216 protein-coding genes, 1 tRNA gene, 4 pseudogenes, 1 riboswitch and 1 other annotated feature (1 of these 223 running past the window's edge) are annotated in these 230,686 nt (G+C 39.9%); of the genes and pseudogenes, 48 read left to right on the forward strand and 173 right to left on the reverse strand.

Annotation, left to right across the window (positions count from 1 at the left end):
• Positions 1-8: 8 nt before the first annotated feature.
• The 10 genes and pseudogenes from ACYVRS_RS05380 to ACYVRS_RS05425 all read right to left on the reverse strand — a co-directional run bounded on the left by ACYVRS_RS05380 (position 9) and on the right by ACYVRS_RS05425 (position 10,865).
• Complete coding sequence (locus ACYVRS_RS05380) at positions 9-152, reverse strand: putative holin-like toxin (RefSeq protein ID WP_312540710.1); 144 nt, start codon at positions 150-152, stop codon at positions 9-11.
• 269 nt (positions 153-421) lie between these two features.
• A complete protein-coding gene (locus ACYVRS_RS05385; RefSeq protein WP_461202816.1) occupies positions 422-2,197 on the reverse strand; it encodes an ABC transporter ATP-binding protein in 1,776 nt (591 codons plus the stop codon).
• On the reverse strand, positions 2,197-3,945 hold the full coding sequence (locus tag ACYVRS_RS05390; protein WP_313537085.1) for an ABC transporter ATP-binding protein: 1,749 nt from the start codon (positions 3,943-3,945) through the stop codon (positions 2,197-2,199). Before ACYVRS_RS05390 ends, ACYVRS_RS05385 begins: the two co-directional genes overlap by 1 nt.
• 162 nt (positions 3,946-4,107) lie before the next feature.
• Complete coding sequence (locus ACYVRS_RS05395) at positions 4,108-4,323, reverse strand: YneF family protein (protein WP_054114665.1); 216 nt, start codon at positions 4,321-4,323, stop codon at positions 4,108-4,110.
• A gap of 107 nt (positions 4,324-4,430) precedes the next feature.
• Complete coding sequence (locus tag ACYVRS_RS05400) at positions 4,431-5,231, reverse strand: ABC transporter permease (RefSeq protein WP_461202819.1); 801 nt, start codon at positions 5,229-5,231, stop codon at positions 4,431-4,433.
• A gap of 1 nt (position 5,232) precedes the next feature.
• Positions 5,233-6,141 carry an ABC transporter ATP-binding protein gene (locus ACYVRS_RS05405; protein ID WP_461202821.1) on the reverse strand — a complete coding sequence of 303 codons (909 nt, stop codon included), beginning with the start codon at positions 6,139-6,141 and terminating at the stop codon, positions 5,233-5,235.
• A gap of 142 nt (positions 6,142-6,283) precedes the next feature.
• A complete protein-coding gene (locus ACYVRS_RS05410; protein WP_461202823.1) occupies positions 6,284-8,380 on the reverse strand; it encodes an ABC transporter permease in 2,097 nt (698 codons plus the stop codon).
• Between the two features lie 220 nt (positions 8,381-8,600).
• Positions 8,601-9,125 (reverse strand): annotated as a pseudogene (locus tag ACYVRS_RS05415) (ABC transporter ATP-binding protein); the annotation flags it as partial.
• 97 nt (positions 9,126-9,222) lie between these two features.
• Entirely contained in the window at positions 9,223-10,173 is a 951-nt protein-coding gene (locus ACYVRS_RS05420; RefSeq protein WP_313537097.1) for an ATP-binding protein, read from the reverse strand.
• Complete coding sequence (locus ACYVRS_RS05425) at positions 10,170-10,865, reverse strand: response regulator transcription factor (protein WP_313537100.1); 696 nt, start codon at positions 10,863-10,865, stop codon at positions 10,170-10,172. The genes ACYVRS_RS05420 and ACYVRS_RS05425 overlap by 4 nt, the downstream gene beginning before the upstream one ends.
• Positions 10,866-11,016: 151 nt before the next feature.
• Here ACYVRS_RS05425 and ACYVRS_RS05430 point away from each other — a divergent pair, with 151 nt between their 5' ends.
• Positions 11,017-11,634: an FMN-dependent NADH-azoreductase gene (locus tag ACYVRS_RS05430; RefSeq protein WP_054114672.1), complete on the forward strand. Its 618-nt coding sequence runs from the start codon at positions 11,017-11,019 to the stop codon at positions 11,632-11,634.
• 45 nt (positions 11,635-11,679) lie between these two features.
• On the opposite strand, the gene ACYVRS_RS05435 is transcribed toward ACYVRS_RS05430, so the two are convergent.
• The 4 genes from ACYVRS_RS05435 to tyrS form a co-directional block, all read right to left on the reverse strand.
• Positions 11,680-12,543 carry a helix-turn-helix domain-containing protein gene (locus ACYVRS_RS05435; protein ID WP_312540703.1) on the reverse strand — a complete coding sequence of 288 codons (864 nt, stop codon included), beginning with the start codon at positions 12,541-12,543 and terminating at the stop codon, positions 11,680-11,682.
• A 204-nt stretch (positions 12,544-12,747) separates the two neighbouring features.
• Positions 12,748-13,638: a deoxyribonuclease IV gene (locus ACYVRS_RS05440; protein WP_313537104.1), complete on the reverse strand. Its 891-nt coding sequence runs from the start codon at positions 13,636-13,638 to the stop codon at positions 12,748-12,750.
• An 86-nt stretch (positions 13,639-13,724) separates the two neighbouring features.
• Positions 13,725-14,636: an AEC family transporter gene (locus ACYVRS_RS05445; RefSeq protein ID WP_312497528.1), complete on the reverse strand. Its 912-nt coding sequence runs from the start codon at positions 14,634-14,636 to the stop codon at positions 13,725-13,727.
• Positions 14,637-14,703: 67 nt separating this feature from the next.
• Entirely contained in the window at positions 14,704-15,966 is a 1,263-nt protein-coding gene (gene tyrS, locus ACYVRS_RS05450) for a tyrosine--tRNA ligase (protein ID WP_461202826.1), read from the reverse strand.
• 250 nt (positions 15,967-16,216) lie between these two features.
• Here tyrS and ACYVRS_RS05455 point away from each other — a divergent pair, with 250 nt between their 5' ends.
• Positions 16,217-18,649, forward strand: coding sequence for a transglycosylase domain-containing protein (locus ACYVRS_RS05455; protein ID WP_461202828.1), 2,433 nt, complete (start codon positions 16,217-16,219; stop codon positions 18,647-18,649).
• A 122-nt stretch (positions 18,650-18,771) separates the two neighbouring features.
• Here the strand turns inward: ACYVRS_RS05455 and ccpA are convergent, their stop codons facing one another.
• The gene (gene ccpA, locus ACYVRS_RS05460) at positions 18,772-19,770 is read right to left on the reverse strand and encodes a catabolite control protein A (protein ID WP_312540700.1); all 999 of its coding nucleotides are present in this window, start codon (positions 19,768-19,770) and stop codon (positions 18,772-18,774) included.
• A 192-nt stretch (positions 19,771-19,962) separates the two neighbouring features.
• Between ccpA and ACYVRS_RS05465 the strand changes: the two genes are divergently transcribed.
• Both ACYVRS_RS05465 and ACYVRS_RS05470 read left to right on the forward strand, forming a co-directional pair.
• Positions 19,963-21,063 (forward strand): M24 family metallopeptidase, encoded by a 1,101-nt coding sequence (locus ACYVRS_RS05465; protein WP_461202830.1) that lies wholly within the window; start codon positions 19,963-19,965, stop codon positions 21,061-21,063.
• 26 nt (positions 21,064-21,089) lie between these two features.
• The gene (locus ACYVRS_RS05470) at positions 21,090-21,968 is read left to right on the forward strand and encodes an NAD-dependent epimerase/dehydratase family protein (RefSeq protein ID WP_313537114.1); all 879 of its coding nucleotides are present in this window, start codon (positions 21,090-21,092) and stop codon (positions 21,966-21,968) included.
• 61 nt (positions 21,969-22,029) lie between these two features.
• Here ACYVRS_RS05470 and ACYVRS_RS05475 read toward each other — a convergent pair whose 3' ends face one another.
• From ACYVRS_RS05475 to hprK, 6 genes are all read right to left on the reverse strand, one after another.
• The gene (locus ACYVRS_RS05475) at positions 22,030-22,710 is read right to left on the reverse strand and encodes a YtxH domain-containing protein (RefSeq protein WP_312540697.1); all 681 of its coding nucleotides are present in this window, start codon (positions 22,708-22,710) and stop codon (positions 22,030-22,032) included.
• A 14-nt stretch (positions 22,711-22,724) separates the two neighbouring features.
• The gene (locus tag ACYVRS_RS05480; protein ID WP_054114682.1) at positions 22,725-23,150 is read right to left on the reverse strand and encodes a DUF948 domain-containing protein; all 426 of its coding nucleotides are present in this window, start codon (positions 23,148-23,150) and stop codon (positions 22,725-22,727) included.
• 145 nt (positions 23,151-23,295) lie between these two features.
• On the reverse strand, positions 23,296-24,228 hold the full coding sequence (galU, locus tag ACYVRS_RS05485; RefSeq protein ID WP_054114683.1) for a UTP--glucose-1-phosphate uridylyltransferase GalU: 933 nt from the start codon (positions 24,226-24,228) through the stop codon (positions 23,296-23,298).
• A gap of 33 nt (positions 24,229-24,261) precedes the next feature.
• Positions 24,262-25,278 carry an NAD(P)H-dependent glycerol-3-phosphate dehydrogenase gene (locus tag ACYVRS_RS05490; RefSeq protein WP_054114684.1) on the reverse strand — a complete coding sequence of 339 codons (1,017 nt, stop codon included), beginning with the start codon at positions 25,276-25,278 and terminating at the stop codon, positions 24,262-24,264.
• 74 nt (positions 25,279-25,352) lie between these two features.
• Entirely contained in the window at positions 25,353-26,183 is an 831-nt protein-coding gene (gene lgt, locus ACYVRS_RS05495) for a prolipoprotein diacylglyceryl transferase (RefSeq protein ID WP_054114685.1), read from the reverse strand.
• Between the two features lie 14 nt (positions 26,184-26,197).
• On the reverse strand, positions 26,198-27,133 hold the full coding sequence (gene hprK, locus ACYVRS_RS05500; protein ID WP_054114686.1) for an HPr(Ser) kinase/phosphatase: 936 nt from the start codon (positions 27,131-27,133) through the stop codon (positions 26,198-26,200).
• Positions 27,134-27,295: 162 nt separating this feature from the next.
• Between hprK and ACYVRS_RS05505 the strand changes: the two genes are divergently transcribed.
• Complete coding sequence (locus ACYVRS_RS05505; RefSeq protein ID WP_313537122.1) at positions 27,296-28,996, forward strand: M3 family oligoendopeptidase; 1,701 nt, start codon at positions 27,296-27,298, stop codon at positions 28,994-28,996.
• A gap of 60 nt (positions 28,997-29,056) precedes the next feature.
• On the opposite strand, the gene ACYVRS_RS05510 is transcribed toward ACYVRS_RS05505, so the two are convergent.
• The 41 genes from ACYVRS_RS05510 to rplU form a co-directional block, all read right to left on the reverse strand.
• Positions 29,057-29,416 carry a phage holin family protein gene (locus ACYVRS_RS05510; RefSeq protein WP_054114688.1) on the reverse strand — a complete coding sequence of 120 codons (360 nt, stop codon included), beginning with the start codon at positions 29,414-29,416 and terminating at the stop codon, positions 29,057-29,059.
• Positions 29,416-29,724: a PspC domain-containing protein gene (locus tag ACYVRS_RS05515; RefSeq protein ID WP_461197640.1), complete on the reverse strand. Its 309-nt coding sequence runs from the start codon at positions 29,722-29,724 to the stop codon at positions 29,416-29,418. Before ACYVRS_RS05515 ends, ACYVRS_RS05510 begins: the two co-directional genes overlap by 1 nt.
• Before the next feature lie 49 nt (positions 29,725-29,773).
• Positions 29,774-31,336, reverse strand: coding sequence for a daptomycin-sensing surface protein LiaX (gene liaX, locus ACYVRS_RS05520; protein ID WP_312497538.1), 1,563 nt, complete (start codon positions 31,334-31,336; stop codon positions 29,774-29,776).
• Between the two features lie 234 nt (positions 31,337-31,570).
• Positions 31,571-32,248, reverse strand: a complete 678-nt coding sequence (phoU, locus tag ACYVRS_RS05525; protein WP_312497539.1) for a phosphate signaling complex protein PhoU — start codon at positions 32,246-32,248, stop codon at positions 31,571-31,573.
• 11 nt (positions 32,249-32,259) lie between these two features.
• Positions 32,260-33,018: a phosphate ABC transporter ATP-binding protein PstB gene (pstB, locus tag ACYVRS_RS05530; protein WP_054114692.1), complete on the reverse strand. Its 759-nt coding sequence runs from the start codon at positions 33,016-33,018 to the stop codon at positions 32,260-32,262.
• Between the two features lie 31 nt (positions 33,019-33,049).
• Positions 33,050-33,856 carry a phosphate ABC transporter ATP-binding protein PstB gene (gene pstB, locus ACYVRS_RS05535; RefSeq protein ID WP_054114693.1) on the reverse strand — a complete coding sequence of 269 codons (807 nt, stop codon included), beginning with the start codon at positions 33,854-33,856 and terminating at the stop codon, positions 33,050-33,052.
• Between the two features lie 13 nt (positions 33,857-33,869).
• Positions 33,870-34,754, reverse strand: coding sequence for a phosphate ABC transporter permease PstA (pstA, locus tag ACYVRS_RS05540; RefSeq protein WP_312540691.1), 885 nt, complete (start codon positions 34,752-34,754; stop codon positions 33,870-33,872).
• Positions 34,754-35,674 (reverse strand): phosphate ABC transporter permease subunit PstC, encoded by a 921-nt coding sequence (gene pstC, locus ACYVRS_RS05545; protein ID WP_054114695.1) that lies wholly within the window; start codon positions 35,672-35,674, stop codon positions 34,754-34,756. Before pstC ends, pstA begins: the two co-directional genes overlap by 1 nt.
• 98 nt (positions 35,675-35,772) lie before the next feature.
• Positions 35,773-36,627, reverse strand: coding sequence for a phosphate ABC transporter substrate-binding protein PstS family protein (locus ACYVRS_RS05550; protein WP_312497542.1), 855 nt, complete (start codon positions 36,625-36,627; stop codon positions 35,773-35,775).
• Positions 36,628-37,024: 397 nt separating this feature from the next.
• Positions 37,025-37,759 (reverse strand): alpha/beta hydrolase, encoded by a 735-nt coding sequence (locus tag ACYVRS_RS05555; protein WP_461202833.1) that lies wholly within the window; start codon positions 37,757-37,759, stop codon positions 37,025-37,027.
• 95 nt (positions 37,760-37,854) lie between these two features.
• On the reverse strand, positions 37,855-39,528 hold the full coding sequence (recN, locus tag ACYVRS_RS05560; protein ID WP_461202835.1) for a DNA repair protein RecN: 1,674 nt from the start codon (positions 39,526-39,528) through the stop codon (positions 37,855-37,857).
• 20 nt (positions 39,529-39,548) lie between these two features.
• Positions 39,549-39,998 carry an arginine repressor gene (locus tag ACYVRS_RS05565; protein WP_054114699.1) on the reverse strand — a complete coding sequence of 150 codons (450 nt, stop codon included), beginning with the start codon at positions 39,996-39,998 and terminating at the stop codon, positions 39,549-39,551.
• A 97-nt stretch (positions 39,999-40,095) separates the two neighbouring features.
• On the reverse strand, positions 40,096-40,917 hold the full coding sequence (locus ACYVRS_RS05570; protein ID WP_461197642.1) for a TlyA family RNA methyltransferase: 822 nt from the start codon (positions 40,915-40,917) through the stop codon (positions 40,096-40,098).
• Positions 40,914-41,810, reverse strand: a complete 897-nt coding sequence (locus ACYVRS_RS05575) for a polyprenyl synthetase family protein (RefSeq protein WP_313537136.1) — start codon at positions 41,808-41,810, stop codon at positions 40,914-40,916. The genes ACYVRS_RS05570 and ACYVRS_RS05575 overlap by 4 nt, the downstream gene beginning before the upstream one ends.
• Positions 41,807-42,028, reverse strand: a complete 222-nt coding sequence (locus ACYVRS_RS05580; RefSeq protein ID WP_312497547.1) for an exodeoxyribonuclease VII small subunit — start codon at positions 42,026-42,028, stop codon at positions 41,807-41,809. The genes ACYVRS_RS05575 and ACYVRS_RS05580 overlap by 4 nt, the downstream gene beginning before the upstream one ends.
• Complete coding sequence (gene xseA / locus ACYVRS_RS05585) at positions 42,009-43,361, reverse strand: exodeoxyribonuclease VII large subunit (protein ID WP_461202837.1); 1,353 nt, start codon at positions 43,359-43,361, stop codon at positions 42,009-42,011. Before xseA ends, ACYVRS_RS05580 begins: the two co-directional genes overlap by 20 nt.
• Positions 43,362-43,370: 9 nt before the next feature.
• Entirely contained in the window at positions 43,371-44,213 is an 843-nt protein-coding gene (locus ACYVRS_RS05590; protein ID WP_054114704.1) for a bifunctional methylenetetrahydrofolate dehydrogenase/methenyltetrahydrofolate cyclohydrolase, read from the reverse strand.
• Between the two features lie 202 nt (positions 44,214-44,415).
• A complete protein-coding gene (locus tag ACYVRS_RS05595) occupies positions 44,416-46,062 on the reverse strand; it encodes a peptide ABC transporter substrate-binding protein (RefSeq protein ID WP_461202839.1) in 1,647 nt (548 codons plus the stop codon).
• Complete coding sequence (locus ACYVRS_RS05600; RefSeq protein ID WP_312497550.1) at positions 46,052-46,411, reverse strand: cupin domain-containing protein; 360 nt, start codon at positions 46,409-46,411, stop codon at positions 46,052-46,054. Before ACYVRS_RS05600 ends, ACYVRS_RS05595 begins: the two co-directional genes overlap by 11 nt.
• 182 nt (positions 46,412-46,593) lie before the next feature.
• Complete coding sequence (gene nusB, locus ACYVRS_RS05605; protein ID WP_461202841.1) at positions 46,594-47,055, reverse strand: transcription antitermination factor NusB; 462 nt, start codon at positions 47,053-47,055, stop codon at positions 46,594-46,596.
• A complete protein-coding gene (locus ACYVRS_RS05610; protein ID WP_054114708.1) occupies positions 47,048-47,473 on the reverse strand; it encodes an Asp23/Gls24 family envelope stress response protein in 426 nt (141 codons plus the stop codon). Before ACYVRS_RS05610 ends, nusB begins: the two co-directional genes overlap by 8 nt.
• A gap of 197 nt (positions 47,474-47,670) precedes the next feature.
• Complete coding sequence (locus ACYVRS_RS05615) at positions 47,671-48,735, reverse strand: M24 family metallopeptidase (RefSeq protein WP_312497552.1); 1,065 nt, start codon at positions 48,733-48,735, stop codon at positions 47,671-47,673.
• A 106-nt stretch (positions 48,736-48,841) separates the two neighbouring features.
• Positions 48,842-49,885 carry an anti sigma factor C-terminal domain-containing protein gene (locus ACYVRS_RS05620; protein ID WP_313537146.1) on the reverse strand — a complete coding sequence of 348 codons (1,044 nt, stop codon included), beginning with the start codon at positions 49,883-49,885 and terminating at the stop codon, positions 48,842-48,844.
• Positions 49,869-50,375, reverse strand: a complete 507-nt coding sequence (locus ACYVRS_RS05625) for an RNA polymerase sigma factor (protein WP_461202843.1) — start codon at positions 50,373-50,375, stop codon at positions 49,869-49,871. Before ACYVRS_RS05625 ends, ACYVRS_RS05620 begins: the two co-directional genes overlap by 17 nt.
• Before the next feature lie 103 nt (positions 50,376-50,478).
• Positions 50,479-50,718 carry a GlsB/YeaQ/YmgE family stress response membrane protein gene (locus ACYVRS_RS05630; RefSeq protein WP_054114712.1) on the reverse strand — a complete coding sequence of 80 codons (240 nt, stop codon included), beginning with the start codon at positions 50,716-50,718 and terminating at the stop codon, positions 50,479-50,481.
• Positions 50,719-50,792: 74 nt separating this feature from the next.
• Positions 50,793-51,158, reverse strand: a complete 366-nt coding sequence (locus ACYVRS_RS05635) for a DUF956 family protein (protein ID WP_312497554.1) — start codon at positions 51,156-51,158, stop codon at positions 50,793-50,795.
• A 110-nt stretch (positions 51,159-51,268) separates the two neighbouring features.
• Complete coding sequence (locus tag ACYVRS_RS05640) at positions 51,269-52,180, reverse strand: PTS system mannose/fructose/sorbose family transporter subunit IID (protein WP_054114714.1); 912 nt, start codon at positions 52,178-52,180, stop codon at positions 51,269-51,271.
• 20 nt (positions 52,181-52,200) lie between these two features.
• Positions 52,201-53,004: a PTS mannose/fructose/sorbose transporter subunit IIC gene (locus tag ACYVRS_RS05645; RefSeq protein WP_313537149.1), complete on the reverse strand. Its 804-nt coding sequence runs from the start codon at positions 53,002-53,004 to the stop codon at positions 52,201-52,203.
• Positions 53,005-53,034: 30 nt separating this feature from the next.
• Positions 53,035-54,027, reverse strand: coding sequence for a mannose/fructose/sorbose PTS transporter subunit IIA (locus ACYVRS_RS05650; RefSeq protein ID WP_054114716.1), 993 nt, complete (start codon positions 54,025-54,027; stop codon positions 53,035-53,037).
• 68 nt (positions 54,028-54,095) lie between these two features.
• Positions 54,096-54,590 (reverse strand): PTS sugar transporter subunit IIB, encoded by a 495-nt coding sequence (locus ACYVRS_RS05655; RefSeq protein ID WP_200908888.1) that lies wholly within the window; start codon positions 54,588-54,590, stop codon positions 54,096-54,098.
• Between the two features lie 220 nt (positions 54,591-54,810).
• A complete protein-coding gene (locus tag ACYVRS_RS05660) occupies positions 54,811-57,633 on the reverse strand; it encodes a sigma-54-dependent transcriptional regulator (RefSeq protein WP_461202845.1) in 2,823 nt (940 codons plus the stop codon).
• Between the two features lie 162 nt (positions 57,634-57,795).
• Positions 57,796-58,341, reverse strand: a complete 546-nt coding sequence (locus ACYVRS_RS05665) for a GNAT family N-acetyltransferase (RefSeq protein ID WP_461197650.1) — start codon at positions 58,339-58,341, stop codon at positions 57,796-57,798.
• A 93-nt stretch (positions 58,342-58,434) separates the two neighbouring features.
• Positions 58,435-59,349 (reverse strand): diacylglycerol/lipid kinase family protein, encoded by a 915-nt coding sequence (locus ACYVRS_RS05670; protein WP_461202847.1) that lies wholly within the window; start codon positions 59,347-59,349, stop codon positions 58,435-58,437.
• A 120-nt stretch (positions 59,350-59,469) separates the two neighbouring features.
• A complete protein-coding gene (gene phnE / locus ACYVRS_RS05675; protein WP_200908887.1) occupies positions 59,470-60,261 on the reverse strand; it encodes a phosphonate ABC transporter, permease protein PhnE in 792 nt (263 codons plus the stop codon).
• The gene (gene phnE / locus ACYVRS_RS05680) at positions 60,258-61,040 is read right to left on the reverse strand and encodes a phosphonate ABC transporter, permease protein PhnE (protein WP_054114720.1); all 783 of its coding nucleotides are present in this window, start codon (positions 61,038-61,040) and stop codon (positions 60,258-60,260) included. The genes phnE (ACYVRS_RS05675) and phnE (ACYVRS_RS05680) overlap by 4 nt, the downstream gene beginning before the upstream one ends.
• A complete protein-coding gene (gene phnC / locus ACYVRS_RS05685; protein WP_054114721.1) occupies positions 61,037-61,825 on the reverse strand; it encodes a phosphonate ABC transporter ATP-binding protein in 789 nt (262 codons plus the stop codon). Before phnC ends, phnE (ACYVRS_RS05680) begins: the two co-directional genes overlap by 4 nt.
• Positions 61,826-61,913: 88 nt before the next feature.
• Positions 61,914-62,846 (reverse strand): phosphate/phosphite/phosphonate ABC transporter substrate-binding protein, encoded by a 933-nt coding sequence (locus tag ACYVRS_RS05690; protein ID WP_054114722.1) that lies wholly within the window; start codon positions 62,844-62,846, stop codon positions 61,914-61,916.
• 333 nt (positions 62,847-63,179) lie between these two features.
• Complete coding sequence (locus ACYVRS_RS05695; RefSeq protein ID WP_461202849.1) at positions 63,180-63,629, reverse strand: GNAT family N-acetyltransferase; 450 nt, start codon at positions 63,627-63,629, stop codon at positions 63,180-63,182.
• A 93-nt stretch (positions 63,630-63,722) separates the two neighbouring features.
• Positions 63,723-64,016, reverse strand: a complete 294-nt coding sequence (rpmA, locus tag ACYVRS_RS05700) for a 50S ribosomal protein L27 (RefSeq protein ID WP_003126181.1) — start codon at positions 64,014-64,016, stop codon at positions 63,723-63,725.
• A 12-nt stretch (positions 64,017-64,028) separates the two neighbouring features.
• The gene (locus ACYVRS_RS05705; RefSeq protein WP_312498896.1) at positions 64,029-64,373 is read right to left on the reverse strand and encodes a ribosomal-processing cysteine protease Prp; all 345 of its coding nucleotides are present in this window, start codon (positions 64,371-64,373) and stop codon (positions 64,029-64,031) included.
• 26 nt (positions 64,374-64,399) lie between these two features.
• Entirely contained in the window at positions 64,400-64,708 is a 309-nt protein-coding gene (rplU, locus tag ACYVRS_RS05710) for a 50S ribosomal protein L21 (RefSeq protein WP_054114725.1), read from the reverse strand.
• A 19-nt stretch (positions 64,709-64,727) separates the two neighbouring features.
• Positions 64,728-64,798: a sequence feature (ribosomal protein L21 leader region), on the reverse strand.
• 139 nt (positions 64,799-64,937) lie between these two features.
• On the opposite strand from rplU, the gene ACYVRS_RS05715 reads away from it, so the two are divergent.
• Positions 64,938-65,618: a uracil-DNA glycosylase gene (locus ACYVRS_RS05715; protein ID WP_313509817.1), complete on the forward strand. Its 681-nt coding sequence runs from the start codon at positions 64,938-64,940 to the stop codon at positions 65,616-65,618.
• On the opposite strand, the gene leuD is transcribed toward ACYVRS_RS05715, so the two are convergent.
• Genes leuD through ACYVRS_RS05735 form a run of 4 tightly spaced genes read right to left on the reverse strand, consistent with a single transcriptional unit; the run spans position 65,578 to position 70,105 of the window.
• Positions 65,578-66,165, reverse strand: coding sequence for a 3-isopropylmalate dehydratase small subunit (gene leuD, locus ACYVRS_RS05720; protein ID WP_313537164.1), 588 nt, complete (start codon positions 66,163-66,165; stop codon positions 65,578-65,580). The genes ACYVRS_RS05715 and leuD overlap by 41 nt on opposite strands.
• Positions 66,143-67,546, reverse strand: coding sequence for a 3-isopropylmalate dehydratase large subunit (leuC, locus tag ACYVRS_RS05725; protein WP_461202852.1), 1,404 nt, complete (start codon positions 67,544-67,546; stop codon positions 66,143-66,145). The genes leuD and leuC overlap by 23 nt, the downstream gene beginning before the upstream one ends.
• Positions 67,527-68,591 (reverse strand): 3-isopropylmalate dehydrogenase, encoded by a 1,065-nt coding sequence (leuB, locus tag ACYVRS_RS05730; protein WP_461202854.1) that lies wholly within the window; start codon positions 68,589-68,591, stop codon positions 67,527-67,529. Before leuB ends, leuC begins: the two co-directional genes overlap by 20 nt.
• Positions 68,588-70,105 (reverse strand): 2-isopropylmalate synthase, encoded by a 1,518-nt coding sequence (locus tag ACYVRS_RS05735; protein WP_313537171.1) that lies wholly within the window; start codon positions 70,103-70,105, stop codon positions 68,588-68,590. The genes leuB and ACYVRS_RS05735 overlap by 4 nt, the downstream gene beginning before the upstream one ends.
• A 583-nt stretch (positions 70,106-70,688) precedes the next feature.
• Here ACYVRS_RS05735 and ACYVRS_RS05740 point away from each other — a divergent pair.
• Together ACYVRS_RS05740 and ACYVRS_RS05745 are read left to right on the forward strand one after the other, a co-directional pair.
• The gene (locus ACYVRS_RS05740; protein ID WP_312498905.1) at positions 70,689-71,390 is read left to right on the forward strand and encodes an O-methyltransferase; all 702 of its coding nucleotides are present in this window, start codon (positions 70,689-70,691) and stop codon (positions 71,388-71,390) included.
• 96 nt (positions 71,391-71,486) lie between these two features.
• A tRNA-Arg gene (locus ACYVRS_RS05745) sits at positions 71,487-71,560 on the forward strand.
• A 495-nt stretch (positions 71,561-72,055) separates the two neighbouring features.
• Here ACYVRS_RS05745 and ACYVRS_RS05750 read toward each other — a convergent pair.
• On the reverse strand, positions 72,056-72,412 hold the full coding sequence (locus tag ACYVRS_RS05750) for a hypothetical protein (RefSeq protein ID WP_461202856.1): 357 nt from the start codon (positions 72,410-72,412) through the stop codon (positions 72,056-72,058).
• 11 nt (positions 72,413-72,423) lie between these two features.
• A complete protein-coding gene (locus ACYVRS_RS05755; protein ID WP_313537180.1) occupies positions 72,424-72,714 on the reverse strand; it encodes a helix-turn-helix domain-containing protein in 291 nt (96 codons plus the stop codon).
• Positions 72,715-72,831: 117 nt separating this feature from the next.
• Between ACYVRS_RS05755 and ACYVRS_RS05760 the strand changes: the two genes are divergently transcribed.
• On the forward strand, positions 72,832-73,257 hold the full coding sequence (locus tag ACYVRS_RS05760; protein ID WP_313537182.1) for a rhodanese-like domain-containing protein: 426 nt from the start codon (positions 72,832-72,834) through the stop codon (positions 73,255-73,257).
• A 1,043-nt stretch (positions 73,258-74,300) separates the two neighbouring features.
• Positions 74,301-75,752, forward strand: coding sequence for a global transcriptional activator MafR (gene mafR, locus ACYVRS_RS05765; protein WP_461202859.1), 1,452 nt, complete (start codon positions 74,301-74,303; stop codon positions 75,750-75,752).
• A gap of 33 nt (positions 75,753-75,785) precedes the next feature.
• On the opposite strand, the pseudogene ACYVRS_RS05770 reads toward mafR, so the two are convergent.
• A pseudogene (locus ACYVRS_RS05770) lies at positions 75,786-78,347 on the reverse strand (HAD-IC family P-type ATPase); the annotation flags it as partial.
• Positions 78,348-78,566: 219 nt separating this feature from the next.
• Here ACYVRS_RS05770 and ACYVRS_RS05775 point away from each other — a divergent pair.
• Positions 78,567-78,908 (forward strand): RidA family protein, encoded by a 342-nt coding sequence (locus ACYVRS_RS05775; RefSeq protein ID WP_461203127.1) that lies wholly within the window; start codon positions 78,567-78,569, stop codon positions 78,906-78,908.
• Positions 78,909-78,978: 70 nt separating this feature from the next.
• On the opposite strand, the gene ACYVRS_RS05780 is transcribed toward ACYVRS_RS05775, so the two are convergent.
• From ACYVRS_RS05780 to ACYVRS_RS05800, 5 genes are all read right to left on the reverse strand, one after another.
• Entirely contained in the window at positions 78,979-80,103 is a 1,125-nt protein-coding gene (locus ACYVRS_RS05780; RefSeq protein ID WP_461197660.1) for a glycerate kinase family protein, read from the reverse strand.
• 218 nt (positions 80,104-80,321) lie between these two features.
• A complete protein-coding gene (locus ACYVRS_RS05785) occupies positions 80,322-80,957 on the reverse strand; it encodes a YitT family protein (RefSeq protein WP_313540533.1) in 636 nt (211 codons plus the stop codon).
• A gap of 123 nt (positions 80,958-81,080) precedes the next feature.
• A complete protein-coding gene (locus ACYVRS_RS05790; RefSeq protein WP_461202861.1) occupies positions 81,081-81,620 on the reverse strand; it encodes a hypothetical protein in 540 nt (179 codons plus the stop codon).
• Positions 81,621-82,037 carry a MerR family transcriptional regulator gene (locus tag ACYVRS_RS05795; RefSeq protein WP_312499715.1) on the reverse strand — a complete coding sequence of 139 codons (417 nt, stop codon included), beginning with the start codon at positions 82,035-82,037 and terminating at the stop codon, positions 81,621-81,623.
• Between the two features lie 53 nt (positions 82,038-82,090).
• Positions 82,091-83,071 (reverse strand): aldo/keto reductase, encoded by a 981-nt coding sequence (locus tag ACYVRS_RS05800; RefSeq protein ID WP_461202863.1) that lies wholly within the window; start codon positions 83,069-83,071, stop codon positions 82,091-82,093.
• 160 nt (positions 83,072-83,231) lie between these two features.
• Between ACYVRS_RS05800 and ACYVRS_RS05805 the strand changes: the two genes are divergently transcribed.
• Together ACYVRS_RS05805 and ACYVRS_RS05810 are read left to right on the forward strand one after the other, a co-directional pair.
• Positions 83,232-83,369 (forward strand): HIT family protein, encoded by a 138-nt coding sequence (locus ACYVRS_RS05805; RefSeq protein WP_461197664.1) that lies wholly within the window; start codon positions 83,232-83,234, stop codon positions 83,367-83,369.
• Between the two features lie 3 nt (positions 83,370-83,372).
• On the forward strand, positions 83,373-83,606 hold the full coding sequence (locus ACYVRS_RS05810) for an HIT family protein (protein ID WP_461203128.1): 234 nt from the start codon (positions 83,373-83,375) through the stop codon (positions 83,604-83,606).
• A gap of 86 nt (positions 83,607-83,692) precedes the next feature.
• Here ACYVRS_RS05810 and ACYVRS_RS05815 read toward each other — a convergent pair whose 3' ends face one another.
• Genes ACYVRS_RS05815 through ACYVRS_RS05825 form a run of 3 tightly spaced genes read right to left on the reverse strand, consistent with a single transcriptional unit; the run spans position 83,693 to position 87,897 of the window.
• Complete coding sequence (locus tag ACYVRS_RS05815; RefSeq protein ID WP_461202865.1) at positions 83,693-84,541, reverse strand: PRD domain-containing protein; 849 nt, start codon at positions 84,539-84,541, stop codon at positions 83,693-83,695.
• 20 nt (positions 84,542-84,561) lie between these two features.
• The gene (locus ACYVRS_RS05820; RefSeq protein ID WP_461202867.1) at positions 84,562-86,025 is read right to left on the reverse strand and encodes a glycoside hydrolase family 1 protein; all 1,464 of its coding nucleotides are present in this window, start codon (positions 86,023-86,025) and stop codon (positions 84,562-84,564) included.
• Positions 86,026-86,070: 45 nt separating this feature from the next.
• A complete protein-coding gene (locus ACYVRS_RS05825; RefSeq protein ID WP_313540551.1) occupies positions 86,071-87,897 on the reverse strand; it encodes a beta-glucoside-specific PTS transporter subunit IIABC in 1,827 nt (608 codons plus the stop codon).
• A 267-nt stretch (positions 87,898-88,164) separates the two neighbouring features.
• Between ACYVRS_RS05825 and ACYVRS_RS05830 the strand changes: the two genes are divergently transcribed.
• Positions 88,165-89,031 (forward strand): dihydrodipicolinate synthase family protein, encoded by an 867-nt coding sequence (locus ACYVRS_RS05830; protein ID WP_461197667.1) that lies wholly within the window; start codon positions 88,165-88,167, stop codon positions 89,029-89,031.
• Positions 89,028-89,714 (forward strand): HD domain-containing protein, encoded by a 687-nt coding sequence (locus ACYVRS_RS05835; protein ID WP_461197668.1) that lies wholly within the window; start codon positions 89,028-89,030, stop codon positions 89,712-89,714. The genes ACYVRS_RS05830 and ACYVRS_RS05835 overlap by 4 nt, the downstream gene beginning before the upstream one ends.
• A gap of 122 nt (positions 89,715-89,836) precedes the next feature.
• On the opposite strand, the gene ACYVRS_RS05840 is transcribed toward ACYVRS_RS05835, so the two are convergent.
• Positions 89,837-90,535 (reverse strand): sunset domain-containing protein, encoded by a 699-nt coding sequence (locus tag ACYVRS_RS05840; RefSeq protein ID WP_461202869.1) that lies wholly within the window; start codon positions 90,533-90,535, stop codon positions 89,837-89,839.
• A 183-nt stretch (positions 90,536-90,718) separates the two neighbouring features.
• On the opposite strand from ACYVRS_RS05840, the gene ACYVRS_RS05845 reads away from it, so the two are divergent.
• The 6 genes and pseudogenes from ACYVRS_RS05845 to ACYVRS_RS05870 all read left to right on the forward strand — a co-directional run bounded on the left by ACYVRS_RS05845 (position 90,719) and on the right by ACYVRS_RS05870 (position 96,113).
• On the forward strand, positions 90,719-91,783 hold the full coding sequence (locus ACYVRS_RS05845; RefSeq protein WP_461197670.1) for an ABC transporter permease: 1,065 nt from the start codon (positions 90,719-90,721) through the stop codon (positions 91,781-91,783).
• 10 nt (positions 91,784-91,793) lie between these two features.
• Entirely contained in the window at positions 91,794-92,510 is a 717-nt protein-coding gene (locus tag ACYVRS_RS05850; protein WP_312499706.1) for an ABC transporter ATP-binding protein, read from the forward strand.
• Positions 92,507-93,994, forward strand: a complete 1,488-nt coding sequence (locus ACYVRS_RS05855; protein WP_461202871.1) for a phytoene desaturase family protein — start codon at positions 92,507-92,509, stop codon at positions 93,992-93,994. Before ACYVRS_RS05850 ends, ACYVRS_RS05855 begins: the two co-directional genes overlap by 4 nt.
• Positions 93,984-94,907 (forward strand): phytoene/squalene synthase family protein, encoded by a 924-nt coding sequence (locus tag ACYVRS_RS05860; RefSeq protein ID WP_461202873.1) that lies wholly within the window; start codon positions 93,984-93,986, stop codon positions 94,905-94,907. The genes ACYVRS_RS05855 and ACYVRS_RS05860 overlap by 11 nt, the downstream gene beginning before the upstream one ends.
• Complete coding sequence (locus ACYVRS_RS05865; protein WP_082348577.1) at positions 94,907-95,464, forward strand: TetR/AcrR family transcriptional regulator; 558 nt, start codon at positions 94,907-94,909, stop codon at positions 95,462-95,464. The genes ACYVRS_RS05860 and ACYVRS_RS05865 overlap by 1 nt, the downstream gene beginning before the upstream one ends.
• A gap of 73 nt (positions 95,465-95,537) precedes the next feature.
• A pseudogene (locus ACYVRS_RS05870) lies at positions 95,538-96,113 on the forward strand (TMEM175 family protein).
• Between the two features lie 78 nt (positions 96,114-96,191).
• Here ACYVRS_RS05870 and ACYVRS_RS05875 read toward each other — a convergent pair.
• From ACYVRS_RS05875 to ACYVRS_RS05920, 10 genes are all read right to left on the reverse strand, one after another.
• Positions 96,192-96,677 (reverse strand): hypothetical protein, encoded by a 486-nt coding sequence (locus ACYVRS_RS05875; protein WP_313509862.1) that lies wholly within the window; start codon positions 96,675-96,677, stop codon positions 96,192-96,194.
• Positions 96,678-96,695: 18 nt separating this feature from the next.
• Positions 96,696-97,844 (reverse strand): galactonate dehydratase, encoded by a 1,149-nt coding sequence (gene dgoD / locus ACYVRS_RS05880; protein WP_461202875.1) that lies wholly within the window; start codon positions 97,842-97,844, stop codon positions 96,696-96,698.
• 38 nt (positions 97,845-97,882) lie between these two features.
• Entirely contained in the window at positions 97,883-99,244 is a 1,362-nt protein-coding gene (locus tag ACYVRS_RS05885) for a PTS galactitol transporter subunit IIC (protein ID WP_461202877.1), read from the reverse strand.
• A gap of 24 nt (positions 99,245-99,268) precedes the next feature.
• Positions 99,269-99,547: a PTS sugar transporter subunit IIB gene (locus ACYVRS_RS05890; protein WP_313509870.1), complete on the reverse strand. Its 279-nt coding sequence runs from the start codon at positions 99,545-99,547 to the stop codon at positions 99,269-99,271.
• A gap of 19 nt (positions 99,548-99,566) precedes the next feature.
• Positions 99,567-100,025 (reverse strand): PTS sugar transporter subunit IIA, encoded by a 459-nt coding sequence (locus ACYVRS_RS05895; protein WP_313509873.1) that lies wholly within the window; start codon positions 100,023-100,025, stop codon positions 99,567-99,569.
• Positions 100,026-100,037: 12 nt separating this feature from the next.
• On the reverse strand, positions 100,038-100,655 hold the full coding sequence (locus ACYVRS_RS05900) for a bifunctional 4-hydroxy-2-oxoglutarate aldolase/2-dehydro-3-deoxy-phosphogluconate aldolase (protein WP_313509875.1): 618 nt from the start codon (positions 100,653-100,655) through the stop codon (positions 100,038-100,040).
• Between the two features lie 11 nt (positions 100,656-100,666).
• On the reverse strand, positions 100,667-102,715 hold the full coding sequence (locus tag ACYVRS_RS05905) for a BglG family transcription antiterminator (RefSeq protein WP_313509877.1): 2,049 nt from the start codon (positions 102,713-102,715) through the stop codon (positions 100,667-100,669).
• Between the two features lie 490 nt (positions 102,716-103,205).
• Positions 103,206-103,640, reverse strand: a complete 435-nt coding sequence (locus ACYVRS_RS05910; RefSeq protein WP_461197931.1) for a GNAT family N-acetyltransferase — start codon at positions 103,638-103,640, stop codon at positions 103,206-103,208.
• 316 nt (positions 103,641-103,956) lie between these two features.
• Positions 103,957-104,826, reverse strand: a complete 870-nt coding sequence (locus ACYVRS_RS05915; protein ID WP_461197674.1) for a cation diffusion facilitator family transporter — start codon at positions 104,824-104,826, stop codon at positions 103,957-103,959.
• A 232-nt stretch (positions 104,827-105,058) separates the two neighbouring features.
• Positions 105,059-106,084, reverse strand: a complete 1,026-nt coding sequence (locus ACYVRS_RS05920) for an NAD(P)/FAD-dependent oxidoreductase (RefSeq protein WP_054114614.1) — start codon at positions 106,082-106,084, stop codon at positions 105,059-105,061.
• Positions 106,085-106,308: 224 nt separating this feature from the next.
• Between ACYVRS_RS05920 and ACYVRS_RS05925 the strand changes: the two genes are divergently transcribed.
• The 4 genes from ACYVRS_RS05925 to ACYVRS_RS05940 all read left to right on the forward strand — a co-directional run bounded on the left by ACYVRS_RS05925 (position 106,309) and on the right by ACYVRS_RS05940 (position 110,624).
• Positions 106,309-107,034, forward strand: a complete 726-nt coding sequence (locus tag ACYVRS_RS05925; protein WP_461202879.1) for an alpha/beta fold hydrolase — start codon at positions 106,309-106,311, stop codon at positions 107,032-107,034.
• 1 nt (position 107,035) lies between these two features.
• Positions 107,036-109,576, forward strand: a complete 2,541-nt coding sequence (mprF, locus tag ACYVRS_RS05930; protein WP_461197675.1) for a bifunctional lysylphosphatidylglycerol flippase/synthetase MprF — start codon at positions 107,036-107,038, stop codon at positions 109,574-109,576.
• 160 nt (positions 109,577-109,736) lie between these two features.
• Positions 109,737-110,147: an organic hydroperoxide resistance protein gene (locus ACYVRS_RS05935; protein ID WP_054114617.1), complete on the forward strand. Its 411-nt coding sequence runs from the start codon at positions 109,737-109,739 to the stop codon at positions 110,145-110,147.
• Positions 110,148-110,153: 6 nt separating this feature from the next.
• Positions 110,154-110,624, forward strand: a complete 471-nt coding sequence (locus ACYVRS_RS05940) for a MarR family winged helix-turn-helix transcriptional regulator (protein ID WP_313539686.1) — start codon at positions 110,154-110,156, stop codon at positions 110,622-110,624.
• Between the two features lie 104 nt (positions 110,625-110,728).
• On the opposite strand, the gene ACYVRS_RS05945 is transcribed toward ACYVRS_RS05940, so the two are convergent.
• Entirely contained in the window at positions 110,729-111,094 is a 366-nt protein-coding gene (locus ACYVRS_RS05945; protein WP_312499018.1) for a hypothetical protein, read from the reverse strand.
• A gap of 196 nt (positions 111,095-111,290) precedes the next feature.
• A complete protein-coding gene (locus ACYVRS_RS05950) occupies positions 111,291-111,659 on the reverse strand; it encodes a DUF7006 family protein (protein WP_461202881.1) in 369 nt (122 codons plus the stop codon).
• A 287-nt stretch (positions 111,660-111,946) separates the two neighbouring features.
• On the opposite strand from ACYVRS_RS05950, the gene ACYVRS_RS05955 reads away from it, so the two are divergent.
• Positions 111,947-112,105 (forward strand): hypothetical protein, encoded by a 159-nt coding sequence (locus ACYVRS_RS05955; protein ID WP_461197676.1) that lies wholly within the window; start codon positions 111,947-111,949, stop codon positions 112,103-112,105.
• Between the two features lie 133 nt (positions 112,106-112,238).
• Here the strand turns inward: ACYVRS_RS05955 and ACYVRS_RS05960 are convergent, their stop codons facing one another.
• The 4 genes from ACYVRS_RS05960 to ACYVRS_RS05975 all read right to left on the reverse strand — a co-directional run bounded on the left by ACYVRS_RS05960 (position 112,239) and on the right by ACYVRS_RS05975 (position 115,626).
• The gene (locus ACYVRS_RS05960) at positions 112,239-113,183 is read right to left on the reverse strand and encodes an LCP family protein (RefSeq protein WP_313539692.1); all 945 of its coding nucleotides are present in this window, start codon (positions 113,181-113,183) and stop codon (positions 112,239-112,241) included.
• Positions 113,184-113,349: 166 nt separating this feature from the next.
• Positions 113,350-113,517: riboswitch (M-box (ykoK) riboswitch) on the reverse strand.
• A 184-nt stretch (positions 113,518-113,701) separates the two neighbouring features.
• On the reverse strand, positions 113,702-114,589 hold the full coding sequence (locus ACYVRS_RS05965) for an SDR family oxidoreductase (RefSeq protein WP_054114622.1): 888 nt from the start codon (positions 114,587-114,589) through the stop codon (positions 113,702-113,704).
• Between the two features lie 162 nt (positions 114,590-114,751).
• Entirely contained in the window at positions 114,752-115,126 is a 375-nt protein-coding gene (locus ACYVRS_RS05970) for a hypothetical protein (RefSeq protein WP_461197677.1), read from the reverse strand.
• A 158-nt stretch (positions 115,127-115,284) separates the two neighbouring features.
• Positions 115,285-115,626, reverse strand: a complete 342-nt coding sequence (locus tag ACYVRS_RS05975) for a metal-sulfur cluster assembly factor (RefSeq protein WP_313539700.1) — start codon at positions 115,624-115,626, stop codon at positions 115,285-115,287.
• Between the two features lie 174 nt (positions 115,627-115,800).
• On the opposite strand from ACYVRS_RS05975, the gene ilvD reads away from it, so the two are divergent.
• Positions 115,801-117,501, forward strand: coding sequence for a dihydroxy-acid dehydratase (gene ilvD / locus ACYVRS_RS05980; RefSeq protein WP_312499010.1), 1,701 nt, complete (start codon positions 115,801-115,803; stop codon positions 117,499-117,501).
• 67 nt (positions 117,502-117,568) lie between these two features.
• On the opposite strand, the gene ACYVRS_RS05985 is transcribed toward ilvD, so the two are convergent.
• From ACYVRS_RS05985 to ACYVRS_RS06020, 8 genes are all read right to left on the reverse strand, one after another.
• Positions 117,569-118,027 (reverse strand): SpaA isopeptide-forming pilin-related protein, encoded by a 459-nt coding sequence (locus ACYVRS_RS05985; protein ID WP_461202883.1) that lies wholly within the window; start codon positions 118,025-118,027, stop codon positions 117,569-117,571.
• A gap of 93 nt (positions 118,028-118,120) precedes the next feature.
• On the reverse strand, positions 118,121-118,828 hold the full coding sequence (locus tag ACYVRS_RS05990) for a prealbumin-like fold domain-containing protein (RefSeq protein ID WP_461202885.1): 708 nt from the start codon (positions 118,826-118,828) through the stop codon (positions 118,121-118,123).
• 269 nt (positions 118,829-119,097) lie between these two features.
• Positions 119,098-120,567, reverse strand: coding sequence for a glycoside hydrolase family 1 protein (locus ACYVRS_RS05995; protein WP_461202887.1), 1,470 nt, complete (start codon positions 120,565-120,567; stop codon positions 119,098-119,100).
• An 87-nt stretch (positions 120,568-120,654) separates the two neighbouring features.
• Entirely contained in the window at positions 120,655-122,547 is a 1,893-nt protein-coding gene (locus ACYVRS_RS06000) for a beta-glucoside-specific PTS transporter subunit IIABC (RefSeq protein WP_461202889.1), read from the reverse strand.
• 162 nt (positions 122,548-122,709) lie between these two features.
• Positions 122,710-123,552 carry a PRD domain-containing protein gene (locus tag ACYVRS_RS06005; RefSeq protein WP_054114630.1) on the reverse strand — a complete coding sequence of 281 codons (843 nt, stop codon included), beginning with the start codon at positions 123,550-123,552 and terminating at the stop codon, positions 122,710-122,712.
• 644 nt (positions 123,553-124,196) lie between these two features.
• The gene (locus ACYVRS_RS06010; protein WP_461202891.1) at positions 124,197-125,978 is read right to left on the reverse strand and encodes an oligopeptide ABC transporter substrate-binding protein; all 1,782 of its coding nucleotides are present in this window, start codon (positions 125,976-125,978) and stop codon (positions 124,197-124,199) included.
• 221 nt (positions 125,979-126,199) lie between these two features.
• Complete coding sequence (locus tag ACYVRS_RS06015; RefSeq protein ID WP_461202893.1) at positions 126,200-126,325, reverse strand: hypothetical protein; 126 nt, start codon at positions 126,323-126,325, stop codon at positions 126,200-126,202.
• Between the two features lie 28 nt (positions 126,326-126,353).
• The gene (locus ACYVRS_RS06020; RefSeq protein WP_461202895.1) at positions 126,354-127,682 is read right to left on the reverse strand and encodes a helix-turn-helix domain-containing protein; all 1,329 of its coding nucleotides are present in this window, start codon (positions 127,680-127,682) and stop codon (positions 126,354-126,356) included.
• Positions 127,683-128,032: 350 nt separating this feature from the next.
• On the opposite strand from ACYVRS_RS06020, the gene ACYVRS_RS06025 reads away from it, so the two are divergent.
• From ACYVRS_RS06025 to ACYVRS_RS06050, 6 genes are all read left to right on the forward strand, one after another.
• Positions 128,033-129,334, forward strand: a complete 1,302-nt coding sequence (locus ACYVRS_RS06025) for a DUF1576 domain-containing protein (protein ID WP_312540623.1) — start codon at positions 128,033-128,035, stop codon at positions 129,332-129,334.
• On the forward strand, positions 129,327-129,686 hold the full coding sequence (locus ACYVRS_RS06030; RefSeq protein ID WP_312540621.1) for an ACT domain-containing protein: 360 nt from the start codon (positions 129,327-129,329) through the stop codon (positions 129,684-129,686). Before ACYVRS_RS06025 ends, ACYVRS_RS06030 begins: the two co-directional genes overlap by 8 nt.
• A 233-nt stretch (positions 129,687-129,919) precedes the next feature.
• A complete protein-coding gene (locus tag ACYVRS_RS06035; RefSeq protein WP_054114635.1) occupies positions 129,920-130,282 on the forward strand; it encodes a YxeA family protein in 363 nt (120 codons plus the stop codon).
• Between the two features lie 7 nt (positions 130,283-130,289).
• A complete protein-coding gene (locus ACYVRS_RS06040) occupies positions 130,290-131,042 on the forward strand; it encodes an ABC transporter ATP-binding protein (RefSeq protein ID WP_461202897.1) in 753 nt (250 codons plus the stop codon).
• 12 nt (positions 131,043-131,054) lie between these two features.
• Positions 131,055-132,857: an FtsX-like permease family protein gene (locus tag ACYVRS_RS06045; RefSeq protein WP_461197688.1), complete on the forward strand. Its 1,803-nt coding sequence runs from the start codon at positions 131,055-131,057 to the stop codon at positions 132,855-132,857.
• Positions 132,858-133,085: 228 nt separating this feature from the next.
• The gene (locus tag ACYVRS_RS06050; protein ID WP_054114638.1) at positions 133,086-133,679 is read left to right on the forward strand and encodes a LysE family transporter; all 594 of its coding nucleotides are present in this window, start codon (positions 133,086-133,088) and stop codon (positions 133,677-133,679) included.
• A 65-nt stretch (positions 133,680-133,744) separates the two neighbouring features.
• On the opposite strand, the gene ACYVRS_RS06055 is transcribed toward ACYVRS_RS06050, so the two are convergent.
• The 10 genes from ACYVRS_RS06055 to ACYVRS_RS06100 form a co-directional block, all read right to left on the reverse strand.
• On the reverse strand, positions 133,745-134,254 hold the full coding sequence (locus ACYVRS_RS06055) for a signal peptidase I (RefSeq protein ID WP_461202899.1): 510 nt from the start codon (positions 134,252-134,254) through the stop codon (positions 133,745-133,747).
• Positions 134,251-134,919, reverse strand: a complete 669-nt coding sequence (locus tag ACYVRS_RS06060; RefSeq protein WP_461202901.1) for a hypothetical protein — start codon at positions 134,917-134,919, stop codon at positions 134,251-134,253. The genes ACYVRS_RS06055 and ACYVRS_RS06060 overlap by 4 nt, the downstream gene beginning before the upstream one ends.
• Before the next feature lie 30 nt (positions 134,920-134,949).
• Positions 134,950-135,429: a signal peptidase I gene (locus ACYVRS_RS06065; protein ID WP_461197691.1), complete on the reverse strand. Its 480-nt coding sequence runs from the start codon at positions 135,427-135,429 to the stop codon at positions 134,950-134,952.
• Positions 135,426-137,282 carry a hypothetical protein gene (locus tag ACYVRS_RS06070; protein ID WP_461202903.1) on the reverse strand — a complete coding sequence of 619 codons (1,857 nt, stop codon included), beginning with the start codon at positions 137,280-137,282 and terminating at the stop codon, positions 135,426-135,428. Before ACYVRS_RS06070 ends, ACYVRS_RS06065 begins: the two co-directional genes overlap by 4 nt.
• Positions 137,283-137,320: 38 nt before the next feature.
• Positions 137,321-137,959, reverse strand: coding sequence for a hypothetical protein (locus ACYVRS_RS06075; protein ID WP_461197693.1), 639 nt, complete (start codon positions 137,957-137,959; stop codon positions 137,321-137,323).
• Positions 137,960-138,879: 920 nt separating this feature from the next.
• Positions 138,880-140,664, reverse strand: coding sequence for a DNA-binding protein (locus tag ACYVRS_RS06080; RefSeq protein ID WP_461202905.1), 1,785 nt, complete (start codon positions 140,662-140,664; stop codon positions 138,880-138,882).
• 142 nt (positions 140,665-140,806) lie between these two features.
• Entirely contained in the window at positions 140,807-141,511 is a 705-nt protein-coding gene (locus ACYVRS_RS06085; RefSeq protein ID WP_192415969.1) for a demethylmenaquinone methyltransferase, read from the reverse strand.
• A 104-nt stretch (positions 141,512-141,615) separates the two neighbouring features.
• Complete coding sequence (locus tag ACYVRS_RS06090; RefSeq protein ID WP_192415967.1) at positions 141,616-142,341, reverse strand: GntR family transcriptional regulator; 726 nt, start codon at positions 142,339-142,341, stop codon at positions 141,616-141,618.
• A gap of 101 nt (positions 142,342-142,442) precedes the next feature.
• Positions 142,443-143,798: a PTS cellobiose transporter subunit IIC gene (gene celB, locus ACYVRS_RS06095; protein ID WP_312540610.1), complete on the reverse strand. Its 1,356-nt coding sequence runs from the start codon at positions 143,796-143,798 to the stop codon at positions 142,443-142,445.
• 1 nt (position 143,799) lies between these two features.
• The gene (locus ACYVRS_RS06100; protein ID WP_461202907.1) at positions 143,800-144,294 is read right to left on the reverse strand and encodes a hypothetical protein; all 495 of its coding nucleotides are present in this window, start codon (positions 144,292-144,294) and stop codon (positions 143,800-143,802) included.
• A gap of 222 nt (positions 144,295-144,516) precedes the next feature.
• On the opposite strand from ACYVRS_RS06100, the gene ACYVRS_RS06105 reads away from it, so the two are divergent.
• Together ACYVRS_RS06105 and ACYVRS_RS06110 are read left to right on the forward strand one after the other, a co-directional pair.
• Positions 144,517-145,086 (forward strand): hypothetical protein, encoded by a 570-nt coding sequence (locus ACYVRS_RS06105; protein WP_461202909.1) that lies wholly within the window; start codon positions 144,517-144,519, stop codon positions 145,084-145,086.
• A gap of 103 nt (positions 145,087-145,189) precedes the next feature.
• On the forward strand, positions 145,190-145,558 hold the full coding sequence (locus ACYVRS_RS06110; protein WP_192415961.1) for an iron chaperone: 369 nt from the start codon (positions 145,190-145,192) through the stop codon (positions 145,556-145,558).
• Positions 145,559-146,487: 929 nt separating this feature from the next.
• Here the strand turns inward: ACYVRS_RS06110 and ACYVRS_RS06115 are convergent.
• From ACYVRS_RS06115 to ACYVRS_RS06175, 13 genes and pseudogenes are all read right to left on the reverse strand, one after another.
• A complete protein-coding gene (locus ACYVRS_RS06115) occupies positions 146,488-147,543 on the reverse strand; it encodes an SIS domain-containing protein (RefSeq protein WP_461202911.1) in 1,056 nt (351 codons plus the stop codon).
• Between the two features lie 18 nt (positions 147,544-147,561).
• On the reverse strand, positions 147,562-148,359 hold the full coding sequence (locus ACYVRS_RS06120; RefSeq protein ID WP_231435875.1) for a PTS system mannose/fructose/sorbose family transporter subunit IID: 798 nt from the start codon (positions 148,357-148,359) through the stop codon (positions 147,562-147,564).
• Positions 148,352-149,137, reverse strand: a complete 786-nt coding sequence (locus tag ACYVRS_RS06125) for a PTS mannose/fructose/sorbose/N-acetylgalactosamine transporter subunit IIC (RefSeq protein ID WP_231435876.1) — start codon at positions 149,135-149,137, stop codon at positions 148,352-148,354. The genes ACYVRS_RS06120 and ACYVRS_RS06125 overlap by 8 nt, the downstream gene beginning before the upstream one ends.
• A gap of 16 nt (positions 149,138-149,153) precedes the next feature.
• Entirely contained in the window at positions 149,154-149,636 is a 483-nt protein-coding gene (locus ACYVRS_RS06130) for a PTS sugar transporter subunit IIB (RefSeq protein ID WP_231435878.1), read from the reverse strand.
• Positions 149,611-150,048 (reverse strand): PTS sugar transporter subunit IIA, encoded by a 438-nt coding sequence (locus ACYVRS_RS06135; protein ID WP_461202914.1) that lies wholly within the window; start codon positions 150,046-150,048, stop codon positions 149,611-149,613. Before ACYVRS_RS06135 ends, ACYVRS_RS06130 begins: the two co-directional genes overlap by 26 nt.
• A 77-nt stretch (positions 150,049-150,125) precedes the next feature.
• Positions 150,126-152,855: a sigma 54-interacting transcriptional regulator gene (locus tag ACYVRS_RS06140; protein ID WP_461202916.1), complete on the reverse strand. Its 2,730-nt coding sequence runs from the start codon at positions 152,853-152,855 to the stop codon at positions 150,126-150,128.
• 357 nt (positions 152,856-153,212) lie between these two features.
• Positions 153,213-154,404: pseudogene (locus tag ACYVRS_RS06145) on the reverse strand (IS256 family transposase).
• A 343-nt stretch (positions 154,405-154,747) separates the two neighbouring features.
• Positions 154,748-156,061 (reverse strand): peptidoglycan DD-metalloendopeptidase family protein, encoded by a 1,314-nt coding sequence (locus ACYVRS_RS06150; RefSeq protein WP_461202917.1) that lies wholly within the window; start codon positions 156,059-156,061, stop codon positions 154,748-154,750.
• A gap of 361 nt (positions 156,062-156,422) precedes the next feature.
• Positions 156,423-156,671 carry a hypothetical protein gene (locus ACYVRS_RS06155; protein ID WP_461202919.1) on the reverse strand — a complete coding sequence of 83 codons (249 nt, stop codon included), beginning with the start codon at positions 156,669-156,671 and terminating at the stop codon, positions 156,423-156,425.
• A 49-nt stretch (positions 156,672-156,720) separates the two neighbouring features.
• Positions 156,721-156,969, reverse strand: a complete 249-nt coding sequence (locus ACYVRS_RS06160) for a hypothetical protein (protein ID WP_461202921.1) — start codon at positions 156,967-156,969, stop codon at positions 156,721-156,723.
• Positions 156,970-157,035: 66 nt separating this feature from the next.
• The gene (locus ACYVRS_RS06165; RefSeq protein ID WP_461197700.1) at positions 157,036-157,890 is read right to left on the reverse strand and encodes an alpha/beta hydrolase; all 855 of its coding nucleotides are present in this window, start codon (positions 157,888-157,890) and stop codon (positions 157,036-157,038) included.
• Positions 157,891-158,346: 456 nt separating this feature from the next.
• Entirely contained in the window at positions 158,347-159,705 is a 1,359-nt protein-coding gene (locus ACYVRS_RS06170; RefSeq protein WP_461202923.1) for a bacteriocin secretion accessory protein, read from the reverse strand.
• A complete protein-coding gene (locus ACYVRS_RS06175) occupies positions 159,702-161,864 on the reverse strand; it encodes a peptide cleavage/export ABC transporter (protein ID WP_461202925.1) in 2,163 nt (720 codons plus the stop codon). Before ACYVRS_RS06175 ends, ACYVRS_RS06170 begins: the two co-directional genes overlap by 4 nt.
• Before the next feature lie 223 nt (positions 161,865-162,087).
• Here ACYVRS_RS06175 and ACYVRS_RS06180 point away from each other — a divergent pair, with 223 nt between their 5' ends.
• Together ACYVRS_RS06180 and ACYVRS_RS06185 are read left to right on the forward strand one after the other, a co-directional pair.
• Positions 162,088-162,246 carry a bacteriocin gene (locus ACYVRS_RS06180; RefSeq protein WP_461197703.1) on the forward strand — a complete coding sequence of 53 codons (159 nt, stop codon included), beginning with the start codon at positions 162,088-162,090 and terminating at the stop codon, positions 162,244-162,246.
• Positions 162,247-162,255: 9 nt separating this feature from the next.
• Complete coding sequence (locus ACYVRS_RS06185; protein ID WP_461202927.1) at positions 162,256-162,396, forward strand: class IIb bacteriocin, lactobin A/cerein 7B family; 141 nt, start codon at positions 162,256-162,258, stop codon at positions 162,394-162,396.
• A 280-nt stretch (positions 162,397-162,676) separates the two neighbouring features.
• On the opposite strand, the gene ACYVRS_RS06190 is transcribed toward ACYVRS_RS06185, so the two are convergent.
• From ACYVRS_RS06190 to ACYVRS_RS06200, 3 genes are read right to left on the reverse strand one after another with little or no spacing between them, the layout of a single operon-like run.
• Positions 162,677-163,417 carry a LytR/AlgR family response regulator transcription factor gene (locus ACYVRS_RS06190; RefSeq protein WP_461197705.1) on the reverse strand — a complete coding sequence of 247 codons (741 nt, stop codon included), beginning with the start codon at positions 163,415-163,417 and terminating at the stop codon, positions 162,677-162,679.
• 4 nt (positions 163,418-163,421) lie between these two features.
• Positions 163,422-164,753 (reverse strand): sensor histidine kinase, encoded by a 1,332-nt coding sequence (locus ACYVRS_RS06195; RefSeq protein ID WP_461197706.1) that lies wholly within the window; start codon positions 164,751-164,753, stop codon positions 163,422-163,424.
• Between the two features lie 40 nt (positions 164,754-164,793).
• Positions 164,794-165,141: a LytTR family transcriptional regulator DNA-binding domain-containing protein gene (locus ACYVRS_RS06200; RefSeq protein ID WP_461202929.1), complete on the reverse strand. Its 348-nt coding sequence runs from the start codon at positions 165,139-165,141 to the stop codon at positions 164,794-164,796.
• A 1,102-nt stretch (positions 165,142-166,243) separates the two neighbouring features.
• Between ACYVRS_RS06200 and ACYVRS_RS06205 the strand changes: the two genes are divergently transcribed.
• The gene (locus ACYVRS_RS06205) at positions 166,244-166,354 is read left to right on the forward strand and encodes a bacteriocin (protein ID WP_461197708.1); all 111 of its coding nucleotides are present in this window, start codon (positions 166,244-166,246) and stop codon (positions 166,352-166,354) included.
• A 777-nt stretch (positions 166,355-167,131) separates the two neighbouring features.
• Here ACYVRS_RS06205 and ACYVRS_RS06210 read toward each other — a convergent pair.
• From ACYVRS_RS06210 to ganS, 4 genes are read right to left on the reverse strand one after another with little or no spacing between them, the layout of a single operon-like run.
• Positions 167,132-169,174 (reverse strand): beta-galactosidase, encoded by a 2,043-nt coding sequence (locus tag ACYVRS_RS06210; RefSeq protein ID WP_461202931.1) that lies wholly within the window; start codon positions 169,172-169,174, stop codon positions 167,132-167,134.
• Positions 169,175-169,183: 9 nt separating this feature from the next.
• Entirely contained in the window at positions 169,184-170,038 is an 855-nt protein-coding gene (gene ganQ / locus ACYVRS_RS06215; protein ID WP_312498773.1) for a galactooligosaccharide ABC transporter permease GanQ, read from the reverse strand.
• Position 170,039: 1 nt separating this feature from the next.
• The gene (locus tag ACYVRS_RS06220; RefSeq protein WP_461202933.1) at positions 170,040-171,311 is read right to left on the reverse strand and encodes a carbohydrate ABC transporter permease; all 1,272 of its coding nucleotides are present in this window, start codon (positions 171,309-171,311) and stop codon (positions 170,040-170,042) included.
• Positions 171,312-171,358: 47 nt separating this feature from the next.
• The gene (gene ganS, locus ACYVRS_RS06225) at positions 171,359-172,627 is read right to left on the reverse strand and encodes a galactooligosaccharide ABC transporter substrate-binding protein GanS (protein WP_461202935.1); all 1,269 of its coding nucleotides are present in this window, start codon (positions 172,625-172,627) and stop codon (positions 171,359-171,361) included.
• 269 nt (positions 172,628-172,896) lie between these two features.
• Here ganS and ACYVRS_RS06230 point away from each other — a divergent pair, with 269 nt between their 5' ends.
• Positions 172,897-173,907, forward strand: a complete 1,011-nt coding sequence (locus ACYVRS_RS06230; RefSeq protein WP_312498768.1) for a LacI family DNA-binding transcriptional regulator — start codon at positions 172,897-172,899, stop codon at positions 173,905-173,907.
• A 91-nt stretch (positions 173,908-173,998) separates the two neighbouring features.
• Here ACYVRS_RS06230 and ACYVRS_RS06235 read toward each other — a convergent pair whose 3' ends face one another.
• The 3 genes from ACYVRS_RS06235 to ACYVRS_RS06245 all read right to left on the reverse strand — a co-directional run bounded on the left by ACYVRS_RS06235 (position 173,999) and on the right by ACYVRS_RS06245 (position 177,740).
• Positions 173,999-174,925, reverse strand: coding sequence for a DUF7916 family protein (locus ACYVRS_RS06235; RefSeq protein WP_313538593.1), 927 nt, complete (start codon positions 174,923-174,925; stop codon positions 173,999-174,001).
• A gap of 21 nt (positions 174,926-174,946) precedes the next feature.
• On the reverse strand, positions 174,947-176,221 hold the full coding sequence (locus ACYVRS_RS06240) for a PTS sugar transporter subunit IIC (protein ID WP_010731436.1): 1,275 nt from the start codon (positions 176,219-176,221) through the stop codon (positions 174,947-174,949).
• 622 nt (positions 176,222-176,843) lie between these two features.
• Positions 176,844-177,740, reverse strand: a complete 897-nt coding sequence (locus ACYVRS_RS06245; protein ID WP_312498763.1) for a LysR family transcriptional regulator — start codon at positions 177,738-177,740, stop codon at positions 176,844-176,846.
• A 166-nt stretch (positions 177,741-177,906) separates the two neighbouring features.
• On the opposite strand from ACYVRS_RS06245, the gene ACYVRS_RS06250 reads away from it, so the two are divergent.
• A complete protein-coding gene (locus tag ACYVRS_RS06250; RefSeq protein ID WP_313538596.1) occupies positions 177,907-179,529 on the forward strand; it encodes a malolactic enzyme in 1,623 nt (540 codons plus the stop codon).
• 13 nt (positions 179,530-179,542) lie between these two features.
• Positions 179,543-180,823, forward strand: a complete 1,281-nt coding sequence (locus ACYVRS_RS06255; RefSeq protein WP_313538598.1) for a 2-hydroxycarboxylate transporter family protein — start codon at positions 179,543-179,545, stop codon at positions 180,821-180,823.
• A gap of 87 nt (positions 180,824-180,910) precedes the next feature.
• Here the strand turns inward: ACYVRS_RS06255 and ACYVRS_RS06260 are convergent, their stop codons facing one another.
• Positions 180,911-181,729 carry a MurR/RpiR family transcriptional regulator gene (locus ACYVRS_RS06260; RefSeq protein WP_461202938.1) on the reverse strand — a complete coding sequence of 273 codons (819 nt, stop codon included), beginning with the start codon at positions 181,727-181,729 and terminating at the stop codon, positions 180,911-180,913.
• Positions 181,730-181,892: 163 nt separating this feature from the next.
• On the opposite strand from ACYVRS_RS06260, the gene ACYVRS_RS06265 reads away from it, so the two are divergent.
• From ACYVRS_RS06265 to ACYVRS_RS06275, 3 genes are read left to right on the forward strand one after another with little or no spacing between them, the layout of a single operon-like run.
• Entirely contained in the window at positions 181,893-182,582 is a 690-nt protein-coding gene (locus tag ACYVRS_RS06265) for an N-acetylmannosamine-6-phosphate 2-epimerase (protein WP_313538601.1), read from the forward strand.
• Positions 182,583-182,602: 20 nt separating this feature from the next.
• A complete protein-coding gene (locus tag ACYVRS_RS06270; RefSeq protein ID WP_461202940.1) occupies positions 182,603-184,105 on the forward strand; it encodes a PTS transporter subunit EIIC in 1,503 nt (500 codons plus the stop codon).
• 12 nt (positions 184,106-184,117) lie between these two features.
• A complete protein-coding gene (locus tag ACYVRS_RS06275; RefSeq protein ID WP_461202942.1) occupies positions 184,118-184,594 on the forward strand; it encodes a PTS sugar transporter subunit IIA in 477 nt (158 codons plus the stop codon).
• 173 nt (positions 184,595-184,767) lie between these two features.
• Here ACYVRS_RS06275 and ACYVRS_RS06280 read toward each other — a convergent pair whose 3' ends face one another.
• From ACYVRS_RS06280 to mazE, 3 genes are all read right to left on the reverse strand, one after another.
• Complete coding sequence (locus ACYVRS_RS06280; protein ID WP_461197719.1) at positions 184,768-184,959, reverse strand: Rossmann-fold NAD(P)-binding domain-containing protein; 192 nt, start codon at positions 184,957-184,959, stop codon at positions 184,768-184,770.
• 302 nt (positions 184,960-185,261) lie between these two features.
• Positions 185,262-185,396 (reverse strand): type II toxin-antitoxin system PemK/MazF family toxin, encoded by a 135-nt coding sequence (locus ACYVRS_RS06285; protein ID WP_312498752.1) that lies wholly within the window; start codon positions 185,394-185,396, stop codon positions 185,262-185,264.
• Positions 185,397-185,498: 102 nt separating this feature from the next.
• Entirely contained in the window at positions 185,499-185,735 is a 237-nt protein-coding gene (gene mazE, locus ACYVRS_RS06290; protein ID WP_312540580.1) for a type II toxin-antitoxin system PemI/MazE family antitoxin, read from the reverse strand.
• Between the two features lie 771 nt (positions 185,736-186,506).
• On the opposite strand from mazE, the gene ACYVRS_RS06295 reads away from it, so the two are divergent.
• Complete coding sequence (locus tag ACYVRS_RS06295) at positions 186,507-188,012, forward strand: AcpB/EbpR/MafR family transcriptional regulator (RefSeq protein ID WP_461202944.1); 1,506 nt, start codon at positions 186,507-186,509, stop codon at positions 188,010-188,012.
• Between the two features lie 154 nt (positions 188,013-188,166).
• On the opposite strand, the gene ACYVRS_RS06300 is transcribed toward ACYVRS_RS06295, so the two are convergent.
• The 4 genes from ACYVRS_RS06300 to ACYVRS_RS06315 all read right to left on the reverse strand — a co-directional run bounded on the left by ACYVRS_RS06300 (position 188,167) and on the right by ACYVRS_RS06315 (position 195,533).
• Positions 188,167-193,110 (reverse strand): WxL domain-containing protein, encoded by a 4,944-nt coding sequence (locus tag ACYVRS_RS06300; protein WP_461202946.1) that lies wholly within the window; start codon positions 193,108-193,110, stop codon positions 188,167-188,169.
• A 14-nt stretch (positions 193,111-193,124) separates the two neighbouring features.
• Complete coding sequence (locus ACYVRS_RS06305) at positions 193,125-194,210, reverse strand: WxLIP family cell surface protein (protein ID WP_461202948.1); 1,086 nt, start codon at positions 194,208-194,210, stop codon at positions 193,125-193,127.
• Positions 194,211-194,304: 94 nt separating this feature from the next.
• Positions 194,305-195,126 carry a WxL domain-containing protein gene (locus ACYVRS_RS06310; protein ID WP_461202950.1) on the reverse strand — a complete coding sequence of 274 codons (822 nt, stop codon included), beginning with the start codon at positions 195,124-195,126 and terminating at the stop codon, positions 194,305-194,307.
• 14 nt (positions 195,127-195,140) lie between these two features.
• Positions 195,141-195,533 (reverse strand): EF2685/EF0750 family sortase-dependent surface protein, encoded by a 393-nt coding sequence (locus ACYVRS_RS06315; RefSeq protein ID WP_152911867.1) that lies wholly within the window; start codon positions 195,531-195,533, stop codon positions 195,141-195,143.
• Positions 195,534-195,823: 290 nt separating this feature from the next.
• Between ACYVRS_RS06315 and ACYVRS_RS06320 the strand changes: the two genes are divergently transcribed.
• Positions 195,824-197,344 (forward strand): AcpB/EbpR/MafR family transcriptional regulator, encoded by a 1,521-nt coding sequence (locus ACYVRS_RS06320; RefSeq protein ID WP_461202952.1) that lies wholly within the window; start codon positions 195,824-195,826, stop codon positions 197,342-197,344.
• A 69-nt stretch (positions 197,345-197,413) separates the two neighbouring features.
• Here the strand turns inward: ACYVRS_RS06320 and ACYVRS_RS06325 are convergent, their stop codons facing one another.
• Positions 197,414-198,583 carry a hypothetical protein gene (locus ACYVRS_RS06325; RefSeq protein ID WP_461202954.1) on the reverse strand — a complete coding sequence of 390 codons (1,170 nt, stop codon included), beginning with the start codon at positions 198,581-198,583 and terminating at the stop codon, positions 197,414-197,416.
• A gap of 269 nt (positions 198,584-198,852) precedes the next feature.
• Positions 198,853-199,290 carry a DUF7006 family protein gene (locus ACYVRS_RS06330; protein ID WP_312499368.1) on the reverse strand — a complete coding sequence of 146 codons (438 nt, stop codon included), beginning with the start codon at positions 199,288-199,290 and terminating at the stop codon, positions 198,853-198,855.
• 403 nt (positions 199,291-199,693) lie between these two features.
• On the opposite strand from ACYVRS_RS06330, the gene ACYVRS_RS06335 reads away from it, so the two are divergent.
• Positions 199,694-199,993, forward strand: coding sequence for a hypothetical protein (locus ACYVRS_RS06335; RefSeq protein WP_313538625.1), 300 nt, complete (start codon positions 199,694-199,696; stop codon positions 199,991-199,993).
• 790 nt (positions 199,994-200,783) lie between these two features.
• On the opposite strand, the gene ACYVRS_RS06340 is transcribed toward ACYVRS_RS06335, so the two are convergent.
• Positions 200,784-201,404 (reverse strand): CPBP family intramembrane glutamic endopeptidase, encoded by a 621-nt coding sequence (locus ACYVRS_RS06340; protein ID WP_461202956.1) that lies wholly within the window; start codon positions 201,402-201,404, stop codon positions 200,784-200,786.
• Between the two features lie 134 nt (positions 201,405-201,538).
• Entirely contained in the window at positions 201,539-202,006 is a 468-nt protein-coding gene (locus ACYVRS_RS06345) for an RNA polymerase sigma factor (RefSeq protein ID WP_461202957.1), read from the reverse strand.
• 169 nt (positions 202,007-202,175) lie between these two features.
• On the opposite strand from ACYVRS_RS06345, the gene ACYVRS_RS06350 reads away from it, so the two are divergent.
• A complete protein-coding gene (locus ACYVRS_RS06350; RefSeq protein ID WP_461202958.1) occupies positions 202,176-202,982 on the forward strand; it encodes a hypothetical protein in 807 nt (268 codons plus the stop codon).
• A 1,258-nt stretch (positions 202,983-204,240) separates the two neighbouring features.
• Here ACYVRS_RS06350 and ACYVRS_RS06355 read toward each other — a convergent pair.
• The 26 genes from ACYVRS_RS06355 to ACYVRS_RS06480 form a co-directional block, all read right to left on the reverse strand.
• Complete coding sequence (locus ACYVRS_RS06355; protein ID WP_192415956.1) at positions 204,241-204,960, reverse strand: GntR family transcriptional regulator; 720 nt, start codon at positions 204,958-204,960, stop codon at positions 204,241-204,243.
• Positions 204,961-204,962: 2 nt separating this feature from the next.
• Positions 204,963-205,718 carry a ChbG/HpnK family deacetylase gene (locus ACYVRS_RS06360; protein ID WP_461202959.1) on the reverse strand — a complete coding sequence of 252 codons (756 nt, stop codon included), beginning with the start codon at positions 205,716-205,718 and terminating at the stop codon, positions 204,963-204,965.
• Positions 205,711-206,982: a PTS sugar transporter subunit IIC gene (locus ACYVRS_RS06365; RefSeq protein ID WP_192415952.1), complete on the reverse strand. Its 1,272-nt coding sequence runs from the start codon at positions 206,980-206,982 to the stop codon at positions 205,711-205,713. Before ACYVRS_RS06365 ends, ACYVRS_RS06360 begins: the two co-directional genes overlap by 8 nt.
• Positions 206,983-207,481: 499 nt before the next feature.
• On the reverse strand, positions 207,482-208,420 hold the full coding sequence (gene rfbB / locus ACYVRS_RS06370) for a dTDP-glucose 4,6-dehydratase (RefSeq protein WP_461202960.1): 939 nt from the start codon (positions 208,418-208,420) through the stop codon (positions 207,482-207,484).
• A 10-nt stretch (positions 208,421-208,430) separates the two neighbouring features.
• Positions 208,431-209,012, reverse strand: coding sequence for a VanZ family protein (locus ACYVRS_RS06375; RefSeq protein ID WP_461202961.1), 582 nt, complete (start codon positions 209,010-209,012; stop codon positions 208,431-208,433).
• A gap of 52 nt (positions 209,013-209,064) precedes the next feature.
• Complete coding sequence (galU, locus tag ACYVRS_RS06380; RefSeq protein WP_461202962.1) at positions 209,065-209,937, reverse strand: UTP--glucose-1-phosphate uridylyltransferase GalU; 873 nt, start codon at positions 209,935-209,937, stop codon at positions 209,065-209,067.
• A gap of 22 nt (positions 209,938-209,959) precedes the next feature.
• Positions 209,960-211,126, reverse strand: a complete 1,167-nt coding sequence (locus tag ACYVRS_RS06385) for a nucleotide sugar dehydrogenase (protein ID WP_461202963.1) — start codon at positions 211,124-211,126, stop codon at positions 209,960-209,962.
• Between the two features lie 22 nt (positions 211,127-211,148).
• Positions 211,149-212,666 (reverse strand): lipopolysaccharide biosynthesis protein, encoded by a 1,518-nt coding sequence (locus tag ACYVRS_RS06390; RefSeq protein WP_461202964.1) that lies wholly within the window; start codon positions 212,664-212,666, stop codon positions 211,149-211,151.
• Positions 212,659-213,885: an O-antigen ligase family protein gene (locus ACYVRS_RS06395; RefSeq protein ID WP_461202965.1), complete on the reverse strand. Its 1,227-nt coding sequence runs from the start codon at positions 213,883-213,885 to the stop codon at positions 212,659-212,661. The genes ACYVRS_RS06390 and ACYVRS_RS06395 overlap by 8 nt, the downstream gene beginning before the upstream one ends.
• Positions 213,878-214,972, reverse strand: a complete 1,095-nt coding sequence (locus tag ACYVRS_RS06400; RefSeq protein WP_461202966.1) for a polysaccharide pyruvyl transferase family protein — start codon at positions 214,970-214,972, stop codon at positions 213,878-213,880. Before ACYVRS_RS06400 ends, ACYVRS_RS06395 begins: the two co-directional genes overlap by 8 nt.
• 8 nt (positions 214,973-214,980) lie before the next feature.
• A complete protein-coding gene (locus ACYVRS_RS06405; protein WP_461202967.1) occupies positions 214,981-215,997 on the reverse strand; it encodes a glycosyltransferase family 2 protein in 1,017 nt (338 codons plus the stop codon).
• The gene (locus ACYVRS_RS06410) at positions 215,984-217,144 is read right to left on the reverse strand and encodes a glycosyltransferase (protein WP_461202968.1); all 1,161 of its coding nucleotides are present in this window, start codon (positions 217,142-217,144) and stop codon (positions 215,984-215,986) included. Before ACYVRS_RS06410 ends, ACYVRS_RS06405 begins: the two co-directional genes overlap by 14 nt.
• Complete coding sequence (locus ACYVRS_RS06415) at positions 217,137-217,952, reverse strand: glycosyltransferase family 2 protein (protein WP_461202969.1); 816 nt, start codon at positions 217,950-217,952, stop codon at positions 217,137-217,139. Before ACYVRS_RS06415 ends, ACYVRS_RS06410 begins: the two co-directional genes overlap by 8 nt.
• A gap of 20 nt (positions 217,953-217,972) precedes the next feature.
• Positions 217,973-219,115 (reverse strand): glycosyltransferase, encoded by a 1,143-nt coding sequence (locus tag ACYVRS_RS06420; protein WP_461202970.1) that lies wholly within the window; start codon positions 219,113-219,115, stop codon positions 217,973-217,975.
• 18 nt (positions 219,116-219,133) lie between these two features.
• The gene (locus ACYVRS_RS06425; RefSeq protein WP_461202971.1) at positions 219,134-219,958 is read right to left on the reverse strand and encodes an NAD-dependent epimerase/dehydratase family protein; all 825 of its coding nucleotides are present in this window, start codon (positions 219,956-219,958) and stop codon (positions 219,134-219,136) included.
• The gene (locus ACYVRS_RS06430) at positions 219,955-220,509 is read right to left on the reverse strand and encodes a sugar transferase (RefSeq protein ID WP_461203129.1); all 555 of its coding nucleotides are present in this window, start codon (positions 220,507-220,509) and stop codon (positions 219,955-219,957) included. Before ACYVRS_RS06430 ends, ACYVRS_RS06425 begins: the two co-directional genes overlap by 4 nt.
• Positions 220,510-220,580: 71 nt before the next feature.
• Complete coding sequence (locus ACYVRS_RS06435) at positions 220,581-222,398, reverse strand: nucleoside-diphosphate sugar epimerase/dehydratase (protein WP_461202972.1); 1,818 nt, start codon at positions 222,396-222,398, stop codon at positions 220,581-220,583.
• Positions 222,399-222,410: 12 nt separating this feature from the next.
• A complete protein-coding gene (locus tag ACYVRS_RS06440) occupies positions 222,411-223,175 on the reverse strand; it encodes a tyrosine-protein phosphatase (RefSeq protein WP_461202973.1) in 765 nt (254 codons plus the stop codon).
• 19 nt (positions 223,176-223,194) lie between these two features.
• Positions 223,195-223,899 (reverse strand): CpsD/CapB family tyrosine-protein kinase, encoded by a 705-nt coding sequence (locus ACYVRS_RS06445; protein ID WP_461202974.1) that lies wholly within the window; start codon positions 223,897-223,899, stop codon positions 223,195-223,197.
• A gap of 12 nt (positions 223,900-223,911) precedes the next feature.
• On the reverse strand, positions 223,912-224,691 hold the full coding sequence (locus ACYVRS_RS06450; RefSeq protein WP_461202975.1) for a YveK family protein: 780 nt from the start codon (positions 224,689-224,691) through the stop codon (positions 223,912-223,914).
• 15 nt (positions 224,692-224,706) lie between these two features.
• Positions 224,707-225,639, reverse strand: a complete 933-nt coding sequence (locus ACYVRS_RS06455; protein ID WP_461202976.1) for an LCP family glycopolymer transferase — start codon at positions 225,637-225,639, stop codon at positions 224,707-224,709.
• A gap of 28 nt (positions 225,640-225,667) precedes the next feature.
• Positions 225,668-226,522, reverse strand: a complete 855-nt coding sequence (locus ACYVRS_RS06460; protein WP_461202977.1) for a hypothetical protein — start codon at positions 226,520-226,522, stop codon at positions 225,668-225,670.
• A gap of 609 nt (positions 226,523-227,131) precedes the next feature.
• Positions 227,132-227,443 carry a hypothetical protein gene (locus ACYVRS_RS06465; RefSeq protein WP_461202978.1) on the reverse strand — a complete coding sequence of 104 codons (312 nt, stop codon included), beginning with the start codon at positions 227,441-227,443 and terminating at the stop codon, positions 227,132-227,134.
• A 516-nt stretch (positions 227,444-227,959) separates the two neighbouring features.
• Entirely contained in the window at positions 227,960-229,147 is a 1,188-nt protein-coding gene (locus ACYVRS_RS06470; protein WP_461202979.1) for a 3D domain-containing protein, read from the reverse strand.
• Between the two features lie 206 nt (positions 229,148-229,353).
• Entirely contained in the window at positions 229,354-230,127 is a 774-nt protein-coding gene (locus ACYVRS_RS06475) for a putative ABC transporter permease (RefSeq protein ID WP_461202980.1), read from the reverse strand.
• A gap of 151 nt (positions 230,128-230,278) precedes the next feature.
• A protein-coding gene (locus ACYVRS_RS06480) for a glucosaminidase domain-containing protein (protein ID WP_461202981.1) crosses the window boundary here: on the reverse strand, positions 230,279-230,686 show its end. 1,392 nt of this gene lie beyond the right edge of the window; 408 of the gene's 1,800 nt are visible here — the last part of the coding sequence; its start codon lies beyond the right edge, outside the window — the gene reads right to left on this strand; the stop codon is at positions 230,279-230,281.

Below are 230,686 nucleotides of genomic sequence, written 5' to 3' on the forward strand. Positions count from 1 at the left end.
GCTGACGGTTATTTTTTTTTGTCATTTTTCACTGCTGTTAGGATGCCAAAGATGATCGTCACGATTAATGAACCGAAACTCATCATTAGCCCTAATGCTTCAGCTACAGACAAAAGGCTTCTCCTTTCTAAAGAGTCAGTACTTACTTTCATAAGCACCACCACCTTTCAAAAGATAGCCACCGTCACAAACTTTACTGTACTAAAATTATACCATAACACACGCTAAAAACCTAAATTTATCAAGGTTTTTAGCGTTTTTTTATCAACATTATTCAAAAAAAAACCTTGTTCCTTCAGTTGCTCCAGACACCGCCAATGCTCTATTAGAAGCCGTGTTTTTGACTCACTCCGAAACAATTGATAGAAAAAATCAGCAGCATTATGAAGAGATTTCTTGTTATTTAAATGACGAACTGCCCTTACACTTCACTCGCTTGCAACCGGTACATATCTGCATACAAACCTTCTTGCTGCAGCAATGCATCATGATTGCCCCGCTCCACGATCGTGCCTTTATCTAGCACCAGAATCAGTTCAGCATCCTTGATCGTTGATAAACGATGGGCAATGGCGATCGTGGTTCGTCCTTGACGCATATTAGCCAATCCTTCTTGGATCAAGCCTTCTGTTTCTGTGTCGATATTGGCAGTAGCTTCATCTAGGACCAACACTTTTGGTTCAGTCACCATGGTGCGGGCAAAGGAGATCAACTGTCGTTGTCCGCTTGAATAGCTGGCACCACGTTCGATGACTTTGGCATGATATTTGCCAGGCAGTTTTTGAATGAAAGGATCTGCTTGAACAAATTTGGCTGCTGCTTCGATTTGTTCATCTGAGATAGCCGTATTCAACAGCCGTATATTATCTGCAATATCCCCGTAAAACATAAAGGCATCTTGCAACACTAATCCGACTTTCTGACGCAATTCTTCCATGCTAAAGGCACGGATATCGTGATCATCGATCAAGATTTGGCCTTCACCAAACTCATAAAAGCGCATCAAGACATTGATGATCGAGCTTTTCCCACTGCCAGTATGGCCTACTAATGCAACGGTTTGTCCTGGATAGGCAATGAATGAGATATGGTTCAAGACATTGTGTTTGCCATCATAAGAAAAACTGACATCCCTAAATTCGATTTTACCATTGCTGATCGTCTGATGGGCATTCGGTAGCTGTTGCGGCGCAAATTCTTCATTGTCCATGATTTTCAAAATCCGACTGCCTGCGACCATGCCGTCAGTAAAGACACTCAAGAAATCCATCATTTGCGTCATCGGATTAAAGAACCCTTGGATGTACGTCGTAAAGGCAAAGATCAAGCCGACTTCTACAGGGGACTCAAGAGCATCAAAACCAAAAACAGATAACGACAATGCGATCGCTAATGCATACAATAAACTGATGATTGGTGACAATAGCAAGGCATTGGTACGGATCATTGCAAATCTGGTTTTTAAATAATCATCATTGGTGGCTTCAAATTCCTCATTCAAACGTGCTTCCTGACGAAATTGCTGAATGATCTGCATCCCTGAGATCGATTCATTCAATTTGGTATTCAACTGGCTCAGTTTCTCCCGCATTTGGCGATAAATCCGCGAACTAAATTTTTGATAGTACCAAATCACGATCATTAAAATCGGCAAGAAGAGCAAATTCAGCAAAGCGATTTTCCCATTGATTTTGAACATCGCGGCAAAGGATGAAAGGACAGCAAAAATGCCCGTCAATACCATTAAAAAGACATACCAAAATTCATACAGGGTTTCCGTGTCATTGCTGACCCGTGACACGATTGATCCGGCGGGTGTCTGATCAAAGTAGCGCATCCCTAATGTGTGTAATTTCTCAAATAATTTGGTGCGGACATATTGATAAGTCTTCAAAGACCCCATTGAATAGAGGAACCATTGAAAGAACCAAATCAACGCTTTGACCACCACGCCAAAGAAATACAAGCCCGCAAAGAAATAAATGACTTGCTGTGTTGCAGTTTGATTGGTGAGGTAATCATCCATAAACGTTTGAATGATCAAAGGCAGCAAAATATTGACAACAGACAGCAGCAAGGCAAAAAAGATGGCCGCATAAAACGTTTTGCGGAAGGGTTTCGCAAAAACGAACATCCGCTTGATGATCGTCTTTTGTTCTTTGAAAGGAATCGATTTACTCCATTCTGATTCTTGCATTATGCTTCACTCCCTTCGATTTTGGCTTCTAATTGCTGTTTGTCCCACATTTTTTTGTACCAGCCATTGGCTGCCAATAAAGATGCATGCGTCCCTCTTTCGCTGATTCGACCTTGATCGATGACCAATATTTCCTGTGCATGTTTGACACTGCTGAGGCGATGGGCAGCAATGATCGTTGTTTTATCTTGACGATACGTTTTGAGTTGTTCGAGGATCGCTTCTTCTGTTTTGGCGTCCACTGCTGAAAGTGCATCATCTAGAATCAACAATTCCGGATCCGTGATCAACGCTCGGGCGATCGACAGTCGTTGTTTTTGGCCGCCTGATAAGGAAACCCCTCGCTCGCCGACCATGGTGTCATAGCCTTCAGGAAATTGCTGGATATCCTCATGTACAGCTGCCAAAGTTGCGGCATGATCGACTTGTTCTTGGCTAGCACGAGGTACCGCAAACCGGATATTGTCGCGAATCGTCATTGAAAAGAGGAAATGATCTTGCGGTACATAGCCGATCGAACCCAATAGGGCATTCAATGAATAGTCTTTGGTACTGATGCCGCCAAAAGCAATGCTGCCTTGATAGGAATCATACTCTCGCAACAGTAATTTCATCAATGTCGTCTTCCCAGCACCAGTTTTGCCGACGATGCCTAATGTATCACCTTGGGCCAATTGAAACTGGATATCGGTCAAAGCGAAATCATCTTCAGCATAGTGAAAATCCTGAAGTACAACTTCGATATTCCCTTTCGCCGGTGCAGTGATAGCATGCTCGGCTTCTATGATATGACTTTTCGCAGCCAATAGTTCCGCCACACGATCATAGCTGGCATTCCCGCGCTCTAAGACATTGAATAAACGGCCAATCGCAAACATCGGCCAAACCAGCATGCCAATATAGCTGATGAATGAAACCAACTGACCAATCGTAATTGTGCCATCCATGACATAATGCCCACCAACAATAATCGTCAAGACGTAGGAAATACCAATGATGACTGTAATGAAAGGATCAAAAAGGGCATCCAGTAAATTCACTTTGCGATTTTTCACGATGGCATGATCGATTTTATCTTGGAAATCAGCCAAATCTTCCGCCTCTTGTCCAAAGGTTTTGATGACTTTCATGCCTGTGATACTCTCTTGGGCTTTGTCATTGATAGACGAAAAGGCTTCTTGTGAATCGCGAAATGCATCGTGCAGTTTACTTCCTAGTACCCGAGCCATCACTGCCAAAAATGGCAGTGGCAACAAAGCAATCAAGGTCAAGCGCCAATCAATGAAGAGCACCATCGCAATGATCGTCGCGCCACCGGAAATGAACGAATCGGCAAACGTCAAAATACCTGCACCAGCAACATTTTGGATCGCATTCAAATCATTGGTCGCATGGGCCATCAAATCCCCCGTCCGATGCTTTTGATAGAAAGTATGATCCATCTTGGTAAAATGTGTGAATAGCTGGCGACGCAAGCTTTTTTCTAAACGCGCAGCACTTCCCCAAATATGCGTCCGCCATATAAAGCGAAAGACATACTGGGCGATCGCAGAAAGGACTAAAATCATCACCCAAAAGAAAATCCGCTGCATTGAAATATCTTGATCAGCGATTTCATCGATAATGATCCCAATGACTTTTGGCGGTGCCAACTGAACGATGGCCACTAAGACCAACGCTGAGACCCCTAACATATAATGTTTTTTTTCTTCTTTAAAGAACCACCCTAGTTTTCTAAATATTGACATAACACTCTCCATTTCTCCCGTTGCACGATGTTCAAAATCGTGCCATTTTTCCGAAAATTCCCACACAAATCCGTTCAAATATTAGACCCAATGACTGGCGTGACCAACCTGAACACACGCAAAAACGAGCTGATAAAAAATCAGCCCGTTTTCGATAAAAACCTATTTTTGGTTTTTCATTTGCTGCATCATTTGACGAATCTTCTTCTCAGAAGGTTTTTGGCCCATTGACATCATCATTGAACGAAGCATATCCTCATTAACGGGAGGATTTTTCTTTAAATAATCTTGCATATATCTGCGCGCCAAAAAGAAGCCGCCTACAGCGCCCAATAAAAGTGCGACAACTGCGATCACAATCACGATTCCTACATTCATCTGAAATCTCTCCTTTCTCTTGTACTCTCAATGAATCATTTTACTAGAAAAAAATCTAAAAAGGAAGAGAGAAAGCAGGATTTATCCAAAAACTTTCTCTCCTGACATCAGTTTAATGCGACATCTCTCTTGTTAAACAACCAATTTGTTAAAAGATAGATCAAACAACTATACACTAGCAAGCTGCCAGCCATTTCCCAGTAGCCCAATCCAGTGCTGATGTCCATTGACCATTGCGGGTTGCCTAAAAGTGTTGGGATCGCCCCGCGGATATTCATCATATTGAATGGATTCCATTTCAACCATGGGTATTTTTCAAGGGCAAGCAACATCAATGAATTGATGATACTACTGCCAAATAGCACACCCACACCTAAACCGACAGCCAAGCTTTGCGAACGGATAACAGCAGAAATGAACATCGTCAGCGCCGCATAAAATAAAATCAACAATAAATTGGTCACAGCATAGACCAACGCCACAACGAGTGCTGGTAACCCATTGAAGTCTGTCGCTGCCAATGGTGATTCCGCTCTAAGAAAAAGATTGCTGGCGGCCAAACTGCTGAGCAGCAAACAAACTGTACCTAAACTAGCAAATAAGATGATATTGATGGCTTTGACCGCCAATATTTGTGTTCTCTTGTATGGACGGATCAATAAAAATTTGATCGTTCCTCTTGTAAATTCTTCTGCTACTGAAGAAGCAGCCACGATGACTACGATCAGATTCAAAAATGAAGTCATTTCACTTAATGAAACAAATAGGTCATTGGCCTTCATATCTCCACTGCCGATCCGCACAACATACGTCAGCGCAAACGTGAGCAGCACCAATAGACCCAGCATGATCCACGTTGATTTCTTTTTAGCCAATTTCAGCCATTCATTTTCAATCAATGTCAACATATCAAAGCCCCCCTTCTTCAGTCCACGCCAAGAAGGTATCTTCTAAGGAGGAATGCTGAAGTTTCATTTCTAATAAACCTATCTGGTGTTTGACGATCAATACCGCAATATCTTTACGGATATCATCTACTAACGACACACGTAAACCATCGGCCTGGTGTGTGACTTCCAATTGCAGCTGTTCCCTGAGCAATGATTCGACCAACGCATCATTGTCGGTTTTGATCATTAATTGATTGTGGCTTTCTTTCAAGTCTGTCATCGCTACTTGATGGGTGATTTTGCCTTTTTGAACAATGATCAAATGATCAGCAATTTGTTCAATGTCACTAAGCTGGTGACTAGAAACAAGCACTGATACACCTTGGTCCCGCAACTGATGAAGCATCTCGCGAAATTCCCGCATCCCTTTCGGATCAAGCCCGTTCATCGGTTCATCTAAGACCAATAAATCGGGTTGATGGATCAACGCTTGCGCAACGCCTAAACGCTGGCGCATGCCAAGAGAGTATGTTTTGACTTTTTGATGGATATGATTGTCTAAATGGACCTGAGCGATCAAGGCATCTAGTTCTGCTGTAGAGCCTCGCTTGATAGCCATCCGTTGGTATTGTTGTAAATTCTCATACCCGGTCATATAATTATAGAACTCTGGATTCTCCACGATCGCACCAACAGACGCAATCGCTTGTTTGAAATCGCCATCTAATGAATGGCCCATGATGGTGATCGTACCCGTATTATGCTTCATCAGGCCAACGATCATACGTATCAGGGTCGTTTTCCCCGCCCCGTTCGGTCCCAGTAAGCCAACGATCTGGCCTGCTTCTACTGTAAAAGAGGCTTGATCAATAATCCGTTTCGTGCCAATCATTTTGGAAACATCCTGTAACATCAATACTTCAGTCATGTTTACCCTCACTTTCTTCTGCCTTTTTTCAGACAGAATAGATAAAACTGTTTACGAGAAAATAATCTTTTAGTTATATCTACCATGACATTGTCAAAAAAGAAAGTCAAGCAGGAATTGAAGCACTCCAGCTTGACTTTGCTTATATGTCTGATGGATCTGCATATCGATCGATATCTTTTTGATAGCGCAGCAAACAAACGAGATAAAAGATGATTTGGAAAATGACGTACATGCCGCCAATCTTACAGTAAAACTGCCAGACTGGTAATTCAACCAATATATTCAAGGCCGCCATCGCCACAACAAAATGCAGCAAAGCAATCAATGTAGGCAGAAAGTACATCACTTGCAGCTGCCGGCGAATCACGGTATGTCTTTCTTTTGGTGTCACGCCTAAGATGTGCAAGGAGCGATGATAGGCGCCGTCTTTGTCTAAATCAGCAAAGAGACGGAAATAGACGATCGATGCAGAAAAGATAAAGAAGACTGCGCCTAATAATATGGTGATCATTAAGATGATGCCATTGCCCTGCCGATTTTCTTGGAAAGTGCGATACTTTGATTCATACGTCACATAAGGTGAAATATCAGCTGTGGCTTCAGCCCAGTCCTCGTCTGTCATCTCATCTACGCGGTCACCTAATGCATCATACAATGCGCCCATCTGTTCTTCTTGGTCAGCATTTTCTTGGTCCAACTGTGTGTTTATACGTGATACCAATTCTGGATTATCCGCCCATTCGGGATAATCGATCCAAGTAAAGCCATAATTATCTGCATCGCCACTTTTGACCAACGTTGTTTGCCAGTCTTCAAAGGTTTGATCCGTCACCACAGCAAGTCCATAATAATTTAAAGAGAGCATTGAGGGACTATGTACAACAGTCATCTCACCTTTTTTGATACTATTGATGCCAATCTCCACTGGCAGGCGCGTTTCTCTTTCAGACTGTGGCACAGACAAAAGTTCTTTACGTCTTGAATAATTCGGACTTAATTCAAGAAGCTGATCTTGTTCGATTGGTTCCGCTTCTTCACCGATTTGTGTCATCAATGTCTGATAATCACTTTCTTTCATGACAGAAAAGCCATTGCTGCTGAAAAAAGCATCTTCAGCCAGTTCTGGGCTATCTGGTTGGATATAGACCGAGATAAGGTCCACTGTTGCAGTTTTCGTTTGATAGCCTTCTGCTTCGATCATCTGATTGATCTCAGCGACTTTGTCTTCGATCACTGGCGCGTCTGCAGTTGAATGGGTGAAAAAATAAGCCACACTTATCCCTTGGATCGAAGAAAAGCTGGTGCTGCCAATGGCCATCATCACCGCGATGCCGACAAAGGCCACCGATGTACTTAGGGTGATCAAGCTATACATGGCTGCATTGTCCCGCATTCGAAACAGCCATTCGCTAATGGTCAGCATCTTTGTACCTTGTAAGAAACTGGTGCGTTTCTTCAGCCGTTTTAAGATGAAGACACTGAACTGATGAAAACTCAACATCGTCCCTGCGACAGTCAGGACGACACCCAACAATAAGCTAAGTAATGTGGTTGATTGCACACTAAAGTAAAAGACAGATCCATAGCCTGCAAGCAGCAATAGAATACCTAGTATGGCTAACCCCCAATGACTTTTTGGCTCAGGACGCGGTTTTTCATTTTCTTTGATCAACGAAACAATTTGATCGCCTTGCAACGTGCTTGTTGCCATCAAGGAAATCACCAAAAAAATACCAACATACACGATTCCTGTCAAAAGGATAGCCAAAGGCGGCACAATAAAGTTCAATCCATGATCTAGATGCATGACGTTCTGGGCGATCAGCAGCAGTAATTTCGTGCTCAGAATGCCGAGTAAAATACCGCAGATCGTTGCAATCGTACCAAGCAAGGCATTTTCAACAAACAATAGACGGCGCAAGTCTTTTTCTTTGATTCCCAAAATCAAATAAATCGCGAGATCTCGCTTACGGCGTTTCAAAAATACGACAAAGGTATACCACAGAAACAATAACGACAATATAGCGATGACCACCAACGCCGTTGTTAAGCCCATTTTCGACAATGCGGAAATCGTCCCGCTGCTAGAAGATAAATCTTTCTTTAACTGTGGGTGAAATAGCAGCAAACTGAAAATATAGAAGACCGTTGCCGCAAAAGTACTGCTGATAAAATATGCCGCATAGGTCCTGAAATTGCCGCGAAGGTTACGAATGATCAACTGTCTGAAATTCATGACGACGCCCTCCTAAGTGTGCCAAAACATCAAGAATTTTTTGATAAAATTGTTGTTGGTCACTGCCGCGATACAATTCGTTATATAGTTTGCCATCTTTGATAAAAACGATCCGATCAGAAAAACTAGCCGAATACGGGTCATGGGTCACCATCATAGTGGTGACTTTTCGTTGCTGATTCATTCGACTCAAGATCTCCATCACATCTCTGGCCGCTTTGGAGTCCAAATTACCGGTTGGTTCATCCGCCAACAACAATTCAGGCTGATGAATCAAGGCCCGAGCAATGGCTACACGTTGCTGTTCCCCGCCAGACAACTGATAGATGCGTTTCTCCGCTTTCTCCGCGATGCCCAACTCATCTAATAATGCGGCACAACGCTGTTGCATTTCCCCGACTGGCACCCGATCTAGCGTTAAGGGCAGCATCACATTCTCGGCTACAGTTAAAGGTGCCAACAGATTGTAATTTTGAAAAACAAAACCCAATTGCTGCCGGCGAAAGCGTGCCAACTTCTCTTTTGATAACGTTAGCGGCTGCTCGCCTTTGATGATGACGGTGCCTGAAGTTGGCTGGTCTAACGTAGCCACTAAATTCAACATAGTGGTTTTGCCGCTTCCGGAGGGGCCCATAATACTAATGAATTCTCCCTCCGGAACTTTTAGATCGATTTGTTGCAGCACATCAACTGAAACTTCGCCAGTATACGTTTTGTGAATATTTTTTAATTCTAACAATGCCATCTTGACCACTCCTTTTGTACTCAGTGTATCAGGAAACGCCGCTCTCAGTTATCGATTCTCTGATAGAAAGCTTACACTTTTGTAAGGAATCCTCTTTTCACCCCTGTTCAAAAGTCAAGGCCACCCGCGTCCCTATCCCTTGTGTGGATGTGATTGCGACTGAAATCGCCAATTGCTCGCTGATCATATCGACTAAATATAAGCCCATTCCGGTGGCCTCACCTAATGCGCGCCCGTTTTCACCAGTAAAGAAAGGCCGGAATATCCGGGGCAAATCACTGTCAGGGATCCCGCAACCTGCATCAGAAATCGTTAGACGATTATGTTCAGCATCCAACGCAAAGACAAGCTGACCTTCTGGATCTGAATATTTGATGCCATTGCTGATTAACTGATACAACATGATTTGGAGCCATTTTTTATCTGTTGTCACAAGAAAGTCGGTTTGATCAATAATTTTTGGGTATACACGATGTCGGATGAAACTACGTTTTTGTTCACCAATGCTTTCTTTGATGATTGCCGCCAATGACAATGTTTCAATCAAAAAGTCCTCTTTAAAATCTTCCAACCGGACAAAGTTCAGCGCAGTCGCTAATCCGCTTTTTAAACGATCGGTTTCCGCCAATAGATCATCGCTGTCTAACTGGTCGCTCTCTGCCATCAAAGCCAGCACAGCTACAGGTGTTTTCATTTGATGCACCCAAATATGCATAAATTTGATATGCGTCTGATAATGCTGATCTACAGCAGTTAACTGCTGCTGCATTTGCTGCTGTTCAACATGCAAATGTCTTTGTAAGGTACGACTGATGAAACCAGCACTTTTTTTTTGCATATGCCCAGTTTCCAGATAGCCATAAAAGCCTTGATTCTTATGATAATCGATGGTCAAAAAAACAATCGTCAAGCACAGAATCAAACTGACCCCGTAAATTAAAATGCCGAGATCACGGTACCCGTCCAACCAAATCAAAAGAATCAACAAACCAAGAGAAACAATTTCCAACAGCAGCCAAGGCAGATGAACCTTTAAGAATAGCTTCATTGATCATGACCCGTCAATGACAGCGCATAGCCTTTCCCGCGAATCGTTTGAATCGGTTCATCAATGCCCAGATTGGTCAACTTCTTGCGCAAACGGCCAATATTGACAGACAATGTATTGTCATCGACAAATCGCTCATCGTCCCATAATTTATTTAATATTTTTTCTCGTTTGACCATTTCAGGATAGGCCTGGATCAGCAATGAAAGCAGTTCGCCTTCCCGGACGGTTAACAGTTCTTCATGCCCATGACAGAGCATTTTCAACGCTTCTGGATAATAAACTAGCGGGCCAGCTTTAAGCTGACGGGCCCGGTCAGTTTGGGCGTAGTCACCGTAAACACGCCGAATATGACTTTTGACTTTTGCCAGCAATAGTTCATAGGAAAAAGGTTTGACCAAAAAATCATCTGCACCATATTCCAATGCCATCACTTGATCCATATTGCCATCGCGTGCTGAAATAAATAAAATGGGAACCAACGAACGCTCGCGTATTTTTTGGCACCAATAGAAACCATCATAATAAGGCAAATTGACATCCATTAGTACCAAGTCAGGCTGAATCTCATCGAATTCTGCTAAAATCGCATCAAAACGTTGCGGAACAAAAGTGTTATACGCATATCTTTGCAATTGATCCCCAATCATGTTGACCAGCGATTGATCATCTTCTACAATAAAAATCTTCATTCTACCCCTCCTTATTTCTATATTTTAGCAAATTTCATCTCAATAATCTGAAAAAAAACTTCATCTTTTCACTTATTTATTGTAAGAGATTTTTATTTATAGTATACTATCATTTGTGACAATACTTACATTTAAACAAAGGTGGAAAATCATGAAAAATATTTTAGTTGTTAAAGCAAACAATCGCCCTGATGGCGTATCAGCGAAAATGTTCGATACATTCGTTGAAAACTTAGACACAAACAATGTAGAGGTTGTAACATTTGATGTCTATGCACAACCAATGCCTTATATTGGTCAAACGTTATTTGAAGCTTTTGGCAAATTAGCGCAAGAACAAGCGTTGAATCAAGAAGAACAAGAATTGATGACAGTTCGTCAAGATGTGATGAATAAATTTGCAGCAGCCGATACGATCGTCTTTGCTTTCCCAATGTGGAACTTAACGATCCCTGCAGCATTGCACACGTTCATCGACTACATCTTCCAAGCAGGATTCACTTTCTCTTATAATGAAGATGGTTCAATGAATCAACTATTGAAAGACAAAGAAATCGTCCTATTAAATGCCCGTGGTGGGGTTTATTCAGGCGAAATGAGTGTCATGGAAAATGCTGTAACCTTCATGGAAAAAGTATTCGGTGGCATGTTCGGTATGACGATCACTGAAGAAGTGATCATTGAAGGCCACAATGCTGATCCATCAAAAACAGCAGCGATCGTTGCTGAAGGTTTAGAACGTGTTGCAGCAGCAGCGAAGAAATTTTAATTGATCTGAAAAAAGAAACCTTGGACGCAGACGTCCAAGGTTTCTTTAGTTGTTCTTGAGACCGTATAACGTATCAGTAATCGATCCTCTTTGCTTGATCGTAATCAGCAATTGCTGTGGATCCTTTATCACGATTTGTTTTCTTTTTAAAAACAGCAAAATACTGTAAAGCACCTCTCGTTCAGGTGAATCTGCCTGATAGTATGCTTGCAGATCTAGTTTATATTGGTTGCCGCTTTTCGTAGAAAGAACGAGTTGAAACGGTTCATACATGATCGATAGCATTCGAGGTGTATAGGCATTAACTATCCCTGTCCCAATTGAGGGATCAACAGGGAACACCTCGGCTTCAATCAATATCTGCGTGATTTCATGATAAGGAATCAACTGATCTTTACGTTTGAATAAGCCTTTGATCGGCAACAGATATTTAAATTGATTCGTTTCTTGATAAATAGGACAACGAATCCCTGTTTTCGTCAATTGCCAATAGGTATACATGCGACTGAGTTGAAAAGGTTGTATGATCAAAAGTAGTGGATATAAGAAAAGTTGGATACCAATACCAGATAGAACTAGAACAAGGCTTTGGGAAGGATATTTGATAGCGACAGCAAAAAATATCAACATAAGAAATGTTGGTAATAGTATGTATCCAGCAGCAATTTTTTGATGGCGCAATTTGCCAAACATATAAGGGAAATGCAAATAGGCTTCTCCAGTAATCAACTCATCTAAGGATATCTCTAAAATACCGCTTAATACAATCAAGTTCTCAATACTAGGCAGACTTTCTTGATTTTCCCACTTTGATACTGATTGTCTAGAAATATACATTTGCTCCGCTAATGCTGCTTGTGACATACCTTGAACTTTACGAAACTTACGAATGTTTTCACCAATGTTCATCTTCTTCACTCCTTATTCCTGTTCATCTCATTATCACATATCTGAAGAAAAATCTCCCGCACTTATTGGTTGCATCCTTGAACTATCGCTTTTTTTAGACTAACGATTACATATTCATCATTTCTTGCTACATAAAAAAGTCCCAAGCTGGCCAAACCAGTCTTGGGACTTTTGTTTGATCGATTGGTCCGCCAACATGCATGTTTAAGCTTGCAGAATTTTGTCCAATAACGCTGGATCAAATGTTTGCTGCTTCAACATTGCAATCTCAAAACCGTAAGGGGCTTTTTTGTTCTTTTTATCTTCTCCAACATATGGAGTTTCAAGAATTTTTGGCAATTGTGCCAATTTCTCGTGATGCACGATCTTGTTCAGGGCATCAAATCCAATCGTACCAAAACCAATATTTGCATGACGGTCTTTGTGGCTGCCTTGGGGATTTTTTGAATCATTGACATGCACGACTTTCAAGCGGTCTAAGCCGATGATTCGATCAAATTCATCTAATACGCCATCGAAATCTTCTTTCACATTGTAGCCCGCATCATTGGTATGGCAGGTATCAAAGGTCACAGATAATTTCTCATTCAACGTCACCCCATCGATGATTGCCGCCAACTCCTCAAACGTTCGACCAATCTCTGTTCCTTTGCCAGCCATCGTTTCTAAGGCGATTTGAGCCGTTTGCTCTTTGTCCAGCACTTCATTCAAACCTTTGATGATTTGCTTGATACCAGCTTCCGTACCGGCTCCCACATGAGCCCCTGGATGCAACGTGATTTGTGTAGCCCCTAACGATTGTGCACGTTGGATCTCTTCTCTCAAAAACGACACTGCAAAGCCGAAATTCTCAGGCTTGATCGTATTTCCCAGATTAATGATATAAGGTGCATGAACAACAATATTAGACATCCCATGCTCTGCCATAAAGGCTTGACCTTCATGGATCATCATCTCTTCCACTGGCTTACGTCGTGTGTTTTGCGGAGCTCCTGTATAAATCATAAAGGTTGAAGCATCATAACTGGCTGCTTCTTCTGCCGCGCCTAATAACATTTTCTTTCCACTCATGGAAACATGTGAACCTATCAACATCTATATGTCCTCCTAAAATCAAAACTTCTTTATTGTTGCAGTTGTCTGCAAGTTTGGCGATTTTTCTGCTCATTGATGCCCATCTTTCAGGCCAATCCGAACAAGACCAGGACCATCGTCATCAATGGCATACTGATCAAGAAACTCGCTGAGGACACAAACCCCACGGCTTCTTCTTCCATTCCAGCCAAAACTGAATTGATTACACCAAACAGTGGAATAGGGGCAAAAACCAGCAAGCAAAGAACTGGCTTAAGCAGTGTCGGCAGCGGCAGCAGATAAAATAAGCCAAACAACACAAATGCCGACCCATAGCGTAAGGCCAAAATATTGACCACAGTTTTGGTGGTGTGTTTTGGCAAACGAAAATCTAGAAACAACCCAATCATAAACATCGACAAAAACGTATTGGCTAAACCAATCGGCTGTACGATGCTTATAAAGGCTGACGGTAATTGCCAACGCACACTGCGAATGACCAACATCACTAAATAGACGGTAAATGTCGGCGAACGCAGCAGATTCAAGATGATTTTTCCAGGTTCAAATGTTGTCCGTTTCTTTAGTAAATATTCGATCAAAACTGTTGTTCCGCCAGCCAACATGATACTATTGCCCATATCAAACAATGAGATCAATGGAATACCTAATGGATAGAAACTTTGTGCGAAAGGAATCGCAAAATTCCCTATATTGAAACCTGAACCACAATACATCGCAAATTGCTGCAACGCATTGCTGTCTTTTCGGGTCATCATGAAAGCAATACCTATTTGTCCAATCGTAATCGCTACAGCAATCACGATCAGGCTCAAAGCGCTGATTTGGACTTCCATCTGAGCCAAATTCAAGATAATGGCAGCAGGCAAGGTCACATTAAGAATGATTTTTGAAAGGATTGATCCATCGGCTTTTGATAATATACCGATACGCTTCATGGCAAACCCCAACAAAATCATACTAAAAAGGCCTACTACATTGAGAATGATCTGCCCCATCTACTTCCTGTCCTCCCTTAGTCCTATTGTGAAAAAAAGCGAACCAGAAACTTGGTTCGCTTTTTGATTAAAATGTTAATAAGAAATATTTTTTCTTGCCACGGCGAATCACGACATATTTGCCGCCAATACGGTCTGCTTCGGTTAATACATATGCTAGATCTTGTTGACGTTCACCATTGATATAGATTGCACCATTTTGGATATCTTCTCTGGCTTGCCGTTTCGATCCTTCGATTTTGGCTGTCGTCAATATTTCAACCAATGTCAAATCATCTGCCGAATCTACTTGATAAGCAGGTACCCCTTTGAACCCTTGCGCAATTTCCTCTGCGTTCAATTCTTTGATATCACCACTGAACAAACTAGAAGAAATATGGACCGCTTGCTCATAAGCTGCTTCACCATGAACCAAAGTCGTTACTTCTTTGGCTAAAGCTTTTTGCGCAGCCCGTGATTCAGGTGCTGCTAAGAAAGCTTCTTCGATTGAAGCGATCTCTTCTAATGATAAGAAAGTAAAGAACTTCAAGAATTCGACTGCGTCACGGTCATCCGTATTGATCCAAAATTGATAAAATTCATAAGGTGTCGTTTTTTCGGCGTCTAACCAAACGGCATTCCCTTCGGTTTTACCAAATTTTGTACCATCCGCTTTGGTGATCAATGGCATCGTCAGGCCAAACCCTTGAACTTCCCGCTCACGGCGCAAGAGTTCGATCCCAGAGGTGATGTTGCCCCACTGGTCACTCCCGCCTAATTGCAGCAGACAGCCATGCTCATCATATAAATTCAGAAAATCATAGGCTTGCAATAATTGATACGCAAATTCAGTATAAGAGATCCCCGACTCAATCCGGCGCTTGACGCTTTCTTTGCTCATCATGTAATTGATCGTAAAATTTTTACCAATATCTCTTAAGAAGTCGATCAGTTTCAATTCACCTAACCACTCATAATTGTTGGCGATGATAGCTGGATTGGTTGCATCATCAAAATCAATAAAACGTGATAACTGGCTCTTGATGCTTTGTGACCAGGCCAATACTGTATCTAATGTGTTCAGTTGACGTTCTTGGTCTTTGAATGAAGGGTCACCGATCATCCCAGTCCCGCCGCCCACGAGCGCAATCGGCACATGGCCATTCTGTTGAAAACGGCGCAACATTAAAATAGGCAATAAATGGCCGATATGCAAACTATCAGCTGTGGGATCAAACCCAATATATAATTTCACAGACTCTTCATTCAATTGTTTGGTCAATGCCGCTTCGTCTGTTGTTTGATGAACCAAGCCGCGAAGCTTCAGTTCTTCAAAAAAGTCTGTACTCATGTATTTTCCTCCTAAATAATTGCTTCATTGTTCATATTAACTGAAAAATAAGTGAAAGAAAAGAGTTAACCGTAAATCCGCCTTAAAAATCCATGACAGGAAGAAAATAGTCATCAGATAAAGAAGAAAGAACAATCAGCGCCCTTCCATCTATCGTATTTTGCTGTAGAAAAATTAGGGTGCTATTCAAGCAAGCCGATTTTTGCTATAATACAACGGAATATAAACTAAATTATATGAGGTGACTCTTTTGTCCCAGAAAAACAAACAAACCAGAACAACGAAGCAAAGAAATGGCGGTTGGTTCTATGTCAATATCAGCTTACGTGTACTTCATTCACTCTTTTTAGTTGCCATCTCCTTGCTGATTTTGGGCGGCTCTTTGGCATTGGGGATCGGCGCCGGCTACTTTGCCTATCTCGTAGAAGATACCGCTGCACCATCAAAAGACGAATTGGCCAAAGAATTAACGGATGTTACCGAAACCTCGCAATTGGCTTATTCAGATGGCAGTAAAATCGCTACGATCCGCTCAGATTTGATGCGTACATCTGTCAATTCTGATGAGATCTCCGATTATTTGAAAAAAGCGATCATTGCAACAGAAGATGAATATTTTAATGTCCATAATGGCGTCGTGCCAAAAGCCGTCGTTCGTGCATTGCTTTCTGAAGCAACAGGTTTTGGCGGCAGTGGTGGTTCAACGCTGACGCAACAATTGGTCAAACAACAGATCTTAACAAGTGAAACCACCTTTAAACGAAAAGCCAATGAGATTTTACTGGCAATGGAAGTTGAGAAATTTTTCAGTAAAGACGAAATCGTCACGATGTACTTGAATATCTCACCTTTTGGCCGTAACAATAAAGGACAAAACATTGCCGGCGTTCAAGAAGCTGCACAAGGAATCTTCGGCGTCAATGCGGCGGATCTATCATTGCCGCAAGCGGCTTTTATTGCAGGACTGCCGCAAAGTCCAATCGTTTATAGTCCTTATACCAACACAGGCGAGATCAAAGAAAATCTCTCTGCTGGTTTAGAACGAAAGGACTATGTTCTCTTCAGTATGTATCGCAATCACGATATTACCAAAGAGGAATATGAAGAAGCCATCAATTATGATCTAAAGCAAGACTTTAAACAACAGCAAGCGATCGAGCAAACCGATCAAAGCTTCTTATATTATACCGTCTTAAATGAAGCCAAAGATATCATCGCGCAACAATTGGCGAAAGATGACGAAGTCAGTGATGAAGAATACGCCAAAGATGAAACCTACCAAAAATATTTAGAGTTGGCGCAGCAAAAGCTAGTCAATGGCGGTTATACTGTGACGTCTACCATCGATAAAGGCATCTACAATGCAATGCAAGACGCAGTGGATAAATATGGCTATATGCTGGACAACTGGGGCGATGCGACCATCGAAGTCGGTAACGTCATGATGGACAATGCGACTGGGAAAATCTTAGGCTTTGTCGGTGGGCGTGATTATAGTGAAAATCAATTCAATCATGCCTTTGATGCGCAGCGTCAAGCCGGATCAAGTATCAAACCAATGCTCGTCTATGGACCAGCAATCGAACAAGGATTGATTGGCTCTGAGTCAATGGTATCTGACTATGCCGCTAAATGGCGCACGGGGGAAAATGCCGGGGAAACGATCGCCAATGCCACCAATACCGGTACGAATACCTTTATGTCGATCCGAGAGTCATTAGAAGTATCCAGTAATATAGCGGCGACCAATATTTTCCAAGACCTGTGGGAAGCCGAAGGTGATCACTTCTATTCATATACCAACTACCTAAGCAAAATGAATTATCCCGAAGACAACAGCTGGGCGTATGAATCAGCGCCTCTGGGAGTAACTGATGTGACCGTTGCAACGCAAACGAATGGTTTCCAGACGTTAGCCAATCATGGTGTCTACGAAGAAGGGTATATCATCGAATCCATTAAAGATAACGATGGTGAAGTTCTTTACCAACATGAATCAAATCCCGTGCAAGTCTACTCTGAAGCTACCGCTTCGATCATGAATGATATGATGCGCAGCGTGATCGATGAACAAAAGACAAGCTCTTTCAAATCGATCATCAGTGGGCTAGATTATAACTTAGGCAATGCAGATTGGGTCGGCAAAACCGGGTCCACCAATGATTATTCAGATTCTTGGCTCGTGGTATCTACCCCATCGATCACCATTAGTAGTTGGGCGGGTCGCGATGACAATAAAGGAACCGATAATACAGCCGGTACCAGAACTGCCAACTATATGGCTTATCTGATCAATCGGATCTATCAAACCAACCAAGACGTGTTCGGTGTCGACCAGACATTCAAACTTTCAAGCGATGTCAAAAAAGTCGAAGTATCCAAAGCAACTGGCACATTGCCAGGAGGAAGTGTGACAGTTGATAAGACCAGTATTAGCAACCCATCTTCCAAAGTGACCTCTTATTGGGCAACAGGTGGGCCAAGTACAGTCAGCTTTGATTTTGGTATCGGCGGTTCAGATGCCAATTACAGCAATTATTGGAAAAAAATCGCACCGAAGACCACAAAAACGACAACGACGCCAACGAATACCAATAGCAATTCATCGACAACTGAGAAAAAAAAGGACGACGAGGATGCAGATAAAGAAGAAACGAATGATAACGAAAATAACAATGACTGATCAGCAGATGCTGGTCAGCTTTTTTTTTGCAAAAAAAAAGCTTCATCTCAACCGCTGCAAGTGATCATTGACCACTTGCAGCCCGCTGAGACGAAGCGAGAATCTATTTAAAATGAGGCTACTTATTTTGTTGAGCCTTTTTCTGAGATACCGTAAGGCAAGATAATGGTTTTTTGTTCCACTTCTTCTTTGTTCATCATTTTTGTCAACAAACGCATCGCCACTGCACCCATATCATATAATGGTTGTGTCACGCTTGAAAGACGTGGACGTGCTGCTTCTGCCAATAATGAATTGTTGCTTGTGATGATTTCAAAATCTTCAGGTACTTTGACCCCTTTGTCTAAAAGACCATCCAAAATACCGATCGCCAATTCATCGTCTGTAACATAGGCTGCAGTTGCCCCGCTGTTGATGATTCGATCCACGATAGCTAAACCTTCTTTAAAGCTATATGGTGCTTCGAAGATCAAGCCTTCAGAATAGTCAAGACCGTTTTCTTTCAAGGCATCTTTGTACCCTTTCAAACGGTTTTGGCCATTGATTGGATCAATCAATGCACCACTGACAAACGCAACTTTTTGGTTGTTTTTTGCCAACAATGAAACAGCATCTTTGGTTGCCGCTGTGTAATCGATATTGACACTGCCGACTTGTTCATCAGGATCGATAGAACCAGCCAAAACAACAGGTGTTTTCGAACGTGAAAATTCGCCGCGGATCTCATCCGTGATACGGTGACCCATGAAAATCACACCGTCTACTTGTTTTGCTAACAAGTTGTTCAATACATTGACTTCTTTCATTGTATCGCCATCAGAGTTTGCCAAAATAATATTATATTTATACATGGTCGCTACATCATCGATCCCACGCGCAAGAGAAGAAAAGAACATATTGCTGACATCCGGAATGATGACACCGACAGTTGTTGTCTTCTTGCTTGCCAAGCCACGAGCAACAGCATTTGGACGATAATCCAAGCGATCGATCACTTCTAGCACTTTCTTACGGGTTGCTGGTTTTACATTGGGATTGCCGTTAACGACCCGTGACACAGTTGCCATTGACACATTTGCTTCCCTTGCAACATCGTAAATTGTAATTGTTTGTTTTTCCATGATATATCTCCCTTATTCTGTTTTCAGAAAATCTTATTTACATTTCTTTGATAGAATAGCAAACTTTTATCAGATTTGCAACCGTTTTAATTTTGTTTTCATGAAAACTTAGCTAATTTCCCAGAGTTCTTAGTCCAATCTTTTACAAAGCGTGTTAAAATAAGATATATTACGTGAAAGAAGGAATTCTCTATGAATAAAAAGAAAATTACAGAGCTGAATCAATGGCTGAAAGAAAATGGTGCTGATGCAGGCTATATCTCCAATCCTGCCACGATTGCGTATTTTTCAGGTTTCAAGAGCGATCCTCATGAACGGGTATTGGCTTTATTTCTTTCTCCCGATAAAGACCCTTTCTTATTTACCCCTGCACTTGAGGTCGAAGAAGCCAAAAATAGTGGTTGGCCATTTGATGTGGTTGGCTATTTAGACAGCGAAAACCCTTGGGATAAAATTTGCCGAGAACTTTCTTCCCGCTATCCATTGACCCGTTTGGCACTTGAAAAAAATGACTTGTCGGTTGAACGGTATGAAGCGCTGCATGCACGTTTGCCGCAAACTGATTTCAGTTTAGATGTGACACCAGAGATCCAAAGAATGCAATTGACCAAAACAGCGAGCGAAATTGATACGTTGCTTGAAGCAGGTTCATGGGCTGATGTTGCTTTTGAGATTGGCTTTGCTGCTATCAAAGAAGGCGTCAGTGAAGCTGCGATTGTCGCAGAAATCGAATATGAATTGAAAAAACGTGGTGTCTCCCGCATGTCTTTTGATACAACCGTCTTAGCTGGCGATAATGCAGCTAGTCCCCACGGTGTACCTGGCGATCGCCGCATCACTGCCAATGAATTGGTCTTGTTTGATCTAGGGGTTATTTGGAAAGGATACTGCAGTGATGCAACCCGTACCGTGGCTTACCAAACACCCACAGATCTGCAACGAAAAATCTATGATATCGTATTAGAAGCCGAGCAAACTGCGCAAGCGGCTGTTAAACCAGGGATCACTGCTGGTGAACTAGATACGATCGCCCGCGATGTCATCACCGGATATGGCTATGGAGAATACTTCAATCATCGTTTAGGACATGGTATCGGAACAACTGTCCATGAATTCCCTTCACTGATCACTGGCAATGATTTGGTGATCCAAGAAGGAATGTGCTTCTCGATCGAACCAGGTATTTATATACCAAATCAAGTCGGTGTGCGGATCGAAGATTGTGTATACGTGACAGCAGACGGCTGTGTGCCTTTCACCAAGACAACAAAAGAATTACAAATTTTATCTTAATAAAATGAATCGATCAGGAGGTTTATATGACGAAGAAAGCATTGGTTCTAGGCGGTACACGTTTTTTTGGGAAACAATTGGTTTATACTTTACTTGAACAAGGAATCGCAGTAACCATCGCTACCAGAGGAAAGACAGCTGATCCATTTGGGGAGCAAGTCAAGCGCTTGGTCTTCGACCGGACCAGTGAATCTAGTATCAAAGAAGTTTTGACGAAAGAAACCTATGATATTGTATTTGACAATATTGCTTACAGCGCACATGATGTCGCTCATTTACTACAGCATGTCACCCCAAAACGCTATGTCGTGACCAGCTCTATGTCGGTATATCCCGTATTACAGCCGAATTTGCAGGAAAGTGATTTTAAACCTGAGGCATATGACATCCGCTTAGCTGAATCAAATCAGTTGCCCTATGGCGAGGGCAAACAGACCGTCGAATCGATTCTGACTAAAACATACCCTGATCTATCAGCAGTATTTGTTCGCTTCCCCTATGTTGTCGGGCAAGAAGATTATACCCAGCGTTTTGCCTTCTATCTTGACAAACTCGTACAGCAAGAACCAATGGCCATCGACAATTTAACGCATCAAATGGCCTTCGTTGACGCGGAGGAAGCTGGACGTTTCTTGGCATTTCTAGGAACTAGTGACTTTACAGGGCCAATCAATGGTGCGTCTAAAGGAACGATCTCCATAGAAGAAATCTTTGCGTACGCTACCGCTAAAACTGGCAAAGTACCATTATTTGCAGAGAATGGCGTGAAGGGACCTTATAATGGGACACCTGATTACTCGATCAACACCACGCAAGCAGATGCCATCGGCTTTGTCTTTTCAGACCTAAAAGAATGGCTCTATCAGCTTTGTGATTGGGAAATCGATCGCGCCGCACAAAAATAACAAAAAACAGATCAACGTGGCAATCACGTTGATCTGTCTGTTTATCCTGAACAAAAATAAATTATGCGTCAGGATTATTTTTTTCTAGGGTATCTTTTAATTCTTCTTTTGCATCTTTGAGGTCAGCTTGGGCGTCTTTTGCTTCTGCTTTCGCTGTTTGTTTTGCATCATTCGCGGCCTTATCTGCTTCATTCTTCAAATCAGCAGCGGCAGCTTTGCCTTCTTTCTTCGCATCGTCAACGATTGGTTTCGCTGCATCCGCACCATCTTTAACTGTGTCTTTCATGTCAGCAGCTGTTGATTTGGCATCTATGATGATATCTTGCAGCGTATCATCCGCATCTTCTTTATCCGAAGCAGCGGCGGCTTTGACATCCTTCGCAGATTTTTTGAAACGCTCTGATAAATCTCCCGCTTGTTTTTTCAATTCTTCCACCGTATCACTGGATGTGTCGACGGATGAATGTTTCAAATCTTCGACTTTTCCTGTGAGCGAACCGGTAAAATCTGATGCTTGTTCGCTTAATTTACCAGCTGTGTCTTTCGCAATATCAACCAGATCAGCACTTTTTTCTTTCGCCAGATCACCATAATCTGATGCTTTATCTAAAAGATCGTCTGCCTGTTTGGCAAGTTTGTTGCGTAACGTTTTACCTGACTCTGGCGCCAGCAAAAGTGCCGCAGCTGCAGCTGCTGTTCCGCCAATGATCGCTCCTAATAAAAATCCACCTTTTTTGCTCATGTAAAGTCCTCCTTTTATTTTTGGGTATTTTTGTCTTTAAAGAATTTCATCGCTGTTTGACCCACTTTGCCAGCCACAGTGGCTTTGGCTGTCGTGCGACCTAGGCTGCCCACCCGTGTGATCAAGTTTTTACCTGACACATTCAATTCAGATACACTGGTACTTAAATCTGCCACTGCGGTGAATAATGGATCGATGGTTGCGACTTTCCCATTGACATCTTGCAAAAGCGCATTCGTTTTTACGAGTAGTCCTTCGACTTCCTTTGAAAGAATATCGACATCTTTGGTAATGACACGAATCGTGGTATTGGCTTCTTCCACCGTTTTGTCCACTTTGGTCATTGTTTTGCTCACTTGCATCAATAATCGTACAACAAAGACGACAAGTACGACAAATGCGATCGCTGCGATCAGTGCAGCAATTTCTCCTCCTGTCATAGAATGGCTCCTTCCCAATTTACTTATACTAAGAATAGCATTTTGAACTCTTTTCGACAAATAAAAGACAGTAATCAATCTAAATAATCCGCTTTCATTTCGTTTATATAAAACAGGGCTGTATCAACCCTGTTTTATATCTATGTTATTCTTTGGTTTTTGGCTTGTCTTGTTTTGCAGGTTGCGCTTTGACTTCTGAAGTTTCAGCAGCCAATTCTTTTCCTAGATCGATCAAATATTTTTTCAAATTGTCTTTGACCTCAGGATGTGTCAAGCCGTATTCAATGCTGGTTTTCATAAAGCCGAACTTATCACCCACATCAAAACGTTTGCCTGTAAATTGACGGGCAAAGACACGTTGTGTTTTGTTGAGTGTGTCAATGGCATCCGTCAATTGGATCTCATCGCCCGCACCCGGTGCTTGATTCGCTAAAATATCAAAAATCTCGGGCGTCAAAAGGTAACGACCAATGATTGCTAAATCACTTGGTGCTTTATCTGGCGCTGGTTTTTCAACAAAATTCTTCACATTGTACAAACCTTTTCCTACTTGCATCCCAGGATCGATGATCCCATATTTAGAGGTATCTTCGTGGGGGACGTCCATCACAGCAATCGTTGATGCATGGGTCGTTTCATAATCATCGATCAATTGTTTGGTCAATGGGATGTCATCTTCCATCAAGTCATCCCCTAACATCACAACAAAGGGTTCATTGCCAACAAACGCACGGGCTTGCAGTACCGCATGTCCTAAGCCTTTTGGATGTGATTGACGAATAAAGTGTAAATTGACATCTGTGGTTTCTTCCACAAGTTTCAACAAGTCCGTCTTGCCTTTTTCTTTTAAATTCATTTCCAATTCTAAATTGGCATCGAAATGATCTTCGATTGGTCGTTTGGCTTTCCCAGTAACGATCAAAATATCTTCGATCCCAGATTGTAACGCTTCCTCTACAATAAATTGGATGGTCGGCTTATCAACGATTGGCAACATTTCTTTTGCCATTGCTTTGGTCGCTGGCAGGAAACGGGTCCCTAATCCGGCTGCTGGAATCACTGCTTTTTTTACTTTCATGTCATTCGCTCCTTTGTCCCATCAATAATGTCTTTACATTGTAAATTCGTTTTCTACTTTTCCATCTCGCAGCATGATATCTTTGGCTGCTTGATGAATGTCTTTGCCTTCATAAAGAACGGAATAAATCGTTTCGGTGATTGGCATATCCACAGACAAAGCCTCTGCAAGTTCGCGGGCAGCTTTGGTGGTAGATACACCCTCGACGATCATGCCCATATTGTCTAACACTTCGTCTAAACTATGGCCTTTGCCAAGTAAATTGCCGGCACGCCAATTACGTGAATGGACACTGGTACAAGTCACGATCAAATCACCCACGCCACTTAAACCGATGAACGTAAGTGGGTTGGCTCCCATCGCAACACCCAATCGACTGATTTCAGCCAACCCGCGGGTCATGATCGCAGCTTTGGCATCATCACCAAAGCCAAGACCCGCAATCGCACCGGCACCGATCGCAATAATGTTTTTTAAAGCCGCACCTGTTTCAACGCCGATCACATCATTGTTGGTATAAATACGGAAATAATCATTCATGAATAAATCTTGTACATATTTTGCTGATGCAGCAACTTCGCAAGCAGCAGTGATCGTTGTAATATCACGGACCGCCACTTCTTCTGCATGAGAAGGGCCTGAAAGCACGACAATGTCTTTCCGCTTATCGGTACTGATTTCTTCTGCCAAGACTTCAGAGATCCGTTTGTGGCTGCCTTGCTCCAATCCTTTGGATGCATGGATGATCATTGGTTGATTTTTGACAGTTGCAGTGAATTCTTGTGCCACTGCGCGAATCGCTTTTGTCGGTACCACAAACAAGACGGCATCTGCATCTGTGATTGCTTCTGACATTTCTTTACAACCGACAATATTTTGCGGAAGCTTCAAATCAGGCAAATAATGACGATTTGTATGATAGTTGTTGATCTCATCGATTTGGGCTGGATTATTGCCCCAAATCGTTACTTGATGTCCATTTTCAGAAAGGACCTTTGCCAGAGCAGTTCCCCATGAACCGGGGCCTAAAACGGCTATTTTTTGTTTCACTATGGAAACCTCCTCATAAAATTACTACAATTGATGCCACTCATTATTTTAGCATATTTCAACCAAAATAACTCTTAGATTAGAAATTGATTGTTTCCATAACCACGATTATAGTCTTTCAATGCTTGTTTTTTACGCCGCCAGATCAGCACAGCGATTGCCCCAATAAATAACAATGCAGACAAAGCTTGCGACACGCGGATGTCACCAAACAAGTACAAGCTATCTGTTCGCATTCCTTCGATAAAGAAACGGCCAAAACCGTACCAAATCAAGTAGCCTAAGAAGACTTCTCCTTCTTTCAACAACCCTGTTTTTTTACGTAAAATGATCAATACGATAAACCCTAGTGTATTCCAGACAGATTCATATAAAAAAGTTGGTTGGCGATAGGCTTCATCGATATACATATTGTCAATGATAAACTTTGGCAAATGCAATCTTTCTAAGAAGGCGCGGCTGACTTCCTCACCATGGGCTTCATGGTTCATGAAGTTTCCCCAACGACCAATTCCTTGCGCCAACAATACGCTAGGTGCGGCAATATCCAAAAAAGTCCATGTCGAGATGAAATTGCGTCGGCAGAAAAAGTATAACCAGATTCCTCCCGCAATCAATGCACCGTAGATAGCGATCCCCCCGGAACGAATATTGAATATCTGCCCTGGATCATTCAAATAATAGGGAAGATCAAACATAATATAATACAAACGCGCACCAATGATCGACACCGGCAGCCCGATCAACATGAAATCTGTCACATCATCTGGTTTTAATCCTACTCGTACAGCCTCACGGGTGCTCAGCCACATCGCAATAATGACCCCAGAAACGATGATGATGGCATACCAATAGATTGGCAAACCAAATAATTCAAACGCCACACGATTTACTAAAGCTAACATCTACTTAACCCCTTTTAATTCCCAGAATTTTCTTCGATCAATTGTGTCAACCGATTCTCAAATGTTTTGGTTGCATCATAGCCCATTGTTTTAGCCCGGAAATTCATCGCCGCCACTTCAATGATGATGGCTACATTTCGCCCAGTCTTCACAGGGATCTTGATCTGCGGTACATCTACGCCGCCAATCTCTACGGTTGTATCATCGGTACCTAAACGATCATACTTTTTGTCTTTGGCCCATGCTTCTAAATAAACCGCAACTTGCACTTGCATGTAGCCTCGCACAGCACTAGCACCAAAAAGATTCATCACATCAATGATCCCGATCCCTCTGATCTCGATCAAATGCTGCAGGATCTTCGGTGGTTCACCAACTAATGTCAATTCATCCTGTTTATATACGTCCACTCGGTCATCAGCAATCAAACGATGTCCACGCTTGATCAGTTCTAAGGCCGTTTCACTTTTACCAATACCGCTATCGCCTTGGATCAGCACGCCTAAGCCATATACATCCACTAAAACACCATGGACACTCGTTCTAGAGGCCAATCGCCCGTCTAAGAAACTAGAGAGTTCCCCTTGTAAGCGTGAAGTGGAGATGGGTGAACGCAGTAAGGCAATATTATTTTCCCGGCAAGCTTGGATCATTTCTGCTTGCACTTCCAAGCCTCTGGAAACAATAAATCCTGGTGTGTCCTCTGCACACATTTTCCGCATGACCATCAGACGTTCTTCTGGCATCATCCGTTCAGCAAAGGTGATTTCTTTACTGCCAAATAACTGCAAACGATCGTGTGAATAATAATTAAAATAACCCGTCAACTCTAAACCAGGACGTGAGATATCACCGGTAAAAATCTCTCGCTCTAAACTGGTTTCATTGCCTTCAATGATTTCTAATTTTAACGCCTCAGCCAATGCACTGACTTTGACTGTTTCTGCCATTTGATTCCCTCTTTTCCAAACTGTTGTCTTTGTTCGCGTATGTAGATCACGCTATTCTTGTTCTATTTTATCATTGTATCAGAAAAGATACTACCTTCGCCTTCAACTGACCCTCATTCTTTTTTTGATTTATGGTATGATTGTTCCAAGGAGGGGAAATAAATGAAATTTGCAGACTATAGCTATCAAAGACCAGATTTTCAGACTTACCAAGATACTTACACCCAAGCACTTCATGCCTTAAAGGAAGCGTCCTCTTTATCTTCAGCAAAAGAGGCCGTTGATACACTCAATCAATTAAGAGGGACCATCGATACGGCAGCGAATTTGGCATCGATTCGTTATTCGATCGATACCAATGATCACTTCTACGAAGCAGAAGATGACTTCTGGAATGACTATCAACCCCGATTCGAAGCACTAGATTTTCAATTTTATCAAGCGTTGTTGTCTTCACCTTTATTGAATGAATTAAAAGAACTATATCCAGAAACCTTGTTTCTTTTCGCAGAGAGTCGCGTCAAATTATTCGATGAATCATTGATCAGCCTTTTCCAAAAAGAAAACCAACTCGCCTCAGATTACGGAAAACTCATCGCTTCTGCTCAGATCGACTTCCAAGGCCAGACATATACACTGGCACAACTGCGCCCATTCACAGAAAACAAAGACCGTCAGATTCGTCTTGCTGCTTTCGAAAAGCAAACGGCCTTTTTTGCTGATCATGAAAGCCAATTCGATCAAATATACGACGACATGGTCAAAGTCAGAACTGAGATTGCCCAAAAATTAGGATTCAAAAATTACGTTGAATTTGCGGATACCCAAATGAATCGCTGGGATTATGACCGCAAGATGATTGAAACCTATCGACAAGAAATTCTAGAAAAAGTGGTCCCAATCACTCAAAAGCTTTATCAAAGACAAGCAGAACGTAATCAACTTGAACATGCAACGTATGTCGATTTACCATTGGTGTATCCAACAGGAAATGCTACACCAAAAGGTACCCCTGAAGAATTGGTCGAAAAGGCCCAGATCATGTATCAAGAATTGTCACCAGAAACTGGTGAATTCTTTGATTTTATGGTGACACATGATTTATTGGACCTGCTTAGCAAAACAGGGAAGCAATCTGGCGGCTACTGCACCTTCATCCAAGAGTATCAATCTCCTTTTATCTTCGCCAATTTCAATGGCACTTCAGGAGATGTCGATGTCTTGACGCATGAAGCCGGTCATGCCTTCCAAGCCTTTTCTTCCCGTTGGATCAAGGAGCCGGAAATATTATTTCCGAACTTTGAATCTTGCGAGATTCATTCTATGTCGATGGAGTTTATTGCCTGGCCATGGATGGAAAGCTTTTTTGAAGAAGAAACCGACAAATATAAGTTTGCCCACTTAGCGAGCAGTTTGCAATTCTTGCCTTACGGTGTCTTGGTGGATCATTTCCAACAAGAAGTCTATACACACCCTGAGTGGACAGCGGCGCAGCGAAAACAGTGTTGGCGTACTTTAGAAAAACAATACTGCCCTGAGCGGGACTACACGGAAATGCCTGATTTAGAACGCGGTCTATACTGGTTCCGCCAAGGCCATATTTTCCAATCACCATTCTATTATATCGACTACACACTGGCACAAGTCTGTGCTTTTCAATTCTGGTATCGATTTATTGTTGCCAAAGACGAAACGGCTTGGCAAGATTATCTAGCTATCTGTCAAGTGGGCGGTACGAAAACATTTCTTGAAATCTTATCGTTGGCACATTTACGTTCACCTTTTGAAAAAGGTGCTTTGGATGATACATTATCCGCAGTTGACCAATTTTTGGCCAATATTCCTGAATCACAATTAGCATAAAAAAAAAGACGTTGTTGGCTTTCACATCGATACGCTCGATGTGAGAAGTCAACACGTCTTTTAATTTGAGTATTTTTCAATATGATGTTCAGTGACGATCATATTAATGACTGACATAATCAAAGCAACCAAGATTGCTGCGCCAAATGAAGAGAAACCAAAACTTGCAGCGCCGACAAAATAAGAAGTCAGATTCAACATCAGTGCATTGATCACAAAGCTGAACAAACCAAATGTCAGTAGTGTCAATGGAAATGAGATCACTGTCAATATCGGCTTGATCAGTCCATTGAGAATCGATAGCACAAAACTAGCGATCACTGCAGTCAGAATACTTTGCACATGAACCATATTGGGCAATAGCACTGCCAATGCCACAAATGTCAAAGTATTCATGATCAATCGTTGAAAATAAGACACTAGAAGTCACTCCAGTCCTCATCCTCTACCTTTTCCTCTTGTTTGCGGGGACGACTTTTTTCTTTGTCATTGTTCTTTTGGTAATATTGGTTGTCATGGCCATAGCCATTCGTGCTTTTACGTCCTGAAGGGATCAAGATTGCCAAAATGACATATAGCGTGATGCCAGGAAATGCAGCAGTCACTAAAGATAGAAAGACATAGATCACGCGAACGATGGTTGGATCGATGCCCAAGTATTCTGCTAGTCCACCTAAAGTACCTGTTATCACAACATTGTTGGTTGATTTTGTTAATTTTTTGTTCATTTATCTACACCTTCCTTCTTCGTTTCGATGATCGACTAGAGACCTGTTTTTATTTGTCCGTGTCTTTGATGAACACGTTACCAGTCGTTGTGGATAGATCGATTTGTGCGACTTTGTCAGCAACCCGACGAAATTGCAGCAATTGATTCAAGCGTTCTTTCTTTTCACGAACGATTTCAGCATCCATCAAACGGTTGTTGATACTGCCTAAGCTTGTCTTGGCAAGTCCTTCAAAACCGATACCATCTGGTAAAGCGACTTTGACATTGCCATTGACTGAACTGGCATTTAATTTTTGCAGTGTGTTGTCTTTGAACGTTACACGAATATTCCCGTTGACCAATGAGATGCCCGTATTTTGCGGTGTCGCCATTAACGTCACATCTCCGTTGACCGTTTCGATGATCGCATCTAAAATATCGCCTTCGCGCACTGTGATCGTGCCATTGACACCTTCGATCTCCAGCATTGATGCATTGACTTGACGAAAATCGATATTGCCATTTGTTGATTTCGTATATACATCTTTTGCATCTAAATCATTGAAGATCACATTGCCATTCAATAGTTTGACTGCGACATGATCATACGTACGTTTTGGCAAGTAGAAGTCTAGGTCTGCCCTGATCCGTTTGTTAGGGATTTGGAACGAAATACGTTCGTCATCCACATCGATTTGACTTCTTGCTTCAAAAGCATCAAAGGGTTCTGCAGCTTCCATTTTACCATATAGTTTGATTTTCGCATCCACTTTTACGCCTGGACCTTCCCATGTTGCAAAAGTGACGTTCCCATTGGCCAACTTGACATCGATCAAGGTTGCGTCTGTTTCTTCATACGTAAATGTATGTTCGAATTTTGTTGCTGCGACGCCTGGGACTTTCAGATTGATATCTTTCCATTCCATGTTTTCATTGACAGATTCAGTGACCGTCCGCATGGTTTTTTTCAAAAATTTTCCAAAGTGACTACCTGCGTCAACCATTTTTTCACTCACTTGATTAATGGTATCGGTCGCTTGTTCTTTCCAGTCTTCTGGGATATCTAATTTTTGCGTGATTTTTTCTTTTGTTTGTGACCATTGGTCTTTGCGTATATTTTTCAGTTTTGCATCTAAGGCTGCTTTTTCTTCAGTCAATGCATCTAAGGATTCTTCCAGTCCTGCGATCGTTGCTTCAGCTTCTTGTCTTGATGCCAATTCATCTTCGGATAATTGATCCAACTCTTCTTTGGTATTCAGTTGCATCAATGTTTCTTGTGCTTCTTTCAACGCTTCTTTCAAGCCTGCGATCTCAACATTGATCTCATCTAATTCAGCGGATGCTTGATTGGCATCAGTGGCTAAACTGTCTAAGATTTTTTCTAAATTTTCTTTGTCTTGCGCTTCGTTTTGACGTAGTTTTTCTTCGCCATCAAAGTCCTCGGTATCTAACGTTGTTGGTTCAACTTCCTCAAAAATATCAGTTGTCTTATCAGCGGTCACTTCAGCTGCAGCTTTATTGATTTGCTTTTCATCTTTGTCTTTTGCCATACTTTCCAGTAAATCTAAGGCTTCTTCTGTAGAAAGCACACCTTTTTTTACTAGATCCAAAATACGTTCTCTTTCGTTCATGGAAATTGCCTCCTTCAGCAAATGTGTGATTGCATGTTTAGCTTACGAACCTATTATGCCTTTTTTGCGGATACATGTCATAGGTCTTAAGTACCAACTTTCGCTCAATCTGCGGTATGGGTCGGTTTAGAAGGGAAAAGATCTTCCTTGATCCCAAATGTCTGCTATCTTTACATTACCAAAAAAAGAAACACTGTCATCGACAATGTTCCTTCTGAACGCTTATATGCGTAATCAAATCATTTCTGTCCGATTGGTATTCAATTCACTGATTTTTCCTGTGGCTAAGTAAACGATCCATTCACAAATATTGGTCACATAATCACCGATTCGTTCTAAATATTGCGCCACTGAGAGATAGTCCGTTCCGCTCACCACGGTTTCCGGATTGGCTTTCATGCTCTCGATCGTTTGGTAATAAATATCACGATAGTATTCGTTGACCCGCTCGTCCATTTGGGCGATCATCCGGGCATCATCTTGGTCCGTTTTGACATAAGCAACCAAAACGTTGTCCACCATTTTTTTGACATAATCAGACATATCGGAAATTTCTTTCTCGATTTCTGCGATTCTAGTTTCCCCTTTGACACGAATCGTTGATTTGGCAATGGAAACTGCATGGTCACCCATTCGCTCTAAGTCGGAGCTGGCTTTCATGACTGTGATGATCATCCGCAGATCTGTTGTGACCGGCTGTTGCAAAGCAATCATCTCAAAACTTTTCTTTTCTAAACGGATCTCCATATTGTTGATTGCCTCATCATTTTCAATCACTTCATGGGCAATCTCTTTATCATGTTTGACATACGCCCGGACTGATTTATGGATCGCGTTGCTGACCAACATCCCCATTTCATAAAACTGATTATGCAGATTCAGTAATTCTTCTTCAAATTGTGTACGCAACATCCCTTTTCCTCCTATCCGAATCTTCCTGAGATATAATCTTCTGTTTCTTTTTTGCTTGGACTTAAGAAAACTTTTTTGGTGTCATTAAATTCAATCAAATTACCGTCTAAAAAGAAGGCTGTTTTGTCAGAGATTCTAGAAGCTTGCGACATGTTGTGGGTGACGATGATCATTGTATAACGATCTTTTAACGCCAATAAGGTGTTCTCGATTTTACCTGAAGAGATTGGATCTAATGCACTTGTCGGCTCATCCAACAAAATAATCTCAGGATCCACGGCAAGCACCCGGGCAATACACACCCGTTGTTGCTGCCCGCCAGAGAGGGACAAAGCACTTTGATGGAGTTTGTCTTTGACATCTTCCCACACTGACGCTGCTTTCAAGCTTTCTTCCACAGTTTTGTCCAATAGCTCTTTATCTTTGACACCTTTTAATTTTAACCCATAAATGACGTTTTCGTAAATCGAAAAAGGAAATGGATTTGGCTGCTGGAAGACCATGCCGATTTCTTTCCTTAAATCAACGATGTCTTGCTTTGGACTGTAGATGTCTTTGCCTTTATAGACGACACTTCCTGTGATGGTGACACCAGGAATCAAATCGTTCATCCGATTCAATGAGCGCAGGTAAGTCGATTTACCGCAACCAGACGGCCCAATCATCGCAGTGATCTCTCCTTTATTGATTGAAAGATCGATCCCTTTCAAGGCCTCTTTTTTTCCATAATATAAATGCAGATCTTTTGATGTAATGATTTCTTCTGCCATTGCTTTGCCTCCGTTTACTGATCGGATCTGATTAGCCAAAGTGACCTGATACATAATCTTCTGTTGCTTTGATTTTAGGACGAGTAAAGACTTTTCTCGTTTCATCGTATTCGATGGCATTCCCTAAGTAAAAGAATGCTGTATAATCACTGATCCGTGCTGCTTGCTGCATGTTATGGGTCACGATGATGATCGAATAATCGTTCTTCAAATTGACCAGCGTTTCTTCCACAGTACCTGTAGAAATCGGATCTAATGCGCTGGCAGGTTCATCCAGCAATAGGATATCTGGTTTCATCGCAATTGCGCGGGCGATACATAAGCGTTGTTGTTGTCCCCCAGATAGTGCCAACGCACTTTTATCTAAACTGTCTTTGACTTGATCCCACAATGCTGCTTGTTTCAAGCTTGTTTCCACTGCTTCATCTAATTTCTTTTTGTTGCGTTCTCCATGCCGTTTCAAAGCAAAGGTGATATTGTCGTAGATCGATTTGCTGAAAGGATTCGGACGTTGGAAGACCATACCGATCCGCTTGCGCATTTCGTAGACATCCACTTCTTTGGTATTGACGTCGACTTCTTTATACATGATCTTGCCAGTAACTTTCGTGTTGGCAATGCCATCATTCATTCGGTTCAAGGAACGCAGATAGGTAGATTTACCACATCCTGAAGGCCCAATCAATGCAGTGATTTTGTTTTTTTCAAATTGCAGATCGATCCCTTTGATGGCTTCATTGGTGCCATACCAAACATGTAGATCTTCAGTATACAATGCGATATCTTCAGGTCGATCAAATGTGATGATATTGCGCTCATCCCAATTATAATCATTCATACTGTTATGCTCCTTATGCCGACGTCATTTTGCGATACAATCGTTTGCCAATTGCACGAGCGCCAAAGTTGAATAGTAATACTGCGATAATCAACACAGCTGAAGCCCCTGCTGAGACTTGAACGCCATCTGGCATCGTACCTTCTGTATTGATTTTCCAAATGTGAACAGCCAATGTTTCTGCTTGTCGAAAAATACTGATTGGACTGGATACGCTCAAAGGGTTCCAGTTGGTGAAATCTAATGCTGGCGCGCTTTGACCAGCGGTATAAATCAAGGCAGCTGCTTCCCCAAAGATCCGTCCGGAACTCAATATCACACCTGTTAAAATTCCTGGTGTCGCTTCGGGCACAACGATACGGGTCACTGTTTCCCAGCGAGAAAGTCCCAAGGACAAACCTGCTTCACGTTGTGTATAGTGGATGGCTTGTAAGGATTCTTCTACATTTCTCGTCAGAAGAGGCAAATTGAAGAACGTAAGTGCCAACGCACCAGAAATGATCGAAAAGCCATAGCCAAATTGGATGACAAAAATCAAGAAACCAAACAAACCGACAACGACTGAAGGCAACGAACTTAGAATCTCAATGGAGGTCCGGATAACATCCGTCACCCAATTCTTCTTTGCATATTCTGATAAGTAGATACCCGCGCCCATAGAAATAGGAAAACTGATCACCATTGTCACAAACAATAAATAAATGGAGTTAAAAAGCTGAATCCCAATACCACCGCCTTCTTGATAGCCTTTAGAAGGAGAAGTCAGAAACTCCCAGCTGATATGCGGCAACCCTCTGACCAGGATATAAAGCAAAAGCGAAGCCAAAATCAATACAATGATTCCTGCAACTGCATACAAGACGCCTGTTGCAATTTTATCTGAACGTTTTGCATTCATTATTTCAAGGCTCCTTTCTTACCAATCAACCGAATCACAACGTTAAATAGCAAGGACATCAACAATAGAATCAATGCCAACGACCATAGCACGTTGTTTTGGACAGTGCCCATAATTGTATTCCCAATCCCCATTGTTAAGATCGAAGTCAATGTGGACGCCGGCGTAACCAAACTTGTTGGCAGCAAGGCAGCATTCCCGATGACCATTTGGATCGCCAAAGCTTCCCCGAAAGCCCGCGCCATGCCAAAGACGACAGCGGTCAAAATGCCGGGTACAGCCGCACGAAGGACGACTTTGTATATCGTTTGCCAGCGTGTGGCACCCAACGCTAAGGATGCTTCACGATAGTGCCGTGGCACCGAACGTAAGGCATCAACAGTCATCGTAGTCACTGTTGGCAAAATCATGATGAATAGCACGAATGTCCCAGCCAAAATACCAAATCCGGTACCGCCAAAAACAGAACGTACTGCAGGTACCACCACAGATAAACCTATAAACCCATACACAACAGATGGAATACCGACTAACAGCTCGATCACCGGTTGTAAAATCTTCTCCCCATTTTTAGGTGAGATCTCTACCATAAAGACTGCAGCACCAATTGCAAATGGTGTCGCAACGATGGCTGAAAGGAATGTGACAACAAATGATCCGACGATCATTGGCAAAGCCCCAACGAGCGGCTGGCCATCTGCACCTACAGCACTTGGATTCCATTCTGTCCCAAATAAAAAGTCAAAGACATTGACTTTATCAACGAAGAAGGTTGCCAAACCACGGCTAGCTACAAAGTAAAAAATCGATATGACGACCAAAACAATCAATGCAATACATAAAAAGCTGATGATTTTGCCCCGTTGTTCCATTTTGGCACGTTTCGATTTTTTGGTTAACACTTCTTTTACATTTTCCACGAGGGATTCCTCCTCAAAAATCAAACTGAATTCACAACCATTAGTTTATCGCTTGAACATCAATTTCACATAAAGCTTCTGTAAATTTTGTGTAAAGATTAGTTGACAATATTTCCTTCCCAATCTCGTTCCACTTGCATCGCCGAAATAGAGATGTAGCCTAAATCACCAACAATATTTTCTTGCACTTCATCAGACAGCATAAATGCCAAAAACTCTGCTGTTAATTCAGTTGGCTCACCTTTTGAATACATATGCTCATAGGCCCATACTTTCCATTCATTGGTTGTAACATTTTCATCTGTTGGCGCTACCCCGTCGATCGATAAAACGTTGACTTCATCTGTCACATAAGAAAATGCGACATAACTAATGGCACCTGGTGTATCCGAGACAATGGAGCGAACCATCCCGCTTGAGTCTTGTTCTTGAGAAGCAATCGCCGTTTCTCCATCCATGATCCACTTTTCAAAGGTACTTCTTGTGCCGCTCCCAGAGGCGCGGTTCAGGATCACGATCGGTACATCATTGCCGCCTAGTTCTTGCCAATTGGTGATTTTTCCGAGAAAAATATTCTTTAGGTCTTCGGTTGAGATATCGGTAATACCGACCCCTTTATTGACGATTGGCGTGATCCCAACTACAGCTACACGATGATCGACCAATGCATCTGCATCGATACCATCTTTTTCTTCTGCAAATAGATCAGAATTGCCGATTTCGACAGCACCCGCTTGCACTTGACTCAATCCTGTCCCACTTCCGCCCCCTTGGACATTGATAAACTTGCCAGGATTTTCATTCTGGAATTCCTCTGCGACCGTTTCCACCAAAGGTTGTAAAGCCGAAGAACCGACGGCTGTGATGGATTCACCACGATCAGCCCAACTCGCACAACCTGATAATAGAATAACTAGTCCGATGACAGGACCTAATAATTTACTTTTTTTCATCATAACGCTCCTTGTTCTCTGTGAGAATAAATAATTATCAAACCAATTATTTCCATTTTACCATTTCTTCAATTTAATGAGAATTATTATTTGCTATTTTTTCGACACCATCGGTTTTCAGTTTTTTTAATCCAATATTACTTCAGTATAAAAATAACGAAATAAATTAAAAATCTACATTTATTTCGAAAGGTAAATTTGTGCATGATAGTTCTAATATATGCTATACTATCTTAGAAAACGATTTTAAAAGAACACTACATTTATTTTTGCTTCCCCAATATCAAGCATTTTTATGTTATGTTCAATGTTTTCGTCCATTCACCGACATTTCCCCACAATGTGTGTTGAGTGAAAACAGCAGAAGAAGCATTCATGCTTCCTCTGCTGTCTTTTTTTATTCTTCTAAAGACGATAACCACGCTGTCATCTTGTCAACGATGATTTGCTGCTGTTCTTCGTTGGTTAAACTTGTTTGTTCTTCGCCTCTTTGTTCTCCATAGGTACCAAACCCTGCATGAGTCCCTAAATCAATTTCTTGATAAAGCGTCGTTTCAGGCAAATACGTTTTTGCGGATTGCCAATTCTCATGGTTGACGATTTGATCCTGACTGCCAATCAATGACAGAACAGGCAGATCACTTTTAGCAAGGGAGCCTTTTTCATCAGGGTAGCTGGCGAAGAAAAACACACCGGCTAAAGTTTGTTCATGTCCGTCCCCCTCATTGGCCGCGAATCGGCTAGCCATGACCCCGCCCAATGAATGTCCACCTATCACATAAGTGGTTTGCGCCACCTCATCTAAGACATTTGCGGCACGATTGCCGCCCAGCACTGCCAAATCAAAGGGCATCTTGACGATTGCCACAGCATAACCCTGTGCTGCTACACCAGAAGCCCAGACACTATAACTTTCAGCATCGACTAATGCGCCGGGATAAAAAATGACGAGCGGCTTTGCCTCATCTCCGGCAAAATAAAGAAAATCTCCTTTGTCTTCTGCTTTTTCTACAGCTTGTATTGCTTCGTCAACTGGTGGGTAATGAATATTTTGCCAACCAAACCATCCGCCGATACCTATAATGATGCACGCGGTTATCACGCCGATCAAGATTTTATTTCTTTTTTTCACAATTGTCCTCCTTATAAAAAAAGAACCTGGCTACATCAGTTTTTTTAGTTGAATCGAACCAACCGATGTGTCCACGTCCTACTATTTTTTGTTGATTATTGATGTGCTTGTGACAACAACTCTCTCGCATGTTCTACAGTCAAATCTGTGATTTCCGCTCCAGATAACATCCGAGCAATCTCAGTTACTCGTTCTTGCTGCGCCAGTTTACGAACATGGGTTTCTGTTCGTCCGTCTTGAATGGATTTTTCGATGAAGTATTGGTTATCAGCTACTGCAGCTACTTGAGGCAGATGGGTGATACATAAGACTTGCGAATGAGCCGCTATCTTGGCAATTTTCTCTGCGATTGCTTGAGCAACTCGACCACTGACGCCGGTATCCACTTCATCGAATACAATACTCGTAATGCCTTGTTTGCGAGAAAAGATCGATTTCAAGGCGAGCAGGATGCGGGAGAGTTCGCCGCCTGAGGCTACGCGAACCAAGGGCTTCAACCCTTCCCCTGGATTGGTCGTCAAATAAAACTCAACCACATCAAATCCATTGGCTGTTAGTTGTTTGCTGTTATTGGCAAATCGCACGTCAAACTGGGCATGTTCCATATAAAGTTCTTTTAATTCTTGAACGATTTCTTTTTCTAAGCGATGCGCGGCTTCTCTGCGTTTCACATGAAGTTCTTCTGCCAGTTGCCAAACTTCGTCTGCTTTTTGCGCCAATTCTGCCTCTAATTGCTCTAATTGACCTTCAGTATAAGCAGACTCACTGATTTCTTTGCTGATACTGTCATAATAAGCCAGAATGACAGGGATTGATTCACCATATTTGCGTTTTAATTGACGAATCGTTTCAAGGCGAGAGAGCACTTCTTCCAAACGTCCTTCATCTAGCTCAAGATTGTCGGCTTGCCGTGAAATATCAGCCGCTGCATCTTGCAGCAAGTAGTAGGCGCTTTGGATCGTTTCGCTGATTTTTTCATAAGCAGGATCTAAATGGGCGATCCCTTGGACTTCTGTCAGTGCCAGGCTCACTCCATCCACGCTATTGGCTTCTTCGGCGGACAAGGCAGCATAACTCTGACTTAATGCATCAACGATTTTTTGATAGTTGATCAATTTTTCCCGCTCATCCACCAGTTGCTCTTCCTCATCTTCTACCAGCGCTGCTTGTGCGATTTCTTCTTGTTGAAATTGCAGCATATCCATCCGCTGCACATATAATTGTTCATTTTCCTGGATGGTACGCACTTGATTTTCTAATGCGCGATAAGATTGATAGGCCCCTCGATACACTGCCAATTCAGTTTTGAACTGCTCATCGCCAAAACCATCTAATAAAGACAAATGTTTTTCAGGCTGCAGCAATTCTTGGTGTTCATTTTGTCCTTGGATATCGACCAAAAAAAGCCCAATCTGTCTAAGTACGGATAAGGTGACCGTCCGTCCATTGACACGACAAAGATTCTTGCCGGACTGTGTAAAATCCCGCTGCACGATCAACACTTCTTCTTCATCGATACCGAGTTCTTCTGCCAACAAATGAAATTCAGGTTGCAATGGCCATTCAAAAATACCTTCTAAGCGACACTTATCTGCGCCTTGACGCAAATAATCACTCGACCCGCGGCCGCCTGCCAATAAGCCCATGGCATCGATAATGATCGATTTCCCGGCACCTGTTTCGCCGGTAAGTGCTGTCATCCCTTCATGAAACGAAAGGTGCAGATTTGAAATGATCGCAAAATTTTGGATTGAAAGTTCTAATAACATTTCTGCCACTCCCCTGTGCTTCAGATATATCTTTGAAAATCTTTGAACAAACGATCCGTATCTTCTTCGGTTCTGGTGATCATCAGGACATTGTCATCATCATTTAGTGTAGCAAACAATTCTTTGACATATTGTTTCTCGATCAAATTAGCCAACGCCGAAGCATTACCTGGCAATGTTTTGAGGATAACAAATTTATCCATTCGATCGATTGAAACAAAAGCAGTTTTTAATATTTTGTCTAATTTGCCATATACATCTTCCGTTGTTTCTTGGGGAATGCTGTATCGATAGCCGCCACTTTGCGCAGGTACTTTCACGAGTTTTAATTCTTTGATATCCCGTGATATGGTTGCTTGTGTCACTGAAACGCCGCGTTCTTGCAATAATCCAACAAAGTCTTCCTGTTTTTGAACATCTTGTTCGTTAAGCAGTCTGGTAATCAGGCGATGCCGTTCTCTTTTTCTCATCTTTTGTTCCTCCTGAGTGAATTCCTATTAATTTTATCCTATTTTGACTCAGAAAGAAAGAGAGCCGACACCTTAAATGTCCACTCTCTTGGATTGATTATTTCGAATGATGAAATGTTTCGTGGGCTTGTGCGACAACGCCCGGTATATCGATCCCATCCGTCTTGCCTATCGTATCCGATTTACGCAAATGCACGATAAATTCAATATTGCCTTCACCGCCAGTGATTGGCGAAAAGCTTAGATCTAGCACATCAAATTTCGTTTCGGCAGCAAATGAGATAATTTCCTCTACTACGCGCTGATGCGTTGCGGGATCGCGTACGATCCCATTCTTACCAACTGATTCTTTACCTGCTTCAAACTGCGGTTTGATCAATGCCATCACATCACCGCCAGCCACCAAAATCTCATGAAGCGGCGGCAAAATAAGTTTTAAGGAAATAAATGAAACATCGATCGTCGCCACTTCTGGCAATCCTTCAAGGAAATCCGTCGCTTTTGCATAGCGGAAGTTGACCCGTTCCATCACGATCACCCGCTCATCTTGCCGTAGCTTCCATGCCAGCTGATTGTACCCGACATCTAGTGCATAACTCTTGGCTGCGCCATTTTGCAAGGCAGCATCTGTAAACCCACCGGTAGATGCACCGATATCTAAAAGGATTTTGTCTTGCACATTCAAATCAAAAATTTTGAGGGCTTTTTCTAATTTGAGGCCCCCTCTGGATACATAAGGGAGTTTTTTCCCTTTGATCTGTAATAAGGTATCGGCGGCGATCTTTTCTCCTGGCTTATCTAAGCGCTCATTGTTGCTTTCTTTATAAACCAAACCAGCCATCACACCACGTTTTGCTTGCTCTCTTGTTTCAAACAGACCTTGTTGGACTGCTAATACATCTACTCGTTCTTTTTTCATTGGTTTTCTTCAACCTCAAATCGTTCAATAAAAGCGGAAAGTACCGTCGGATCAAATTGCCCATATGCGCTTAGATGCGCCAAAATTTGTTGGGCCAGTGCCAATTCTTTTGTTAACGCAGCTTTGGCTCCTTCCAGACCCAACAATGCTGGATAGGTGCTTTTCGCTAATGCGTCATCACGATGGACAACTTTCCCAAGCGCCTCTGTCGTACTGATGACATCTAAAAGATCATCACGTATCTGGAAAGCCAAGCCGATATGCTGTGCGAACTGGTCCAATTCCTGAAGTATGGTTTCTGATTGATTGGCTAAAACGCCTCCCGCCACCACGGCAAAACGAATCAGTTCTCCCGTCTTCCGGGCATGGACTGCCATCAATTCATCTAATGTCAGTGTTTGGTTTTCGCCTTGGATGTCCGCTGCTTGTCCCGCAACCATGCCTTTGGTACCGGCCGATTGACTCAACTGTTGCAACAAAAGGACTTTTTTGTCGGCTTCGATATCTGCCATCGACAATAGTTGAAATGCCGCGGTCAATAAACCGTCACCTGCCAAAATCGCCAATGCTTCGCCGTATACGACATGATTGGTCGGTTTGCCTCTGCGGAGATCATCATCGTCCATAGCAGGAAGATCATCGTGGATCAGGGAATACGTATGGATCATTTCCAAGGCTGCCGCACATTGATACACTGGTAAATCAATTGGCTTGTCAAAGGCGGCTACTGTCGCAACCAGCAGCAAAGGCCTGATTCGCTTGCCGCCAGCATGGATCGAGTATAGCATACTCTCAGCAAGGCGAGGATCACTGGTCTGTTCGGTGACGAAGCGCACCATGACCTCCTCGATATGTGGGGCTTGTTCATTGGTGAATCTTGTTAACTTGCTCATTGACCCGCCTCATCAAAAACGACTTCCTCATTTGCATCAGTCATCATTTTTGTTAATGCCTTCTCTGCATTGCTCAAGGTATCTTTACATTGCTTGCTCAAGACCATCCCTTGTTGAAAAGCGGTCAACGCTTCTTCCAAAGGGACATCCCCTTGTTCCAAACGAGTAACGATTTGTTCTAATTCTTGTAATGATTCTTCAAATGTTGGATTTGCCATTTTCTTCTCCTTCAATCGTAATTACTTCAACTTCTGCTCGACCATCTTGATAATGGATCTGCAATCGATCGCCCGTTGTCAGGTCCGCAGCCGATCGTACCACTTGCGCTTGTTTGGTCGTATAGGTATAACCTCGACCCATGATTTTTAGTGGGCTCAATAAATCTAGGGATTGGATGGCTTGCAACAACCGATTTTCTTTCGCCGCATAGGTATCCTGCATACTTTTACTCAAACGTTGTGAGAGATAAGCAACTTCTTGTTGTGCAGACTTGATGCGGTTTTGCAGTTGTTGCTGCTCTAAACGGTGAATGATTTGCCTTGCTTGTTTGTCTTTGTCGAAGAGCATCGATTGCAGTCCTTGATTCATGCGTTGCTGCAATTGATCCAGCTTGATCGATTGGGCTTCATATAGGCGTTCCGGCTGTCGAAAGACGTAAGAACCGATGGCTCGTTGATACCGTTCTTGTTTGCGCTGGATCAGATGCATAAAAGCTTGCGATAAGCGTGCTTGTTTTTCTTCGATCCGCAAGATTTCTTCTGCCAATACCGGCACCGCCAATTCAGCTGCTGCTGTCGGTGTTGCTGCCCGAACATCTGCCACCAAGTCGGCGATCGTTGTGTCTGTTTCATGACCAACTGATGAGATGATCGGTGTTTTTGCGGCAAAGATAGCCCGCGCTACCCGCTCTTCATTGAAAGGCCATAAGTCTTCGATCGACCCGCCGCCGCGCCCGATGATCATCGTATCAAATTGTCCATCTGCTTCCACGCGGGCAATATTTTTAACCACATCATCCGCGGCTTTGCTGCCTTGTACAACAGTTGGAAACAAAACGATTTCTGCGATTGGATAACGCCTTTGAGTCGTTGTGATAATGTCGCGGATCACTGCACCGCTGGGACTTGTTAAGACAGCGATTCGTTTAGGATAGCGCGGTAATTGCTGCTTCGGCGCAGTGAACAACCCTTCGATTGACAGTTTTTGCTTTAATTGTTCATAAGCTTGATACAATGCGCCTACACCGTCGGGTTCCATGTGTTCGATCATCATCTGGTAGTTGCCGCTGGCCTCATATAAGGTGATGCGGCCGATAGCCATGACTTTCATGCCTTCTTCAGGTTGGAACTTTAATTTATCAAAGGCACCTTTGAACATGACCACCGATATTTTGGCTCCGTCATCTTTTAAACTGAAATATTGATGATTGGGGCGCCGACGGAAATTAGAGATCTCCCCCGTCAAATAGACCCGCTCTAAATAGGGATCTGCATCAAATTTGCGTTTTAAATATTTGGTCAAGGCCGTGACTGTGAGATATTCTTGTGCCATTTAAATTTTTCATTGCTCCTTTGCTGCTTCAATGGTTTGTGCCATCAGCATCGTGATCGTCATAGGTCCTACACCCCGAGGAACAGGCGTGATATAACTGGCGATTGGCTCTACTTCGTCAAATTTTACATCACCGATCAGTTTGCCTTGGTCATCACGATTCATGCCGACATCAATCACGACCGCACCCTCTTTGACAAATTCTTTCGTGACAAAATGACCGCGCCCGATAGCGACAACCAAAATATCGGCTTGTTTTGCCAATGCTGGCAAATCCTTTGTGCGAGAATGGGCGATCGTGACTGTGGCATTCTCAGCAAGCAGCAGATGCGCCATCGGTTTACCGACGATATTACTGCGGCCGATCACTAAGGCATTTTTGCCTTCAAGTTCAATGCCATAAGCGGCGAACATCTTCATGATACCATAAGGCGTACACGGAATTCGATCAGGTACACCAGCAAATAGTTTCCCGAGGTTCATCGGATGGAATCCATCGACATCTTTTTCTGGTTTGATTGCTAAAAGGACTTTTTCTTCATTGATATGTTTAGGTAAAGGCAGTTGGACTAAAATTCCGTGAAAAGCCTCATCAAGATTATATTTTTCTATTTCACGCAATAATTCTTCTTCACTGATTGTTTCAGAATAACGGGCTACCTGAGAGTGGATGCCAATTTTTGTTGCAGCCAGTTCTTTGTTTTTGACATAGGTTTGACTGGCTTTGTCTTCGCCTACGAGCAATACGACTAACCCTGGTGTAATGCCTTGTTCTTTCAACCCAGCTGTTTCTGTTTTCAATTCACTTTGCATCTTATCTGCTAATTCTTTTCCATTGATCAATGTAGCCATTCTGACAATTCCTCCAACCTGATAAACCATCATTTTATTTGAATTCATCAAAAGACTGCAGCCTGATGGACTGAAGACTTTATGCTATCTATCATAGCATTTTCTGAAAAGAAAAACATCGTTAAATGTTTGATAATTGAATAAAGAACCTCTCAAACCGACAGGCTCTCTAGACAAGACATTTATTTTACAAAAAGCGCATTTATTCTAAATCATTCGTGACGTTTCTCAACGACATAGGTGCGGCAAAAGTATGGTAATTCAACCCGCTGATTGTCAACTTTTGAAGGACTGAGTTTTGATTTTGACTAAGTACGATCATTCCAGCCGTATTTTCCATCAATTCTTTTTCAGCTGTAATCATTGATTGCCAGCGCTTTTCTGGTTCTAAAGCATAAGTGAATCGAGCTTCATCGAGTAAGCGATCGTATTCAGGGTTTGAATAATGCCGATTGTTGCCACTATACATCATTTTCAACGTCGAATAGGGATCCTGATAATCTGGCGTCCAATAAATCAAAAACAAATCATAATCACTTTCACTAGCTGTATTTAATGCAACTTCTGCTGGCATTGAACGCATCGTGACCGTCAAACCATCAAAAAGATCCTCCAATGCCCATTGTAAACTTTCACCCATTTTTTTATATCCACTGTCGTCTGTTGTCAGCAAATCGAGGGTAATTGACTCTCCTAGCTCTTCTTGTGCCCGTTGCCAAAAAGATAATGCCTGCTTAGGATCATATTGCATCAGAGATCCTGCTTCCGAGCGAAAATCTTCCCCAGTTTTAGGATTACGCACAAATCCTTCTGTGATGGCGCCATCTAACGGCTTAGAACCATCGGCCATAATATTAGTGATCAAATTAACTTTATCAATACCTAATGCCAATGCTTTTCGGAGGTTCTCATTTGCGAGGGGCGTTGCTTGCCCTCCTCTTTGTTGATTTAGACGAATATAATCCATTGTTGCTGCGGGATAGCTTTGGAACGTCTCACTGTTTTGCATCTGCTTAGCGATCTCACCTGTTACTATTGCCACATCCAATTGATCATCCTCAAAAAGATTCAACGCAGTCGATGTTTCTTTAATAACCTGAAAATGGATCTCTTCGGTTGGAATTGTTGAATGGTCCCAATAAGTCGGATTCTTTTTCAAACGCCAGTCCATTTGCGATTGCTGCCAATCTTCTACAATGAAAGGACCATTGAACACAATACTATCACTGTTGGTACCATAGTCAGACCCGAAAGTTTCAACCACTTCTCTGTTTTGAGGAAAGAAAATTGGGAATACCATTAAAGACGTAAAATACTGTGCTGGATTGGTTAAATTAACTTCCAAGAGGTAAGTATCGACGGCGCGAACACCCAATGTCTCTGGATCCATTTCACCAGTTGCGATCTCCGAAGCATTTTCAATTAAGTCGTGCATCAAAAAATTGTACAAAAATCCATTTTCGGGATCAATCATTCTTTTCCAAGCATACTCAAAATCAGCTGCTGTTACCGCATCACCGTTGCTCCATTTGGCGTTTTCTCTGAGGGTGAATGTGTAGGTTTTACCATCAGCAGAAATATCAGGTATATCACTGGCGACGCCTGGCTGGACCTCATCATTTTCATCTAGAAAATACAAACCTTCAAAGGATGCATTCTGAATGATCGCATCAGGAAAATCTAACATTGCCGCTGGGTCCAACGAAGTCAATTCGCTTAAAGACATCATACGAATGATGTGCTCCCCATTTACATCGTTCGAATTTTCTGTATTTTCTCCCCCACATGCAGAAAGTACGGTAACAATACATATAATCAGCAAAGCAACATATCCTTTTTTACTTTTCATGGTGATCACCTTCCTTCACTTCATTTGTGTAGGTCGAATCAACGAGTATCCAGATGAGTTCTGCGATCTCTTGGCTATCATTATAATTTTTGTGCCCTTCCCCAGCCGCTATCAACTGGAAATCTCCTTCTTTACCAACAATATCTTGCCCATCTTCTAGTACTGTATGCGCCTGACCTTTGATGACATAAGAATATTCATCTTGATCGTGTCTGGAGAAGCCGTGTTCCGGAATATGTTCTCCTGGCAATAAAGTAATATAACCCATTGTTACAGTTGTGTTCGGTTGATTCTTTGCTGTAAAAATTGTTTGCAACCCAGTTTGTTCACTTTTCCCTTTGATAATCATTTAACCACTTCCTTTTTTTGTTCTTATCCAATTAAAACTTTAAGAACACAAAAAGTCAACTTTTTGTTCAATTTTGATAAAATAATACACAATATAAGATAAATAATAGCGGCAATTACATTTATTAATTAAATTGTATTTATAAAAAAACACCTTGATATCTCTATCAAGGTGTTTCAGCATTATTCTTTCGTTTTATCTTCAGCAGAAAATTCTTGATTGACTGTCGACAAAATACCGTTGACAAATTTCCGTGATTGATCGTCACTGAAGGTTTTGGCAAGTTCGATGGCTTCATTAAGAGCTACTCGATTAGGCACGTTGTCCACATAGGTCATTTCATACAATGCAATACGTAAGATCGTCACATCCATTTTGGATAGACGTTGGATCTTCCAGCCGGATTTCAAATGGCTTTGGATCACTTGATCCAATTCTTCCTTATAATGACACACACCAACCACCAATTGATCCAAATAGGCAGGAACAAAATGTTCTTGTTCTTCATCGATTAATTCATGATGTTCTAACTCAATGGCGTGTCTGATTGCATCTTGTTTGGTTAAATCTTTGTTGAAGTCTAGTGGGAATAATGCTTGTAACGCCATTTTCCGAATGTCATGTCTTGATAATTCTTTACTCATTTTCTTCCTCATCGTTTCCGAATAATTCTTCGATATCTGGTAAATCCACTTTTTCTGGTACGACAGCGACAACATGGACATTGACCTCAGTTAACTGTACATCTGTCATAAATAAGACTTGCTGTTTCACGCGCTCTTGAATCTCCATCGCCACTTTAGGAACAGAAACACCATAAGTCATGTAGCTGTAAAGATCGACTTTGATCCCTGTTTCGTCGATTGTCAGGTAGACACCTTTACCATGGGCTGCACGGCCCAAAAGCTCAGTCACGCTGTTGGCGAATGTACCACGCATACCATAGACACCGTCTACTTTAGAAGCTGCGATACCAATAATGATTTCGATGACTTCAGGCGCGATCACGATTTCACCCAATTCAGGACTAGCGTCTAAGACTAGATTTTTATCTTCGTTCATCTGTTTTGCCTCCATTTTTGAACATCTGCTGAAATGAGCAACGCAACTTCACACTTCATTTGTTGACGAAACATGCGTGATTGCCATTTGCGCTTTGCAGAGAGGTTTATTCTCGTTTTTAGTTTATCATTTTCTCAGCGGATAATCTATAATAACCCACTTTTCTCAATGAATTTCCTGTTCACAAGCGAGTCAGATTATAAGATGATCAATTCTTTGGGCGCGTGGGTCAATACTTTGTTGCCTGTTTCAGTGATCAGTAAATCATCTTCGATTCGGACACCGCCAATGCCTGGCAAGTAAATACCCGGTTCGTCCGTGATCACATTACCGACGACAAACGGTTTATCTGCTCTGAATGACACATTTGGCCCTTCGTGGATCTCTAAACCAATGCCATGACCAGTTGAATGACCAAAGGCTTCCCCGTAGCCATAAGAAGCGATATGGTCCCGGGCAACAGCATCTAATTCGATACCTGTCATCCCAGGTTTCGCTGCAGCCAACACTTTTTCTTGTGCTTCTAATACGATTTTATAGATATCCTTTAATTGATCGCCAGGATCGCCTACGGCAAAAGTTCTCGTCATGTCTGATACATACCCTTGATAGTAACAGCCAAAATCAAGGGTAATCAAATCACCTTGTTCAATGACTTTTTCACTAGCTACGCCATGAGGCATTGCTGAGCGTAATCCGCTGGCAACGATCGTATCAAAGGATACACTTGTCGCGCCTAATGAACGCATGAAGAAATCTAATTGATTGGCTACTTCGATCTCTGTCATTCCTGGGCGAACCATTTTAAGAATATGCTCAAATCCTTGATCAGCAATATGGCAAGCCTGTTGAATCAACGCAATCTCTGATTCATCTTTGACTTCCCGTAAATTTTCGATCATGCCTGAAATTGGGGCCAATGAAGATTCTTCAACCAAATCTTCCAACACTGAATAATCAGAGAAACTGACGTAACTTTCTTCAAAGGCCAGAACATTGACTTCTTCATTTTTACAGATAGTTGCTACTTCATCGAAGATTGGCCCACTATTTTTCACGATCTCAAAGCCCACAGCTTGTGTTGCTGCTTGTTCTGTATAACGGAAGTCAGTCACAAAAAATGCTTTGTTCAAGGTAATGACTGCCAGACCAGTGGTCCCAGTAAAATTCGTCAAGTACCGCAGATTATATGGACTTGTGATCAAAAAGCCATCGATAGACTCTTTGCGCATTGCTTCTCTTAACTTCTCAACTCTTAACATATATTTTCCAACCTTTCTTTTACACTTCTTGTTTATTATAGCAAACTTCAAGAAAAAGCGGAAAGAATGTAAACATTTTCTGAAAAAAGAACCTGTCCGACTTCACTCATCGAAAATAATTAAATAAAGTCGTTTCCGTTACATTGACCGCCAACACATTCTCTCCGGTTTCCAATAAAGCGATCAGTTGATCCACATTGATACGTATAGATACCCCATATGTATTGACTCCGTGTTCTCCTACGTATGAAAGTGTGTCAGCAATCTGTTCGGAAGATATGATTTCTCGATCATAGGCTGGTTCAAGTGCCAGAAAGTCAGTTTGCGTCTGTAGAAAATGCAGCATTGATGTAAAATGAGCTGCTTGCTGTTCGGTTTCTGAATAGTTCATTTCTTGTGCATTGGTGGCATTACCATGTGTGAGAAAGGGAAATTCCTCCAAATAAGATTGGTCAATCTGTCGTTCACTCGGCAAAACGCCGCTATAAACACTGGCAAAGCCTAATGGCTGATAATCTTGATTGCCAGTCGGTACTTCGCTGCGTACAGCGGTCCATAACACTTCTCCTTGACCCAAGTTATACATTTGCCACTCTGCTAACTCATCTAATGTCAAATCCTCGTCAAAAATGACCGTCGCTATGATATCGGTACTTTTTGGCAGTTCTTTGACTTTCGCCAATAGCAGTTCTTTATGTAACTCACTTTCAGTAAATACATCAGATGATGAATTCCGGAAACGCTGCTCAAATAAATAATCAGTCATTTCTGGTATTGATAATTGTGTTTCTTTTAGCTGATTTCGATTGATTGTATAGGTTTTCGTATTTGTTTGATTCTGAGCTAAATTTCGATAAATTTCAGTCACCGCATATTTGCCATACCCTTCTGCATTGATCTCATAGCGGCTTAGACTTTGATTTTGTGTTGTCAGTTCATTATTGATTTGTCGATTGATAATATAACTATCGACATCCGACAGCTGATTACCGCTTTTGGGATTATAGAAAAAAGAATCGACAAGTCTGGGCGCGCCAAAAATAACCGACAAAACGATCAAGGTGATCACACAGACTAGCCCTAAATTGCGGTGCCGCTGTTGTTTTTTGACTTGCAGTTGGATTTCCTTGAAATCAAATGGTTGATTCATGTAATAGTTCCTCCTTTAGTAATCGCCGTCCGCGATATAGCCGATTCTTGGTTTGCGTATAGGTCCATTCTTTATAGCTAGCGATCTCATCAATGGACAATTCCATAAAATAAAAGAGCAGAATCACTTCTCGTGTATCTTCTGGCAAACGATGAATGGATCGAAACAATGACCTTCTTTCTTCTTCTTTGATCATAACGTCCAATTGTGTTCCCTCCGTTTCTGATGCCAGATGTGTGCGTGCTGATCGTTGCCATAACTGATGCCGTTTGTCCTTTCGCTGACCATCAATAAATCTATTTTTGATCGTCTTGAATAAATAATATTTGATTTGATCTTCACGTAAAAAGGGAAGAGCATTAAGGATCGCTAAATAGGCCTGGCTGACTAAGTCTTCTGCTTGGTGAGTGTCTTTAGTGAAATAGAGGGCATACAAATAGCACTCTCTCCCATACAAGTTGTAGATCCCCTCGAATTGATCCAATTTCACCCTACACGCCCCTTCCCTTTTACATTTACTATACGTGCCAGGCGAAAAAAAGTCACAAAAAAAAAGCATTTCATCTTCAAAGATAAAATGCTCTTGCATCAAATTATTTTTTTCGTCCAAAGAAAAATGAAACCACTGCGACGAAAATAACCGCGCCGATAATAGCAGGTACAATGGCCATGTCAGCCACTTGGGGACCCCAATTACCAAATAATGCTTGACCGATAGAAGCGCCTACCAATCCAGCTACGATGTCAAAAATACAGCCGCGTTTTTCACCAGCGATTGCACCACCGACTGAACCGATGACTGCACCGACGATCAATGTCCATAAAAAGTGCATCGGAACACCTCCTTCATTTATACACTCTTAGCGTACCATAGGAAGCGATGATTGAAAAAAATTATGCTTACGTGTTATTTTCTGCGTACAAATGCCCGTTTCAGCACATCGAAAAAGCCGAGAGAATGCACCATATGATCCGGATCAACATACACGCGAATGGCACGCAGGACTTTTTTTGGTTCTTTGGAAGAAAAGGTGTAGGTACCGTTTTTCTTCGTTTTTATGGCATAGCGAGGAATCCACCGCCCTTTGAACATGACAGACGCAATCACATAGTCTACATCTTCCCAAGGGATCTGAATAAATTTTCGTTTGTCACGATCGTTATAAAATTCAAAGGCATTATCACCGATCATGATTTTGCCATATTCATTGATACCTAAAAACGAGGTCGCATTGATTGTCAAATCAACTTTTGTATTCAAAGATTGTACCATCTGTTGTCTGCTCCATTTCTTTGTTTGGCTATATTATACGTGTTTTTTCGTCATTTGGCGAATATGTAAAAAAGTGCTTGGGTCACCCCAAGCACTTCGTTTTGAAAAGATTATAGCAATCCGATCAAGTGTCCACCAATACCGACTAAAAACAAGCCAATGATGATGATGATTGGAGAAACTTTTTTCTTCAATAACCACATGCATAGAAGTGTCAATAGCAAGGCAGCCAAACCAGGAATCAATTGATCCAAGTTGTTTTGCAGTGTAGTCACTTTAACATCCGACAACGCACGACCTTCGGCTACTTGCTCTAAGGCAGTTTTTATGCCTTCTGAACCAGAAGGTAGGTTTGCCCAATCGATGTAGGCACCTTCATCAAGAGGGACTCTTGAAACAACTGGTGCAAAGGATACAGACACCCAACGTTGTACAAGTGAACCTAAGACGAACATCCCTAAAATAGACGCACCTTTTGTTACATCTTGCAACAATCCACCTGAAAGGTCATCAGTGATTTTAGAACCGGCACGATAACCGAATTCTTGGGTATACCACATAAATGCCCAACGGATGATGTTCCATGCCAAGAAGAAGATGATTGGGCCTAGGATGTTTCCGCCTAAAGCCAGAGAAGCGCCTAATGCACCTAACATCGGACGAACTGTAAACCAGAATACTGGGTCACCGACACCGGCTAAAGGACCCATCATCCCAACTTTAACCCCTTGGATTGCTACGTCATCGACTGGCGCACCATTGGCACGTTCTTCTTCTAACGCTAATGTTACACCTAAGATAGGTGAGGCAATATATGGGTGGGTATTAAAGAATTCCAAGTGACGTTTTAATGCAGCGGCACGGTCTTCTTTAGTTTTGTATAATTTTTTGATTGCTGGAATCATTGAGAATGCCCAACCACCATTTTGCATACGTTCATAGTTCCATGAACCTTGAATGAAGGTAGAGCGCCATGCTACGGCTAAACGATCTTTTTTATTTAATTGAATTTTTTCTGCCATTTTTTTCTCCTCCTTCGGTTCTAATAGTCATTCAAGATATCGCCTAGAGGGTCGCCAGTGTTTCCGCCGCCGCCTCCATTAGATGATCCGCCCATTTTGGTAATGTTCAAGTAGATCAATGCGATAGCTACTGCCAATGCACCGATAGCGATCAATGTCAATTCAGAGATTGCCGCAATCACAAAACCAATAATGAAGAATGGCCATACTTCACGAGTTGCCATCATGTTGATAACCATTGCATAACCTACGGCAACGACCATACCACCACCGATAGCCATACCATCAGTTAACCATGCAGGCATAGATTCTAGGAATGTTTGTACTGTTTGTGCAGGGATTGCTAACAATGCTGCTGCAGGAATCGCGATACGTACCCCTTGCATAGCAACTGCAGCGATATGCCACATTTCAATTTTACGGATATTGCCTTCTTCAGCTGCAGCATCCATAAAGTGAACGATTGGTACAGCCAAAGTACGAACGATCATTGTTAAGAACAAACCAGCTACTGCTAAAGGAATCGCAACAGCAATTGCTGTATCAACGCCGGCAGTACCTTGTCCGCCTAATACCAAAATAATTGCAGATGCCACAGATGCTAAAGCCGCATCTGGTGCAACAGCGGCACCAATGTTTGCCCAACCTAAAGCGATCATTTGTAATGATCCACCCAAGATGATACATGCTTCTAAGTTACCGGTCACTAAACCGATCAATGTACAAGCTACTAGTGGTTGGTGGAATTGGAATTCATCCAAGATTCCTTCCATACCAGCTAAAAAGGCAACGAGTACTACTAATACCATAGATATAATAGTCATGATAGACCTCCTATTTAGTTGAATACAATTCTATTTGTTTGCTAATTCATTTTTTGCTTTGCGTAAGATTTCATCCATGTTGTCTTTTGAGTCATTCGGTACTTTACGTACATCGAATTTAATGCCGCGATTTTTTAATTCTTCAAATGTAGCAACATCTTCAGTTCCCATTGACAATACTTTACTTACAACAACTTTACCGACAGAATGCGCCATCGAACCAACATTGACTTCTTGAATATCAACGCCGCCTTCAACTGCACGCAGAACATCTTCCGGATTTTCAAATAATAGCAAAGCTTTTGTATTCCCAAAACGAGGGTCTTTAGAAACTTCAATCATTTTATCTACCGGAATCACGTTTGCTTTCACGCCTGGAGGCGCTGCTTGTTCAATCAATTTCTTACGCAAATCATCTTTAGCAACTGCGTCAGATACAACGATGATTCGTGAAGGATTGACTGATTTTGTCCAAGCTGTCGCAACTTGACCGTGCAACAAGCGAGAATCGACACGTGCCAAAACAATTTTGACTTTGCCATCACCTAGAACAGTTCCAGGAGGAAGTGAACCTTTTGGTTGGTCATCTTGGACCGCTTTTGGTGCAGCAGCTTCTGCTGGTTCAAGCGCTTCAGGTTTGACCTTGACCCCTTCTTTCGCTGTTTCAACGATATGCGCCGCAATTTCATGGGCTTTATTCATTGAAAAACGTGATGCATACGCTTCGATCACCATCGGTAAATTCATACCTGCCACGATTGCCCATGTTTCTTTGTGGTCTTCAAACAAACTATTGGCTTGATTGAATGGTGTACCGCCCCATAAGTCAACTAAGAACAATACTTCTTCTTGGTCGTCAAATGTAGCGATCGCTTCTTGCATTTTTGCTTTGATGTCATCTGGTCCTTCACTTGGCATCAATGTAACAGCTTTAACGTTTTCTTGTTCGCCGAAAATCATTGAACCGGATTGCAAAATGCCGTTTGCAAATTCTCCATGACTTGCTAGGATAATTCCTACCATCTTTTTACCTCCTATTTCAAAATTGAACATTGTGACACGAATTTGAACGAAAAAACAACGACGAAAAATTAAGAGTGACTACTTTCTTTTTCTAAAATATCCTTCAAAAAAATTTTGCGGTCAGCTGGAACTTTACGAATCTCGACTTCGATGCCTTGCTTTTGTAAATAGAGCAAAGCGTCAAGATCTTGGTCATTGACAGAAACAAAGTTTGTGATCATGCGTTTTCCCATTGAAAAACTCATTCCACCAATATTCACTGAGTGAATTGGAATGCCACCTTTGACGAGGGTCACGACATCTTGAGGGTTAGTAAATAATAACATGACTTTTTGAGTATTAAATAATGTGTTATGTGCTACCTCAAGCATTTTCGTTACCGTTACGACATTTGATTTGATTCCTGGCGGTGCAGCTTCTTTCAAAAGAAACTTGCGCAATTGATCATTGGCTACTTCATCACTGACCACGATGATTCGGTTGATACCCGTCAGTTTCGACCATGCTGTGGCGACTTGACCATGAATCAAACGGTCATCGATCCGGGCAAGACGTATATCCATTCCCATTGTAAAACCTCCTACATCGATCCGCTGAACAATTTGAGGATCCGTTCTTTTTTCGATCACCTCCTGTATCCACTTATATATAAGCAAGTTGCGTGCCAACTTTTATCAATACACTAATCTTGTAAAAAGCTTAAGAATCAACAATAGAACAATACACTAAAAAAAGATACACTATAATAAAGTGTATCTTTTTTAGTGTATCTGTATTCTTTTTTTATTTCAAATAAAGTTCTTTTTCTTGATGATTCTTGATGAGGGCCAACAAATAGTATTCCTCTGCATCGGGAATCGCTAAGTTCATCAAACGGGCAAAAGATTGAACATGTACATGTAACTGTTCATATTGCGGATGATGATACATGTCTGCTAGCTCCTCAGTTGAAACCGTCAATGGTTGACGCAAGACAATGCGCTCCAACATCCCGGCAGTATGCAAAACGAAATTGATTTGGAATCCTTGGCGGGCATCATTCAGCTCTAAGTCACGAATCAACTCGATACTAAACTGCCACAATGGATCAACCACTTTCTTGGCATTGATATAGGTAAAGTTTTCTTCTAAGTAGCCAATACAAATAGTTTTGGACCGTTGGTCATCCAACTGGACCTCATCTTCATAGCTCAACTCATTGTCTAGAAGGATATCATCTAGCAGCTGATCGACATCTTGATCGATAAAGCGTTCCAAAGAAATGAACGGCGCGTCGATATGCGGATCAACGATTCCTGTAGATGCGATCAATTGGTACCGCTGTTGGATACTTTCTAATTCAGAGCGCAAGTCTGCAACAGCTAGTGTCACAACTTCGACAGATTGGTTTTGTCTTTTTGACAATGAACTTTGAATCAATTCCTTGATTCTTTGCGCCGTCCCTTTCCCAGAAGCACAAATGGCTAAAATCGCTTTTGGATGATGATTTTGCTGCGCAGGCTCCTCATTCGTCACAACGCCATAGCCGCGAAACTTCCGCAATGAATCATATAGTTGATCGATATCTGTGCCAATCACTGAAGCTTTGCGTACCGTTTCTAAAACAATCGATGTAGTGACCATATCGACCGTACGAACCGTGATCCCTGTTTCTCGTTGGATCTCACTGTTAAAGGTTGCCAATGAGCCCATATCGACCAACAGCATCACACCGCTGCCATCATTGACTTGTTTCACACTTTCAACGATTTTTTTCAAGGCAACTGCTGGCGGCATATCCAATGGCATATCCACAGCTGTGACTTGATCCACTTCCAGCAATTGCTTCACGACTTGAACCATACTGCTGGCGGTACTATTGCCATGAGCGGCGACGACGACACCGATTTTGCCTGATGAGTGCGTCGTTCTCAGTGAAACAAGCAATACAGCTAAATAGTAAGACTCACTTTCAGGGATCGTTACCCGAAAACTGTCGCCAATAAAGGCCCGCACTTCTTTAGCCGCTGCAAATTCTTCGGGGTAATCGGCCACCATTTGCCGAATATTATCATTGGTTTGGCGCTCTTCACCTAAGTGGATTTTTTTCAAGAATGAACTGATATGCAAACTCATAGCATAAATAAAGTTCTGTTGAAAATCTACCTGCAATCGATTCCGGACCATCTCGTAAATTTGGTTCGTCACTGTGATGACCTTTTGATCGACAAATTCACTGAGCTTATTCACAGAATTGAAGGAGAACCCATGGTCTTTGTAAAAAGATTTTAAATGGACATTGATATCTGTTGAAATAAAATGATTGATTGCTTCTTGGTCTAATCCATCCGCTTTTAACAATGCCGCTTTGTCGCCAATAATATCATATAGGTTATACGGCAGCTCATAGGCATCCGATTGAATGTCGTTCAAATTCTCATTTGGCTGCACACTGACTTTCGGCGCCAATGTTTTCGACAACTCCGCCAATTCGTTGCGTCGATTGCCCAAGACGATCAGTCCTGAACGAATGCCTTCAGGCAGATCCATCAACTCGATTTCAATTTCTTCAGCTTGCATATGATTCAAAAAACCGCGGGCACAAACCAGTTGGACATTAGACTTCAGCTGGCCGATATTGCCAAAACTGACACTGCCAATCAACGCCTTGACCACGTCTTCTGTCAGTGTGATACTTCTTTGAATACGGGTTGCTTCTTGACCAACCAGTACGCGGACCAGTTCGATTTTTTCTGACGCAGGTCTTTTTTCGAAGAATGGCAACTGAATATTGATGGGGATCCTTCGGGTAAATGTATCCAACAATGTCGAATTGGGATCTTCCGTCGTTGCCCCAACGATTCGCACATTGGCTTGGTGATTTTTGCCAGTTTCCCCTAAACGACTGAACGTGCCATGATCCATAAAGTAAAAGATCATTTCCTGTCCTTCTGGGGGCAAACGATGGATTTCGTCCAGAAACAGCATACTTTCATCCGCTTGATCAATAATCCCAACTTTTTCTTGCTCAGCACCCGTAAAAGCCCCTTTGACATAACCAAACAGATGGCTCATCAACAGCTCTGGATTATTGGCATAGTCGGCACAATTGAAGACAATCAGTTCTTTTTCGTCTGCGATCACTTGATTGGTTTTGGCAAATTGGAACATCGCATGGGCAAAATAGGTTTTCCCTGAACCTGTTGGCCCAGTGATCAAGCAATTCAGCCCTTTAGGCGGATATAGAATCGCTGCTTTGGCTTGCTCCACCGCATTCTTCATACTGCCGTTGGCACCAATGATCGTCGAAAAAATATCGCGGTTGTTTTTGACGGCAGGTACACGTTGCGGATGCGCTTTCTCTCGTTGCGGGCGATTTTCCATATAACTAGGTACGTAGTTCTCAGGCGCTTTTTCATTGACGATTGCCCAATAACGAACAGGCCGTGTGTCACTCTTTTGGACGCGGCCTTCTTTGACGAGCTGATTTAGGTCTTTACTGGCATTGCTGCGTTGAATCGCTAAATGATCAGCGACTTCAGATGTCGACAACCCTTTCTTTTCTCCTAAGCCGCTCATTGTATTTTCAACTATATATTGATAAATACGCTCAATTCGCTTCCCCAACAGCTTCGCCTCCTTGTTTTTTTCCACTTGACTACTTTAATCATTTTTTCTAAAAAAAGCAAATTTTTATATAAAATAGCACATCTATGCTATCTTTCACACGAACAACAACCAACTTAGCCTAAGAATAATGCATTTCAGAAAAAAAAGACACTCATATGTCTATGGGTGTCCTGGCAACGCATGTATTGGTTGAAACGGTGGCACTTCCTCAGGAAATTCTTGCACTATTTTTTGCATCCAGATTACATCATGCCATTGATTGAATTTATAACCAACCTTTTTAAAATCAGCTACCCGTTGATAACCGCGTTTTTGATGAAATCCTTCGCTTTGCTGATTGCCTCCAGTGATACAGGCGGTCAAATTCACGATGTGCTGCGCTTTAAGTATATTTTCTAAGGCATCATATAAAGCAGTCCCAATCCCTTTGGCTTGTGCGGACTGATCCAAATAAACAGTGACTTCCACCGTCCAATCATAGGCTGCCCGCCCTTTATAAGCTGTCGCATAAGCATAACCCAATATGTGGCCCGCTTCTTCGGCGACCAAATAAGGATATCTGCTTGAGATTGTCCGGATCCGTTCACTAAAATCTTCTATGGTTGGTATCTCCGTTTCAAATGTGATTGGTGTATGCAGTACATAATAAGCATAAATGTCTAATAAGCTTTGGGCGTCTGCTATTGTCGCTGAACGTATATCCATGAGATCCCTCTTTTCGCGAAATTTTCAATAGTATACTCTTTTTGAATCAAAAAAACAATCCGACAAAGGGATTGTTTTTTTTTCACGGAATATTTATGACACGTCATTTTTTTCTTTCCCGCAATAAACTTGTAAATGTTGCGGCACTATTCGGATGGTCACTGGCAATTCCGGCCCAGCATCTCCATCAACATTGGTTTCGATCGAGCCACTATCTTTGATCGAGATCGTGGCTCGCTCAAAGGTTTCATACCCTAACACTTCGTTTGATTCCGACACCCCTTTGAGCAATTCAGGAATGCTCTTGATCGTTTCCCACAAATTGCTGTCTTTCAAATAAATCAAATGCAACCTGCCATCTTTGGTACTGGCTTTAGGCAACAAGGATTCAAAACCACCCACGCTATTCGATGAGCCGATGATCAAGGTACTACTTTCGATCGATACATGCTTTGTTTCATTTGCTGCCGTCAGGTCGATCTCAAACTGATGACTTTCATTTTTTCGGACTTCACGTAATCCGGAAACGAAATAGGCCATTTTACCTAATTTCGTTTTTTCTTCCACATCCACCTGATTGATAGCTGCCGGGATCATACCAATCGCCACGACATTCATGAAATAGTCGTCATTGATCTGTCCAATATCGATTTTCCGTGAATGCGCAGCGTCAAAAGAATCAATTGCTTCTTGAGGATCTAAGGGAATCGCTAACGCCCGAGCCAAATCATTGACTGTACCCAGAGGAAAGAACCCGAAAGCCGGTCGATCCTCATGGGGAGCCAGACCACTGATGGCCTCATTCACAGTACCATCCCCGCCCATTGCAAAGACACTGTCGAAAGCACCAACGGTATCAGAGGCAAACTGCGTGGCATCTCCCGCCTTTTCTGTATGCTTGACTTCAACCTCATCGAAAAAAGAAGCCAGCTTATCTTTGGCTTGTTGTTCATATTCCTTTGCCTGCTCTCCGCCAGAACTAGGATTCACGATCAATAGTGCTTTCATAAAAACAACCTCCTTAGAAATAGTATGTGCTACACCAAGTATAGCAAAATCAGCAGCAGCTTGTCTTTTTTGACACCACGAAAAAAGCACATTGGCAACAGCCAATGTGCAAAGTATCGATCAAACCAACCGTTTCCGCAGACGACCAGAAACAAAATCGATCAAAGTCACAGTCACCACGATACCCAATAATATGATTCCCACTCGACTCCATGAACGGGCATTGATGGCGAAAATCATCGGCGTACCGATCCCGCCAGCCCCTACGATCCCTAAAATCGAAGCAGAACGAACGGCCAATTCAAAGCGGTACAAGGTGAAGGACAAGAATTCAGGAATCAACTGCGGCAGTGTGGCAAATCCCAACACGTCCCAACGATTTCCACCGGCACTGATCACAGATTCAGAAGGACCATTGTCCATATTTTCGATGGCTTCACTGTATAGTTTGGCCAACATCCCAATCGAATGCACACTTACTGCTAACACACCGGCAAAAGAACCCGGGCCAACAGCTTTGATAAACATAATAGCCAATACGATCTCTGGGAATGTTCGAAAGGCTGTGAGGACGATTTTTCCAGATCCAGACAACAAACGCGGACTATTTTTGCTTCGCGCAGCCCAAAAGGCAAACGGAATACTCAGCAAAGAGGAAATAAATGTCCCCACAAAGGCAATCGCCACCGTTTGAATCATCAAACTGATCAAATCTTCTCCATCGCCGGTATAGACATAATCCCAGTCCGGATTGATCAACCCTTGAAAAATCGACCCAACGATTTGCCCGGCATTGTCTTTGACACCATTAAACGGAATACCCGAAAATGCCCATATATAAATAAGAATCAACACACCAGCAATCAGCCAATTTCTTACCTTCTTTTGTTTTGGTTCAGCAGGTAACATCATATTAATCGCTCCCTTAATCTATTACTGATCGTATCAATCACCAATACAACCGCAAATATCACCAAAACAATAATCGACGTTTGATCATATCTAAACTGACTCAACGAGCGTTGCAAAAAGACCCCAATTCCGCCAGCACCGATATAGCCTAGGATCGTCGATGCACGAATATTGATTTCAAACGCATAGAGCAAGTAGCTCAAGAAATGGCTCATCACTTGCGGCATCACCGCATAGCGAATAATATCAAATTTTGACCCGCCGGAAGCAGTGATCGCCTCGATAGGTCCTTCATCAATCGTTTCAATCGATTCATAAAACAATTTCGCGATCATCCCAAATGAGAACACCGAGATCGAAATCACACCGGCTACTGGACCGATTCCAACAATTGCGACAAACAATGCCGCCATCATCAGATCAGGAATCGTACGAATAATGTTCAAAACAAAACGAAAAATACCGCTAATGAAATCATTGGTCATAATATTTCGCGCAGCCAGTAATGAAAAAGGCAGCGCAACGATCGCGCCAAAGGTCGTACCAACGATCGCCATTTGAATCGTCTGCAAAATCGGCTCAACGATCACCGAAGCATATGCCCAATCTGGACGCGCCATTTTTTGCAAAATGATATTCATCTGGCCCATGTTGCCAAAAAAGCGCGGCATATCCACACCAGAGATCGACCCACTGACATAAAGAACCATAAGGAAGATTGCCAGCCATAAGACATTTTTCCATAAACCGTTGCGTTTCGGCAACGTGTTGGTCATCATAAAGCTTCTCCTCCTTGTTCTTCCATGATTTCACTGCCATAGATTTCTTTCAAGCGTTGATCTGTAGCTTCACTGACAGGTCCATCAAAGACCAAACTGCCATCGCGCAGGCCAATGATCCGGGTACCATATTGTCTCGCCAATTGCACCGAGTGCAAGTTGACGACGATCGTAATCCCTAAATCTTGATTGATTCGTTTCAAATCATCCATGACTTTTTCTGTTGTCAAAGGATCTAAAGAGGCCACAGGTTCATCTGCCAAAATGATTTTCGGCTCCTGCGTCAATGCCCGAGCAATGGAAACACGTTGTTGCTGCCCACCGGATAATTCATCAGCACGGGTATAGACTTTTTCTGCCAAATTGACCCGTTGCAAGGATTGATAGGCCAATTCTTTATCCGCTTGCGGAAACAAACCAAACAGCATTTTGATCGTCGGATGATAAGCGACCCTTCCTGTCAACACATTACGTAAGACACTCGAACGCTTCACCAAATTGAAACTTTGGAAAATCATGCCAATGTCTCGTCGAATCAAACGCAGGGATCTTCCTTTGGCTTTCGTGATTGATTGATTATCGATCAAAATCTCACCGCTTGTGATTTCATGCAGACGATTGATCGAACGCAGCATCGTTGATTTGCCGGCACCTGATAAGCCGACGACAATCACAAATTCGCCTTTTTTAATATCAATATTCAGATCTTTCAGCCCCAAAACACCATTTGGATATTGCTTCGTCACGTTTTGGAATGAAATAATCGTTTCTTTCTCTACTGCCATGATTCTCCTACTTTCTTTTGTTAAAAAATCGCCTTACATTCGAAAAGGGTACCTCAAGAACCGGCACCCTTTCCGAGCTATGGATAGATTATTGACCTACTTGTTCAGCATACTCTCTAACAATATCGAAGTTGCTGTCTTGTGAAACGACATAGCCTTCGTGTGAATAAATATCAGAGATGATTTGCTTGCCTTCTTCATCTTGACCAATTGCAATGAAAGCATCTTGGATCTTTTTGTCCCATTCTTCGCTCATATCACTGCGGACACTGATCGTATCGTTAGGGATCGGCTCAGTGAAGTACATTGGTTCGACTTCATCCATGATTTCTGGGTAGTCGCTTTTCACCGTATTGCGGGCATCTTCAAACACGAATGCTGCATCCACATCACCGTTCAATACAGAAAGAATTGCTTGATCATGTCCTTTGACTTGAACAGTCGTTACATCAGAATTGATATCGATACCAGCTTTCAGCATCTCAGCTACTGGCCATACGTATCCTGCAGAAGAAGTCACATCTTGGGTTGCGATCGTCTTGCCTTTCAAATCTTCAAGATCTTTGATGCCGCTGTCGCTTTTCACAACGATCATTGAACGATAGCTGTCTACCAATTCATCCGTTGCTTCACCGCCAGGTTGTTTGATCCCGTATCTTTGTGCTTGCAACAATACTTTCACATTGCTTTGTTCGTGCGCCAATACATACGCATTTGGCGGCAAGAAACCAACATCCACCTGTTTTGAAGCCATCGCTTCAACGATCGTATTATAGTCGGTCGACACACTTACCGTTACCGGAATCCCTAACTCATCACTTAATAATTGTTCTAATGGTTTTGCTTTGGCTTCTAAAGTTTCAGCCGCTTGAGATGGGACGAATTGAACAGTCAGCTCCTCAGGTACATAACTTTCTTCACCAGAAGCATCTGTAGCAGAATCTCCTGAGCCGCACGCTGCCAATGTCAATGCTGCTGCCATTCCTAATCCAAGTGTTGCCGCTTTTTTCCAAACTTTCATTACTTTTCCCCTTTTCAACTAAAAATAGAACAAAATGAAATACCGAACTTTCCTATCTGATTATAAGAAAAAAAACACAACAAAACAACCGATTTTTATTTTATATCCGTTATATTTTTTTAATCGTTCGTAAAACACGAACGATAACTCGTGTAGTCTTTCTCAATCAAACAGAATCAAACGACCTGATTTCCCATTCGCCCTCACTGAAAATCCTATCAGAGCAATTTGCATTTTAGGTTAGCAACGTGTAAAGGTTCTGTTAAATTCAATTTTTACATTGTGAATAAAAAAACATTCGCGATGATAAATAAACGCGAATGCTTGGCAACATTAAAATTTGCGTAGAAGAACGGTTTCGCCACTTACCTGTTCTCCAGTTTTGACAAAACCATGTTTCTCATACAGTTGTTCTGCAATGATATTACCTGGAACTGAAGAAATACGCAGTTCTTTGGCTTGCACTTCGTCAAGGAACCACTTGATTGACGCGACTAACCCTTGGGTGCCAAAACCTTGGTTTTGATACGTTTGACCAATCATAAACCTTTCGATCCACCAAGAATCTTTCGGATAATCTTCATCGGCAGCATAATAACTAAACAACACAAAGCCCACCATTTCGTCTTCATTGTATAGACCAAACGCTTGCCTTTGCGCCTCAAATACAGATTCCAACAGCGAATACCAGTTTGGCGAAACAAAATCCTCTTGTTCCTTTGCTGTTTTCAAAGCAATACAAGTTTTATAATTCGACTGATTGATTTCTTTTAACTGGATCATCTACTTTCTCCTTAACGCGCTATTTTACAGCGCTTTCATTTTTTATTTTAAAAAAACGCCCGGTTACATGAAAGTATCCGGGCGTTCTGATTATTAAGCTTCTTGCGCTACTGGGTAAACAGATACTTGTTTTTTGTCGCGGCCTTTACGTTCGAAACGAACAACGCCGTCAACTTTAGCAAACAAAGTATCATCTCCACCGATACCGACATTTACACCTGGGTAAATTTTCGTACCGCGTTGGCGATAAAGGATAGATCCGCCTGAAACAGTTTGACCGTCAGCACGTTTCGCACCTAAACGTTTTGATTGAGAGTCACGTCCGTTAGACGTAGAACCCCCACCTTTTTTGTGAGCGAAGAATTGCAAATTCATTTTCATCAACATGAGATGCACCTCCTATTTTTCTTTAGTAGTTTTGATTTGGATATAATCGTTGTACTCTTCTTGAACTGATTGCAAGCCGATCAGCAAATTCTCCAAAAGAATTTGTGAGATATTCGACTGCTCTTGGGTCAAACGAGCCGGTAATGTTACCAAAAGATAACCACCCTGTTCATTCTCCGCTTCAACTTTAGGCGCAATGCCTGCTAAAGCGTCGATCCCATTTACTGCACTGATTGCCAATGCCGAGGCTGCAGCACAGACGATGTCTTTGCCGTATTCTCCTGCTTGGGCATGTCCAGCAAGTTCAAAAGAAACAATCCGACCAGAGTCATTGCGTTTGAATGTCCCTTTGATCATATTCGTTACCCTGCTTTTCGTCAGAATTAAGCGTTGATCGCGTCAATAACAACTTTTGTGTATGGTTGACGGTGACCTTGTTTACGGTGTGAATGTTTTTTAGGTTTGTATTTGAAAGTCACGACTTTCTTTTGTTTGCCGTGTTTTTCAACAGTACCTTCAACAGTTGCACCAGCAACGATTGGGGCACCTACTTTTGTTGATTCGCCACCTACTAAGATGACTTCGTCAAAAGTAATTTTTTGGCCAGCTTCAACGTCTAATTTTTCAACGTAGATTGCTTGACCCACTTCAACTTTCACTTGTTTCCCACCAGTTTTGATAATTGCGTACATGCTCTACAGCACCTCCTTATGATATACTTAGACTCGCCATCCCAAGTGACTTTCGTACTTAATACTTGTTCTGTGCGGTTGTAGCTGTGGAGTCCACAATTACAACAGTCTAACTTTATCAAAATACCGTGGCATTGTCAATGCAGAAAAATAAAAAATACAGAATCTTTTCTTTCATGACTTGAATGATTAAAGATTTCTTCTATAAGAAAGGAAGACGAGACAGCCTATGAACTACCCAAAAGAATTGGCCTATCCGATCCAAGAATCATCTAAAGCCTTTCCTCTGGAAGGTTTTGTGCCTGGCCAAGGCCCCCTTGATCCTCAGATCATGATCGTGGGTGAAGCGCCAGGGCGAACCGAAGTCGAAAACTTCATTCCTTTCAGCGGCCAAGCTGGAAAAGAGTTGATCAAATCGCTAGCATTAGCCGGGTTGACCAGAGAAGACGTCTATATCACCAGTGCCGTGCGCAGCCGACCTTATCATACAAAAGAACGGATCAACAAACGAACAGGTGCCCATGAGATCGTACATCCCAACCGCACGCCGACAAAAAAAGAAGTCATGCTCCATGCGCCGCTTTTGGATTATGAGATTGAACAAATTGATCCACCGATCATTGTTACTGTCGGCAACATCGGTCTGCAACGCCTATTAGGCAATCAAATCGTCATCAAAAACTATCATGGCCAATTGATCCAATCACCGATCCAACAAAGCGATAGCGAAGGGTCGGGTTATCATTGGACAAATAAACCCTATCAGATCGTACCTATGTATCACCCGGCAGCCATTTTCTACAATCGTACTCTTGCCGAAACAATTGAAAAAGACTGGCGTGGGCTTAAAAAGTTTTTGGTGCCTTCCACTACGCACGATAAGCCGGGATCGTCTGCTCGTAAGCAGTGATCTTGTCCGCTTCTTGCAATGTTATGCCAATCTCATCCAGGCCATTGACTAGTTTATGTTTCCATGAAGCATCGATCTCAAAGGGATACACGTTCTTCTCGATGGTCACCTGTTGTAATGGCAGATCCACAGAAATAGCAGTCGTTGGGGGCAAAGCCGCCAGCTGTTCTCTCACTGCCAATGGTAGAACGATTGGCAAAAGCCCATTTTTGGTGGCATTCATATAGAAAATATCGCCAAAGCTGCCAGCAATGACAACACTAAACCCATAATCCAATAGTGCCCATGCCGCGTGCTCTCTAGAAGAACCCGAACCGAAGTTATCACCAGCGATCAAAATCGAGGCTGTTTGATATTCGGGAAAATTGAGCACAAAATCAGGATTGGGCTTCCGCTTCGCTAAGTATCGCCAATCATCAAATAAAAACTCGCCAAAACCAGTCTTTTCCACTCGTTTGAGATAATTCTTCGGCAAAATTTGATCCGTATCAATATTGTCATTCATCAAAGGCATCGTGGTACCTTTAAATTGCGTAAAAGCCTTCATCTTCCCGCCTCCCTACGATTTCTCTCACATCGATAAAGTGCCCATGGATAGCTGCAGCAGCAGCCATGGCTGGACTGCACAAATGCGTCCGTGCATTCTTCCCTTGCCGCCCAACGAAATTACGATTCGAGGTCGATGCACAATGAACGCCTTCAGGTACTTTATCTGGATTCATACCTAAACACATAGAACAACCAGGTTCACGCCATTCGAACCCCGCTTCTATAAATACTTGATCCAATCCAATGGCTTCAGCGGCTTTTCTCACCGGACGGGAACCTGGTACGACGATACCTGTCACGCCTTCTTTGATCCGATGTCCTTTTAAGATCGAAGCAGCTTCTTGCAAATCAGATAAACGGCCATTGGTACATGATCCAATAAAAATGTATTCAATTGGAATCTCAGAAGGATGTTGACCAGGCTGCAGTGCCATGTAGTCATAGGCCTGTTGATCGTTGTGGTCTTGTATCTCCGGAAAAACACCTGTGACAGGCACCCCCATCTCAGGATTGGTGCCCCACGTCACATAAGGCGCCAATTGTGACGCATCCAACGTAAGCAAAGCATCGTAGGTGGCATCTTCATCGGTATAAAGCGTACGCCAATCAGACACTGCCGCATCAAAGTCGTCAGGAGCATATGCCCGCCCTTTCACATAGGCAAAAGTCGTGTCATCCGGTGCGATCAACCCCATTTTGGCGCCACCTTCGATCGACATATTGCAAATCGTCATCCGCTCTTCCATCGTTAGCGACCGAACTGTGTCTCCAAAATATTCCACCGCATACCCTACACCAAAATCCGTTCCACAAGCAGCAATCAATGCCAAAATAATATCTTTTGCATACACTCCCGGTTGCAGCGCACCCGTGATCTGGACGCCCATTCGTTTGGGCTTCATTTGCCACAAGGTTTGCGTCGCAAATACATGCTCGACTTCACTCGTCCCAATCCCAAAAGCAATTGCGCCAAACGCGCCATGAGTGGCAGTATGAGAATCACCGCAAACGATGGTTTTGCCGGGTTGGGTCAAACCAACCTCTGGCCCAACCATATGCACGATCCCTTGACTTGCAGAGCCATTGTCACAAAGTTGTACATCAAAGTCGCGGCAATTTCTACGCAAAGTATCCATTTGTTTTTTGGCCACCAGATCCGAAATCGTAAAAATATCTTGTGTCGGCACATTATGATCCATCGTGGCAAAGGTTTTCTCAGGACAACGCAGCGGACGATCAGCTTCCCGCAATCCTTCGAATGCTTGCGGCGATGTCACTTCATGGATCATGTGCAAATCAATATAAAGCAGCTGCGCTTCACCCTCTTCACCAGTCACGACATGGCGTTCCCACAATTTATCAAATAGCGTTTTTCCCATCTTGCTTTCCTCCTAGCCGCGCGATCACCGCTGCAGTAAAACGATCCGTCGTTGCATCGCCGCCCAAATCTTGTGTCAAAATGCCTGCATTCATCGTAGCAAAACAAGCAGTTTCGATTGTTGCGGCCAACGCCTCCATCTGAAAAGATTCTCGCAACATCATAACGACTGATAAAATCATCGAAACGGGGTTGGCTATATTTTTCCCTGCAATATCCGGTGCCGATCCATGAATCGGTTCATACAATGAAACCCCAGTGACGCCATGACTCGCACTTGGTAAGACGCCTAGCGATCCGGGTAAAACCGAAGCCTCATCACTCAAAATATCACCAAACAGATTCTCCGTCACGATCACATCAAAAGCAGTTGGTTGTTGCATGATCTTCATCGCTGCTGAGTCGACATATTGATGTGTGAGCTGACAATCTGGAAATTCCTTGGCGACTTCCTCAGCAATCCGTCGCCACAGCCGGCTGGTGGCCAATACATTGGCTTTATCGATGGAGAGCACCTTTTTCTGACGTGATTGGGCAATCGTAAACGCTTGACGGATGATCCGCTCAATCTCAACCCGTGCATAGCGGTTGGTATCGTAGGCGATATCTTCTTCTTCGGCTTTTTCGCCAAAGTAAATGCCACTGGTCAATTCCCGCACGATCACAAAGTCCGTACCTTTGACGATTGCTTCTTTGATCGGTGACAAGTGCAGCACAGCATCCACAACTTTGATGGGGCGAATATTCGCATACAATCCTAATGCTTTCCTTAGTGCCAACAGGCCTTGTTCAGGCGTATAGGCTGCTTTCTCCCAACGGGGATCGCCTATCGCGCCTAGTAAGATCGCATCGGCTTCCTGACATGCTTGCAAGGTCTTCGCTGGCAGTGGTGTATCCCCTATCGCCAATGCTGCGCCGCCAAAAGGCTGATGATCGAATGAAAATGCGGCTCCGTCCGTACCGGACGCTGCGTTCAAGACGCGCAATGCACTGTCCATGATTTCAGGGCCAATACCATCTCCTGCTAAAACAACGATATTTTTCACACCAGAACACCTCGATTCTTCAGCGAAGCACTGGCTTGCACATATGCCTTTGCCGAAGCTTGCAGCACATCAAAATCCAATCCGATCCCGCTGATTTTCTCGTGGCTCTCATCATCTTCGATCAAGACATGGACTTCTGCTTGGGCATCTTCACCACTTGTCAGCGCCGTGATTTCATAATTCAACAACGTTGGCCGCTGTGCAAAAATTTGATCGATGGAGTTATAGATCGCCTGAATACTCCCGGAGCCGATGGCTGAAGCAACATAGGTTTCTTCCTCTTTTTTGATGGAAACCACGGCACCTTGATGGCCGTTGGACACATATTGCAATTGAACAGCGTCCAATTCGTATCCATTAGCCCCCCGACCTTGGTCAGCAACAAGGGCAATCAAATCTTGTTCAGTGACTTGCTTTTTCTTATCCGCCAATTCTTTGAACCGTTTGAACAATGCATCACTTTCCTTTTGCTCAAATTGATAGCCCAGATGCGTCATTTTATCGATGAACGCATGGCGACCCGACAATTTACCCAATGGCAATGAATTGGTCTTGACGCCAACCAATTGCGGTGTGATGATTTCATACGTTTCTGGATTCTTGAGGACACCATCTTGATGGATCCCCGATTCATGGGCATAGGCGTTGCCCCCAACGATGGCTTTATTTTTCGGTACAGCAATACCCGACAAACGGGCGATCAAGTCGCTGGTACGTTTCGTTTCTGCCAATTTGATGTTGCTCTGGCAGTGATAGAAGTCATTGCGAATATGCAATGCCAACGCAACTTCTTCTAGTGCTGTATTTCCAGCACGTTCGCCGATCCCATTGATAGTTCCTTCAACACGGTCAGCACCATTTTCAATTGCCGCCAATGCATTGGCCATCGCCATGCCCAGATCGTCATGACAATGAGAGGAAAAAATGATTTTCTCGTCACTGCTGATATTATTGATCAGATAAGCAAAAATCTCGCCATATTCTGTCGGATTGCTATACCCAACTGTATCTGGCACATTGATGATCGTTGCCCCCGCATCGATTGCTGTTTGTACAGCTGCCAATAAGAAGTCCTTATCCGTTCTAGTCGCATCTTCAGGAGAAAATTGAACTTTAGCAAAACGCGCCCGCGCATAGCTCACATGTTCTTTGATCGATGCAATGACTTCTTCTTTGGTCATATGCAATTTAAATTCACGGTGCACCGCACTAGTGGCCAAAAATACATGGATCTGAGGATCAACAGCATGTTGCAAGGCTTCATACGCCCGGTCGATATCCTTCTTTTGACAACGTGCCAACCCCGCAACTGTCATCTTCGTGACAGCTTTGGCGATCGCTTCGACTGCTTCAAAATCACCGTCAGAGGCGATAGGAAATCCTGCTTCAATCACATCAATGCCCCATTTTTCCAATTGCAAAGCCAATTGCACCTTTTCTTTCGTGTTAAAATTGACACCTGGCGTTTGTTCGCCATCCCGCAATGATGTATCAAAAAATTGGATCTTTCTCATAAAACTTCTCCTCCTTCACAATTCTTAGACAGGACATGGGAAACGGTTGGTGATCTATGGTCGAAAAAGGTATAAAAAAAGCACTCCATAAAGGGTTGACCTTCATGCAATGCGAATAGGACTCTTCAAATAATGCCTGAGAATGGGTGGCAAAATGAATGAGTCCTTACGATAATAATAATAAAAATGCTGCTGCGTTTTTCGTCTGTTTGATCATAACCGTCACCTGTCCGTTTTTCTTGTAATGACCATACCAAGCTTCCATCAAACTGTCAAGTCTTTTTACCGAATTTTCTGAATATTACGATTAAAAGAGATCATGTGACACCTATTTGGGCCCTTTTTGATTTCTAAGCATCAACTGCGGAAAAATTTAGTATTTACTGTTGATATCTTCACACTATCTTAACCGAATTTAAACAATCATCAGTTATGATATATGTATCCCAAAAATATTTTTCACCCCTTTATCCTACCAGTCGAATGACTGGTGTTTTTTTACCCTTTCGAAACGTGAGAAAAGATTGAACTTCCTGTTGGTTCTTCGTATAATGAAGAGCAGCAATATTTGAGGAGGATGAAGATGCGAAATGAAATGATGCATCGTCCAGTAGTCAAACCCGAACTAGTGGAATACATGCGTAACAACCAAAAACAATTACCCGGGGAACTGGGAAAAATAGAACAAGATGCCCATGAAAAAGAAGTGCCGATCATCCCCCACGAAACCGTGGTCTTTATGCAATTTCTTTTGGGTCAACTCCAGCCAAAAGAAATATTAGAAATCGGTACCGCCATTGGTTTTTCTTCCAGTTTAATGGCCAACATCGTCGAAAACAGCCACGTCACAACGATCGATCGTTTTGATGTGATGATCCGCAAGGCCAAAGAAACCTATGCACGATTAGACAACGAGGCACAGATCACCTTATTGGAAGGTCAAGCTGCAGATATCTTGCCTTCTTTGAGCGGTCCCTATGATTTTATCTTTATGGACAGTGCAAAATCAAAGTATATTGAATTTCTTCCGGCCTGTTTGCGCCTCTTGCGCAAAGGTGGCGTCTTGATGGTGGATGATATCTTTCAAGCAGGAACGATCTTACAACCAATCGAAGAGATCCCTCGCGGCCAGCGGGCGATCCATCGCAAATTAAATCTGTTTTTAGATACCGTGATGACCCATCCGCAATTAACCTCGACTTTAGTGCCTTTAGGCGATGGTGTCATTTTGATCACCAAAGAATCTGAAGTGGTCGATTTACCAGATATCGAAGAAACCAAATAGATGAAAATAAGCTTTTTTGGAGAAAATCAGAAAAAAGGGCGAAAAGCATTTGACATTGCCTCGCCCTTTTTCTATAATGTTATTTGTTGCTGAATTGTCATAGTAGCTCAGCCGGATAGAGCATCCGCCTTCTAAGCGGACGGTCGGGGGTTCGAATCCCTCCTGTGACGTTATTTTAATTTACGAACCATATACAAACCGCTAGGAATATTGATTTCTAGCGGTTTTTGTTTGCATTTCGTATGCAAAACATGACATTCTTTGCGTCACATTTTAAGTACATTTTATCTGCTTATTAGGTTTTCAACCGAATAAATGTGACGAAAATAATCTTGTTCCACAAGTATCCAATAAGCCATAAGTAATACAGCGTTTAGCTGTCTGCCAGAACTTTTAGAAATCATATAACAATGAAATGTCGTCCTTTCGGATTTGATAAAACCAAGAGTATCAGATTTAATCTTAGCAACGGAAGTAATGATTCAAAAAACTAGTTATGTTTCTACTATCACTTTCTTGAAAAAATCAACTGCCAGACTATTTTTTGAATCGTAAATAAATTGTAAGTAAAACGGTGTATCTAAGATTAGTTCTTGACGATCAAATACTGCATTAGGCAATTGATCCGTAACATAGCGGGGCAAAAAGGCCATTTCATTCGAAGCTTACAAGGAACGAATGATTTCTTTGGGACTTTCAAGAGATAATGTAACCACTACTTTTTCTTTAAATGTCCATTCTTTTAGAAAAGCTGCGCGATAGGAACAATTTTTTTCGGTCAAAATCATTCGATATTCATCTAAGTGTTCAATGTCCAGCATCCCTTTACTAATTATATCAAAAGGCACTTCTTTCTTTGAGACTGAATACGCACTTGCGATGTCTATTTTCTCATCAAAAATATAGATACAATCTAGCTGATCATTTAACAGCATATCGATCAACTGGGACTCCTCTTTCAGAACGATTTCTATTTTTAAATGCTGATTGTTTCTTCTAAAACCTGCCAACTTTTCTGTCAAAATAAACGCCATTATACTGGATATCGTTCCAATTCGTAGAGTATCTTGTATGTGATTGATTTTTTTTGGAGCTTTTCTTCTTTTTCTATAAACTCCTCTATAAACTCAAAGATCAGTTGCCCCTTTTCGGTTAAATCAATGTTTCCAGCTTTCTTTACATATAAAAGACCGTAATCATTTTGCAAACTTTTCAAATGATAACTGACTGTGCTTTGGGCGTAGGTTAATTTTTCTGCAGCTTTGGAGACTGACCCCAGTTTTACCAAATAATAAAATGATGTTAAATATACGATATTCATCATGATCCGCCCTTTTTTTTCAATATTTTCGATAGATTATATTCAAATGTTCGTTACTATTTGCTTCGATGTTTTATTATACTAAATGTATAGTTTATATAGAAAGCAGGATGATTTATTATGACAAGATATGTATCCCAAGTATTTCCAAACAAACCGCTAGGAACTGATCACTATAGTCAAAAATTGGCACGTGAAACCGATATTGCTGATTTGGCTTTTGATTTTTATCACCAATTAATTGATTATACTGTTATGGACGTACGAAGTGAAGAAGATTTCACCAAAAGACATATCCCCGGGGCTATTTCTTGTCCAAACGGTATGATCAAAGAACCTTCTTCTGAAATAAAATCAAAGATTGTCGTCTATTGTTGGGGGCCATCCTGTAATGGTTCTACTAAAGCAGCATCCCGACTTTTGAATAAAGGCTATAATGTAAAAGAATTGATTGGCGGACTTGAATACTGGGTGAAAGAAGGTGCCCCTGTTGAAGGTAATGCTTTAGATAGCCCGATTTATTGGCAATTTAGCAAATTAGTATAGTGCTATTTTGTCCTGCGGTGGTTTATGCTGCTATCCTTGAATCTCTCAAAAGGTCTGGAGAGATTCAACTATCTTTGTCAATAAAAACAGTGCTATGATTCTCTTTTGTACAAAATGGAGTGAATAAATCTGGAATGACTGGAGCGCTGTTAAAACAGATAGGCATATTTTTGGTCCTTTCAGGATCAAATGTTTGATGAAGAGACAGCTACCTGCGCTTCTTTTATTTTACTAAAAAGGCAGTAATGAACGAACTTTATCGTCATTTCTGCCTTTCTTGTTCAAGGTCTTCTACCACAATCCCATAAAAAAGATCTTTTTCGTCATTATCTGTTTTTAAGCGTTTGGTAAAAAATATATGTGAGAATACTGCTGATTCCTTTTTATGTAATTGAATGAATTTCATTAATTAGTGTAGTAAATATTGGGATGTTTTTTTGTGATTTGATCAATACCGTACATAAGTACATTACGATAATCATTGACTTCTTCATCTTGCCAATTAAGCGCTTTTTGATCTGGCAATCAGTCTTTATTTCAGCCGAGGTTTTTAAAATATGCAAATTCACATAAAACTTAACAGACATTTTCTCTATATTACAATATATATTATCTAAGAATAATGCTAAAATGAAAAAAAGAGGGGCGCTATCAGGATGCACGTAAAGACTTCCCCAATAAATCTCCTGATAGCGCTCCATCTTCGCAGCTGAAAGCTGCTCAATCCATGTTATGCTATCGCTCCAGATATTGCAAGCAACTGATTTTAACCGTTACCAACTGTACGCTTGTACCACGAACCACGCCGATCAGCATGAAGAAAAATTTATGATCCTACTGTTTATATCCAATATAAAACGTTGGATTTTTTTTATACCCTTCAGCAAAGCCTTTGCACGCCATCATCTAAAATTCGTTTTTTTTTGAGCAATTTTTTCAAAAACCTTTCCATAGAAATAGCAATCGGCTTTCTTTTCAGCTAAAATCAATAGTAAGATATCAGCAAATATGCAAGGACTTGTGATAGAGAGAGGAAGAGCATCATGGATGAGATGATGAAAAAATGCATTACCGAAAAAGATTTGTTGCGTCAAATTTTGCTTTTAGAAACTTTGGCAAATCACCAGCAAATCACTGCCAAAGAATTGGCTGCCCTGCTTCATACAACGGAACGCACGATTTTTTCTGACATCATTTCCATTCGTCAGCAGTTGCCTGACAATTGGTTATTGGCTGCCGACAACAATGGACTGTCCCTGCAAGCCTCCGATTCATTACCGGTCAGTCAGCTATGGGAAATTTTCTTTCCTCAATCGATTGGGATTTCTTTACTTAAAGCGCTATTGTTCGCAAAAGAGATTGGCACACAAGCCTTTACCCAAGAAAATGGCATTTCTCTCGAAACATTACGACGTCATACGTTGAAAATCAATCAAACCTTAGTCGATTTCTCCATACGGATTCGCGTGACTGCTAGCAAAATCTATGTTGACGGCAACGAAATCAATTTGCGGCTTTTCTATCACCCGTTGCTGCTGCCTTATACCCATAACAATTATTTCTTTTCTGAATATACGATTCATGAAAGCCATTATTACGATTTTTTGGCCGTGTTAGGCAAACAAGCGATTGAGATTGATGTGGAACAAGTCTTTGGTACCTGTTGGTTTTTTATCAACACGATTCGGATCAAAGCAAGTTGCCGCATTGATGACTTTCCTTTTGATACATCCGATCGTTTTTTTGGACTGTTCCAACAGCCTTTGCTCTCTTTATACGAGAAAGAAGGTGTCTATCTTGAAACGAGTGAACATTTTTTCAGTTTTTACTGCTTTTTGGAAAGCTGGAACTATAACAATCTTTGGTCACCACTGATCCAAGAAGCGCTTTTGTCCTACACACCGATCTATGCGCAAGCAAAAGATTTTGTTGATTCGATCGATGATGCTTTGCACCTCGCATTGATCCAGCAGACAAGATTGGTTGATAATCTGACGTTATTGTTGATCAAAGTGCAAGAATCGAGGAAACTATCGGTCAAATTTCAACTAGAATATCAGGATATTCGCGACTTTAATTATCCGCAACTAGCTGCCATCGATACATTGATCCAAAGCTTCATTGATACACACTTTACGAAAACAGCGAATTTACAGCAATCCATCGCACTAACGATACGTTTGTTGATTCAGCAAGCCCGCTTACAGGCTGATCCAATCATTGCGAAAGGTCTATTTGTTTTTCAAGGAGAACCAGCATGGAAAGTCTACCTTTTACATGAATTAAAAGATTTTCTCGGTCGTCGCATAGCATTAGAAACGGTTGAACCTGGTCAGCTGGATGCCACATCTTCAGTGGATGCAGACTTTATTTTATCTAATTTCCCTATTGAAGCAGCGGATTGTCCTATCTACTATCTTTCAATGGTGCCCACCAAAAATGAGCTCAGTCAAGTGACTGAACTCATTCAAAGCTACTACTTGAATTATCGTTGAGCAATTAAATAATCACTGATCCCGCTCCTTAGATCAACTTAGGTTGGCAGGAGCGGGTTTTTGCCGCCATTGATATTTGGCAGACAGCCATTTCCCCCCCTCAACTACCGTGAACAAGAGCAAGCCGTTCGCAAAGATCGTGACATGCTGCCACAGGCTCAGTTGTTGCACACCTAGTATTTTCTGCCCAAAAGGCGTCGCGAGTGCGATGACCTGCAAGACGATCAGTGCTGCAAATGACAGGAGCAGTGCGCGATTTTTCAGCATGCCGCGATTAAGTGCCGGCGCCAACAATTCACGGCAATTGATCAGATACACGGTCTGTGCAATCACAATGTTTTGCAGCAAAATACTTTGTTGTAAGACTGCCGCGTCAAATTGGATCGCTAACCAGTAGGCTGGAATCATGATCAGTAACGACACATACGCGATCCGGAAAAAACTATACGCAGACAAGATACCTTCTTCAATCCCACGGGGCGGACGATGCATGACATCTTTACTTGCTTGCTCAAAGCCCAATGCATAAGAAAGCGTGATCGTCGTTACCATATTGACCCAAAGTATCTGGACAGATGTCAATGGCAAAGGACGGTTGAGCAGCATGGCAATAATCACGATCAATCCCTGTGCAAATGCCGTTGGCAAGAAAAACAGAATCGTTTTCTTTAAATTGTCATAGATCCTGCGTCCTTCTTTGACTGCATGGGCGATCATTCGGAAATCATCATCTGCCAAGACCATATCGGCGGCTTGTTTTGTGACTTCACTGCCTTTGATCCCCATTGCGATCCCGATATCGGCTTTTTTCAATGCTGGCGCATCATTGACACCATCTCTGGTCATGCCGACGATCTCACCATTTTTCTGTAAAGCAGTCACGATCTTGAGTTTATGTTCCGGTGTCGTACGGGCAAAAATATCCACATGATTGACCTGTTTTTGCAATGCTGCTTCTGACATATGATCGGTATCGATTCCTTGCAACACTCGATCTGTGTGTTTCAATCCGATTTGCTTGCCAATCGCTTGCGCTGTATCTGCATGATCACCAGTGATCATCTTGACTTGGATTCTAGCTTGCAAGCAGTCTTTGACTGCTTGGATCGCACTTTCTTTCGGAGGGTCAATGATACCGGCAATACCTGTAAAAGTCAGACCACTAATAGAGGCATGGGTCAAATCATGGTCAGTCGCAACTTCTTTGTAAGCAAAACCGATCAGCCGTTGGCCTTTGCTGGCTAATGCTGTACCGCGCTCGAGCCAACTTTGTTTTTCTTGATCCGTCAGTGTGGCTTGATCTAGTAAGACTTCAGGCGCACCTTTGACAAAGAGCAGCGCTTTTTGCTGCTGATCTTGTATCGGATGCAAGGTCGCCATATATTTGTATGCTGCACTGAAAGGCAGTTGGCTGATTGTTGGCTGTAATGGACGATCAAAAGCTTCTGCATATTGCAAAAGCGCTTTTTCTGTCGGATTCCCTACCAAGTCTTTTGCCGTTTGTGTTTGCGTTTGTTTGATGTCTTGGCAATTTGTCATGATATCGATTATTCGCTCAAGACTGTCTGCCTCAGCACTGAGAATGTCAACGACTGTCATTTGATTTTTGGTCAAGGTACCTGTTTTGTCCGAACAAATCACAGTCATCGCCCCTAAAGTTTCCACTGAAGGCATTGATTTGATGATTGCCTGTTGTTCAGACATCTCTTTGACCCCCATCCACAAAATCATCGTGAGTACGGCAAGCAATCCTTCTGGAATCATCGCCACGATCAAGGCAATCACCGATGAGAACAATCCACTGAAGGCAAAACCATAGCGGAACGTTGTGAAGAAAATCAAGAAGAGCACCAAAGTGATGATACAGCGGAACAACTGATGATTCAATTGTTTCATTTTTTTGATTAGTGGCGTTTCTTGGCTTTCAACAGATTGAAGTGCTTGGTTGATTTGGCCAATTTGTGTGCGATCGCCGGTTTCAACCACAATACCTGTCGATGATCCACTCTCAACGTGGGTACCGGAAAAAGCCATATTGTACTGATCGCCAATGATGGCCTCCCCGTCGATCATGTGGTGCTGCTTTTGGACTGTCTCTGACTCCCCCGTCAAAATCGCCTCCTCGATCACTAAGTCGTGGGTCTCCATCAACCGCAGATCGGCTAGCACAACATCTCCTAGACCTAAGACCACCAGATCACCTGCTACCAAAGAAGCAACGGGGACTTTTTTGCGGCGGCCATGAAGATAGATCGTAGTTTCCTTCCCCATCATTTGCTTTAAGCCATTCAGAGAAGCCTCTGCTTTTCTTTCCTGCCAGTACCCGACGATCCTATTGATGACTACGACGGCAAAAATGATCCCACTCTCAGCGAAATCACCTAAAATAGCTTTGAGTATTGCTGCTACCATTAGGACCACCATCAGTAAGTCAGTGAAATGTTTGCTGATTTTGCGCCACTTGGGCAATTGTTGTTTCTCACTGATGACATTTTCACCTTGTTCAGCCAAACGATGCGCTCGTTCAACTAGCGTTAGCCCATTTTGATTCGTTTGCAATGCTTCTATAATTTCAAGTGTCGTTTTTTTATACCACGTCGTATTGTTTCCTCCCTATCGATTTCTATAACTTGATAAAAGTATACGACAGGAATGAAAAAATATATTGGCGATAATTTCATGAAAGACTTAAATTCATGGGACGTGGGCAATCACACAAATCTCGCAAGTTTCTTTCTTGTTTGATTGTGAAAAATCCAGTACAATTGAGAAAATTCATGTTCATTTTACAAAAAAGGAGCTGTTCGTATCGCAATCTATTCTGACACACGCATTGCCCACGGGCCTATACTATTTATATCGGGGCAAACACCACAACAAGAAGCTGAAACACCTGACGATATCTATACCCAAACGAAAATTGTGTTGCACAAAATTCAAATCATCTTGCAGCAACATGAGATCGATTGGTCTTCCATTGGAAAAATGACGGTTTTCATCACTGATGCCGCAGATTTAAGCGGATTAAGAGAAGCATTTACTGACATATTAGGTGAGACAAAGCCCGCGATGAGTCTAGTCGTGGTCGCTGGGTTGATTGATCCTTCTTTTAAAGTAGAGATCGACGCGCAAGCCGAATTGCCATTTAAACGATAGAACAATTGTAAAAAAACGACAGCACCTGCTTTACGTATACAAACAGATGCTGTCGTCTATTTTTGTGTATCTATTTGGCTTCAGTCATGCCCTCGAGGATACCGGCAATACCACGTCCAGTCAAATAAGCATTCTTCAACGTTTCCTCATGGTCCATTGCAGCTTTCAATGAGATTGGTCCTTGCTGAATACTCAAAACGGCCAATGCGAGTTGATCGATTTCCCCAATGTCACTTTGCCTTGATCCGCATATGACGATCACTGGGATACCCAACTCATGGGCCGTCGTGGCCACGCCAAAGGGCACCTTCCCTTGCTCTGTCTGATGGTCGATACGCCCTTCACCAGTTATGACCATGTCTGCTTGTGCGATTTTGTCTTTGAAACCAATCATCGCAGCAATCGTTTGAAAACCAGACTGCAGTTGACCTCCAGAAAGTAAAATGGCGCCACCCAATCCTCCAGCTGCGCCTGAACCAGATTTAGCCAAATTCAGCCTCTTTCTGTCATCTAGTTGTGCAACCAGCTTTTCTGCTCGTTGATTCAATCGTTGAATGGTTGCAGCTGATGCACCTTTTTGGGGGCCAAAAACGTTGGTAAATCCATTATCTCCCAAATATGGATTTGTCACATCGGCTAAGCCAATCATGTCAACAGATGAGAGGCGGGCATCAAGTCCTGTAAAATCGATCGTATCCGCCCAAAGCAATGGATTTGCTTCAACTTGCTGCTTTGGTTGAAGCACTGCACCGATTGCTTGCAGAAAGCCTAAGCCGCCATCGGAAGTAGCTGTTCCACCTAGTGTCAGATAGATTTGCTGTACATTTCTATTTAGAGCTGCTCGAACCATGATTCCTAAGCCATATGAAGTAGCATTCAATGTAGTATCATCTGTTTGTTCCACAAGATTGATCCCAATCACTGCTGCTGATTCAATCACGGCAATTTTTCTTCCATTGAACTTCGTCAGTAAAAAAACAGCGGTTATCTCTTTGCCTAACGGATCTTGCGTTGTTACTTCGATGTATTCACCGCCTAAACTGGCATGAATTGCCGCCATTGTGCCCTCTCCGCCATCAGCGATTGGCAGATTAATTTTGTCAACCGCATCAGAAAATCCTTGCAATACAGCTGTATTCAGTTCTTCTGATGTGGCACTCCCTTTGAAAGAATCTATTGCTGCCACTATTTTCATCCTTGATTCTCTTCCTTTCCAATAAATCTTACAGTCCAAAAACAACCATAAGTTCACTGTTACTCGTTAAAGTGAACAAATCATCTATTGTATAACCTCCGCTATCAAGGTACCATTTTATTATATCAAACAAATGCATTGACGGTACTTTATGGAACTACCGATTGGACATCAAATTGCTCACAGAGTAAAAAATCGCAAAAACGACATTGTCCTGCTTACTCCACAGGCAATGTCGTTTTTGCGGTTTTCTTGCTCTCAGCTGGCAAAGATTTTTGCTGTCGTTGTTCGATCTTCAACAATGTACGCATGAAGAAGGCGATCAGGTAAATGGAGATGGCGGAAATCAGCGCTTCTTTCCATGAAAATATCAGGAGATTCAACAATACGATGACCGCATTCGTCAACATCACACCTGTGGACTTGCGGATGCGATAGTACTTTTCCAACAACAATGGTGGAATCGTGACCCCTCCGTTTGATGCACCGATGCGATATAGTGAGTAAATACCTAAGCTAAAAAAGAAACTGCCCAAGACCAGTGATACGCCGTAAAAGCGAATCAACATCAATTCAGGCAATAGTGCCAGCATCACTGGGAAACTCAAACTGCCAATCAGCGTATTGACAAAGACGCGACGTTCCAATAAGAAATAAGTCAATAGCATCATGAGGAGATTGATGGACCAAACGATCAGATGTCGATTGATGCCCCAGCCTGTTTCGATCAAATAGCCGATCGATCCAACACCAGCAGATGCGATACTATGCGGTAGTAAGAATAAATTCAATGCCAGACAGATCCAAAAGACACCTAATAAGATCAGACTTTGTTTTTTGAGTATTGCATTCATCCAGAGCGCCTCCGATTCATCTATGATCAAGCAATAATAATGCTTCCCATCATTCTATCAAAAATGCAACAAAGAAAAGAATCAAATTTTTCATACTTCATTGAAAAATTTGATTCTTGTGTTTTATTCAGATGACGCCTCTAACAATCCCATGATTTCTGCGATAAATCGTTGACTGATCAAAGAGATCAGTCTATCGTTGCCTACTTGTTCGTCATAAGAAGGAGGATCGATGCATTTAACCAATAAATCAGACTCCTTTAACAATTGGACGGACATCTCTATATTTCTTTTCCATGCCTGATTCATCGGCACATGATGAGATGACTGGCTCATGGCAATCTGAACGGATTGAATGTCTGGTGTGATCGTGACTAACTGTTGTTTATCTAACAAGGTCATCGCTTCGATGATCCGCAACGTTGCTCTGGGATCTTGAATATCCAGCAAGACGACGCCAACACAATGACGCAAACATTTGACTAAGGGTTGCAGTGCAGTCAATTGTCCTTGATACTGTGCTACCTGTTCAAGTTCACTTGCTGGACCAGTCATTGGCTGTGCATCATACAAGACAAGATCCGTCATACAGATATCTTGCGCCTGCTGCCGAATCTCACGACCTAATCTGCTGGCTGCACCTATAATCGCTATCTTACCCATTTAAGTCCTTTCTGTTTTCGACAGTTTAGCGACTGCCTCTCGCTGGCGCAAGCGCTCTTCTGTTGGCAAAATATGTTCATCATAGTGTGCCAATTTAAATTCAAGACGTTCGACAGCTTCTGTCATGTCGCTGATTTTTTCTCTTAGAACGGCGATTTGATCCGCTAGTAGTTGCTTCCGTTCAGGAACTGTCTGTCGCCCTTCACTGAACAACGCCAGATAGTGTGTCAATCCGTCAATCGATAAACCAGCATTGCGCATTTGTCTGGTAAATTTGATCCACTTTAAATCTTCTTCATCGAAGGTCCGCACACCATTCTTATTACGCTTGACTGGCGGGATCAGGGCTATTTTTTCATAGTAGCGAATGGTGTCTGCGGAAACACCTGTCAATTCACTCACTTGTTTGATATTCATTCAAATCCCTCCGGTTTCTCAACATTTTTTGAAATCGTCTCTCATCCTCTAGATTATACCGCACCAACCACCGCGTGGGGAAGATAAGGTGCTTCCAAGTACATGATTTCATCCGCTGTCAGTTGCAGTTCCAAAGCAGGCAGTGCATCCAACAAATGGCTTTCTTTGGTCGCGCCGATGATTGGTGCAGCCACTTGTTCTTTTTGCAAGAGCCATGCCAGGGCAACTTGTGCCCGCTTGACTTGATGTTTCTCTGCCACTTCTGCGACACGACGGACGATCTCTTGGTCTTGATCCTGCGTATGGTCGTATTTCTCATGGGCCGTTTTGTCTGTCAAGAAGCGCTTCGTTTCAGCATCCCAATCTCTGGTCAACCGTCCAGCTGCCAGCGGGCTATATGGTGTAACTGCGACCTTTTGATCAGCGCATAGCGGCATCATTTCTCTTTCTTCTTCCCGATACAATAAGTTCAAATGATTCTGCATCGAAATGAATTTGGTCCATCCATGCTTGTCTGCCACCGCTTGCGCCTTGGCAAATTGCCATGCATACATTGCAGAAGCCCCGATATAACGAACTTTGCCCGATTGCACGAGTTCATGTAATGCTTGCATCGTTTCTTCAATAGGTGTGTGATAATCCCAACGATGAATGATATACAGATCGATATAATCCATTTGCAGCCGTTGCAAACTTTGTTCCACTTCATAGAAAATCGCTTTTCTTGATAAACCGCCACTGTTTGGCGCCTGTTTCATTTTTGAAAACAATTTAGTCGCTACCACGATTTCATCACGGGGCGCAAAATCATTCAATGCTTTGCCGACGATTTTTTCACTGGCACCATAAGAATAAATATTGGCAGTATCAAAAAAATTGATGCCTAAGTCAAGGGCTTTCTTGATGACTTTCCGACTCTCCTCTTCTTCTAATACCCACTCATGAAACCCACTGTTGGGATCACCAAACCCCATTGTCCCTAAACATAAACGTGATACATCCAATCCTGTGTTGCCTAATTTGATATAATCCATTGATATGACCCTCCTTTAGTGTTAACTTCAGCATACAGCTTGGAGTGGACTCTAAGTCAAGAGAAAGCGGATTATTTTTTCTAATAGGTTGCTTTTAATCACGATGCTTTTGCTATACTATGATCAGAAGTGTGCCAACATTTATTGAAAGGAGGCTATTATGACTTGCCCATTTTGTACCAACCAATCTTCGTTGCTAGAATCTGAGACTTTTTTCGTCATGTTCGATTGTTATCCTGTTTCTAAAGGACATTTATTATTGATCCCTAAAGCGCATCGTACCGATTATTTTGCATGAAGCATAGAAGAAAAAGATAGTCTCAGCCGGCTTCTTGAAGAGGTGAAATTGTTGCTGGACGATCTTTATCAACCAAGCGGTTACAATATTGGCTTCAATTGCGGTGCAGCTGCCGGACAAACTATCTTTCATTGTCACTGCCATCTGATCCCACGTTATGAGGGCGACGTCCCTCAACCACGGGGCGGTGTACGCGGGGTCATCCCGGCACATAAAGAATACCCCTTCAACGATTGATTCAGGTGGAATTAGTTCTTTTGATATCAATATGACATGAGTCGAAAAACAAAACAGACCAGTATCGACGGTTACTGGTCTGTTGCTTATTTATCAATGGCTGAATGATTCATCAAGCGATTGATATGCACACCTAAAAAGACAATTTCATTTTCAGGTATCTTTGTTTCGAACTCTTGGTCTAAAAATGCTTTGACCTTGGTTGCTACATCCATTGCATTGGGATATAAAGCCCACATTTGTCTATATAGCCCTTCGTCTGTTTCATGAGTGAGATCATTCAGAAAGAAGCGATCTGCAAAAAAGCGCACATGTGTGATAAACCGGCTATAATGGATCGAATTCGTGTTGACATCTTGCTGAATGGCATAGCGTACCAAATTGACTATGGTACTGATCAATTTGGCCTTGCGTAACCCATCTTGATTTTCTTCATTTCCAGATTGCGCATTGATCAAGTGAAAAGCAATATTGGATGCTTCTTCTGCCGGAAAAACTATCTGATATTTTTCCGCCAATAGCGCCATCGCTTTTTCTGCAACTTCAAATTCTGCAGCATAATAATTTTTGATTTCCCAATATAAGCGATTGGTGACGCTTAATCCTTTTTGTTGCCTTTCAACTGCAAAATGCAAGTGATCTGATAACGTCAAGTAAATCGTGGAGTTCAGCGTATACGGCAAGTAGTTTTCCGCAAGTTGAACAATGTCTTTCGTCATTTCGAAATAACGCAATGGAATTTCATCCACCAAAGCAGCAAACTGGCTAGATTTTGTTTCGGTGATTGGCAGAAAAACCTGATCAATGTCTGAATCATCGATTTTTTCTCCAGCTTTTTTGCCAAAACCGATTCCTTTGCCTAAAGCAATCATCTCTTGCCCCTGATTATCTATCAGAACGACACTTGAATTTAAAACTTTTTTGATTTGGATCATGCCGCTACGCTCCTCACCGATTAATCTGCCAAATTAGCACCATTTGTTGCAATTACTGCTTTGTACCAGTCGAATGAATCTTTTTTGATACGGTCATAAGAACCATTTCCTTCATCATCCGCATCAACATAGATAAATCCATAACGCTTGGACACTTGGGATGTGCCTGCACTGACCAAATCGATTGGTGCCCAACTCGTATACCCAATCAAATCTACGCCTTCATCAATCGCTTCTTTCATTTGTTGAAAATGCGCTTTGAAGTAGTCCATACGATAAGGATCATGTACTTGTCCATCTTCCAGCACATCTACTGCACCCATTCCATTCTCTACGATCATCAAAGGAACTTGATACCGATCATACAATTCAATCAATGAAATTTTCAATCCCTTGGGATCAATTTGCCAGCCCCATTCCGTAGAAGGCAAGTTGGGATTTTTGACACCTAGAACGGTATTGCCAGGTGTCCGTTCAGCATTAGGATCTCCCGATTCAGCCATTGACATATAGTAACTAAATGAAAGAAAATCAACCGTATGCTCTTTTAACATAGTGCGATCCTCAGGTGCCATCGCAATATGGATCCCTCTTTTTTCTAAATCACGTTCAATCAAGCGAGGATATTCGCCTTTCACTTGGACATCTGCGTAAAAGTCATTCTCTAAGTTTTTCTTTAATGTCAGTTCAACATCTAATGGCGCACAGGTCAAGGGATAGGTCATCAATTTTGTCATCATACAGCCTACTTGATTATCAGGGTTGATCTCATGGGCTGCTTTTGTCACCAAAGCACTTGCAACAAATTGATGGTGCAGTGCTTGATAAATATCTTGTTCTTCTTGTCCTGGGATACTCTGTTCTGGTATGATCCCAGCTGTGGTAAATGGATGACGATGAATACTATCGATTTCATTGAACGTCAACCAGTAGGTCACGTAGTCTTTGTATTCTTCAAAACAAACTTTGGCGAAACGAACAAAATCATTGATCACAGTTCGTTCAACCCAACCATTGTACTTTAAACTAAGCGCTAATGGCATCTCATAATGAGACAAGGTCACAATGGGTTGGATCCCTAAGCGTTTCATTTCTTTGAAGACGTCTCGATAAAAAGAAACGCCTGCTTCATTCGGTGTCTGCTCTTCTCCAGTCGGGAATAGCCGCGTCCATGCAATGGATAAGCGTAGAACTTTGAAACCCATCTCTGCAAAAAGCGCCAAATCTTCTTTATAACGATGATAGAAATCGATACCTCTGCGCTTTGGATAAATGGTATCCGTTTCATCGGCTATCGCTTCTTTGACTGCCGCCACAGTAACGCCCATATGCGCAGCAAAATTTTTGACATCTACAGTAGGTTTATACGTGGCAATATCAGCAACTGATAACCCTTTGCCATCCACATTCCACCCACCTTCTACTTGATTAGCGGCTATAGCCCCGCCCCATAGAAAGTCTTTTGGAAATTCACTATTCGTCATATTTGAAGTTCTCCTTTTTGTATCATTTTCGATTTAGGTTGTTCATCATAGAACTGGTGCAATGGAAAGCACACCTTCTTCAGGACTTCCAGTCGAAGGATCAATTGGTTCAATGACAAAATTTTCCTTATTGGTCACCACACAGATGACGGTTGTATCATAGCCTAGATCTTTGATGGCTTGAAGATCAAAATGAATCAAAGGTTGTCCTTTTTTCACGAAATCACCGGTGCTAACTGCAGCAGAAAAATATTTTCCTTCCAATTGAACCGTATCTATCCCAATATGGAATAACAATTCCGCCCCATTGTTTGTTTTTAAGCCAATTGCATGATTCGTTTCAAACAACATCGTGATCTCACCATCTTCTGGCGCTACCAACTCCCCATGATCAGGAATGATCCCGAATCCTTCCCCGATCATACCACTGGAGAAGACATCATCTTTTACTTCTGCTAATGAAATAACTTGTCCAGAAACTGGTTTGGCTAATACTTCTGATTTTGTATAGACATTTGCTTCTTGTTCAATGACCTTATCTTTAAATAAGAACAATACGAAAACAAACGAAGCAACAAATGATACCCCTAGGGTAACGAATGCCCAAATTAAATTCATAGGATTTGCTTCGTCAACGAACATCGTGATACTTGCAAGTCCTGGGCCAACTAATGCGAAACCTTTAATCGCAAAAATACCCGCAGTTGTACCACCAATCAAACTAGCAGCCATCACACCGTATAACACCCGCTTGTGTAATATCGTGACGCCATATAAAGCTGGTTCGGTGATACCAAAAAGTGCTGAAATACCAGCTGAGATTGCTGTTGAGCGGAGTTTTTGATCTTTGGTTCTAATCGCTACTGCAAAACAAGCACCTGATTCAGCAATATTGTGCGCCAATGAAGCCGGCAAGTACAACAGTTCCGCACCAAGTTCACTCATGGATGATACGGCATATGGAATCATCGCTTTATGCATACCAGTCACCACCATCAAAGGCAATACAGCAGCCAGCAACCCAGTTGCAACCCAACCTAGTTGCTCATATAGCCAGATAATGATCGCAGAAAAAACGGTCCCGACTTGAAAACCCAATGGGCCTAAGATCAATAAAGCAATCGGCACGGTAATCAGCAAACTCATCATTGGCACAAAGAAAATACGAATCGGTTTTGGCGAAAACTTCGTAAACCATTTTTCAATCTGCGCATAAAACAAGACCGTCAAAATCGCTGGAAATACTTGTGATGCATAAGCAATATTTTGCAAATCAAAGCCCACAAAAGTTGCACCTTCAGTCAGCATCGCTGTCATATCTGGTAATATCAAGGCACCAACGGCAGAAACTGCCACCAATTGATTGACCTTCAACTTATTCGCCGTAGTCATTGCCACCAATATCGGTAAGAAATACAAAGGGGCCCCACCAATCAAATTCAGCACTTGATAGGTCTGACTTTGATTGTCTAAAATACCAAGCAATGAAGCCAATAATAACATTGATTTTAATACACCACCCCCAGCAACTGCTGGAATCAAAGGTTGAAAGATCGAGATGATAAAATCAAGTAAGATCGCACTCCATGATTGTTTTTTGCCTTTTATTTCATCACTATGATCTAATTGATGACCCAAAATTTGCATCACTTCATCATAGACTTCAACAACGTCATTGCCAATAATCACTTGGCACTGAACATTTTGACGTACGCCGATCACACCATCAACTTTTTCTAATTGCTCTTTTTCCACCAATCCATCATCTTTCAATGTGAAGCGCAACCGAGTTGAGCAATGTTCCAAGTGTGCAATATTTTCTTTCCCGCCAACCAACGCAACGACGGATTTTGCCGTTTCCTTTTTATCCATGTTTCATTCTCCTTTTCTTTCATTTTTTTCTTTGTCGGCCCAACAAAGAAAAAAACAGACAGCACCTAATAAAACAATCGAAAAACCCAGCGGTTCTTCTTGCTTTATAGGTCCTGCCTGCATTACCAGTCACATGCCTGTTTATTAAATGCATAATAACACGTATCAATTGAAACCGCAATCATATTTTTTTATTTTCTTTTAGAAACATTCAATATTTGATACACTGGCATGAAGATACAAACTGATTTATGGAAGGTGATTTTAATGAACCCATTGACACACACGTTACACGTTGCCGTTCCTACTGCTTTTGACAAAAATGAAGGGCTAGACAGCCAAAAGACTATCGCTCATATGCTTCATTTACAAGACCAAGGGATCCGCTCTTTCTTGGTTTGCGGATCGACTGGCGAACAACATAGCCTATCTTTAGAAGAAAAAATTGATTTGGTCGATGCGCTTGCATCTGAAACGATGTTTGCCCATGATACTGAACTACTTTTTGGCGTAGCTGGAATTCGATACCAAGATACTCAAAAACTTGCTGAACATATTGCTCAGATACCAAAGATTGCCGGCATCGTTCTTGGTTTTCCTCCTTATCTTTGTCCAACCCAGCCAGAAGCGCTTGCTTATGCGAAAGGAGTCATCCCTACCGCAAACAAGCCCGTCATCTTGTATAACAATCCCCGTCGCACAGGTTTCGACTTGCATGATGACAGTCTGTTTGACTTAGCAAAAGAGCCATTGGTGGTAGGTTTGAAAGAAGCAGGAGATATCCAACGTATCCCGACGATCAAACCTCACCTTTCCCCTGATTTTCGCTTTTATGCTGGCGGTGAGCAAGGCTTGATCGAAAAGGTTCAACTAGGCTTTGGCGGTTTGTCCTCAATGGCAGGCAATCTCTGCCCGCAGGAGATCATCGATTGCTGGCAAGAACTTGCGGAAAGGAAAACTCTCGATCCTCACGCCCCTGCTTGGTTACGCATCACAGCCGCAGCCACGGGAGATCCGACCCATACGATCAGTTATTTGCCCTGGCTGAAACAACAATTATCATCTCCTGGATCCGACTTCGGTGTTTGCCGTGCACCATTCGGGATGACCAGCTCAGAGGGTGTTGATTTATGATCGATCAAAAATTAAAAACGTACATCGAACAGACGATTATCCCAATCTACCTCAAGTTTGATTCCAGCCATTCTCCAGCGCACGTGTATCAAGTAATCGAAAACAGCTTCGCTATTGCAGCGGATTTAACTGTCGATTTAGAGATGGTTTATACGGTTGCCGCGTATCACGATATCGGACTGTGTAACGGGCGAGAAAATCACGAAACAACATCAAAAGAAATCGTGCTGGCAGATGCTTTTTTATGCCGCTATTTTTCTGATAGCCAATTACAGATGCTTGGCGAAGCGGTGGAAGACCACCGTGCCTCACTGCCAACTGAGCCAAGATCTATCTATGGGAAGATCATCGCTGAAGCAGACCGAGATTTAGATTTCAAACGCATTTTGACCCGCACCCTAACGTATGCAATCAGCGTGAAAAAGCTAGACCATGTGGATGATTTGATGCAAGAAGCCTATCAGTATATCGCCGACAAATATGTCGTAAATCGTCGATTCCAACTTTGGCTACCTTACCAAAAAAACAGCGCAGGTTTAGCGGATATCACCAAACAGATTTATGATCCACAAACATTTGAAACGAGTTTCAGGGAAATCTATCAGCAACTCAAAAAAAGCGATCCTTTAGATTTTTCCTTAAAAGAAAAAACTAAAAAATCACTTGAAATGAATCGCTGGTGACTTATTGGTACCTTCTTAATCACTGATTGCACCAGACTGCTATCTTGATTGGCTGTCTGGTTTCTCTCTATATACAAATGAACAAAGAATACACGCAAAAACCAGTCCGCAGACTGGTTGAATTATTTTGCTGGTCGATAACCGGCTTTGACAGCTTCTGCTTCGGTTTTAAAATATTTGACCGGTTTGGTGGTCTGCTTATAATATTGACCGCCTGGTAAATGAAAAATTTTGGCAGAAGAACCTTTGATGGTGCCATTTCCTTTTGCATCAACATACTTTTTGGTCCCGTTATGAAATGGATTGGTCGTACTCCCGGGAGCCTTGCTGCCTTTTTTGACTAGCTTCACCTGAATGGCTTCAATTTGAAAATTTAAGCCAGAACTACCAGCTTGTGCGCCATTTTTGGTCCACCCTAGCCAGCCATATTGTGGAATATTGACGCGATAGTATACATCATATTTTTTGGCTAGATCTCCAGTTAACCGGATCTGGATGGCTTCCATACGCAAGTTTTTGCCAGTCGTCCCCGCGACTGTCCCATTTGCCCGATAGGTTTTGTCCCAGCCTTGCTTTTGAACATAGGCTTTGTATTCAATTTTGCCGCTGACTGTCGTATTACTGATCTTCAACTTAATTGCTTCTAGGCGCTTATTTTGACCAGTTGTACCTGAAGTTGTTCCATTTGATTTCCAACTTTGCCACCCCGTTTTTTGCAAAGAACTTTGGTAATCGACTGTAGGATTTGAAGCAGCTTGACCCGTGATCGGTGTGACGAAGAAAACAAACAACATAGAGAGAACCAACCATGATTTTTTCATTTAAACCCCTCCTTTTTTTAAATTTATTATCTCAGCTTCATAGCAAAAAAACAATCTATATTTAATGAATGACACAAGTAAATCGGTCGCCGTTTTTTTGATTTTTCAAGCAATTTATTTCTCATAGATTGGCCAACATGCTATTGTGATTTTATCAATTGATAAAATTTAGGAGGAATGTGTATGTTTTTGGCCATCAATGAAATTCGTCACTCGAAATTACGCTATGCCCTGGTTGCTGGGGTCATGTTTTTAATTGCTTATCTCGTCTTTTTTCTGACAGGATTGGCCTATGGGTTGGCACAAGACAATCGGACGGCTGTTGATCAATGGGATGCCTCGCAAATCGTTTTGAAGGAGGAAGCCAATGATAATCTGAATATGTCCATGATCCCCCGAAGCACCTTTGATGAGATCGATGCCGATGAAAAAGCCATACTGGCTCAAACTGCTGGCGTCGTGACCAAAGAAGACGGGAATGAAAAAATCAATGTCAGTTTCTTCGGCATTGATCCAGATCAATTTTTGACACCAACGATCACTGAGGGAAAGCTATTTTCTTCAGATGATGAAGCAGTCGCCGATCATAGTGTGGCCACGGAGTATGGACTTGCTATTGGCGATATTGTTCAATTGGCCGGCAATGATAAAGAACTGAAAATCGTGGGCTTTACCGAAGATGCCCGTTTCAATGTGGCGCCTGTCTTTTATACCTCGATTGGTGCGTATCAGGAAATCCGGTTTGAAACGCAAGACGATAGTGACCAAGCCAGAATCAATGCCATTGTGATTCGCGGGGATATCGATGCACTCCCAGACGACCTCGTCGCAACCTCGATCAGTGATTTCATCAACGAATTACCTGGATACAGTGCCCAAGTTTTGACCTTCGGCTTTATGATTGGTTTCTTGATCGTGATTGCAGCGATCGTGATTGGTATTTTTATCTATGTCTTAACGATGCAAAAAGCCGACATCTTTGGTGTCATGAAAGCTCAAGGCATTTCTAGCCGCTATATTTCATTTTCTGTTATCGCGCAAACTTTCTTACTAGCGGCTTGCGGTGTGCTTGCAGGTGTCGTGGTCACAGTCGGCACAGCCCTAGTGCTCCCTGCATCGGTGCCCTTTCAAATCAATTGGTTGTTTTATGTCATATTAAGTATGCTGATGATCGTGATCGCTATGATCGGTGCCTTCTTTTCTGTACGCACCATCGTCAAAATTGATCCGTTGAAAGCCATTGGATAGGAGGAAGCATATGAGCGCAATCGAATTCAAACAAGTAGAAAAATCATTTAAAGATGGAGATACTCAGATCGAAGCATTAAAAGAAACCAATTTTTCCGTTGAAAAAGGTGAATTTATTGCTATTATCGGGCCATCCGGATCAGGTAAAAGCACCTTTTTGACCATTGCTGGCGGGTTGCAAGCACCATCCAAAGGACAAGTCTTGATCAATAATGAATCCTTTAGTGACCAGAAAGAAAAACAGCGCGCCCAAACCCGTTTTAAAGAAATTGGCTTTATTTTGCAAGCTTCAAACCTTGTGCCTTTCCTTACAGTCAAAAAACAATTACAATTAGTCGATAAAGTCAGCAAAAATACGCAAACCCAGAGTAGTGATGCGTTATTCGCACAATTAGGGATCGCTGATTTGGTCAATAAATATCCCGAAGAATTATCTGGTGGTGAGCGTCAACGCGTAGCCATCGCACGGGCACTCTACCATGATCCTACGATCATTTTGGCCGATGAACCCACAGCGAGCTTAGATTCTAAAAAAGCCATTGAAGTTGTTGAGATCCTTGCGAAAGAAACCAAAGAAAAAGAAAAAGCCACCATCATGGTTACCCACGATACACGCCTGATCGATTATTGTGATCGCGTGCTCGTCATGGAGGATGGTGTGCTGACAGAACAGACGCATCAAAAAAAATCTGTTGATTCAACGAATCAATCAAAGGAGTTCGAATGAAAAAGATTATTGTTGTCGGTGCGGGTGTCGCCAGTTTATCTGCCGCCGTCCGTTTGCAAAAATTAGGCTATCAAGTCACCGTATATGAAAAAGAAAGCCGTCCGGGCGGCAAAATGAATCAAATCCAAGCCCAAGGGTTTACTTTTGATGTTGGTCCCACGATCGTCATGATGCCAGAGATTTATCGAGAAGTGTTTACATTTGCTGGAGTCGATCCAGATGATTACATCCCTATGGAAAAAGTCGATCCGATGCTGGACTTGCATTTTTCAGACCAGGAATCACTTTCTTTTTCTAATGATTTGGTTGAACTCACCAAATCACTTGAAGCAATCTCAGAAGAAGATGCCCAAGGGTATTTCGCCTTCTTAGCCGATATTTATAAACGCTATGTGATTGCCAAAGAGATGTTCATCACCAAATCATTTCGCACATGGCGGGATTTTTACAACCCGAAGTCTTTGTGGGCAGGGTTGAAACTAAAGACCTTTAGTGATGCCTATTCCTCAATCTCAAAATTTGTCAAAGATGATCGTTTGCGCAAGTCATTGGCGTTCCAAACCTTATATATCGGCGTATCCCCTTATCAAGGGCCATCATTGTATACGATTATTCCCATGATCGAACTGATGTATGGCGTCTACTTTATCAAAGGCGGTATGTACACACTGGCGGACAGCCTGGCGCGGTTATCCGAAGAACTTGGTGGTACGATCCATTATGACAGTCCAATAGAAGAAATCGTGATTGAAAACAAGCAAACCAAAGGTATTCGACTTGCCGGCAAGATGATTGATGCCGATGCTGTTGTATGTGGGGCTGATTTTCCTTATGCCATGTCTAGCCTGCTTCCTGATGAGAAAAAACGCGGAAAATATACGGATAAAAAAATTGCCGCGATGGATTATTCCTGTTCTTGCTTCTTGCTCTATCTTGGATTGGACAAAACCTATGACCAAACCGCTTTGCATAATATTTATTTTGCCGATGATTTCAAGAAAAATGTCGATGATCTTTTCGATGCTGGGCAATTGCCGCAAGATCCTTCCTTCTATTTATACCGGCCAAGTTTAATGGATCCTTCTTTGGCACCTAAAGGTCAAGAAGGATTATATGTCTTGGTGCCTGTACCTGAATTGTCAAAATTCAATGATTGGTCGGATACAGTCATTCAAGCCTATCGTCGACAAGTGCTTGATTTGATCAAAGAGAAGACGCCTTATCATGATATCGAAGACCATATCGTATTTGAAGACATCTATACACCAGAAACGTTCAAAGGTCGCTTCAATGCCTTTAACGGTGCTACCTTTGGTCTAAAGCCAACTTTGGCTCAAAGCAATTATTATCGCCCGCATAACAAATTCGACTATGCAGAGGGACTCTATTTTTGCGGCAGCAGCACCCACCCTGGCGCAGGGGTGCCGATCGTGATGCAAAGTGCCAAACTAGCTGTAGAGGAGCTGTTGAAAGATGACCGCTAACATGCCCATCGATTTTGATGACTACCAGCAAGACTTTGCCTATTGCGAAGCGATCATCAAGAAACATTCGAAAAATTTTCATACTGCCTTTTCGCAACTGCCAAAAAACAAAGCCCGCAGCGTATATGCAGTTTACGCCTTTTGCCGTCGTGCCGATGATGCCGTGGATGAGTATCATGATCCGCAATTGTTGGCGAACATGTCGCAACAGCTGCAACGGTTAAAAGATGCTGCCTCCGATCAGGACCGTTTAACGTTGTATCTTGACGACGCTGATCCTGATCATGCGATTTGGCGCGCTTTAGCTGTCACTTTCATCACCTTTGATTTGGCATATCAGCCTTTCTTTGATTTATTGACCGGCCAAGAACAGGATCTGTCCTTTCAACAACCCGTATCAGAAGCAGATCTGTCTGACTACAGTTATTATGTAGCGGGCAGTGTCGGATTGATGCTGCTGCCTATTTTATCTAGTCATGCCAATGCGATTCAAATACCTGCCAAGCAATTAGGAGAAGCGATGCAACGCACGAATATTTTACGAGATATCGGTGAAGATCTCCGTATGGGTAGGGTTTACCTGCCCAAAGAAACATTGGCCAAATTTAATCTAAGAGAAAATGATTTGTCTCTGGGAAATCAACTTGCTTCTTTTATCGATCTATGGGAATATGAACCGACGATTGCTGAATCACTATACGATGCTTCCTTTGACATGATGCCTTTGATCGATCAAGATTGTCGAGAATCATTGCTGGCTGCGGCCCTGATCTACAAAGAGATTCTCCAAGTGATACGCAAGCAGCACTATCAAGTCATTGACAAAAAGCAAGTTGTGCCTAAGCAACGCAAATTACAATTATTGTTTTCAGCAAAAAAAATGCTGCGACAAGCTGATCTGGAGGTCAATTGATGTACGAACAAATTTTACAAGTCGCGGAATCATTTTTTATGCAGCAAGGGTATCACGGTACTTCTACCAGACAAATCGCTGATGCACTAGGCATCAAACAACCCAATATCTATTATCATTTCAAAGGCAAGGAAGCCATCTATTTTGAAGTGATGGTAACTTTATCAGAAGAAGTCTCGGTCAATCTTTGGCGAATCTCAAAAGATCCGAACCTCACACTCGCAGAGAAAATCTATGACATGTTTGCTTTTTTGAAAAGACGTCATCCTGTCAACTTTTATATGATGATGAATGATATTCAGCATTCCGTATCTAAAGAAACCTCATTTAAACTGTATCATTTATGGAAAGAAAATTATCAAAAACCGATCGTCACCTTATTTGAATCTAGCGAAACCAAGATTCGCGGCGGCGTTAGTCCAGAATTTGCCACGAGTCAATTGTTTATTTTGTTGGCTGCGCATTTGGATGTCAATCAAGCCCATGATCAAATGGCGCCGGCGATCGATTTGTTTCTATATGGATTGATCAACGATCAGCCAGAGGCTTCACGCTAACTGAAAACAACTAGACACCTGTATCTATTTGATGTAAAATCTGACGGTATATGTAATGAGAGGAAGTCCTTTTATGTCTAAAAATCGCATCGAAGCTTTTACTGATGCAGTCATCGCAATCATGATGACGTTGCTGGTGCTCGAACTTCACCAACCTGAAGGGGATACTTTTGCTGCTTTTCTTGGCGTCTAACATCAATTCATTATCTATTTGATCAGTTTCATTATGCTAGCTATTTATTGGAACAATCATCACCATTTGTTTCAAATCGTGGATAAAATCAATGGGTGGACTTTATGGAGCAATCATCTGCTGATCTTAGCACTGACCTTGTTTCCCTTTGTCACCTCGTGGTTCAGCGAGTATCCGACGGCACTTGCACCGCAGATGCTATATGGCTGCGTTATACTATTGACCGACTTCAGTTATTTTCTGTTGGGGCGTACTTTAGTCAAAGCCAATCCAGAAAATCAGGGCCTTTTGCAGCTGTTTCAAGGATATCGTAAACTTTATTTCACTTTGTTCATCAATTGTTTGGCCTTGCTTTTCGGCTGGCTGATCCACCCATTATCTGTGATCATCATGGATAGCCTTGTTTTGATTTTATGGGTGGTCCCTGAGAAAAAAGCAGAAACATTGATTAAATAAATATGCAGCAAAGCACTGTTTGAACCTCTCTTCATCTCTAAAAAAATAGGTTGGTGTGCATCCACACCAACCTATTTTTCAACTAACATCTATCGCTTGCTTTTTACTGCCTAATGTTTCATCTGTTACCACTTTTTCTTTTAAACCCAATTGATTAAAGTAATTTTTTAAAACATCTGTAGAAACATCAAAAAATAATGAAAACTGATTATTTTTTCTTTTATAAAATGTAACAAAGGATTGACCTTCTCCTACGGTCTCAATTTCAATTTTGATATATTGATGATAGTCGCCATTCAATATCCCGAATCTTACCAAATGCTCCTTTGCCAATCCATCTTTTAGAAAACCAATTGCGCAAATCAATATGGCAAAAGCAATCAATTTTATTTGATCTGCCAATAGTTCTGGCCAGAAAACGATCAAGATCATCATCGCTAATGTTAATGCAAGAAATTGTTTGATCCTGCTTCTCTTTGTTGCCAATATGATTCGCTGCTGTTCTCGAATTTGCAAAAAAATCAGCAAAACGAGAAAGACTGCCACAATGATTGCTTCTGCCATTTTTATCTGCCTCCTATATCACCATTCCGCGATAGTACCATCATAATTTTTCCATTGTGGATTTGTCCATATTAATCCTTCTTGAGAAATTTCTTTCACCCGCTCCTCGTCCATTTCAAGTCCTAGACCTGGTTTTTGCGGCAAATCGACATACCCATCTTTGTATTGGAAAATTTCCTTGTTTTTAACAAAATCTAAAAGATCGAACCCTTTATTATAGTGAATACCCAAACTTTGTTCTTGAATAAAGACGTTTGGTGTACAAGAGTCGACTTGAAGTGTAGCTGCTAAAGCAATTGGTCCGTATGGTGCATGCGGTGCTACAGCAATGTCATAAGCTTCAGCCATCGCAGCTATTTTGCGGGTTTCAAGAATGCCACCACATAAAGCGACATCTGGTTGAATGATGTCAATTGCCCCTGCTTGAAATATCGACTTGAATTGCCATCTCGTATAAAGTCTTTCACCTGTTGCCAAAGGAACTGCCACTGCTTGTGCGACTTCTTTGAAATGTTCTTCATTTTCTGGCAATACAACTTCCTCGAGAAACATTGGATGATACGGCTCTAAAGCATTCGCCAGAACTTTTGCCATGGGTTTATGCACTCTGCCATGAAAGTCAACTCCGATATCCAGACTATAGCCGAATTTATCCCGTATGGATGCTACTCTCTCAACTACTTCTTCAACTTTTTCATAGGAATCTATATAATGAAGTTCTTCAGTTGCGTTCATTTTCACTGCAGTAAAGCCACGGTCAAAACGGTCTTGCGCTTGTGCAACTACTTCATTCGGTCGATCACCGCCGATCCATGAGTAAACTTTGATTCGGTCCCGCGCTGCGCCGCCTAATAGTTCATATACAGGAACTTGCAGCGCTTTTCCTTTAATGTCCCACAAAGCCATCTCCAGACCGGAAACAATCGTCCCATGAATGGGTCCACCTCTGAAAAATGAACGATGCATGATTTGAAATAAACGTTCAATTTCGAAAGGGTTCTGTCCCAACAAAAAACGATTTCCTATTTCATAAGCACCTGCTACCACCGTTTCAGTTTTTGTACCGGAGATCATCTCTCCCCATCCCTCAATGCCTTCGTCCGTCGAAACTTTGACAAAAATCCAGCGAGGTTTCACTTTATAAACTATTATTTTAGATATTTTCAATTCCTGTGTCCCCTTTCGGTATTCAATTAAGCAACTGCTTAATTTTGTTCAATTACAGATTCACGGTTGATCTTTTTAATACCTTCAAAGAAATACCATACTCCACCAAAAGCAAGTAACAAAATAGGAATACCAATCATAGGATTATAGGTGAACGCTAAGAAGACTAAATAACTTTGAATCATTGATGTAGCCGCGAATGAAGAAATCAACATTGAGCTAGAGCCTAGATCTATACCGACTTGTTTGGCAATCTCGGTTAGGATTGGTGACGTTGCAGAACCACACCATAGCAATGAAGCAGTAACTACTAAACCAATCACAATATTTTTTAGTAAGTTTCCTCTTGTAAGTGCTACAACCATGGCGACCCGAAATGGTACCACTGCTAAATCTGCAAATGGCAATACGCGATTACCTGGTAACACTAGTGCTGTAGCAATCGTTAAAGGAATAATAATCAACGCTGTTGTAATCACGTCTGGATTTCCCACCACGACAGCAGCATCTAAACCAATAAATAAGCGTCGACCTTTGAACTTTTTTTGTGACCATTTTTGTGCTGCATCAGAAATTGGCATTAATCCTTCCATAAAGAGAGAAGTCATTTTAGGAATTAAGACCAATACTGCTGACATACTGACCCCTAACTGCAGTACTGCTTTGATGTCATAACCTGCCAAAAATCCGATAGCAATTCCGATCACACCACCCATAATCATTGAATCTCCAAAAAATCCAAGATATTTTTGGGCGTCTTTGATAGTGAATTTTGAATTTCTAAAAAGAGGAATCCGATCTAACAGCCAATTCATTGGCCATGCAATTACTAAGGAAGAAAGCGCAGAAACTGTTGGCAAGGATACACCAGGAATTCCAAAAAAATCTTCAACCAATGGTTGTGACCAGTCTGACATTTTAAATGTAACAATAGCCATTACAACAGACGCTCCAACACCTAAAGCAACATTCTTAGTCACAAAATAGACCATTACACCTACTATCGCCATATGATGATAATTCCAAATATCAACATCTAAAGTTTGCGTCCGTTTAAGAATCAACATAATAACATTTACGATCAAGATAGCAAAGATCAAGATAGCAATAATTGGCGAAGCCCATGTAACAGCAGCAATTGATCCCCAACCTACATCTAACGCATCTAATTGCACGCCTGTACGATCTACCATTGCTTTAGATGCGGGTCCAACATTTGTTGTCATAAAATCTAGAATCAGTTTAATTCCTGCAAAACCAATACCTAAAGTCAACCCCGATTTGAATGCACGAGATATCTTAAGCCCAAATATCATACCTATGATCGTAATGATAACTGGCAGCATCACAGTAGGACCTGCCTCGATAAAGAAGTTAAACACATTCATTACAATATTCATTGTATTCGCTCCTTACGCCTTTTTTTAATTTAGATAACTCAAAATTTCTTCCATCGTTTGTTCGGCTCCAATTCCTGTTAAAATCGGCATGCCCTTAACCACTGGAACATCTCCTGTTTGACCTTCAAATTGTCCAGTAGTGACTAATAGATCATAATCTTGTACCTTACTTGGTACTTCCATCAGTTTGGTTTGTGTTGTTGAAGCATCAACCCCATGTTCACTCAAATACTCTTTTACTTTAGATGCTACTACCGTTGATGTCGCAATCCCATTTCCACATGCAATTAAAATTCGTTTCATTTTCTTTTCCTCCTATTTTTTAGGCAATCGCCTTTTTTAATAAATTGAGTAGTACGTCATCTGTTTCTGCTGCTATCATTTGTTTTCTTAGCGGTTCGTTTTGAATAATACTGACGATTTTTTGAAGCATTTCTACTTGTCCGTGTGGTTCGCCGATCGCCATCATGATCACGATCTGAGTAGGCAATAATGACGCGGTGTCTTCCATATTATGAAAATCAACTGGATTTTTTAGTGTTGCTATAGCCAATGTTGTATGATGTACAAGTTCATAGTTTGCATGAGGAATCGCCACGATCGGTTGAGTTGAAGGCAAACCTGTTGGATATTCCTTTTCTCTCATCTGAATTGCTTCAATATATGATTCCTCAACAAATCCCTTTTGATATAGTTGATTGGCCAGAAAAGACAATACTTCTTTATTTGAATTTGCGTGTATATTTCGAAAAACAAGTTCTTCATCTAATGCGACATCCATATTTTTTCCTCCTTAAACCAAAGATACAATCGTTTGTAATGAAGCAGCCAGACCGTTTGCATCTCTAGCATTTAAATCTTCTTTGTTGAAAAGATTTGATCCAAAACCTAAATAGCGCGCACCTTGTGCCAAGAAATCAGGTGCATTATTGATGGAAATACCACCAACAGCCATCAATGGGAGTTCTCCTAGGGGTGCTTGGACATCTGAGAAAAAACGAGGTGTCACAACAGCTGCCGGAAAAATTTTAACGATATCTGCTCCATGATCAAACATGTCATTGATTTCAGAAGGAGTCATTGCGGCGGGAACAGCTATCACCTCGTTTTCCTTCGCGAAATGCAACATTTCTTGAGAGAAAGTATGCGGTCCTAATAAAAATTTTGCGCCAGCTTCAACTGCTGCTTTGGCATCGGTTAATGTTCTGACGGTACCCGCACCAATCAAAATTTGTTCACCATACTTATCATTCAACCTACTGATATGCTGCAGCGCATGATCTGTATTCAATGTCATCTCAACTGCGAAATATTGTTCATAACCTTTTATTGCGCGCAAAATTGCATCCGCTTGTTCATACGTATATCCTCGCATAATAATCGTAAAGCGGGGATAATCTATTCTATTCATCATAATCCTCCTTAAGTAATCTGCCTTAATATTTGATAAATGGCTTTTGTATCAGGTGCTTTCAATATTGTGTCCATTGACTGTGGATTACTGCTAAAAGCTGCTAATTGGTTCACCGCTTTCAAGTGCTTCGTTAAATCATAAAAAGACAATGGGAAGATAAAGGAAATAGATTGGCCATTGGGAAACTCGATAGGCTTTCTTGACACTAGTAAACTGATGCCATCTTTCATGACTCCATGTTCAATTGTTGTATGAGGGATACAAGTGTTTGTACCTAAATAACCCGCATACCCCTCAGCTTCAATCTGTCTTAAACAATCCACGATGAAGGTTTGGTCAATTATTTGATGGGTCAGCAACGGTTCACAGGCTAGTGAAACGGCATCTTGCCAAGAAATCTGCTGATCAACGATCGTAATAAAACTCGGTTTTAGGTAATTTGTCAATGCAGGTAGCACTTTGGTATTTTCCAAAGGCGAATCCTGTTTTTCTCTTAATAAAAAATATTCCAATTCCTCTATCAGCGCTTTGGTATCTTTAACTTTACTGAATTTACGTATAATCTTCATCAATTCATCTACTGAACGGTCAATCTCATTCAGACCCAACTCTTTAAGAACCCGATATCTCAAACTGATTTGTTCTTTGTACGTCATGATTGGGTCTATAATAAACTGAAGCAAGTCACTTTTTAAAGCTGTTGTTGTAAACACAAGGTCATAATCAGAACTAAATCTATAAAAGTCTCGTACGGAAAAGGAAGCCAAAAAATGAAGTTCAGGGAACAACTTCTTTAAATTTTCTTGCATAAGCTTAGATACCATCACGCCATTGGCGCAAACCACAACTGCTCGCGGTTTTTGCAGCATCGTGTTCCCAGGGCTCGTTAACTGATAGCCAAAATAATACGACAACAATTCTAATTCATCAGCAGGAAATGCTTGTCCCAACCAATTTTCAATTGGAATGATCAATTCTTTCATCAAACCGTTCAAGATAGCATGATTACTATCTTGAACTAAACTATCCAAAGAATAGACGCCTAGACTTAATTGATACTTGATCCTAAAACAAGCAGGACGTAAATGCCCAAGTATTCGTCGTTGAAACACGTCCCGGTCTTCAATCTCAATCAGTGTCTGGCTCTCAAAATTCGTAATCATATCATCTATCAACTGACGCAATATTTGATCCGAGTCAAAAGTTTGCGTTGTTTTTCGTTCAAATATATTTGATGTCAAGAATAATAAAGTCAACCATGATTGCGTACTTCTATTGACTGTTGACCATTCTGTATCTTGCAATAGGACTTTCAAGAATTTAAACTCTGGCGTATTTGAGATTTCCTTTTGAATATGAACTTCATCGTTAGTCGGTTGTCGTATAGCTCTTTGTAAAGAAAATCTGATTGAAACCTGTAAGTAATCGATTGATTCATCTGAATAACTTAGATGAAGCATCTGCTCCATATTATGTATCAAATGTATGACATCTTCTTCGGAAACATCTGGTGCCAACAGTTGCTTGATTTCAAGTTTTCTGAGAAAGTCATATTGCTTTACAAGATCAGAAAGCAACTGCAAGACTCTTCTTTCTAAACCTCTCAATTGATATCCGCTTTTACGATCATAATGTATTGATAGAGCATACTTGCTCACAATCCATTCTGCTTTTTTCAAGTCCTCTTGAACAGTATTCCGACTGACCATGAGTAAATCCGTTAAGTGATCCATGCTAATATAGTCAATTCTTGTACATAAGTAACAAATCAAGCATGCTGCACGTTCATTTTCGGAGAATATCTGCTCATTATAAGAAAGTTGATCATCAGTGATGCTCGTTGTAAAAATTTTCAGTACCTCCAAAGGAATCATAAAATCTCCCGTATGGTTTCTGCTAATCTCTGGCATCTTGTTCAGAGAAAGTTCTGCATTAAACTGTTGAATCGCATAATTTATTTGCCTCTTCGTCAAGGAGAGTGCATTCGTCAACTCTGCCATTTTTGCTTCTGGTTTTTTGATCAAATAGGTGATTATATCCCGGATCCGTTCATTCATCTCTTCCCCTCCTGACATCTATAGTATACGTTCTGGAATTACGACAAGCGCTTCCATTGAAAGCGGTTTTTGTCATAGCTATCTTTTTCATTTGTCACAGTCCTTCTTTTATCCTTTAGATGTACATCTTGCGTTACGATATCTGCTCAGTTAACGAGTGGAGGTCAAATTCAGACCAATCTCATTTTATTTTGTCACATGAATAGATAATAATCAAAACGGTATTTATCACGTATCTAAATAGTCATTCATACAGGCAAGGATCTCCTTAAACTATTCATTGAGCCCTTTCCAACAGATATATCCACATACTATAGGCTTAAAAAACTTTTAGGATTAAGAGAAAATAGTATCTCCTATCCATATAAAAAGGATGCTGCTCATAACATCAGTTATGAGCAGCATCCCTATTACAGACGCAAATAACGAGTATTTAATACGCACAAGAATCTGATTTGTTTAGTTTTTTTTTAATACAACCAATATCGCCTCAACAACGCTTCTCAAAAATATAATCATCCATCACAAAACCCGCTCCTATATCTGCCACACGTTCCCCGACCTTCACAAATCCTCGATGTTCGTAAACAGCAATAGCTTGTTGATTGTCTTTATTGACATTCAGATGCAGCGTCTTTCCTGTAGCCAAAGTTTCATACCAGTCAAAGACAGCACTGGCATAGCCTTTTCCTCTTGTCGTGTGATCTAAATACAATTTGCTTAAATAGAGTTGCGCATCGGTTTCTTCGTATGCCGTATAGCCCACCGGTCGCCCTTCTTCTTCTAAAATCAAGTAAACTGCACCTGCTTGGATCTCTTTTGTGATCACTTCTAATGATTGATAGTGTGCCAGCATATAATTGACCTGTGCTGCGCCAATGATTGGTTCAAATACTTCTGGCCAAATCCGTTGGATCAAATCCATTAAAGTTTGATAGTCCTGATCAGATTGCACGATTGTTTTACTTAGCACGGATGTATCACCTCTCCTTATACTTTTTAGTCTAGTATACGCAATATAATCATTTAGTATAAGTCTATTTTTTATATCTGGCAGGTTAAACATTCGACACAGAACACAAGAATGACCAAATGGCCATGTGCCTGACTGAAACCACTTTACTTGTAGCGTCTTTTAAAAGACTTTCAATAGAACTGAATATCCAGATAAAAGAAACCACCAACTAGTAGCCTCTCTGACGATAGTTGGCAGTTTTTATTGCTATCTTCCAGCGACGATCCTAGGCCGGTTCAATATGCACATCCGTATCAAAAACTTGGAATCGTTCGGCTAGCATGCGTTCAATTTCATCCGCCACTCGATGGCTTTCTTCGACGGTCAATGTTTTCTCCATCGCGATCACCACATCCACAAAGACATTGGCGCCATACATCCGTCCACGAATCGATTTGACCGACATGACCTCCGTCAATGTCGCAATGGCTTGCTCATACTGCAGGACCAAAGCGTCATCGAATCCATCAGATAATGAAAAAACACTTTCGCGAAAAATATCGATGGCTGTTTTTAAGATCAAAATTGCCACCACGATTGCTGTCAGACTATCTAGCCAACCTAACCCAAATGAAGCAGCGAAAATAGCGATTGCCGTGCCTATACTGGTCCAGGCATCACTGCGATTGTCCTTGGCAGCTGCTAAAAGTGCCGAGCTTTTGACTGCAGCAGCCAAATTTTTATTATAAAAGTAGACACCATACATCAGGATTGCAGAGACGATCCCGACGATAGCTGCAACCATATCTGGACTTTCTGTTTCACCAGCAATGATCGTTTGAATAGATGAAATCAAGACTTGCGCACCCACGGCCAGCATAATCAAAGATGTCACAAGACTAGCAACATTTTCAGCTTTCCAATGGCCGTATTTGTGTTCTTTATCCGCTGGCTTTTGTGCGACCCGCAAGCCAATCAACACAGCGATGGACGCGATAATGTCTGTTGCATTATTCAACCCATCCGCCCAGAGTGCTTCTGAATTGGCAAAACGTCCTATCAGCAATTTAGCAGCTGATACCACTATATAAGCGGCTATGCTGATCAAGGCGCCTTTTTCAGCCTTCTTTAATTCTTCATACCTTGCTTGATTCATCTTATCCCTCCATTAGTCAACTTGAAAATAATAACTGAAAATTTCAACCGTTGCATCATTTATTTGAGAGAATTAATCATTTAGGAATGGCAAACATTCACTTCTCGTTGCACGAATTTACAGCATCGCTACTACCAAAAAAAAGTGATATGGCAGGACTGCCTTTGTTTTCCTGTAAAAACAAGGCGCTGTCATATCACTTTTGTTACCGAATAAATAAGATTCAATTGACCTATTCATTTACCAGCAATTGGTGGTTCATCTCGCTGAATTTTTCATTATGAGAAGAGACCATTGCTTGCGGTACACTTGCTGGATCAAGATAATGTTTGATTTGATTGATTGCTTGTGCGGCATCTTGAAACGCACCTGCCAACAAATTGACTTTACCCGCAAAATAATGGATATCCCCTGCTGCAAAGACACCTGGATGACTGGTTTTCGTTGGAATGTCACAGTTTAAATAAAAATCTTCATGTTTTGCCAGATCAAAGGATACTCGATCAAGCAATGCACTGTCGCGATCATAACCATGCTGGATCAACAGATGATCACAAAGATAATCAATGCGTTCTTGCGTTTGACTATTTTTCAACGTCAAGATCATATTGAAAGTATCGGCCTGATTGACACCATCGATGGTATGATTCATGATCACATGGATACCTTCCGTGTTTAACTTCTTGACCTGTGCTTCATGGGCTTTCAGGTGTTCACCACGATAACATAAAGTAACCTTCGCGCCATAAGAAGCAGCTTCGATCGCGTAATCAACAGCCGCATCGCCACCACCAGAAATCACCAAATGTTTGCCATTGATGGCTTGCTGATCAGGAAATTGATAATGAATAAAATCATCGACATTATTATGGATGAAACAAGGCAATTTTTGTGGGGAAACCACACCACCGCCAATACAGACCAGTACGGTGCGGCCGACATGTGTTCTGCCTAAATCATCTTCTGCATAGAACAAATCATTTTCTTTCGTTAAGGCAACGATTTTGGTTTTCGTATAGACAGTTGGATTGAATAATTTCGCTTGTTCAATCAACTGTTCTTTGACTTTCTTCCCTTTGGTTGGGGGCAGAGCACCCACATCCCAGACCATCTTCTCAGGGTAAAAATTGATTTTACCGCCTAATTCTGCTTGTGCTTCAAAGATCGCAACAGATAGGTCGCGTAACCCTGCATAAAAACTAGCATATAAGCCAGTCGGTCCACCGCCGATAATTAAGACATCCATGATTGTTGACATCGCTGTTTACCCCCCTAAATGAAAATCATTCTCAATTGATTACTTGAAATTATAGACAACTTACTTACATTTGTAAAGAATTTTCTGAATATATTTTCAAATAATGATGGTTTGTTTAACGTTGTGCTGATTGAAAAAAACCAGATATTTTTCTAAGAATATGCTGATATTCATTTGTGATAGCGACTGGATTCAAGGTATACTCATATAAAGTAGGTGAAATAATGGAAGTAGAAAAATGCTATGCTTCTTTGCAAGACGGCTCTGTTCTTTATTATGAAAAAATTGGTCATGGAGACCCACTCTTTTTGTTGCACGGCAACGGTGGTAGCAGCGCCTTTTTCTCACATCAGATTGCTGCACTCAGTGCCCAACATCAATTGTTTTTGATCGATAGCCGCGGACATGGCAAGTCCACCAATCAACAAAAGAAAATGGATTTCTTTATTATGGCAGATGATTTGATGGCCATTATCAAACAAGAAAAGTTGACGAAGATCTCTCTACTAGGCTTTAGTGATGGTGCCAATTTAGCGATGGTCTTTTGTCACCGCTATCCTGAATATGTCCACTGCTTGATTTTGAATTCAGGCAATACCGAACCACAAGGGGTTCGGCTGCTTTCGCGAATCGGCAGTTTGATCCAGTATCTAATCGTTTGGCTATGTGCGCCATTTTCTAAAGGGATGAAAGGCTTTTTGCCGATCTTAGGCTTGCTCTTTCGGCCAATTGGTTTGACGACGACAGATTTGAATCACATCACTGTACCAACATTGATCTTAGTTGGCAAGCGTGATTCAATCAAATTATCCCATTCATTCTATATCGCTAATAGTATATCGAGCGCAAATTTCATGGTCGTCAAGGGCCAAGGTCATAGCTTTGCCCGAAAAAATCCGCAAGTATTCAATACAAAAGTATTGTCTTTTCTGGAAAAAGTTGGAGGTTGACATGAACGTCTTACAATGGATCAAAAAGAAACAGAAAATAGTAAAAACATTATTCTTGATCACCGTTGGTGTGATCGTCCTATCTGAGATCCTTTCTTTAAGTAAAACAATCTCTATCGATCACCTGCAATCGATTTTTGCTACCTTATCGATTGGCCGGTTATTCTTGATGGCTGTGATTGGATTGCTCTGTGTGCTGCCAATGATCGGTTACGATATCGTTCTCAATCGTATATTAGAACAACAACTGCCAAAACCGTATCTCTTTGAAACAAGTTGGATGATCAATTCTTTGAATAACCTTGCTGGGTTTGGCGGGTTGATCAGTGTTGGGTTGCGCTCACAATTTTACGGAAAAGAAAAAAAAGGCGCCGATGTGGCAAAGGCACTCTCGAAAATCTTTATATACTTGATGTTCGGTTTGTCTATGCTTTCATTGATTGGCTTGCTTCTTTTGCTTTTTTATCCAGTATCTCCTTTTATTCAACAATACTGGATTTGGTTATTGGGGGGCAGTCTGTACTTCCCAATCGTTTATCTGCTGAGTTTGTCACAAAAAAACAGTTACTTAGGTAAAATGAAGCAACAGGATCGCTTGCTGTTAATTGCTACCTCTTTATTTGAGTGGGCTGGTGTTTTTGTTTCATTTATTGCGATTGGCTGGTTGATGGGCATACATGTTGATGTCTGGCAATTATTGCCTTTATTTATCGCTGCCTCGCTAATTGGGATCGTTTCAATGATTCCCGGGGAATTAGGTAGCTTTGATATCATGATGATCGTGGGGATGAGCACCTTTCAACTTCCTAAAGAAACTGTCATCGCATGGCTGTTGTTATTCCGCTTGTTCTACTATGTGCTTCCATTCTTGATCGGTATCGTTTTTTTCACAAAAACGCTTGGTACATCTTTTAATACCCGATTTGCTGGATTACCCAAAGAGTTGGGTTTGGAGATTGTCCACAAAATTGATGTATTTCTGTTGTATCTAACAGGAACGATGTTGGTTTTATCTGCCACGATTCCTGATGCCTTTGAGCACATCAAATGGCTGGCACATCTCAACCCAATACGTCTGAACTTTATTATGCAATACCCCAGCATCATACTAGGATATCTGTTCATTGTGGCTGGCAGAGGCATCTCTGCTCGAGTTAAAAGAGCTTACTTCCCGACGCTTACGTTGATAGGTGCAACGATCATTTACGCATTTATCGGCGGCTTCCGCTTGTCGACTATGCTGTATTTGATCCTTCTATTGGCCATGATCATTCTATCTAAGACGGAATTATTCCGTCAGCAAATCGTTTACTCATGGGAAGCATTAACGATCGACGGTTTGCTGATGGGCTCATTGACGATCATGTATGTCGTGATAGGGATCTATAACATGCCTCGCCTTTCTGGTCGTCCCCATCATCACAACATTGATTTTCTATTGTTCCCTTCGGAAAAACTTTGGCTGCAAGGCTTCGTTGCGATCCTGATCGTTGCGCTCGCCGTGATGTTTTTCGCACGCTATCTTATGGGACGCAAACATCAAATTGGCGTTGCACCGCAACTAGAAACCATTCACTCAGTGTTGGAGACCTATGGCGGAAACAGTGATAGTCATCTTGTCTTTCTGCAAGATAAACAAGTTTTTTACTATCCAAACGAAACAGAACCTGAAGTCTTTTTCCAATTTGCGACGTGCAACAATAAGTGTTTGGTCATGGGGGATCCTTCCGGCAACAGGGCGCATTTTCCTGAAGCCATTCAAGCATTTATTGAAGAAATGGATCAATGGCATTATCTCCCCGTTTTTTATGAAACAAGCGAAGAGATCGTGCTACTGCTGCATGAATTTGGCTATGACTTTATCAAATTTGGCGAAAAAGCATTGGTCGATCTTTCAACCTTCACTTTATCAGGCAAACGGATGAAGGGGCAACGTGCCCTCAACAATAAAATTACCAAAGAAGGTTTCTCCTTCGATATCTTGCATCCGCCTTTTTCGCAAGAAGTCTTTAGCGAATTACAAGCTGTATCCGACAAATGGTTAGATGGACGAAAAGAAAAAGGCTTTTCCCTAGGTTTTTATTCAGAATCTTACCTCGATCAGGCGCCTGTAGCAGTTGTCCGTAATCAATCAGGGAAAGTGGTCGCATTTGCTTCTTTCATGCCAACCTATCAAGAATCAACTGCCTCTATTGATTTGATGCGCTATGACCCAGAGCTTGCGCCAAGCGGTACCATGGATTACTTATTTATCCAACTCTTCGGCTATTTCCAAGAAGCTGGCAAACAGACCTTCGATTTGGGCATGGCGCCCCTTGCCAATGTAGGTACTTTCCGATCGAGTTTTATTCAAGAACGCATCGCCTATTTGATTTATAACTTTGGCTCACGCTTCTATTCCTTTGAAGGCTTACGTGAGTACAAGCAAAAATATGCCGCTGTATGGCAACCCCGTTACACGCTCTACTCTAGAGATAGTTGGCTGGGATATGTCATGATCGCTCTTTTGATCGTGGATAATAAACCAATCAACCGTCCCTAGCTCCGTCTTGACTGTAGAATCAAACAAAAAGGATCTTAGCTCGCTAAGGTTCTTTTTTGTTTGATTCTTTTCACGCTTAACCTGAGCAGTTCATTTGCAAATAAGAATTAAATTGCGTACAATTAAATTGTTAAAAATAAACTTTTGGAGTGATTATCTGATGAAAAAAATGTATTCTACAAAAATGATCAATACTGGTGGCCGTTCTGGTGAAGTGCATAGCCCTGATCACTCACTTGAATTAAATATCGCAGCTCCTGGCAAACGTGTTGAAAATGCCACAAACCCTGAACAATTATTTGCTGCTGGTTTCGCTGCATGCTTTAACAGTGCGTTAGACTTAGTCAAATCAAGCAAAGGCATCAAAGGCGCTTCAACTGTGGCTGCACAAGTTTCTCTTTATGCAGAAAGTGAATCAAGTTTTGTTTTAGGTGTTGAACTTGAAGGTTCGATTGAAGGATTGTCTTTAGAAGAAACACAAGAATTGTTAGAAGTTGCCCACACTGTCTGTCCCTATTCAAAAGCAACTGCTGGCAATATCGACGTGACAGTGAAAGCTGTCGAAGCGTAATCTCGCATGTCTGAAGACAGACACACCGCATTGAATGACACAACACCCTTCAATGCACTCGCATTAGAAAATCAGCTCTGCTTCTCGCTTTATGCTGCATCGAAGGAAATCATCAAGCAGTATAAACCCTTATTGGCACCGTTGCACATCACCTATACCCAATATCTTGTGATGTTGGTTTTATGGGAACATGGCGACTTATCTGTCAAAGAATTAGGCAGCCATTTATGCTTAGATTCAGGGACACTGACACCTGTACTCAAAAAATTGCAAGATAAACAATTGCTTGATCGCATACGGGATCAACGAGATGAACGCATGGTCGTCATCTCACTGACAGATGAAGGACGTGCTTTAAAGAGTAAAGCTGCAGATATTCCCCAAAAATTACTTGCCCTCTTTCCGTTGACCGCAACGGAAGCAGCCACATTACAGATGTTGGCAGGTAAATTAGTTCAGGGCAGCAGTGACATATAACGAAAAAACTATACCTTTCGATTCTCTATCAGAGGAAAGAAAGGTATAGTTTTTTTATGATTTATCCAAACACGCCACTGCACGATAGATCATAGAAAATGGGTTTATGAAGGTTTGTCGCATTTGGCCTCTTCAATCAGTACTAAAAGTTCCTGACAAACTTCAGGAGAATCAATTGACTGAATGACATTTTTGATCAAAGCTTGATGCTGATCGCCTGTCAGCAATTGTTGAAAGACATCATGTTCAGTCACAGCGGGTTGGAACCTTCTAGCCAAAACGGATCCGCTCATCTTGATGCTTTCAATCTCTAAAATGCCATGATTCAATAATTTCCGGATGACCGCCAAGACAGTGTTGCGATTCATCCCAAATCGTTCACTAAATTCCGCACAACATAGTGGTTCAGAGGTTGACCAAAAGCGAACCAGAACCTCCCACTCTTTCTTTGAAAAATCTAAATAATCCATAAAATCCTCCTCCAAATTCCCTTCTTCCTCATTCAAGAATAAATGACCACCTTTATGATAGACATTCTAAGTACCGTTTTAGGCACATCTTTTTTAACTACACTTATAATAACTTATTTTTAACCTATATTCAAAAGTATTTTTCATCATTTTGAATAATATTAAAGTTATTTTAATTTTTGACCTTTGATTACGCTTATATAATCGTAAAAATCAAACTTTCATGGGGTGTTTCATTCATCGCATAGCCACAAAGTTCTTTGTTAATGGTCAGATAGTCTTTTTCGACCAATTGTATGACTTCTTCTTCTGCCAAATCGAGGTCAATGATCGACAACAAAGAGTCCAACAAAACAAAGCGCGTATCCAATCCCATTAAAATTGGATACACAGACCAGAAATTTTGTCCATTGATGTCCGATAAGGTTTGTTCGAACTTTTTCTTCAACTCTACGATGTATTGTCCTATTAGGGAGTCAACTCGCTGCTCATTCACTTGCAGTTGTCGTGAGATTATCTGTTCAAAGTAGTGGTTTGTATTCATAAATAACTTTATTTTATCCATCAATTTTTACATCCTTTTGCTTATATCGACAGCAAACTCGATACATATATTTTTCGTCTTGATCAATAAACGGCTTTTTCCGTCAATTTTCAGGAATAGTTCGTTCTTCATTATTTATATCATGTTGCTGGCCGTTTTTTTTATCAATTAATGGGCAAGTTCAATAAAAATATGAGAATACTGTTTTGTGCATGCGAAGCAAATTGACTCCTTCAGCATATTTCCAGACATTCTGACAGTTTGCCGGTATAATAAATTTATAGACAAAAAGAAGGAGCGGATAAAAAATGGGACATTTAACAAAACATACTACGACTGTTGGCACGACCAAAAAAGCGCAAAAAGCACAGCGAATCGCTTCACTTGAAAAATTCGTCAAATATAGCGGCTTCGCGCTAGCAGCCTTCTCTTTGGTTCTCAAAATCGCCAAAGAACGCCAAAATTGATTGAGGATTTCCTTTACTATTGTGCCCTCTCATGCGAGAGGGCTTTTTTACGCTACGGAAACAATACCTTCAACAGAATAGACTTGTCCACCAAAGATGTACTTTCATACATCCATGTCAGTGGCAGCACGCGTCATTGGCCAACTGAATCACTTTGCTCCCGTTGGTCATCATTAAAAAAAGCGGTGATTGCTTCTTTATTTTTCTCTTTATCAATCGTCAATACACTCCCAACTGGCGTATCGTCAGCAAAATCCCATGAATGATCAACTGGAATCGACAAGGCATCAATGTCCCCAGTATCCCCTTTTAGATAATCCATTAAGACATCGATCATCACTGAAACTGGTAAATTGGTATCGATTTGTCCGAAAATCTTGCCTACAGCTTTAGGGATTCTGGTCATGACCGAAAGGCTTTTGGCTTGTTCAGCAATTGCTTCCATGACTTGATGCTGTCTGCGGACACGTCCAAAATCCCCTTCCTCATCTTTGCGAAAACGGGCATATTGCAAAACTTGATGCCCATTCAGCTTCTGTTCACCTTTGGTTAAATGAATTTTGTCTACAGTCAAGTCTTTCTCCACATCGATGGTCAGTCCTTTAGGAAAAAGTGTATCGATTGCATCTTCAAATTCCTCAAACGTCAATACCATATAATAATCCGGTATAAGATCAAAGGTATCTTTCAACGTTTGCGTAAGCAATGGTTCACCACCAAAAGAATATGCTGCATTGATTTTTTCTTCACCATAACCTGGGATCGTGACATAGCAATCTCTCATGATCGACAGCAGCTTCGCTTGTTTCTTTTTGGTGTCGTACTGTGCCACCATTAATGTATCAGAGCGGCCATTTTCATCTGCACTGCGGGCATCGGAACCAATCAAAGTGACTTGGATCACATCTGGTATATCTTTCACTGTTTCTTTCATTGAAGCTGTGGTTTGCTGTGGTGTAGTGGATTTGGTCGTTGTTTTGCGATAAGCCAAACTGAATTCCGTAGTCACAAAGGTGACCAATACCAAAATAAAAGATAAGACAATTAAAACAAAACTTTTAAAAAAACGACGTTTCATCTTTAGTTCCCCCTGCTTTTTACCAATCATCTTGAGTGGCTAGTATAAAGAGATAGTTGCTTGATACTCTTTGCAGGCGAAACCCAACGCACGTTATTTTAAACAGGAAATAAAAACCAACTGATAAAAAAAGACAAACTTCTATTGTGAGTAAGAAGTTTGTCTCTATTTCCCCTCATCGTCCGAGTTTTGACACTATACAACGTAAAGACAAGTCTTAGCTATCTTATGAAAAGCCTTAATCCGACAATTCCTGTTTTACACATTGGCGTCTTTCGACGTTTCTGCGCAATAGCTTATGTTTGTATAGGAGCCTCACCTAACAAGTATTTAGTTATTTAATCTCTCGATGAAAGGATACATTTTTCACAGGTCAATGGCAATGAAAATATCTATATTAGCAATAATTTAATCTTTTCTTTACTTTTTTTTAGCACATTTAAATATATAAGGAATAAAAAAGGAAGCCCTCTGTTGAAAAAACATTCTCAAACAAAGGACTTAGATAGTCGATACTATTATGCAAAAAATGAACCGCCAGTAATACTGTAAACTTGACCAGTCACATAACTTGCCTCATCAGATGCTAAGAAAACATAGACTGAAGCCAATTCGACAGGTTGACCAGCACGTTTCAATAATTCATTTTGACCAAATTCAGGAATGGCTGATTGTGGTTGTCCTCCTGAAATTTGTAATGGGGTCCAAATCGGTCCTGGTGCAACTGTATTGACACGAATCCCTTTTTCACTTAATTGTGCTGCTAAGCCTTTACTAAACGATGTGATTGCGCCCTTCGTTGCTGCATAATCTAATAATTGCGCACTAGGTTCTGCACTTTGGATCGATGTCGTAGTCAGTATACTCCCGCCGGCCGGTAAATAATCCAATGCTTCTTGGACAGTCCAATACATCGAAATGATATTGATCGTAAAGGTATCGTTGATTTGCTCTGTGGTCAAATCTTTGATGTCTTGCACGGCTTGTTGTTTCCCTGCATTTAATACTAAAATATCTAAACCGCCTAAAGCAGCTGCCGCATCATGAACAAGTTTGCGGGTAAAGGCTTCATCTCTTAAATCACCTGGTAAAAGCACAGCTTTTTGTCCGGCTGCTTCAATCACAGCTTTGACTTCCTGTGCATCATCTTCTTCAAAAGGCAGATAGTTGATCGCAACATCAGCACCTTCTTTGGCATAAGCAATCGCTGCTGCCCGGCCAATTCCGGAATCACCACCGGTAACTAAGGCTTTTCTGCCGGTTAATTTTCCTGAACCAGTATAACTTTCTTCACCACAATCGGGAACTGGTTGCATTTTCCCTTGAATCGCGGGTGCTTCTTGGGGTTGTTTCTCAAACTTACCATTGTAATACTTGGTTAATGGGTTGCTGATTTTTTCTGACATTGTCCATTTCCTCCTAATGTTTTGTGTGTAGCAAGTAATTTTTATCCTTCTAATAAAAAGTGTAGAGGAAAAAAATAGAAAAAGGAAATAAAACGCACCTCTTCTCAAAGAATGCACAAAAAAAAGCCGAATCAGATCGTTCGGCTTCGTCATCATTTAGACTCACAAAAAGGGTTCGGCAGAAATTGCGCCGATCGTATCATCTTCTGTCGAGATGGCCAATCCAAGATGGACCGCCAGCAAATGGAGCTCACTTTCTGGGATGACATCTAACACCGTGCCGATTTCTTTGGCTAATGCCATGGCTTGTTCTGACACCGGTGGGAATTGGTCAATCACCATTGCGATATCCCATTGATCATGGATCACCCGTTCAGCTAATTCCTTTAAATGAACCAAAAAAAATTGCCAATGCTGCGGATGAATCGTCAACTCATATTGATTCAAGACATCGATACACGTTTCTACTATTTTTTGAAATAACGGATCATTAGAGATCATGAGCATTTTACGCTCAACAACAGTCGGGATTCTCACGGATACGCCTCCAGTCTTATCAAAACAGAAAAAGCCGATGACTGAGCATCTACTACAGGAGATCGACTTCTACTCTTATAATAATGAAAGCGCTCTTTCATTTCAAGAGGAACGAGAAAAAATTGTATTTATTCTTTTGATGAAAAATATCCAAATGACTAATTGGGATTGATCCCTAAAGTAATCCGTCCTATGCGGCTGATTCTGGTCAGTTGCCATACGGGTGACCAAACAACCTGCACGTTGACCGTCTCGATGAATGGCAGTTCACCCAAACGAGCTTGCATTTCTGCTGGAACGGAATCAATACAACCACAACCTGCACCTGTAAATGTCATCTCAATCGTGCAGATACCACGATCACTGACATCTATGCGGTAAATCAAGCCTAAATTGTAGACATCTAATCCAATCTCTGGATCCATTACCAACTCCAATTTCTCAATGATCGCTGATTGATTTGCTTCAGCTAATGGGTTCATGATGATTTCATTTGACATGGCGAAGTCCTCTTTTCTCAAATAATTATCTTCTATTTGACCATGAACAAAGGAAAATAACAAGGATTTTCTTAGAATTTTCGCAATCTTTCGAAAATGATTGCGCTTTTCGCGAAAGTAAGGTTAAATAGAAGGAAAACACTTGAAGGGTCTTATCGAGAGGAGTGCTGTACGATGACAGAAGAAACAAATAAAGATATCCGCATTCGCAGTCATGTCTATGACAATATGGTCAAATCACCGAACAGAGCGATGTTACGTGCCACAGGTATGGACGACGAAGAATTCAAAAAACCTATCATAGGCGTGATCAGTACTTGGGCTGAAAATACCCCCTGCAATATTCATCTCCACGACTTAGGAAGACTAGCCAAACAAGGTGTTGTGACCGCCGGGGGCTGGCCAGTTCAATTTGGGACAATCACAGTGGCCGACGGCATTGCCATGGGCACCCCGGGAATGCGTTATTCATTGCCTTCCCGCGATATCATTGCTGATTCCGTAGAAACTGCCGTCAGTGGTCACAACTGCGACGCATTTGTTGCTATTGGCGGGTGTGATAAAAACATGCCCGGTTGTATGATTGCGATCGCCAACACGGAAGTACCCGCTATCTTCGTATATGGCGGGACGATTGCCCCAGGAAACCTAGATGGGAAAGACATTGATTTGGTTTCTGTCTTTGAAGCGATTGGTCAATGGAACAACCAAGACATCACGGAAGAAGAAGTACGGCGGATTGAATGTAATGCCTGCCCTGGCCCTGGCGGTTGTGGTGGGATGTATACAGCGAATACGATGGCAGCCGCCATCGAAGCCATGGGCATGAGTTTGCCCGGATCCTCTTCCCATCCAGCTATCACTGAAGAAAAATTAAAAGATGTTGAAGCAGCCGGTGAAGCAGTCTTGCAACTGTTGAAAAAACAAATCTTCCCTAAGGATATTATGACCCGCAAAGCCTTTGAAAATGCAATCACTGTGGTCATGGCTTTGGGTGGCTCAACAAATGCCATCTTGCATTTGATGGCGATGGCCCATGCAGCGAATGTTGATTTGACGTTGGATGATTTCAACGATTTCCAAGCGAAAGTCCCACATTTGGCGGATCTCAAGCCTAGCGGTCAATATGTTTTCCAAGACCTTTATGAAGTCGGTGGCGTGTCGGCGGTCATGAAATATCTTTACGAAAATGGCTTTATCCATGGTGACTGTTTGACCGTAACGGGCAAAACGATTGCTGAAAATCTAGCAGAAGTCCCTTCCCTAAAAGCTGGTCAAAAGGTCATCATGCCATTAGAACATCCAAAACGCAAAGATGGGCCTTTGATTGTTTTACATGGCAACTTAGCACCAGACGGCGCAGTAGCCAAAGTCTCTGGCGTGAAAGTCCGACGACATGTCGGACCTGCCAAAGTCTTTAATACAGAAGAAGAAGCCATCGATGCGGTGTTGACAGATGAGATCGTTGATGGAGATGTGGTCGTTGTCCGTTATGTCGGACCTAAAGGTGGGCCTGGTATGCCGGAAATGCTTTCCCTATCCAGTATGATCGTTGGGAAAGGTCAAGGTGAAACCGTGGCATTACTGACTGACGGTCGTTTTTCCGGTGGTACGTATGGTCTGGTCGTGGGGCATATCGCGCCTGAGGCCCAAGATGGCGGACCTATCGCACTGCTCAAGACAGGGGACACCGTGATCGTCGATCAAGATACCAAGGAATTGACTATGGATGTATCGGCAGAAGAATTGGCTCGCCGTCAAAGCGAATTAGTGATTCCGCCCCTGCATTCTCGTGGTGCATTAGGCAAGTATGCTCATATTGTGTCGAGTGCTGCCAAAGGCGCAATCACGGATTTTTGGCAAGGAAATAATTGACCCCCACATAAAAAGGTGCTGCATCCTCAATGGAAAGGATGCAGCACCTTTTTGATTGTTTCAGGCATTAGCTTTTTCGTTTTTTATTGAAGTAGAAACCTGCGGTGCTTGTTAATACCACGATACTTCCCCCAATCAACGCCAACCAACGATTGCTGGTATCATTTGTTTTGGGTAATTTCCCTGATGGTTTCTCAGGCGTATTTGGTGTATTCGGTGTATTTGGAATTAGATGATTGATCAGTTGACCTGCATCCACTTCAGTTGGTTGACCCGCTGCATGTGAAGCTATCACAAATTTGATTGCTTCATCTGAGATTTGATAACCCGTCGGTGCTTGGGTTTCCACAAATGAATACGGTCCTGGCGCTAAGCCATCAACTGCAACAATTCCCTCTTCGTTCTTTGCCAGATTTTCTGCTACAGTTGCACCTGTTTCATCTACCACTTTGAAGATGGCGCCTGCTAAAGGCGTATTGTCTTCATCAGTCTTCAATAATGTGGCACTGCCTTGATAATCGATCATTGTCCCTGCTTCCACGACTGCGGGTGCTTCGATTGCGGAATTAGGAATCTCAAAGGAGATGGCTTGGTCATTGATCAGATAACCCGTCGGTGCTTAGGTTTCTACAAATGAATACTGTCCTGGTGCTAAGTCATCCACTGTAACTAGACCGGCTTCATTTGTTGCCAGATTTTCTGCTACAGTTGCACCTGTTTCATCTACCACTTTGAAGATGGCGCCTGCTGAGGAGACAGCTGCTCTATCTGACCGATTGGACTCTTCGCTAGAAGGCGTTGTCGTGTCGGATTCAGAGGTAGTGTTATCTGTTCGATCTGTCGCTTCACTGGTCGTTGTGGTTGTCTGGTCTGCAGCCACATACTGATCAGATAATCGATAAGAGATCGTCTGATCTTGATAGGTGAAATCGACGGTGCCATTCTTGAGGGAAGTGCCGTCTTTGATCGTCAATAAGATCGTTTTACTTCCACTCTCGTCGGTTGGCTGTACGGATAAGCGAATGTTGTCTTGTGTGTCATGAAGAGAAACTGTATCCGTCGTCGTTGTATCAGCAAAAGCCACACTGGAAAAAATCTTTTCTGAGGATTGTATCTCCAGATTTTCTGCAGTTTCCCCTGCTTCAATGTCGATAGACAAGGAAATTTGGTTGTCAGCTTCCCCTTTCTTTGCTTCGACAAGTGTCATTTGCGCATTTTTTTGCATCAATACTTCCGCTACTGCTGCCACAGGTGCTACGTATTGAAACAAAAGCAAACCCAGCATCATCAAGAAAATTGGTTTACGTGCTTTATATAAACGCTCCACATTTTTCCACTCCTTCAATAGATTCATACGTGCCAATCAAACTCTTTTCTATCCATTAATCGAGGAAAAAAATCATTTTTTCACATTATTCTCACTTGAAAGCGGATCATGTGAAAAATATTCACATGATTCTATTACTTAAGTTATCAAACAAGCGACAGCTGCATTACACGATTCAACATCAATCTGTTTAATCTGTCACAATTAAAAGTAAAAACCAATTTATCTGCACAAAAAAAGCCGAATCTAGGATTCGGCTTTCTCATCATTTATTCATCAAATAAGCTGCTGCCATTTGAGGCAATCACATTTTTATACCAGAAGAAACTATCTTTCCGGGAACGGTCAAATGAACCGTTGCCTTCGTCATCGGCATCTACATACACGAAACCATACCGTTTAGACATTTCTGAAGTAGAAGCGGATACTAAATCTGTACAGCCCCATGGTGTATACCCCATTAATTCCACCCCATCTTCGATTGCTTCATACATTTGTTCAATATGGGCTTTTAGGTATTCGATCCGATAAGAATCATGGATCGAGCCATCTTCCTCAACTGTGTCTAATGCCCCTAAGCCGTTTTCAACAATGAACAAAGGCACTTCGTAACGATCGTATAAGTTGTTCAGCGTCACCCGCAAGCCGATTGGATCGATTTGCCAACCCCAGTCTGATGCGTCCAAATACGGATTTGATTCACCTAATGAGAAGTTTCCGGCTGCTGAATCGCCGCCTGCTTCCGGATTGTGGCGCGCGATCGAACTCATATAGTAGGAGAAGGACATGAAGTCAACTGGATATTGTGCCAAAATGTCTAAATCACCGTCTTCAAATGTTACCTCGATGTTGTTTTCTTTGAAGAAACGTTTGGTATAAGCTGGATATTTCCCGCGTACTTGTACGTCCGAGAAGAATAAGTTCTCATGGTCTTTTTTGATTTCTTCCATGACATCTGCTGGATTTGGTGTTGCTGGGTACGATTGCATCCGTGCCAACATCATCCCTACTTTGATTTCAGGATTGATCTCATGGGCAAATTTTGTTGCTAAACTTGAGGCAACAAATTGATGATGCACTGCTTGATACATATCCGATAGGTTTTGGGTGCCATCTTCAGAAACCAAGGCACCGCCAACATAGCCGGAAATCCCCATGATATTGATTTCGTTAAATGTCAGCCAATATTTGACTTTGTCTTTATAACGCGTCAAGACAGTTTCTGCGTATTTCACGAACAAGTCAATGACTTTACGATTTTTCCAGCCGCCGTAGTTCAGCGCGATGCCGATTGGTGTTTCGTAATGGGACAAAGTCACCAATGGTTCGATCCCATATTTTGCACACGCATCAAAGACATTGTCATAAAATTGCAGACCTTCTTCATTTGGCTGCGCATCATCGCCATTTGGAAAAATACGTGACCAAGCGATCGATAAACGGAAGGTTTTGAAACCCATTTCCGCATATAACGCAATGTCTTCTTTATAACGGTGATAAAAATCTGAGCCCCAGCGCTTAGGATATAAGCCATCTTGATCGTTCAAGGCAAATTCGATTTTTTCTTTCGTCATCGGCGCCGCAAAGTCTTCGATATTTTTGCGGTCTTCGGGTTTCACGGCTACGGCTGTATCAGATGTTGCCGGTCCACGACCGCCTTCATTCCATGCCCCTTCAAATTGATTGGCTGCTGTTGCCCCACCCCATAGAAATCCTTTTGGAAACTGTTTGTCAGTCATTACATGGCCTCTTTTCTATTAATCGGTCGTGGGCCATCCTGTCAAAGAACTTTGTCTGAAAAGGGATGGCCTCGTACCGTTGATCATTTATTTTACAACTTCGATCAAATTATCATTGGCTGAAACATCTGCGGCATCAGTCGCTAGTACGTTTGAATAATCATTTGAATTGGTCACGATCACTGGTGTTAAAAGAGAATACCCCGCAGAACGAATCGCCTCTGCATCAAATGAAATCAATTTTTGTCCAGCTTTGACCTTATCCCCTTGATTGATGTACGACGTGAAATGATTGCCTTCCAATTCAACGGTATTCATGCCAATATGGATCAACAATTCCGTGCCGTCTTCTGTCACTAAACCAATCGCATGTTTCGTTGGGAACAAGATTTTGACCTCTGCATCTGCAGGCGCCGTGATTTCGCCAGTAGCTGGCTCAACGGCAACGCCTTTGCCCATGGCACCAGAAGAGAATACTTTGTCTTCAACATCTGCTAAAGCGACAACATGGCCTGAAACTGGGCTTTTGATGGTTTCATCTTTGACGATAGCTGATACAGTGCGTGTAGGTGCAGCTGGTGTCACTGGTACATCAACAGGTGCATCAAGATCTGCATATAATGTAGGAACTTTCAACAACATCATGATGACAAATGAAGCGACAATCGCTAAGACTGTACCGATAGCTAAGTGGATCACACTGTGGAAACTGCCTGTTGCAGGATCGATATACGCAGGGTATAAGAAAATACCCATACCACCCATTGCATAACCAGTTACATTGAAAATTGATAAGTAGACGCCGACAAAACCAGATACAAGACAAGATACGATAAATGGTGTTTTCATTGGTAGCGTATAGCCATAGATAGCAGGTTCAGTCACACCGAAGATCGAAGAGATCAAGGCTGGCATTGCTCCTTGTTTGACTTTAGGTTCTTTGGTTTTCAACCAAATAGCGGCTAACACACCTGTTTGTGTGAAACATGGCAATACTGCGGCTGTCAAGATGATTGAATGGCCATTTTGCGCCATATCCATGATTGCCAAAGGTACAAGCCCCCAGTGCAAACCGAACATTACCAATACTTGCCACAACGCACCTAAAGCAAAACCATAGACGATTGGACTAAAGTCATAGACTGCTTGGAACGCAATACCAATCCAGCTTGACGCTGTGTTGGCTACTGGTCCAACAACGAAGAAGGTCAATGGTACGGTGATCAAAATCGTTACGAAAGGTACAACAAACATTTTCACCACATCTGGTGTGATTTTACGCATATATTTTTCAATTTTAGAAGCAACAAAGATAGCTAAGATCACTGGCAAGACGCTATTGTAGTAGCCGCCTGCTGGTAAGGTCAAAGTCAAACCAAAGACTTTGCTAGCTGCTGCAACACTGTCTGACAACCCTGGATAAACCATCGCACCAGCAATCGCCAATGCTGTATAGACATTCATCTTGAATTTACGCGCCGCTGTCACTGCAAGGATCATTGGCAAGTATTGGAACAAGCCATCGCCTAATGTGTTCATCACGACATAAATGCCGTTGGTTGCGTCCATGCCCGTTGCAGCGAGTAACGCAGTGATCCCTTTTAAGATACCGGCTGCTGCCAAAGGACCTAAGAAAGGTTGGAACAAACTTGAGATGACATCAATAAAGCGATCGAACAAGCTGCCTTTCGGCCCATCTCCTTCATCTACATCAACTGTACCACCGTCCGCTAACCCGCCGACTTTCAAAACTTCTTCATAGACATCTGGCACATGGTTCCCAATAACCACTTGATATTGGCCGCCAGCTTTGACCACAGTCACGACACCATCGCGTTTTTGCAAATAGTTGGTGTCTGCTTTGCTTTCATCTTTCAAGTGAAAACGCAGTCTTGTCACACAATGTTTAACAGATGAAACATTTTCTTTGCCACCGACGTGGTCTAAGATATCTTGTGCTAACTCAGTATATTTTGCCATTTTAATTGCTCCTTTTGTGTGTTTTTTCGATAATAAAAAGACCAGCAGCAAATTACAATCTACCCTTGGTGCCAGACGCTCCAAAAAAAGAGTCTGCCCCTAGACGTATTGTAAGAAAGTGCAGGTCTTGCCAGCCGAACTGTAACGAATCCATTTATTTTCTTATGATATTTTTGAATGGGCTGCTAGATTGCCGATATGAAGAATCAAATACATCAATTCCATATCGTTGACTAGCCAACCTTTTTGTTCATATAAATAGTCTTTGATTGAATCTGCGGTTTCTTTTTCTTTAGGATAACTACTGAAAGCCAATGCAATCATTGGATTGGTCATCACTGGTTCTTCCGTACCTTGACTTTGGCGAATCAAATAATAGCGAATGTGGGTCACAAATCGTTGAAAGTAAGATGAATTTTCATCATATTCGATATTCATGCTGTACTTCACGATCCTTAAAATATTGTTTGTCAGTTCTGTGTGCTCAAAGGCACTCTGATTGGCACTTTTTTCTATTTCTGCATTCACAAAATGCAGCGTAATAAAAGCAGCTTCCTCTTGTGAAAAATCAGGATACAGTTCCCGGCGAATCAAGTCCACCGCTTGCACACTGACCGCGTATTCTTTGGCATAGATTTTTTTGATTTCCCAATGCATGGGATTGGTCAAGACAATGTCTTGCTTTTGTCTGCTGATGGCAAACAAGATATGATCCATCAATGTGAAATACACGTTAGGATTGAAATCGGTTTCAATACTATCCCGAAAGATACGAACGATTTCATAAATCACGGCCATTTGTTTTTCATTGGCTTTTGTCATGACTTTCGACATATGCTCTACAGTCAAGTCGTCTTCAGGATAATACTTTTTTTCAATTGATTCTGGCGGGATCAAATCACCGGGTTTTGTTTGAAAACCGATGCCTTTCCCCATGAGGATCACTTCGACTTCCTCTTCTTTCGAGAGTACAACATTGTTGTTGATCCTTTTGACTATTTTCACGAACAATCCTCCTTAATCAGCAATTCTCGCAGGATAAACACATTCATTCATAGCAGGCGAGTTGTTTATGCCGAAGGTTCCTGTCCTATGCCGTTCATGATGCACTATGGCATCTATTTGACAACAGTGTAACCAGCATTGTTGCCTGGGTGATCTTTATTTGAATCTGTCTAAGCAATCTTTAATGTTGTACAGATGATTCAAAAGATCGACGAACGGGTCCAACCTTTTATTGAAAACACTCCCTTTTTGTCTTCTCCCCTTTCAAACTGCACAGCTGCAGCGACGACTAAGATCCATTGACTTTGGAACCGGTCCTTTTTTTATTCAACAAAAAAATTGAGTAAAAAAAGAAGACCAAAGCAAAAAAGTGTACAACCCCGAGAAAGATTCTCATGGGTAATCAACGCACTTTTTTCCTCTGGTCTTGCCTGCCGAACAGTAACGAATCCAGTTATCAGAACACTCTCGCGCTCTGTTGTGATTATCTTACTCAATCTGCAAAGGAATGTCAACAGTTTTTTGCAAACGTTTTTAAATTTATTTTTCAAGGTAGACCAATTTTGCTTTCTTCCTACCTTGAGAAGACTAACAATTCAAATCTAACAAGCGTAAGCGCAAAAACTTACGCTTGTTAGCCATGTCTATCTTGTTTCTGCTGTCACAGCGATGGTTCCCCATGGATTATGATCTACTTCATAAGCCCAAGTAAAGTTTGTTACCCGGTTCGAAATTGGTAATACTTCATTTCGATAAAGAGTCGGAATGGCAAATGCTTCTTCAGCTGCATAAACTTGCCATGCATCAAATGCCTCTTTACGTTTTTCTTCATCAAATGAGTCGTTTGAATCAATTGCAGCCAATAAACGGGTATTTTCTTCTGATGCATAACGTGTGTAGTTAAAGGCAGAATTTGGTCCCCACAAACTAGTTGGTGATGGATCATTTCCTGTAGACCACGCCGCTTGGAACACATCAATATCTGGATCATCATTTTTCAACTTGTCATAAAATGCTTGAAAGTCGATTAAACGACCTGTTGAATATTCAACATTTAGCCCAATTTCTTGCCATTGTTGGATGTAATAATCAGCTAATGGTTGTGCGGTTTCGCCACCTGACATGGATGCAAAGTTGATTACAAGTGGATTTCCATCTGGATCTTCTCTATATCCGTCGCCATCCACATCAATAAATCCTGCATCATCTAGAAGTTGATTTGCTTTTTCCATATTGTAGTCATAGCCAGCGATGCTTGGATCATGCAAGGTACCATATACTGGTGAAATCAATGTAGTGGCACGCGTTCGCAACCCATAATAGAAGCGTTCCCCGATTGCATTGTTGTCCATTGCATAGCCCATGGCTTGACGCAAGCTTTTATTGGCCATTTTGGCATTTGGATCAGATTCTACTGATCCATCCTCTCCTAAGACGCCTAGATTAAAACCGATATAGGTGTATGCTCTTTGCATCCGACCGAGCATCTCATACCCTTCAGTATCACTATAAGAGTCATACGTATCTGTTGGCATCTGATAAACTAAGTCAAACTGTCTGGCATTCAAAGCTTCATTGATCGATGCTGACGGAACAGCACGAAAGACAACTTTTTCCAATGATGGTTTGCCGCCATAGTAATATTCATTTGGCAAATACTCGACACTTTCGCCTGCAACAATATTACTCATCACATAAGGACCGAAGCCAATCGGGTTTTTCCGAACTGGATCACTACTTTGCATATCTGCGACTTCAATACCTTCAAAAGTATGTTTTGGCAAGGCTGAGCCGTACACACCCCCACCAGATTGCATCATTCCTGGGTGCATTTCTTTGTATTCAATTTCGATTACTTTGTCACTGATTGCTGTGATTCCAGAAATCGTTTCTGCTTCACCAGCATGATATTCTTCCATACCAATGATATTGGTAAAGTTATTGTCATACCGAATACCAGTATAATCTTGATGCCCAATCACTTCATATGAAAAAATAAGGTCCTCTGCGCTAACATCTTCACCGTCAGCCCACTTCAATTCGTCTCTAAGGGTAATCGTTGCTTTATTGTTATCTAGATCTAATACCAAATCAGCTGGACCGCCATCAACGATTTTAAAATCGCTGTCATAATAGAATAATGGTTCATGGGTAGGTGACATAAAGTGATCATCATACGCATCTTGATAAAATTCGGTATGGAACAACCCTTGGAATTGGGTATCCATTACAACTGCGACTTCAAGAACACCGCCGTCAATTGGTTCATCATCATTAGATGTACTGATCGGAAACACCAGTCCTTCGCTTTCCTCAGCTGCGTTGCTTGAACTCGTCGAATCTGTTCCTGCCTCATTCCCTGACCCGCAAGCACCTAAAATCAATGTTGCGCATAATGTAACGACACCAAAAATTTTTTTCTTCATTGCGTTCCTCCTTATTTGATCCCCTCAGCATTCCCCAATCCTGCACAAAACCGAAACAATGATGATATGATTAGAAAATACTAGAGATACTTAATGAATTATAACAATTATCTACAAATGCCTTTATTCAATATTTTCACCGAAGGGTGAAATTATTGACAAAAAAGCCTATTACAGTTCATCCATCCGTGTCGGAAGCTAAACCATAATAGACTATTTTCTTAAGAAATTTCTTTATGTGCGGCAAATGCTTCGATTGCTTGGTTGGTTCGGTCTCGGCTGATTTGACGGATTTGCGCCTTCAAACTAGACCAATCTGACTGCTTAGGTGATGTCGACCAATGCATCACGACTGGACAGCTCTCGTATCTTTGTTCAAGGTATCTGAAAGAATGATCTCCGTATCCACACATACACTTCGTTGCAGATGTAGGGGGTATCGATGGCGTGCTTCATATGCTGTGCAATAATACGGTTGTATTTCTCCCCGTAGGAAAAATCAAGACAGATCTTAATCGGTGCAACGATTTCTTCAAGTGTCACAACTGAAACAAGCAGTGACAAGTAATGATGAAATAAATACTGGCTGCTGGGACAAGCCATATCAAGATGCAGGGTCGACGTGATGTAAGCTTTGCAAAAAGCATCGAATTCGGGATAATCCTCGATCAAATAATCAATCGCGGCTTCAGTATAATGCCACTGTGCTGAAGGATGAAAACTGATAAAGATATAATGGATGTGGTATAATTCTTGCTCGACTTTGGCTAAGTCTTCCGTGCCAATCGAAAAACATTCCAGCAAATGATCAAAAAAATGTTGATTCATTTCAGCGATTTCTGGGCGTCCAGCAGCAGCAAAGAATGCCCCGTCGATCAATCCTTCTGCTATCATGAACTGGGCGATACCTTCTGCCTCGATTTGACATAGATGGGTTTCTTGCAGCGGATTGATCGAATGGACCCACTGCGTGATTTTGTTGAGCAAAGCGGGAGATACTGGAACCATGCGTCCCTTTGGTCGTGCACTGGCTAAATGATGCCCGTTTTTAAATCGTGTCGTAATGATATGCAAGATCAGCGACAACTTGACCGTCATTCGTGCATCCGGTGCACAATGTACAGCAGGATCATCAAAGAGTGAGCCAAAGCTTTTGACTTTCTCTCGGGTAGCTGCAGGAAAAAGGGTAGGTATTGTCTCCTTACTGCTCAAAAAGAAGATAAACAGAAATTCTCTAATGGCCCATTCATCGCCAACCAATTGGAAATCTTTGGTGATTTTGATGCCATATTGTAATAAAATTTTCTGCAGCAGTTTAAACTCTTTGTATACTGGATTGTGGCTGAAATAATGCCGCTCCGCAAAATCATAAATAGAGACCAACTGTTCAAAAAAACATTCCTTGAAGATACAATATTTTAATGATTGTTCAAAGTAATATGTAAAAAGTATTTCAGCATGTGTCATCCCTTTGTAGATCAATTGAACGATTGGGCCCTCTACTTGGATTTCCATATTCTCTTGCAGCCCAAATACGATAAAATCGGCATTCAGTTCATCAACAGTTTTGTAAAAGAGGAAACTCGACAAGCCTAGTGTGTGCATCATTGCTTCTTTATCATCATTCAATAAAGATTGGTTTTCTAAATGTTGGACAAATAGAAATTTACGCTTTTCAGGTTTGTTTAGAAAATCGGGAAACATCGTATATTCTCCTTTATAATCGCAAGTTTTCTGATTACGTTCATTCTTCCATTATGTCGGATTGTTACTGACACTAAAAAGTATAATGTTTTCAGGAACCCATTTTGTAATCTTTATTTTGCTTTTCACTAAAGATTTGTGAAAAATCAATTTTTATTGAATGGTGAAATTTCTGAGATCGTTGCTATCATTCTCTATCACCAACTCCGTACTATAACATTATATCGACTTTATTTTGGCTTTCTTAACAAAAATCATGTTATTTAATCGCAAAAGAAATATAGATATTTTTGTTCTATCGGCTATTCTCGTTTCCGCTAGTGTGATACCATGAATTGAAGGAGGTATTTATGGCAGAAAAAAAAGTGATTCTTCAAACGACTTCGAAAGCTTTTGCACCACGCAGCCAATTACTGACACAGCGTATTTTATTGGTTTACAGCGGTATTCTGATTCTCCTTGGCTGTCTATCCTCACCGCGGGACCTTTTGATCGGTTCCTTCAATATTTTGACGTCGCCAAGCAATCTGATCTCTGATTATTTTGCAGTTGGCAATCTCGGCAGTGCCTTCTTGAACAGCGGTCTCTTGCTGCTTTTGACCGTATTGATCGCGAAGAAGCAAGGAACTGTTATCACCGGCCCGATGATTGCGGCGTTTTTAACACTTTCCGGATTTTCTTTTTTTGGTAAAAATCTCTTTAATTCGATTCCCATCCCTCTAGGGGTTTACTTATATGCATATATTCATCGGAAACCTGTCAATCAGTTTTCTTTGGTTGCTTTATTCGGTAGTGCAGCCTCCCCAGTAATTAGTTATCTCGCTTTTGGCTTAGGACTGCCGGCGCCAGCGGGAATGCTGCTAGGCTATGTAACAGGAATCGGCTTAGGATTGATCTTACCTCCTTTGGCGGCACAGTTCTTGCAATTTCATCAAGGTTTTTCTTTGTATAACATTGGCTTTGCGACCGGGATCGTCACGATGTTTTTTACTAGTTTTTTGCGCCTCTTCGGTCAAGAAGTCCATCCACAAAGCGCGTTGACCACCGAGTATCACCTCTTTTTAGCTATTTTTATTGCAGTGATATGCTGCTTGCTGTTTGTCACTGGGTACGTCTTGAACGAAAGATCACTGACAGGTTTTCCAGACTTACTGCACACCTCAGGCAAATTGATGACTGACTTTGTCACGATTTACGGTCTTGGATTGACGCTGATCAATATGGCCAGTATGGGGTTTCTGATGCTTGCTTTTGTCTTTCTCATGCAAGGCCAACTATCTGGGCCGTTGCTGGGTGCTGTATTGACGGTCATCGGCTTTGGCGCCTTCGGGAATCATCTGAAAAACAGCATTCCTATCTTGATTGGCGTGGTGCTGGCTTCTAAGTTTGGTTTAACAGCAGAAGTGTCGACCTTCAATCTGCTGTTGACTGCTATCTTCGGCACCAGCTTAGCCCCTATCAGCGGCTATTACGGGCCAATCGCGGGCATCATTGCCGGCATCACGCATGCTGCATTGGTCACCAATATCACCTATCTTCACGGTGGCTTAAATCTGTACAATAATGGGTTTTCTAGTGGATTTGTGGCAGCGGCTATGGTACCTTTACTAGATGATATCAAACAACTAAAAAGGCGGAAAAAAAATGATTGAAAAAGAACGCGCACGGCGCATCGCAGATGAGGTCGTCACGTATTTCCTCTCTCATGACTGTACGGACATCACCAGTCAAATGACCTTCGAAGACGTCGGTTTTACAGCGAAAGTTTGCGGCCCGTGTCCTGAAAGGCCCGCAGATCTGGAACACTTTATCGATATGCTGAACACCCCGCGAGATATTACATTGGAAAATTATTATGTAGAATTACTGGGTGGCCATCAAACGATCCACGAAGAAAAAGATTACTATTTGCTAGGCTTGATGATCGATGAAGCCACGATCGTCTACGAAGATGATTTCTTGACTGTTCATCTGTTTCGCAAAACATATGGCCGAGGCAATTGATTACACCTACACACGAAACTGATAGGACATGCGCGACTCTCAATGAGGATCACGCATGTCCTATCAGTTTCTTTTATTTATCTGCCAATGTGCAGATTCAGCTGACACCCCTTCCGATATCTACTGATTGTGCCTTGTGACAAAAGTGAAAGTTGTTTGATAGATTTTTCCCACTCTTTTTCTGAAAAACAGCGTTATACTTTCACCATAATCTAAATTGAGGTGTATAAATCATGAAAAAAGTATTGATTGGCTTAGCAGTTGTCGTCCTTGTTGTATTCGGCGGCTTACAACTTGCACAAAAAATCGTGATGGGTGGAGATAGTTACTATGTCCAAGTCACCACCAATGGAGAAAAAAGCACATCACAAGATAGCAATGGCACGATCGTGAATGAATATGCCTATGCGTTGACCGGCTATGATGAAGACGGCCAAAGCAAGGCATTGTCATTTACAGCCTATCAAGATCGACCTTTGCGCAAAGAAGCTTATCTGAAAATCACTTGGAACGAAAAAAAAGGTGTCACTAGCTACGAAGAAGTCCAAGCATCGGACATCCCATCAAAAGCATTGGATCAATTAAAAGGAGCGTAATCAGCACATGGACACAATCATTCAAGCACGTGAATTAACCAAGACATACGGCAAAAGCAATGAAAAACAGACCCAAGCCTTAAAAGGGGTCACATTTGAGGTTGAAAAAGGCGAATTTATCGGCATCATGGGTGCTTCAGGTTCAGGAAAATCGACCCTATTGAATATTCTATCGACACTAGATCGTCCCAGCACTGGCTCAATCGAAATCAATCACAGTGACATCACAACATTAAAAGGCAATGCCCTTGCCGACTTTCGCAGCCGCGAGATTGGGTTCATCTTCCAAGATTTCAACCTTTTGGAAAACTTGACCGCTTCAGAAAACATCGCAGTCCCCTTATCATTACAAGGGGTCAAACCTAAAGTGATCAAACAACGCATCGCACAAGTTGCGCAACGACTATCCATCAGCCAAATTCTGGATAAATACCCTTCAGAGATTTCTGGCGGTCAGAAACAACGGGTCGCAGCTGCGCGCGCCTTGATCACAGAACCAACGATTTTATTCGCTGATGAACCAACAGGCGCTTTAGACTCTAAAAGCGCCAAAGACTTGCTGGATATGATGGATGATCTGAATACCAACGATCAAGTATCGATTTTATTGGTGACCCATGATCCTCTTTCCGCAAGTTATTGCCAGAAAATCCTGTTTATCAAAGATGGCACGATCCATCAAGAAGTCAAACGACATGACCAAAGCCGAGAAGATTTTTATCGACAAATCCTTGTCATCCTTGGCAACTTGGAACAGTAAGGAGGAAACACTATGCTTTGGAAATTATCACTTACTGGTATCAAAGGACGTTTGAAAGATTATATCGTGTTGTTCTCGGGATTGGTCATGGCTTCTGCGATTTTTTATATGTTTGAATCAATGGCCAGCAATGAAGCATTTTTGACCAGCAACTCGATTTTAGGCACGATTGTTTTCATTTTTCGCTTTGGTTCCGTGTTGCTTGGCATTATCACCTTTGCCTATATTCTCTACGCCAATTCGTTTCTGATGGCGATGCGCCAAAGAGATTATGCCATGTTTATGATGCTCGGCGCCAAAGGACGCAAAATCGCCCAAATGATTTTTATCGAAACCTTTCTGGTAGGCTTCGCAGCCACACTCCTTGGTTCGATCGTAGGCATGGGCCTTGCCCATGGCGTCAATGCGCTGCTTGTCAGCCGTCTGAATCTGCAGATTACTCATTATGCAGCTTTTAGCAGCAAAGCATTGTTGGTGACATTGATCTTCTTCGCCCTGCTATTCTTTGCGGCAGCTATTTTCAATGCCGCTGCGATCACCAAAAAAGCGATTTTAGACTTATTACGAGAAACGAGTACGCCAGCGCGGTTGAAACAACGGCCCATTTGGCTTTTCTTACAAGCGATTCTTGGTATCGGTTCATTGGCGTTTGGTTATTACATGATGAGTGATTTGATGAAGTTTCAATTGATTGGCATTGGTGCCGCCTTAGTGACGATCGTTCTAGGAACGTACTTGGTCTTCAAATCGGTCTTGATTGCGGTCTTGTCGGCCCTGAAAGCATCAGATACGATCGTCATGAAAAAATTGAACAACTTTACCTTTTCCCAATTAAGTTTCCGTATCCGCGATTATACACAAATGCTTTCCATGGCAGCCATGCTGTTTGCTCTGGCTTTAGGGGCATTGACTGTTGGATTAGGGTTCAAAAATGAAATTCCTTTGATGGCCAAATCCGTTGCGCCTTACGACCTGATTTTGAACAATGCCCAAAAAGCGGATGCCCAATCCGTCGCGGACTTACACCCTACCCTTGATACTATCTATAGTCAAAAAGAAACAGACGATGCGGTCTATTATGTCAAAGAACAGTTCAACGAACACCCATTGCTGGCACCAAAATATGACGAAAATGGTGTGGATAGTCAATATAAACATTTATCTGGTGACGTGATCGCCGAAGATTTAACTGCGCAAGATGCCTTGCGGGAATATGAAGTTGCGGAACAACGAAGCAAAGAAATCCGCCTTGTATCCCTCAGCGATTTTGCAGCAATTGAAGCAACAGAAACCAGTTTGCGCTTGATTCAAGTCGCCGATTTTGAAAAGAGTTATGCTGCGCTGCACACCTTAGCAGAAGCCAATCAATCAGACAATACAGCTGAACCCATCGAAGCCAATTTCAGCCAACGGGTTTTTGTATATGACACTTACAACGGCATGTTCTCTGGTTTCGAATTCATGGGCTTTTTCTTAGGCATCGCCTTCTTGACGATGTTAGCCAGCTGTCTGATGTTCAAAATCTTATCTGGTGCCAACAACGACATCATTCGCTACAATATGCTGCGCAAAATCGGTACGCGAACTTCTTTATTGAAACAATCGATCAGAAAAGAAATCGGCGTGTTGTTTTTAGTCCCTGGTATCTTGGGAATGATTCATGTCTTGTTTGGACTAAAGATGTTCACCACATTGATGCGGGATCCTTATGACAAATTATGGGTGCCATTCAGTATCTTTATTGCGTTGTATGCTATTTACTATAGCTTAACCGTCTGGTTGTATACCAATATCGTCTTGAGAGAAGACAAATAAACAAAGAACCGTATGCCCGCAAAACGAAACCGTCTTGCTGGTCATACGGTTTTTGATTTCTCTAGTCAGGTCCAGTCGTGCCAATCATTCGGGCATGTCGAAGCAGAGAAACCCGCGAATTGACGACGCAGTCCTTTAATGCTATTGTATTCTGAATACGTTCTAAAAATAATAAAACATACTATCACCAAATAAATATTATTTAGATAGCAAGAAAGGTGGCTCTGTTTGACAAATATCCTAGGTTTTATTTCATATATCATCGTGGCCAGCTTCTCCCCTGGCCCCAATGCACTCTTATCGATGGCCCATGGCGGTAAATATGGCCTGCGCAAAAGTCTTTTGTTTAATTGGGGGATCTTTGTCGGAGTTTTGATCGTGATGAACATCTGTGCTTTTTTCAGCCGTTTGCTGCTGACCGTCTTTCCCGGCTTTCAATCCGTCATGGTTTGGATCGGCGCTGTCTATATTCTTTTTCTAGCGTGGCAGACCATCAAAAGTAAGGCCGAATCAGAAACCACTACTGATGAAGAGGAACATATCTTTTTTCAAGGCATGCTGCTGCAATTTGTCAGCCCAAATACATTGCTCTATGGAATCACCGTGTACGCATCCTTCATCTTGCCAAATTACGAAACACCGACAGCACTCCTTTCATTTTCGCTGCTGTTAGCGCTGGTTGCATTCATTTTCACAGCCTGCTGGACGATTTTCGGGGCATTATTCCAACATATCTTAAGAAAATATACCTACTGGGTCAACTTAGTATTGGCATTGCTTTTGGTATACAGCGCATTGGCACTGATATGGCGCAGTCTATAGAACAAAAAAAACAGCATGGATGATCTAGGCAGCTTTACACGCCTGATACATCCATGCTTATTTTTTTAGTCATATGTTTTTTCCTCAGGTTTCCAAAGGAGCAAGAAGGCGATCCTGACTGCGATCAAGCCCAAAACCACTGCAAAGATCAGCGGATTTTGCATCCAAATCATCAAATGCCCTAAATAAGGGATATGCAAGGCCAAACGACCGACATATTTGTCCTCAGTCACCTGTTTCATATCATTGACTGTATTGTGGTCGCCTCTCGTTTGGATGCCTTCATCAGTGATGGAAATAATCCGATGGGTCACCATCGTGCCCTCATTCTCGAAAGTAATGATTTCGCCTACTGCCAGCTGGTCAAAATCTTCCGCCTGCACAACGACATAATCTCCCACCCGCAAGGTGGGTTCCATACTGCCGCTGATCACGGTATACCCTTTATACCCAAACAACCCATCGCCTTCTGGTTTTGAAAGAAAGTTCAGCACCGCCAGCAACAAGACCGCTGCTACTACAAGCGTACCGCAAAGGGACCAAAGGATACGCAACACCATGTTTATTCTATTCAAGATATCTCCTCAACTCTGATCAATTGATTTTGTTTGGTTGAATTATACAAATAACGCCCCCATTTGCTGGTCACAAAAACCCGACTTTCATAGGTTTCCAAACCATTCTCCAGTTGAACTTTTTCAACGAAAGCCGGCAATGAGGACAAAAACTCTTCAGGACGCTGATCATTGAGAACTGTCATGTCATAACGAATGGTTTTTGAAGCTAACCCCACCTGCCCTGTGCCATCGATTTGAAAAACATCAGCAGCAGTGTTCGGCCGCAGTACCAACAAAAGATATTGCTCCTTTAACAGCAAATACATTCTTTGTTTGATGATGGCGATCGATACACTCTCTAACTCGGCCTGCGTATTTTGATCCTTTGTTTCAAAAGCAGTCAGATTGGTCAATTGCAGCATTTGCGGCGAACGCGTTGTCTTTGCGACACTCTTTGCCTCATCCACAAAATCCTCTTTGGTCATCGGTTCGGTATAGGTAGACCTTTCAAAAAAATCGGTCCGAAAAATATCCTCTTTGATTTCATCGTTCAACACAGCGGTAGACAACAAATGTTGATTATCGGCATTTCTTTCGTTCATTTGCACTTTAAGCAAATAAAAGAAACCTGTAACAGCAGCAAATAACAAGATACTCACAACGATTTTATACTCTCTTTTCACCCAACACTTCGCTACTTTCTACAAGTCGTGTCAATCTCGTTTAAAAAATGACCAAACAAAGAATAGCGCAATTAGACCACAGAGTAAAGGAAAAATTAAGGGATTTTGCATTTTCATCATAAATGTGCCTAAAAAAGGGATGACCATGATTTTCTTGCCAATATAATTGCTTTTTGTGACCGCTTCTTGATCAGGTGTCTCATTTTGGTCTCCTTGGACTGTCGCAGATTCCGCTGACTTTTCGATGACACGATGGGTCACAATCGTTTGGTCTTCTGCCTGATAAGAAATGATGTCCCCTTCTTGGATACTGTCAAAATCATCCATCCGATCAATCACATAATCCCCCGCGCGAAATGTCGGTGTCATGCTGTTGCTTAAGACAGTGTAGCCTTTAAAGCCCAAAAGCCCCTTGCCTTGCGGCGCAGATAAGACATTTAATAGAACAAATAATAAAACGATGACGGTTAAGATAGTTAGCAGACTATTGGTGATTGTTCTCAGTTTCATTCTGGCTCCTGACTTGGTTCGGTTTGGTTGGTGGTAGGTTCACTTGATTCGGTTGTTGAAGCATCTGGTTGATAGCCACTACTCGTTTCCGAGGATTGCTTTATAGACTCATTCGTGGTGCTTTCTGTAGTTTCGCTGGAATCTGTACTTTCTGATTGTTTCAATTCATTAGAATCTATGGTGTCACTTGCATCTGTGCTTGTTGCTAATTTTTGAGATTGTAATGAATCACTAGATACTTTAGCTGTTTGATTATTTTGCTCAAATGCCAAATTTTTGTTGTATAAAACTACGTAAGGATAAAAACCTGTTCGACCAATTCCATACTTATATCCTATAAATGATATATTTTTTCCATAATAAAAGTTTTCTGGATCTTGAACTGACTCAACACTAAAATTGAAAGAAATTTTGAGGTATTTCATATCATCACTATATGTCACTGACCAGTTACTCAAACCATTATCATTTAGAAAAGATTGCATATAATAATTGACAAGAAAATTTTTAGGGATTTTCATATATAAGTCAGATGTATATTCTAACAAGTTATTCTGATAATTTTTCTTACTCACAATTACTTTGTACTGGAAATCACTGGATAAGTTTGAAAGATAGATGGTCGAAAAATCATCTTGTTCTATGGATTCAACTTTTCTTGAAAAAACTATTTGATTTGTTTTTTTATCTTTAAAAATCAAATTTGCTGACTTATCCGCTTGATCATGAAGCTGTTTGATACTAAATGTACTTGATGTTGGGAATGTGACGTCAAATTCTTCCTTATCTTCGCCAGAAAATTCAATCGTGTAGTTATCGTGTAAATATTTTTCAATATTTACATCTGAAAGACCCGATTCAAAGGTGTTGGTTGTAGTGATACTGAACATCTGATACTTTGTTCCCACTTGACTTGATAACAAAGAATGATCAACAAATGCATTATTTAGCACATCAGATTCTATGATAAGTGGTTTACCAAAGTCGTAAATTTCTGATCCAGATTGATTGAATTGGATTCCTTTCACTTGAAATGCCATGGATCCCGTACTACTTTGGACACGCAACAGGATTACAAATCCTTTATTTTCAATATAAGCAATCTTATCAACAATGTAATTGTTTCCCTGTAGTGCAGATACTTTGGCTTTTATGTTGCTTATTTCTTCAAGTTGTTCATTTTGAGTTAATTTTGAACCCGTCTTGAATTGATAATAAATAATGCCAGGAACCACTGTTGTCATTTGATTATTTACACTACTATAATACAACTGCTGACCTACTGCATATCCAGCTTGGTTAAATGTCAGACTTTCAGGCCATGACGAAATCGGGACTGCTTCACTTGCACTTTTGAATGAAAATTGTACGTTATCCGAATCAAGAAAGCCTATCGTGTCTGAATCAGTATTGGCTTGACTGATTGTCACTTTGACCTCAACAATCAATGGTTTGGTGCTGTCCCATTGTTTCATTTGTTTAATGGAAAATTGCAGGGTTCTTTCCTCTCCCGATTTGATGGATTCCTTTTGGGTTGGAGAATCGATGGCTAGATATTGCGCAATTTGCGCCTCACTTAATACCTGATCCCCGAGCTTTGCAGAAACGATCGAATACGTCAATTTCCCATCTAAAGTTCCAGTGTTTTTCACCTTTACATTGTGAACCTGATTCTCTCCTATATACGCAAAAGATTGGCTCGTTGTAGATTGATTTTCAAGCGTCATCGACAACATCCCTAATTGCAACGACAAATCAGCAGAAAAAGTTTTCTCATCCATAAAGACAGCCTGTACTTCTTTTGGAAACGTACATAGAATACAAAAGAAAGCGGCCAAAATGACCGCTGACAAATGAAATTGCCTCCGCATATTTTGCCCGCCTTTTAAAATTAGTTATTTGTGTTTTGTTCTACAGTTATATTAATGGCTTCAGAAGCTTTTGATAAATCAAAACTATTGGAAACCATATTTCTACCTGTCGAATCACCATATTTTTCAGCACTTTGAGGATCAATAGTGATGACTATGCTTATGAAAATATACTCATCCGGATAGATAGCAAATTTATTGCCAGATATATTTGTTGCTGTCGATTGATCTTTTCCGCTTAATACCTCAATGTTCATACTCATTCCACTTATTTTTAATTGGTCTTGAAGATCCTGGCTAACTGTATAAAATACTTTTGCATCTAAGGTACCTGTATATTGTACAGTTTTGGTTAACGTAAACGTATCACCGGGTTGCGCATTACTAAAATAATTTCCTTTTTTATTAGAAATTTGTTTATTTTCACTGTAACTCGCGATATGACCATATTCCCACTCATCACTTTTAGTATCATTAGCCAAACTAACTGTACCAGTCGATAATTTGATTTCAGAACCCACACTCGTACTATCTGTAAAATAAGCATATGTGCCGTAAGTAGCAAACCCGATAAAAATAAGTGCCAGCATCAGAATTGAATAACGGTTGCTCTTGCGCTTTGCATTTCCTTCGCCTTTTTGTTGTTTGTGATTAAACATTTTTATTCTCCTTTTTATGTGTCTTCTAAGCTCAACGTTCTAAAGTATAGCAAAGGAAAAACCTTATGACAACAAGGAAAAACAGCATTTTTAATTTTATAACGCTAGACAAAATATTCACAATAAAGGTTTTATACAAGACGAATAATTTATCGGTACATATAATTATTAAAATTCAACCATTTAAAAAAATACTTTATAACTATTTTGCGATCGATATGTTTTTTAAAATTTATTTAGCTGGCAAATAAACTGTGCATAGACCTTTAAATTCAACAAGTGAGAACGGAATCATAAAAATACACTGTTTTCTCGAAAATATTGCTGTGATTTATTCGGTTAAAATAACGATAAATAAAAACGAAATTCAGTGATGGATTCATTCCGGAAAAATATACAATAAAGCATTAAATATTCATCTTTTATTACATTAGAATTTGATTAAAAAACTTACGTTTATTTAGTAAACTAGTTTAAATTTTAACCATTTTCGAAATAAATGTGTAAAAATCTAGGACTTAGGATCATCCTTAGGCTTGACGATCTGCAATTATTGAATAACAACCAATAGCTATCCAACCTATCTAACTACTGATTTAAAAGTATTTATCTATCTTTAACACAATGATCCATCATTCAAAATATCTTACCAATTAAAAGCCAAACGACACAAATATGCTATCGGCTAAAAAAAAAGATATTTAAGTCTAAATCAAGATTATTTTTTTCTCATATTATCATTTGGGTCCACAATGTATTTTTACTTTGTATAGTGTCAAAATTCGACAATCAAAATATTCATTTTTGAACATTTTTGGTTGTCTTAACATGCAAATAGCAGGAGTTATAATAACTCCAAAAAAATAGAGCAGTTAAAAAGGCGACTTTTTAACTGCTCTATATTATAGCCATGAACAACATTACTGATTATCTGGTACGCCTTCAATCGTCAGTGACTCAATACTTGCCGCGGTCATATCGGCTGTCACATTGGCTTGGAATGTCACTTGATCGCCGACTTGCAAGAATTGTGCGTAGGGTGAGTTATTGATATTGACACTATAGATGATGGGATCATCTTCTAATAGGAAGGAGATCACCGTTTGGCTGGTACCCGTCAATAATTGGACCCGTTGTACGGTGCCCTGTTTTTCAGCCATGTTGGCTGGATCACTGCTTTGATTATTGCTGCCGCTGGTAGCTAGCTCAATGCGATAGGCGTCGAGGGCAGTCTGCGCCGTATCCGCATCAATGACGATATCATTATCAATAGCATTGATGTAGACGTATTTCTTGAAGATTCCTTTTGAATCCATCAATGAAACGATCCAGGTCTGGACACCGTCGATATTATACAGAACAGGCATTTCCGCTTTCCATTTTTTCTCAGGATATATTTTAGACGCAATCGAGATGGCGCCATCACTATCCATGATGCCTACATCAGTATCGCGATAATAGGTCAGTTGTCCTGTGCGTGCATTGATCAAAGAGTAGCCTAATGCAGAATCTTGGTTGCTGTCATCACTGGTGAAATCAGTGAAATACATCAATTCACTGTCTTTGTTCAACATCGGGGTGATTTGACCAGACGCATAAATGCCATTTTCTGTTGGAATTTTGACATCTTTCTTCGCACCGAAAATAAATTGGTTCCACCAGCCTTGGCTATACCGGCCATAATACTCATTCAAGCGATTGGCTGCCGCAGAAGTGATCGGCGCATCAATAAAGCTTGGGGCTTTTTCACTATCATAAAGGTTGACCTCACCGGTTTCAGCATTTAAGACCGCTGTTTTGAAATGATCAAAATGCATCAAACCCGTGACACCATATTCCTTGTACAATGTTTGTACATAAAATGGATTCCCTGCTTCATCGATTTCCAAATTAATCGTGCCTAATGCGCCATAACCTGGAAAAGCGGCATAGATTTTTCGTCCAGCATCTTCATTGAAATAAGCTGAAGGTGTATAGTGCAACGGTTTGCTGACAAATTCAGGTTGAGCATTGATATCTGTGGCACTGATTTTAAAATAGCCGGGAATTTCTTTGAGTTTGAACCATTTCCAAAACCCATTGTATTCCAGCGTGGCCACATAGACATATTCGCCATTGATGGTTTGTGCTGTGATCCCGTCCAACGTGAACATATTGGAGTTGGGGATCACTGAAAATTTTTGCAGCATTTTTCGTTTTGCGGTATCAGGCGCGATCGCTATCGGCGTTTCTTTCGTCGACGTCAGCGTTTCTGCCTGCTCTTCGGTCTTTGCTGGAATCGTAGCATAGATTGACTCAGTAGACACAATGCGTGTGATTCCACTGATTCCCCCTAATAACAATGCAGCAACAATAGCCAGCCAAAATAATTGAGGTGCCAAAGTCATTGATTTTTTCGGCGGATTGACTACTTTCTTTTGTTTGGCATTTTTGATTTCAGTTCCAAGCTGACCGGATTGAATGTATCCCAACAACCATAAAAGCATGCTTGCCATTAAGACACCGATCAAATTGATCCATAAGATCGAAGACAGTGTTTTGCTTGGCAGCACTACGTAAATAATCCCCGCTAAAATCAGCAGCTCGCCAATCGTCAAGATCATTATGGGTTTCTTCTTGCCTTTTTGCAGGATCGCCAACAATACGTTGGTGCCCAAGATCCCTAATCCAAATAAGATGGTTAATTGCATAAAGTCAATAAACATCACTTTTCTCCTTTCATTTCCCTATAGTTCATTATTGAGCAAAACAACTATTTTGTCTATCCATCTTTAGAAGGATAAATAAAAACCACCGAAGCCCGCGCGCAGCGACTTCAATGGTTGATTGATTTATCTCTTTGGATTTTCACTTAGTTCCCATATGCATAGCAGTGACGCCTCCTGCATAGCTTTTGATGCGCACATCCCGAAAACCCGCCGCCTCAAAATCAGCCCGCAACTGCTCTTTGGCGGGAAATGATCTGGCAGATTCTTGCAGCCAAGCATACTCTTGAAAGCTCTTTGCGAAAATCTTGCCAAAAAAAGGCATAATATAATGAAAGTAAAAACGAAACAGTTGTTTCCATCCCATCATTTCAGGTTGTGATGTTTCCAGACAAACCACGGTACCGCCAGGCTTCACCACGCGGTATAGTTCCTGTAAGACTTGCTGATGATCTGCGACATTCCGTAAACCAAACCCGATCGTCACATAATCAAATTGATCAGCGAGAAAAGACAGCTGCATTGCATTGCCTAATTGCCAATCGATGGCAGCTGCATCCTCTGCGCTATTTTTTTCTTTGGCAATCAGCAGCATTTGTTCACTAAAGTCGACCCCCGTCACGTGACCAGAAGGACCCACAGCATTTGCCAAGGCCAAACTCCAATCTCCTGTGCCGCAGCAAACATCCAAGACGTCGCTGCCTTTCTTTACAGACATACGCTTCATCACATCTTTCCGCCAATGCTTATGCAGACGAAAAGAAATCAGACTATTCATTGGATCATATTGCGGTGCAATTCGTTCGAACACTTGATGCACTTTAAGTTCCTTGCTGGGAAGTGCCATTGTAGTTCCTCCTCGCTTCAATAAAGGCGTTTTCATGATTTTTTTAAGTCTATCATGAACAAGAGGAATGAACAAAGATTCGAACTTTGCTGCTTAAGCAGGGTTCATTTGACTATTTTTTTGTGCATATACAGTGTGGCCAACCGATAGTCGTAGTAAATTTTTGAGAATGCCAGCAATTCTCCATTTTTGAGGTAACTATCATCCCGTACGATCAATGTGGGCATGCCTGCTTCTAAGTGAAAGAATGCTGCTTGTGCTGCAGTTAATGCGCCACTTTCGATAAATTTATCAATGAAACCGACTTCCAACTGCTTTTCTTTAGCCAGTGCTTCAAAGATCGACCCTTGTACCATCTCATCTGACATCTGCCCGACCCTGTCAGCAAGATAATAAGAATGATCGATCAAGTAAGGTTGACCATCCAATGTGCGGTAGCGTTGCACTTCAATAAAACGCTGATCATAGGCAAATTGTATTTGGCTTGGCAAGAACAGCGCTTCTGAACTGGTGACCTCGCGCTTAAGAAACTGAACAGTCTGGATGTTCTTCTCCCCTCGAGTCAAATCTTCATTGGAGCCTAGCTCACCTTGTTTCAAAGCAGCAGGATCCGTTTGCGCTCTGACAAATGAACCCCGTCCTTGCATTTGATAGATCCGGCCCATTTTGCTCAATTTATTCAGCGCTTGGCGCAATGTATACCGAGAAACCGCATAGCGCGCCAACAATTCACGCTCACTGGGCAACTTCCCTGCATCATTTGCTAGATCATGACTATCTATTCCTCGAATCAATTCTGCCACCAATTGATCGATCGTTGGTTTTTCCATTTTCCTCGCTCCCTTATTTCTACTACTCAATATGTACACGATTTCCAGATAAAAAGCCAGCTATTTTTTTGATAGCCGGCTTTCGGATTGAATTGTTCAAATTAGATATTTGTCGCTTTGTTTTGTTCTTCATTGTATAATTTACCATCATACATTTTGATGAATGGGAACCAAATCAAGAAGGCCACCGCTGCACAGATCAAAGCTAATACGAACGCACGCCAGTCACCACCAGAACCGATAAAACCGGAAAGTCCTATTGGCGTCGGCCAAGCTACTTGAGCGATTGGAGGATTCACAAATCCCCAAGAAATACCAAAATATGCTACTGACATCGAAACCATTGGCGCCAAGAAAAACGGAATCGCTGTATAAGGGTTATATACTACAGGCATACCGAACAAAATCGGTTCATTGATGTTAAAGAATGAAGGGACAATCGCTGCTTTTCCTAAAGCACTTAATTGTGCCGACTTAGCAAAGAACGCAATAAAGATAACCATACCTAAAGTTGCACCTGATCCGCCGATCGTTACAAAACTATTGTTGAATTCACCTGCAAAAGCGATATTGGCACCATTTTGATTTTCTACCATATTGGATAAAACAATTGGTGTTAAAAATGATGTTACGATCGTTGCACCATGAATACCTACGATCCATAAAGCATGCATAAAGAAGTAAATCACCAATAAGCCTAACCAACTGCTTGTCAATCCAGAAACGAAACTAAATGGGACAGCAATCACTTTAAAGATGTCCGTACCTAATCCTACCAAAGCACCATTGATAATAATGACGATCAATGCAATCAGAGCTGTCGGAATCAATGCTGTAAATGATGTTGAAACACCAGTTGGTACTGTTTCCGGCATTTTGATATAAATCTTGCGCTTTACACAAAATGCATAGACTTTGACTGCGATTATCGCCATAATAATCGCTGTAAAGATTCCTGTTGTACCCAGACGTGTTACACCACCTGCCATCTCCCAACCATCGATGATTTTTTGATCATCTGAGACAACATTGACCAATGTAGCCATACCGCCTTCAAAAACCAATTGCGGTAAACACATAAAGAAAGCCATCATAGACAATAAAGCACCATTGACTGGACTAAGAACCAATTTTTCCTCTTGTGCCTGGATCTTCGTATACTCATAACCAAAAACTAAACAGAAGTATAACGCCAAAATCCCCATCGTAGCAGTATTACCAAGCATATATAAGCTTTCAATTTTATCAAAAGAAGCCGCCCAAATACTTTCCAATGCTGGAAAACTTTGAGGTAAAACACTAATGATCAAGAACATTGATCCCACGATCGTAAAAGGGATCGATGCCATACCGGCAGCCATCACACCTCGTACGATCCTCAATTGCGAGATTTTCCCCATTGGTCCCATTAAGTAACGATCTAAAAAGTCAAACATTTTATTATTTTCTGTATCCATCTTATTTTCCTCCCGTTCCTTCAAACGCTTTCAAATATGCTAAATATTTATCTTGATCATGCTCGATCAACCAGATCTTGCGTTGTGCATATAAACAAATCAGCAGACCTAGCGTAAACAGACCAAGCAAGAGCCAACGCCCTGTCTGATTCATAAATGGGACAATATACTGTGTTTGTCCTATCAATGCGAAAATAACTCCTATGAGATTAATCACCACTTGTATCCATAGACCACATTTGGTCACCTTCAAACGATTCGATTGCTGCCAATATTTTTGTGTTTGCTCCACCAAAATACAGCCGTCCATGGCCATTAGCAGGATTGGAATCATACCAGCAACTGTCCAATGGGCGATACTCAAGATTGTCCAATAAAGATTGACGAAGAAAAAAAGTGCAGTTACATAACGAAAGAACATAAATCGATTAAAGCGCATACTATTTTGGGCAACTTGTTGTTTGCTCAGACTATAAACAGGTTTGCTGTTTTTCATTTCATTTCCTCCTTTCAATTTATTTGCAGATGTTCGCCCAACAACTTGTTCGAACAAGTTCTATTTTAGCATATAATTTTTCAATTGCAACCGATTACTTTAAACTGTTTTTATTGTTTCTCTGGAAGAGATTGATTATTTGACAGATTTTGCTATGCTAATAATAAGGGAACGACATCCCGATCTATTCACCAAATAGACTGTAGAAAGAAGGTTTATTAAATGGCTGAGCCATTTGCATTTGTCAATGATCAACACAAATTAGTCGAGTGTTATACAGCGGACATCGATGCAATCGAAGATCCTTATTTTTCAGTCGGCTTTATCATTCAACCACTTGACCAAGGCTATTTTATTTTCAACTCCATCAATTTGACTGGTTCTTTAGAAAGTATCCAGCTGCGAAAAGTCGAGGACATTACCTTGCTAAAGGACAATACTGCCTATCTTGACGCGTTTACTTACTATATTGACTATAATAAGCAACATCAATTATTCGATCCTTATCAGCTTGAGGCCCAATTGAATGAGCAACGGTTTGACACGATTTTTGCGCTGTTCAATCAACTATTACAAAAAAAACAGCTCATCAACATCCTCACCTATGAAGATCAAGTATTCACAGGGACAATCGCACTCTTAGACCAAGAAAATATTGTCTTGAATTTATTGGACTTTGAAGACTACACGTTCCATACAAAACAAACGATTCCTTTCAAACTCATTCAAGCCTTTGACCTCTACCATCGTGAAAACTTCTTGATCAAAGGCTATCTTGCCAGCAAAAGCTGACAAATCCCTTGCAATCAATCGATAACATGCGTTCTAATTGCCTTTTGATCGCTCACCACGTACACTTCAACTAAAAGGACAGTCAGTCGAAGGAGTGTATACGATGGAAGATTTAGAAGCATTTCTTGCTAAGATCACAGAACATGATAAACAAGATAAACTGCGGACTTTATTTTCACATATATTGGATGAATTTCCTGATCTGCAGCCTGTTATCAAATGGGGACAACCAATGTTTACAAGTCATCAAACATTTATATTAGGCATCAGTGTATCAAAACCACATTTTTCAGTGTCTCCAGAAACAGCTTGCTTGAATCAATTCATCTCTGAAATCGAGGCAGCGGGATATAGTCATACCGACAATATTTTTCGTATCAAATGGACACAATCAATTGATGAAGCGTTGATTTTTAAGATGATTGCCTTTAATTTGGCAGACAAAGCAGACATGACGACTTTTTGGCGATAATCGAATAAATCTGAACGATCAATATTTTATTGGTCGTTTTTTATTGTCTTGATAAATAATACATGATACTATGCAAGTAAAACTATTTGTAGGAAGTGAACCCATGTTAGGAAATCTTCGATTGATTCCGCAAAACTATCGCCTTGCGTATAGTGCCTATCTTTGTGCATTGATTGGCAATGTCATTTACATCATCTGGCAACAGCCCTCCTTGTCGTATGCTTTATCCACAGTGATCTTGCTATTTGCAATTGACTGTTTTCTGTTTTCTAAATCTACTAAGAAAGTGCTGTGGCCACTTCTCGGAGATTGCCTCTTCTATCTATTGATATTGCTGTTCATTTTTACATAGCCTGCTGACAACAGATATGAATCAACTATAGTCTATTGAGCCAACCTTGATTTTGGCTTTGTTCATGTACAATAGCCGGAACTGAGAATGGATGAAATTGAAAAAGAAACCAAGTCAACGAAACAAATTTCGCCTAATCCCGCAAAAAAAAGCTCCGAACGCTAAAAAGTCAAGTATGCAAATTAAACGAAAAACGAGAAATGCTGATTGAACATCAAGATCAGTTTCCTATTACAGGTGACAAAAATAGCTATTAATAGACCCATCATGACACTACTTTCATGCGCATAAAAGAAAATCATATGATGAATGTTCAAATAAAGCTAGCGTACAATTTACAAAACGCCACTTATAATCAATTTGTTTTAGACGACTAAATTCTACCAATTGGATCTCTTTTTCTATACTTTTTTATAAAGAAATAATGTTGGTAGGAAATCCTAAGATTTCCCACCAACACTAAAAGTTGTAGAACCAATATTTTCGAGTGCATTTTGTTTTTATCGAGGACGAAACTAACTATCTTATTTCACTCTCCATTTAAATTGATTTGTTTGTTAAAACTTCAGTAATGAAATCAATGATTAAATTTTTTACTACCTAATTTCATATGAAATTGAGGATCTTTCGGAACTGAAGGATCGACGCCTCTTAGTTGCGGAATTTTTGCACAAATAAGCTGGAACAATATAATACTTGTAAATGTTGCAAAGGATGGTTCTGAAGCAGCTGGCAAAACAAGATCAGCTTTATCTGATTCGTAAGTTGTAATCAAGAAAATATGATCTGACCACTCAGATAAAACTTCCTTCATTTTTGTCGATCTTTGCTCTTCGCCATTATCTAGAATAAATACCATCGAATCTTCATTGATTGCATTGTAAATTCCATGAATAAATTCCTCAAACTCATAACCACTTACTGGACACCGCATAGTTTCTAATAGTTTAAGTGCACTTTCTAGCACATCACCATATAATGTGGCTGGTCCTGTAATACGTATTTCTTTTGCATGAACTAACTGTTCTTGATTTGCAGTAATCCATTGTAAAGACTGATTATAAACACCATCAAATTGTTTGGCAGTATCTTTAACAAACTTGATCTGTTTGTCGAAATTATCTAAGGAAACTGTTCCTTTCTCTAGTCCAATATACAAAGCCATTAGTAAAAGATTCAATTTCGTACAGTAGAAACCTTTCGTTTTCGCACCCGCCTTCTCAGGACCGCAATATACCGTTAAAATGTAATCTGCCATCTCATCAATAAAAGCTTCCGTTTCACCAGCCATTGATGCAGTGATACATCCTTTACTTTTGGCTAGTTTCATTGCGTTATAAGTCGAATAAGAACTTCCTCCTTGAGAAATACCTACAACGAGCGTATTTTGTGTATTTCCCAAAAAAGTACTTTCAGTAATCATGAACGGATAGACTGCAGTAACCTCAATTTGCAAAATTTTCTGCATTTGTGGTGCCATTTGCAGCGCGGAATGATAGCTTGTCCCAGATCCTGTTAAGTAGATATGATCAATATTTTCCGTTTTTATTTTTGCAAATAGCGCTTCACTTTTTTCTATGATTTCATTCATTTTCTTAGGCGTTTCCTGTAAATATTCTTCTATTGATATCATTCGTATTCTCCTCCAATATTATAATATTCCGATAAAATGAACCGCAATCCCAAAAACAATGATGCATATCGTGATTTTTGTTATACTTGTTTTCTTTAACAATTTATAAACACCAAATGTAAAGGCCAAAGGCAACATTTTAGGCAATATTTGATCCAGAATATCTTGAACAACAATTTCTGCACCACTGATATTCCAAGTCAATGGCGTTGTGATATTTAGCATGGTCGCTACCATGCCGCCAACAACACATAAACCAATAATGGTTGCTACTGACATAATTTTGTCCATCAATCCTTCTTTTTGAATACGCTCTAAAGAATTAACTCCAACTTGATATCCTAGCTTCAATCCGAAAATTCTGACTAAAAAGTTAGGTAAGTTATATAAAATCAAAAATAGTATAGGTCCAAAAATATTTCCATCTTTTGCAATCGATACGCCAATACCAGCAGCGATGATTCTGACAGTTCCCCAAAATATAGAGTCCCCAATACCGGCTAATGGACCCATCAAGGAGGCTTTCACAGCATTGATTGACTGTACGTCAAAGGCTGGATTATTCGCATTTTCTTCTTCCATCGCAGTACTAATGCCCATGATTGTTGGTACAACTGCGGGCGTCGTGTTAAATATTTCTAAGTGCCGTGTGATAGCTTCCGCTTGATCACTTTTTTTGGTATAAAGTTTTTTGATGACGGGTATCATCGCATACATGTAACCTACATTTTGCATTCTTTCATAATTAAAGGCTCCTTGAAGTGCAAATGATCGCCAGAACACACTTTTCAACTGCTTTTTTTCAACCTTATTCAAAATCAATCTCTCCTTCCGTTAAATTATCTGGAGCACTGGGATCATTCTCTTTCTTTTGCTCGATATAGAAGTGTATAATCACTGCGATACAAGCACCAATCAACGCAATAGCTGTGATATTTAGACCTCCGTAAGCAGCTGCTAAGAACCCCAAGAAGAAAAATGGTGCCATTTTTTTAGAAAAGAGCATGTCTAATAATAAAGCAAATCCAATTGCTGGAAGTAAGTTTCCGGCTACAGATAATCCATCCAATACAACTTTAGGAATTGCTTCAATTAAGCCTGTTACTTTATCTGCACCGAATAGAATTGCCAAAAACGTTGGTAAAAATGTACTTAAGAAAAAGAGAGAAACTGGAACCCACATACATAAAGCTAAGCCTTTATAATTTACTTCTTTCGCATATTTATCTGCCTTATGGGTAAAATAAGCATTGATGATTCGAACCAAAACACCTAGTGTCTGAGCCAAAACAGCAATTGGTACCGCTAATGCCAACGCAACTTCAACACCGCTATTGGATAAAATTGCAAATGCAGTTCCCAAAATCCCTCCGGTCACAACATCTGGCGGTGTGGATGCCCCTATGCCGGCAATCCCCATCCAAATCAATTCAAGTTGTGCACCAATGATAATACCAGTCTTTACATCACCTAAAACCAATCCAACCAATAGTCCAGTAACGAGTGGGCGATCGAACATCATTTGACCAAAAATCCTACCATCTAATATGCCAATACCAGCAATCAACCCTAACATTGTTGCTTGAACAAACATTATAAAACCTCCTTTTCTAAAAGCTAAAATCTGAAAACAACTTCTTCTTATCCCGAGGCAACATGCGAAACTCTATTGAAACACCTTTTTCTTGAATGGATTTGAGATTTTCGATATCTTGTTCATCCACTGCTATAAGATCAGTAATTTTGTTTTTACCTTCCTCATAACGTAAGCCCCCGATGTTGAGCGAGTCAATCACACCACCAGAGTGTTCAATTAGTTTGCGCGCATCTTCAGTATTTTTAATTAAAACCAATACATTACTTTTTTTTGATGTTGCAAATTTTTGAACAATTTCTCCAGACTCCATTACACCGCGAATATACAACACAACATTCGAGGGTTTTGCCAAGTTTAAGGCCATAGATTTCATAGGATCATTTTTCGCTTCGTCATTTACTACTAAAATCGTATTGACTCCTAAAGAAGTTGTCCAACCAAATGCAACCTGTCCATGAATCAATCGATCATCAATCCTCACTAAAGATATCGTCATTGTTTTGTCCTCCTTGTTCTAAGATTAATTGGTTTATATGAAGAATACCATTCTTACCTTCCTCTAACCCATTTTGAATCCATTCATCCACTGAATAGGTCAACGCCTCTTCGGATAAAATCAATGAGAGCAACATAGGTAAATTCACACCAGTTACCAGCTGAAAGTTATACCCATGTAACAAATGATTGGTAAACAAATTGGCCACACTACCACCCAAAACATCTGTCAAAACCACCAATTCACCTTGATTCTTATCTAAATATTCGCTTGTCTCTCTTTCAGCGACATCACTTGCCTTATCTTTTGTCATTGAAAAAAAGTCAATCCTTACCTCCTCCCCCACAATTAATTTTAAACTGTCGACAATTCCCTGTGAAAATGTACCATGAGTCGCTACTAAATATTTCATCTCATCATCCTCCTAGTTACACTTTTAGTAAAGCAAAAAGCGTGCCAACTATTGGCACGCTAAAAAAAGCTGTCCTATCAATCTAAAAACAAAATATTATGAATATAACAGATTTCTGGCAAAGGTATTTGCACACTATATGTGGTTTCAAGCACACTAATTGCATCTTTGATGGTTTTTATTTCTCTTTGATGGACAAAAACGAATGACTCGAGATCTGAAAACTCAGTAATTTCTACTTGACGAATCAGACGTTCAATCATACAAGAAATATGAACATACAACCCGATTTTTCGTGCATTCTTCAATTTTAGTGACAAACGTTCTTCTAATTCAACTATAAGTACTTCAATTAATTCCATTATTTTTTGAGTATCCAGAATCGTTAAAGACTCCAATACACGAATGAGAGAAAAGTTTTTAACCATTCGATCATTCACGATTTCCCGGCCTTTTGTATCTAGCATGCCACCAAAAGTTTCTGTGATTTGCTGAATATTTTCTCCTGAAATAATGTTTTCAAGATAGGTAAAATTTATTCCTGTTAATGAAGGATCGTCCGTACCAACGATGCCCAGTAAATCATAGTACTGAGAGATAGTTTCAGGTATTCCTTGCTTGATCAATTCATTATACTCCATTGGAAAAATCTCTATTTCAAGCAGACCATCTAAACAATCTGAGAGCATTTTTTGAATCTGAATAGCCGTACCTATTCCAGTAAAACATGTGGTAATGATTGCTTTCTTTCGATCATTTTTTGGTTCAAATAATTGAACATTCGGTGTATTAGATTCTTTCATTCTTTCCGCGATTTCTCCTATTGATAGGCCTTGAAGAACCATATTGCCAATTTCTAATGCCATCAATGTACCTAATTGATCCATACAGAGCACTGGAACTGAAACTGTCTTTTTCATCAAGTCATAAATCATATTTAAAGAACCCATATCGATAAGAATTATTAACCCTTTATTCGTATTGTTTTCCCTTATGTACTCTTCAACTTTTGCCGAAATGTCATGAATTGATGCTTCAATAGGCATATCAAAACTTGTGAACACTTTCCCCCCTAACATACGATTACATACATTTGCTATACTGCTAGCAGTAGCAAAACCGTGCGCAATAATCAGTCCATCGAGATCTTTATTATTTTTGACATGCTTTTGTGTAGAGAAAAAAAGTGAGAATAAATCCAAATCCAAAGAGTCAAAATGGATATCCAAACGTCTTTCAATTTCAGGAAAAATTTTCTTTAACATTTGCTTTTCTTTCGCATAATATTGAGAAATATAGTCTTCTAATAAAAATTCTAAAGATTGATTCGCATCTGTAGATCGTAACATGTATTTATATATATAGTGTGAAACAAATAAAACGAAACTACCATCATACTGAAAGAATGTCTGATATTCAATATCTCGAAATAATTCTTGCATCGTCTGTATAACAAACTCTTCCAAAGCAACCGTCTCTTTTTTGGAATTCGAAAAAATCATTCGGTCAATAAATTCTACAACTTGTTGATCAATCAAAGATCGTATTTTCTCTTGGCTCGCAGTGCGGTCTTGAGACAGGTAAATTTGATTCAATCGCTGAGTAAATGCATCCAAGTCTTGACGAATATTGTTCTCCAAAGATGTGTGTTTATTCCCGTCGAAAATGTAATCTTCTGTTTCATTATAATGTTGGGTATATTTATTACGAGAAAAGCTATACATTGTGGAAGGTAAATCTCTGATGGTAATATTGATAGATTCAGAATATCCACACCGGGAGATAGCGCTACCACATGCATATTTGATTGCATTCTCAATCTCCCCAATATTTCCTGAATAAATTGTGTTCAGATAAATAAACATTACTTGCGAACTCACAACTATTTGTTTGTCCAATCGTTTGCTTTCAACTTGAAAAAGTTTTGTGATAATTTCTTTTTTCTCTAATATTGTACGCTCACTGAGATTTGGTAAATAAATGGTTATAGGAATCCTTCTAAGAAAGGTTTGTAGGAATTGATCTTTTTTTTCTGTGGTCGCAAATGCCAACCGAACAGATGCCTTTCTTTCCTTTGATTCACCAATCCTCGAAAAAGTACCCTTGTCCATAAAAGTAAACAGTTTTTCTTGTCCTTCTGCACTTAGCCGATGTACTTCATCTAAAAAAAGCAACCCCCCGTCTGAATCTTCTAATAAACCGCTTTTATTTTCGTATGCACCAGTAAACGCCCCTTTAGAAAATCCAAATAATAGACCGGATAATAGTTCGGGATTATTGTAATACTGAGCACAATTTAATATTTTAAAAGGCGCTTTTTCAGATAATACTTGCGCATTCACCATATATTCATACATAATTTGTACAAAAAAACTTTTTCCAATTCCTGTGTCACCCATTACGATAACAGGAAGGCCGTTTTCTGGATAGTAAACAGCTGTTTTTAATTGTTCAATCGGTTCTGCTAAACTTTTATCAAAACCAATCACTTTCTCAAAAACTCGATTCACTGGTACTTTATCAATGATTTCTGACAGTTCTTTCAAAGAATTAATCTTCTGATCTATTAAAATATCAAACTTTTCTTGAAACATTTCCCGATGACCAAAAAGTACTGGTCGTGTATTTATTTTGAATAATACATGATTATCAACTAATTGATTTGCCAAACGACTTGCCTGTGTACGACTGAAAGAAAAAGATCTTTCAATGTCTTCAGTCGTAAATAAGGATGAATCATATGTTTTCTTAGTCATATCTCTACACAACTCTTGACTCCACTGAGTCATTTCTGCTTCAACATTCATTGTCCCACCTCTTTATTTTCAACTTCGCTCAATGAAGATAATACAAAAAGTATACCACTAAAAGCATGTATATTGGTTTTTATCTTGGGAAAGGGGTATCACCAAGTCAAGTTACTACTATTATTGTAGGCACAAAAGGAGTTTCGAACAAAATAGTTTATCGATGCATTGAATAAAGACAACTATTTACAAATATGTACTATCAGGAAGAATTGAATCTAAGCGATTTTTTGCTATTCTTTCAAAATGTATAGCTTTTTTAGAAAAAAAGAACTGGATAACCTTATGAGATTATCTAGTCCTTCTGGGAGCGTCAATAATTTTGTGTAAATGGTTCTTTCCTACTGTAGATTGTTTCTAATTCTCCATCGGTTGACTCAGCATTTGTTCGAGCTCGCCTTCGGCCTGTTGGAAACCTTTATGACTGCGACCTAGGAATTTTTGGTTGTAAGTATCAAAAGACGAGACTAAGAAACGTTCCATCGACTCTTCATTTTGGAACTGTTCCTTGCGGTGGCTGTATTTCTTGATTTGCTTATTAAAGGATTCAATCAAGTTCGTAGAGTAAATACTCTTGCGTATGGCTAATGGAAAATCATAGAAAGTGAGCAGGTAATCGTTCGAAAGAATCGATTCCACCATTTTTGGATAGCTGATTTTCCATTTTTCCGCAAAAGCACCACGTGCTTCCAACGCCGCCTTTTTAGATGACGCTTGATACACCCATTTTAAAATCATCACAGACTTCCTTACGATCATCGACACGCACTTTGTGACTGATATTACGGGAAACGTGCACACAGCAATGTTGAAAACGGGCTTTGGGGTAAAACCCCTGCACGGCCCCTGCCATCCCCTTTAAGCCATCCGTGATGAAAAGGAGGACGTTTTTCACGCTACGTTCCTGGATGTCTATTAAAATCTCTTCCCAAATCGTGATAGATTCAGTTGGTGCAATCGCATAGCTCAACACTTTCTTTGAACCGTCCGGGCGAATGCCAACTGAGATATGAATGGCTTCCTTGGCGACGGTTTTCCGCTTTAAAGGGATATAGGTTGCGTCCATATAAATAGCGGCATAACGGTCATGAAGCTCACGTTCCTTAAATGAAGTGACTTCTTCCGTAAATGATTTAGTCATATGGGACATGGTTTAGGGCGTGTAGTGATGCCCATACATTTTCTCAATCAAGTCTGCGATTTCCGACATGGTAATACCTTTTCGGAAGAGGTGAATGACGGTCTCCTCTAAGGTATCATTCGTCCGTCTATAAGCAGGAGCAGTCTGTTGCTTGAACTCGCCGTTGCGGTCGCGCGGAATCTGGAGATGAAGTTCCCCGTACTCGGTCTTGACCGTACGGTCATAGGAGCCGTTACGAGAATCACCCGTGTTAAAACCAATGCGATCGTACTTTTCGTAATCGAGGAAAGCCGTTAGCTCCGTTTTGAGAAGCGTATTGACAGCTTTTTCCAAATGGACACGGAATAATTCATTCAAATCGCCTTTGTTCGCTAGAGTCTTTAGAATTTCTGTAGTAAAATCGTTCATATGGAAGTCCTCTTTTCTGTGAATGTGTTGTGGTAACTCTATTCTACAGAAGGGACTTCCTTTTTTCTATTTACACAAAATATTTTACACTCTCCCGAAGATTAGAAGAAAGGATTTATTGGAAACTCGAAATGATTTATCTGGGTAAAATGCGATAAAATAGAATAAATCAATTAAGGAAAATTGGCTGTGACATTTGTCCTACTACAAATATTTTTATAGAGGAGCACAACTATCTAACTTATGTCACAACCTTTATTTAGCACTATAAATCTTAAAATAGCTAAACAGCGTTTTATATTCAGCGACATCGGAAAAATTAGGAGCGTTTTTTTTCTATATGCTAAAGACCTAATTCAATCGCCGGATCAAAGAATCCTGACCATAGCCCAGTCGCCATACCTAAGTGCAAATGAACACCAGTCGAATTGCCTGTTGTCCCCATGCCACCAATATACTGGCGCGCTGACACGCTTTGACCGACAGAAACTGCAGGCAATTGATTGAAATGCATGTAGTAACTGTAAATGCCATTGTCATGTTTGATGACGACGTAGTTTCCAGTTGAGGGACCATAACCAGCTTCAACGACCGTACCTGCTTGCATCGCATAAATCGGTGTGCCGCTGGCACCAGTAAAATCGATCCCGTTATGCTGATTGCCCGATGAACCCGTTGGATCAGAGCGATAACCAAAACGACTGGAAATGTGGACAGCATCCACAGGCATCGACCAGCCACTCGCAACCGTTGGTGTTTCAGTTTCAGTTGAATCGTTTTCGCCTGATTCTTTCACTGGTACTGTCGAGACAATTGCTTTTTCTGTTTTTGCTGCCGTGTTCGTTGATTGCTTTTGTGTCTGTCTGGATTGACTTATTTCCGCTTCAGCCTCCAAGGCAGCCTGTTTTTCTGCTTCAGCTTTGGCTGCGGCTTCAGCTTCTTTAGCTAGCGCTTCTTCTGCCGCCTTTTGTTTCAAAGCAGCTTCCCGTTTACGTTCAGCTTCAGCTTTTTCTTTTTCTAAATCAGCTTTCTTTCCCTCTTCTTCATTCAATGAAATGGCTAACGCCGCCAACTCCACTTCTTGATTCAGATGGATATCTGCCAATTCGGTTTGTTTCTTTTCAACAGTTTGTGTATTGTTGTCGATTTCTGTTAATTTTGCAGTTAATTCTTCTTCCAATGCTTGACTGGTTTCAATATCTTTTTGTTGTTGTTCCACAATACTATTGCTGGCATTCATGATCGTGACAGAGGCAATGGCTCGTTGAATCACTTCGCCAAAAGATTCTGCTGTCAATAGTGAATCCATCATATTGCTAGATGGTTCTGACACTTGGATATCCCGCGCTTGATTGGCCAATGTTTCGGTACGCTTGGCAATTTTTTCCTCTAATGTTTGGATCTCTAGCACGATTTGATTGACTTGCTGCTCAGTTGTTGACTTTTCGTCAAATAATGCAGCGATTTCCGCTTCTATTTGTTGGATTTCTTTTTCTGTTGCTTGCTTGTAGGCTTCGACAGAGGCAGATTTTCCTTTGATATCATTGATACGATCTATTTGCTGTTGGATTTTTTGATCCACTGTTTCTTCTGCTTGCCCAACCAATGGCAAAGCAAACAAGATCAAGGAACCCGCAAATGCTAATGTCTTTTTCATATGTTCTCCTTTTTCCTTTTACTCACTCTCCACAGGATAAAGGAAATTAGATGATTTGTGGGCAGAATCTAAAGAAAAACATCTGATTGCAAACAGATGTTATCTCGTTGTAAACAAATTGTTATACAGTTATTGGAATGTAAGTTGCATTTATGGGAATTTTGACATTATTTTACAGTATCTAGCATATGATTATATTATGTGAAAGATTGTTTGCGGTAGAAAAAAAACTGACAAAAAATATACACGTAAGCGTTAATAAACCAGTGTATACTTTGTCAGCTTTATTTTTTCAGTAATATCCTTAAAACTACTTATCGCATTGTAACGCTTAGAAGTGCTTTACAGTTCATTCCTAATCTCACTGATTGTTTCGATTATTTTCCCGCCCAATCTCTTCTGCTTGATGTTTACGAAAAGCGATATTATCTATCTTCGCAGAACTTGCCGTGTCATTTTTATTCAAACCGCCAAAGCCTGAATCCACCATTTTGCCCCAGCCTTTCAAAGGTTCCTTGCCTTGCGCGCGTAAAGCAGCATTTTTACGGCGCAACCGCTCTTTCTTGGCTGTGCTTCGGTCGTCAATCATCTTTTTGAGTTTTCGCCACATCGTGCGCCTTCTTTCTGCCATATCGTAGACCGTGTTGCATCAAGTCCGCTTAATTTTTTCGAATCTGTTTGGCTTCTTCGATGAAAAATTGTTTGTTGTCGATTTCTTTACTCAAAAAATTTTGTGCTTGATTGTCCCGATTCATATTGTTCAAGCCGCCAGATCCAGTATCGACCATCGTTCCCCAACCTTTATGAGGATTGATCCCTTGTTGCGTCAAATCCCAATTCTTTTTACGCATCTGGTCAAGTTTGGCTTTTTTTCGTTTGGCAAAATAACCGGTGAACTTGTTGTCCATATCCAACACCTCGTTCTTTTTCTACTATTATACTATAAATGTACTTTTTTTAAAACGTTCTCATGTTCATTCACTATTTTTTGTATGTCTTCGTAACCAAGTGGCACACAGTGTAGTCCATTCTGCCACAGCTGGATCGATATCATCTGCATGTAAAGCGGTCACTTCATTTGCGAGAGCCATGCCATGGATTCCCTTCTCAAAAATATGAACTTCGATTGGTACACGGTGTTTATGCGCCGCGCTGGCTAAGTCAAGGGTTTGCTGCACATCTACAACTTCATCTTCAGCCGTATGCCATAGAAATAATGGTGGTGTCTCTTCAGACAAAAAGTGTATGGGATTTGCGGCAGCCAACTGATCTTCACTTGGTGTTTCACTGCCGAAGTAGCGCTGATAGAGTGTTGACAGCTGCTCATTTTCATAACTAGCTTGGTTGTCAATCAATGACTGGGTATAATAGACCAATGGATATCCGCAAATAGCAAAGTCGACTTGAACAAGCGCATCATCACTTGCAATCAACTGCGATTTTGCCAGTAGACGCCGCTTTGTTGCCAATTGCAAAGCTATGTGTCCACCAGCGGAGAACCCGCAAACCCCTATGCATTGGTCATTGACAGACCACGCCTGCGCATGTTGACGTATATATTGGATTGCTTCAGTAGCTTCTAACAGTGCATGCTGCACAATATTTTGGATAGACGGATCCGTTCGATAACGTAAAACCACACTATTCAAGCCGATACTATTGAACCACAATGCGATTGACTCAGCTTCGCGATCACTCGTAAAGCGATAACCACCCCCTGGTATCACCATGACCAAGCCACGTTTCTTTAATGGATAATGGTGGTTCAGATCCGCTAATAAGAATAAATCCAAATATCCTCCCCTAGTTAAATCAATGTGTTTTTGCATGAAGCATTGCCTCCTTTATACATAATGATCCTTTTCTTCTGCTATGTTCCTTTTCATCGTATCATGTCTATCTTTTTACTACGAGGGAACATGAAAAAAAGTAACTAGCTTTAAGACGGCTAGTTACTTTTTTGTGTGAAGAAGAGTTTATTTGTTCAACTTTTTTTCTGAAATTTTTTAAACTTGTTCATTAAACCTCAGACCAAGTCGTGTATATAACCGCCTTAGTTGAATAAAAAAGAGCCAATATGTAGCGCTTTAAATATGAACTAATCAACCGTCCATAGAAATCTTGTATTCTCTTATGATGATATTATATAGATTACACTAATACACGAAGCACTTTCAAGTCGTATATTTTGTCATCAATAAGATTACTATCTCCCATAAATTCATATACTTGTATCTCTATTATTATTTCTGCTCCAATCTATATCAAAAAGATTCATAAATGCCTTAATCATAAGAAAATCTATTTAGAATCCTATCTTTATAGTAGTTAAAGAATGTTTTTCCACCTATTTTAAAAGTTATTTCTCCTTCAAGTCCATGACGAACATCACCTATATCATTACCATGTAATCTTGAAATCACTCTATAATAATTCCCTTGCTCTGTAACCTCAGGCGATGTTGATATCATTTGAATTACCCCTTCACCTTCAAATGGGGCTGAATAATTTCTGAAAATTTTAAATATTACAAGGTTACCTTCTCTTAAATCAGCAATCTCTTTCGAATTTACATACGACACTATATTAATTATTGAGTTATTAGTGATCTTAGGGTAGATTTTTCCAATTATAGCTCCCTCGGGGATGCTTGACATACCTTCTACCCCATCTGATAGTTGCAATATCCCGTCTATTGGTGAAAATAATACTGATTGCTTTTCGAGTTCCTTTTGAATTTCAATTTGGGTCTCTAAATCAAATATCTCATTGTTTAGGCTAGTTTCTTCGGTGCTCAGCAACATTTGATATTCTTTTTTCAAAGAATCTAATCTGATGTCTAAACTATCATCATCAACCCTCATTGGCCCAACTCCTGATTCTTGTATACTTAGCGAAGCTCTCGATGTTTCTAACTGATAAATTGAATTTTCAATTTCAACAATTATAGATGCCTTCATTTCATCATCATGATCAGATTGCATTTGGCTCTGATAATTCTTATATAACCAATACAGAGAGTGATCGCTACTAAGGCTAGTCTGTTCTTTTTCAATAGCTTGTTTCAATTTTTCATACTCTCCAATTCTCGTATTGATATTCTTAATCTCGACTTCTATAGACGATCTAATAGATTTTATATTTTCATTAGTACTTAATATATCTTGCTCACTTTGAAAAACTTCATTCGCTATTATATCTCGTTTCACAAAATATTGTTCAATAATATCATTATATCTGGGCTTTTCAATTTTCGATATCAATTCATCAATGATTATTGACTCTTTAGCTATTATAAGGTCTTTTTTCTGATTTTTCAGTCTCTCCAATTCATTTTTTTTTGAAACCAAATGAATTTTTTCGACAGAATTTTCATATATTAACAATGCATCATTTTCCTTCACTTCTTTCCCTTCACTTAAATAATTTTCAAGTATTGCTGTTGAATTACTTGAATGAATGGTTACAATAGTTTCATTGGATTCAATTCTACCTGAACTTTTTAATGTTGTTTCTTTAATACCATAATAAAGAAAAAACATAACGCAAATAAACAAAATAAATGAAGGAACAATTATAATAGTTGAGAAATTAGCATATCTTCTTTTATAAAATTCTGAACTCTCAAATATGTCATCATTCACGTAGGATCCTCCTCTATAAAAAGATTATAAAACGCTCCATTACTTTCAACCAATTTTCTAAAACTTCCATTCTCTATAATTTTACCTTCTTTAATAACTACAATCCTATCAACATATTGCGCAATTCTTTCACTATGTGTAACAAAGATGATTGTTTTCTTTGATAGAGATATTAAATTTTGTACTATTTTTTTCTCAGTGACTGGATCCAGGTTGCTTGTTGCTTCATCTAATATCATTATTGAAGCATCTGATAACACAGCTCTAGCCAAGGCTATTCTTTGTTTTTGCCCACCAGACAATGTTGTACTATCCGTTGTGAGTTCAGTTAAAAAACCAGATGGTAATTTTTCGATATATTCATAAATAGATGCGGTTTTTGTGGCGACAATAACATCATCCATTGTAGTATCAGAAGGTGCTCCGAGCATTAGATTCTCTAAGATTGTACCTGAAAAAATATATGGTTGTTGAGGTAAATAATTTATCGTTTGTCGCAATTTTTTTTTATCAATAAATTTTATTTGAGTCTCCCCTAACAATATTTGCCCTTCAGTTACTTCAAAAAAGTTAACTAACAGTTTAGCCATTGAAGTTTTCCCAGAGCCACTACTCCCTAAAATACAAATTTTGGAATTCCGCTGTATATTACAACTAATATCATTCAAAATATTTTTACCGTGTCCGTATTTGAAAGATACATTTCTAAAGATAATATCACCATTTATCAAGGAAAGCATAGGCTTCACAACAGGAGCTTCAAATTCAGACTCTATAAGAAAAATTTCATTTAATCTATTATTAGCAACTTTAGCTGCTTGAATTTTAGTCTGTAAGTTAATAATGTTTTCTAAAGGTAAAATAAAGTAATTTAACAAAGTGTTGTATGCAATTAGCTGCCCCAAGCTTAACCTATTAGATATGACAAATGTAGCTCCTACCCACAATATTAAAGTACTTAATGTAAGCTGAACTCCTGACTTCATGACATTTTGCAAAGATTCAAGTTTTATATAAGTAAATAGTTTATCAAGATATTTGACGAACTCTTTATCAATTTTACTATATCGATCTCTTTCGCTAGACAGTGCTTTAATTGTTTCAATACCATTGATGTCTTCAATGATATCTGAACTCACTATTGAATTAGCTTGCATAACTTCATTGTTCATCCGTTCAAACGGGTGAACAAACAGAAATATAATCAATCCATATACAGGTATAAAAGCCATTGTTATGAAAAAAAGTTGGATGTTTTGAATCAACAAAACTATTGAAACGATTATTATAATTACGATGTCTAAAAATATAGTAACAATAATATTTGCTAGAGCATCAATAATTTGGTTTGCATCTGAAAACCTTGAAATAATCTCTCCTGTTCTTCTCGTTGCAAAAAATGATATGGGCAATCTTAATACATGTTTAATATATGGCAACATTACCTCTATTGTTAATCTCTGTCCTAAGATTGCAATCAAATAGTGCTGACTAAATTTCAAGATTTGTTGAAATAGATATATTACAATCAATCCAAAAGAAACAATTCCCAATGTTGTGTTCAATTGATTTGGTATATAATTATCTATCAACCCTTGTAAAAAATACGATCCTAATATATTTATTATTGCGACTAAAAAAGCAGCAATAATAATATTTAATATAAGTCTATTTTGCTTAACAATAATTGGAATGAAACTCGCCAAGCTACTCTTTTTGTCTTTTAATGGTTTGTAATCTGGTGTTGGTGTAATAAAAATTGCCACTCCAGTCCATTCAGATTCGAACTGATCCTTTTTCATCTTCACAACTTTAACCTGCGGATCGGGGTCTGCCACTATGACATAGTCGTTTTTTTGCTTTGTTACAACATAATAGTGCAACAATTGTCCATCCTTAACTACATGAGCTATAAATGGATAATGAATGTTCTCCATTTCAAATATGCTCATATTTGCTTGTATTGCTTTTGTTTCAAAACCAATTTCTTTAGCTGCTTCAACAATACCTAGAGCGCTGGTTCCTTCTAAATTAGTTTTTACAAGTTCTCTAATCTTCACTAGCGATAAAAATGTTCCATGTTTTTTCAAAAGCATAGAAAGTGCAGCTACTCCACAATCACGACTATCCATTTGGGCTGTATAGAAACGATATTTCATTTTTACTACCTCCTTACAAATACAGTAAAGGAAAACATTTGACACTAGGACATTTATATCATAAATGGTAGTCATGACGGCGCAAACGGTCCTCCAAAACCATTTGGTAAAGAAAAACGACCATCTACTAATATATTCTATGATTTATTCCTTATATTATGTAACATTGGATATGTAATAAATTGCGCAAGTATTACAATATAGATTTTAAGGAGGAATACGTATGAAGACCTTTTCTGAATTGTCAAAACGTGAGTTGGAGTCAATTGAAGGCGGTGCCATTATAACTACCATAGTTGCAGGAATCACTGTAAAAAAAGTAGTTACAGGTGTTGGCATTGTAGGTGCTGGTATAGGGGTAGGCTATTTAGTAAACAGATAAGGAGTTTATATGAAAAAAAATTTAGAATTTGTAGAATTAACAAATAATGAACTTGAAGAAATCGAAGGTGGTATCGCAGCATCCCTCGCCTTAGGACTTTTTATGGCAGGATATACAATTGGGAAAGATATCGCTAATCGAGGAAAGTAGTGATTTATATACTATGCAGAAATTGACCAAATATAAAAAAATTTTAGTTTATATTTTCCTATTTTATTCTATTGGACTAATAACTTCGGATCTTTTATCTTTCAGTAGTCTTTTTTTCAATCTTATTAGTCTACCTTATGTATTAATTATCTATTGCTGCATTGACGCATATATTGATACGCACACTAACTATTGATAAAACATAGCCAAATAGATATCTTTTTTTGATAAAAGACATCTATTTGGCTACTAAATTATAAACTCAAATGCAACTCACTTACTATGGACTTACACTATTCAAAGCATGTATAATTTTTTTAACCTTCCGCCTAGATACATAGCATTTAGTCTCATCAGGGAAAATAGCAAAATTATCTACTTTATTAATTTCAACTATGTTCTCTAGATTAACAATGTAAGATCGATGGCATCTAAATAGACGCACATCTTTTTTTTCTATATCTTTAAGAAATCCATAAAACTCGATTTGTTTGTTTTTTAGCACAAGTGTAATTTTGTGAGTGTTATCACTTGTTTCAAAGAAATAAATCTCAGAAAATGGGACTTGAAAGCTTGCTTGAGTCGTCTCTATTTTAAATGCATCCGCTGCAACACTCCTTTTCATTCGATTAAAGAAATATTCCAAATTGCTCTCAATTTGTTTCTGCAACGCTGTGCTCGACTGCTCTTTCTCGATAAAATCTAATGCAGAAACCTGATACTCAAATGTTTGTTTTAATAATTCAGAATGAGTCGTCACAAAAACAATACTTGAATACGAATCACTTTCTCGGATTTTTTTAGCTAATTTCAAGCCAGCTTTTTTATCTTCAGATATCTGTATGTCCAAGAATAACATATGATCATTTACGCTCTCAGCAAGAGCGTCTAACAATCTTTCAGGTTTTGAAAAAGTTATGACTTGTTTGCAATTCCAATTATTCTTCTGTATTAAAAATTCTATAATTCTTTTCAATCTTTGCTGTTGAGGTATATTGTCTTCAAGTATAAATACACTCATTAAATTACTCCCCCATAACATCATTTTCTTGCTTTATTATCAACGTCTGTTTGAAAAAAAAATCTCTTGTTTCAGTTTCTAATCTAACATTATAATGCTGTTCAAGTATTTTTCTAATATTGGCTAATCCTAATCCTCGGTGACTTCCTTTGGTTGAATATCCAAGCTGTAGGCTTCGTAAATTAACGGATTCATCCAAAGTTGAGTTTTTCACAATAAAATATTGCTCTTTTTTTTCTGACATTTCGAAAAAGATTACTGAGATATTTGGTTTTTCCGACTCCAATGCAGCTTCAATCGCATTATCCATAAGAACAGAAATTACTCTTATAAAATCAAATAAACTAAAATAAATCACCTTTATTTCCGATTCTATTTCCACGTTGACATGAATATCATTTTCAAACGCAGAAATTATTTTATTAGATAGTAAGCTCTTTATTTCTGTTATTTTAATATCAGATAACTTACCTAACTCGTATTTAGAGTGGTTGATTAGTCGGAATGAACCTGAGGCTATTGTTTTATATGCATGTCTGATACTTTCTATTTCATTATTTTCAATACTATCTTGTAAGCTAATTAAGATGTTAGCATAATCATGTCTAAAAGATTGTAATTCCCTATATAGCATTTCTATTTCTATTGCGTAATCATTTAACTCTTTAAGTTGTCTATCTTTTGAATCAGACAATTGTTGCTCTAGAAATACTCTAGATACTGTATTCAAATATTCAAGTAATAGAATTATCACTACAAAAAGCACAATATCAATCACCAGAAACAATGGCTTTTCTTTAAATAAGTATCCTAAAAAATGTAGACAACCTCCGGTTAATAAAAAATATGTTAGATATAAAAAAGAACGCTTTTGTTGAAGAACCAAATTATTTCTCAAAATTTCAAGCATGGACTGTACATTCTTAAATATCAAAGTTTCAGCTAGTATTACCAACATGGGGATTAATAAGCTATCTATCCAAGTTATGCCACCAAGAAAGAGAGTACCTTCTTTCCAGAACATTTTTATTAGCTGATAGAAAACTGTAGATAACACATTTAAGGAAAGAACAGTGTATATAGCATACAATATATACAACTGTATAGTTTGCTTATTCTTTGATAAAACATGACCAAGCACCAAAAAAAATACAATTCGGAAAACAAACGAAATTTCTCCAAATAAAACTGTCACTAAAAAAGAATACAAAATATAAAAAACATAGAGAAAAAAACTTATTTTAATTTGGCTTATTAGGTAAAATACGCGAATATTCACATACGACAACGTAAGTATCCCAATCACTGCGTGCACCATTTCGCTATGCTCATTCAAAGTAACTTCTCCTTATTTTTATAACTATATTACCTCCATTTTAAACGATAGTATTCTCCAAATCTAGCCAAGAAACTATTAAATATTTTAAACGTCTTCTAGAAATTGTATGCTGGGAACCGTTACTAAGTGTCAACTCTCTCTTTGCAGCATCAATTTTTTTTATTTGATTTATATTAATCAGAGTTTTTCGATGACACCTTACTAATGAGTTAGAACACTGAATTTCAATTTTATTCAAGCTTCCAATTCCTCGGATCTTTTCTAAATTCAATTTAGTTACAATAACATAATGCTCTTTTTCACTGCAAATCTCTATACTAGCAATTTCGGAAATAGTAACTCTCTTAAATTCATTTCGATTCTTTACAATAAGATAATCCCTCATTACATTTCATCCTCTCACAATTTTACTTTTCCTTGAACACCTTTTTTTTACGCTAAAATTATGAATAAATGTATCAAAAAAACTTCCCTTTTCTCCATAACCTAATAATCAACAGGAGCAAATTTACGGTCTGTATCTTACTTGATAAAAGTAGTTAGAATATGTTTGTCCATGGATAAACATATTCTGAATATTTAGTCTTCGCACAGAGTAGGCTTAGAAAAATACATAAGTAGCAAAAAAACATTGTAAATTCTGTTAATAAACAAGATGTTCCTATCTATCAAGTTCATGAAAATCGATAGAAGTTCAAAAGTTACAGTTAAAGAGCACTAAACAGATGTCGACTTTGTAATGCAACTTGATTCCCTAAATCATTTAAAAATGAGTAAAAAAAGAATTATTTGAGTGCTCCCTCTTCTGCTCTGTACATAAATTGAATTATAACAACATCTACTTAGATTATTTTGAATATTCATAAACTGTTGTTATTATATTTTTTTCCTGAAGTTAATATCTATTCTATATGATTTAATTACTACTGTAAGAGAAAATACTTGAACGGTTCATTGCTGACCATAAATGGTCTAGCTACCAATTACATAGTTTAAGCAACCAATTACTACTTTGAACTGCTTACAAATTGAATTTTGATATACACTTTCCATAAGAAAGGGGGGAGACCTAAGCGTTAGTTAAGCTTAGTTTATTTTAATGAATGTTCTAATTATAAGCAATTACTCATTTGAGAGAGCACTTCTGCAAATCATTATACGTTTTTTTTTTCTTATTCAAAGATACCCTGTGAACGTGCTAGCAAAAAAATCATACACATTATTTCCACCAACTTTAAAGAATGTATACTTAATTAGGTCTGATATGTCTGATACAAACTTAAACATGATTGTTAATGTACGGATGATCGATTCAAAAGGGAATATTATAATATTGACAAGTGAAAAAAACAGCTACCAATGTATCTTTAAATTTAAAATAGCTGCGTTGGACTTTATTAGTGAAAAAAATTATTTGTTAACTTTAGTTAAAATTATCAAAAACTTGAACTATATAAAATTAAATTGATTTAAGGAGGAAGTAATGGATGAAAGAATCTATTAAAATAAACATACTATCTGAAGAAGAACTAGAGAATATTACTGGTGGAAAAAATAAAATTATTTATGTTTTTACACAGCTTATGGGAAAAAAATAATTTTGAATTATAAACATAAGATTTTGCAAATTAAATTGCATACTTTTCATCAACATTTGTCTCATAAATAGGAAGACTTTTGTACTCAATCATACGTTGTAAAAGATTAATTTTTATGGTTTCAAAGTACTGGATATTACCTATTTACAATAGGCGAGAAAAGGATGTCAAAAAAAGAACTTGTGATATAAGTATAAAGACGACATCAATTTCCTGATATTTGGAATTTGATGTCGTCTTTTAGATTACAAAACTTCTATTACTAGGATAATGGTGAAATACTCGTGAGATTTAGCGAACAATTGATACGTATTTTACTACTTCGTTCGATTATCAAAATCAAATGTTTTAGCAGTTGAAGAATATTAATATATCGGAATCTCCATCCATATTGTGTTGATTCTTTAAGCCCACTCGTCTACAAGATCGGACAAATCAGCTTCGATAGTTTCTTGGCCACGAACCTCCTCACCTGTATAAAAGTATCATTCTTCAACATTCGAAGTTCAGCTTCAAGATAAGCTAACATCTTTATTATTAGTTAAAATATATACTGTATCTCCACTATTTTTGGACATTTCATTGCTTTTATTGGGTGATTTTTTAATTCACTCACCGAAGTCAATGGGTTATGTATGACATGCATCATAGGAACACAGCCTCTGGATAGATTTCACATCAAAACGATCTGCTTTACTATTCAAGGAAAGAATCGTAGGACAGTCAATAAACAAAAGGACCTGAAATGCACACATTTCAGATCCTTTGAGATTATATTTATTCAGCATTCGTTCGAATCACTTTGACTTCATAGGGTACGAGCTGAATGTGTTGGACGGTCGATTCATTTTTCAATAAATCTACACCTTCTGATGCAACCATGATTTCGTGACTTTCTTCTGAAAAATTCATCACAAAATAATGATTCTCGCCTCTTTGTTGCACAGAAATACTAGGATCGCTCTTTTCTACCCATGGATTAGCCAGATCCAACGAATCGATTATGCTGCCATAAAACGCTCCTAAGAAATCTCCCGTGGTGCGAGCACCAATATAATAGGCTTCACCTGTACCAAAAGCATGTTTTGTGACACTTGGACTTTGCGCATAAAAATCATCTTGATATGTGGCTAGCACTTCTGCAGCTTGATTTTCAACGATACTGCAATAATCATGCACATCATAATTTTTTCCAGCAAATGAAAGTTTGTTCTTTTGCTTCGGATATAACGTATCTGTTTCTTTGACAGCGATCCCGAATAAGTCTTTGAGTTCTTGTGGCCACCCATTTAAATAGGCCAAGTCCGTTTCATTCACATAGCCCGTCAAATATGTAGAAACTAACGTTCCGCCCTTCTTTGTGTATGCGTTTAATTTTTCCATTGTTTGCTTCGTCATTAAATAAAGCATCGGGGCAATCACAAGTTGATACTTGCTCAAGTCCTGATCTGGCGTGATCACATCTACAGTTATATCATGATCCCAAAAATAACGATAATGCTCTTGCAGGGTTTCTGGATATCGCTTGCTCTTTAAGCCGAAACCTTGGGCATCGTTTAACGCCCAGTTGTTATCCCAGTCATATATGATCGCTACTTTAGCATCGATATTTTTCCCTTTGATCTCCTTTATTTTCTCCAACGATGCGCCGACTTTTGCAACGTCTTGGAAGACACGATTGTGTTCATCATTGTCATGATCAACCACTGCACCGTGGAATTTTTCAGAAGAACCACGAGACTTTCGCCATTGAAAATACAAGTTGCTATCAGAGCCATGTGCTAAAAATTGCATCGAAGACAACAAGTGCATCCCAGGTCTTTTGGTTTTATTGACATCGTGCCAGTTGACACCACTTGGCGTTGATTCCATAATCAAAAACGGCTGCTGCTTCAAACTACGATAGAGATCATTGATAAAGCCAACTTTGCTTGCTAAATCAGCAGTCGTTTCCCAATCGTTATGCCACGCTGGATAACAGTCCCAACTGATGATGTCGACATGTTTGGCAAATTTCCCATAATCCAAACTTTGAAAAGGGATCAAATCATACGTATCCGCCATGAAATTGGTTGTTATCGGTACATTGGGTGATAAAGATCGAATATCTTTGATTTCATGTTCATAGAAATCAATCGTCTGATCTGTCACAAATCTGCGCCAATCTAAATTCAATCCATGCACTTGCATCTCTCCAATAGGTGAAGGAGATTCAATTTGCGCCCAATCAGTCACGGTATGACTCCAGAAAGGTCCCCACCATGCTTGATTCACAGCCTCTAAAGTTTGATACTTATTTTTCACCCACAGTCGGAAGTTTTCCTGGCACAAGTCGCAATGACATTCACCTGAATACTCATTTGAGATATGCCACATCAATAGCGCTGGATGATCATGGTAACGTTCTGCTAGCTTCCGATTGATGATGGCAACCTTCTCCCGATAAATTGGTGAAGAAAAACAATGATTATGTCTACCACCGTGCAGCATCTTTTCTCGGTGCCCATTCGTTCTTAATACTTCAGGATACTTTTGGGATAGCCAAGCAGGTCGTGCACCGCTCGGGGTTGCCAAAATGACATTTCCGCCTTTTTGTGCAATATTATCCATTACACGATCCAGCCAGTCAAAATGAAAGACCCCTTCTTCCGGTTCTAGGGTGCTCCAAGCAAAAATACCTAATGAAAATGTGTTCGTATTCGCTTTATCCATTAGCTCTAAATCTTTTTGCAATATCTCAGGATAGTCCAACCATTGATCCGGATTGTAATCTCCTCCATGCAAAAAGCGCTTTTCTAAATCATATCTTTTTTGTTCCATGTCGCCATCCTATCCTTTCGTTCCCCCAGCAGTTAAGCCAGAAACGAAATGTTTTTGTAATGCAATAAACACGAGTGCAATGGGAATACTGATCAAAATCGCTCCTGCCGCAAAGGTCGTGTAACTAGCACCCATCTTATCCGTCACGAGCTTATATAGTCCAATCGGCAAAGTATAGTATGATGGGTCCCGAAGCAGCACTGAAGAAAGTGCAAAGTCCCCCAATGGGCCAGTAAATCCGTTCATTGCCACAACAGCCAACATTGGCCGCGACAAGGGAATCAGTATTTGCAAGAAAATACGCGTATTGCTCGCACCATCGATTTTGGCGCTCTCATCTAAATCAATTGGAATTGAATCAAAATATCCTTTTAGCAAATAAGTATTCATCGGGATTTGTCCGCCAACGTATATTAAGATCAATAACCAATGACTGTTGATCAATCCAAGCATCTGAGCTAAAACAAAAATTGCGATCAACGCTGAAAATTGCGGAATCATCTGCAAAAGCAAAAAGAGCATCAAGCCGTTTTTCCGCCCAGAAAAACGAAACCTAGAGAACGAGTAAGCCGTCATCGACACAAAAACCAAGGAAAACAGCATGGTGAAGACACTGATTTTCAAAGAATTCAGATACCACTGTCCATAATAAAGTTCATTTTCTCCAGAAAACAATTTGATGTAATGCCCAAAGGTAGGATTTTCCGGAATCATGCGGGTACTCACTAAGCTGTTCCCCGGATTGAAGCTCGCTCCGATCGTCCACAAGAGTGGATAAATGATGATGACTACGACTAAAATCAGCAGTAGATACGACAACGTCAATCGTACTATACGTTGTTTTTTCAAACTCGATTGCTTCATATTAATCCACCTCCTTGAATGAATTGGTGCGTCTAAATTGCCAAAGTGCAATTGCAATCACAAAAATCGACAACAAGATCGTTAGTGCAGCAGCCAGTGCATATTGGCTGTTTTGCATGGTCAGTTTATAGATCCACGAAACCAATATATCCGTTCCGCCAGCTGTAGAACCTGGAACCGCGGGTCCACCAGAATTGAACAAATAGATGATATTAAAGTTATTAAAATTAAACGTATATTGAGTAATTAAAATTGGCGCCATTGCATACAACAACAGTGGTAGTGTGATTCTGCGGAATTTTTGAATGGCTGATGCTCCATCAATCGTCGCAGCTTCATACAAATCATCTGGAATTGATTGCAAAGTTCCTGTTGTAACAATAAAAATATACGGAAAGCCTAACCAGCCTTGGATCATTAATAACGCCAGTCGTGTCCAATTCACACTTGTCAGCCATGGGATAGCTGAAATATTGAAAAAACTTAAAAGCGACTGATTGATTGCACCGAAACTATCATTAAACATACCAGCAAAAACCAAAATCGTTACAAAGCCAGGAACGGCCCACGGTAAAATCAATATTGTTCGGAAGAATTTTTTGAATCGCAATTCTTTTTGATGAACGACAACGGCTAAGAAAATACCAATCGCCACTTGAAGCGTTGAAGCCACTAAGGTCCAAATCACCGTCCAGCCCAACACATTAAAGAATGTTGCGCGCCAAATATCAACGGTGAAAATCTTCTTGAACGTATCAAAACCTACCCAATCAGCTAAGTTGGCTGGCGCGGAATGATATAGATCATAGTTGGTAAAAGCCAACGCAATACTAAACAGAATTGGGAAAATGACCGAAAAAAGCAACAAGAAAAACGCTGGACTACTCATAAGATATGGATATCCTTCAGTAAGTAAAGCTTGATAACTCTCTCTAATCGAATTGACCTTTAATCCGTTGTCTCTTGATTCGCCGTTCTTATACGCATCCCGCAAATTCAAATAATAAAAGAAAAGACCACATGCAATCACGATTAATGCGACTAAACCTTCTGCCAGCAGAAAAATCGAATTATCTCTTGGCACCTCGACGCCCAATGTCATCATGCCCCAAAGTCCCATATTGAATAAATCTTTGAAGACAACCCCATACATCACAAAAAAGAACAGAAATAACGCGCCTTTTATTTTCTGATGATTATAGAATTGTCCTAGACCTGGAATTACAGAGAAAAGCATGGCCTTCTTTCCATAAGAACTTTTGTGTTGGTCCATTTTTTATGCCCCCTAAAAAAAGGCGACGGATTCCGCCGCCATATCTTTTAATTTTGTGTTGCCTCTATTGCCGATTTGATCTGATCAACGGCTTGCGGCAAGGCTGTTTTCGGCTCATCTTTTCCTGTCGCAATCGTTTGTAAGGCAGCATCAATCGGTTCCCAAACAGAGTTCATCGCAGTAATTCCCGGTGTCAATTCAGCATATTGAGATTGTGTAGCAATCGCTGTTGCGCTCTCGCTTTCCTTGACTGTTGGATCTTCAGCCAATGCTTCAACCGCTGGTACTTCCAATGTTTTTTCATAACGAACTTTAGTATTCTCTTCATTGCTGATAAATTTGACAAATTCTTCTGCTAATTCTGCATTTTTAGAGTAGCTGCTCACATTATAGCTTTTCACACCAATGAAAGAACCCATGTGCGCACCATTCCCCAACAAAGGTAATTCCTTGACCCCGTAATCGATCCCAGCTTCTTCATAAGGCGCCAAATTCCATGGGCCAGAAATGACTGCTGCGGCTTTTCCTTCTGTAAACAATGAGTCTAACACGTTGATTCCTTGTTCGCCCACGATTCCTGAAGGAAATACACCGGAATCATAGAATTGTTGAATGTATTCGGCACCTTCGATGGCGCCATCATTGGCTAACCCAATATCCTCTGCATTGAATCCACCATCATCATTGGCGCCAAAAACATACTCACCGTACCCGCTCAATACACCTTGGGCATAGTAAATTTGATCCCATAATGCCAATAACCCAAATTGATCATCTCCAGCCACAGATGTCGAATATTCACGCCATTCATCCGTCGTCGTTGGGAGATCTTCTTCGGAAATCAATGCTTTATTATAGTAAAGGATCTGGGTTTCAACGGCTTTCGGCAACCCGTACACCTTGCCATCAACAATTTGTGATTGCATCGCAGAGTCGGTATATATATCTTGTGTTGCTTGGTCCACGTCCAATTCTTTCAGTAGCCCTTCCGTGACAGCAGTACCAATTTGGTCACCAGGAATGGTGATCACATCCGCGCCAGTTCCCGCTGGACCATCTAATCGTAAATCTTCGATCTGCCCTCCATAAGCTTTCTCTACAACTTTAATTGTTACATCATGTTCTGCTTCAAATTGCTTCACAGCATCTTCGATACCAGCTGATTTATCCTGGTCTTCCCAAACCAATAAGTCATAATCGTTGTTGTTGGCCACCTTTGCACCAGAAGTATCTGTACTATCTCCTTGCGGTCCACATGCCCCTAGTCCCAATGCTGCTGCACTTAATAATAAAATTCCCAAACTTTTTCTTACCATATCCATCCACCTTTGCTTTATTTTATGTAACCGTTATCTTCATTTCTAATAATAAATTATTTTACTTTAATTGTAAATAGTTTTACTATATAAATTTTATATATTTAGTAAATTTATTTAATTATTCGCTGAATAAATCGCAAACATTGCAGGAATCCCACTTAGACAAAAAGAAATTTTCAATTGAATGTAATCCAAGTAAAGCTATTTAGTAAATTTCTTTACTTCCTGCGTGAAATCCTCTATACTAAGTCTCGAGGTGAAAAACCATGGTAACCATCAAAAAAATTTCGGAACACTCAGGCTATTCGCAAGCCACTGTTTCTCGGTTGTTGAACGGCGATGACTCTCTCTCTATCACACCGGAAACACGAAAGAAGATTATCCATACTGCGCTTGCTTTGGGGTACGATCGCTCAAAAATAAAAACCACTCTTGAAAAAATCGCTGTTGTGTTCTGGCTTACAGAACAAGAGGAACTACAAGATGTTTATTTTCGCCAATTAAGAATCTCTTTAGAAAAATATGCCAAAATCAACAATCTAGAAATTCAATTGATTACCCATGAAGATCAGGTCTTAGAAATACTCAAACAAGTTTCAGGATTTATCGGGATCGGCTCTTTTGACAGAGAAGAGTTGCGTCGATTTAAATCTGTTTGTTCAGCTGGCGTTATTCTCGAAATCAATCCCGAGCCAGAATTGTTTGATACGGTCAAACCTGATACTGACAGAATCACAAAAAAAGCCTTAGATCTTTTTCTAGAAAAAGGCTATACCGATATTGGCTTTATTGGCGGTGCATTTTTAAACCCCAATACACATCAAGAAGAACAAGATAGTCGCGAAATTATTTTTCGTCAAAAACTGAGCACAAAAGATCTACTGAACGACAATTATATTTTCTCAGCTGGAAAGTTCACGGTTGGCCAAGGATACCAGTTGACTATCGATATGATCAATACACTAAAGGAAGAGTTGCCAGAAGCCATCTTCGTCGCCTCTGATACAATTGCCGTAGGTGTATTGCAAGCCCTGAACGAACATTCGATCACTGTACCAGATCGACTAGAATTGATAAGCGTCAATGACAATGACATCGCTAAATTTGTTTCTCCCCCTTTAACCACTTTCCGCATCGATGTGGAAGAAATCGCTAAGACATCAATTGATATGCTGGTAGATCAAATCGTCCATCCGCGAAGTATCACCAAAACAGTTTTGTTGGGGCTAGAACTAGTCGTACGCAAAAGTTTTGTGCCTGAAAAAAAAGCAGATTAATTTTTTCAATATAAATAGCATGGCTCTAGAAAAAAACCAGACAGTAGAAATTGTCTACCGTCCAGTTAACGTTCTAGCCATGCTTATTTTATTATCTGTTGATCGACCGCGCGAACCTTGCTGCTGTGTGTCGCTTTCCACGAATGGTATTCGACAATACTTCGATGTTTTCAATTCCATAGATGCCCATATTTGCATCACCGATATGCTGGATATCGACGCCTAAGATCTTATTTCGCAAAGCAATTTCTCGTATAGTTTCAGGATCAGCACTTTCTTGGCTTGTCCCAATTGCGCTCATCACCAACACACCATGTTGATGCGCATACCCAATGGCATCCGCTAAAACAACTTCCGAAATCCCTGGAACTGTCCCGATGGCAGGAACCAAAAGGATATCTGCGCCTGCAGAAACGATTTTCTCGACTGTTTGTTGATCCACCACAGGCTCATTGACCCCAGCTCCATGCATCTTCCCTGCAATAATCAAGCCATCAAAATGTGTTTTGGCCGCTGCAATACTGCCGATGATTGCTTCATTTGAAACCCCCACCCCAGGATTTCCAGTCAAACAAATAAAGTCAAAGCCCAGTTGATTTGCTCGCTCAAAACTTTCTTTCGTTGCCTGTCTGCCTTCTGCGATTTCAGTTCTGTCCTCAGCCATCTGCGCATTCGGATCAACAGGTTCCAAATTCAATCCTATCGGCAAACCGACTAATTTCTTTAAATCACGAATCAAATGCTCTTTGCCTGTACTGTTGATTTCTGAAGCGGCATTTTCATTGTACATCCCTAAAACAACTGGATTAGCGGTATCAAATCCATTTAATAAAATCATATCAGCACCATACGCCCGCGCAAATTCGCTATAGGTAATGTTGTGTTCTAACGGCGGATGCAATACGACATTCTCTGATAAAATGATGCGTCCTTCGCTCGCTTTGATACTTTGTTTTAATTCGTCTTTGGTCATTTTCTCAACTTCACTTGCTGTTGCACTCAATAATCGTTTTACCATAATGAGCCTACTTTCTATAAGTTAATTGATTTCTTTATCTAGCTGCGCTTTATCCATGATCAGGAAGAAAGGCAAGTAACATAATACATCAACAGCGATCAAAATAATCTGCCAAATCACACCTGAAATGTGTCCCGTTGCCAAAAAACCGCTGATCAAGGGTGGTGTTGTCCAAGGAACTGCTACACCGATTGTTTTATGCAATAATCCCGCGCTCATGGCAAAGTAAGCAATCACTACATTGACAACTGGTGTAAAAAGAAAAGGGATCAAAAGGGTCATATTCAACATAACCGGCAAACCAAACATGACCGGCTCACTGATATTAAAGAGATTTGGCACAGCAGCGATGGGTTTTAATGCTTTAGATTGCGCACTCTTTCCGAAGAAAATCAATGCAATCACTAAACCTAAGACTGCGCCGCCACCACCAATATAAGCAAACATATCAAAGAATTGAGAAGTTAAAATATGCGGCAACTCTTGTCCACTCTGGAAGGCAACGCGATTGGCATCCGTATTGGCCAAAAAAATAGGACCAGTAACCGAGCCAACGATATTCCCGCCATGAATTCCCATAAACCAGAATAAGCTATTCAAGAATACCGTAAGAATCGCCCCAGCTAGTGTGCCGCCAATGAAACTTAAAGGCCCAGCCAAACTTGTTGCTAATAATAAATGGGCATTTTCAAATGAGGATAAATCAATCATAAATGCGACTATAAATGCAAGTAATAATATCACTGTGCCAGGAATCAATGCAGCAAAACTACGGCTAACTGCCGGAGGAACACTTTCAGGCATTTTGATGACAATGTTACGCCGGACAAAATATTGAAAGATCCAAGCAGAAATCAGTCCCACAACAATCGCAATAAAAATACCTTGACTGCCCATAAATTTAACTGGAATACCTTCCCCAGCATCAGCAATCACATTCGGAGTCAAAATCAACCAAGCAGAAATTGAAATGACGCCAGCACTCGCACCATCAACATTATATTGTTTGGCCATACCGGAAGCAATCCCAAAAGCAGCAATCAACCCCATAATCCCAAATGAAGAGTTGACCACATGGTTAAACATCGCTAAGAGGCGCCCATCATACAATCCTGCCAGCCAATCGGTCCAACCAGCAATTGGAAAACTACTTATAATCAGAAAAATACTGCCAATAATAATCAAAGGCATCGCAAGCGCAATACCATCACGAATCGCAATCAAACCCTTAACATTACCAATTTTTACTGCAATCGGCATCAGACTTTTTTCCATCCAAGCTTCAATTTTTTTCATCTCTATCCCTCCATTTTCCAAACCATGCGATAGCCTACCAATTCAAGAACTATATCCTCCTTTCATAAAATTTACCTGAACACAAACCAAATGTTGAACCTTGCAAATATCAAGATTCAATGACACACGTTGTGCATAAGAACAAGTCTATAGAAACCATTGCCTTTAATCAATTAAAAAAAATAATCAAAAGGCTAAATTCCAAACATTGTTCATTTTTACACATGAAAAATGAGCGAAATCCTAAATATCATTTTGTATGAACCATATCTTACGTACTTTTTTTACAATTATTTAGGGCATTTCATTATTTTCGTCTAATCATATTTTTTATTTCACAAAAACGCTTTCATTTGTAAATTGCCTATTCTTCCAATCATGTTGACCTATTAAATTAAACCTCACACTCTCCATGAAAATTTCATAAAGAAAACATCCGTGTCTAGCAATTACAGGAAATTTATTGTCTGCACAACAGCCAGACCTACTATTGGCAGGTTTGGCTTTTTCTGCGCTCATTCACTCAGAATGTGTGGGTTAGATAGCCGTTTACTGCGCGTCATCGACTTTTCCCTTCATTGGGTACTGCAAGCAGCATGACCTCACTCACCAAGACAGCCCACTATTCCTCTTCTGTCCAAGACAATCCATCTAAGATTCCCATCAATTTCTGAACATCTTGATTCAGCACTGCACTCTTCAAATACGCATATTGGATATAAAATATTTCTTTGTCCTCAGGAACCAAAGGAATCTTGACCAACCCATCCATCTCTTGAAACGCGGGAAAATCAGTCATCAGGGTGATGCCAACATTGGACCTTACCAGCTGACCAATCGTCTGAACATCCGAAAAATAAAATTGGACTTCAGGTTTCGTTGACGACTTCTCTGCCAGATTCTGAAAAGCTAGCCCATGTGTATAGCCTTTTTCCAGAAGAATAAACGGATATGCGGCTGCTTGTTCGAAGGAAATTTCTTTTTGCGCCGCTAATGGATTATCTTTTGACGCAAAAATAAAAAATTCCTGTTGATGCAGTAACTTCACATGGAGATTTGGATGAACCAGCGGATTGACGCTGCCCAGCAAGCTAAAATCGATTTTCCCAGATAATAATTTCGAAAACAACTCATTTGATCCTCCAGAAACCAAATGAAAATTTGAAATAAAACGAATGATTTCTTTATCATCTAACAGTTTCGAAAAAACTTTAGAACGAATGATGGGTGGAAAACCGATATGGGTACGGTTGTTTTTGGCATGTTCAATGGCGCGATCCAGCGTCACAAATTCATCCAAAATATAGCGCACATGAGCCTTCAAAATTTCCCCTTCATTGGTCAATGCGATGGATCGATGAGAAGCCTCCCGCGCAATCAAATCACAGCCATAGTGTTCTTCCAAGCGTTTGACAGCATAGCTGACCGTTGGTTGACTCACGGAAAATTTATGTGCTACTTGCGTAAAAGACAGCAGTTCAGCTAAGGCACTAAAGTATTCTAAATCACGTATATTCATTTTCTGATTTCTCCTTTGATCGATTGCGCTCATTCTAACATAAAAGTTGTTTTGTTATAAATAATTTTTATTATACCACCGTAAGTTGACTATAATTCTGCGGAAGGATTAAAGTAGCAAATGGAAATGAGCGCATGACCAAAAATAGACAACACGGAGGAACATAATGAACGCACATGATATTTTAAATAACCCATTTTTAAACAAAGGAACAGCTTTTACGTTAGCAGAACGTAAAGAACTAGGTTTGATCGGTTTGCTGCCACCCCATGTTCAAACCATCGAAGAACAAGCAGAACAAGCGTATTTGCAATATGTGACCAAAGATTCTGATTTAGAAAAACGTCACTTCCTGATGGAAATCTTCAATACCAATCGGACATTGTTCTATTATTTGTTCAACCAACATATTGTTGAATTCAATCCAATCGTTTACGATCCAACAATTGCGGATACGATCGAAAATTACAGCCGCTTGTTCGTTGATCCTCAATATGCTGCATACTTAGATATCAACCATCCAGAACATATCGAAGAAACACTAAAAAATGCTGCCGGCGACCGTGACATCCGCTTGATCGTTGCTACAGATGCGGAAGGCATTCTAGGTATTGGCGACTGGGGTGTGCAAGGTGTTGATATTTCTGTCGGTAAATTAATGATCTATACAGCTGCTGCTGGTATCGACCCTGCTTCTGTTTTACCTATCGTGATCGATGCAGGAACCAATAGAAAAGAATTGTTAGACGATCATTTGTATCTTGGCAACCGTCAAGAACGTGTCTATGGTGATACCTACTATCAATTTATCGATCAATTTGTACAAACTGCAGAATCAATGTTCCCTAAACTTTACTTGCACTGGGAAGACTTTGGCCGTTCGAACGCTGCCACGATTTTGGACAAATACAAACAAACGATCCCAACATTCAACGATGACATCCAAGGTACAGGTATCGTCGTTCTCGGCGGTATCTTCGGTGCACTAGATATCACTGGCGAAAAATTGACCGATCAAGTCTACTTATGCTATGGCGGCGGTTCAGCAGGTGCCGGTATCGCTAGCCGTGTCCATGCCGAAATGGTCAGCGAAGGACTTTCAGCAGAAGAAGCCTATACCCACTTCTTTATGGTTGACAAACAAGGTCTTTTATTCGATGATATGTCCGATCTAACACCAGCTCAAAAACCATTTGCCAAAAAACGCGCAGACTTCGCAAATGCCGGTGATATGACACAATTGGTCAATGTGATCAACGTCGCAAAACCAACGATTTTAGTCGGCACATCCACCCATGCTGGTGCCTTTACCAAAGAAGTTGTGGAAGCAATGTGCGAAAACACAGCACGTCCAGTGATTTTCCCAATCTCTAACCCAACCAAAAAATTGGAAGCAACTGCTGAACAAGTCATTGAATGGTCTGACGGTAAAGCATTTGTTGCCACTGGTGTCCCTTCAGGAACGATTCAATACAAAGGGGTTGACTACCAAATCGGTCAAGCAAACAACGCGTTGATCTACCCAGGATTAGGTTTAGGTATGTTGGCATCAGAAGCATCATTATTAACTGATGAAATGATTGGTGCCGCTGCGCATTCATTAAGTGGTTTGGTTGATTTGAACCAACCAGGTGCACCTGTATTGCCCCCATTCGAATACGTCGCTGATGTATCGATCAAAGTAGCTGAAGCAGTAGCAAATAAAGCCAAAGAACAAGGCTTGGCCCAATCAGAAGAAACAGACATGGCCAAAGCCGTTCAAAATTTGAAATGGTATCCAACATACTAGGAAGGTCTGAACAATGAAAAAATTAAAAACGATGACGATTTCGGGAATTAGTCTTCCCTTGTATCTATTCTTCATGGTGGTCATATTTGGTGCCATCGCTTTAGACAAGCTGCCATTAAATATGGTTGGTATCACCATATTGCTCGTTGCTTTGGGTCATCTACTGTATTTCATCGGTGAAAAACTACCGATCATGAATTCGTATCTTGGCGGGGGATCAGTTTTCACCTTGTTAGGTGCTACGCTTTTAGCCTCCTTCAATATCGTACCCGATAAAGTCATTGACGCTGTCAGTGACTTCATGGGCAACGGTTTTGGTTTCCTTGATTTCTACATTGCCGCTTTGATCTGCGGCTCGATCTTGGGCATGAACCGCAATTTGCTGGTCAAAGCCTCAACTAAATTTATACCAGTTGCTTTGATCACAATGGTGGTTGGCTTTTTCGCGGTCGGCTTAGTGGGGATGCTCTTGGGCAATGGATTTGCTGATTCTGTGATGTATGTCTCCTTACCCATGATGTCTGGCGGTATGGGCGCAGGAATCACACCACTTTCACAAATTTATGCCGATGGCTTAGCAAACGGCAATCAAGCTGCGCTATTCTCGCAATTGGCTCCGGCTGTTACCTTCGGGAATATTCTTGCCATTATTGGTGCCTTATTTATCTCAAAAGTCTTTGCCAAAACCAAATATAACGGTCATGGTACATTGATCAATGCCACCAAAGAAGAATTAGAAAAACCAAAAATCACCCTCGATGCCCAACAAATTGGGGTTGGGATGCTGTTTTCATTCTCACTATTGGTCGTTGGCGCGATTTTAAGCAACTTTTTTCCTAAAATCCATGAATATGCCTTTATGATCGTGATTGTCTTTATTTTGAAAGCATTGAACATTGTCCCTAAAAAACTGGAAGAATCCGTGGTCATGTTCAACAATGTGATCATGACCAATTTGACCCATGCTGTATTGGCTGGGATTGGTTTGGCCTTGATTGATTTGTCCACACTGGCTTCTGCCTTTACTTGGCAATTTGTCGTACTTTGTCTGACAAGTGTCGTATCCATGGGTGCTGCTAGCTGGTTCTTCGGCTGGTTATTGGGGATGTATCCTGTTGAAACATCGATTGGTGCAGGAATGATCAACAACTCCATGGGTGGAACCGGCAATATCGCTGTGTTATCCGCTTCCGAAAGAATGGAAATGATCGCATTCGCCCAAATGGCCAACCGTTTATGCGGCGCAATCGTGCTGATTCTAGGCGGGATCTTGATTCGTTTCTTTTATGCTTGATCAGTGAAGACCGATCGAGATATGAACAAAGAGGTGCTGCTATCCAATAAGGATAGCAGCACCTCTTTTGTTACTTGATCCATCACATCAATCAATGCTTTTATCAAGGATCGAGCGCAACACTTTTTCTCTTAGTTCAATGGCATTGATGTTGTTCTTTTTCTCGTAACCTTGCACGAGCAGATCACAAATATACAGTTGTGAGACCTTCCCCGCCAGTGAACCACCATTCAGAAACTCATCAATGGCTGTCTGTAAAACCAAATCTGCCGAACGGCCAATTGGCGAATGGATATAGTTGGTGACGGCAATCACCTTCGCACCATTGCTCTTGGCAATAGTGATAGAGTCAAAAGTATCTTTCGTTTTACCAGATAAAGAAAAAGCAATGACTAGGTCTTTTTCTGTTAACAATGATGCCACTTGTGCCTGAAAATGGGGGTCCGTGATTGCTTTGCCTTGAATCCCTACCCGAAGAAACATACTTTCCAGATCTTGACATGTGTTGCCACTCGCCCCAACCCCGAAGATATAGACGTGGGCAGCTTGACCGATAGATGCAATTGCCGCATCTAAAGTGTCTTCTTTCAACAATCCCACTGTCGCCCGCAGTACTTCTGTAAGATTGCTTGCGATCTCATTGTAATACTTTCCCGTTAATGGCTGCGCCTGTTTTTGCGAAAAGTCCTCTTTCGCAATTTCAATTTTTAAATCAGCAAAGCCAGAAAAACCAATTTTTTGGCAAAAACGGATAATTGTTGCATCTCCCACTTTCGTATGCGCTTTGATATCACTCATAGTATTGTAAATAATTTGTTTACCGGCACTTAAAATATAGTCGGCCACTTTTTTTTCTGATTTCGTCAATAACGGATAGTGCTCTCTAATCAGATAAACAATATGCATATAAAACTCCTTCATCCCCATTTATTCTCACTCCATTATACTCCATTAATAAAAAATAATCTCCAAAATTATCCATTTTTAGGTTTACAAGGATGAAAGCGCGTGCTATATTTATTTCGGATATATTATCCAAAATAAATTATATATTGGAGTTTTAAGGAGTATGGACAAACATGATTTTTTAGCAACTGTTTCAAAGGGCCTAATTGTTTCTTGCCAAGCACTACCCGGTGAACCATTTTATACGGAAAAAGAAAGTCTGATGCCTTATTTTGCATTAGCAGCGCAACAGGCTGGTGCCGTTGGCATCCGTGCAAATTCGGTCAGAGATATTTTGGCGATTAAAGCGCAAGTTTCATTGCCGATGATTGGTATTATCAAACGTGATTACCTTCCTGAGAAGCCTTTTATCACAGCAACGATGCGAGAAGTCGATGAACTGGTGTCGACTGGTGTCGAAGTCATTGCGCTTGACTGCACAATGCGCAAGCGTCATGACGGTTTATCGATCAACGACTTTATCGCAGCAATCAAGGACAAATATCCTGCACAATTATTCATGGCCGACATTTCCACATTTGAAGAGGGATTAAATGCCCATCAAGCTGGGATAGACTTTGTTGGCACAACCTTGAGTGGCTATACCGAAGAAAGTCCACAGCAAAATGGACCCGATATCCGGTTGATTCAACAACTGGTACAAGCAGGGATTGACGTGATTGCTGAAGGAAAGATCCATTCCCCTCAGGAAGCAAAGCAAATCAAAGATCTTGGTGTTTCAGGCATTGTTGTTGGTGGGGCTATCACTAGACCACAAGAAATCGCAAAACGCTTTATCGATCAACTGACATAGCGAAATAGGAGGAGAAAAAAATGTTTAAGAAATTTTCACAGTTAGGGCGCGCGTTTATGCTGCCGATTGCTATTTTACCCGTTGCAGGTTTGTTGTTAGGATTGGGCGGTGCGTTAACAAATGAGAGCGCTGTTCAAGCGTATCCGTTTTTATCTCAACCATGGCTGCATACGATTTTGACGATTATGAGCGTTGCAGGCAATGCTGTGTTTGCCAACTTAGCGCTGATTTTTGCGATTGGGATTGCAGTAGGTTTGGCCAATGGGGATAAAGGAACAGCTGGTCTGGCTGGTGGAGTTGCTTATTTGGTCTATACAGCAACGATCAGTGGTTTTTTGACACTTTTTCCTGCGGAAGGTGCCACCTTGGACACCGGCGTCGTAGGGTCGATTGCCATTGGCGGAACTGTCGCTTTCTTGCACAACCGCTACCGAAAAATTGAATTGCCGCAGTTTTTAGGCTTCTTTGGCGGCTCTCGTTTCATTCCTATCATTTCAAGTCTAGCTGCCATTGTGATTGGTGCTTTCTTTTACCTGATTTGGCCACCAATTCAAAATGGCTTGGTGATTGCTGGGGAACAAATTGCGCAAATGGGCAGTTTGGGGACTTTTTTATACGGCTTCTTACTCCGTCTAACAGGTGCAGTTGGCTTGCACCATACGATTTATCCATTATTTTGGTATACCTCTTTAGGCGGAACCGAAATGGTCGCTGGCCAAACTGTATCTGGGGCGCAAAATATTTTCTTTGCACAACTGGCTGATCCAAATCATACAGGTTTGTTCACCTATGGTACGCGCTTTTTTGCTGGCAGATTTGCTACTATGATGTTCGGTTTGCCTGCAGCATGCTACGCGATGTATCGAGCAATTCCCAAAGAGAATCGCAAGAAAAATGGTGGACTGTATTTCAGTGGTGCCTTGACTTCTTTCCTTACTGGTATCACAGAACCTATCGAGTATATGTTTTTATTCGTTGCACCATGGTTGTATGTTATTCACGCATTTTTGGACGGGCTATCCTTTTATTTCGCAGATCTATTGAATATTCGTGTGGGAAATTCCTTTTCTGGCGGACTGATCGACTTTCTATTGTTCGGCGTGTTGCAAGGAAATGATCAAACCAATTGGTTGAAACTCATTCCTTTTGGTCTAGTATGGGCAATTGTCTACTTCTTTGTCTTTACCTTCTTCATCAATAAATTTAAGGTTGCCATACCGGGAATGCTTGAGGATGACACTGTAGGCGCTATACATGTACCAAGCCATCATTCGACGTTGCACGAAGAAGCACTGATCATCATTGATTCCCTAGGTCAAGAACCGAACATTCAATCTGTTGAAGCCTGTGCGACTCGCTTACGGGTAGCGGTAAAGGATGGTCAAGTCGTCAATAAAGATGCCATCAAACAATTGGGTGCAACAGCAGTCTTTGAAGTAAACGGTGGGATTCAAGCAGTATTCGGCGGCAAAGCAGATCTGCTCAGCCAAGAAATCAATCAAATTCTAGGTCATGATAATTAGGAGGTTTTTGCAGTGTCATTGTTCAAAAAGAAAAAAACAGAGAAACTCTATGCCCCTTGTACAGGAAAAGTGACAGCAATTTCCGATGTCAATGATCCCGTCTTTTCACAAAAAATGCTAGGTGACGGCTTTGCCGTCATTCCAGATGATTACCTGATCTATGCACCCCTTGCTGGAAAAATCACAACGATATTTCCAACCAAACATGCCATCAATATCAAAAGCAAGACCGGCATCGATTATTTGATTCACATTGGACTAGACACCGTTGAACTAAAAGGCGAACCATTCACGATCCTCGTTGAGGAAAATCAACATGTCACAACAATAGAACCATTGGTAAAAGTAGACTTTGATAAGATCGTAGCTTGTGAGAAAGATCCAACCGTCATCGTGGCTTTCATTGAACAAGCCCAAATCAGCGAGATAACAGTACAAGACAAAACTGTGGATCATGGAGAAGTTTGCGGAGAAATCAAACGCACTTAACCAACCATTATCAACGCCAAGTGACCGTATGCCTGACATGGGGCGGTATACGGTCACTTGGCGTTTTTCACTGTTCATGCACAATCAAAATCCATTGATTCCAGTGTCGTTGGTTTGGCGCATTTTCTATCTATTTCAATAGTCACCGCTTACCACTAACACCCCAGATAGATTTACGCCATCCCACCATTGACAAACACCACTTGACCATTGATCCACTTCGCTTCGATCACATGATAAACGGCTTCCGCAATATCCTTTGGTTCGCCTAAACGCTCCATCGGGTTAGCCAAACTCAACTGATGAACCAATGCCTCTGATTTCCCCTCTAAGAAAAACGGTGGCGCGGTTATCACTGCTTTCACCTATTTCCATAATCCATACTTCGCGGAACGTTGGGATAAGGAAAGTTATCAAGAAGATTTTGAGGCATTATGGGCATTGTTTGCCGGATGAGACGTTTAGCACCCTTCATTTGACGCAGTTTCTTTCACTTTCCCCAGAAACAAAGAACCAGCAAGACCAAAACGGTCTGCTGGTTCTTTGTTTCTATAGGGTTTCTCTATAAACCAAAATTGAAATTTAGTAGCACATGCTGTGCAATGTTTATCATTTCTTTTTTCGACACTTTGCCTAACACCTCAACGTTGCGTCCGCCATGGGGGCTTTAATCTATTGTATATAACTGTTTTGTATTAACTTTGTTGCCAACTTTCAATTTTTCATGTTGGATATCTACAAAGTATGGACGGTCTTTACCTGAACTAGTCATTGGACAGACGATAATTAGACGTGAACTCAAAGCGTATTCATCACGGCTAATGACAATTGCAAGTCTTCTTTTTTTATTTCGCTTCCTCTTGAAGGATCAAAGTTAATATAAATGAGTGTTCCTTGTTCTAGGCTATTCACCATCTAACAAAGTATCACTAATGCTAAAGTTTCTTGCCATATCATCTTCCTCATCCACATATTCTCCTGGTTGAGCACTTACAAAATAATCAACTATTTTGGGAATTAAAGAAATCGTGCCATCATCAGCTTTACTGATATAGTATGGTTTGCCTTCTGGAACCTCAAATTTACTCGCCAGTGTAACCATCACAGCGTTTCCTTGTTTACTTGTTCGAACAGTATCCATAACGATTTCACTCCTTTTTTTCTTATTATAATAAGTATAAAACGTAACTACTGTAATGACAAAGAACGAAAAAACGATATAGCTATATATTACAAATCATAAACCAGTTCTTTTGTCACACCACTATCTGTTTCAACAGTGACGATAACCTTCAAGTTATTCGTATACCAGCCAAAACGACTAGACAAGCATACATCAAATTGTTTGCCAGAGGCAATTTTAAATTCAACGTATCACATTCTATAATCGGTTGAGGATTGTGATTCTTTAAAGTGTTGATAAAATAAAAATTTCACGTAGAATAAGCTGATTCCATGGTTTGCTGGAATCTGATGAATCCAAAACAAAAAGTAAACGATACATCAGTTTTTTCACTGCATGATATCCATAATCGACGTATCTTTACCAACGATACTAATCATTTTTATAGTGAATTGCCCTCAATCCCCCTACTGCTTTTTCTCACCTGCTCATGCTTCAAATAGGAGAAATAATAGTATACATTTCAACCCCATATCTTCAAATCAGTTTTTTCAGAGTTACATGAAATTCACACTTATTTATTTTTAAAAAAATTTGTTATTATATTAGAAATTGAAGTAATTTGACGCATTACATGTAATTTCCAACAAATATTGTTACTCAACATGTAAAACTACGGGATTATTTAAAATCAATGTGTCAATTTTCTCAAAAGTAGGTTTAATACATAATGAAGGGTTTAAAGTTTGTTCATATTTATAATAGTTGACATAGGAGGTATCTGATCGATTGAAAAATTTCCAGTTAAATTTTGTATCTGATAAAGTGAAATTGCGCCTCATTCAAATATTAAATGAGCTAGAACACCATGAAATCTGTTCTACCCAAAGATTAACAACGGTTACAAAAAACACAGCGCGAACAATCATTACAGATATCAATTATCTCAGAGACTATTTGGGCAAAGCCGCAAACATTATTTCATCTAAACAAGGGTATACAATAAACATATATCATGCCGAAGAATACATTGATAAAAAAAGCAGCATTTTAGAAGATGAACCTTTGTTTGTTATTCTTGAACGCATGTTTTTTAATGAATTGTTGTCAATCTATGAATGGGCAGATTATTTTCATGTGTCTGAAAGTACGATGATCAAATATCTGAAAAGCATCACGAAAGAAGTCCAAGCATTCAATATTACGCTAGATCTAAATCCCGTGAATTTAATCGGTTCAGAAGCTGACATCCGCTACTTTTATTTTGCCTTTTACTATGAGTCAGACATTACCCCCCACACCGTTTTTCCATCCATCGCTGTCCAAGAATCTGTTCTTCAAATCAGCAATCAATTTGCAGCAACGGAAGAAACAGCATCATCCTTCGGTTTCTTTAGCTATTTGCTCTATTTATCCATTGAAAGGATTCTTTGTGGTTTGGAGGTGACCATCCATCCAGAATTAAAAGCATTGGTCCAGCAAGATCCGGAATATGTCAACAATTTACCCGCAGTCAAAACCATTGAAGAAACTTTTCAGCTTGTTGTACCAGAAGACGAAATCGTTTTTATGTATATCTCGATTCTTTGCCGCAGGACTGTCGATTGTCCTCAACAAGAAGAATCCTTTTGCTTACGATATAATAAATGGGGGGAAATAAAAAGACTTGCCCAAGAATTTCGCGCAAACATGACCGACCACTCACTGAATAAAAAGCAGGATCTCATTCTATTGGAGTCATTCTTTACATCAATCAAGTTGCGTTGTTTACTGTCTGAAAACAGCATCAAAAACATACAAGACACAAATGACTATGCCAAAGCCATTTTTCCCTATGCCTATCAAAAAAACAGAATATTTTTACAAAAGAGCCAACAATTTAGTACCTTATTTCATCACACATTATTAGATGACATTTGCACAAGTTTGACACTTTACTCAGAAACGATCAAAGAACAGTATTGGCATACGACATTGAATATTGCTTTCGCGATTGAAGGCAATGAATATATCAATCAATATATCGCCTCTTGGGTCAAAAAATATTTTGGAAAATTGCAGAATATTCATTTTCTTGGACCTAGCGAGCTATGTGAATCCTATATTAAGGATCAGCAAATCGACCTCTTAGTGACGAACTACCATGAATATCTTTCGTTGCCTTTTTTAAATTTAGAGTATTTTCTAATTAAAACAGTTCCTGATTCTACGGATTGGGCAAGGCTCCTACAACGAATAAATCCAAATCTCTTGCACAATTTCCCCCGTATGGATTCCTCCCTGCTAATGACTTAAACCGTATAAAAAAAGCATTTATCACTTAAAAAAATACGTTATCAGACTTTTTTCTATCTGATAGCGTATTCTTATTTTTGCCCCCTCACTCGAATAAAAAATAAAGGATCTCACAAAACATTCATGCTGAATGTCCGTGAAATCCTTTTATTTATTATTCGACACAATCTGGAGGGACAGCGTTAAATGAGTAATTGATCGTTGTTGTGTATCGTGCGCCTCTAGTCTTTGACCCACTAGGTATTTCTAAAGAAATACTACTGTCTTTCGTTGTCTCATCTCCAAAACTATAGTACCATGTGCCTTTGTCGCTATTCATATTCGTACTGATCAATTGAATACTATCGCCGCTTGGCAATAATTTACCACTCGTTCGTACAATACCAAAGTTGTTTTCACTGGCTGATTGTCCTGCGCTTGAATGCACACGGCCATTTTTCCACCTTAATTGTGCGCCAGTCAATTCGTGGTTATCCGTGTCATTCGTACTTGAAAATTGATTACGTTGACTTACATATAAACTCCAGCTCGATATTTCTGATGTCGCTCTAGCATCAGTTATTTGAACAAAGTTTGCTTGTGTGGCTGTTTCCTCACCTGATTGCGTTAAGAACGGCAAGGCATCATAAGTCGTTGCTCTAGAAGTTAACGGATGTTGCCCAAAGTCCCAATTTGTTGCTCTATCGATCGTAAGTTTACCTTCAACCATCTCACCGACAATCAAGGTAGTCGCCGGTGGGAACGCAGCATCTCTAAAGTCAAGTGTTTCTACAGGGTTGATATTTCCTATATTGTTGTTGGTAATTGGCGGTGCAACAACACCTGCACGCAGCGCAGAACCATGTTGATCACGCAAGAAAACTTGGATCTCATCACCAACCGATAGGGATAGGTGATCAATCGGGATCGCAAATTGATTGTCAGACCCTCTCACGTCGATCGCATCGATCGTGACCGGCTGTCCATTATGGGTGATGGTAATCTCGACTTCAGGATTATCCGTTGTTCCTGTTAACACCGCAGCATTTGCTGGTATCGTTGCGCTTGCAAAGGTAGCGGGTGTTGGCGGAACGATTGGAAAGACAGTGACCTCATCCACATCAAATATATGTTCAAAGCCATCTTGAATGGCGCCAGCCATTACCTCTAAGTCGGAGACGCGGACAACATCTCCAGCTTGCAAATAATCATCCAATTCTATTTCAAATAATCCACCACGTGCTGCTTCACCGTAAATGCTGATGCCAGGACGCTCATTTGTGTGCCCCTGGGTAAATGTTTCAAACGTTTGGATCGTTTCACCATTGCGTTCGATTTCAACAGTGACTTTGACTTCATCTTGCCATGCAGGTCTAGAATCATAGATCCCAACCGGCATGTCGACTTGCCCATGGATTTTTTTATCTGCATTTGTCGGCACTCTTAGTTCAGTCAAAATCGACCAACGGGCATTATTTGAGCTCAATCGGGCATAAGAAGCCATTCCAGATTGACCAAATGCTTCAAAATCAAATCCATCTTGCGGTTCAATCGAAGAAAGCACCGCTAAATTTGAGCCTGTGAAGGTATAATCCAAATTGCTATAAGCTAAGTGAGGATCACCATCCAAATCGGCCCCTTTCTTCCACACAGCAAAATCACTCGATTTTGCTTCTAGAATAGAGCCTGCCGCATTGCTAAATACATTTCCACCGCCAACACGATTGTTTCGGTAGTTCATGAACAATGGATTGTTAAAGTAGATTTCCGTGATCTTTCCACGGAAGATCCCAGCATTTTCAGATTCGGTTCGGCCAACCGCTTCAAAGTAACCAAGATTGTTGACTTCGATACGACCATCACCACCATCTTCCCCACTGCCTGACGCTGGGCCAATCGTACCAGCAACTTTGGCTTCACTCATATCAAGCGCTGGACCATAGTCGGCATAAATTCTGACTTCCGATCCAGGATCAGTCACCGTAAATCCATTTTTCGTACCAGATGTATAGTGAATCCCTTGATTGCCGCCACCAGCGTTGCCGTCATGGGGTATACCACTACCTTCATTCACAATCAAGAAGCGTCCTCCATTGCTGACTTTGACTTGATTGTCGCTGCCCCACATGCGGATCGCAGGAGCCATTTGTCCAGATCCCCCAGGATTTCCACCGTTTTTGGTAACGGACATCACACCCCCATCTATATTGAAGCGATAGCCACCGTGGGTCGTGCCTGTATTGTTTACACCAGAGCGCATAAATCTTAACGTTGCATTGGCATTACGATCATTATAATCAGTTTCCCCTGGCAACTCCCCTGAAGCTTCCGCTTCCAGTGAAAAGTTTGCGCCGCTCCGTACATTCAGTTGCCCATCTAGTCCTTGCACTACCATTGCAGAGGAGGAATTCGCTGAAAACTCGACCATTGCGCCATCTGAAAGATCGACAATTGGTTTTTCTGCAATGATGTCCTCATCTTCTTCCCCTAACTTCACAGTAGATACACCATTTAAGATGGATGCAACATAATTACTTGAAGCCGTTAAACGCGTACCTTCGTTTTTAGCTATCATTTTCACCCGATTACCGTTTAACTGGATGGCAGTCGCAGACTGCGTCGCAACACGCACATCAGCGCCTTCAGATAGTTCAAATGAAGCGTCATCACCTTGCAACCTTATCCCTCTTTTAATTCCAGAAGTGAGGTCAATATCAACACTAGAACCTTTAGATACATTGAAGGATGTTTTATCTCCTAATACATAGATGAAGTTCCTATCACTAGAAGTATGTTCTTTTTGTACTTCTTTTGACGTTAGATCAATCGACGTTGTGCTATCACTGCTAGGTAATGTTGCAGACAGCTTGGAATGATTTGATAGATCTATGCCGCTTTTCATCCCCTCTATCAAAATATTGGGTTTGTCACTTTCTGTACTAAACACAGACATAATACTCTCATTGTCCAAAGCAAGTCTAGCCTCTAAGCCTTTTAAAGAAACGGCCTGACCTGCATGATTAGATGTTGTATGCAGCTGTCCGTTATCCAGCATGATTTTTGCATGATCACTGTTAAGATCGATGGCAAAACCACTATTCGTTTCCACATTTACTGTCGCATGCTTGATCTCGATAGTGGCATTTTCTTGAATCACTTGCACGCCTTTTCCTGACCCATTCGTAACGGTTAGATTCACTTCTGATTCATTCGTGATTTCAACAGAGGCATCTTTCTTTCTAAACAACAGCAAGCCATTCGCAACGTTCGTTCCTGTCAGTGCCCCCGTCATATTGACAATAGATCCATTCATAATCTTTAAACTTGACTGCTCGCCATCAAATTGATTCATCCCGTTAGTCAAATTTCCAGTATTCGTTACGCTGAGCTGACTATTATCCACGATCATCTCGGATTCATTTGAAAGGAGTATAATTCCGGCTCCAGTATCTGAGGTCAAGTCTACATGGCTATTTTCAATATGAAGAACAGGCAGAGTACCAGACATTGCGATACGATCGCCTGAGGTGGATTTCACAGAGACGTTTTTGGCATCTTGAATGTGGATGTCTGATTTACGACCCAAAAGATGAATGCCTTTACCGCTATTCGTAACAATCTCTACAGTAGCGTCTGTCCCAAAGAGCAAAGAATTTTCGTCTTTCCCTCCATGAATAGATGTTGCTATACCAGATTGTGTTTTTAATATACCCGCATTTGAAACGGAAAGAGAAGAAGTATCTCCATCAAAAATGATGTTATGCCTACCAGTATTGGTCGTGACAAGTTCTCCTCCATCAATCTCAATCAATGAATGCGCACCTCTCATAGCAATATTATTTCCTAAAGTGGCATTCGACGTACTTGAACCTGAACCCTCGGCCTGAATGTCAACTTTACCGCCGTTTTGAATGGCAAGTGTTGCGTTTTGCTGCGTAAATTGAACGGCGTTTTGCTGCGCAGATCGACCGTCTAATTTCATATGCAAATGCGCACCGTCTGTAACAGTCAGCTTGGCATTTTCTCTTGTAAACGCCAAGCCCGTATGTTGAACACTTGAAAGTTCCATCTTGGCATTGTTCTCCATGATAAATTCTTTGGTCGTGATGAAAGCCCCATTCAGATCAACCGTACTCGCAAACATACTTGTACCATCTGTGATTCTCGTTGTTGCTCCCGGGATTGTCGCAATTCTAAAATTTTGAATACTAGATCGAGATTTCGCTATACCAGCTAATTGAAGCTCCCAGTTTTCAGCGGCATTTTCACTGATGATATAAGCAGCCGAATCAGTTTTGTCTAGAAAGATGTTTTCGAGTCTAAGTGTCTTATTTTCTGTTGTATTCATTAAGCGTAATTGCGCAGTTCCTAGATTGAGGGTGTATTGATTCTGGCCATCAATAATCAACGGCCGCTGAATATCCAAGTTTTCAGAACTAACAATGAATTGAATATTTATATCTTTTCCTAATATGATTTTTGACACACGTTGATCAGAAAGTGCTTCCATAAAACCGGGACGGTCTTCCACTGTTCTCGAACTGCCATCAAACAGTACCGCATGCCGATTCGCAAGGACTTCACTGCCCTCAACGACTGGCGCAGCATCATTTTCTGGTACTGCCTGTAGTTGTTCGCTTGAAGAATCTGTGTCTGTTGAACGAACATCAACAGTGGTTTCTCCATCGCCTACTGTGATAGGAAATGACCCTTCTGCAGCAAAAACCACTGGTAAAGCAAATGTTTTTGTGGCTTCAGCTGCAGTCAACGTCCATTGATTGGTTGCTTGGTCCTTGGATGCCTTTAGATTAGATGGCAAATCATCCTCACGCATGTCCACATGCTCTGGAAGCTCAAAGGAAACTTCATTGACTTCCACCGTGCTCTGAAATGGGATCGTCGTAATTTCGTTCTTCGTGACAATGAATCTATTCTGTGCAAACGAAAAAGAAGCCGCTGCCGTGTCTTCGACAGGTTGCGCTTGATTTGACATAAGATTGAAAGATAACCCATTAAAATCTATCGTTTCTGCTATTGCTACTATTGGGTTTCCTAGAGAAGAGATCGCTAACACAGTGAGCGTTGCTTTCGTGACCCTTCTCCGTACTTTATGGTTCATAGGCTTACTCCTTATTATGATTTCTTTTTCTCAGAAAGAGGACCATGATCGATTGCTTGACTTTGTGTTAAAAGTTTCTTGTTTTTGTAAGTATTGTAGGCAAGCCAGATGATGATCACACCAAGGGTCACACCTGCGATGATCCACCACCAATTGGTTTGTTCAATTGAGACATCTGACCGATTCAGTCTTCTCGCTTCCTCCGCGGTGACTTCAAAAGTTTCTTCCCAAGTCCACTCATTCTTTCCAGAACGTGCTGTCATATCCAGCACATAGGTACCGCTGACAAAACGCGCGCCATTCAAGGGTATTGGAAATTTGAAATTGGAATTCGGCGCCATTTGCATCTTCTCTTCAGCAGCTTCATACAATACTTCATCAGAATCTGCCAGACGAACAGACGCTTCAACCTGTAATTCATTGGTAAATGTCGGCAAGAAATTTTGAATATTGGCACTAAAGACATTTCGATAATTGAGCTGATCCGCAAATACAGTCAAGAGTTCAAGCTCCGGTGTTATCGTTTGGGTGCGAGAATTGCTTGCTACAACCCCCACAACGTATGAAAATGTATTTTTGACGACCATCCCGTTATCCGCATCGTCTTCCGGATCATCTTCCGTTTCTTCATACAATCTGATGCCCCCAACCATCAATCCAGTGACTTCTTCTTTAGGCATATGTAGCTTGACGACAACTTCTTTTTCTTCAAAGGCATCAAATGTGATGGCTTCACTTGGCGGTGCCAAAAGATCTTTCATCTCATGGACAAGGGTTGGATCTGGTTCCTTACTATCCGCACCATATTCCACCACACCATGTACATTGGTGTAGGCAGTATGAACCGTCACATTGACATCGATGGGGTGGTCTCGGACATTTCGTATCACCAAAACCAAGTCCTCTGTTTCTTCCGGCAATAGTTCCACGTCAAAATAGCTTTTGCCCTCACCAAATTGTGTTGCCGGCGGGACTGCGCGTACACTGAAATTCAGTTCCCCATTTGCAAAAACATCTGAAGAAAAACTCACTATTCCACCAATAAAGCAGACAATAAAGAGTAAAACTTTGACGAGCGGAATACGCAGTAGTTTCATCATGTAAAAAAAAATTCCCCTTTCAAAAAAAGCAACAATGCAAACGAACATTGCACTGTTGCTATGTGTTGTGATCATCGATTGTTCTTAGCACACATTAGATAGTATCTTCAACGATATTTCCTGGTGTACTTGTCAAAGTCCAGTCTAAAATTGTTTTATATGCTTCATCTGTATAGGTACGTGTGGAACCTGGTACATGTAATTGAACGGCAGGATTGGATGCATGGCCTTTAACATCGAGATCTTTATAATCAAAATTTTGTTTTGATCCCCACATCACAGTACTTAACCCAAATCCATTATCTTCAGAAGCACTCATGATCGTTCTTGTTACCTTAGGCATTAACGTGAAACCATTCTTATGAACGGTAAGCGCGTCTTCTTCATTGCTTGTATTTTGTACAGATGCATCTTTGAAAGTGATTTGCGCACCCGTTAATACTCTGCTACCTGCCTTAAAATCATCAGTTTGTGTGACTGACAAGCCCCAGCCCGTCAATTCAGAACGCAAATCTCTAACTTGTGCAAATTGTGGACGTGCAGCTGTGCCCGCTGCCTCATTTACCCAATCAGCATCCATATCAGGTTCTGGATAATCTTCTGAATCTGGGTCAATATCAAACCACCAAGCCGCTGCATTGTAACTTTGATTCAATGCTGAATTCGGACGGGTCCCAAAGTCATAGTTGCCTACATATGCCATGGCAAACGCACCTTGTTGGGTACCAGGAATAATCACTTCTTCTGGTCCAGGTTCTGGATCAACTGTTTCATTGTTGTCATCATCGGCCTCACGGAATTCTACTGTACCTTCTGTGTTTAATGACCGATCCTCTTCCGCAGCACGCGCTACGATACTGCCACCTACTAAACCTGCTGTTAATGCCGATACTGCTGCTAGTTTTACAAATTTCATCTCTTCATTCTCCTTTAGTTCGTTCTTATGTTTCTTTCATTGGATAACTGTAATTGGACATTGTTCTTTTTGTTCCTTAATGCCTTTCGTGTGACGAATAAAATAAAAATAATGCCGACCAACCAAAGTACATTACTGATTTGGTTCAGTTGGGGCAATTTTCCGCCAGGTTTTGTACTTGATCCACCATCAGGCTGCTTTGGCTTTTGATCATCCTTCGGCATTACAACCTGGATTGTAGGCGGTTCTGGCTTAGGATCTCCTTCATAGTCGACCTCCCCATAGAAGCTGACAATGCCATTGGTCTCTATGACCGATTCTTCCTCAGCAAAAACGGGTGTTGCACAAAAGATCACCCCAAAACATAGTAGAAGTGCATAAAACAAACACCTCAGTTTATTTTTCACATTCATATTTCCCCCTTTGACTAAACACATTCCGTAATATAATAAACCACCATTTAAAAAATAACACAAACCGCATACGCTTTTTGTCACTGGAACAGTAGTTATACTAATTACACTTATCATTCTAGAATGTAGTGTACACCTTATCAAATAAGAAATTTCATATTTCTGTGCAATTACATGCGTTTAGCCACCTCCACTGATTTGATATAATCATAGTGAATTTTTGTAGGTAAAAACCTTTTAAAAATAACTCATTAACCTAATTTCATAGTAGAGGAGTTTCACTATTGCAAAATTTTCAACTAAATTTTGTGACCAATAAAACAACTGTTCGATGGTTGAAGATGTTGAATACACTTGAAAAAAGCACAGTCTGCAGTGCGACGGAATTGGCAAAGATTTCGCATAGTACATCAAGAACGATTGGGAAAGATGTCCATCACATTCGTGATTATTTCCAAGACGCTATCCTGCTGAGATCCACTCATCATGGCTATGTTCTTATCCAACTGTCCGTGACTGCCTACGAAGAAAAAAAGGCGGCTTTGTTGTCAAACGAACCTTTATTTATTATTCTTGAAAGCATTTTTTTCTCAGAATTACATGCTTTAGATGAATGGTCAGATAAACTATATCTTTCAAAAAAAACTTTGGCAAAATATTTAAGTAATCTCCAAGATCAATTAACGCATTTCGACCTTAGGCTAAGCAAGGATCCGGTCAATATCATTGGAAACGAAGCCGATATTCGTAAATTCTTTTGTACGTTGTTTTACGAGTCAAAAATTACACCACACACCGTTTTCCCCTCACTTGCTGCCCACCAAGCTGTCAATGAAATGAGTCATTTATTCGAGAACGAAAGCTATCAGAATACGTCTTTCTCCTTGTATACCTATCTCCTCTACATTACCTTAGAACGTTATCTCCAAGGACATACGGTTGTGATCAGTAAAGAATTGCATCATGCACTGAGACATAGTGTACAATTGTTTCATTTTCAGCAAATCAACGTAGTGATCGATAAGTACTATGACTTGAAACTTTCTGAAAACGAACTGATTTTTTTGTTTGTGAGCATTATTACCCAAAGAAAATTAAGCAATGTCACGATTGAACAGAAATTCTGCTTGTCATATAATCATTGGTCTCACATCGGTGCATTGACCAATGACTTTGCACAACTTCTTGCACTATCACCTCAGCACGATAAGCGTAGCCTTATTTTTTTGGAGTCCTTTTTTACAACGGCAAAACTCAAAGAATGCATGTCCGTTTCTGCCAATCGTAATACCGAGGATATCAACTTATTCATCCAGCAAATTTTTCCAAATGAATTTTTACGCTATCATGAATTTCTTGCACATAACACCAATTATTTGGCTATATATTCCAAAGCGTATCTGACTGATTTTTGTTCCAACTTGGTTATTTATATTGAAACGATTCGCCTCAGATATTGGCGAAAAAAACAACATATCGCTTTTATTTTCGAAGGAAACAATAACATCACTCAATTTATTGAAGCATTGTCTGACAAATATTTCGACGTACATCATCGCATTTTTTATCCACATTCCGGTGAGGTCAATCAGTCCTATTTGATCAACAATCACATTGATTTGTTGGTCACCAATTATCCTGAGCATATGAGAGAATTTAGAGATGTCACTGACTGTCTCTTGTTCAAAACGATTCCTGATGCGGCTGATTGGAATCGTTTGATCAAACAACTGAATCCAAAAATCATGAATCAATATCAAATCGTTGATAAAGCACATGCCGATTACTATCATTCGCCCGAATAAATATCTCAAAAAAACGTCATTGCAATGATTGATGCAATGACGTTTTTTGAACAAGTAATAGATGCTCCTTTAACGTGATTCTGTTAATGGGAATGTGTCCGTAAATTGCTGCGCACCCATACCTGCTGAATATTCTCTATAACCCTGGAAGCCCAAGAAATTTTGTGTGAAACTGGTAAGGTTCGATTGAAGTACTTGGCTTCCGTTAGCAGCTGTCAATTGTGCTTGAAGCTGTGCGGTCCAATATTGTGATGGTGACCAACTGAAATTATTGTTGGTCCAGAAGGCATTTCTTGCCGCATTGATTTGAATATTCGTTCCCAGTGCATGCACCAATGGACTGTACATTGCACCCGTACCTGTTTGTGTCAAATGAATTTGGTACGGATTATCGATCAAGAAATAACCAGAACCCGCCATACGAATCACTGGATTAGTCCCACTGTGAGTAGCGATCAGTGAGCCATATTGTCCTACGTTCAAGCGACCGTTCGTCGTGACTTCGATTGGTGTCAACTGGCTGGTCCGAACATTCAAACTACCATAATTGACAATATTCAATTGATTGGTTTCAATTGCTTCATTTATGACAACGTTTGAACCCGAAGGAATCTGAATAGACCCTGCTGTTCGAATAAATGGATGTTGACGAGATTGTGTATTGTTATTTCCAACTACAACATTACCTGAAAAAGTTACACTAGAACCCCAATCGCCTCGAACGAAAGGTTGTTTGATTTGATTGCCATTTGTAATGATTGGCGCATTTGAATTCGACATAAAGGTGACAGAGCCACCATACCCGACATGCATTGAATGGTTGTCATTCATATTGATCGTTGAATTATTGATGAAATTGATCACCAATGGTCGATTGACCGTATTTAACTTCAGAAGCCCACTATTAAAACTGCTTGAAACATTGATCACACCGACATTCGGATTATTGACAGCTGTCCGAAAGGCAACCCATGTTTTGACTGTCGATGTAGATGTCGCCGCAACTGAAGAGCGCCCTGCTGTACCTTCCAACACTTCTTCTCCTGAATTCATTGTGATGGTATCACCGTAATCACTCAGTGTTTCCCCATCACTCAAAATAATCCCTGTGACATCTTCTACTACATTCACAGACTGTGTTTGTGTCAACTCTTGCGCCGACGCATCACCTATTGATAATGGTGCCAATAATAACATACTGCCTAAAACAACCGAACTAAGTAACCGAACATTCTTCATTTTTGATTCCTCCATTCCTTTGATAGTTTTCAGATTAAACAATTTGCGATAAGGGAACAACGTTATTTTTTCACTTTACTGTGAAATTTCCTATTCGACGACTTCACATAAACGTCAACAATTCTATAAAAATGCACAATGCACTTGAAGAAGTTTCGCTTCATGTGTATTGTGCATGTATGAAAATGTAATGTTCTATATTATGTCTCATCGATTTTTTTAGTCTTTGGAGGAAGATTATTCAAAAGAATGGATAAAAAAGGGCATACTTAAACACTTGTCTGTTCCTTACGTTCCTTTAGGAATATTTGTTTACTGGCAGCCATGTTGCGTGCAAAAAAAATGATGGATGAATGGCCTTGTTCTTTCAAATTATATCCACACATTTCATGATTAAAAAAACCAGAATCTGTATGACTGAATTCAATGATTTTTTCATAGGAAATTGTATCAAAAAAACCGAATTTTTCTTTTTGTGTATACAAACTTTTCACTATACACAGCTTCGAGTCTAAATCGATCAATTCACAAAGGTTGTACCAAAAATTGTCCTCGCTGATTTGTTCTGTGATTTGAATAATACGCTGTTCACATCTACACCAATACCTATACAAGCTTTCTGATTTCTCTTTCAGATTTGTGACATCGATCCCATTACGCATCAATAATAAATACTCTTTAGTTGATCCAACAATATATTCATTCATTTAGAAACGTTTCCTCTCAAAAAAAATTCATCCTGTTATCCATTACACATTTCTCTGCCGGCCATAAGTCAGTCTACCTATGAATCCCTATCCCCCTTCTTTATCTACTGCATCCAATCTACGTTGTTCATAACTATTTCCTCTTTCCTTCATATTTTATAAAACAACAGATAAGATTCTTGCTACACATCATAACAAGGCCAGTTATTATTTTAAAGTTTATTATTTCTCAACCCTCCGAAAAAAAGGTTGCGCCCTTGATAGATAAAGGTTTTAGAGCTTGACTGAGAGTCGGCAATGAACATAGATGTATCTATAGTGATATTTCTTATTTACCAATTCTACCCTCGTGAGTCTGCTCACTTTATATGTTATTATACTACTAGGTGAAGGATGTGTTATTATGCCATTGATTGCTTTATTGATTGATGTGATTGCTTTATTTTTCTTTTACATCCAGACACAAAATCCCAACTTGTACCTTTTTGGCTTGATCATTCAAGCACTCATCGTTGTAGTCTTGTTGTGGCTATCATTGACCTATCATGGAAAGAAATATGCTAGAACATCCCCGATCGGATACCGCTACTTCTCAATTCGCTATGCACGATTGATCATTTCGATTTTGATCAATGCTATCGTGTTATTCTTATATGTTTTGAATGACTTAGGAATCAATGACTTGATTTTCTCTCAATTGTAACCAATAAGTTGATGAAATTGACTGAAAAATAATAAAAAAGCCTCAAGCTGACGTAATTGCTTCAGTCTGAGGCTTTTCTTGGAGTCTCTTTTCACTATAAATATTTAAAAATACCGATATTTTAGTCACGTAAAATAAATAAAATATGATATAATGGAATAAAAATTCGCTATCATTCAGGTGTAGTAGTGCTCGGTCGTGGTGTCCCCTTCAACCTTCCAATCATTTTGGGTAAAACATTGGTTGTAAGGAGGGATGCCAATGAATCACAGTGGAATGGGAAAGGTTACGTTCTGAAATAGTATGTTGCAAAATATACTAGCAATCTTGACGATCATCAACATGATCGTCGAGATTGCGAACAAAATAAAAAGCTTAAGGGAATAATCCTTTAAGCTACCACATATCCACTGCCGCAGCAGTTTTGTAAGAGGTGTACCACCACCTTTTACCTACACCTGAATTATAGCAAGTTTTCAGATTCATGTCAAAGTTTTGAAGAATTTAGATGAAATATGCCTAAATTATTTATGCTACCGAAACAATATGTTGCAAATATACCAGCAATCGTGACGATCATCAACATGATCGCCAAGATTGCAAACAAAATAAAAAGCTTAAGTGAATAATCCTTTAAGCTAACCCATAAACCACTGCCGCAGTAATTTTGTAAGAGGTGGACCAACACCTTTTACCTACACCAGAATAATAGCAAGTTTTTTCAAATTCATGTCAAATTTTCGAAAAATTTAGAAGAAATATGCTCAAATTAAAGGAAACATCCCCTAAGCTAACCCATCACCACTGCCAATATCATCACCGTCAGATTATACGCCATATGGGCAAAAATGGATGACCAAATATTCTTCTTCCACAAATAAGCCATTGTCAGATATATGCCAATAACCAAAAAAGGATACAAGGCAAAGAGATTGCCACCCACATTGGCCATATGGCTCAAGGCAAAGAGCAGCACACTGGCTGCCACACTCAGTCTACGCAACCAGCGTTTTTCACCAAGATAGATGATGGAATATCTATAAAACAATTCTTCAAAAATAGGGGCAACGATCAATGCGAGAAAGACAAACTGAGGCGTTCTTTCTGCTACCGGATAATTGAAGACAAATGGATTGCTGTGATGAAAGAGAATGACATTGATCAATCCAATGGTCATTATAATCCCCAATATGACGGCAAGACATATTTTGATCTGGTCCAGCAGATGGATACCTTTTAAACTTTTCCATAAATATTTATGGAAAAGAATGAAGCCCATGCCAACCAGCAATACCTTGGCCCCTAATTGATGGTAGCGCATTACATATGGTGCATAATCAGAAGGAATACCTCTGATGGCGATACCACGCCACAATATATACAAGAAGATAAATAATGCTTTTTTTAGCAAAACAGACCCCTCCCCAACTATTTGCTATTCAAATAAACCGCTCTCATATGCTTGAATCTGATAGTCATTTCCATCATAAACCATTCTGCCCCATGAACCAACTTTAAATAGAGGAATTCCAGAGATTCCCACCTCTAATCACCACCAACAAACATCTCCCATGCCGCCTGCAATTGCTTCCGATAATAGTAACGCTTCTGCTTGCTGTCGGATCGACTGTGGTATTTCACCCACATCATTTGTTCCTTATTAGACAATTGCTGCCAAAACTGCAAGAACAAAAGGTCATGCTCGATCACATGATGCGGTTCATCCATTGGCGGTTCAGTCTGTGCCAACAATACCGGTATCGCTTTGTTCTGTCGGGTTTGTTTTCGTTGCAGATCAATCACGCGCCATAGCAAAAAATGAAACAAATAGCCAATCTCGTTAGCTACGCGAAATGATCCCTCGTCCTCGTAGGATTGGGCCCGTTGATAAAACAAGATCCGTACTTCTTGCAAATAATCCTCATAATCAGCATGGCTGCGGAATACACCTGCCCGCATCAACACTTTGTGAAATAAACCTTCATAATCCTTGATCAGTTTCTCTACATCCATCGATCATCCATTCCTTTACGATTGTTTCCGCGCGGTACCCTAAGCGTAACAGACAAAAAGAATTTAAAATAATCTGAATTCTGCATTTTTATAACGAATTTTGATTATTTATTGCAAAATAACGTGAGGTCTTTTATAGTTAAGATAAAGTTTATTGAGGAGTGATGTCATGTGCAAAAAAATGTACTACAGTCAACTTGTTGAAGAACTGCTGCCTCACTTGCTGCTGCCACTTTCCACAGAAATTGCTGATTCCTTCGATCAATCGTTGTCACCGACACCTCAAGTTCATTTTGACCAGTCGATTTATCTGATTCTTCCTCTTGCGTATTATAACTATGAACATTGCCTAGTGATCTATGAAGACCGTATGGCATTGATTGCCCATCGCTCCTCCACCATTAGTGGTATGATATTGAGTCACTATCACCATTTCGATCAGCCTATTTACAAAGAAACCATCAATCTGCTGTTGCGGGAACATTCTGCAACGAGACATTACAAGACACCGATTGCCAATAGCGAGTACAGTCTATTTCCTTTAACCAATGCCCAAAGTCCAAAAACTATTTGGCTCAATCCCGCTAGTATCCTTGATATCTCAACCCGTCCCCATGAAACCATTGTCCATCTGTTCAACAAGCTCAGCTTTCGCTCACCCATTGAGTCCCGAAGCATAAGAAACAATATGTACAACAGTTTTATGACCCACGGCATCATGAAAAGAGATTTTACGTCTACGATCGTTCAAGAAGACATGAGTCTCTATGAGTATTTAAACTTGTCCTATTCTAAAGACATCGCCAGAGTGATCGAGAACATCTGCTATGCAGATATCCCAAGTAAGCGCGGCAAATTCATGGAAAAGTACATTGACATCTATCACGAACGCACAGAAAGAGATCTCGCTGATCCCCCTCACTCGCCCATTTACGCCTATGAATGTAGAACAAAGTTCCGAGGAACGCGTAAGTGAACCATAGGCACAACGCAAAAAGAACCAGAAATTTATCTGGTTCTTTTTGCGTTCGATCATATGACAAAAATTCTACTCACTTGATTTCACTACAGTTTCAGCACCTAGTCAATTGCCTAATGCGCTTTTTTACTTGATGAAATCATTACGTTGCAAATATTCCTAGAAAAATCTATCCATTGAAAAGCACCTAGTCAAATTGCGATATAAGCCATAATTCACCGCACTACTAAAAACAAGGAGATACACAAATGAAAAATAATGTGTCAAAAAAATGGCTAGCCCTATCAAAGCAGTATTATAAATAGTGACTACAGGCAAACGATAACTGATCATCAATGACCACTCTATTTTCTTCATAAACGGGATTTGAATTGCTCTTACGTCACTTGAAAGCAATAAGACAAAGAGCATACTAGTTACCAAAAAACAGCTCGTTAATGCGAAAGGAACTATCATAACAGATAATCGATTCATGAACAAGATACGTGTACAAAAAACAAGAAATGCAATGAACAAGGAATACAACATGAATAGTATCCAGTTTTTCTTGACTATTTTTCTGTAGTACATTTGATATTTTCTGATATTTATAATATGCGTGTGATCAATAAACGATCCAAATTGAACACAGAGACTTGCAATGAATAAAATCAATGGAACAAAAAATAAAATGAAGTTATTGAGTGTTAGTCTTACAAAAATCAGAGTATGAAAACGAAACAATTTGAAAGGACAAAATAGGTTTGATAAACCAATAATAGAAACCAAGGCCTGCCGATACTCTCTTTTTAAGATAAGTGTTGTTTTGACCCTCGTTATTTTCACTTTGCAGTTTAAAGCGCAAAAAAAGGACTGGACAACTGTCCAATCCTTTGACATAGTAAAATGAACATAAGGAAACCCGTAAAAACCTCATAAATTCTCCTTTTTCTACTAGAAAAAGAATAGAATATTAGGTACAATAAACAGGTCGATACCTTAGGGTATTGACTACGGCAACTTGATTAGTCAGGTGTTGTGACTTTCAAGGCCTCGTATTGGAGCTCCAACTTCAATACGGGGTGCCTTTTTTGTATTCGGTTTCTATTCCACTTCATTGTATAGAAACCCGATTTAGAAAGCAAGGGAAATTCTCATATAATTGATTCTAAATTGGAATTTTCCATATTTTTTGATTATTTTTCACGCTTTTTTGACACATCATGTGAATAATTAGTGATACAAACAGAAGTTCATTTGAATTTTGTTGATTCATCTAGATATTCTGCGTAACAAATCTCGTTCTAACATACTGTTCTGGTGAAAAATGAATTTCGGTGTATTCAAATATTTGACCATCATCTAAATATGACCAATTTTGTGTCAATCCTATGCAATTTTCTTTTTGAAGATGCAAATGTGTTTTATCAAAATCTGTAGCTAAAACGATTCTATCCACAAGACGAGAGCCGATGATTTTCTGATGTGAAATGGAGTGAATATAATGATAGATCGATTCTTCCGCAAGTTCTTTTGTCAATCCTGAGACCACCTCTAATTTGAAAAAACTGTCATCAATCATCCCTGGCTGACCGTTGACTATTCTCAGTCGAACCACATGTAAACATTTTGTCCCTTTTTGAAACATCGATTGCGCAGCGAGCGCATCATCGACGACGACCACTTTTAAAGACAACACTTTTGTGTTGATTTGATCCGTTTGAATGATTGTCGAGCGGTCCATATTACCAGAATTAATCAGTACGTCTTCCACAAATACTCTTTGTAGGACAATATTGGCACTTCCTGGTTTACTGTAAATCAGACCTTCCCCATTCAATTGACGAATCGCCTTACGAATCGTATTACGAGAAACCTGATAGGCAATAACCAACTCTTTTTCGATGGGTAAAACTTGATCGTCATCGAATTCCCCTAAAAGAATGCGCTTTTTCAAATCTTCAAAAATGACCTTTGACTTATTTATCTGAACCATATTTACTTATCTCCCAAAATCGAATAATTTTGTAATGTATAGCCTTCCTCCTCTATCATACAAATAGTTTTAGGATCTGTAAATAACTTCAGTTCTTGCAATCGACCTACATTCAGTGAAGAAATATGGCTAAGGATTTCAGACGTGTAGCCTGGATGACAAATCACTTCAACGACCTTCGGAGTCGATTTACTAACCAAGTGCAATTTTTCTCGTAGATATGTGAAGGAGTAGTCTATTCCACCAGTATTGGCAATTCTTATGTCTGGCATATTTATCTGCAAGTTGGTCAAATAAGCATTTAATTTCTGATTGCCCACCCTACGGATAGGGACTTTATATAACTTAGCTATCTTAGCAATGATTTGAGCCATGTTTACATCAGTAATGATATCTTTATGGTAAGTGAGGTGCGAAAGAGTGATTCCTTGTCTAATCAAACACTCACATTGCGCTATAAATTCTTTTTCTACCCAATTGTAATAGATCCATGATCCTTTTGGTAATTTATTGTTAGGTAGCGCAGATCCATCAAAACAAGAATGACCAATTTCTAAATTTAAATGAATCCCCATATGCGTCAAGTGATGCTGTTTGGCAGTCGTTGCTGCTTCTACGCAATAAGCTGATGTTGCGATTAAATTAGTTTCTGTAATACAGCCATTTGACATTCCCTGCAAGATACCGTCAGTCACACTAGGAACCAAACCAAAATCATCTGCACTAATAATCAAATCAAGACGGTGATTATTATTCATGTTGTCTTTCCTTCTTGTAGATTGTCTCATCCGCTGCGCGAAAAAACGGATAATATATTAACGTATCAATTAGGAGAAAAAATACTTGCAATATACCTAATTTCCAGCTTCCTTGCAATAAACCAACAAAAAAGATAGGAATTGGCATCCCTAAAATGGATGCACCTGATGGCGCTGGAACAAGTCCAGATTTGATCACCACATAGCCGATAATTAAGTTAATGATTGGTGCGAATATATAAGGAATCGCATACAGAGCATTAAAGACAATCGGAATACCAAATATCAATGGTTCATTGATTCCAAAAATTCCTGAAGGCAATGAGAGTTTTCCGAGGGTTTGATATTGTTCACTTTTGGCGCGAAACGCCATTAAGATATTTAATCCTAAAGTAGCACCGCCACCGCCAATTGATGTACAAAGAATCCAGAAGGCCAAGCCAACGATATTAGGCAGTGGCTCCCCAGCATTAAAGGCCTCTAAATTTTGCAAATCTAAGGGCATAAACACAGTGAGCAAAATAGGCATCAAAACCAGCATCCCATGGATGCCAATCATCCATAATAACCGAGAAAGCAAGGTAATCAAGATGAGTGCCCAAATGGAATTACCAAGATTTGTAACTGGGAGTTGAATGAGCGTAAAAACAACCTGATGAATACTACCAAATGTGGTCAGAGAAAACAAGAAACGAACAAGCATCGCTAAGATGACGATCACGATCGAAGGGAATAACCCAGCAAAGGATTGACTGACCATACTCGGTACAGCCTCCGGCATTTTTAGAACCCAATGATTTTGAATCATCTTCGTGTAGATATACCCAACAGTAAAGGCACTAAGAATAGCTACGAAAAAGCCAGCGCTACCTAACCATTCAAAACCAATGTAAGACGTTTCATCCACAATAGCCAATGGTGTTATCACGAAAAAAGCAATCACAGAAAGGATACTCGGGATTACCGAATGGATATCGTACTTAGTAACATATGCATAAGTAATACTCATTACTGCAATTATAGAAATAATATTGGTAGAAAACTGGCCTCCTAATGCAAAAATATCTTTGATTCCATAATCAATAATAAACCTTTGATACGAATCTATTGGAAAATTAGCAAAGAGCGAAGAAAATGCACCCACAATAATGACAGGTAAAATCATTGTCAACCCTGACGTTAAGATTTTAAGTGCCGTGAAACTATCAAGTTTTGCATTGATTTTCTCCAAATTTTTAATTATCAACCCATCTGACTTGAACATTGAACTCTCTCCTTTTTTTGGGTTACCCCTTTTTGTATTCGATTTCATATTAGGTTAACCCGGAAGAATTGTCAAGAAATTTTTACTTATTATGTATTATGTTATGTTACTTTCTTCGATTCTCCATGTATTGCAATTGAATCAAACTAGCTAATCTCCTTTTTTATGTCAAGGGTAGTTAAAAAATGTAGGCTTGGAATTATAACTCAGCCATGAATCATAATGTAGCTAAAGTTGTTCATCTATTTCCTCACGCCCACATTTTAAGTTTTACTGCGAAATTTTTAATCTGATAAGCAATTCATCAAAACTAGCTAGTCAAAGAACTACTTCAGGCTGCAATCTTATGTAAAACTACTTTATAAGATTTTTGTATAAAATACTTGCAAGTGTACCTTACTCTTTGTTCTCCAAACATTAGCGATTTTACATAACAAAAAAAATGATAACTTGTTTCTTAGTTGCTCTATATCATGTTCAAATTTATCCAAATGATCATTTAATTTTTCACACGTTCCAAATACCACTGAATAGTTTTCTTCAATCCACTAGCAAAATCTACTTTTGCTTGCCAACCTAGCGCTTTGATTTTTGTGTTATCCATGCCATATCTTCGATCATGACCTAAACGGTCTGTCACAAATGTTGTCTGTGCAGTCTCAAACCTACCATATATTTTCAAGTCATGAATAAGCGCTAAATTTGTCCTTTCTTGATGATCCGTCACATTGTATATTTCTCCTGCTATACCTTTGTTCAGTACCAAAAGTATAGCCCGACAAAAATCATCAACATATAACCAATCTCTTTGTTGTAGACCATCTCCGTATACAGGTAATGGCTTACCTTTTTGCATACAGTTAATCATCAATGGAATCAACTTTTCCGGATATTGGCTGGGACCATAATTATTGGCAGCGCGAAGGATATTGATGTCCAATCCATAGGTTTTGCCATACGCTATGACGAATTGATCAGCAGCTGCTTTTGACGCTGCATAAGGAGAACTTGGATTTAACACGGCATCTTCCTTTGCAAAACCTGTAGCAAGACTTCCATATACCTCATCCGTTGAGATTTGAATCAGTCTCAGATTATGGACTTTAGCACTGGCCAACAAACAGGTCGTTCCTACCACATTCGTCTGGACAAACGAAGAAGCATCCGTAATCGAGCGATCGACATGAGATTCTGCAGCAAAATTGATGATACAATCCACATCATAGTTTTGTATCACTTCCTCAATTAACCCTTGATTCGTAATATTGCCTAATACAAACGTGTAACGATCTAATTCATTCAATGTCTCTAAATAGTTAGGATTTGCTGCATAAGATAAACAATCATAGTTGATCACTCGATGTTCTGTTTTCTGTAAAAGCAAATGAATAAAATTACTACCAATAAATCCTGCCCCACCTGTCACTAAAATATTCATATGTACCTCCTTACATCACATGCATATATCGTTTCAACCATTTGCATGCTTCGAAACCAACAAAACACCCAAGCCAATTTAATAATATATCACTAACCGCAAAAGTTCCTATATAGAAAACAAATTGAATCGTCTCGATGCCAATAATCGTGAGTAATGAGACCACTAGAAACTCCCAAAACCTAGCCTTCACCGCATACAACCCACCCAGCGGAATAAAGAATAGCATGTTCAAGGCAGCTTCCGTGAGCACACGCCGATCCCTCACAAAGAAATCAAAAGGATCCGCAATAAAGGCACGGTAATGTGATGCCTTCGCAAATAAAACAACGAACAACAGAAACAAGTAAACACTGTAAACAAGGTATAGATAAATGACAGATATTTTCCGATAGAGCACTTGTAAATAAAATAACCAAAGACTACTTGATAAGAAACCAATCAATGTCCACTCTGTATACTTATAACGCGACATTGCTCCTGCTAATTTTGGATAATGCATCAAGGTCGGAAATGCGACCCAATGGATGATGACATAGCCAACGATAATAGATATCATTCCTGCGGCAATGATCAAAAATGTCCGACGCATCGAACTCCCCCTTTAAGAAAAAAACGATCAGTAAGAACTGATCGTTTGTCCATTATAATGTTGCTGCTAAATTTTTAATATAAGCGCGAAGCTCATCTTTGATTTCTGGATGTTTTAACCCATATTCAATGTTCGCTTCAACCATGCCTAGCTTGTCTCCAACATCATAACGTTTGCCTTTAAATTCATGGGCAAAGACACGTTGCGTTTTGTTCAATGCATCAATGGCATCGGTCAATTGAATTTCATTACCAGCTCCTGGCGTTTGATTTTCCAAGACATCAAAAATCTCAGGGCGTAATAAGTAACGACCAATGATCGCCAAGTCACTTGGTGCTTCTTCAGGAGAAGGCTTTTCAACAAAATTGCTGACATTGTACAAGCCAGCTGCTACTTCTTCATTCGGATTGATAATCCCATATTTAGACGTATCTTCATGAGGTACTTTCATCACTGCCAATGTTGATGCTGTCGTTTTTTCATAATTATTAATTAATTGTTTCGTTAACGGCGTGTCATCTACCATGATATCATCACCCAACATCACGATAAATGGTTCATCCCCAACAAAAGCTTTCGCCTGCAATACTGCATGTCCCAGCCCTAATGGTCTTTTTTGACGAATGAAATGTAAATTGATACCAGTCGTTTCTTCAACTAATGCCAACAACTCTTTCTTTCCTTTTGAAGAGAGATTCGATTCTAACTCAAAGTTCGAATCAAAATGATCCTCAATAGGTCGTTTAGCCTTGCCTGTTACAACCAAAATATCTTCAATACCAGAAGCAATTGCTTCTTCAACGATAAATTGGATCGTTGGTTTATCAACGATTGGTAACATTTCTTTGGCAATCGCCTTAGTTGCTGGTAAAAATCTTGTGCCCAAACCTGCTGCCGGAATGACAGCTTTGCGAACTTTTTTCATTTTTCATCCTCCAGAAACAATATTAATTGTCGTTAAAGATATCCCTTGTATACACTTTGTCTTCTACATCCTTTAAGATATCCTCAAAACGATTGCTTACAATGACATCAGAAATTTGTTTAAATTCATCAAAATCTTTGATCACTTTTGAGTTATAGAATTCTTCTGCGTCCAATGTTGGTTCATACACAATAACTTCAATACCTTTAGCTTTGATACGCTTCATGATTCCTTGAATCGATGAATATCTGAAGTTGTCAGAATTTGCTTTCATTGTTAATCGATAAATACCAACAATATTCGGTTTTTTTGCTAAGATTTGTTCAGCAATAAAATCCTTACGCGTTGTATTGGCATCTACAATTGCGCCGATGATATTGCTAGGAACATCCTCATAATTTGCACGAAGTTGTTTGGTATCTTTTGGAAGACAATAACCGCCATACCCAAAGGAAGGATTATTGTAATGAGAGCCTATTCGCGGATCTAAACCTACACCTTCAATAATTTGGCGACTGTTCAGTCCACGAGATTCAGCATACGTATCTAATTCATTAAAGTACGCTACACGTAATGCTAAATAGGTATTTGAAAATAATTTAATCGCTTCCGCTTCAGTAGAGTCAGTTAATAATACAGTGACATCCTCATCTAATGCATTCTCCTTGAACAAATTGGCAATCTCTTGACCTCTATCAGACACTTCACCAACAATAATTCTCGAAGGATGCAAGTTATCATATAACGCTTTGCCTTCTCGGAGAAATTCAGGTGAAAAGATAATGTTCTCATTGTTAAATTTAGCTTTAATGTCCTCCGTATATCCAACAGGAACTGTTGACTTGATAATGAATGTTGCGTCAGGTCGAATAGCTAAAGCTTTCTCAATGACATTTTCTATTGTTGTCGTGTTAAAGAAATTTTTGTGTTCATCATAATCTGTAGGTGTTGCTATTAATAAGTAATCTCCATATTTTACTGCATCCTCAAATGTCTTAGTAAAAGTTAAGTTCAAAGATTTCTTATTTAAATAATCCTTAATTTCTTTATCTTCAATAGGGGAAATATTCTCATTTAACATATTAATTTTAGAATCAACTATATCATAGGCCAAAACATTGGATTTTTGAGATAATAGAATAGCATTTGCTAGTCCCACATAGCCTAAACCAAAAATACTTAATTTCATTAGAATCCTCCTTTTTATGTATTTATTTAAAGATCAATTTAATTCTTGATAAAATTTCAGAACTCACAGTTTTATTAAATAAAATAGAAATAATAAAAGAAATAATTAAACTAACAAAAACCGAGATAAGAGAAGACAATATCCACTCAATCCAACTAGTGTAGGTTTTATTATGAATATATCCCAATAATAAACATGTGGTTATAAATGTATTTAAGAACATCAAAGTGATATTTTTTAAAGAACTATAAATTGTTGATTTAGTAATATATTTAGGGACATAAAAAAACATATCTATAACTCTATACAAATTAGACAAAATTGATCCTATAAGAATACCATTCAATCCCCATACATTGACGAATAAACTTGAAAAAATGACTAATATTAATCCTTGGGTCAGTGATCTCCACCTTGTTTCCTTATAATGACCAGCTGATATAATTAACATACCTTGGGGTGTCTTTATATTATAAATAAACGCATTTACTACAAATAGCAAAGCAAGGCTTGGTATGTTGTAGTTAAGTTCTGTAATATTTTTTGTATACAAGAAAATGAAAGGTGACAACATTAGTCCAGTTGTTGTAAATACAACAGCTAAAATTTGTAAATAAGCAAATTCAAATTGATTATAGGATTTTTTCAATAAAACTAAATCTTTACTTGCTATAACGTTCCCAAAGCTTGATGACAAACTACTAGTAAATATTGAAAAAAGACCATTAATACCAGTTATAACCATATTATAAACTGAATATATGCTGACATCTTTTAAGGTAAGAAAAAATGTAGCAATAATTGTGGGACCGGCAGTTTGAATCATTCCAAGTATTTGTTGAAATAATGCATCCCATCTGGCTTTAATAATGTTTTTGTCAGGCGAAAGATTGTAATTAATATAAGTATAATTTTTTTTAACAAAATAATACAAAATAAAACTTCTAATAAATAAAGGAATTAATGACAATAAGTATATTGCAATTATATTATATTGTCCAATTGACATAAAAACTATAATCAGTAAGTTTAGAATAGTATAAATAGAATTTGCAATAGATATAATAAAAACTTGTTGATTAGCTGTAAGCAAAGTCCTGTATTTTGCCATTAAGAAAAAATCTAAGAAACCTCTTGCTCCTAATAGAAATACTAATAGAAATACCAAACTAGGTTTTAAATCCGAAACATGTAAATTTAAATAAAAAGTATAAGCTAATACAATCACCAAAACTGTAAATAAATAGCCAGCTTGAAAATAATATTTTTTTGCAGTAGATACAACTTTATTGATCATTTCATGATCATTATTATATAGATATTGATATAAAACAAATACTGTCGCACTAGAAAGACCTGCTTCAACAACATTAAAATAAGCAATAAACTGGTTTATCGAAGAAACAAGACCATTAATTTCGGAACCATAATACATAATCATAAATTTAGGTATTATAAATCCTGCCCCAATAATTATCAATTGATTTAATATTGCATAAAAAGAATTAATAGCAAAAATCTTTGTTCTTCCTTTACTCATTTAGCTTTTCCTCCTCCGCTATTCCACAAAAGGTAATATATAATAAAAAGAATCCGTAATCAAATAATGGATTGCCAGTCATACCATATAATAGGAAGAAAACTTGTATAAATAGAGAAATTAAAATAGCATGATTTTTGCTTTTATACTTCTTTAAGCTATTTTTCAAAAAAAGGATAAATAGAGCTAAAAATAAAATGAAACCTACTATACCTGTTTCGCCTAGGAGCTGGAGATAAATATTATGTGTCTCCATATTGAAAACAGATCTTACTACCCCAAACCCTGCACCTATAATTGGAGCTTCTTTAAACAAGGTAAATGTATATTTCCAAAGTTCTAATCTCCCATTTGTTAAGTCTCCAGAATCATTTAATTGATCAAATTTCTCTAAAATAATCTGAAAATATTCAGTATTATAAAAAATAATACTGCCTGATATAATTAAAAATAAAATAAAAATGAAATATTTTCTATAGCTTTTCTGCTCTTTAAAAAAAATAAACAATATTGGAAAAAGAGAAATTATTAATGATATTAAGTGTCCTCTTTTACTTGTTGTCATTAGTGCAATCATTCCAAGTGCTATGCAAAAACATTGGAAAAATAGTTGCTTTTTATTAATTTTTATGTTCACTAAAATTTTTGTAGATATTATGATAATAAATACACAAATAAAGAAAGCATTTTGTCCAGTTTGACCTGTAATACCAGGATTTGTGCCTCTAAGAAACTGACCATTATTACTCCAATATGTTGATCCTGATAACAATATTCTATTGATATTTAAAACTAAATTAGTATCAAATATTGCTATCCATGTAAATATTACATGGATAGCAGAAAAAAACAGATTACAATTAATGAAATAATCTCCCCAGTTTTTATTGCTATCTAATAATATTTTTATCATAAAAATCAGAATATAAAAAATCAGAGAAACAAGGGAGTTAGATTGGAACCTATCGAAAAACAATTTAAAACACAAAAAAAATATTATTAAAAACATTACTATAGTAGTTTTTTTAATTATAATTTTTTTATTGTTAATTATAGAATCAAATATCAGAATCAGTAAAATACATCCTAGATAAATCATTTGGGTTAAAGATGAGAACATGTACCAAAAATATAAGAAAAAAGTAATAAGTATTATACTAAATTTATTTAAAAAATCAAATTTTTTTCTATTAGGTACCAATATATCAATTTTATTCATTTAAACAATCCTTTATAAAGTCTAGAGAAAGTGCACGCATATAATCTAAAGACTTTTTACAATTTTTAAAATCCGGATTGGACACTAAATTATTTATGGAATCTTCATCAAATTTTGTTACAAGTCTGTCACTTAGATCACACATATTTAATAAATTAATCATTCTAGATCCTCTTGTCGTATGTGGTACTGTAATAAAATTTTTCTCGAAGATAACAGAAAATGCTGTACCATGGAAAGAATTTGTTACAACATAGGTAGCATTATAAAATAATGAAAGAAAGTCTTGAGGACTAAAAATAGTACGGGGAAAGAATTTATTAGCAAACGAATCTCCTGATTTTATCAACTCAATAACTTCTAAATCTAGTTTTTCAGATATTCTAGTAATTACTTTTCTCATTTCTAAATTATCTTCTAGCGCATATACCAATAAAAATTTCTGACCTTTATATTTATTGATATCAGTAATTTCTAACCATCTGTTTGCATTTAATAACAAGGTTGGATCAAGAACTTCTTCAACTTCGACAATTGTGAATTTATTTATAATTTTTTTTAAATATCCCTCTCTGACAGAAATTTTATCAAACAACGGGATATATTTTTCAAATAAAGAGATTTCATTATCTTTTAAATCATTTTTGCCTATACTTGCAGCATAAGCTATTTTTTTTATATCATTATTATTTTCAACAAAATCAAGTAAGTAAGCTGAATCATTTTTGGTTATCTCTAAGTTCCATACTTGATCACTTCCAACAAAAAAACAGTCATAACTATCAATTTGATACTTAGTTAAAAATTTTTTGCTTAAATTTATATTTTCATTAATAAATTTATTGAAAATTTTCTTCTTCCTGAATTTCAAAGGAAAATATAATGTAAACCTAATTATACCTTTTAATCCACTTGATTTGTCAAAAAATGTTGGCGAATACTGTTTCTCTAACTGCTTCTGTCTATAATCTATAATCTCAACTTGATAATTTAAATTCAGAGACTCTATGGATTTCTGTAATGCATATGCTTGTAATATCGCACCATAATTCGTAGCATTTTGAAAAGTTAATATGCCAATTTTCAATCTAGTCCCTACTTCCTTAATATTAGTTTTATATTTTCTGGAATAAAAAATCCGAATAATCTTTTCGAGCGTTTATCTGAATAGTACCAATTTTCAAAATCAAATCTTTTATTAAAAACTTGATTTTCTAATAAATAGATTCTATTTATTTTTAAAACTTTACTATTAAATTTACATTTTCTTGCAGCATCACTTAATGTATTGTATTCTAATTTCCAAGCATAAAGATTGCAATTTAAACAAATTTTTTTTTGTTTTATTGTTAATTTATGATCTTTACTAACTAGATCATGAATAAGTTTTTTAGATTCAAAAACATCTTCCCACAATAAATTATAAGATTGTGATTTCCCTCTTGAATTTACTATACTATTGTCATGAACTAATCGCTGGTAATTTGAAGAAGTTAAGGAGATAGCGGCCCCTTCAACAAACCGTATATATTTAACATTAAAAAGTTGATCTTCACAAAAATGAAGTGTTTCGTTAAACATCAACTTATTTTTCTTTATAATATTAGAATCATATAGTTTATTTACTGGATAGCCTCCCCACCCGCCAGGTTGTAAAATTGTTCTTAATAAATGGTAATAATCAAATTTTATCGTATTTCTATCAACAATGGGATATTCCGATATTTTCTTATTCTTAAGATTAATATTATCAATTCCTGTCATTACTAAGAGTTCTTTGTTATTTTTCTTTAAATTAATCAAATCTTCAACGTAAGATTTAGGCCAAAAATCATCGCCATCAATGAACAATGTATACTGTCCTCTTATCTTGGTCAATGCGAAGTTTCTGGCACTTGATACTCCTCCATTTTCTTTGTAAAAATATTGAATTCTATTATCGTAATGTTTGAACTTCTGACAAATTTCTCCAGTATTATCGTTAGAACCATCGTCAACTATTATTATCTCTAAATGAGAATAAGTCTGGTTTAGAATTGAATTTATAGTTTTCTCAATAAATTGTTCAACATTATATACTGGAAGTATAACTGAAACTTTATTCTTTTCCATTTTTGACCTCATTTAACATATCTTGCCAACTATTTATAATACTATCTACATTAAAATTTTTAACTCTTTCCAATGAGAGCTGACTATAAATTTTCCTTAACTCTGTGTCAACAGTAAATTTATTTAATATTTCTATAAACTTTTTAGTATTTCCATTTTGAACTAAAATTCCATACTTTCCAGATTCTAAAATTTCATTCGATCCAATTTGATCAAACGAAATTATAGGTAGTCCATAGCTCATAGCTTCTGGAATAACTAAGCCAAAACCTTCCCATCTGCTGGTTATAATAAAAATAGAAGAGTTTAAATAATGACTTTTAATATCTTCAGAATTTAATTCTCCTAAATACAGTAGTTTTTTTTCTAGATTATTTGCTAATATATCTTTTTTTAGTCTAGATATTTGATTTTTATTACCGCCTCCAGCAATTGAAATAGTCCAATCAGGTCTCAAATGCTTCGCAATTTCAATTAATAAATCAATTCCTTTGTGCTCATAAGCAATCCTTCCAGAAAAAGCTATATTTTTTAGTTTTAAACTTGACAAATCAGAATTTCCTATCGTTAAAGGATTATATATTTTCATTATATTAGGACTAATAGATTGAAAAGAGTTAGAGTCTATATCAGTCAAACATACAGTTCTATCTGATTGAATTACTCCCTCTTTAAATGCATCCCAAAAATCTTTAGCATACTTATTTTTATATATATCAAAGTTATTATGTATCCATGAAATTATTCGTATATTATCATTTTTTTTTTTTATGAAAGGAATTGTTGAGATAAGATTTGGACCACTTACAATAACTACATCTATTTTAAATTCCTTTATAAAATCACATACTTTATTTAGTTCATACCTCATATAATTTGAAGGATTATAAACGGAAGAAGAATTAAATTTCTTTTCGAAATATCTTAAGGACTTCTTTGCTTTAACATAAATTTGAAAAAAATCATTATACATAGGATAAATAGAAACGAAATTATCTACATTATAAAAATTTTCTCTTCCATAAACTGAGATGAAATGCACTTCATTTGATTTAGCTAACTCTTTGCCAATCAAACTTGAGACACGTTGAAGTCCGCCCGACTTGTAATCATTATTTAAAAAAAGTATATTTAATTTTTTATTCAATTTGCCCTCTTATCTTCATACGTAATTTTTGTGGTAATACCCCATATAAAAACTTTAGGTTTATAAAAACTGTTTCTTTTAAAGTTAGATTATCATTTCTATCCAATTGTACTTTTCTAATAGCTTTAAGATAATCAAATCTTTTCTTATTTTCGTACGATTGATACTTATGAATTCTTTTAGCAACTAATTCATCTTCTAGTATTACCATAGAAAAATTCTCATTAAAAAGTCTAAGCCACAAATCATAATCTATAACTTTATCTAAACTTTCATTATAGTGAAACTTATCTTTGTTCATATTTTCCATATTTATCATAACAGATGGATGTAAAATTGGATTTGTATATTTTATTTTATTATCGACTTTTTTATATTTATAATTAAATAAATCAATTTTATCCCATTGCGGAAGTTGATTTTCAAAAATTATTAATGCTTTTGATGCAACTAAACTAATGTCGGGGTAAGCTTGTAAAAATTTTACTTGTTTTTCAATTCGATTGGGATGGCTTAGATCATCTGCATCAATATTTGCAACATATTTTCCATTGCACTGAGATATAGCATAATTTAATGATGTTGATCTACCTTTTTTTGGTGTACTAAAATATCGTACCTTACTTTGTAATTCATTACTAATGATAAAATTTTTAATCATAATTTTTGTGTCATCTGTTGAAATATCATCAACTATAATTATTTCAATATTTAAATAACTTTGAGAAATTAAACTTTCTAATGTTTTCAAAATAGTTTTCTCACCATTATAAACTGTTAATATTATTGATACAAGTGGTAAACTCAAGTAATTACCTCCAATTATTTTTACTGGTCAAAACTATTATAAATATCTAGCATTATTCTATTTACATTTGTATCTGAATATTTACTTGCAGATAATATACATTGCTCAGACATTTTTTTTCGTTCTTCTTCGCTTAATGATAAAAATTTATTAATCGCTGCTTTAACTAGATTAACATTCGTTGGATCATTTACTGTAAAACCCGTAAAGCCATCTACAGTATAATCCTTAACCCCCCCAACCCAACTCGAGATTAGTGGTACTCCACTCGCTAAACTTTCCAATCCGGCCATTCCTAGTCCTTCTCTTTTAGAAATAAAAATTGAACAATCTGCTATTTTTAGATAATCTTCTACATTGGCACAATAACCCATCAGTTTAACTTTATTGTCTAATCCTAGGTTTTTTATTTCAGAATTTAACACTTCAGAATTATTACCTTTCCCTATTATTAAATAAAGAAAATTGTTATCGATTTCAGATAAAGCTCTAATAGCGGTAATGTGATTTTTATTGCTGTTTAATTCTCCAATAGATACTATAATAGTTTTATTTTCAATATTATCTAAATTTAACTCTTCTAATGTTTTAGATTTTTTTTTATTGTTAAACCTACTTGAGTCGAATCCTATACCAGGTATTTGGATAACTTTTTTTGAACTAAAGTTTTCTGCAATCTTTGTATCATCGCTATTTATTGTTAAAAGAATATCCGTATATTTCGCAAGGTATCTTTCAATTGGATAAAACAAAAACCAACTTAATTTTGGCCCATTTTTAAAGAAATGAAACCCATGTGCAGTATATATGACTTTTGTTCTTGACTTTTTAAACGCAATTCTAGTTAATGCCCCACCAATAGGAGAATGACAGTGGACTAAATTATAGTTATTTTTAGAAATAGTTTTCAACTTAGAAATAATTTTCATATTCCGTCTCAACGACCCAAATCCACGTGGGAAATCAACTTGAATCATTTTTACATTTTTACTGGTAAGTTTAATTTTCAATTCTTTGACAATTTCTTTAGTTATTGTACCGGGATTAATAAAATTAGTAGCTACAGTTACGTCGTATCCTGAGTCAAGTAAAATCTGTATATTTTCCATATTAAATTGTTCTATCATTGAAGCTACTGAAGCTACTATTAAAGCTTTCTTCATTTTAAGTTCCTTCCATTGTCAACGACTATATACTAGATTCCCAAAGGCTTTATTCACCAGTCTTCCAATTTTTCCAGGGAAGAATCCTAAAATGTATATTACCCAATTTAATCCCGTAAAAAGTCTTAATGATTTTCCATTATTTTTAGCAATTTCTTTAACTAAATGACTGGTTCTTATATACTCTTTTTCTTGAGGAAAAAAAATTCCTTTTTTCTTGTAATCAATTAAATCTTTGATGTATTTGTTTAAGGTAATTATATTCAGCATAGATCGTTCATTTTTAATATCCGGAAAAAACCATGTAATTTGTGCAATTTTCACTAACAGTCTATAATTACCTTTTGCTCCTTCGCCATAAATCATTGGTGGTCTTAAAATGGCAATTTTAAAGTTTTCTGCTTCTAATTCATTGAGTTTTACTTCTGCTTGCCATTTACTATCACCATAAAAGTTTGATGGGTTAGGCGCTGTATCTGGTGTAATTACCCGCTTTTTTAAAACGCTTGATCCCTCACCATATATGATTATTGAACTCATATAAATAAACTGACCAGATTTACCATCAAGATCACGAATATACTTTTTTGCAACATCAAGGGTTAAATCACAATTTATCTGATAATATAATTTTTTTATCTCATTATCTACTCTTGAAACATCTGAATGCGCAATTCCAGCAACATGAAAAATTGAATCGTACACCGAAAAATTTTTCTTTTTCCATGATTCACCATGCATATCAAGAGTATCAATATGATATTCACTACCGAACTGTTCCATCCATTTTTCAAAGGAGGTCCCGATATAACTATTTGCTCCAGTTATTAAGATTCGTTTCACTCAATGTCCTCCTTTTCTATCATTCCTGTACCACCTTCAACAACTCCCGAACTTTTAAAAACTGATATCACAGTTTTTAAAAAGCATTTTACATCCATCGAGGGTGATAAATGACTCGTATAATATCCATCAAAACTAGCTTTGTGATGAATTTCCAGTTCATCTCTACCACTAATTTGAGCTAATCCAGTTAAACCTGGTCTGATAGCATTCGCTTGATATTTATCTCGTTCATCAATTAAATCATATTGATTCCACAATGCCGGACGCGGACCAATGACAGCCATCTCACCTTTTAAAATATTAAACAATTGTGGCAGCTCATCTAAACTTGTTTTTCGCAGGAATTTGCCTACTTTTGTAATAAATATATCAGGGTCTTCCAACAAATGGGTAGGCATTTCTTTTGGTGTGTCAATCTTCATCGTCCGGAATTTATAAATATTAAAATGGGTCTTGTTTTTTCCTATTCTTTTTTGCTTAAAAATAATTGGTCCTTTGCTATCTAATTTGATTGCAATGCATATAACAATCAAAACAGGTGATAACATAATGATCCCTATAAGAGACAAAACAAAGTCGATACCCCGTTTGAAAAATTTTTGATACACTCTACTCACTCCTATTTATTTGAAGCATTGGCATAAGCTACAATTTCTTTGGCTAATTGTCGGTTATCTTCAGATAAATTCTCTACGAACCGAAGGACTTCCTCAATTGAGTATCCTGTAATATTCCCCACAAATATTTTATCAAAGACGGCTTGATCGTTTCGCTCTTTGTCTAAAAGTAATTCTTCATACAATTTCTCGCCAGGTCGAATCCCTGTCTCAATAATTTCGATTTCATCTTCGCTATATCCACTTAATCGAATCATATTTTTGGCTAAATCAACGATTTTCACAGGTTCACTCATATCCAGAATGAAAATTTCCCCACCTTTAGCCAGTGCCCCTGACTGGATAACCAAGCGACTTGCTTCAGGGATCGTCATGAAGTACCGTGTCATCCTAAAATCAGTAACAGTGATAGGACCACCTTTCGCAATTTGTTCGCGGAAGACTGGAATCACACTTCCTCTAGAGCCTAGTACATTCCCAAAGCGAACGGCAGAGAATTTTGTGCAACCTTCTTCATTTAATCCCGTCACAATCATCTCTGCAATGCGTTTCGTTGCGCCCATGACATTCGGCGGATTATTTGCCTTATCCGTTGAGACCATAACAAAGTTCTTTACCTTAGCCTGTTTTGCGGCTTCAGCGACATTCTTTGAGCCATAAATATTATTTTTCACTGCTTCTCTAGGGTTATATTCCATTAAAGGTACATGTTTATGAGCTGCAGCATGATAGACAATATCTGGTTGATATTCATTCATAATCTCAATTATTCTTTCTCGGTCTTGCACATCTGCAATCAAAGGAATCAACTGCGTTTCCGTTTGTCTAAATGTATTTCTTAGTTCCCGTTCAATTAAGTAGATAGAATTCTCTCCATGCCCTAACAAAATCAATTGGCGAGGATTAAAACGAATCACTTGTCGACATATTTCTGAGCCAATAGACCCACCTGCACCTGTGACTAAAATGGCTTTATCCGTAATTTGATCTTTGATTGCTTCGATATCTAATTGGACTTCATCTCTCCCCAATAAATCAACAACATCGATTTTCTTCAATCGTGACATACTGACTTTTCCAGAAACAATTTCTTCCATAGAAGGCATAGTATTGACTTTCACATGCAACGGTTCGATTGCTTCAAAGATTTCTCGCAACTTTTTATTAGATAAAGAGGGAATTGCAATCGTGGTCATTTTTATATCGAATTTTTTGATAAGGTTTGGTAAATCTTGAATTGAACCTAATACTTTCTTGCCAGACAAATAGGTATTCTTTTTGTTAGGATCATCATCCACAAATCCAATCACATTGATTTCATTCGCTGTCTTCGAGCCTAAGAAACTGTTGTAAAGAATCCGTCCGCCTTCACCCGCTCCTATGATCAACGTATTCTTTGCAGAACCACTTTCTCCATAGTGACTATTTTTTTTCTCAATATATAATCGCCACACTAAGCGACTAGTGATGATCAAAAAAAGGGATAAAAAATAGCTAAAAGTGACCATGCGCAAACTGTAATTTTCTTCTCCAAAGAAGAACACAATAATGCTTGCCAGAGCACTCAAAGTCAATGCTAGAAATATCGCAATCATTTCACTAAGATTGGTGTATCGGTTGATTCGTGAAAAGACGCGGAAAAATGAACCAAAAAACAAATAAAAAACGATTATGAACAAAATAGATTGCCACATATATGACATAGGAACTGATACAAATGGTTTCATAAAGAAATACGCTGCAATACTCGCAATAACCAATAACAAACAATCCACAAGAATCAATGTGGCGATTTTTCTTCGTCTTGTTAACTCAAACAACCCAAAAGCCCCCTAAAATAGTCCAAACTTTTTCTTTTTTACCGAAATATATGAGGGATACACTACTGGATCCCCGTTGATCAAGTCTTTGGCGACTTGTTGCATTTTTTTCACTTTGTCTTGTCCAAAATCTTTGGCAATCTGTTCATAAGCTTCTTTCATATAAAAAGTACGTTTTTTTACGCCATGAGCATCAGAAGCCATCATCTGAACCAAGTTGTGTTCAACCATGGTTTTAGCCGTTTTTTGAATATCTTTGCCAAATGTCCCCACATAACTTGGTGCCGTAAGCTGTGCCAAACAACCTTGCTCCAAAAAAGGAATCAAATGGTTAGGGTCCTTCCTAAAATGGGCATTTCTTTCAGGATGAACGATCACCGGTATCTTACCCAATTGCTGGAGTTCAAAAAATACTTGTTCAGTATAGATTGGTACTTCCATTGTAGGAAATTCTATCAAAATATACGTGTTGTCCAAATCTGTAAATAGAATATTATCTTGTCGTATATCCTCAATCAAATCCCCTGTGATCCGAACCTCTTGCCCCTCCATTAGCGTCAAAGGAAGGTTGCGATCATCTAATTCTGATTGCAAAAAAGAGACCAGTGAAATGATTTCCGACTTAGGATTGCTATATTTTCCGTTGTTATGATGCGGTGTACACAAAATGTGGGTAATGCCTTGGTGAATGGCTTTCTCAGCCATCGCAATACTGGCATCCAAATTTTCTGCGCCATCATCAATCCCTGGTAATATATGGCAATGTAAGTCGATCATTTCACTTGTCCCCTATCCATTAATTTCCGTAATAGTAATAGTATCCTGAATCTTTGCTGTGCTCTGCACCGTTGTAGACAACTCCTAAGACACGCGCTTGTACCATGTTTAACAAGTCTTTGGCTTTGCTTAGAGACTCTTTGCGAGAAATATTTTCTCTCACCACCACAATAGTACCATCTGCTTTAGAAGCCATGATCTGAGCATCTGTCACAGCAACTACAGGCGGCATATCAAAGATGACTACATCATACAGATTTTTCGATTCCTCAATGACTTGATTCATACGAGCTGAACCTAGCAACTCAGAAGGATTAGGTGGCTTTGGTCCACTTGTTAAAACGGACAGATTTTCAATAACTGTTTTTTGAGCTACCTCAAGCACACCTGTTGATGTGCTAAGCACCGTACTTAGTCCACTTACATTATTCAAGTTGAAAGTTTTATATACTGTTGGTTTGCGCATATCTGCATCGACCAGTAACACCCGTTGACCAGACTTGGCGAAGACAACGGCCAAGTTCGCTGAGGTTGTTGATTTCCCTTCTCCTGGACCAGATGAGGTGATGACTATCGTTTTAATTTGTCGATCTGCTGAAGAAGCGAATTGGATATTGGTTCGAATCGTCCGGTATTGCTCAGAGATAGGAGACGAAGGATCAACCAATGTGATCAAGCTGACCGCATGTGTTTCTGTCCCTTTACGTTCTGTTTGTTTAGCCATAATGATTTCCTCCTATACTCTTGAACGGCTACGGCGAGATTCTGCCGTTTTATCGTTATTGGATTTTTTTAGCAAAGGTGCCGCAGGTTTCTTTTGAATCGTTGCGTTTAATTCCTTTTGTGTCATTTGCGGCACAGTTCCCAATACTGTGAAGCCAAGTGTATCAGTGACAAATTTATCATCTTTGACTGTTCGGTCTAACAATTCTAATAAGAAGGCCAAACCAACCCCTACCATGATGCCTAAAACCAATCCAATAGCCAAATTCAGTTTGTTATTCGGCGATATAGGTGAAGAACTTGCTACCGCACTTGAGACGATCGAAATTTTATCGACATTCATGACATCTTTAGCATTTTCTTGGAATACAAGTGACGTCGTATTGGCAATTTGTTGCGCAGTGACAGCATTTGTACTTGTCGCTTGAATGGAGAACATTTGCGAGTTTTGTGATTGATTAACTGCAATAGCATCGCCAATTTCCCCGGCAGTCATCTTCACATTGTTTTCAGTCTCTAAACGATCTTTGACTTCATTCAATACTAAGTCACTGACAATCATATCTTTATAGGTGTTGATCATTTGCAAATTTGTATTGACGTCATTCGCATTGGTTGTTTCAGTCTGAGGCAGTGTCACGATCAATTGCGCTTGTGAACTATACTTTGGTGTAATCACAAAAAATGTGGCAATTCCTGCTAATGCTAGTCCAGCAAACATTGAAATCAAAATTGTCGTGATATGTTTGCGTAGAATCTCGAAAATCTCTTTTAAACTAATCGTTTCTTCCATTTTTTCTCCACTTTCCTATTCGTTATCTAAGTTCAATTGCTCTTTCAACTCTTTTTGTACACGAGCAAGTTCATCATCACTGACACGTTGATAAGAGATGCCGTCTTGCATGAAGCCTTCACCTTGCAATTGGTCTTGTTTGACGGTACCAAAGGCATCTCGATAGTTGAGGGCAATCGTACGCATATCATCAAAACTCATATCGGTTTTCATATTGCTTTCTACGGCGGTTAAGATGCTCTGGTACTGACTGACACCATCAAAGCTTAGTACTTTTTTGGCAATTCCTTCAACAATCTTACGCTGACGTTCTTGTCGGCCATAATCACCATTCGGATCTTCATGACGCATTCTTGAATAAGACAATGCTTGATCTCCATCTAGAGCTATTTTTCCAATTGTAAAGTCATAGTCATCTTGTGAAAATGTCAAATCGTTGTTTACTTCAATCCCACCTACAGCATCAACTAGTTCCTTCAAACCAGCCATATTGATGGAGATATAGTGGTCAACCGGAATATCCAAGTATTTTTCAACGGTATTCATAGACATTGCAGCACCACCGAAAGCATAGGCATGGTTGATTTTGTCTTGGGTGCCATAGCCAACGATATCCACGTATGTGTCTCTGGCGATACTAACGATCGTTGTTTGCTTGTCTTCTGGACTAACTGTGGCAACCATTATTGTATCAGAACGTCCTTGATCGACTCTGCCCAAATCTCCAGTGTCGATCCCCATTAGAAGGACAGAAAACGATTCTTCTTGAGATAAATCAACTTTTGTTTCTCGTTTGGTTTCATCCTGATCCCGCTCTACCGACTCATAGGTCTTCTGGATCGAACTTGAAAGATCCATATACAATTTCGCGCCGACACCGACGATCCCGATCACGATGACTGCCACAATTCCGAAAATAATCAAAAAAATCTTTTTTCCTTTTGACATGTTTTTTCCTCCATTGAATACCTATCAATTAGTAACCTGTATCCGTCCCTGTATCTGATTCGCTATAGGTGTCAGAATAGGTCTCTGTGGTTGTCGATGTGGTCGTATTGCTGTAATAGCCATAGCCCATTTGTGTTGAGATTGAATCTGCCAATTTGGTGTATTTCTCTTTCAACTCTTCGTTACGGACTTGGCTGATACTGTCAACGACGGCTAGGTATTTATCCAATGTGACTTCACTCGTCACGACATCGTCTTTCAGCATGCTCTTGAAGCTTTCATCTAAGTTTGCAATACGATCTAATTGGGCATCTGCGTAGCCTAAGTAGGTTGTTACCAATTCCTTCCAAGCGCTGTCATCGAAGAAATTCAGATTTTCTCGGACATTGCCGACATCTGTATCTTTCAAGTCTCCTTTAATGATGACATCATTTTCGGCTTTTTGCCAGTTTGAGACACCTTTTGTGAACAATGCATCAGCTGCAGATTGGACTTTGATTTTCGCTTCTACATCTTTCAGTTGGTCATCTAAGGCCGCTTTTTGCTCTTGGATCTCTGTCGATTCACTCGGAAGCGCATCATCTTCGATGCCATAGTCATCAGCGGAAACTTTGACTGCTGCTAATTTAGCGACCAGTTTGGATACATCATCTTCAGTCAAATCTTTCTTTAAGAAAGTTTGGTCGTCATTGCTGTATAGTTGGCTGATTTCATCAGCAATGCTCGTTAAACTGTCTTTCTCTGCGGCAATGGCTGTTTGCGCATAAGCCACCCGCTGCTCGTATTGCTTTTGGTTATTCTGCCTGTATCCCAACAAACAGATTGCAACCGCTCCAATACCCACGATCAGAACGGTCAAAGTCTTAAATAACGGCTTTCCCATGAACACACTCCCTAATTCAATTGTGCTGAAACAAAAAATCTGCCTTCATTGTCCAGAAAAAAGACAAGGCAATTCTATATTATTATAAGAGAAAACAGCCTTCAAGGAAAGGTTATTTGTGATATTTCTATTAAAACCGTATGTAATTTGAATAGTATTCGGCTTGAATTGTATGACTTTTGTTATAAATAAACCAAAAAAAATAGTCCATCTGGTTGCATGCATTAGATAGATAGATGCGCTATATGTGAAGAATCACTTGTGCCTGATCTTTCTAAGCTGACGGGCTGTATCAACGTCTCGTGTTATCCTTGCTCTTCCCTACGAGTAGCGGTCTTACACACTATTTTTCGTTGATTTTAACTTTGCGTACGCTCTACTTCTTACCTATTATATGGATTGTTTCCACCAAACCTTCTCTTTCTTCCAAGAAGATTAAATTTTCTTTTACCATATTTATTTAATCACTAATTTATTTTGTGGAATCAAATAAATTTTATGTTGTTCGTTTGAGATTGTCAATGACATTTGTTTATAAAACCCATTAAAATTGATTAGGTTATTTATTTATGCGAAGGCTTTCGGTTCCTTTTTACTTCCCAAATGCCTTTAGTCATCCAGATAATTTTTCGGAATCAACTTATCGGCTTCTAAGTGTGCAAAAAAATCGGTGACGCGGGTGATCTGCGCAAGGTATGCTTCATCCGTTGGCGCAATGCGGTAAGACCGCAACAATTTGCTGTATTTGGCCCGTTTTCTTATTTGACGCGCAATCTCATTTTCGACAAGGAAAACCAATGTTTGTTCGTTCGCTTTTGCTTCATCACTGGATAACTGATCATTGACCAATAGCGAATAATAATAGCTCAGATACTTTGCTTGATACATCAGTTTATCAAAATCATTCTTCTTTACTCTCACGTTGATTTCCCCCTCCACGCCTTCATCGCTTTGATTGCTCTCGCGAAACAAGGAACTAAAATACCATGTTGTATAGCCGAAAATAAATAATTAAGCAATCAGCCTGATTCTTAGTTAGATTATTTTTTAACAACAACAAAGTGAATATAAAATGTACTGTAGAAAAAGTCAATCTATTTTAATATTTTTTTCATGCGATAGATGTTCATTTTCCATTGATGACGGATGTAACCAACTATTCCCTCTCATTTTATGCACATTGATGACGTTATCCTACCCACATTGAATTCGCTTACCAACACGGAGCTAGGGTTATCTATTCAGATGAATATGCTTTTTCACATATTAAATGTGCCAGTGATTACTCTCTTCCTCACATCTAGCCTGTGACGAAATAAAAAAATAAAGTGCAACCATATAATTGGTATATCCCAATTTATTTTCAGGTAGCTAAGTCGGTTCTTTTATTGCGCAAAAAAAGAAGACCCATTAGAAAAGGTCTTCTACAATCATTGATTAATCTAAGATCGTTACTTTGACTTGGCGGCGACCCCATTGGATGCATTGCTCTTTATTATCAAAATGCACATCAATGATATTGCCTTTGATCGCCCCACCTGTATCAAGCGCCAAAGCTACACCGTAGCCTTCAACATTCACGAGTGTGCCTAAAGGAATCACGCTTGGATCGACAGCAACCGCCATCGGATTCTTCCGCAAGTCTGTCCCGCTGGCAGTGAAATAGCTTGCGCCTGCTTCAGCATACGAATAAGCGGTTGATTCCATCGTCATCGTCTTGCCACTGGTTGATCCTATATTATTGGTATCGCTGGTGTTACTGGTATTGCTGCTGGATGACTCGTTGGTGCTGCTTGACGTATTGCTTGATGTGCTGCTGCTTGAAGAAGCACTGCTGCTGGATGATCCTGCATTGTCAGAAGAACTGTTGCTGGCAGCTTCTTGGGCTTCGGCAGCAGCTTTAGCAGCTGCCGCTTCATCTTTGGCTTTTTGTTCCGCTTCCTTAGCCGCTTTTTCTTTTGCTGCTTTTTCTGCAGCCAAGCGTGATTCTTCAGCTTCTTTGCTAGAAGCGATCTGTGCCAAGGTTGATTCATTTTCTTTCAATTGTGCTTGCAAATTGCTGATTTTGCTATATAACGCTTTGGCTTGTTCTTCCAAAGATTGTTGATCAGCAGTCAAGCTGGTTTGCGTAGCTTCGGCTTTATCTTGCAGCGATTCTAGTTTTTCTTTCTCGTTAGACAAGGACTCGATTTTTTCTTTTTCTAAGTTTTGGAGCATGGTCATCGCGTAGGCGCGATTGATGAAATCTTGGATATTGGCTGATTCCAACAAGACTGTCCAGTCGCGTGTTGCCCCGCCATTGACTTGGATGTCTTTCATTCGTTCTGCAACGACAGCTTCCCGCTTCTCAATGGTGTCTTGCGCGGTGGCAATATCTGATTTGGTTTGAGCCAGTGTGTCTTCGTTTTCTGCGATTTGCGCTTTTAGCGATTCTACTTCACTGTAAGTTTTATTGACATCAGTTAAAGCGATTTGTACTTCCGCACTGATTGCTTGGCTTTGCTGCATGATGGTACTTTCTTGTTCTTGCAGTGATTCCAATGATTCAGCCTGCGCAAAAATCGGAGCAACGGTCCCTGCTGCCACGAAGGCAACGATCATTGTTCTTAGTTTTTTGGCTTTCAAAAAATTCCCTCACTTTTCACTTTGGTTTCCAACATTTCTATTATACAAATTAAGCAAGGGAGTTTTGTTGCAGAGATTTTACAATTTATTACAAAATCAGCTAGTGATGCGGATAAATGTAAAATTTTTATAAAGACGGTCAAGTAAGTGAAGGATCATCGCATGAATCATTCTCTTGCCGTTGTAACAAAATTGTAACAAACTGCTTATTTTTTGCGTAATTCTTCGATAAAACTTTTGAGTTCTTGGAGATTTGTAATATTTTCTACTTTGAGTTGTGGAAAGTTTTTTAGCATTCTTCTTTGTTGAAAATTGAGTTTTGGCAAGGTTTCTTTCAACTCGCGCCATTCCGCTGGCACTTTTTGCAGCCGTTCTTGCCAATTCTGGCGTTTGTCCGTCATGGCTTCGATGTAGTGGTCCGCTGACGCTTTTTGACGTTCGAGTTCCTGTTCCATTCGTTTGACAGCCCGTTGGAATCCAGCCATGTTGGCAAGGGTCAAGCCCAAATCAAAGGAAAGCAGCATCAACAAGGCCACTGGCAATAAAAAACCGATCGTCAACGACACATTTGCTGCCAGGTGCAAAAGCACGGGATGCACTACCCGGACGATCAACACGCAGCATGCGCCCCAAAAGATCGATATAGGCAGTGCGACGCGACCATTGATATTGAAAGGTACATCCTTATAATCCCACCAAGAGGCGTGAAAGAACCGTTCCAGCAAGTAACTGGTGCCATATTCTAAAACGGTCACCAATAGTGCTGCGGCAACGAATAAGCCAACGGTTGTACCATGGATGGGTCTCAATAAATAGACCACACCAAGAATACCAAATCCATAGATTGGCGTGATCGGACCGATCAAAAAGCCGCGATAGACAAAATGCCCGGCTTTCAAGGAACAATAAATCGTTTCCCATAACCAGCCAATAAAGCTGTACATAAAGAACAATAAGACGATTACATTAAATGTTTGCATGGGTGCCTCCTACATACGACATCATTTGTATTGCAACAGATAGGTATAGAAGTAGTATACCTCTTCTTCGGTGAGATACCTATGTGATTCACTGTTTTCTGTCATAAAAAAGGAATCGCCGCCTTGGTCGATTCCTTTTTTTCTAGTTATGCTATTTCGCCACGACCAAACGCTGCCCGACCATGATCAATGAACTGCTAAGATTATTCCATGACATCAATTGATTCACAGAAATACCATTGCTGTTGGCGATTTGCCATAACGTGTCGCCTGATTTGACGGTATACGTTTTATTGGAATTGGTGCTGCTTGATACAGACTGCAAGTATGCACCGCTGACCCAACCATTATTGATGCGATACCAGGTAGTGTTGCCATTGACACTGGTGCCGGTTTTGCGGGCGGTGGCTAGGATCGTCGCTGCCCGTGCCAGTGACCCGGTGATCCGCGCAGACGTAGAAGCGTCTGCCCGAACATTCAAGACCGCCGTCGTACGGAATTGTTGACTGATTGCTGTTTCTTGGTTGTTGCTGGTATTGTTATTCACTGCTGTTACGTA

It is taken from the genome of Enterococcus salsurae (genome assembly GCF_054784955.1).

Coding starts and splice junctions, on each gene's coding strand:
- ACYVRS_RS05380 (WP_312540710.1), bottom strand. CDS start 152: ATGAAAGTAAGTACTGACTCTTTAGAAAGGAGAAGCCTTTTGTCTGTA.
- ACYVRS_RS05385 (WP_461202816.1), bottom strand. CDS start 2,197: ATGCAAGAATCAGAATGGAGTAAATCGATTCCTTTCAAAGAACAAAAG.
- ACYVRS_RS05390 (WP_313537085.1), bottom strand. CDS start 3,945: ATGTCAATATTTAGAAAACTAGGGTGGTTCTTTAAAGAAGAAAAAAAA.
- ACYVRS_RS05395 (WP_054114665.1), bottom strand. CDS start 4,323: ATGAATGTAGGAATCGTGATTGTGATCGCAGTTGTCGCACTTTTATTG.
- ACYVRS_RS05400 (WP_461202819.1), bottom strand. CDS start 5,231: ATGTTGACATTGATTGAAAATGAATGGCTGAAATTGGCTAAAAAGAAA.
- ACYVRS_RS05405 (WP_461202821.1), bottom strand. CDS start 6,141: ATGACTGAAGTATTGATGTTACAGGATGTTTCCAAAATGATTGGCACG.
- ACYVRS_RS05410 (WP_461202823.1), bottom strand. CDS start 8,380: ATGAATTTCAGACAGTTGATCATTCGTAACCTTCGCGGCAATTTCAGG.
- ACYVRS_RS05420 (WP_313537097.1), bottom strand. CDS start 10,173: ATGAAGCTATTCTTAAAGGTTCATCTGCCTTGGCTGCTGTTGGAAATT.
- ACYVRS_RS05425 (WP_313537100.1), bottom strand. CDS start 10,865: ATGAAGATTTTTATTGTAGAAGATGATCAATCGCTGGTCAACATGATT.
- ACYVRS_RS05430 (WP_054114672.1), top strand. CDS start 11,017: ATGAAAAATATTTTAGTTGTTAAAGCAAACAATCGCCCTGATGGCGTA.
- ACYVRS_RS05435 (WP_312540703.1), bottom strand. CDS start 12,543: ATGAACATTGGTGAAAACATTCGTAAGTTTCGTAAAGTTCAAGGTATG.
- ACYVRS_RS05440 (WP_313537104.1), bottom strand. CDS start 13,638: ATGTTGATAGGTTCACATGTTTCCATGAGTGGAAAGAAAATGTTATTA.
- ACYVRS_RS05445 (WP_312497528.1), bottom strand. CDS start 14,636: ATGGGGCAGATCATTCTCAATGTAGTAGGCCTTTTTAGTATGATTTTG.
- tyrS (WP_461202826.1), bottom strand. CDS start 15,966: ATGAGTACAGACTTTTTTGAAGAACTGAAGCTTCGCGGCTTGGTTCAT.
- ccpA (WP_312540700.1), bottom strand. CDS start 19,770: ATGGAAAAACAAACAATTACAATTTACGATGTTGCAAGGGAAGCAAAT.
- ACYVRS_RS05465 (WP_461202830.1), top strand. CDS start 19,963: ATGAATAAAAAGAAAATTACAGAGCTGAATCAATGGCTGAAAGAAAAT.
- ACYVRS_RS05470 (WP_313537114.1), top strand. CDS start 21,090: ATGACGAAGAAAGCATTGGTTCTAGGCGGTACACGTTTTTTTGGGAAA.
- ACYVRS_RS05475 (WP_312540697.1), bottom strand. CDS start 22,710: ATGAGCAAAAAAGGTGGATTTTTATTAGGAGCGATCATTGGCGGAACA.
- ACYVRS_RS05480 (WP_054114682.1), bottom strand. CDS start 23,150: ATGACAGGAGGAGAAATTGCTGCACTGATCGCAGCGATCGCATTTGTC.
- galU (WP_054114683.1), bottom strand. CDS start 24,228: ATGAAAGTAAAAAAAGCAGTGATTCCAGCAGCCGGATTAGGGACCCGT.
- lgt (WP_054114685.1), bottom strand. CDS start 26,183: ATGTTAGCTTTAGTAAATCGTGTGGCGTTTGAATTATTTGGTTTGCCA.
- hprK (WP_054114686.1), bottom strand. CDS start 27,133: ATGGCAGAAACAGTCAAAGTCAGTGCATTGGCTGAGGCGTTAAAATTA.
- ACYVRS_RS05505 (WP_313537122.1), top strand. CDS start 27,296: ATGAAATTTGCAGACTATAGCTATCAAAGACCAGATTTTCAGACTTAC.
- ACYVRS_RS05515 (WP_461197640.1), bottom strand. CDS start 29,724: ATGAACAAAAAATTAACAAAATCAACCAACAATGTTGTGATAACAGGT.
- liaX (WP_312497538.1), bottom strand. CDS start 31,336: ATGAACGAAAGAGAACGTATTTTGGATCTAGTAAAAAAAGGTGTGCTT.
- phoU (WP_312497539.1), bottom strand. CDS start 32,248: ATGTTGCGTACACAATTTGAAGAAGAATTACTGAATCTGCATAATCAG.
- pstB (WP_054114692.1), bottom strand. CDS start 33,018: ATGGCAGAAGAAATCATTACATCAAAAGATCTGCATTTATATTATGGA.
- pstB (WP_054114693.1), bottom strand. CDS start 33,856: ATGAATGATTATAATTGGGATGAGCGCAATATCATCACATTTGATCGA.
- pstA (WP_312540691.1), bottom strand. CDS start 34,754: ATGAATGCAAAACGTTCAGATAAAATTGCAACAGGCGTCTTGTATGCA.
- ACYVRS_RS05550 (WP_312497542.1), bottom strand. CDS start 36,627: ATGAAAAAAAGTAAATTATTAGGTCCTGTCATCGGACTAGTTATTCTA.
- recN (WP_461202835.1), bottom strand. CDS start 39,528: ATGTTATTAGAACTTTCAATCCAAAATTTTGCGATCATTTCAAATCTG.
- ACYVRS_RS05565 (WP_054114699.1), bottom strand. CDS start 39,998: ATGAGAAAAAGAGAACGGCATCGCCTGATTACCAGACTGCTTAACGAA.
- ACYVRS_RS05570 (WP_461197642.1), bottom strand. CDS start 40,917: ATGAAAAAAGAACGAGTAGATGTATTAGCAGTCCAACAAGGTCTGTTT.
- ACYVRS_RS05575 (WP_313537136.1), bottom strand. CDS start 41,810: ATGAGCAAGTTAACAAGATTCACCAATGAACAAGCCCCACATATCGAG.
- ACYVRS_RS05580 (WP_312497547.1), bottom strand. CDS start 42,028: ATGGCAAATCCAACATTTGAAGAATCATTACAAGAATTAGAACAAATC.
- xseA (WP_461202837.1), bottom strand. CDS start 43,361: ATGGCACAAGAATATCTCACAGTCACGGCCTTGACCAAATATTTAAAA.
- ACYVRS_RS05590 (WP_054114704.1), bottom strand. CDS start 44,213: ATGGCTACATTGATCAATGGAAAAGAATTAGCAGATAAGATGCAAAGT.
- ACYVRS_RS05595 (WP_461202839.1), bottom strand. CDS start 46,062: ATGAAAAGTAAAAAAGGATATGTTGCTTTGCTGATTATATGTATTGTT.
- ACYVRS_RS05600 (WP_312497550.1), bottom strand. CDS start 46,411: ATGATTATCAAAGGGAAAAGTGAACAAACTGGGTTGCAAACAATTTTT.
- nusB (WP_461202841.1), bottom strand. CDS start 47,055: ATGAGTAAAGAATTATCAAGACATGACATTCGGAAAATGGCGTTACAA.
- ACYVRS_RS05610 (WP_054114708.1), bottom strand. CDS start 47,473: ATGAACGAAGATAAAAATCTAGTCTTAGACGCTAGTCCTGAATTGGGT.
- ACYVRS_RS05615 (WP_312497552.1), bottom strand. CDS start 48,735: ATGTTAAGAGTTGAGAAGTTAAGAGAAGCAATGCGCAAAGAGTCTATC.
- ACYVRS_RS05620 (WP_313537146.1), bottom strand. CDS start 49,885: ATGAATCAACCATTTGATTTCAAGGAAATCCAACTGCAAGTCAAAAAA.
- ACYVRS_RS05630 (WP_054114712.1), bottom strand. CDS start 50,718: ATGCACTTTTTATGGACATTGATCGTCGGTGCAGTCATCGGTTCAGTC.
- ACYVRS_RS05635 (WP_312497554.1), bottom strand. CDS start 51,158: ATGGTACAATCTTTGAATACAAAAGTTGATTTGACAATCAATGCGACC.
- ACYVRS_RS05640 (WP_054114714.1), bottom strand. CDS start 52,180: ATGGCAGAAAAAATTCAATTAAATAAAAAAGATCGTTTAGCCGTAGCA.
- ACYVRS_RS05645 (WP_313537149.1), bottom strand. CDS start 53,004: ATGACTATTATATCTATGGTATTAGTAGTACTCGTTGCCTTTTTAGCT.
- ACYVRS_RS05650 (WP_054114716.1), bottom strand. CDS start 54,027: ATGGTAGGAATTATCCTAGCAAGTCATGGAGAATTTGCAAACGGCATT.
- ACYVRS_RS05655 (WP_200908888.1), bottom strand. CDS start 54,590: ATGGATATACGTCTTGCCCGGATCGATGACCGTTTGATTCATGGTCAA.
- ACYVRS_RS05665 (WP_461197650.1), bottom strand. CDS start 58,341: ATGGATATACGTTCAGCGACAATAGCAGACGCCCAAAGCTTATTAGAC.
- ACYVRS_RS05670 (WP_461202847.1), bottom strand. CDS start 59,349: ATGAAAGCACTATTGATCGTGAATCCTAGTTCTGGCGGAGAGCAGGCA.
- phnE (WP_200908887.1), bottom strand. CDS start 60,261: ATGATGTTACCTGCTGAACCAAAACAAAAGAAGGTAAGAAATTGGCTG.
- phnE (WP_054114720.1), bottom strand. CDS start 61,040: ATGATGACCAACACGTTGCCGAAACGCAACGGTTTATGGAAAAATGTC.
- phnC (WP_054114721.1), bottom strand. CDS start 61,825: ATGGCAGTAGAGAAAGAAACGATTATTTCATTCCAAAACGTGACGAAG.
- ACYVRS_RS05690 (WP_054114722.1), bottom strand. CDS start 62,846: ATGAAAGTTTGGAAAAAAGCGGCAACACTTGGATTAGGAATGGCAGCA.
- ACYVRS_RS05695 (WP_461202849.1), bottom strand. CDS start 63,629: ATGATCCAGTTAAAAGAAATCAATCAGTCGAATTATAAAACTTGTATT.
- rpmA (WP_003126181.1), bottom strand. CDS start 64,016: ATGTTGATGAAAATGAATTTGCAATTCTTCGCTCACAAAAAAGGTGGG.
- ACYVRS_RS05705 (WP_312498896.1), bottom strand. CDS start 64,373: ATGATCAAAGGGACATTCAAACGCAATGACTCTGGTCGGATTGTTTCT.
- rplU (WP_054114725.1), bottom strand. CDS start 64,708: ATGTACGCAATTATCAAAACTGGTGGGAAACAAGTGAAAGTTGAAGTG.
- ACYVRS_RS05715 (WP_313509817.1), top strand. CDS start 64,938: ATGAACTACCCAAAAGAATTGGCCTATCCGATCCAAGAATCATCTAAA.
- leuD (WP_313537164.1), bottom strand. CDS start 66,165: ATGAAGGCTTTTACGCAATTTAAAGGTACCACGATGCCTTTGATGAAT.
- leuC (WP_461202852.1), bottom strand. CDS start 67,546: ATGGGAAAAACGCTATTTGATAAATTGTGGGAACGCCATGTCGTGACT.
- ACYVRS_RS05735 (WP_313537171.1), bottom strand. CDS start 70,105: ATGAGAAAGATCCAATTTTTTGATACATCATTGCGGGATGGCGAACAA.
- ACYVRS_RS05740 (WP_312498905.1), top strand. CDS start 70,689: ATGCGAAATGAAATGATGCATCGTCCAGTAGTCAAACCCGAACTAGTG.
- ACYVRS_RS05755 (WP_313537180.1), bottom strand. CDS start 72,714: ATGATGAATATCGTATATTTAACATCATTTTATTATTTGGTAAAACTG.
- ACYVRS_RS05760 (WP_313537182.1), top strand. CDS start 72,832: ATGACAAGATATGTATCCCAAGTATTTCCAAACAAACCGCTAGGAACT.
- mafR (WP_461202859.1), top strand. CDS start 74,301: ATGGATGAGATGATGAAAAAATGCATTACCGAAAAAGATTTGTTGCGT.
- ACYVRS_RS05780 (WP_461197660.1), bottom strand. CDS start 80,103: ATGAAAATAGTGGCAGCAATAGATTCTTTCAAAGGGAGTGCCACATCA.
- ACYVRS_RS05785 (WP_313540533.1), bottom strand. CDS start 80,957: ATGAATGCAATACTCAAAAAACAAAGTCTGATCTTATTAGGTGTCTTT.
- ACYVRS_RS05790 (WP_461202861.1), bottom strand. CDS start 81,620: ATGGGTAAGATAGCGATTATAGGTGCAGCCAGCAGATTAGGTCGTGAG.
- ACYVRS_RS05795 (WP_312499715.1), bottom strand. CDS start 82,037: ATGAATATCAAACAAGTGAGTGAATTGACAGGTGTTTCCGCAGACACC.
- ACYVRS_RS05800 (WP_461202863.1), bottom strand. CDS start 83,071: ATGGATTATATCAAATTAGGCAACACAGGATTGGATGTATCACGTTTA.
- ACYVRS_RS05805 (WP_461197664.1), top strand. CDS start 83,232: ATGACTTGCCCATTTTGTACCAACCAATCTTCGTTGCTAGAATCTGAG.
- ACYVRS_RS05815 (WP_461202865.1), bottom strand. CDS start 84,541: ATGATCCAAATCAAAAAAGTTTTAAATTCAAGTGTCGTTCTGATAGAT.
- ACYVRS_RS05820 (WP_461202867.1), bottom strand. CDS start 86,025: ATGACGAATAGTGAATTTCCAAAAGACTTTCTATGGGGCGGGGCTATA.
- ACYVRS_RS05825 (WP_313540551.1), bottom strand. CDS start 87,897: ATGGATAAAAAGGAAACGGCAAAATCCGTCGTTGCGTTGGTTGGCGGG.
- ACYVRS_RS05830 (WP_461197667.1), top strand. CDS start 88,165: ATGAACCCATTGACACACACGTTACACGTTGCCGTTCCTACTGCTTTT.
- ACYVRS_RS05835 (WP_461197668.1), top strand. CDS start 89,028: ATGATCGATCAAAAATTAAAAACGTACATCGAACAGACGATTATCCCA.
- ACYVRS_RS05840 (WP_461202869.1), bottom strand. CDS start 90,535: ATGAAAAAATCATGGTTGGTTCTCTCTATGTTGTTTGTTTTCTTCGTC.
- ACYVRS_RS05845 (WP_461197670.1), top strand. CDS start 90,719: ATGTTTTTGGCCATCAATGAAATTCGTCACTCGAAATTACGCTATGCC.
- ACYVRS_RS05850 (WP_312499706.1), top strand. CDS start 91,794: ATGAGCGCAATCGAATTCAAACAAGTAGAAAAATCATTTAAAGATGGA.
- ACYVRS_RS05855 (WP_461202871.1), top strand. CDS start 92,507: ATGAAAAAGATTATTGTTGTCGGTGCGGGTGTCGCCAGTTTATCTGCC.
- ACYVRS_RS05860 (WP_461202873.1), top strand. CDS start 93,984: ATGACCGCTAACATGCCCATCGATTTTGATGACTACCAGCAAGACTTT.
- ACYVRS_RS05865 (WP_082348577.1), top strand. CDS start 94,907: ATGTACGAACAAATTTTACAAGTCGCGGAATCATTTTTTATGCAGCAA.
- ACYVRS_RS05875 (WP_313509862.1), bottom strand. CDS start 96,677: ATGGCAGAAGCAATCATTGTGGCAGTCTTTCTCGTTTTGCTGATTTTT.
- ACYVRS_RS05885 (WP_461202877.1), bottom strand. CDS start 99,244: ATGAATATTGTAATGAATGTGTTTAACTTCTTTATCGAGGCAGGTCCT.
- ACYVRS_RS05890 (WP_313509870.1), bottom strand. CDS start 99,547: ATGAAACGAATTTTAATTGCATGTGGAAATGGGATTGCGACATCAACG.
- ACYVRS_RS05895 (WP_313509873.1), bottom strand. CDS start 100,025: ATGGATGTCGCATTAGATGAAGAACTTGTTTTTCGAAATATACACGCA.
- ACYVRS_RS05900 (WP_313509875.1), bottom strand. CDS start 100,655: ATGAATAGAATAGATTATCCCCGCTTTACGATTATTATGCGAGGATAT.
- ACYVRS_RS05905 (WP_313509877.1), bottom strand. CDS start 102,715: ATGAATGAACGGATCCGGGATATAATCACCTATTTGATCAAAAAACCA.
- ACYVRS_RS05910 (WP_461197931.1), bottom strand. CDS start 103,640: ATGGATTTGATCCAACGGATTTGGCCAGAAGTATTTGAACCAATCATT.
- ACYVRS_RS05915 (WP_461197674.1), bottom strand. CDS start 104,826: ATGAATCAAGCAAGGTATGAAGAATTAAAGAAGGCTGAAAAAGGCGCC.
- ACYVRS_RS05920 (WP_054114614.1), bottom strand. CDS start 106,084: ATGTCAACAATCATGGATGTCTTAATTATCGGCGGTGGACCGACTGGC.
- ACYVRS_RS05925 (WP_461202879.1), top strand. CDS start 106,309: ATGGAAGTAGAAAAATGCTATGCTTCTTTGCAAGACGGCTCTGTTCTT.
- mprF (WP_461197675.1), top strand. CDS start 107,036: ATGAACGTCTTACAATGGATCAAAAAGAAACAGAAAATAGTAAAAACA.
- ACYVRS_RS05935 (WP_054114617.1), top strand. CDS start 109,737: ATGAAAAAAATGTATTCTACAAAAATGATCAATACTGGTGGCCGTTCT.
- ACYVRS_RS05940 (WP_313539686.1), top strand. CDS start 110,154: ATGTCTGAAGACAGACACACCGCATTGAATGACACAACACCCTTCAAT.
- ACYVRS_RS05945 (WP_312499018.1), bottom strand. CDS start 111,094: ATGGATTATTTAGATTTTTCAAAGAAAGAGTGGGAGGTTCTGGTTCGC.
- ACYVRS_RS05950 (WP_461202881.1), bottom strand. CDS start 111,659: ATGGATAAAATAAAGTTATTTATGAATACAAACCACTACTTTGAACAG.
- ACYVRS_RS05955 (WP_461197676.1), top strand. CDS start 111,947: ATGGGACATTTAACAAAACATACTACGACTGTTGGCACGACCAAAAAA.
- ACYVRS_RS05960 (WP_313539692.1), bottom strand. CDS start 113,183: ATGAAACGTCGTTTTTTTAAAAGTTTTGTTTTAATTGTCTTATCTTTT.
- ACYVRS_RS05965 (WP_054114622.1), bottom strand. CDS start 114,589: ATGTCAGAAAAAATCAGCAACCCATTAACCAAGTATTACAATGGTAAG.
- ACYVRS_RS05975 (WP_313539700.1), bottom strand. CDS start 115,626: ATGTCAAATGAAATCATCATGAACCCATTAGCTGAAGCAAATCAATCA.
- ilvD (WP_312499010.1), top strand. CDS start 115,801: ATGACAGAAGAAACAAATAAAGATATCCGCATTCGCAGTCATGTCTAT.
- ACYVRS_RS05985 (WP_461202883.1), bottom strand. CDS start 118,027: ATGATCGATTATCAAGGCAGTGCCACATTATTGAAGACTGATGAAGAC.
- ACYVRS_RS05995 (WP_461202887.1), bottom strand. CDS start 120,567: ATGACTGACAAACAGTTTCCAAAAGGATTTCTATGGGGTGGGGCAACA.
- ACYVRS_RS06000 (WP_461202889.1), bottom strand. CDS start 122,547: ATGGCAAAATATACTGAGTTAGCACAAGATATCTTAGACCACGTCGGT.
- ACYVRS_RS06010 (WP_461202891.1), bottom strand. CDS start 125,978: ATGAAGAAAAAAATTTTTGGTGTCGTTACATTATGCGCAACATTGATT.
- ACYVRS_RS06015 (WP_461202893.1), bottom strand. CDS start 126,325: ATGCATTGGTCGACATCACCTAAGCAGTCAGATTGGTCTAGTTTGAAG.
- ACYVRS_RS06020 (WP_461202895.1), bottom strand. CDS start 127,682: ATGTTTCCCGATTTTCTAAACAAACCTGAAAAGCGTAAATTTCTATTT.
- ACYVRS_RS06025 (WP_312540623.1), top strand. CDS start 128,033: ATGGCAGAAAAAAAAGTGATTCTTCAAACGACTTCGAAAGCTTTTGCA.
- ACYVRS_RS06030 (WP_312540621.1), top strand. CDS start 129,327: ATGATTGAAAAAGAACGCGCACGGCGCATCGCAGATGAGGTCGTCACG.
- ACYVRS_RS06035 (WP_054114635.1), top strand. CDS start 129,920: ATGAAAAAAGTATTGATTGGCTTAGCAGTTGTCGTCCTTGTTGTATTC.
- ACYVRS_RS06040 (WP_461202897.1), top strand. CDS start 130,290: ATGGACACAATCATTCAAGCACGTGAATTAACCAAGACATACGGCAAA.
- ACYVRS_RS06045 (WP_461197688.1), top strand. CDS start 131,055: ATGCTTTGGAAATTATCACTTACTGGTATCAAAGGACGTTTGAAAGAT.
- ACYVRS_RS06065 (WP_461197691.1), bottom strand. CDS start 135,429: ATGAAACTGAGAACAATCACCAATAGTCTGCTAACTATCTTAACCGTC.
- ACYVRS_RS06075 (WP_461197693.1), bottom strand. CDS start 137,959: ATGTTTAATCACAAACAACAAAAAGGCGAAGGAAATGCAAAGCGCAAG.
- ACYVRS_RS06080 (WP_461202905.1), bottom strand. CDS start 140,664: ATGTTTATTGACTTTATGCAATTAACCATCTTATTTGGATTAGGGATC.
- ACYVRS_RS06085 (WP_192415969.1), bottom strand. CDS start 141,511: ATGGCACTTCCCAGCAAGGAACTTAAAGTGCATCAAGTGTTCGAACGA.
- ACYVRS_RS06090 (WP_192415967.1), bottom strand. CDS start 142,341: ATGGAAAAACCAACGATCGATCAATTGGTGGCAGAATTGATTCGAGGA.
- celB (WP_312540610.1), bottom strand. CDS start 143,798: ATGGATACAGAAAATAATAAAATGTTTGACTTTTTAGATCGTTACTTA.
- ACYVRS_RS06100 (WP_461202907.1), bottom strand. CDS start 144,294: ATGAAAAACAGCAAACCTGTTTATAGTCTGAGCAAACAACAAGTTGCC.
- ACYVRS_RS06105 (WP_461202909.1), top strand. CDS start 144,517: ATGGCTGAGCCATTTGCATTTGTCAATGATCAACACAAATTAGTCGAG.
- ACYVRS_RS06110 (WP_192415961.1), top strand. CDS start 145,190: ATGGAAGATTTAGAAGCATTTCTTGCTAAGATCACAGAACATGATAAA.
- ACYVRS_RS06115 (WP_461202911.1), bottom strand. CDS start 147,543: ATGATATCAATAGAAGAATATTTACAGGAAACGCCTAAGAAAATGAAT.
- ACYVRS_RS06125 (WP_231435876.1), bottom strand. CDS start 149,137: ATGTTTGTTCAAGCAACAATGTTAGGGTTGATTGCTGGTATTGGCATA.
- ACYVRS_RS06130 (WP_231435878.1), bottom strand. CDS start 149,636: ATGACGATATCTTTAGTGAGGATTGATGATCGATTGATTCATGGACAG.
- ACYVRS_RS06135 (WP_461202914.1), bottom strand. CDS start 150,048: ATGAAATATTTAGTAGCGACTCATGGTACATTTTCACAGGGAATTGTC.
- ACYVRS_RS06140 (WP_461202916.1), bottom strand. CDS start 152,855: ATGAATGTTGAAGCAGAAATGACTCAGTGGAGTCAAGAGTTGTGTAGA.
- ACYVRS_RS06150 (WP_461202917.1), bottom strand. CDS start 156,061: ATGAAAAAGACATTAGCATTTGCGGGTTCCTTGATCTTGTTTGCTTTG.
- ACYVRS_RS06155 (WP_461202919.1), bottom strand. CDS start 156,671: ATGTGGCGAAAACTCAAAAAGATGATTGACGACCGAAGCACAGCCAAG.
- ACYVRS_RS06160 (WP_461202921.1), bottom strand. CDS start 156,969: ATGGACAACAAGTTCACCGGTTATTTTGCCAAACGAAAAAAAGCCAAA.
- ACYVRS_RS06165 (WP_461197700.1), bottom strand. CDS start 157,890: ATGCAAAAACACATTGATTTAACTAGGGGAGGATATTTGGATTTATTC.
- ACYVRS_RS06175 (WP_461202925.1), bottom strand. CDS start 161,864: ATGAAATATCGTTTCTATACAGCCCAAATGGATAGTCGTGATTGTGGA.
- ACYVRS_RS06180 (WP_461197703.1), top strand. CDS start 162,088: ATGAAGACCTTTTCTGAATTGTCAAAACGTGAGTTGGAGTCAATTGAA.
- ACYVRS_RS06185 (WP_461202927.1), top strand. CDS start 162,256: ATGAAAAAAAATTTAGAATTTGTAGAATTAACAAATAATGAACTTGAA.
- ACYVRS_RS06190 (WP_461197705.1), bottom strand. CDS start 163,417: ATGAGTGTATTTATACTTGAAGACAATATACCTCAACAGCAAAGATTG.
- ACYVRS_RS06200 (WP_461202929.1), bottom strand. CDS start 165,141: ATGAGGGATTATCTTATTGTAAAGAATCGAAATGAATTTAAGAGAGTT.
- ACYVRS_RS06205 (WP_461197708.1), top strand. CDS start 166,244: ATGAAAGAATCTATTAAAATAAACATACTATCTGAAGAAGAACTAGAG.
- ACYVRS_RS06210 (WP_461202931.1), bottom strand. CDS start 169,174: ATGGAACAAAAAAGATATGATTTAGAAAAGCGCTTTTTGCATGGAGGA.
- ganQ (WP_312498773.1), bottom strand. CDS start 170,038: ATGAAGCAATCGAGTTTGAAAAAACAACGTATAGTACGATTGACGTTG.
- ACYVRS_RS06220 (WP_461202933.1), bottom strand. CDS start 171,311: ATGGACCAACACAAAAGTTCTTATGGAAAGAAGGCCATGCTTTTCTCT.
- ganS (WP_461202935.1), bottom strand. CDS start 172,627: ATGGTAAGAAAAAGTTTGGGAATTTTATTATTAAGTGCAGCAGCATTG.
- ACYVRS_RS06230 (WP_312498768.1), top strand. CDS start 172,897: ATGGTAACCATCAAAAAAATTTCGGAACACTCAGGCTATTCGCAAGCC.
- ACYVRS_RS06235 (WP_313538593.1), bottom strand. CDS start 174,925: ATGGTAAAACGATTATTGAGTGCAACAGCAAGTGAAGTTGAGAAAATG.
- ACYVRS_RS06240 (WP_010731436.1), bottom strand. CDS start 176,221: ATGAAAAAAATTGAAGCTTGGATGGAAAAAAGTCTGATGCCGATTGCA.
- ACYVRS_RS06245 (WP_312498763.1), bottom strand. CDS start 177,740: ATGAATATACGTGATTTAGAATACTTTAGTGCCTTAGCTGAACTGCTG.
- ACYVRS_RS06250 (WP_313538596.1), top strand. CDS start 177,907: ATGAACGCACATGATATTTTAAATAACCCATTTTTAAACAAAGGAACA.
- ACYVRS_RS06255 (WP_313538598.1), top strand. CDS start 179,543: ATGAAAAAATTAAAAACGATGACGATTTCGGGAATTAGTCTTCCCTTG.
- ACYVRS_RS06260 (WP_461202938.1), bottom strand. CDS start 181,729: ATGCATATTGTTTATCTGATTAGAGAGCACTATCCGTTATTGACGAAA.
- ACYVRS_RS06265 (WP_313538601.1), top strand. CDS start 181,893: ATGGACAAACATGATTTTTTAGCAACTGTTTCAAAGGGCCTAATTGTT.
- ACYVRS_RS06270 (WP_461202940.1), top strand. CDS start 182,603: ATGTTTAAGAAATTTTCACAGTTAGGGCGCGCGTTTATGCTGCCGATT.
- mazE (WP_312540580.1), bottom strand. CDS start 185,735: ATGGATACTGTTCGAACAAGTAAACAAGGAAACGCTGTGATGGTTACA.
- ACYVRS_RS06300 (WP_461202946.1), bottom strand. CDS start 193,110: ATGAACCATAAAGTACGGAGAAGGGTCACGAAAGCAACGCTCACTGTG.
- ACYVRS_RS06305 (WP_461202948.1), bottom strand. CDS start 194,210: ATGATGAAACTACTGCGTATTCCGCTCGTCAAAGTTTTACTCTTTATT.
- ACYVRS_RS06310 (WP_461202950.1), bottom strand. CDS start 195,126: ATGAAATTTGTAAAACTAGCAGCAGTATCGGCATTAACAGCAGGTTTA.
- ACYVRS_RS06325 (WP_461202954.1), bottom strand. CDS start 198,583: ATGAAGAATGTTCGGTTACTTAGTTCGGTTGTTTTAGGCAGTATGTTA.
- ACYVRS_RS06330 (WP_312499368.1), bottom strand. CDS start 199,290: ATGAATGAATATATTGTTGGATCAACTAAAGAGTATTTATTATTGATG.
- ACYVRS_RS06335 (WP_313538625.1), top strand. CDS start 199,694: ATGCCATTGATTGCTTTATTGATTGATGTGATTGCTTTATTTTTCTTT.
- ACYVRS_RS06345 (WP_461202957.1), bottom strand. CDS start 202,006: ATGGATGTAGAGAAACTGATCAAGGATTATGAAGGTTTATTTCACAAA.
- ACYVRS_RS06350 (WP_461202958.1), top strand. CDS start 202,176: ATGTGCAAAAAAATGTACTACAGTCAACTTGTTGAAGAACTGCTGCCT.
- ACYVRS_RS06355 (WP_192415956.1), bottom strand. CDS start 204,960: ATGGTTCAGATAAATAAGTCAAAGGTCATTTTTGAAGATTTGAAAAAG.
- ACYVRS_RS06360 (WP_461202959.1), bottom strand. CDS start 205,718: ATGAATAATAATCACCGTCTTGATTTGATTATTAGTGCAGATGATTTT.
- ACYVRS_RS06365 (WP_192415952.1), bottom strand. CDS start 206,982: ATGTTCAAGTCAGATGGGTTGATAATTAAAAATTTGGAGAAAATCAAT.
- rfbB (WP_461202960.1), bottom strand. CDS start 208,420: ATGAATATTTTAGTGACAGGTGGGGCAGGATTTATTGGTAGTAATTTT.
- ACYVRS_RS06375 (WP_461202961.1), bottom strand. CDS start 209,012: ATGCGTCGGACATTTTTGATCATTGCCGCAGGAATGATATCTATTATC.
- galU (WP_461202962.1), bottom strand. CDS start 209,937: ATGAAAAAAGTTCGCAAAGCTGTCATTCCGGCAGCAGGTTTGGGCACA.
- ACYVRS_RS06385 (WP_461202963.1), bottom strand. CDS start 211,126: ATGAAATTAAGTATTTTTGGTTTAGGCTATGTGGGACTAGCAAATGCT.
- ACYVRS_RS06390 (WP_461202964.1), bottom strand. CDS start 212,666: ATGAGTAAAGGAAGAACAAAGATTTTTGCTATTAATTCTTTTTATGCA.
- ACYVRS_RS06395 (WP_461202965.1), bottom strand. CDS start 213,885: ATGAATAAAATTGATATATTGGTACCTAATAGAAAAAAATTTGATTTT.
- ACYVRS_RS06405 (WP_461202967.1), bottom strand. CDS start 215,997: ATGGAAAAGAATAAAGTTTCAGTTATACTTCCAGTATATAATGTTGAA.
- ACYVRS_RS06420 (WP_461202970.1), bottom strand. CDS start 219,115: ATGAAGAAAGCTTTAATAGTAGCTTCAGTAGCTTCAATGATAGAACAA.
- ACYVRS_RS06430 (WP_461203129.1), bottom strand. CDS start 220,509: ATGTTATCACCTGTTTTGATTGTTATATGCATTGCAATCAAATTAGAT.
- ACYVRS_RS06440 (WP_461202973.1), bottom strand. CDS start 223,175: ATGATCGACTTACATTGCCATATATTACCAGGGATTGATGATGGCGCA.
- ACYVRS_RS06445 (WP_461202974.1), bottom strand. CDS start 223,899: ATGGCTAAACAAACAGAACGTAAAGGGACAGAAACACATGCGGTCAGC.
- ACYVRS_RS06450 (WP_461202975.1), bottom strand. CDS start 224,691: ATGGAAGAAACGATTAGTTTAAAAGAGATTTTCGAGATTCTACGCAAA.
- ACYVRS_RS06455 (WP_461202976.1), bottom strand. CDS start 225,639: ATGTCAAAAGGAAAAAAGATTTTTTTGATTATTTTCGGAATTGTGGCA.
- ACYVRS_RS06460 (WP_461202977.1), bottom strand. CDS start 226,522: ATGGGAAAGCCGTTATTTAAGACTTTGACCGTTCTGATCGTGGGTATT.
- ACYVRS_RS06475 (WP_461202980.1), bottom strand. CDS start 230,127: ATGCAAACATTTAATGTAATCGTCTTATTGTTCTTTATGTACAGCTTT.